The 225,974-nt window shown below is 64.3% G+C and carries 216 protein-coding genes, 2 tRNA genes, 2 rRNA genes and 5 pseudogenes (2 of these 225 cut by a window edge); 90 read left to right on the plus strand and 135 right to left on the minus strand.

Translation table 11 applies throughout. The features are described from left to right. The 4 genes from GKE62_RS04240 to GKE62_RS04255 form a co-directional block, all read right to left on the minus strand. Positions 1-400 (minus strand): 23S ribosomal RNA (locus GKE62_RS04240); it reaches 2,395 nt to the left of the window's first position. A gap of 300 nt (positions 401-700) precedes the next feature. Then, positions 701-776, minus strand: a tRNA-Ala gene (locus tag GKE62_RS04245). A 45-nt stretch (positions 777-821) separates the two neighbouring features. Continuing rightward, positions 822-898 (minus strand) — tRNA-Ile (locus GKE62_RS04250). Positions 899-1,106: 208 nt separating this feature from the next. After that, positions 1,107-2,593, minus strand: a 16S ribosomal RNA gene (locus GKE62_RS04255). Together the 16S and 23S rRNA genes with 2 tRNA genes alongside form the textbook arrangement of a ribosomal RNA operon. Before the next feature lie 606 nt (positions 2,594-3,199). On the opposite strand from GKE62_RS04255, the gene GKE62_RS04260 reads away from it, so the two are divergent. The 5 genes from GKE62_RS04260 to GKE62_RS04280 all read left to right on the plus strand — a co-directional run bounded on the left by GKE62_RS04260 (position 3,200) and on the right by GKE62_RS04280 (position 9,493). Beyond that, positions 3,200-4,192 carry a glycosyltransferase gene (locus GKE62_RS04260; RefSeq protein ID WP_195908582.1) on the plus strand — a complete coding sequence of 331 codons (993 nt, stop codon included), beginning with the start codon at positions 3,200-3,202 and terminating at the stop codon, positions 4,190-4,192. A 7-nt stretch (positions 4,193-4,199) separates the two neighbouring features. Then, entirely contained in the window at positions 4,200-5,717 is a 1,518-nt protein-coding gene (locus tag GKE62_RS04265; protein WP_230206905.1) for an oligosaccharide flippase family protein, read from the plus strand. 12 nt (positions 5,718-5,729) lie between these two features. Beyond that, positions 5,730-6,560 carry a beta-1,6-N-acetylglucosaminyltransferase gene (locus tag GKE62_RS04270; protein ID WP_154691145.1) on the plus strand — a complete coding sequence of 277 codons (831 nt, stop codon included), beginning with the start codon at positions 5,730-5,732 and terminating at the stop codon, positions 6,558-6,560. Between the two features lie 99 nt (positions 6,561-6,659). Then, positions 6,660-7,592: a retroviral-like aspartic protease family protein gene (locus tag GKE62_RS04275; protein WP_154691146.1), complete on the plus strand. Its 933-nt coding sequence runs from the start codon at positions 6,660-6,662 to the stop codon at positions 7,590-7,592. Positions 7,593-7,675: 83 nt separating this feature from the next. Beyond that, positions 7,676-9,493: an ABC transporter ATP-binding protein/permease gene (locus GKE62_RS04280; protein WP_154691147.1), complete on the plus strand. Its 1,818-nt coding sequence runs from the start codon at positions 7,676-7,678 to the stop codon at positions 9,491-9,493. Positions 9,494-9,512: 19 nt separating this feature from the next. On the opposite strand, the gene GKE62_RS04285 is transcribed toward GKE62_RS04280, so the two are convergent. Both GKE62_RS04285 and GKE62_RS04290 read right to left on the minus strand, forming a co-directional pair. Then, the gene (locus tag GKE62_RS04285) at positions 9,513-9,854 is read right to left on the minus strand and encodes a GFA family protein (RefSeq protein ID WP_230206906.1); all 342 of its coding nucleotides are present in this window, start codon (positions 9,852-9,854) and stop codon (positions 9,513-9,515) included. Positions 9,855-9,992: 138 nt separating this feature from the next. Then, positions 9,993-10,637: a L,D-transpeptidase family protein gene (locus GKE62_RS04290; protein ID WP_154691149.1), complete on the minus strand. Its 645-nt coding sequence runs from the start codon at positions 10,635-10,637 to the stop codon at positions 9,993-9,995. Between the two features lie 173 nt (positions 10,638-10,810). On the opposite strand from GKE62_RS04290, the gene ribB reads away from it, so the two are divergent. From ribB to GKE62_RS04305, 3 genes are read left to right on the plus strand one after another with little or no spacing between them, the layout of a single operon-like run. Further along, a complete protein-coding gene (ribB, locus tag GKE62_RS04295) occupies positions 10,811-12,112 on the plus strand; it encodes a 3,4-dihydroxy-2-butanone-4-phosphate synthase (RefSeq protein WP_154691150.1) in 1,302 nt (433 codons plus the stop codon). Next, positions 12,112-12,531, plus strand: coding sequence for a 6,7-dimethyl-8-ribityllumazine synthase (ribH, locus tag GKE62_RS04300; RefSeq protein ID WP_154691151.1), 420 nt, complete (start codon positions 12,112-12,114; stop codon positions 12,529-12,531). Before ribB ends, ribH begins: the two co-directional genes overlap by 1 nt. Then, on the plus strand, positions 12,528-13,451 hold the full coding sequence (locus tag GKE62_RS04305) for an aldo/keto reductase (protein ID WP_154691152.1): 924 nt from the start codon (positions 12,528-12,530) through the stop codon (positions 13,449-13,451). The genes ribH and GKE62_RS04305 overlap by 4 nt, the downstream gene beginning before the upstream one ends. 6 nt (positions 13,452-13,457) lie before the next feature. Here the strand turns inward: GKE62_RS04305 and GKE62_RS04310 are convergent, their stop codons facing one another. Further along, positions 13,458-14,549, minus strand: coding sequence for a hypothetical protein (locus GKE62_RS04310; protein ID WP_154691153.1), 1,092 nt, complete (start codon positions 14,547-14,549; stop codon positions 13,458-13,460). 78 nt (positions 14,550-14,627) lie between these two features. After that, entirely contained in the window at positions 14,628-15,635 is a 1,008-nt protein-coding gene (locus GKE62_RS04315) for a phosphotransferase family protein (RefSeq protein WP_230206907.1), read from the minus strand. Between the two features lie 147 nt (positions 15,636-15,782). On the opposite strand from GKE62_RS04315, the gene GKE62_RS04320 reads away from it, so the two are divergent. Further along, positions 15,783-16,094, plus strand: coding sequence for a hypothetical protein (locus tag GKE62_RS04320; RefSeq protein ID WP_154691155.1), 312 nt, complete (start codon positions 15,783-15,785; stop codon positions 16,092-16,094). A 173-nt stretch (positions 16,095-16,267) separates the two neighbouring features. On the opposite strand, the gene GKE62_RS04325 is transcribed toward GKE62_RS04320, so the two are convergent. The 3 genes from GKE62_RS04325 to eno all read right to left on the minus strand — a co-directional run bounded on the left by GKE62_RS04325 (position 16,268) and on the right by eno (position 20,172). Then, a complete protein-coding gene (locus GKE62_RS04325; protein ID WP_154691156.1) occupies positions 16,268-18,352 on the minus strand; it encodes a M13 family metallopeptidase in 2,085 nt (694 codons plus the stop codon). 131 nt (positions 18,353-18,483) lie between these two features. Further along, positions 18,484-18,861 carry a hypothetical protein gene (locus GKE62_RS04330; RefSeq protein WP_154691157.1) on the minus strand — a complete coding sequence of 126 codons (378 nt, stop codon included), beginning with the start codon at positions 18,859-18,861 and terminating at the stop codon, positions 18,484-18,486. Between the two features lie 27 nt (positions 18,862-18,888). After that, positions 18,889-20,172 (minus strand): phosphopyruvate hydratase, encoded by a 1,284-nt coding sequence (gene eno / locus GKE62_RS04335; RefSeq protein ID WP_154691158.1) that lies wholly within the window; start codon positions 20,170-20,172, stop codon positions 18,889-18,891. A gap of 187 nt (positions 20,173-20,359) precedes the next feature. On the opposite strand from eno, the gene GKE62_RS04340 reads away from it, so the two are divergent. The 5 genes from GKE62_RS04340 to GKE62_RS04360 all read left to right on the plus strand — a co-directional run bounded on the left by GKE62_RS04340 (position 20,360) and on the right by GKE62_RS04360 (position 22,689). Beyond that, the gene (locus GKE62_RS04340; protein WP_154691159.1) at positions 20,360-21,016 is read left to right on the plus strand and encodes a hypothetical protein; all 657 of its coding nucleotides are present in this window, start codon (positions 20,360-20,362) and stop codon (positions 21,014-21,016) included. Between the two features lie 75 nt (positions 21,017-21,091). Next, entirely contained in the window at positions 21,092-21,499 is a 408-nt protein-coding gene (locus GKE62_RS04345) for a phage holin family protein (RefSeq protein ID WP_154691160.1), read from the plus strand. Continuing rightward, on the plus strand, positions 21,496-21,810 hold the full coding sequence (locus GKE62_RS04350) for a hypothetical protein (RefSeq protein ID WP_154691161.1): 315 nt from the start codon (positions 21,496-21,498) through the stop codon (positions 21,808-21,810). Before GKE62_RS04345 ends, GKE62_RS04350 begins: the two co-directional genes overlap by 4 nt. Before the next feature lie 29 nt (positions 21,811-21,839). Continuing rightward, on the plus strand, positions 21,840-22,418 hold the full coding sequence (locus GKE62_RS04355) for a hypothetical protein (protein ID WP_154691162.1): 579 nt from the start codon (positions 21,840-21,842) through the stop codon (positions 22,416-22,418). Positions 22,419-22,473: 55 nt separating this feature from the next. Then, positions 22,474-22,689: a DUF4170 domain-containing protein gene (locus GKE62_RS04360; protein WP_154691163.1), complete on the plus strand. Its 216-nt coding sequence runs from the start codon at positions 22,474-22,476 to the stop codon at positions 22,687-22,689. Positions 22,690-22,720: 31 nt separating this feature from the next. Here the strand turns inward: GKE62_RS04360 and greA are convergent, their stop codons facing one another. The 3 genes from greA to carA form a co-directional block, all read right to left on the minus strand. Next, entirely contained in the window at positions 22,721-23,197 is a 477-nt protein-coding gene (gene greA / locus GKE62_RS04365) for a transcription elongation factor GreA (RefSeq protein WP_154691164.1), read from the minus strand. A gap of 124 nt (positions 23,198-23,321) precedes the next feature. Then, complete coding sequence (gene carB, locus GKE62_RS04370; RefSeq protein ID WP_154691165.1) at positions 23,322-26,645, minus strand: carbamoyl-phosphate synthase large subunit; 3,324 nt, start codon at positions 26,643-26,645, stop codon at positions 23,322-23,324. Positions 26,646-26,931: 286 nt separating this feature from the next. After that, a complete protein-coding gene (carA, locus tag GKE62_RS04375; RefSeq protein WP_154691166.1) occupies positions 26,932-28,116 on the minus strand; it encodes a glutamine-hydrolyzing carbamoyl-phosphate synthase small subunit in 1,185 nt (394 codons plus the stop codon). Between the two features lie 156 nt (positions 28,117-28,272). Between carA and GKE62_RS04380 the strand changes: the two genes are divergently transcribed. Then, positions 28,273-28,725, plus strand: coding sequence for a GatB/YqeY domain-containing protein (locus tag GKE62_RS04380; RefSeq protein WP_154691167.1), 453 nt, complete (start codon positions 28,273-28,275; stop codon positions 28,723-28,725). 9 nt (positions 28,726-28,734) lie between these two features. Here GKE62_RS04380 and GKE62_RS04385 read toward each other — a convergent pair whose 3' ends face one another. Continuing rightward, positions 28,735-29,202 carry a nuclear transport factor 2 family protein gene (locus tag GKE62_RS04385; protein WP_195908583.1) on the minus strand — a complete coding sequence of 156 codons (468 nt, stop codon included), beginning with the start codon at positions 29,200-29,202 and terminating at the stop codon, positions 28,735-28,737. Positions 29,203-29,310: 108 nt separating this feature from the next. On the opposite strand from GKE62_RS04385, the gene dnaG reads away from it, so the two are divergent. Further along, entirely contained in the window at positions 29,311-31,215 is a 1,905-nt protein-coding gene (gene dnaG, locus GKE62_RS04390) for a DNA primase (RefSeq protein WP_154691169.1), read from the plus strand. Beyond that, positions 31,202-33,217, plus strand: a complete 2,016-nt coding sequence (gene rpoD, locus GKE62_RS04395; RefSeq protein WP_154691170.1) for an RNA polymerase sigma factor RpoD — start codon at positions 31,202-31,204, stop codon at positions 33,215-33,217. The genes dnaG and rpoD overlap by 14 nt, the downstream gene beginning before the upstream one ends. A gap of 39 nt (positions 33,218-33,256) precedes the next feature. Here rpoD and GKE62_RS04400 read toward each other — a convergent pair whose 3' ends face one another. Continuing rightward, positions 33,257-34,249, minus strand: coding sequence for a sulfotransferase domain-containing protein (locus tag GKE62_RS04400; RefSeq protein ID WP_154691171.1), 993 nt, complete (start codon positions 34,247-34,249; stop codon positions 33,257-33,259). A 251-nt stretch (positions 34,250-34,500) separates the two neighbouring features. Between GKE62_RS04400 and GKE62_RS04405 the strand changes: the two genes are divergently transcribed. Further along, positions 34,501-34,641: a hypothetical protein gene (locus tag GKE62_RS04405; protein ID WP_154691172.1), complete on the plus strand. Its 141-nt coding sequence runs from the start codon at positions 34,501-34,503 to the stop codon at positions 34,639-34,641. 25 nt (positions 34,642-34,666) lie between these two features. On the opposite strand, the gene GKE62_RS04410 is transcribed toward GKE62_RS04405, so the two are convergent. Then, positions 34,667-35,260 (minus strand): hypothetical protein, encoded by a 594-nt coding sequence (locus tag GKE62_RS04410; RefSeq protein WP_230206908.1) that lies wholly within the window; start codon positions 35,258-35,260, stop codon positions 34,667-34,669. Positions 35,261-35,349: 89 nt separating this feature from the next. Here GKE62_RS04410 and rpiB point away from each other — a divergent pair, with 89 nt between their 5' ends. The 5 genes and pseudogenes from rpiB to GKE62_RS04435 all read left to right on the plus strand — a co-directional run bounded on the left by rpiB (position 35,350) and on the right by GKE62_RS04435 (position 38,534). Further along, complete coding sequence (gene rpiB, locus GKE62_RS04415; protein WP_154691174.1) at positions 35,350-35,829, plus strand: ribose 5-phosphate isomerase B; 480 nt, start codon at positions 35,350-35,352, stop codon at positions 35,827-35,829. 2 nt (positions 35,830-35,831) lie between these two features. After that, positions 35,832-37,140 (plus strand): annotated as a pseudogene (gene glyA / locus GKE62_RS04420) (serine hydroxymethyltransferase). 2 nt (positions 37,141-37,142) lie between these two features. Beyond that, positions 37,143-37,364: a hypothetical protein gene (locus GKE62_RS04425; protein ID WP_154691175.1), complete on the plus strand. Its 222-nt coding sequence runs from the start codon at positions 37,143-37,145 to the stop codon at positions 37,362-37,364. Then, on the plus strand, positions 37,361-37,822 hold the full coding sequence (gene nrdR / locus GKE62_RS04430; protein WP_154691176.1) for a transcriptional regulator NrdR: 462 nt from the start codon (positions 37,361-37,363) through the stop codon (positions 37,820-37,822). The genes GKE62_RS04425 and nrdR overlap by 4 nt, the downstream gene beginning before the upstream one ends. After that, on the plus strand, positions 37,806-38,534 hold the full coding sequence (locus GKE62_RS04435) for an RNA methyltransferase (RefSeq protein ID WP_154691177.1): 729 nt from the start codon (positions 37,806-37,808) through the stop codon (positions 38,532-38,534). Before nrdR ends, GKE62_RS04435 begins: the two co-directional genes overlap by 17 nt. On the opposite strand, the gene GKE62_RS04440 is transcribed toward GKE62_RS04435, so the two are convergent. Continuing rightward, complete coding sequence (locus GKE62_RS04440) at positions 38,531-38,830, minus strand: chorismate mutase (RefSeq protein WP_154691178.1); 300 nt, start codon at positions 38,828-38,830, stop codon at positions 38,531-38,533. The genes GKE62_RS04435 and GKE62_RS04440 overlap by 4 nt on opposite strands. A gap of 10 nt (positions 38,831-38,840) precedes the next feature. Between GKE62_RS04440 and GKE62_RS04445 the strand changes: the two genes are divergently transcribed. The 4 genes from GKE62_RS04445 (at position 38,841) to GKE62_RS18395 (ending at position 40,841) form a co-directional block, all read left to right on the plus strand. Then, positions 38,841-39,233: a hypothetical protein gene (locus GKE62_RS04445; protein ID WP_154691179.1), complete on the plus strand. Its 393-nt coding sequence runs from the start codon at positions 38,841-38,843 to the stop codon at positions 39,231-39,233. Between the two features lie 138 nt (positions 39,234-39,371). After that, positions 39,372-39,635, plus strand: a complete 264-nt coding sequence (locus GKE62_RS04450; RefSeq protein ID WP_154691180.1) for a hypothetical protein — start codon at positions 39,372-39,374, stop codon at positions 39,633-39,635. Between the two features lie 248 nt (positions 39,636-39,883). Then, complete coding sequence (gene rpsD / locus GKE62_RS04455; RefSeq protein WP_154691181.1) at positions 39,884-40,498, plus strand: 30S ribosomal protein S4; 615 nt, start codon at positions 39,884-39,886, stop codon at positions 40,496-40,498. Between the two features lie 85 nt (positions 40,499-40,583). Then, complete coding sequence (locus GKE62_RS18395) at positions 40,584-40,841, plus strand: hypothetical protein (protein ID WP_195908727.1); 258 nt, start codon at positions 40,584-40,586, stop codon at positions 40,839-40,841. A 4-nt stretch (positions 40,842-40,845) separates the two neighbouring features. On the opposite strand, the gene GKE62_RS04460 is transcribed toward GKE62_RS18395, so the two are convergent. Next, positions 40,846-42,306 (minus strand): M28 family peptidase, encoded by a 1,461-nt coding sequence (locus tag GKE62_RS04460; RefSeq protein WP_230206909.1) that lies wholly within the window; start codon positions 42,304-42,306, stop codon positions 40,846-40,848. A gap of 166 nt (positions 42,307-42,472) precedes the next feature. Beyond that, positions 42,473-43,258: a 3-hydroxybutyrate dehydrogenase gene (locus GKE62_RS04465; RefSeq protein WP_154691183.1), complete on the minus strand. Its 786-nt coding sequence runs from the start codon at positions 43,256-43,258 to the stop codon at positions 42,473-42,475. A gap of 90 nt (positions 43,259-43,348) precedes the next feature. On the opposite strand from GKE62_RS04465, the gene GKE62_RS04470 reads away from it, so the two are divergent. From GKE62_RS04470 to lexA, 8 genes are all read left to right on the plus strand, one after another. Continuing rightward, the gene (locus GKE62_RS04470; protein ID WP_154691184.1) at positions 43,349-44,203 is read left to right on the plus strand and encodes a neutral zinc metallopeptidase; all 855 of its coding nucleotides are present in this window, start codon (positions 43,349-43,351) and stop codon (positions 44,201-44,203) included. A 90-nt stretch (positions 44,204-44,293) separates the two neighbouring features. Further along, positions 44,294-44,950, plus strand: coding sequence for a hypothetical protein (locus GKE62_RS04475; RefSeq protein ID WP_230206910.1), 657 nt, complete (start codon positions 44,294-44,296; stop codon positions 44,948-44,950). A gap of 46 nt (positions 44,951-44,996) precedes the next feature. After that, the gene (locus tag GKE62_RS04480) at positions 44,997-46,145 is read left to right on the plus strand and encodes an alpha-hydroxy acid oxidase (protein WP_154691185.1); all 1,149 of its coding nucleotides are present in this window, start codon (positions 44,997-44,999) and stop codon (positions 46,143-46,145) included. A gap of 10 nt (positions 46,146-46,155) precedes the next feature. Beyond that, positions 46,156-46,872: an NYN domain-containing protein gene (locus tag GKE62_RS04485; protein ID WP_154691186.1), complete on the plus strand. Its 717-nt coding sequence runs from the start codon at positions 46,156-46,158 to the stop codon at positions 46,870-46,872. 4 nt (positions 46,873-46,876) lie between these two features. Then, positions 46,877-47,662 carry an indole-3-glycerol phosphate synthase TrpC gene (gene trpC / locus GKE62_RS04490; RefSeq protein WP_154691187.1) on the plus strand — a complete coding sequence of 262 codons (786 nt, stop codon included), beginning with the start codon at positions 46,877-46,879 and terminating at the stop codon, positions 47,660-47,662. 157 nt (positions 47,663-47,819) lie between these two features. Continuing rightward, complete coding sequence (gene moaC, locus GKE62_RS04495; protein WP_154691188.1) at positions 47,820-48,293, plus strand: cyclic pyranopterin monophosphate synthase MoaC; 474 nt, start codon at positions 47,820-47,822, stop codon at positions 48,291-48,293. Then, complete coding sequence (locus GKE62_RS04500; protein ID WP_154691189.1) at positions 48,290-49,501, plus strand: molybdopterin molybdotransferase MoeA; 1,212 nt, start codon at positions 48,290-48,292, stop codon at positions 49,499-49,501. Before moaC ends, GKE62_RS04500 begins: the two co-directional genes overlap by 4 nt. Before the next feature lie 78 nt (positions 49,502-49,579). Further along, positions 49,580-50,269: a transcriptional repressor LexA gene (gene lexA, locus GKE62_RS04505; protein ID WP_154691190.1), complete on the plus strand. Its 690-nt coding sequence runs from the start codon at positions 49,580-49,582 to the stop codon at positions 50,267-50,269. Here lexA and GKE62_RS04510 read toward each other — a convergent pair. The 3 genes from GKE62_RS04510 to GKE62_RS04520 are packed head-to-tail and all read right to left on the minus strand — an operon-like array spanning position 50,263 to position 52,418. Continuing rightward, entirely contained in the window at positions 50,263-51,606 is a 1,344-nt protein-coding gene (locus tag GKE62_RS04510; RefSeq protein ID WP_154691191.1) for a ComEC/Rec2 family competence protein, read from the minus strand. The genes lexA and GKE62_RS04510 overlap by 7 nt on opposite strands. Continuing rightward, positions 51,588-51,863 (minus strand): hypothetical protein, encoded by a 276-nt coding sequence (locus GKE62_RS18785; RefSeq protein WP_154691192.1) that lies wholly within the window; start codon positions 51,861-51,863, stop codon positions 51,588-51,590. The genes GKE62_RS04510 and GKE62_RS18785 overlap by 19 nt, the downstream gene beginning before the upstream one ends. A 36-nt stretch (positions 51,864-51,899) precedes the next feature. After that, positions 51,900-52,418: a hypothetical protein gene (locus GKE62_RS04520; RefSeq protein ID WP_230206911.1), complete on the minus strand. Its 519-nt coding sequence runs from the start codon at positions 52,416-52,418 to the stop codon at positions 51,900-51,902. Positions 52,419-52,449: 31 nt separating this feature from the next. Between GKE62_RS04520 and gltX the strand changes: the two genes are divergently transcribed. The 3 genes from gltX to GKE62_RS04535 are packed head-to-tail and all read left to right on the plus strand — an operon-like array spanning position 52,450 to position 55,424. Further along, positions 52,450-53,925, plus strand: coding sequence for a glutamate--tRNA ligase (gene gltX, locus GKE62_RS04525; RefSeq protein ID WP_154691194.1), 1,476 nt, complete (start codon positions 52,450-52,452; stop codon positions 53,923-53,925). A gap of 13 nt (positions 53,926-53,938) precedes the next feature. After that, a complete protein-coding gene (locus GKE62_RS04530; RefSeq protein WP_154691195.1) occupies positions 53,939-55,225 on the plus strand; it encodes a citrate synthase in 1,287 nt (428 codons plus the stop codon). Between the two features lie 7 nt (positions 55,226-55,232). After that, positions 55,233-55,424 carry a hypothetical protein gene (locus GKE62_RS04535; protein ID WP_154691196.1) on the plus strand — a complete coding sequence of 64 codons (192 nt, stop codon included), beginning with the start codon at positions 55,233-55,235 and terminating at the stop codon, positions 55,422-55,424. A gap of 11 nt (positions 55,425-55,435) precedes the next feature. Here GKE62_RS04535 and GKE62_RS04540 read toward each other — a convergent pair whose 3' ends face one another. The 4 genes from GKE62_RS04540 to GKE62_RS04555 form a co-directional block, all read right to left on the minus strand. Continuing rightward, complete coding sequence (locus tag GKE62_RS04540; protein WP_154691197.1) at positions 55,436-56,821, minus strand: sensor histidine kinase KdpD; 1,386 nt, start codon at positions 56,819-56,821, stop codon at positions 55,436-55,438. A gap of 5 nt (positions 56,822-56,826) precedes the next feature. After that, on the minus strand, positions 56,827-57,786 hold the full coding sequence (locus GKE62_RS04545) for a hypothetical protein (RefSeq protein WP_154691198.1): 960 nt from the start codon (positions 57,784-57,786) through the stop codon (positions 56,827-56,829). A gap of 25 nt (positions 57,787-57,811) precedes the next feature. After that, on the minus strand, positions 57,812-59,065 hold the full coding sequence (locus tag GKE62_RS04550) for a hypothetical protein (RefSeq protein WP_195908588.1): 1,254 nt from the start codon (positions 59,063-59,065) through the stop codon (positions 57,812-57,814). 83 nt (positions 59,066-59,148) lie between these two features. After that, positions 59,149-59,454 (minus strand): Hpt domain-containing protein, encoded by a 306-nt coding sequence (locus GKE62_RS04555; RefSeq protein ID WP_154691200.1) that lies wholly within the window; start codon positions 59,452-59,454, stop codon positions 59,149-59,151. Positions 59,455-59,523: 69 nt separating this feature from the next. On the opposite strand from GKE62_RS04555, the gene GKE62_RS04560 reads away from it, so the two are divergent. Beyond that, positions 59,524-62,142 carry an ATPase gene (locus tag GKE62_RS04560; protein WP_154691201.1) on the plus strand — a complete coding sequence of 873 codons (2,619 nt, stop codon included), beginning with the start codon at positions 59,524-59,526 and terminating at the stop codon, positions 62,140-62,142. A gap of 22 nt (positions 62,143-62,164) precedes the next feature. Here the strand turns inward: GKE62_RS04560 and GKE62_RS04565 are convergent, their stop codons facing one another. The 21 genes and pseudogenes from GKE62_RS04565 to GKE62_RS04665 form a co-directional block, all read right to left on the minus strand. Then, the gene (locus tag GKE62_RS04565; RefSeq protein ID WP_154691202.1) at positions 62,165-62,446 is read right to left on the minus strand and encodes a DUF1467 family protein; all 282 of its coding nucleotides are present in this window, start codon (positions 62,444-62,446) and stop codon (positions 62,165-62,167) included. Position 62,447: 1 nt separating this feature from the next. After that, positions 62,448-64,101, minus strand: a pseudogene (locus GKE62_RS04570) (ribonuclease J). A 36-nt stretch (positions 64,102-64,137) separates the two neighbouring features. Beyond that, positions 64,138-64,917, minus strand: a complete 780-nt coding sequence (locus GKE62_RS04575; RefSeq protein ID WP_154691203.1) for a type III pantothenate kinase — start codon at positions 64,915-64,917, stop codon at positions 64,138-64,140. Next, positions 64,901-65,620, minus strand: coding sequence for a biotin--[acetyl-CoA-carboxylase] ligase (locus GKE62_RS04580; protein ID WP_154691204.1), 720 nt, complete (start codon positions 65,618-65,620; stop codon positions 64,901-64,903). Before GKE62_RS04580 ends, GKE62_RS04575 begins: the two co-directional genes overlap by 17 nt. Then, positions 65,617-67,080 carry an NADH-quinone oxidoreductase subunit NuoN gene (gene nuoN / locus GKE62_RS04585; protein WP_154693556.1) on the minus strand — a complete coding sequence of 488 codons (1,464 nt, stop codon included), beginning with the start codon at positions 67,078-67,080 and terminating at the stop codon, positions 65,617-65,619. Before nuoN ends, GKE62_RS04580 begins: the two co-directional genes overlap by 4 nt. Next, the gene (locus GKE62_RS04590; protein WP_154691205.1) at positions 67,080-68,606 is read right to left on the minus strand and encodes an NADH-quinone oxidoreductase subunit M; all 1,527 of its coding nucleotides are present in this window, start codon (positions 68,604-68,606) and stop codon (positions 67,080-67,082) included. The genes nuoN and GKE62_RS04590 overlap by 1 nt, the downstream gene beginning before the upstream one ends. Next, positions 68,603-70,636: an NADH-quinone oxidoreductase subunit L gene (gene nuoL / locus GKE62_RS04595; RefSeq protein ID WP_154691206.1), complete on the minus strand. Its 2,034-nt coding sequence runs from the start codon at positions 70,634-70,636 to the stop codon at positions 68,603-68,605. Before nuoL ends, GKE62_RS04590 begins: the two co-directional genes overlap by 4 nt. A gap of 3 nt (positions 70,637-70,639) precedes the next feature. Then, positions 70,640-70,945 (minus strand): NADH-quinone oxidoreductase subunit NuoK, encoded by a 306-nt coding sequence (gene nuoK / locus GKE62_RS04600; protein ID WP_154691207.1) that lies wholly within the window; start codon positions 70,943-70,945, stop codon positions 70,640-70,642. A gap of 112 nt (positions 70,946-71,057) precedes the next feature. Beyond that, the gene (locus GKE62_RS04605; RefSeq protein ID WP_154691208.1) at positions 71,058-71,675 is read right to left on the minus strand and encodes an NADH-quinone oxidoreductase subunit J; all 618 of its coding nucleotides are present in this window, start codon (positions 71,673-71,675) and stop codon (positions 71,058-71,060) included. 155 nt (positions 71,676-71,830) lie between these two features. Then, positions 71,831-72,316: an NADH-quinone oxidoreductase subunit NuoI gene (nuoI, locus tag GKE62_RS04610; RefSeq protein WP_154691209.1), complete on the minus strand. Its 486-nt coding sequence runs from the start codon at positions 72,314-72,316 to the stop codon at positions 71,831-71,833. Further along, positions 72,313-73,356 carry an NADH-quinone oxidoreductase subunit NuoH gene (gene nuoH, locus GKE62_RS04615; RefSeq protein ID WP_154691210.1) on the minus strand — a complete coding sequence of 348 codons (1,044 nt, stop codon included), beginning with the start codon at positions 73,354-73,356 and terminating at the stop codon, positions 72,313-72,315. Before nuoH ends, nuoI begins: the two co-directional genes overlap by 4 nt. Then, positions 73,353-75,377 carry an NADH-quinone oxidoreductase subunit NuoG gene (gene nuoG / locus GKE62_RS04620; RefSeq protein ID WP_154691211.1) on the minus strand — a complete coding sequence of 675 codons (2,025 nt, stop codon included), beginning with the start codon at positions 75,375-75,377 and terminating at the stop codon, positions 73,353-73,355. The genes nuoH and nuoG overlap by 4 nt, the downstream gene beginning before the upstream one ends. A 9-nt stretch (positions 75,378-75,386) precedes the next feature. Next, positions 75,387-76,079 carry a hypothetical protein gene (locus tag GKE62_RS04625; RefSeq protein WP_230206912.1) on the minus strand — a complete coding sequence of 231 codons (693 nt, stop codon included), beginning with the start codon at positions 76,077-76,079 and terminating at the stop codon, positions 75,387-75,389. Further along, a complete protein-coding gene (gene nuoF, locus GKE62_RS04630) occupies positions 76,076-77,362 on the minus strand; it encodes an NADH-quinone oxidoreductase subunit NuoF (protein WP_154691213.1) in 1,287 nt (428 codons plus the stop codon). The genes GKE62_RS04625 and nuoF overlap by 4 nt, the downstream gene beginning before the upstream one ends. Continuing rightward, positions 77,363-78,031 carry an NAD(P)H-dependent oxidoreductase subunit E gene (locus GKE62_RS04635; protein ID WP_154691214.1) on the minus strand — a complete coding sequence of 223 codons (669 nt, stop codon included), beginning with the start codon at positions 78,029-78,031 and terminating at the stop codon, positions 77,363-77,365. A 351-nt stretch (positions 78,032-78,382) separates the two neighbouring features. Continuing rightward, entirely contained in the window at positions 78,383-79,597 is a 1,215-nt protein-coding gene (locus tag GKE62_RS04640; RefSeq protein WP_154691215.1) for an NADH-quinone oxidoreductase subunit D, read from the minus strand. Then, a complete protein-coding gene (locus GKE62_RS04645) occupies positions 79,594-80,541 on the minus strand; it encodes an NADH-quinone oxidoreductase subunit C (RefSeq protein WP_154691216.1) in 948 nt (315 codons plus the stop codon). The genes GKE62_RS04640 and GKE62_RS04645 overlap by 4 nt, the downstream gene beginning before the upstream one ends. A gap of 110 nt (positions 80,542-80,651) precedes the next feature. Further along, a complete protein-coding gene (locus GKE62_RS04650) occupies positions 80,652-81,158 on the minus strand; it encodes an NADH-quinone oxidoreductase subunit B family protein (RefSeq protein WP_154693557.1) in 507 nt (168 codons plus the stop codon). 38 nt (positions 81,159-81,196) lie between these two features. Then, entirely contained in the window at positions 81,197-81,571 is a 375-nt protein-coding gene (locus tag GKE62_RS04655) for an NADH-quinone oxidoreductase subunit A (protein ID WP_154691217.1), read from the minus strand. 76 nt (positions 81,572-81,647) lie between these two features. Continuing rightward, the gene (locus tag GKE62_RS04660) at positions 81,648-83,072 is read right to left on the minus strand and encodes a coniferyl aldehyde dehydrogenase (RefSeq protein WP_230206913.1); all 1,425 of its coding nucleotides are present in this window, start codon (positions 83,070-83,072) and stop codon (positions 81,648-81,650) included. A gap of 21 nt (positions 83,073-83,093) precedes the next feature. After that, complete coding sequence (locus GKE62_RS04665; RefSeq protein WP_154691218.1) at positions 83,094-83,819, minus strand: A24 family peptidase; 726 nt, start codon at positions 83,817-83,819, stop codon at positions 83,094-83,096. Positions 83,820-83,967: 148 nt separating this feature from the next. Here GKE62_RS04665 and GKE62_RS04670 point away from each other — a divergent pair, with 148 nt between their 5' ends. After that, positions 83,968-85,164 (plus strand): acetyl-CoA C-acyltransferase, encoded by a 1,197-nt coding sequence (locus tag GKE62_RS04670; RefSeq protein ID WP_154691219.1) that lies wholly within the window; start codon positions 83,968-83,970, stop codon positions 85,162-85,164. A gap of 523 nt (positions 85,165-85,687) precedes the next feature. Here the strand turns inward: GKE62_RS04670 and GKE62_RS04675 are convergent. Beyond that, positions 85,688-86,158 carry an SH3 domain-containing protein gene (locus tag GKE62_RS04675; protein ID WP_154691220.1) on the minus strand — a complete coding sequence of 157 codons (471 nt, stop codon included), beginning with the start codon at positions 86,156-86,158 and terminating at the stop codon, positions 85,688-85,690. Between the two features lie 86 nt (positions 86,159-86,244). Between GKE62_RS04675 and GKE62_RS04680 the strand changes: the two genes are divergently transcribed. Together GKE62_RS04680 and GKE62_RS04685 are read left to right on the plus strand one after the other, a co-directional pair. After that, complete coding sequence (locus GKE62_RS04680) at positions 86,245-87,276, plus strand: D-glycerate dehydrogenase (protein WP_154691221.1); 1,032 nt, start codon at positions 86,245-86,247, stop codon at positions 87,274-87,276. Between the two features lie 119 nt (positions 87,277-87,395). Then, positions 87,396-88,694: an ammonium transporter gene (locus GKE62_RS04685; protein WP_154691222.1), complete on the plus strand. Its 1,299-nt coding sequence runs from the start codon at positions 87,396-87,398 to the stop codon at positions 88,692-88,694. Between the two features lie 12 nt (positions 88,695-88,706). On the opposite strand, the gene GKE62_RS04690 is transcribed toward GKE62_RS04685, so the two are convergent. The 6 genes from GKE62_RS04690 to GKE62_RS04715 all read right to left on the minus strand — a co-directional run bounded on the left by GKE62_RS04690 (position 88,707) and on the right by GKE62_RS04715 (position 96,230). Continuing rightward, entirely contained in the window at positions 88,707-90,134 is a 1,428-nt protein-coding gene (locus tag GKE62_RS04690; protein WP_154691223.1) for a nitronate monooxygenase family protein, read from the minus strand. Positions 90,135-90,157: 23 nt separating this feature from the next. Next, entirely contained in the window at positions 90,158-90,880 is a 723-nt protein-coding gene (locus GKE62_RS04695; RefSeq protein WP_154691224.1) for a class I SAM-dependent methyltransferase, read from the minus strand. Next, complete coding sequence (prfB, locus tag GKE62_RS04700; RefSeq protein WP_154691225.1) at positions 90,877-92,004, minus strand: peptide chain release factor 2; 1,128 nt, start codon at positions 92,002-92,004, stop codon at positions 90,877-90,879. The genes GKE62_RS04695 and prfB overlap by 4 nt, the downstream gene beginning before the upstream one ends. Positions 92,005-92,188: 184 nt before the next feature. Next, on the minus strand, positions 92,189-92,740 hold the full coding sequence (locus GKE62_RS04705) for a peroxiredoxin (RefSeq protein WP_154693559.1): 552 nt from the start codon (positions 92,738-92,740) through the stop codon (positions 92,189-92,191). Between the two features lie 58 nt (positions 92,741-92,798). Beyond that, complete coding sequence (locus tag GKE62_RS04710) at positions 92,799-95,318, minus strand: penicillin-binding protein 1A (RefSeq protein WP_154691226.1); 2,520 nt, start codon at positions 95,316-95,318, stop codon at positions 92,799-92,801. A gap of 51 nt (positions 95,319-95,369) precedes the next feature. Next, a complete protein-coding gene (locus GKE62_RS04715; RefSeq protein WP_154691227.1) occupies positions 95,370-96,230 on the minus strand; it encodes an N-acetylmuramoyl-L-alanine amidase in 861 nt (286 codons plus the stop codon). 537 nt (positions 96,231-96,767) lie between these two features. Here GKE62_RS04715 and GKE62_RS04720 point away from each other — a divergent pair. After that, complete coding sequence (locus GKE62_RS04720; protein ID WP_154691228.1) at positions 96,768-99,530, plus strand: Rne/Rng family ribonuclease; 2,763 nt, start codon at positions 96,768-96,770, stop codon at positions 99,528-99,530. 152 nt (positions 99,531-99,682) lie between these two features. Continuing rightward, positions 99,683-100,639, plus strand: a complete 957-nt coding sequence (locus tag GKE62_RS04725) for an MBL fold metallo-hydrolase (protein WP_230207052.1) — start codon at positions 99,683-99,685, stop codon at positions 100,637-100,639. Positions 100,640-100,660: 21 nt separating this feature from the next. On the opposite strand, the gene GKE62_RS04730 is transcribed toward GKE62_RS04725, so the two are convergent. From GKE62_RS04730 to GKE62_RS04745, 4 genes are all read right to left on the minus strand, one after another. After that, positions 100,661-102,163 carry an acetyl-CoA acetyltransferase gene (locus tag GKE62_RS04730; protein ID WP_154691230.1) on the minus strand — a complete coding sequence of 501 codons (1,503 nt, stop codon included), beginning with the start codon at positions 102,161-102,163 and terminating at the stop codon, positions 100,661-100,663. After that, complete coding sequence (locus GKE62_RS04735) at positions 102,160-102,693, minus strand: cytochrome b (protein WP_154691231.1); 534 nt, start codon at positions 102,691-102,693, stop codon at positions 102,160-102,162. Before GKE62_RS04735 ends, GKE62_RS04730 begins: the two co-directional genes overlap by 4 nt. A 142-nt stretch (positions 102,694-102,835) precedes the next feature. Next, complete coding sequence (gene purU, locus GKE62_RS04740) at positions 102,836-103,690, minus strand: formyltetrahydrofolate deformylase (RefSeq protein WP_154691232.1); 855 nt, start codon at positions 103,688-103,690, stop codon at positions 102,836-102,838. A 65-nt stretch (positions 103,691-103,755) separates the two neighbouring features. Further along, a complete protein-coding gene (locus GKE62_RS04745; RefSeq protein ID WP_154691233.1) occupies positions 103,756-104,154 on the minus strand; it encodes a VOC family protein in 399 nt (132 codons plus the stop codon). A 126-nt stretch (positions 104,155-104,280) separates the two neighbouring features. Between GKE62_RS04745 and GKE62_RS04750 the strand changes: the two genes are divergently transcribed. Then, positions 104,281-105,405: an NAD(P)/FAD-dependent oxidoreductase gene (locus tag GKE62_RS04750; protein WP_154693560.1), complete on the plus strand. Its 1,125-nt coding sequence runs from the start codon at positions 104,281-104,283 to the stop codon at positions 105,403-105,405. Between the two features lie 29 nt (positions 105,406-105,434). On the opposite strand, the gene GKE62_RS04755 is transcribed toward GKE62_RS04750, so the two are convergent. After that, on the minus strand, positions 105,435-105,746 hold the full coding sequence (locus tag GKE62_RS04755) for a cytochrome c (RefSeq protein WP_154691234.1): 312 nt from the start codon (positions 105,744-105,746) through the stop codon (positions 105,435-105,437). Continuing rightward, positions 105,743-106,852, minus strand: coding sequence for a molybdopterin-dependent oxidoreductase (locus GKE62_RS04760; protein WP_230206914.1), 1,110 nt, complete (start codon positions 106,850-106,852; stop codon positions 105,743-105,745). The genes GKE62_RS04755 and GKE62_RS04760 overlap by 4 nt, the downstream gene beginning before the upstream one ends. Positions 106,853-107,262: 410 nt before the next feature. On the opposite strand from GKE62_RS04760, the gene GKE62_RS04765 reads away from it, so the two are divergent. Further along, the gene (locus GKE62_RS04765; RefSeq protein WP_154691236.1) at positions 107,263-107,832 is read left to right on the plus strand and encodes a hypothetical protein; all 570 of its coding nucleotides are present in this window, start codon (positions 107,263-107,265) and stop codon (positions 107,830-107,832) included. A gap of 80 nt (positions 107,833-107,912) precedes the next feature. Here GKE62_RS04765 and GKE62_RS04770 read toward each other — a convergent pair whose 3' ends face one another. The 12 genes from GKE62_RS04770 to GKE62_RS04825 all read right to left on the minus strand — a co-directional run bounded on the left by GKE62_RS04770 (position 107,913) and on the right by GKE62_RS04825 (position 124,658). Further along, on the minus strand, positions 107,913-111,458 hold the full coding sequence (locus tag GKE62_RS04770; protein WP_195908590.1) for a PAS domain S-box protein: 3,546 nt from the start codon (positions 111,456-111,458) through the stop codon (positions 107,913-107,915). Further along, on the minus strand, positions 111,455-112,768 hold the full coding sequence (locus tag GKE62_RS04775) for a glycosyltransferase family 2 protein (protein WP_230206915.1): 1,314 nt from the start codon (positions 112,766-112,768) through the stop codon (positions 111,455-111,457). Before GKE62_RS04775 ends, GKE62_RS04770 begins: the two co-directional genes overlap by 4 nt. A gap of 203 nt (positions 112,769-112,971) precedes the next feature. Then, on the minus strand, positions 112,972-113,937 hold the full coding sequence (locus GKE62_RS04780) for a HEAT repeat domain-containing protein (RefSeq protein ID WP_195908591.1): 966 nt from the start codon (positions 113,935-113,937) through the stop codon (positions 112,972-112,974). Positions 113,938-114,069: 132 nt separating this feature from the next. Beyond that, entirely contained in the window at positions 114,070-115,092 is a 1,023-nt protein-coding gene (locus GKE62_RS04785) for a tetratricopeptide repeat protein (RefSeq protein ID WP_154691240.1), read from the minus strand. After that, the gene (locus GKE62_RS04790; protein ID WP_154691241.1) at positions 115,058-115,459 is read right to left on the minus strand and encodes a response regulator transcription factor; all 402 of its coding nucleotides are present in this window, start codon (positions 115,457-115,459) and stop codon (positions 115,058-115,060) included. Before GKE62_RS04790 ends, GKE62_RS04785 begins: the two co-directional genes overlap by 35 nt. A gap of 437 nt (positions 115,460-115,896) precedes the next feature. Continuing rightward, positions 115,897-116,601, minus strand: a complete 705-nt coding sequence (locus tag GKE62_RS04795) for a FadR/GntR family transcriptional regulator (protein WP_154691242.1) — start codon at positions 116,599-116,601, stop codon at positions 115,897-115,899. Then, positions 116,598-117,323, minus strand: coding sequence for a helix-turn-helix transcriptional regulator (locus tag GKE62_RS04800; RefSeq protein ID WP_154691243.1), 726 nt, complete (start codon positions 117,321-117,323; stop codon positions 116,598-116,600). Before GKE62_RS04800 ends, GKE62_RS04795 begins: the two co-directional genes overlap by 4 nt. Before the next feature lie 190 nt (positions 117,324-117,513). Next, entirely contained in the window at positions 117,514-118,635 is a 1,122-nt protein-coding gene (locus GKE62_RS04805; protein ID WP_154691244.1) for an MFS transporter, read from the minus strand. 35 nt (positions 118,636-118,670) lie between these two features. After that, the gene (locus tag GKE62_RS04810; protein ID WP_154691245.1) at positions 118,671-120,104 is read right to left on the minus strand and encodes an FAD-binding oxidoreductase; all 1,434 of its coding nucleotides are present in this window, start codon (positions 120,102-120,104) and stop codon (positions 118,671-118,673) included. A gap of 5 nt (positions 120,105-120,109) precedes the next feature. Continuing rightward, positions 120,110-122,299 (minus strand): TonB-dependent receptor, encoded by a 2,190-nt coding sequence (locus GKE62_RS04815; protein WP_154691246.1) that lies wholly within the window; start codon positions 122,297-122,299, stop codon positions 120,110-120,112. Between the two features lie 123 nt (positions 122,300-122,422). Then, entirely contained in the window at positions 122,423-123,196 is a 774-nt protein-coding gene (locus tag GKE62_RS04820; RefSeq protein ID WP_154691247.1) for an SDR family NAD(P)-dependent oxidoreductase, read from the minus strand. Between the two features lie 4 nt (positions 123,197-123,200). After that, positions 123,201-124,658, minus strand: a complete 1,458-nt coding sequence (locus tag GKE62_RS04825) for a carboxylesterase/lipase family protein (RefSeq protein WP_230206916.1) — start codon at positions 124,656-124,658, stop codon at positions 123,201-123,203. 302 nt (positions 124,659-124,960) lie between these two features. Between GKE62_RS04825 and GKE62_RS04830 the strand changes: the two genes are divergently transcribed. Beyond that, the gene (locus GKE62_RS04830; protein WP_154691249.1) at positions 124,961-126,160 is read left to right on the plus strand and encodes an IS256 family transposase; all 1,200 of its coding nucleotides are present in this window, start codon (positions 124,961-124,963) and stop codon (positions 126,158-126,160) included. A 288-nt stretch (positions 126,161-126,448) separates the two neighbouring features. Here the strand turns inward: GKE62_RS04830 and GKE62_RS04835 are convergent, their stop codons facing one another. Genes GKE62_RS04835 through GKE62_RS04850 form a run of 4 tightly spaced genes read right to left on the minus strand, consistent with a single transcriptional unit; the run spans position 126,449 to position 128,706 of the window. Continuing rightward, positions 126,449-126,946 carry a DUF4440 domain-containing protein gene (locus tag GKE62_RS04835; RefSeq protein WP_154691250.1) on the minus strand — a complete coding sequence of 166 codons (498 nt, stop codon included), beginning with the start codon at positions 126,944-126,946 and terminating at the stop codon, positions 126,449-126,451. After that, positions 126,943-127,353 (minus strand): DUF4440 domain-containing protein, encoded by a 411-nt coding sequence (locus GKE62_RS04840; protein ID WP_154691251.1) that lies wholly within the window; start codon positions 127,351-127,353, stop codon positions 126,943-126,945. Before GKE62_RS04840 ends, GKE62_RS04835 begins: the two co-directional genes overlap by 4 nt. After that, positions 127,337-128,134, minus strand: a complete 798-nt coding sequence (locus GKE62_RS04845; protein ID WP_154691252.1) for an alpha/beta fold hydrolase — start codon at positions 128,132-128,134, stop codon at positions 127,337-127,339. The genes GKE62_RS04840 and GKE62_RS04845 overlap by 17 nt, the downstream gene beginning before the upstream one ends. Further along, positions 128,131-128,706, minus strand: a complete 576-nt coding sequence (locus tag GKE62_RS04850; RefSeq protein WP_154691253.1) for a hypothetical protein — start codon at positions 128,704-128,706, stop codon at positions 128,131-128,133. Before GKE62_RS04850 ends, GKE62_RS04845 begins: the two co-directional genes overlap by 4 nt. A gap of 167 nt (positions 128,707-128,873) precedes the next feature. On the opposite strand from GKE62_RS04850, the gene GKE62_RS04855 reads away from it, so the two are divergent. Continuing rightward, positions 128,874-129,098 carry a hypothetical protein gene (locus GKE62_RS04855; RefSeq protein ID WP_154691254.1) on the plus strand — a complete coding sequence of 75 codons (225 nt, stop codon included), beginning with the start codon at positions 128,874-128,876 and terminating at the stop codon, positions 129,096-129,098. A 53-nt stretch (positions 129,099-129,151) separates the two neighbouring features. On the opposite strand, the gene GKE62_RS04860 is transcribed toward GKE62_RS04855, so the two are convergent. From GKE62_RS04860 to GKE62_RS04880, 5 genes are all read right to left on the minus strand, one after another. Next, positions 129,152-129,514 carry a hypothetical protein gene (locus GKE62_RS04860; protein ID WP_195908593.1) on the minus strand — a complete coding sequence of 121 codons (363 nt, stop codon included), beginning with the start codon at positions 129,512-129,514 and terminating at the stop codon, positions 129,152-129,154. A 73-nt stretch (positions 129,515-129,587) separates the two neighbouring features. Beyond that, entirely contained in the window at positions 129,588-130,760 is a 1,173-nt protein-coding gene (locus tag GKE62_RS04865) for a class I SAM-dependent methyltransferase (protein WP_230206917.1), read from the minus strand. A 22-nt stretch (positions 130,761-130,782) separates the two neighbouring features. Continuing rightward, a complete protein-coding gene (locus GKE62_RS04870; protein WP_154691255.1) occupies positions 130,783-131,364 on the minus strand; it encodes a carboxymuconolactone decarboxylase family protein in 582 nt (193 codons plus the stop codon). Positions 131,365-131,369: 5 nt separating this feature from the next. Further along, positions 131,370-131,810: a cupin domain-containing protein gene (locus GKE62_RS04875; RefSeq protein ID WP_154691256.1), complete on the minus strand. Its 441-nt coding sequence runs from the start codon at positions 131,808-131,810 to the stop codon at positions 131,370-131,372. Between the two features lie 12 nt (positions 131,811-131,822). Beyond that, positions 131,823-134,282, minus strand: a complete 2,460-nt coding sequence (locus tag GKE62_RS04880; protein ID WP_154691257.1) for a TonB-dependent receptor — start codon at positions 134,280-134,282, stop codon at positions 131,823-131,825. A gap of 167 nt (positions 134,283-134,449) precedes the next feature. Here GKE62_RS04880 and GKE62_RS04885 point away from each other — a divergent pair, with 167 nt between their 5' ends. After that, complete coding sequence (locus GKE62_RS04885) at positions 134,450-134,971, plus strand: winged helix DNA-binding protein (RefSeq protein WP_195908594.1); 522 nt, start codon at positions 134,450-134,452, stop codon at positions 134,969-134,971. A 3-nt stretch (positions 134,972-134,974) separates the two neighbouring features. Here the strand turns inward: GKE62_RS04885 and GKE62_RS04890 are convergent, their stop codons facing one another. Both GKE62_RS04890 and GKE62_RS04895 read right to left on the minus strand, forming a co-directional pair. Continuing rightward, the gene (locus GKE62_RS04890; protein ID WP_154691259.1) at positions 134,975-135,763 is read right to left on the minus strand and encodes an alpha/beta fold hydrolase; all 789 of its coding nucleotides are present in this window, start codon (positions 135,761-135,763) and stop codon (positions 134,975-134,977) included. A 75-nt stretch (positions 135,764-135,838) separates the two neighbouring features. Further along, positions 135,839-136,906, minus strand: a complete 1,068-nt coding sequence (locus GKE62_RS04895; RefSeq protein WP_154691260.1) for an LLM class flavin-dependent oxidoreductase — start codon at positions 136,904-136,906, stop codon at positions 135,839-135,841. Positions 136,907-137,058: 152 nt separating this feature from the next. On the opposite strand from GKE62_RS04895, the gene GKE62_RS04900 reads away from it, so the two are divergent. Next, entirely contained in the window at positions 137,059-137,580 is a 522-nt protein-coding gene (locus GKE62_RS04900; RefSeq protein WP_154691261.1) for a winged helix DNA-binding protein, read from the plus strand. 6 nt (positions 137,581-137,586) lie between these two features. Here the strand turns inward: GKE62_RS04900 and GKE62_RS04905 are convergent, their stop codons facing one another. The 3 genes from GKE62_RS04905 to GKE62_RS04915 are packed head-to-tail and all read right to left on the minus strand — an operon-like array spanning position 137,587 to position 139,999. After that, the gene (locus GKE62_RS04905) at positions 137,587-137,946 is read right to left on the minus strand and encodes a hypothetical protein (RefSeq protein WP_154691262.1); all 360 of its coding nucleotides are present in this window, start codon (positions 137,944-137,946) and stop codon (positions 137,587-137,589) included. Positions 137,947-137,948: 2 nt separating this feature from the next. Next, positions 137,949-138,383 carry a cupin domain-containing protein gene (locus GKE62_RS04910; protein ID WP_154691263.1) on the minus strand — a complete coding sequence of 145 codons (435 nt, stop codon included), beginning with the start codon at positions 138,381-138,383 and terminating at the stop codon, positions 137,949-137,951. Further along, a complete protein-coding gene (locus tag GKE62_RS04915; RefSeq protein ID WP_195908595.1) occupies positions 138,380-139,999 on the minus strand; it encodes an FAD-binding oxidoreductase in 1,620 nt (539 codons plus the stop codon). The genes GKE62_RS04910 and GKE62_RS04915 overlap by 4 nt, the downstream gene beginning before the upstream one ends. A 117-nt stretch (positions 140,000-140,116) precedes the next feature. Between GKE62_RS04915 and GKE62_RS04920 the strand changes: the two genes are divergently transcribed. After that, entirely contained in the window at positions 140,117-140,788 is a 672-nt protein-coding gene (locus tag GKE62_RS04920) for a GntR family transcriptional regulator (protein ID WP_195908596.1), read from the plus strand. Between the two features lie 183 nt (positions 140,789-140,971). Here GKE62_RS04920 and GKE62_RS04925 read toward each other — a convergent pair whose 3' ends face one another. The 10 genes from GKE62_RS04925 to GKE62_RS04970 form a co-directional block, all read right to left on the minus strand. Continuing rightward, a complete protein-coding gene (locus GKE62_RS04925) occupies positions 140,972-141,715 on the minus strand; it encodes a glucose 1-dehydrogenase (protein ID WP_154691266.1) in 744 nt (247 codons plus the stop codon). 402 nt (positions 141,716-142,117) lie between these two features. After that, on the minus strand, positions 142,118-142,435 hold the full coding sequence (locus GKE62_RS18400) for a hypothetical protein (RefSeq protein ID WP_195908597.1): 318 nt from the start codon (positions 142,433-142,435) through the stop codon (positions 142,118-142,120). A 367-nt stretch (positions 142,436-142,802) separates the two neighbouring features. Further along, positions 142,803-144,053 carry an MFS transporter gene (locus tag GKE62_RS04935; protein WP_195908598.1) on the minus strand — a complete coding sequence of 417 codons (1,251 nt, stop codon included), beginning with the start codon at positions 144,051-144,053 and terminating at the stop codon, positions 142,803-142,805. Continuing rightward, positions 144,046-144,894, minus strand: a complete 849-nt coding sequence (locus tag GKE62_RS04940) for a DUF4437 domain-containing protein (RefSeq protein WP_154691269.1) — start codon at positions 144,892-144,894, stop codon at positions 144,046-144,048. Before GKE62_RS04940 ends, GKE62_RS04935 begins: the two co-directional genes overlap by 8 nt. Before the next feature lie 29 nt (positions 144,895-144,923). Then, a complete protein-coding gene (locus GKE62_RS04945) occupies positions 144,924-147,107 on the minus strand; it encodes a TonB-dependent receptor (RefSeq protein ID WP_195908599.1) in 2,184 nt (727 codons plus the stop codon). 182 nt (positions 147,108-147,289) lie between these two features. Then, positions 147,290-147,688: a nuclear transport factor 2 family protein gene (locus GKE62_RS04950; RefSeq protein WP_154691271.1), complete on the minus strand. Its 399-nt coding sequence runs from the start codon at positions 147,686-147,688 to the stop codon at positions 147,290-147,292. Beyond that, positions 147,688-148,122, minus strand: coding sequence for a nuclear transport factor 2 family protein (locus GKE62_RS04955; protein WP_154691272.1), 435 nt, complete (start codon positions 148,120-148,122; stop codon positions 147,688-147,690). The genes GKE62_RS04950 and GKE62_RS04955 overlap by 1 nt, the downstream gene beginning before the upstream one ends. Continuing rightward, positions 148,119-148,871, minus strand: coding sequence for an aspartate/glutamate racemase family protein (locus GKE62_RS04960; protein ID WP_230206918.1), 753 nt, complete (start codon positions 148,869-148,871; stop codon positions 148,119-148,121). The genes GKE62_RS04955 and GKE62_RS04960 overlap by 4 nt, the downstream gene beginning before the upstream one ends. A gap of 79 nt (positions 148,872-148,950) precedes the next feature. Continuing rightward, positions 148,951-150,972, minus strand: a complete 2,022-nt coding sequence (locus GKE62_RS04965) for a TonB-dependent receptor (RefSeq protein WP_154691273.1) — start codon at positions 150,970-150,972, stop codon at positions 148,951-148,953. A 161-nt stretch (positions 150,973-151,133) separates the two neighbouring features. After that, positions 151,134-151,502: a flavin reductase family protein gene (locus GKE62_RS04970; RefSeq protein ID WP_230207053.1), complete on the minus strand. Its 369-nt coding sequence runs from the start codon at positions 151,500-151,502 to the stop codon at positions 151,134-151,136. On the opposite strand from GKE62_RS04970, the gene GKE62_RS18790 reads away from it, so the two are divergent. After that, the gene (locus GKE62_RS18790; RefSeq protein ID WP_230207110.1) at positions 151,429-151,626 is read left to right on the plus strand and encodes a hypothetical protein; all 198 of its coding nucleotides are present in this window, start codon (positions 151,429-151,431) and stop codon (positions 151,624-151,626) included. The two genes, GKE62_RS04970 and GKE62_RS18790, sit on opposite strands and share 74 nt — an antisense overlap. Before the next feature lie 496 nt (positions 151,627-152,122). After that, positions 152,123-152,404 (plus strand): hypothetical protein, encoded by a 282-nt coding sequence (locus GKE62_RS18795; protein ID WP_230206919.1) that lies wholly within the window; start codon positions 152,123-152,125, stop codon positions 152,402-152,404. Positions 152,405-152,508: 104 nt separating this feature from the next. Here the strand turns inward: GKE62_RS18795 and GKE62_RS04975 are convergent, their stop codons facing one another. The 14 genes from GKE62_RS04975 to GKE62_RS05040 all read right to left on the minus strand — a co-directional run bounded on the left by GKE62_RS04975 (position 152,509) and on the right by GKE62_RS05040 (position 167,942). Beyond that, positions 152,509-153,654, minus strand: a complete 1,146-nt coding sequence (locus tag GKE62_RS04975) for an alpha/beta fold hydrolase (protein ID WP_154691275.1) — start codon at positions 153,652-153,654, stop codon at positions 152,509-152,511. A 272-nt stretch (positions 153,655-153,926) separates the two neighbouring features. Beyond that, a complete protein-coding gene (locus GKE62_RS04980; protein ID WP_195908600.1) occupies positions 153,927-154,601 on the minus strand; it encodes a TetR/AcrR family transcriptional regulator in 675 nt (224 codons plus the stop codon). Positions 154,602-154,738: 137 nt separating this feature from the next. Then, a complete protein-coding gene (locus GKE62_RS04985) occupies positions 154,739-155,521 on the minus strand; it encodes an SDR family NAD(P)-dependent oxidoreductase (protein WP_154691277.1) in 783 nt (260 codons plus the stop codon). A gap of 65 nt (positions 155,522-155,586) precedes the next feature. After that, positions 155,587-156,282 (minus strand): class II aldolase/adducin family protein, encoded by a 696-nt coding sequence (locus GKE62_RS04990; RefSeq protein WP_154691278.1) that lies wholly within the window; start codon positions 156,280-156,282, stop codon positions 155,587-155,589. Then, positions 156,269-157,285: a PdxA family protein gene (locus GKE62_RS04995; protein ID WP_195908601.1), complete on the minus strand. Its 1,017-nt coding sequence runs from the start codon at positions 157,283-157,285 to the stop codon at positions 156,269-156,271. Before GKE62_RS04995 ends, GKE62_RS04990 begins: the two co-directional genes overlap by 14 nt. Further along, complete coding sequence (locus GKE62_RS05000; protein WP_230207054.1) at positions 157,282-157,830, minus strand: aromatic-ring-hydroxylating dioxygenase subunit beta; 549 nt, start codon at positions 157,828-157,830, stop codon at positions 157,282-157,284. The genes GKE62_RS04995 and GKE62_RS05000 overlap by 4 nt, the downstream gene beginning before the upstream one ends. A gap of 2 nt (positions 157,831-157,832) precedes the next feature. Next, positions 157,833-159,254, minus strand: a complete 1,422-nt coding sequence (locus tag GKE62_RS05005) for a Rieske 2Fe-2S domain-containing protein (protein WP_154691281.1) — start codon at positions 159,252-159,254, stop codon at positions 157,833-157,835. A gap of 61 nt (positions 159,255-159,315) precedes the next feature. After that, positions 159,316-160,572: an MFS transporter gene (locus GKE62_RS05010; protein ID WP_154691282.1), complete on the minus strand. Its 1,257-nt coding sequence runs from the start codon at positions 160,570-160,572 to the stop codon at positions 159,316-159,318. Positions 160,573-160,691: 119 nt separating this feature from the next. Further along, positions 160,692-162,149 carry an aldehyde dehydrogenase family protein gene (locus tag GKE62_RS05015; RefSeq protein ID WP_154691283.1) on the minus strand — a complete coding sequence of 486 codons (1,458 nt, stop codon included), beginning with the start codon at positions 162,147-162,149 and terminating at the stop codon, positions 160,692-160,694. A 48-nt stretch (positions 162,150-162,197) separates the two neighbouring features. Further along, positions 162,198-164,402: a TonB-dependent receptor gene (locus tag GKE62_RS05020; RefSeq protein WP_370516060.1), complete on the minus strand. Its 2,205-nt coding sequence runs from the start codon at positions 164,400-164,402 to the stop codon at positions 162,198-162,200. Between the two features lie 49 nt (positions 164,403-164,451). Then, a complete protein-coding gene (locus GKE62_RS05025) occupies positions 164,452-164,946 on the minus strand; it encodes an aromatic-ring-hydroxylating dioxygenase subunit beta (protein WP_230206921.1) in 495 nt (164 codons plus the stop codon). Then, on the minus strand, positions 164,943-166,133 hold the full coding sequence (locus tag GKE62_RS05030) for an aromatic ring-hydroxylating dioxygenase subunit alpha (RefSeq protein WP_154693565.1): 1,191 nt from the start codon (positions 166,131-166,133) through the stop codon (positions 164,943-164,945). The genes GKE62_RS05025 and GKE62_RS05030 overlap by 4 nt, the downstream gene beginning before the upstream one ends. A 94-nt stretch (positions 166,134-166,227) precedes the next feature. Then, positions 166,228-167,085, minus strand: a complete 858-nt coding sequence (locus GKE62_RS05035; RefSeq protein ID WP_230206922.1) for a VOC family protein — start codon at positions 167,083-167,085, stop codon at positions 166,228-166,230. Then, complete coding sequence (locus tag GKE62_RS05040; protein ID WP_154691284.1) at positions 167,082-167,942, minus strand: hypothetical protein; 861 nt, start codon at positions 167,940-167,942, stop codon at positions 167,082-167,084. The genes GKE62_RS05035 and GKE62_RS05040 overlap by 4 nt, the downstream gene beginning before the upstream one ends. Before the next feature lie 273 nt (positions 167,943-168,215). Here GKE62_RS05040 and GKE62_RS05045 point away from each other — a divergent pair, with 273 nt between their 5' ends. Further along, complete coding sequence (locus GKE62_RS05045; RefSeq protein WP_154693567.1) at positions 168,216-168,503, plus strand: DUF1330 domain-containing protein; 288 nt, start codon at positions 168,216-168,218, stop codon at positions 168,501-168,503. A 406-nt stretch (positions 168,504-168,909) separates the two neighbouring features. Here the strand turns inward: GKE62_RS05045 and GKE62_RS19630 are convergent, their stop codons facing one another. From GKE62_RS19630 to GKE62_RS05145, 20 genes are all read right to left on the minus strand, one after another. Further along, positions 168,910-169,161 (minus strand): FAD-dependent monooxygenase, encoded by a 252-nt coding sequence (locus tag GKE62_RS19630; protein ID WP_154693568.1) that lies wholly within the window; start codon positions 169,159-169,161, stop codon positions 168,910-168,912. Positions 169,162-169,652: 491 nt separating this feature from the next. Then, positions 169,653-170,474 carry an IclR family transcriptional regulator gene (locus tag GKE62_RS05055; RefSeq protein WP_154691285.1) on the minus strand — a complete coding sequence of 274 codons (822 nt, stop codon included), beginning with the start codon at positions 170,472-170,474 and terminating at the stop codon, positions 169,653-169,655. 443 nt (positions 170,475-170,917) lie between these two features. Beyond that, complete coding sequence (locus tag GKE62_RS05060) at positions 170,918-171,337, minus strand: hypothetical protein (protein ID WP_230206923.1); 420 nt, start codon at positions 171,335-171,337, stop codon at positions 170,918-170,920. A gap of 258 nt (positions 171,338-171,595) precedes the next feature. Continuing rightward, positions 171,596-173,086 carry an aldehyde dehydrogenase gene (locus tag GKE62_RS05065; protein ID WP_230206924.1) on the minus strand — a complete coding sequence of 497 codons (1,491 nt, stop codon included), beginning with the start codon at positions 173,084-173,086 and terminating at the stop codon, positions 171,596-171,598. Positions 173,087-173,120: 34 nt separating this feature from the next. Then, positions 173,121-173,399 carry a 2Fe-2S iron-sulfur cluster-binding protein gene (locus GKE62_RS05070; protein WP_154691288.1) on the minus strand — a complete coding sequence of 93 codons (279 nt, stop codon included), beginning with the start codon at positions 173,397-173,399 and terminating at the stop codon, positions 173,121-173,123. A 3-nt stretch (positions 173,400-173,402) separates the two neighbouring features. Then, positions 173,403-173,615 (minus strand): 2-hydroxymuconate tautomerase, encoded by a 213-nt coding sequence (locus GKE62_RS05075; protein WP_154691289.1) that lies wholly within the window; start codon positions 173,613-173,615, stop codon positions 173,403-173,405. After that, positions 173,616-174,386 (minus strand): 2-keto-4-pentenoate hydratase, encoded by a 771-nt coding sequence (locus tag GKE62_RS05080; protein WP_154691290.1) that lies wholly within the window; start codon positions 174,384-174,386, stop codon positions 173,616-173,618. It lies immediately after the preceding gene. Between the two features lie 10 nt (positions 174,387-174,396). Further along, complete coding sequence (dmpG, locus tag GKE62_RS05085; protein WP_154691291.1) at positions 174,397-175,428, minus strand: 4-hydroxy-2-oxovalerate aldolase; 1,032 nt, start codon at positions 175,426-175,428, stop codon at positions 174,397-174,399. Further along, positions 175,425-176,363 carry an acetaldehyde dehydrogenase (acetylating) gene (locus GKE62_RS05090; protein ID WP_154691292.1) on the minus strand — a complete coding sequence of 313 codons (939 nt, stop codon included), beginning with the start codon at positions 176,361-176,363 and terminating at the stop codon, positions 175,425-175,427. Before GKE62_RS05090 ends, dmpG begins: the two co-directional genes overlap by 4 nt. Positions 176,364-176,385: 22 nt before the next feature. Further along, positions 176,386-177,198 (minus strand): fumarylacetoacetate hydrolase family protein, encoded by an 813-nt coding sequence (locus GKE62_RS05095; protein WP_154691293.1) that lies wholly within the window; start codon positions 177,196-177,198, stop codon positions 176,386-176,388. Between the two features lie 4 nt (positions 177,199-177,202). After that, positions 177,203-178,687 carry a 2-hydroxymuconic semialdehyde dehydrogenase gene (locus GKE62_RS05100; RefSeq protein ID WP_154691294.1) on the minus strand — a complete coding sequence of 495 codons (1,485 nt, stop codon included), beginning with the start codon at positions 178,685-178,687 and terminating at the stop codon, positions 177,203-177,205. A gap of 40 nt (positions 178,688-178,727) precedes the next feature. Beyond that, positions 178,728-179,159 (minus strand): heme-binding protein, encoded by a 432-nt coding sequence (locus GKE62_RS05105; RefSeq protein WP_154691295.1) that lies wholly within the window; start codon positions 179,157-179,159, stop codon positions 178,728-178,730. A gap of 2 nt (positions 179,160-179,161) precedes the next feature. Next, entirely contained in the window at positions 179,162-180,085 is a 924-nt protein-coding gene (locus tag GKE62_RS05110) for a catechol 2,3-dioxygenase (RefSeq protein WP_154691296.1), read from the minus strand. An 18-nt stretch (positions 180,086-180,103) separates the two neighbouring features. Next, entirely contained in the window at positions 180,104-180,955 is an 852-nt protein-coding gene (locus GKE62_RS05115) for an alpha/beta fold hydrolase (RefSeq protein WP_154693569.1), read from the minus strand. A gap of 177 nt (positions 180,956-181,132) precedes the next feature. Next, positions 181,133-181,738 carry a glutathione transferase GstA gene (gene gstA / locus GKE62_RS05120; RefSeq protein ID WP_154691297.1) on the minus strand — a complete coding sequence of 202 codons (606 nt, stop codon included), beginning with the start codon at positions 181,736-181,738 and terminating at the stop codon, positions 181,133-181,135. Positions 181,739-181,779: 41 nt separating this feature from the next. After that, entirely contained in the window at positions 181,780-182,259 is a 480-nt protein-coding gene (locus tag GKE62_RS05125) for an aromatic-ring-hydroxylating dioxygenase subunit beta (RefSeq protein ID WP_154691298.1), read from the minus strand. Next, positions 182,256-183,536 (minus strand): aromatic ring-hydroxylating dioxygenase subunit alpha, encoded by a 1,281-nt coding sequence (locus tag GKE62_RS05130; protein WP_154691299.1) that lies wholly within the window; start codon positions 183,534-183,536, stop codon positions 182,256-182,258. Before GKE62_RS05130 ends, GKE62_RS05125 begins: the two co-directional genes overlap by 4 nt. Beyond that, entirely contained in the window at positions 183,533-184,489 is a 957-nt protein-coding gene (locus GKE62_RS05135; protein ID WP_230206925.1) for a PdxA family protein, read from the minus strand. Before GKE62_RS05135 ends, GKE62_RS05130 begins: the two co-directional genes overlap by 4 nt. A gap of 43 nt (positions 184,490-184,532) precedes the next feature. Then, positions 184,533-185,027 (minus strand): aromatic-ring-hydroxylating dioxygenase subunit beta, encoded by a 495-nt coding sequence (locus GKE62_RS05140; protein WP_154691301.1) that lies wholly within the window; start codon positions 185,025-185,027, stop codon positions 184,533-184,535. Continuing rightward, entirely contained in the window at positions 185,024-186,436 is a 1,413-nt protein-coding gene (locus GKE62_RS05145) for an SRPBCC family protein (protein ID WP_154691302.1), read from the minus strand. Before GKE62_RS05145 ends, GKE62_RS05140 begins: the two co-directional genes overlap by 4 nt. A 289-nt stretch (positions 186,437-186,725) precedes the next feature. Here GKE62_RS05145 and bphC point away from each other — a divergent pair, with 289 nt between their 5' ends. The 15 genes and pseudogenes from bphC to GKE62_RS05220 all read left to right on the plus strand — a co-directional run bounded on the left by bphC (position 186,726) and on the right by GKE62_RS05220 (position 200,742). Then, complete coding sequence (gene bphC, locus GKE62_RS05150) at positions 186,726-187,625, plus strand: biphenyl-2,3-diol 1,2-dioxygenase (RefSeq protein WP_154691303.1); 900 nt, start codon at positions 186,726-186,728, stop codon at positions 187,623-187,625. A gap of 48 nt (positions 187,626-187,673) precedes the next feature. Next, complete coding sequence (locus tag GKE62_RS05155; protein WP_154691304.1) at positions 187,674-188,000, plus strand: non-heme iron oxygenase ferredoxin subunit; 327 nt, start codon at positions 187,674-187,676, stop codon at positions 187,998-188,000. After that, positions 188,001-188,489 carry an aromatic-ring-hydroxylating dioxygenase subunit beta gene (locus GKE62_RS05160; RefSeq protein ID WP_154691305.1) on the plus strand — a complete coding sequence of 163 codons (489 nt, stop codon included), beginning with the start codon at positions 188,001-188,003 and terminating at the stop codon, positions 188,487-188,489. It abuts the gene before it with no gap. 21 nt (positions 188,490-188,510) lie between these two features. Further along, positions 188,511-189,772, plus strand: a pseudogene (locus GKE62_RS05165) (Rieske 2Fe-2S domain-containing protein). Beyond that, the gene (locus tag GKE62_RS05170; protein WP_154691306.1) at positions 189,769-190,356 is read left to right on the plus strand and encodes a 2-hydroxychromene-2-carboxylate isomerase; all 588 of its coding nucleotides are present in this window, start codon (positions 189,769-189,771) and stop codon (positions 190,354-190,356) included. The pseudogene GKE62_RS05165 and the gene GKE62_RS05170 overlap by 4 nt, the downstream one beginning before the upstream one ends. Positions 190,357-190,500: 144 nt before the next feature. Continuing rightward, complete coding sequence (locus GKE62_RS05175) at positions 190,501-191,058, plus strand: TonB-dependent receptor plug domain-containing protein (RefSeq protein WP_230206927.1); 558 nt, start codon at positions 190,501-190,503, stop codon at positions 191,056-191,058. 233 nt (positions 191,059-191,291) lie between these two features. After that, positions 191,292-192,767: an NAD-dependent succinate-semialdehyde dehydrogenase gene (locus GKE62_RS05180; RefSeq protein WP_154691307.1), complete on the plus strand. Its 1,476-nt coding sequence runs from the start codon at positions 191,292-191,294 to the stop codon at positions 192,765-192,767. Between the two features lie 160 nt (positions 192,768-192,927). After that, positions 192,928-193,545: a UbiX family flavin prenyltransferase gene (locus tag GKE62_RS05185; protein ID WP_154691308.1), complete on the plus strand. Its 618-nt coding sequence runs from the start codon at positions 192,928-192,930 to the stop codon at positions 193,543-193,545. 26 nt (positions 193,546-193,571) lie between these two features. Next, positions 193,572-194,114, plus strand: a complete 543-nt coding sequence (locus GKE62_RS05190; protein ID WP_230206928.1) for a hypothetical protein — start codon at positions 193,572-193,574, stop codon at positions 194,112-194,114. Next, a complete protein-coding gene (locus GKE62_RS05195; protein ID WP_154691310.1) occupies positions 194,111-195,670 on the plus strand; it encodes an FAD-binding oxidoreductase in 1,560 nt (519 codons plus the stop codon). Before GKE62_RS05190 ends, GKE62_RS05195 begins: the two co-directional genes overlap by 4 nt. Before the next feature lie 43 nt (positions 195,671-195,713). Then, entirely contained in the window at positions 195,714-197,159 is a 1,446-nt protein-coding gene (locus GKE62_RS05200) for an aldehyde dehydrogenase family protein (RefSeq protein WP_154691311.1), read from the plus strand. 24 nt (positions 197,160-197,183) lie between these two features. Continuing rightward, a complete protein-coding gene (locus GKE62_RS05205; protein ID WP_154691312.1) occupies positions 197,184-198,638 on the plus strand; it encodes a non-oxidative hydroxyarylic acid decarboxylases subunit C in 1,455 nt (484 codons plus the stop codon). Further along, on the plus strand, positions 198,635-198,859 hold the full coding sequence (locus GKE62_RS05210; protein ID WP_154691313.1) for a non-oxidative hydroxyarylic acid decarboxylases subunit D: 225 nt from the start codon (positions 198,635-198,637) through the stop codon (positions 198,857-198,859). Before GKE62_RS05205 ends, GKE62_RS05210 begins: the two co-directional genes overlap by 4 nt. A gap of 18 nt (positions 198,860-198,877) precedes the next feature. Further along, entirely contained in the window at positions 198,878-200,344 is a 1,467-nt protein-coding gene (locus GKE62_RS05215; protein WP_154691314.1) for an FAD-binding oxidoreductase, read from the plus strand. Positions 200,345-200,373: 29 nt separating this feature from the next. Then, complete coding sequence (locus GKE62_RS05220) at positions 200,374-200,742, plus strand: cytochrome c (protein ID WP_230206929.1); 369 nt, start codon at positions 200,374-200,376, stop codon at positions 200,740-200,742. On the opposite strand, the gene GKE62_RS05225 is transcribed toward GKE62_RS05220, so the two are convergent. Both GKE62_RS05225 and GKE62_RS05230 read right to left on the minus strand, forming a co-directional pair. After that, on the minus strand, positions 200,726-201,247 hold the full coding sequence (locus tag GKE62_RS05225; RefSeq protein ID WP_154691316.1) for a TIGR02444 family protein: 522 nt from the start codon (positions 201,245-201,247) through the stop codon (positions 200,726-200,728). The genes GKE62_RS05220 and GKE62_RS05225 overlap by 17 nt on opposite strands. Before the next feature lie 67 nt (positions 201,248-201,314). Next, positions 201,315-202,196: an alpha/beta fold hydrolase gene (locus tag GKE62_RS05230; protein ID WP_230206930.1), complete on the minus strand. Its 882-nt coding sequence runs from the start codon at positions 202,194-202,196 to the stop codon at positions 201,315-201,317. Between the two features lie 149 nt (positions 202,197-202,345). On the opposite strand from GKE62_RS05230, the gene hpaH reads away from it, so the two are divergent. The 4 genes from hpaH (at position 202,346) to GKE62_RS05250 (ending at position 206,601) form a co-directional block, all read left to right on the plus strand. After that, positions 202,346-203,200, plus strand: a complete 855-nt coding sequence (gene hpaH, locus GKE62_RS05235; protein ID WP_154691317.1) for a 2-oxo-hept-4-ene-1,7-dioate hydratase — start codon at positions 202,346-202,348, stop codon at positions 203,198-203,200. Between the two features lie 11 nt (positions 203,201-203,211). Continuing rightward, a complete protein-coding gene (locus GKE62_RS05240) occupies positions 203,212-204,000 on the plus strand; it encodes an HpcH/HpaI aldolase/citrate lyase family protein (RefSeq protein WP_154691318.1) in 789 nt (262 codons plus the stop codon). Between the two features lie 3 nt (positions 204,001-204,003). Then, the gene (locus GKE62_RS05245) at positions 204,004-205,167 is read left to right on the plus strand and encodes a CaiB/BaiF CoA-transferase family protein (RefSeq protein ID WP_154691319.1); all 1,164 of its coding nucleotides are present in this window, start codon (positions 204,004-204,006) and stop codon (positions 205,165-205,167) included. 207 nt (positions 205,168-205,374) lie between these two features. Continuing rightward, entirely contained in the window at positions 205,375-206,601 is a 1,227-nt protein-coding gene (locus tag GKE62_RS05250) for an NAD(P)/FAD-dependent oxidoreductase (RefSeq protein ID WP_154691320.1), read from the plus strand. 20 nt (positions 206,602-206,621) lie between these two features. On the opposite strand, the gene GKE62_RS05255 is transcribed toward GKE62_RS05250, so the two are convergent. Then, positions 206,622-207,407 (minus strand): 1,6-dihydroxycyclohexa-2,4-diene-1-carboxylate dehydrogenase, encoded by a 786-nt coding sequence (locus GKE62_RS05255; protein ID WP_154691321.1) that lies wholly within the window; start codon positions 207,405-207,407, stop codon positions 206,622-206,624. 183 nt (positions 207,408-207,590) lie between these two features. On the opposite strand from GKE62_RS05255, the gene GKE62_RS05260 reads away from it, so the two are divergent. From GKE62_RS05260 to GKE62_RS05315, 12 genes and pseudogenes are all read left to right on the plus strand, one after another. Next, positions 207,591-208,577: a dihydrodipicolinate synthase family protein gene (locus tag GKE62_RS05260; RefSeq protein ID WP_154691322.1), complete on the plus strand. Its 987-nt coding sequence runs from the start codon at positions 207,591-207,593 to the stop codon at positions 208,575-208,577. Positions 208,578-208,616: 39 nt separating this feature from the next. After that, entirely contained in the window at positions 208,617-209,792 is a 1,176-nt protein-coding gene (locus GKE62_RS05265; protein ID WP_154691323.1) for an aromatic ring-hydroxylating dioxygenase subunit alpha, read from the plus strand. Further along, complete coding sequence (locus GKE62_RS05270; RefSeq protein WP_154691324.1) at positions 209,789-210,286, plus strand: aromatic-ring-hydroxylating dioxygenase subunit beta; 498 nt, start codon at positions 209,789-209,791, stop codon at positions 210,284-210,286. Before GKE62_RS05265 ends, GKE62_RS05270 begins: the two co-directional genes overlap by 4 nt. Positions 210,287-210,341: 55 nt before the next feature. Beyond that, positions 210,342-211,352: an amidohydrolase family protein gene (locus GKE62_RS05275; protein ID WP_154691325.1), complete on the plus strand. Its 1,011-nt coding sequence runs from the start codon at positions 210,342-210,344 to the stop codon at positions 211,350-211,352. Positions 211,353-211,370: 18 nt separating this feature from the next. After that, positions 211,371-211,766: a RidA family protein gene (locus GKE62_RS05280; protein ID WP_154691326.1), complete on the plus strand. Its 396-nt coding sequence runs from the start codon at positions 211,371-211,373 to the stop codon at positions 211,764-211,766. Further along, positions 211,756-212,436, plus strand: coding sequence for an RraA family protein (locus GKE62_RS05285; protein ID WP_154691327.1), 681 nt, complete (start codon positions 211,756-211,758; stop codon positions 212,434-212,436). The genes GKE62_RS05280 and GKE62_RS05285 overlap by 11 nt, the downstream gene beginning before the upstream one ends. A gap of 13 nt (positions 212,437-212,449) precedes the next feature. After that, a complete protein-coding gene (locus tag GKE62_RS05290; RefSeq protein WP_154691328.1) occupies positions 212,450-213,109 on the plus strand; it encodes an RraA family protein in 660 nt (219 codons plus the stop codon). A gap of 1,172 nt (positions 213,110-214,281) precedes the next feature. Beyond that, positions 214,282-215,244: a DMT family transporter gene (locus GKE62_RS05295; protein ID WP_230206931.1), complete on the plus strand. Its 963-nt coding sequence runs from the start codon at positions 214,282-214,284 to the stop codon at positions 215,242-215,244. Further along, positions 215,241-217,138, plus strand: a pseudogene (locus GKE62_RS05300) (AMP-binding protein). Before GKE62_RS05295 ends, GKE62_RS05300 begins: the two are co-directional and overlap by 4 nt. A gap of 294 nt (positions 217,139-217,432) precedes the next feature. Then, positions 217,433-218,392 (plus strand): annotated as a pseudogene (locus GKE62_RS05305) (DDE-type integrase/transposase/recombinase). Between the two features lie 218 nt (positions 218,393-218,610). Beyond that, positions 218,611-219,570, plus strand: coding sequence for an alpha/beta fold hydrolase (locus tag GKE62_RS05310; protein ID WP_230206932.1), 960 nt, complete (start codon positions 218,611-218,613; stop codon positions 219,568-219,570). Between the two features lie 113 nt (positions 219,571-219,683). Further along, complete coding sequence (locus tag GKE62_RS05315; protein ID WP_154691330.1) at positions 219,684-220,469, plus strand: NUDIX domain-containing protein; 786 nt, start codon at positions 219,684-219,686, stop codon at positions 220,467-220,469. A 59-nt stretch (positions 220,470-220,528) separates the two neighbouring features. Here GKE62_RS05315 and GKE62_RS05320 read toward each other — a convergent pair whose 3' ends face one another. Next, positions 220,529-220,981, minus strand: coding sequence for a MarR family winged helix-turn-helix transcriptional regulator (locus GKE62_RS05320; protein ID WP_154691331.1), 453 nt, complete (start codon positions 220,979-220,981; stop codon positions 220,529-220,531). 149 nt (positions 220,982-221,130) lie between these two features. On the opposite strand from GKE62_RS05320, the gene GKE62_RS05325 reads away from it, so the two are divergent. The 5 genes in view from GKE62_RS05325 to GKE62_RS05345 are tightly spaced (at most 6 nt apart) and all read left to right on the plus strand, a layout consistent with a single transcriptional unit that may run on beyond the window. Continuing rightward, complete coding sequence (locus GKE62_RS05325; protein WP_230206933.1) at positions 221,131-221,937, plus strand: alpha/beta fold hydrolase; 807 nt, start codon at positions 221,131-221,133, stop codon at positions 221,935-221,937. Continuing rightward, positions 221,934-222,422, plus strand: a complete 489-nt coding sequence (locus GKE62_RS05330; protein WP_154691333.1) for a hotdog fold thioesterase — start codon at positions 221,934-221,936, stop codon at positions 222,420-222,422. The genes GKE62_RS05325 and GKE62_RS05330 overlap by 4 nt, the downstream gene beginning before the upstream one ends. Continuing rightward, positions 222,338-223,789, plus strand: a complete 1,452-nt coding sequence (locus tag GKE62_RS05335) for an efflux transporter outer membrane subunit (protein WP_154691334.1) — start codon at positions 222,338-222,340, stop codon at positions 223,787-223,789. The genes GKE62_RS05330 and GKE62_RS05335 overlap by 85 nt, the downstream gene beginning before the upstream one ends. Then, the gene (locus GKE62_RS05340) at positions 223,786-224,931 is read left to right on the plus strand and encodes an HlyD family efflux transporter periplasmic adaptor subunit (protein ID WP_154691335.1); all 1,146 of its coding nucleotides are present in this window, start codon (positions 223,786-223,788) and stop codon (positions 224,929-224,931) included. The genes GKE62_RS05335 and GKE62_RS05340 overlap by 4 nt, the downstream gene beginning before the upstream one ends. A gap of 6 nt (positions 224,932-224,937) precedes the next feature. Beyond that, positions 224,938-225,974: the 5' portion of a DHA2 family efflux MFS transporter permease subunit gene (locus GKE62_RS05345; RefSeq protein ID WP_154691336.1), read on the plus strand. It continues 493 nt past the right edge of the window; only the first 1,037 of its 1,530 coding nucleotides appear in the window; it begins with the start codon at positions 224,938-224,940; its stop codon lies off the right edge, out of view.

Below are 225,974 nucleotides of genomic sequence, written 5' to 3' on the forward strand. Positions count from 1 at the left end.
GAGTCCTTCATCATCACTTTCGCATACGGGGCTGTCACCCGCTATGGCCACTCTTTCCAAAGTGTTCTGCTAGTTGAAATGAAGGCACTGGCCTGGTCCGCGTTCGCTCGCCACTACTAACGGAATCTCGGTTGATGTCTTTTCCTCCAGGTACTGAGATGTTTCAGTTCCCCGGGTTCGCTTCACCAAAGCTATTTTATTCACTTCGGTGATACCTAATCCACCTCACTCGCCCCGCGATCGCTCGCGGATAGAATGAAATGGTGAAGGTGGGTTTCCCCATTCGGAAATCGCCGGATCAAAGTTTGCTCACAACTCCCCGACGCTTATCGCAGCGTGCCACGTCCTTCATCGCCTGTATGTGCCAAGGCATCCACCAGATGCTCTTACCTCACGCTTGAGAATCCACACCATCAACGACAGCCTTGCATAAACGCTGCGTTGTTACAGGTGCGGACGAATTAATCTCAGCCAGATTGTGCAACGCGCTCTTCGCCGATCCTTTGAGAAGATCGGCGACGCTACGTCGCGGCATCGATTAAAAACCCATTCACAATGTCAAAGATGCGGGCAAACCCCGCAGGCACCGGCGCTCGAACAAGTCGCACGCCGGAATTTCGTTCTTCATCTCTGGAGATGTGGTCCAACGACCAGTCGCGCCCTTCCCTTACAAGGGAGCGCAGCGTGGCCGTCTTGAAACTGGTGGAGCCTATCGGGATCGAACCGATGACCCCCTGCTTGCAAAGCAGGTGCTCTCCCAGCTGAGCTAAGGCCCCGTTTTGTATTGCCCATCGCGGGAACACCGCAGGGCGCGTAAACACTGGTGGGCCTGGGAGGATTCGAACCTCCGACCTCACCCTTATCAGGGGTGCGCTCTAACCAACTGAGCTACAGGCCCACACACATGCCAGGCCAGCCCAAAAGGGCCGCAGGCGGCGTGAGCCAGCTCAGGCTAGCAACACAGCACGAAGCCAAATCGGCTCGACGCTGTGTTGATCTCCAGGATGAAGGGACATGAGGACGACGGCAATGTTCTTTGGAACGGACGAAGCTCTTCCGACGCGACTGGCGAACCAGGGCATCGGCGCTTTCGGCCAAATCCTTAGAAAGGAGGTGATCCAGCCGCAGGTTCCCCTACGGCTACCTTGTTACGACTTCACCCCAGTCGCTGATCCCACCGTGGTCAGCTGCCTCCTTGCGGTTAGCGCACTGCCTTCGGGTGAAACCAACTCCCATGGTGTGACGGGCGGTGTGTACAAGGCCTGGGAACGTATTCACCGCGGCATGCTGATCCGCGATTACTAGCGATTCCGCCTTCATGCTCTCGAGTTGCAGAGAACAATCCGAACTGAGACGGCTTTTTGGGATTAGCTCCCTCTCGCGAGGTGGCTGCCCACTGTCACCGCCATTGTAGCACGTGTGTAGCCCAGCGTGTAAGGGCCATGAGGACTTGACGTCATCCCCACCTTCCTCCGGCTTATCACCGGCGGTTTCCTTAGAGTGCCCAACTGAATGATGGCAACTAAGGACGAGGGTTGCGCTCGTTGCGGGACTTAACCCAACATCTCACGACACGAGCTGACGACAGCCATGCAGCACCTGTGTGATAGCCAGCCTAACTGAAGGAATCCATCTCTGGAAACCAAACTATCCATGTCAAACGCTGGTAAGGTTCTGCGCGTTGCTTCGAATTAAACCACATGCTCCACCGCTTGTGCAGGCCCCCGTCAATTCCTTTGAGTTTTAATCTTGCGACCGTACTCCCCAGGCGGATAACTTAATGCGTTAGCTGCGCCACTCAGGCACCAAGTGCCCGAACAGCTAGTTATCATCGTTTACGGCGTGGACTACCAGGGTATCTAATCCTGTTTGCTCCCCACGCTTTCGTACCTCAGCGTCAATACTTGTCCAGTCAGTCGCCTTCGCCACTGGTGTTCTTCCGAATATCTACGAATTTCACCTCTACACTCGGAATTCCACTGACCTCTCCAAGATTCTAGCTACCTAGTTTCAAAGGCAGTTCCGGGGTTGAGCCCCGGGCTTTCACCTCTGACTTGAATAACCGCCTACGTACGCTTTACGCCCAGTAATTCCGAACAACGCTAGCTCCCTCCGTATTACCGCGGCTGCTGGCACGGAGTTAGCCGGAGCTTATTCTCCCGGTACTGTCATTATCATCCCGGGTAAAAGAGCTTTACAACCCTAAGGCCTTCATCACTCACGCGGCATTGCTGGATCAGGCTTTCGCCCATTGTCCAATATTCCCCACTGCTGCCTCCCGTAGGAGTCTGGGCCGTGTCTCAGTCCCAGTGTGGCTGATCATCCTCTCAGACCAGCTAAGGATCGTCGCCTTGGTGAGCTTTTACCTCACCAACTAGCTAATCCTACGCGGGCTCATCCCTCGGCGATAAATCTTTGGACTTTCGTCATCATCCGGTATTAGCAGTCATTTCTAACTGTTATTCCGAACCGAGGGGCAGATTCCCACGCGTTACGCACCCGTGCGCCACTAAGCCCGAAGGCTTCGTTCGACTTGCATGTGTTAGGCATGCCGCCAGCGTTCGTTCTGAGCCAGGATCAAACTCTCAAGTTTGTGTCACATACCGATCAGCACGGACCGAAGCCCGCAAACCGACCGACATGAATTTCAAGGAGCCGATACCTGCACTTGTCAAACGTATGGTTACGTTAGGACATGTCCGAACCGACACTGCGTGAGCAAAGCCGGAACGTTAAGGCATCGACTTGTTACCGGTACCCGGAGCTTGAAAATCCCCGGACCGGGCGCCGTCGCCCACATGTCCCTTCATCTAAACCGACAATGTCAAAGAGCCATCCAACAGAAGTGGCGGACAACCATTGCTCCCCGATGGTTACCGGGGGACAGGCGTCCGTCTAGTGTTGGCGACCGTTGGAGAAGCGGGCGAAACCGCCTGCTCCCCTTCGGTGGACCGGCGTATATGGAGGGTGTTGGATTCGGTCAACATCAAATTGCAATTTTATTTCAAAGCCCTCGCAATGCCCCGGATTTGCGCGGCTTTTTCCGGGTCCACGGGCATCCGGACGCCCATTGGCTCCAACGAATCGCCGGCCAAACCGCGACGCGGCGCGCCCGGGCGATAGCTAAGCCGATGTTTACCCTATCGCCCTATGCCGCGGGCAAGCCCCGACATGGGCAAGTTTCCCAGCGAAAGTGCCGATGAACTGCCCTTCGATCAGCGTCGCGATGAGCGTTTACAACGCCGAACGCTTTCTCGATGAAGCGATCGCCAGCGTGCGCGCGCAAAGCTTCGCGGATTTCGAGTTCCTGATCCTGGATGACGGCTCGTCCGATGCCAGCCGCGCGATCATCGCCCGCCACGCCGCCGAAGATCCGCGCATCCGTCCCATCATTCGCGAGAACCGCGGGCTGATCGCCAGCCTCAACCAGCTGCTCGACGAAGCCCGCGGCAGCCTGGTGGCGCGCATGGACGCCGACGACATCTGCCTGCCGCAGCGCTTCGAGCGCCAGCGCGCGTTCCTCGCGGCCCATCCCGACCATGCCGTGGTCGGCTCGTGGAGCGAGGACATCGACGAGCTCGGCCGGCCCTACCCGATCGACGGCCCCGATCACCCCACCACCCACGCCGGCTTCCTCGCCGCGATCGAGGCAGGCGCACCGCTGCTGTGCCACCCGGCGGTGATGTTTCGCCGCGACGCCGTGCGGGGCGTGGGCGGGTATCACGCCGCGTTCCGCCATTGCGAGGACCTCGACCTGTGGCTGCGCCTGGCCTCGGTGACGCGCCTCGCCAACATCCCGGAGCGCCTGATCCGCTATCGCCACTATCCCGGCCAGGTTTCGAGCCGCCACGCCACCGAGCAGCAGATCGGCGCGGCCATCGCCCACCTCGCCTACGAGATGCGCCAGGCGGGCCTGCCCGATCCGACCGCCGATCTCGATGCCCTCCCCCCGCTCGACGAGCTCGACGCGATGCTCGGTCGGGCCGGCCTTGCCAGCGCCGTCCGCGCGCGCGTGGCGCCCGCCCTGCTCTATTCGCATACCGGGTTGCGCGACCACGGCTTCGAACTGCTGTGCCAGCACTTGCGCGAAGGCGGGCGGCGCGATGGCATGTGGCGAACCGTCGCGCGGCTGGTCCGCTTCGGCGAACCCCGCCGCGCCGCCCGTCTCGCCGCCACGCTTGTCGCCGGGTGATCGCGCGGTGAGCGACGCTTCGTTCGGCGCCGATCCAACCGCGCGCGAGCCGCCGGCGATGACCGTGCGCGGCGCTGCAATGTGGGCGATGGCGGGGCAGTACCTGTCGTTCGCGATCCAGTTTGCCGCTTCGGTGATCATCTCGCGGTTCTTCCTCGGCCCGGCCGAGGTCGGACTGTTCTCGATCGCGCTTGCCGCTGCGATGCTGGTCGCCGTGCTTCAGGACTTTGGTCTTTCGCGGTATATCTCCGGGTTAGCGCGTCTGGATGCGGACGAGATCGCGCGGTGCAGCTCGGTCGGCATGATCTTCAGCTTCGCCGTGGCGGGCGTGATCGCGCTTGCGGCGTGGCCGTTGGCACATCTGTATGCACAGCCGGATCTCGCTCCGATCTTGTGGATCATCGCCTCGAGCTATCTCTTTCTTCCGCTCGCGGTGGTGCCGCTCGCCTTGATGGGGCGGGCGATGCAGTTCCGCGGTCATTTCACGGTGAACGTGGCCGGTGCGCTGGCGCAGGCCTTAGTCGGTCTGGGACTGGCGGCCGCCGGCTGGTCGAGCTTCGCGCTCGCCTGGGCGACCGTCGCCAGCGGAGTGGCCCGCGGCCTCGTCGCGCAGGCGCTGCGTCCGGCCCCGCCGTGGCCGTTCCGCCTCGACGGGCTGCGCGCGGTCCTCGGCTTCGGAAGCCGATCGAGCGCGCTGTACCTCACCGGGGCGCTGGGCACGCGCTCGCCCGATCTCATCATCGGCAAGCTGCTCGGTCTTGCCGCGACCGGGATCTATAGCCGTGCCGCGGCCCTGGCCGACCAGTTCCGCGTGCTGATCTCCGGAGCGATCGGCAGCGTGTTCTTCCCGGCCTTCGCCCGGATTCGCGACCGCGGGGAACCGCTCGGACCCGCGTACCTCCGCGTCTGCGCCGGGTACTCGGCGGTGATCTGGCCTGGCATGGCCGGGCTCGCGCTCGCCGCCGAGCCTCTGGTGCGACTTTTGTACGGACCCGCGTGGGCCGGCGTCGCACCACTGCTCACGCTGATCGCGATCGCCGAGATGCTCATCATCGCCCTGCCCCTGCACATCGATATGCCGATCCTGATGGGCCGGATGGACCGCTTGCTCGCGTTCAATATCGCCGACACTGTCCTGTCGATCGCGCTGTTGGCGGCGGGCAGCTATTGGGGCGTTCTGGGCGCCGCGGCGTCACGCGTCGTTTATGCGGCGGCGTGGATCGCACTCTACGGGCGCTTTCTTCACGAGGTCGTCCGGTTCGACGTCCGCGCGTTGCTTTCGACTTACCTGAAGAGCGCCTTGGGGACCCTGGCAGCCCTGGCTCCGATGGCGGCCACCTATCGCTACTGGCAATCCCCAGCGACGATCGACCTGGCCACGCTGCTGCTTTGCGCTCTGGCAGGCGTAGCGTGCTGGTCCGTGACGCTGGCGGTGACATCGCATCCGGCCTTCGCCGAGCTGCTCGAACTGGCCCGCCAGGTCGCCACGCCGCTGAAGCCCGGGCGCCGCCCGGCGGTGCGCTGAGGCGCACCGGCCATGCGCATCGCCACGCTGATCATGGCGCACGAAGCGCCCGAGCAGCTTCGCTCGCTAGCCGAGCGGATGCTGCGCGAGGATGCAGGCGACCGGGTCATCGTTCATCTCGATGCCAAAAGCGCTCTCTGGGCCGATGGATGGGGCGACGTTCTGCGCGAACTGACCAAGATCGAGGTGGTGCCCCGGCCGGTCGCCGTGCGCTGGGGCCACGTCAGCCAGGTGGCGGCGATCCGCGTCTTGCTTCGCGCGGCGTTGGCCGGACCGTGCGATTTGCTCCACCTCGTCAGCGGGTTAGATTGGCCGGTGGCGTCGCGTGACGAGATAGCCGCGCGCGCCGCCGATGCAGAGTGTTTCATCGAAGCCGTCCCCCATCTTCAAAGCGAACGGATGGACGCGTTCCGGCTCGACGCCCGCTGGCTGCGCCCCAATCCGGACAACTTCGGTGCCTGGCATGCCGCACAGGCGCTCCGGCGCCTCAGTTCGCTGGTGCCGCGGCGCCGGTCGCACCCGTGGGGGCCATGGCACAAGGGTTCGACCTGGTGGTCGCTGCCGCGCGACGTCGCCGAAGTCGTATTCTGCGAGCTCGACGCCGCGCTCCGGAATCACCGCCTTGTCGGCACCGTCTGCGCCGACGAGCACGTGATTCCAACGATCGTCGCGTCCCGGTTCGCGTCGCGCATCGCAAGCAACCGGCGGTTCATTCGGTGGCAACCGGGCGCGGCAAGCCCCGCGGTGCTGGGCGCGGACGATTGCGCCAAAGCGCGTGCCAGCGGCGCCTGGTTTGCACGCAAGCTCTCCCTCGCCGACGACCCGTTCTTTCTCGCATACTGAACATGGCCGCGAAGTCGGCGCACAGACGGTCGGGAACGGCGATCGGCATGGCGTGAGGCGCGCTGCGCTGATATGATCGCAGGTGGAGAGGATTGCCACATGCCAAGTCTTCTGATCGCCGCGGCCGCGCCGCTTTCGTTGCTGAGCGTTCTGCCAATCGCCGCCGGGCAGAATGCGACGAGTGAGGCAGTGTCGGTCGACGTCATCAAGGCGGTCCGCGATTCCAGCGACCGCATGACTGTGCCTGTGCGGATCGGCAATAACGGTCCCTACGATTTCCTGATCGACACCGGCGCCGAGCGGACCGTGTTGGCCCGCGGACTCGCCGACCGGCTCGGGCTAGTCCCTTCGGGCCGGGCGACGATGGTCGGGGTCGCTGGATCGCTCGCGGTCGACCTAGTCGACGTCGCTGAAGTCAAGCTCGGCAGCCGTAGCTTTTACGACCTGTCCGCCCCGCTACTCGAAGGCCAGCATATCGGCGCCGACGGTATCATCGGCCTCGACGGCTTGCAAAACCAGCGGGTGCTGATCGATTTCAAGCGCAATCTGATAGCGGTTGCCACTGCGCGAGAGCTGGGTGGCAACAATGGCTACGAGATCGTCGTCCGCGCCCGGCGCCGCGGCGATCAGTTGATCATGACCAACGCCCTGGTCGACGGGATCAAGACTGACGTGGTCATCGATACCGGCGCGCAGGGGACGATCGGGAACCGCGCGCTGCAACGCGCGATGGCACGGCGACGCGCGCCCGAGCGCACCACCCTGACCTCGGTCACTGGGCAGGAGATCGCCGCCGACCTGGTGTTTGCGCGGCGGGTGACGATCGGCAACCTCGACTTCTCCAACCTTGCGATGATGTTCGCCGACGCGCCGCCGTTCGAGCGGCTCAACCTCGGCGACAAACCCGCGCTGCTGCTCGGCATGGGCCAGCTGCGTGCGTTCCAGCGGGTGGCGATCGATTTCCAGGAGAAGAAGATCCTGTTCGACTTGCCCTCGTCCGACGCGAAGACCGGAACGCGCATTCGCGGCTGATCCCGCTCGCGCGGTAATCCGAATTTGCGATTGGCCGATTTAGCGATTGGCGCTCTTCCGCCCAGCACCTATCTCCTCGCGCGATGCCTCCCGATACCGCAACCAACCTCGACGCCGGCCACGAGGGCTGGCGCACCCTGCGGCGGTTCGTCCCGTATCTGTGGCCGCACGACAATCCCGCTCTGCGCTGGCGGATCGCCGGCGCCCTGTTGCTGGTGCTGGCGAGCAAGGCGATCGTCCTGACCCTGCCGTTCTTCTACAAGAACGCGATCGACGCCATGAGCGTGAGGGGCAGCGGCGCGCTGAACGTCGCGCTGGCGTTCGTGTTGGCCTATGCCGGAGGCCGGTTCAGCGGGGTGGTTTTCGACAACCTGCGTAACATCGTGTTCGAACGCGTCGGCCAGGACGCGACCCGCGCGCTGGCGGTCGATGTGTTCCACCGCCTCCACCGCCTGTCGCTGCGCTTCCATCTCGCCCGCCGCACCGGCGAGGTGACCAAGACCATCGACCGCGGGACCAAGAGCATCGACGTGATGCTCTATTTCCTGCTGTTCAACATCGCCCCCACGGTGATCGAGTTGGTCGCGGTCACGATCATCTTCTATACCCACTTCGGGCTGGGACTGGTCGTGGCGACGCTGCTCTCGGTCGTCGCCTACATCGTGACCACCCGGATCATCACCGAATGGCGGACCAAGCTGCGCGAGCAGATGAACCGGCTCGACGGGCAGGCTCTGGGGCGCTCGGTCGATTCGCTGCTCAACTACGAGACGGTCAAATACTTCGGGGCCGAAGCGCGCGAGGAGGAGCGCTACGGCCGCTCGATGCGCGAATGGGCCGACGCCGCGGTCAAGAGCGAGAACAGCCTGGGCCTGCTCAACATCGCCCAGGCGCTGATCCTCAACCTGCTTATGGCCGGGGCGATGGCGTATACCGTGTGGGGCTGGAGCCAAGGCCGGCTGACGGTGGGCGACCTGGTGTTCGTCAACACCTACCTCACCCAGCTATTCCGCCCGCTCGACATGCTGGGCATGGTCTATCGCACGATCCGCCAGGGGCTGATCGACATGGCCGAGATGTTCCGCCTGATGGACACCGAGGTCGAGATCCAGGACGCCCCCGGCGCGCCCGCGTTGGTTGTCCGCCGCCCGCTGGTGGCGTTCGAGGACGTGTGGTTCGGCTATGAAGAGGACCGCACGATCCTCCACGGGCTGTCGTTCGAGGTTCCCGCGGGCCACCGGGTGGCGATCGTCGGTCCTTCGGGCGCGGGCAAGAGCACGATCGCGCGGCTGCTGTTCAGGTTCTACGATCCGTGGCGCGGGCGCATCCTAATCGACGGCCAGGACATCGCCGGGGTGACCCAGCAGTCGCTGCGCGCGGCGATCGGCATCGTCCCGCAGGACAGCGTGCTGTTCAACGACACCATCGGCTACAACATCGCCTACGGCCGCGATGGTGCGGGGATGATGGAAGTAGAGGCGGCCGCGAAGGGCGCCGCGATTTCCGAGCTGATCAACCGTCTGCCGCAAGGCTTCGACACCGAAGTGGGCGAGCGCGGGCTCAAGCTATCGGGCGGCGAGAAACAGCGCGTGGCGATCGCCCGGACGCTGGTCAAAAACCCGCCGATCCTGCTGTTCGACGAAGCCACCAGCGCGCTCGACAGCCGCACCGAGCAGGAGATCCTCTCGACCCTGCGGGCAGTGGCCGAGCACCGCACCACGATTTCGATCGCCCACCGCCTTTCGACCATCGCCGATGCCGATACGATCCTCGTGCTCGACCAGGGACGGTTGGCGGAACGCGGAAGGCACTTCGACCTTCTCCGCCGCGACGGACTCTACGAGGAGATGTGGGCGCGCCAGGCGAACGAGAGCGACGAGGTGGAAGCGGCGGCGGAGTAGCGCCGCCGGGAGAACGACTTCAGCCCGGATACCGATCAAACTTGGGCAGTGCCTCCAGCCCGCTTTCCCACGCCAGGCTCTCGGCGACCTGGATATGCGCCTGCGGAGCGAATGCCTCCGGGTCGTCGAGCGTTGCTGACTGGATGTCGACGATGCCGGGGAGCATGACCTCGTTGAAATAGAACAGCCCTGTCCCGCAATCGCCGCAGAAATGGCGCCGGCCATGCTCGGACGATCGGTAGACCTTGGGACGGCCCTCGGTGACCGTGAGTTCCTCGGGCGAAAAGGCGATCCATGGCACCTGCAACGCCCCGGCGCAGCGACGGCAATCCTCGCAGTGGCAAACTGCGTGGTGTTTCATCTCACCATCAACGGAATAACGAACGGCTCCGCAATGGCAGCGTCCAGTCGGCATCTCAGCTCTCCCACCACGATTCGGTTTGAGAACATAACACGAACAATATCAGGTGCAAGTCGGCGCAGGCGACCCTGCCCGCATTCAGATGATCGCGTCGCCCAGGCCCATCGTCGCCCCGTCGGTGACGATCACCCGGTCGCCCAGGCGCGCGGCTGCGAACAGCTTGGCGGCGAAGCCTTCGGGCACCCCGACGCAGCCGTGTGTAACATAGCCGTTCTCGACCTTGGTCGCGTGGATCGAGACCCCGTCGTTGGTCAGCCGCAGCATATAGGGCATCGGCGCATCATAGAGTGTCGAGACGTGCGTCCTGTCCTTTTCGGTGATCGGAAACACGCCGAGCGGGGTCGGCTTGTCGCCATAGCCTGTGAGGATCGCGGTCGCCCCGATCTCGTAACCGTCGCGGAACACCGAAAGCACATTGGCCTTGAGATCGACGGTCACGATCGTGGTCCCGGCCGCGGGCGCGCCCCGCTCATCCCAGTGCCACTCGCCGTACTTGATGGCCCCCTGGATCGGCAGGATCCGCTTGACGGTGAACTGGGCGACGGGAGTGGGGGCGGGCTTAAGCGCGAGCGCCGTGCGCGCCACCGCAGGCGCTGCGGCATCGCCGCGCGAAGGCAGGCCCTCGAGCAGCACCAGCGTCGATACGAACGCCGCCGCGGCCAGCGAGATCCCGGTTCCAGTCCACAGGGTGCTGCGCGAAGGCGGGGGAGCAAATCGGGTCATGCGTTAACCTCGGGTTGACCATACCATGGCGCGCCGTCCACCGGATATCCAGCGATTCGCCGCGGCTGTGCCGGGACGGGATCGCCGGAACCGACAAGTTAACCTGCCAACTTTCCGTTTTGATGTGATTCTTTGGTGTTGGAAATCACATCGTGATGTGACATGGTCGGCATATGTCTACGCAACTCATCGATCGCGTCCGCCGCCTCGTCACCGACGGCGGAATGTCCCGTTCGGGCCTAGCCCGCGCCGCGGGGCTCCACGCCAACACCCTGCGCGACCTGACTGACGACGCCTGGAACCCCACCGCCGACACCCTCGGCAAGCTGGAACGGTTCCTGTTCTCGAACGACGACACCCCCTCGTTGGTCCCGATCGAGGAGATCATCGACGAGGCGCGCAATGGGCGAATGTTCATCCTGGTCGACGACGAAGACCGCGAGAACGAGGGCGATCTGATCATCCCCGCGCAGATGGCTACCCCCAACGCGATCAACTTCATGGCCACCCACGGCCGCGGGCTGATTTGCCTGGCGCTGGCCAAGGCGCGGGTCGATCAGCTTGGGCTCGAGCTGATGAGCCGCGCCAACGGCACCCGCCACGAGACCGCCTTCACCACCTCGATCGAGGCGCGCGAGGGGGTCACCACCGGCATCTCCGCCGCCGACCGGGCGCGCACCGTGTCGGTCGCGATTGACGCTACCAAGGGCGCCGGCGACATCGTGACCCCAGGCCACGTCTTCCCCCTGGTCGCGCGCGAAGGTGGGGTCCTGGTCCGCGCCGGGCATACCGAGGCGTCGGTCGACATCGCCCGGCTCGCCGGCCTCACCCCCGCGGGGGTGATCTGCGAGATCATGAAGGACGACGGAACGATGGCGCGGATGGACGACCTGCTGTCGTTCGCGAGGCTCCACGATCTCAAGATCGGGACGATCCGCGATCTGATCGCCTATCGCCGAAAGCACGACCACCTGATCGAGCGCCGCGCCGAAATGACCTTCACCAGCCGCTGGGGCGGGGAGTGGCGCGCGATCACCTTCTTCAACAAGGCCAGCAGCAGCGAAACCATCGCACTGGTCAAAGGCAGGATCGACCCGACCGTGCCGACGCTGGTGCGGATGCACACGATGTCGATCTTCGTCGATGTGTTCGGCGAGGATAACGAGCGTTCCGGGCTGCTCTCGCATTCGATGGAGGCGATCGCAGAAGCCGGTTCGGGCGTGCTCGTGCTGATCAACAAGCCTCACCAGGGCCCGGTCACCCGCTTCATCGAACTGCGTGCAGAGGGCAAGGGCGCAGGAGCACCCGAGGTTGAGGAACTGCGCGATTATGGCGGCGGCGCGCAGATCCTATCCGAGCTGGGCGTCCACGACATGATCCTGCTGACCAACACCCACCACACGCTGGTCGGCCTGGATGGGTATGGCCTGTCGATTGTCGGCGAACGTCCAATTCCCGGCACCGGAGGCGAATAATGGCCAAGTTCTTGATCGTGGAAGCGCGCTTCTACGACCACCTCAACGACATGCTGATCGCCGGCGCCAAGGCGGCGCTGAAGCAGGCCGGGCACGAGGCCGAGGTCGTCACCGTGCCCGGTGCGCTGGAAATTCCCGGCGCGATCGCGCTGGCGGACGAGGGCGGCGGTTACGATGGCTTTGTCGCCATCGGCGTCGTCATCCGCGGCGAAACCTATCACTTCGAGATCGTCGCCGGCGAAAGCGCGCGTGGGATCATGGCGTTGACCATGGACGGGGTTGCCGTCGGCAACGGCATCCTCACCGTCGAGAACGAGGATCAGGCGCTGGTCCGCGCCGACCCGGCGCAAAAGGACAAGGGCGGCGAGGCGGCCAAGGCGGCCATTGCGCTGCTCGCGCTAAAGCAGAAGTTCGCGTGACGGAGCATCCGGCGATCGGCGGCCTGCCGCTGGTCTTGGGCGGCAACGTGTTCGGATGGACCGCGAAAGGCGATGACGGCTTCGCCGTGCTCGACGCGTTTTACGAGGCGGGCGGGCGGATGATCGACACCGCCGACGTCTATTCGGCCTGGGTCCCCGGCAACAAGGGCGGCGAATCCGAAAAGCTGATCGGCCAGTGGCTCGAATCGCGCGGGGTTCGCTCCGAAATGCTGATCCACACCAAGACCGGGATGATGGGGAGCAAGGAACTCTACGAGGCGGCGCGCGTGCTGCGCTCGCTCGACGAATCGCTCGAACGCCTGCGCAGCGAAACAATCGATCTGTATTACGCCCATCAGGACTTTACCGACCTGCCGATCGACGACATCGTGGGCGCGTTCGACGGCGCGATCAAATCGGGCAAGGTCCGCGCGCTGGGCGCCTCCAAGTTTACGGCCGGGCGATTGTCCGCCGCGTTGGAGGCGGCTGAGCGAACGGGCGCGGAGCCGTTCAGCGTTTTACAGAACCAGTACAACCTCGTCGAACGAGGCGACTTCGAGCCGGACCTGCAAGCGCTCTGCGCCCGCCACGGCATCCCGTTGCTGCCGTTCTTCGGCCTCGCCGCGGGCTATCTCAGCGGCAAGTACCGCGATCCCGCCGATCTCAAGGGCGACCGCAGCTATCGGGTCAAGGACTTCATGGCCAAGGGTTCGCCCGTGCTCGCCGCGCTCGACCGGGTCGCGGCCGAGACAGGCGCCAGCCTGCCCGCGATCGCGCTGGCGTGGCTGCGCGCCCAGCCGCATATCCCGGCACCGATCGCCAGCGCGCGCTCGCCCCAACAGCTTGCGACGCTGATCGAAAGCGCAACGCTGGAATTGTCGCGCGAACACCTCGATCTGCTGACTGCCGCGGCGGGCTGACCCGCCTTACTTCGCCACGTCGCCGGGGGTCTTGAAGTCGAGCCGGGTGTTGATCCCCAAAACCAACTGCTCGAACACGCCGACGCCCTGCTCCTTCCCGCCGAGCACCGCGCGACAGGGGATCTGGACGTGGAAATTGTCGACCCGCGCGGGATCCTGCGCGGCGATGGCAAAATCCTCGCGCTCCACGTCGAGCGCGCCGTGGTGGAGGCCGTGGTTCCACTTGGGCGAGGTGTAGCCCAGCCCGCGCATATAGAAGCGGCCGAGCGGCTCGAGCGTAACCGAAAGCGGCCCGTCGGCGGTGTCGATGGTCAGTTCGCCGCGCGCGGGCCAGCGGGTGCCCTGAATCAGCGGCGCTTCCATTCGCGCCGCCGACGTCTCGAACCAGCCGTGCGGCCCGGCCCCGTCAGGTACGACGGCGGCGCGCAGGTTCCACGGCGGTCCGTCGCCATCGGCGTTGAGGTGGAAGAACACGCTGTGGCGGGCGAAGTTCATCGGGGTCCACTGCCAGAAGAACCCGGTCGGGCGCGCTCCGGTGTGCGGCTGCGCGTCGGCGACGCCGATCGGGCGGACGCCCCACGAGCGGTCGCGGGTGCCGGTGCAGGCGCGCTGGATCGCCTCGCGCCGCCCGTCGATCTCGATCCATCCTTCATAGCGCCCGTTCTGGGTCATCCGCGTGTAGTCCATGAACGCGCGCGGCCCGATCCGGCGGGTAAACCGCGGTTCTTCCAGCGGGAAGGCGCGGCCGGTGAAAACGATGTCGGCGGCGATCCCGTTGTGCTCGGCCACAATGATCCGCAGCTTGCGGAGCGGCTCGATCACCTCGATCCGGATCGGCCCGACGGTCAGGTCCATCCGCTCCATCCCAAGCTCGCGGCTGGCGTGCAGGCAGTGCTGCTGGCCGTCGCGGATCGCGCAGAAGTGCGCGTCGGCAACGTCGAGGTGCGGATAGATGCCGAACGCCAGCGCGAAGAAGCCCGAACCGTCGGGATTGTATCCATTGAAGAAATAGCGGTCATAGAAATTGCGGTCGGTGCCCGAAAAGGCGATCGGCTCGGCGGTCTGGTGCAGCGGATAATCGTCGCCCTTGCTCAGCATTTCCTGCCCCTAGAAGCTGCGCTCAGCCAGATTGGAACACCCTTTTCCGCTCGTGTCGAGCGAAGTCGAGGGGCCAACCTACAGCGCGCCCAGACTGTCGTGCTTCAATGCAAGCTGGCAAGCCCCGCGCGCCATGTCGAGGAACATCGCGTCGCCGCGCGGGGTGCGCTCGACGAAGGCGGCGCTGAACACCGCGGTCGATACCCCGTGGAGCGCGCCGCGGCGATAATCGTCCCATACCGCGTCGCGCGCCAGCCGGACCCCATTCGCGGCCATCGTCGAGAGATAGAGCGCGACCAACTCGTCCTCGTGGGCGGCCAGTGTCGTCCCCACCCCGGCGCCGATGAAATAGGCCAGGTCGGTCAGCCCGCTGCCCACGGTAAGGGTCTGCCAATCGAGCACGCCCAGCGGTTCGGCGCCGCCCTTGATCTCGAACAGCATGTTATCGAGGCGGTAATCGCCGTGGACCAGGCACGGCTGGGCGATGGTGCGGCCGAACCAGCGGTCGATCCGCGCGGCGAGGCCGTGGCAGATGTCCATCAGTTCGGGGGCGAGCTGGCCGGCGTAGCGTTCGGCGAAGACCTGCGTGGCAAGGGGATAGGCCTGGCTTAGCGCTTCGAGCGAACCGGGCCGTGCCGCCAGCCACGGCCGCCCCGTCATCCCGGTATCGCCCCAACTTGGCGCGTGCAGCCCGGCCAGCTGGCTTACCGCCTGCCGTGCATCGGCCAGCGAGCATCCCGCAAGCTGGTTCCCGCCACGGGCCGGTCCGAGATCTTCGAAAAGCAGAACGAAACTGCCGCCGTCGTCGCTGATTTGCGCCGCCAGCGCGCGCGGGGTGCGGATCCTCAAGCCATCCACCAATTCGCCGTAGAACGCGACCTCCTTGGCATAGAGTCCGTGAGTGACCGCGGTCTGGCGGCTGGTCGGGTCGGCGGCGGGGAACTTGCCGGCCAGCGTCGCCGGGCCCGCGCCGGGCTGGTCGTAAGTCAGGGCGAAACGCGCGCTGTCCCCGACCTGGCCGGTGCCGATCGGCTGCCAATCGACCGTGGCGACGGCGCCGCGCTCGAGCGCGCCGGCGCGGCGCAAGGCCTCGGTCAGCCAGCGGGCGTCGACTTGCGCGGGGCTCGCTGGAAACGCGGCGTTCGCGATGAATTCTCTCCCCCAAAAGTCTTTTGTGCCGGAACCTTATGGACAGCAGACGCTTGGAGCAACCGGCATGGGGGAGACCCGCAGATGAACGGACCGCTCGAATGGACCGGCGCGATCGGCGCGATCATCGCCGCTGCACTGATCGCCGGCGACTTCGGCCGTCGCATCACCGGGTGGGGCTTCGTCCTGTTCAGCGTGGTGTCCGTGGCGTGGATCGTCTCGGGCCTGACTGCCAAGGACGGCATGCCGATCGCGGTGCAGAACGGCATCCTCCTGCTGATCAACCTCTACGGCGTCTGGCAATTCCTGCTCAGCCCGAAGAAGAAGCGCGAGATCGAGCGGGCGGACGAACTGGCGGAAGAGGCGAAGGAGGAGGTCGAGGCGGGGAAGGCGTAGCCATCCTATTCCCTCTCCCTTTGCGGAAGAGGATACGAAGCCTCGAGGGCGGAGCGAAGTGAAGGGGGGTGAGGCGTGGCGCCCGGCCTCGCCCCCTCACCAAGTCCTGCTAGCCGCTGGCGCGGCAGGCGCCGCTATCCTCTCCCGCATGGGGAGAGGAGTTGGTATCGACGTCACCCCCAGATCTTCACCCGCTTGTCCGGCGCCAGGTACAGCTTGTCGCCCGGCTTGACGTCGAACGCGGTGTACCAGGCGTCGATGTTGCGCACCGTCTGCGCGCGGTACTGCCCCGGGGCGTGGCCGTCGGTCGCCACGCGCCCACGCAATGCTTCGTCGCGCATCTTGGTGGCCCAGCTCTGGGCAAAGGCGATGAAGAAGCGCTGGTCGCCGGTGAAGCCGTCGATCACCGGTGGCTCCTTGCCGCCCAGCGACTCGCGATAGGCATCGTAAGCGGCCTGCAGTCCGACCACGTCGGCGACGTTCTCACCCGATTCGGCTTCGCCGTTGAGATGCAGGTCGGGGAACGGGGCGTAAGCCGAATACTGATCGGCCAGCGCCTTCGTCTGCTTCTCGAAGTTCTTGAGATCCTCCGGGGTGAACCAGGTCCGCAGCTTGCCCGTCGAATCGACCAAGGCGCCGCTCGAATCGAAGCTGTGGCTGATCTCGTGCCCGATTACCGCGCCGATCGCGCCGTAGTTGTAGGCCGGATCCGCCTTGGGATCGAAGAAAGGCGGCTGGAGAATCGCGGCGGGGAAGTTGAGCGCGTTCTGCACCGGCAGGTTGACCGCGTTGACCAGTTGCGGGTTCATCCACCATTCGTTGCGGTCCATCGGCTTGCCGAGCTTGGCGAGCTGCACCGCCGTGTTCGCCTTCACCGCGGCGATGCGGTTGGCGTAGGCGTTCTTCGCATCGGCGTTGTAGCCTGAGAAATCGCGCCACTTGTCGGGATAGCCCACCCCGACGACAATCGTCTTGACCTTGGCCAAAGCCTCTTTCTTGGTTTCGGGCGCGAGCGTGGTGATCCCCTCCACCCGCTTGGCGAAGGCGTCCTTGATGTGGCCGACCATGCCCTCGACCGTCGCCTTGGCCGAGGCGGGGAAGTACTTGTCGACATAGGCCTTGCCCAGCGCATCGCCGAGATCGACGTTGAGCGCGGCCAGCGCCCGCTTGTCGCGCGGGCGCTGCTGCGGGGTGCCCGCCAGCGCGGTGCCGTAGAACGCGAAGTGGAGGTTATCGATCTTCGCCGGCAGCACCTCCCAGTTCGAATTGATCTGGTGGAACGCCAGCCAGTCCTTCCACGCGTCGAGCGGCTCGGAGGCGACCAGCGCCGAAAGTCCGGAGATCGCGCCGGGATTGTAGGCGGCGAAAGTCTGCTGCTGGGGAAGCCCGGCGGCGGCCCAATAGGCGTCCCAATCGATCCCGGGCGCCTTGGTGGCGAAATCGGCGCGTTGCCACAGCGTGCCGTTCTTGGCGAAATCGTTGACCGCGACCTGGTCGGCGTGGGCCCGCGCGATCTTGGTCTCGAGATCGAAGATCCGCTGCGCCCGCGCCGGTGCGTCGGTCATCCCCGCCGCGGTCAGCATGTCGACGAGGTAGGTTTTGTATTTGGCCCTGAGGTCGACCATCTTTGGATCGTTCGACAGGTAGTATTCGCGCTCGGGCATGCCCAGGCCGCCCTGGAGGATGTAGGGCACGACCTCGTTTGTGGTCAGCGCCTGGGTGACGAACAATCCCAACAGGTTCTCGGTGCGCAGGTCGGTCGAGTTGAAGATGTCGACATCCACCCGGGTCTGTTCGCCGAGCACTTTGGAGAGCTGCGCCTTGTCGGTGATCGAGGAAAAACGGGCGAGATCGCCCTGGACGGGCGCGAGGCCGGCCGCGTCGATTCCCGCCTGATCCATGTAGGCGGTATAGTAGTCCTTGATCTTGGCCTCGTTACTGCCCGCTGCGGGCGAGCTCTTGAGAATGCCCGAGAGCAGTTCGTTCTGCTGGCGCTCGGTCTCCTGGAACGCGACGAAGTGCGCGCCGGTGTCCGAACGGTCGGCGGGAATCTCGGTGGTCTTCTCCCAGTTGCCGTTGGCATAGGCGTTGAAGTCGTCGCCGGGCTTGATGGTCTTGTCCATCGAGGCCAGCTTGATCCCGGCCTCGGTGCCGGGCGCAACCGCGGCGGTGTCGGTCCCCGCCATCTTGCAGGCGACAGGTCCGGCGAGGGCGGTCGCGCCGAGCAGCACGGCGGCGAGCAAAGTCTTGCGGTTCATGGAGAATCCTCTCGTGCAGGCGCGCACCGGGCGCGCAACATCGCCCAGCCCTTTAGAGACCGGTTGCCGATGTAACAAATGCCGTTGGTCGATTGGGTTCCGCGGTTTGCAGTTTTCGTTGGATCGCCCAGCTACCGCAGCGCGCGCCCGACCGCTTGCAACGCTTCGTCGGGACGCGAAACCAGCGCGATCGCCGGGGTCGGGGTAGCGCTGCCGATCGCGTTCAGCACAGCCTCGAACAAGGCGAGATTGCGCGGTGGTATCCGCACCCCTCCCCCGATGATCACGCAATCCACGGGCTGCTCCGCCAGCTTTGCACGCAGGCCGTCCAATGCGAGCGGATCGGGCGGGATGTACAACTGGTCGGCATCGTGGCCCGCGTTGCGCAAATCGGCGAGCCCCGAGACGATTCCCGAACGGATAACCTCCACGGTGACGCCGGGTGGCAATGCCGGATCGGAGAAATCGACCAGGTCGGGATCGATGCCGACCATCAGAATACGCGCCATATCCGAGTTCCTTGCCCCGCTACGCGGTCATCCCAGCCGTGCGAACGCCCCCGCCCCGGCATAGACCGCCGCTTCGCCCAGTTCTTCCTCGATCCGGATCAACTGGTTGTACTTGGCCAGCCGGTCCGAGCGGGCCAACGAGCCGGTCTTGATCTGGCCGCAGTTGGTCGCGACCGCGAGGTCGGCGATGGTCGAATCCTCGGTCTCGCCCGAACGGTGGCTCATGACTGCGGTATAGCCGGCGCGCTGCGCAATGCTCACCGCCTCGAGCGTTTCGGACAGCGTGCCGATCTGGTTGACCTTCACCAGCAGCGAGTTGGCGAGGCCCTTGCCGATCCCCATCCGCAGCCGCTCAGGGTTGGTCACGAACAAGTCGTCGCCGACCAGTTGGACGGTCGCTCCCAGCTTGTCGGTGACCGCCTTCCAGCCCTCGAAATCGTCCTCGCTCATCCCGTCCTCGATCGAGACGATCGGGTAGTCGGCGGCGAGCGCGGCCAGATAGTCCGCCATCGCGACGGGTGACAGGCTCAGGCCCTCGCCCGAGATCTCGTACTTGCCGTCCCGGAAGAACTCGGTCGCCGCGCAGTCGAGCGCGAGCGCGACTTCGCTGCCCGGCTTGAACCCGGCCTGTTCGATCGAGGCCATGATGAAATCGAGCGCGGCGCGGGTGCTGGCCAGGTTGGGGGCAAAGCCGCCCTCGTCGCCCACCGCGGTCGCCAGGCCTTTGTCGTGGAGGCCCTTCTTGAGCGTGTGGAACACTTCCGCGCCCCAGCGCACGCCTTCGGCCAGCGTCGGCGCACCGAGCGGGACGATCATGAACTCCTGGAAATCGATCGGGTTGTCGGCGTGCTCGCCGCCGTTGATGATGTTCATCATCGGCACTGGCAGAACATGCGCGGAAACCCCGCCGACATAGCTGTAGAGCGGAAGCCCTCGGGCCGCCGCCGCCGCCTTGGCCGTGGCCAGGCTTACACCCAGGATCGCGTTTGCGCCCAGCCGCGCCTTGTTGGGGGTACCGTCGAGGTCGATCATCGCGCGGTCGAGGTCGCGCTGGTCCTCGGCATCGAGCCCGAGGATCGCCTCGGCGATCTCGCCGTTGACCGCGGCGATCGCCTTGGTCACCCCCTTGCCGAGATAGCGGGACTTGTCGCCGTCGCGCAGCTCGACCGCTTCGTGCGCGCCGGTCGAAGCGCCCGAAGGGACCGCGGCACGGCCCAAGCTGCCGTCGTCGAGCAGGATATCGACCTCCACCGTGGGGTTGCCCCGGCTGTCGAGGATCTGGCGGGCGTGGACGTCGATGATCGCGGTCATGAAGGCTCCGGACGTTTGGCGCCCGCCCCCTATCGGCTGGAACCTTGGCAGGCAAGGCGCGTTCAGGGTCGCAACGATGGGGCAACCGGGGCGGCCCTTGCTGCATCCCCGGTTTGCATTACATTCAGGCGTTCCCGCGCATTCCGCGCACGGCAGGGCCGCAACGCTGGGCAAGAAGGAAACATCCATGGCCGACACCACCGATACCCCCGCCAAGCCGGCCGCGACCCCGCGTCCGCGCAAGCCCGCCGCGGCCAAGGCCGCCAAGCCCACCAAGCCGGCAGCCAAGCCTGCCGCAAAGACGGCCCGCCCGCGCAAGCCGGCGGCAGCCGCCCGCGGTAACGGCGCATCGGCCAAGCCCGCGCCGCGCGCCGAGGCCCGTTCGCGCTTCAACGCGGCGATCGAGGAAGCCAAGGCCGGCGTCGCCGCGCTCAAAACCGAGGCGCTCAACAAGGGCAGCCAGTATCGCAAGAGCGCCACGGCCGGGACGGCCGACTGGGTCGACGAAGCCAAGAACGTCGGCGAGCAGGCCCGGCAGCGCGCAGCGCGGCTGGCGCAGGACGGTAAGACCCGCGCCAGCGACGGCCTCGCCACGCTCAGCAAGACCGTTTCCGACGCAGCAGCCACGATCGACGACAAGTTGGGCAAGCAGTACGGCGATTATGCCCGCAGCGCCGCGCGCACGATCCAGGAGGCCGGTGCGAAGCTCGACGCCAAGGACCTCAACGAACTGGGCGACGATGCCCGGCGGTTCGTCAAGGAGAGCCCGGGCGCCGCGGTCGGTATCGCCGCCGTCGCCGGCTTCTTCCTGGCGCGGATGTTTCGCGGCGGCTCGAAGGATTGATCCGCGCCGGATCGATTGGCGCTCGCTCCGCGGACTCGATTGACACGCCGCCGCGCGCGCGGCCAAGGACGCGGCATGGGTGATCCTGCCGACGACGAACCCGATCGCATTCCGCCGGAAGCGGGGGAGGATCTCGATGCGGGTCCGCTCGTCGATCGGATCAAGGATCTGGCCGTCGATACCCGCACCGCGATCGAGGCCGAGCTCGCCTGGCAAAGCGCGCGCGCGGGGTATGTCGGCGGACAGATCGGCGGCATTGCCGGCTGGGGCGGACTGGCGGTGCTGTGCGCATTCATCGCACTGCTGGCGCTGGCGTTCGGCGCGATACTTGCGCTAGCTCCGCTGATCGGCGCGGCTTGGGCCACGCTGGCCGTGGTGGCGATGTTGCTGCTGGTCGCGGCGATTTCGGGACTGGTGGCGCGCAGCCGGGTGCGGCGGCTCAAGGCGACGGCCTTCAAGGCCGCACCGGACCCGGCGCCATGAGCGATCTCACCCGCCTGACCGAGTATCGCGCGCTGCGGGACGCCGCGTGGGCGATGGTCCAGGCCGATATCGACACGCTCAAGACCGAGCTGTCGGCCCACGGCATCGGCGCACGGCTCAAGGACAAGGCCGCCGAAGAAGCCCAGGAGGCGTGGGACACCGCGCGCGATGTGGCAAGCGAGCACAAGGGCGTCGTCGCCGGGACGATCCTGGCGCTGGTCGCATGGTTGCTGCGCGGTCCCATCGGCAGCGCGCTTTCATCGCTGTTCGCCGACGAAGACGAAGGCGGCGCGGAACCAGCGGACGATTGAAACGTCGAACGGGCCAGAGGAGAGTTCTCGTGAGTAACGACACCCCCAAGGAAAGCCCCAAGGATTCGTCCAAGGATTCACCCAAGGATCCCAGGGCCGCACGCATCCGCAGCAAGATAGACGCTTCGCAAAAGCGCGTTCGCGGCGAAGGCGCCCCGCGCAAGGCCAAGGCTGCCCCGCGCAAGCGCGCTTCGGGCGAAACCGGCTTCATCGAAAAGGCCATGGCCGACCATCCGCTGGCGCTGCTCGCGGGCAGCGTGGTCCTGGGCGCGATCGCCGCCAGCCTGGTCCCCCGGTCGTGGGGCAGCAAGCTGGGCAGCCGCGCGCTAGGCCTCGCGGCGATCGCAGGCGAACTGGGCGCGACCTTTGGCAGCAAGGCGTGGAGCGCCACCGCCGAAGGCGCTCGCGTCGGGCAGGACAAATTGGAAGACCTTGGCGAGTCTTTGGCCGACCGGAGCAGCCAAGCCGGTCGCAAGGCGACCGATCTGGGCCTGCTCGCCGGCAAGCGGGCGCTCGAATTGGCGGGGCTGGCGGCGAAAAACGCCCGCGACGCGAGCGACAGCGCGCTCAAGGCAATCGGCGACCTCAAGACCCGCGCGCGCCACTGATTCCGGCTGGCGCACCCCCTTGCGGAATCGGCCCTTTTCCCTAAAGCGCCGCGCCATGAACAAAATGCACCTCGTCATGGGGGGCCGCGTGAAGGATCCGCGCGGCCTCGATTTCGTCGATCTGGAAAAGATGGACCTCGTCGGGATCTATCCCGATTTCGCCAGCGCCGAAGAGGTGTGGCGCAGCCACGCGCAGCGCACGGTCGATGATGCCGAGATGAAATACGTGGTGGTCCACCTGCACCGGTTGCTCGAGCCGGACATGAAGTGAGTTCCTTTCCCCCTTCGGGGCGAGGAAAAAATCAAACGAATTCGATCTTCTTCACCACGTAGAACCGGTCGCCCGAAGGCACCGTCACCTCGATCTCGTCGTCGACCTTGCGCCCGATGAGCGCGCGGCCGAGGGGCGAATTGTAGCTGATCCGGCCGACTTTGGCGTCAGCCTCCGTCTGGCCGACGATCTGGTAGCGGATCGGCTTGTCGTCGTCGTCCAGCAAGGTCACGGTCGCACCGAACACGATCCGGTCACCCGATAGCGAAGTCGGATCGATGATCTGGGCGCGGCTGATGCGGTCTTCTAGATCGCCGATCGAGGCTTCGACCTGGCCCTGACGCTCCTTGGCCGAATGGTACTCGGCGTTCTCGGAAAGATCGCCGTGGGCGCGCGCCTCCTCGATCGCCTCGACGATCTTCGGGCGTTCCTCGCGCAGCAGCTTGAGCTCCGCGGTGAGCCTTTCGAATCCTTCCGCCAGCATCGGCAGACGGTCAACACTCGCCATTCATAACGCCTTTCTGTTGCGCCCCGGCGCTTCGCCCGCTTCAGGGAAAACCCGACCTCTGCCGCCCGATGCTCCGGGCTGGCCTCCGTCCTGTCACTGATAGGGGAAGGGAAACGCGCCTGTTTCAGCCATAGTAGTCTTGAAGCGAGCGCACTTCAAGCTGGGCCGTCCGCAAAGCCTCGATCGCCTCGGCCGCGGCGACGCTGGCCGCCGCGGTGGTGAAGTAGGGCAGGCGCCCGGTCAGCGTCGATCCACGGATCGATTGCGAGTCCTTCAAGCTCTGCCAGCCTTCGGTGGTGTTGAACACCAGCGCGATCGCGCCGTCCTTGATCCGGTCGACGATGTGCGGGCGGCCCTCGGCGACCTTGTTGATCCGTTCGACCGCGACGCCGTGCTGGGTCAGGTAGCGCGCGGTGCCGCCGGTTGCGACGATGGTAAAGCCCAGCGCCTCCAGCTTGCGCACCGCGGGCAGAATCACCGGCTTGTCGCCGTCCTTGACCGAGACGAACACCGCGCCGCCGGTCGGCAGGCGGTTGCCTGCGCCGAGCTGCGCCTTGGCGAAAGCCATTGCGAAAGTGCGGTCGATCCCCATCACCTCGCCGGTCGACTTCATCTCCGGGCTGAGCACCGGATCGACCCCGGGGAACCGCGCGAACGGGAACACCGCTTCCTTGACCGCCATGTAGGGCACGTCGCGGACGATCGTCGGCAGGTCGCGCAGCTTCTCGCCGGCCATGATCCGCGCCGCGAACTTGGCGATCGGCTGGCCGATCGCCTTGGCCACGAACGGCACCGTCCGGCTGGCGCGCGGGTTGACCTCGATCAGGTAGACTTCGTCGCCCTTCACCGCGAACTGGATGTTCATCAGCCCGCGCACGTCGAGCGCCTTGGCCAGCAGGATCGCCTGGCGCTCCATCTCGGCGACAATCTCGGGCGGCAGGCTGTAGGGCGGCAGGGTGCAGGCGCTGTCGCCCGAGTGGATCCCGGCTTCCTCGATGTGCTGCATCACGCCCGCGACCACGACCTCGTCGCCATCGGCCAGGGCATCGACGTCGCATTCGATCGCATCGCGCAGGTACTTGTCGATCAGCACCGGCGAATCGCCCGAAACGTGAACCGCGGTGGCGATGTAGTCGTCGAGCTGGGCCTGGCTGTCGACGATCTCCATCGCCCGCCCGCCGAGCACGTAGCTCGGCCGGATCAGCACTGGATAGCCGATCCGCGCCGCCACCGCGACCGCCTCGTCCCGGCTGCGGGCGATGCCGTTCTCGGGCTGCTTGAGCTTGAGCCGGGTGACCAGCTTGGCGAAGCGTTCGCGGTCCTCCGCCAGGTCGATCATGTCGGGCGAGGTGCCGAGGATCGGAATCCCCGCATCCTCGAGCGCCTGCGCCAGCTTCAGCGGGGTCTGCCCGCCGAACTGGACGATCACCCCGACCAGCTCGCCCTTCGATTGCTCCAGCCGAAGGATTTCGAGCACGTCCTCGGCGGTCAGCGGCTCGAAATAGAGCCGGTCGGAGGTGTCGTAGTCGGTGCTGACCGTCTCCGGGTTGCAGTTGACCATGATCGTCTCGAACCCGGCTTCAGCGAGCGCGAAGCAGGCGTGGACGCAGCAATAGTCGAACTCGATCCCCTGGCCAATGCGGTTGGGTCCGCCGCCCAGGATCACGATCTTGCGGCGCTCGCTCGGTTGCGACTCGTTTTCCGGTTCGCCGAAGAGGGGCGCCTCGTAGGTCGAGTACATATAGGGCGTGACCGCCTGGAATTCCGCCGCGCAGCTGTCGATGCGCTTGAACACCGGGTGGACGCCCAGCTTGTGGCGCAGTTCGCACACCTCGGCCTCGCTTGTCGCCCCGGCCATCGCCTTCAGCGCATCGTGGAGCAGGCCCGAACGCTTGGCCTGGGTTTCGCCCAGCCCGCCGGCGACGCCGACCGCGCGCACCGCCAGCGTGGCGAGGCGCTTGTCGGAAAAGCCCATCGCCTTCAGCTTGCGCAGCGCCACCGGGCCGTTGGGCAGGCCGTCGCGCTGGATCGCGATTTCGGCGGCGACGATGGCCTCGATCTGGCGCAGGAACCACGGGTCGTACTTGGTGATCGCGTGGATGTCCTCCACGCTCAGCCCCTCGCGGAAGGCTTGCGCGGCGACGAGCAGGCGATCGGGCGTCGGGCGGGCGAGCGCGGCGACGATCTCCTCGCGGTCGGCGCCTTCCAGCTCGACCACGCGGTTGAAGCCATCCAATCCGGTCTCCAGCCCGCGCAACGCCTTCTGCACCGATTCCTGGAAATTGCGGCCGATCGCCATGACCTCGCCGACCGATTTCATCGCGGTGCCGAGCAGCGCCTCGGCGCCCTTGAACTTCTCGAACGCGAAGCGCGGGATCTTGGTCACGACATAGTCGATCGTCGGCTCGAAAGCCGCCGGGGTCGCGCCGGTGATGTCGTTGGTGATCTCGTCGAGGGTGTAGCCGACCGCCAGCTTGGCCGCGACCTTGGCGATGGGGAAGCCGGTGGCCTTAGACGCCAGCGCCGACGAGCGCGAGACGCGCGGATTCATCTCGATCACGATCAGCCGGCCGTCCACCGGGTTGACCGCGAATTGGACGTTGGACCCGCCGGTCTCGACCCCGATCTCGCGCAGCACCGCGATGCTGGCGTTGCGCATGATCTGGTATTCCTTGTCGGTCAGCGTCAGCGCGGGGGCGACGGTGATCGAATCTCCCGTATGCACCCCCATCGGATCGACGTTCTCGATCGAGCAGACGATGATTGCGTTGTCCTTGCGATCGCGCACCACCTCCATCTCGAACTCTTTCCAGCCGAGCAGCGATTCCTCGATCAGCACCTCGTCGGTCGGCGAGGCGTCGATCCCGGTGCGGACGATGTGGAGGAATTCCTCGCGATTATACGCGATTCCGCCGCCGGTCCCGCCCAGCGTGAAGCTGGGGCGGATGACGGCAGGCAGCCCGGTGCGTTCGAGCACGGCGAGCGCCTCGGCCTCCGAATGCGCGATCCCCGAGCGCGCGGATTCGAGTCCGATCCGGTCCATCGCCTGGCGGAACTTCTGCCGATCCTCGGCCTTGTCGATCGCCTCTGCGTCCGCACCGATCATGATGCAGCCGTACTTGGCCAGCGTGCCATCGTTGAACAGCGCGAGCGCGGTGTTGAGCGCGGTCTGCCCACCCATCGTCGGCAGCACCGCGTCGGGCCGCTCCTTCTCGATGATCCGCGCGACAACCTCGGGCGTGATCGGCTCGACATAAGTCGCGTCGGCGAACTCGGGATCGGTCATGATCGTCGCCGGGTTCGAATTGACCAGGACGATGCGATAGCCCTCTTCCTTGAGCGCCTTGATCGCCTGCGTGCCCGAATAATCGAACTCGCAAGCCTGACCGATGACGATCGGCCCGGCGCCAATGACGAGAATCGAGGAAATGTCGGTGCGTTTGGGCATTATTTGCTCTCTGTTGGGGCAAACGCTTCGTTTCCGACGAAGCCAATCTTCGTTTTACCCGTCGCCCTCAGGGCTTTGAGCACGCAGTCTGAGACGTCGTAATCCCCACCCTCGTCAGGTCTCATCAGCGCTTGACCTCGATCGACTGTCAGCCAATGCCTTGGCGCCTTGCATTTGCTCGTAATTGCGTCGGCCTCTGCCTGAGTGAAATCGCGTACTGCCGGTTTTGTCGCGCAGGATGTCATGACGAGCGCGGCAACTCCCACCGCCAAGAACCGAACCATACTCACCCCAACATCCCCACGAACTTCTCGAACAGATAAAAACTGTCCTGCGGCCCCGGGCTCGCTTCCGGGTGATACTGCACCCCGAACGCGCGTTTGCCCTTTACCGCGATTCCGCAGTTGCTGCCGTCGAACAGGCTGACGTGGGTTTCCTCGACGCCTGCGGGCAGGCTCGCGCTATCCACGGCAAACCCGTGGTTCATGCTGGTGATCTCGACCACACCGTCCGCCTTGCGCAGCACCGGGTGGTTGGCGCCGCGGTGGCCCTGGTTCATCTTGGTGGTGGTTGCCCCCGCCGCGATGCCGAGCAACTGGTGGCCGAGGCAGATTCCGAACAGCGGCACGTCGCGGCTCAGCAGGCCCTGGATCACCGGCACCGCGTATTCCCCGGTCGCCGCCGGATCGCCGGGGCCGTTGGAGAGGAACACGCCCGCCGGGTTCAGCGCAAGGACGTCGTCGAGCGAGGTTTCGGCTGGGACGACGGTGACCTGCGCCCCGGCCTTGACCAGGTTGCGGAATATGTTGTCCTTCGCGCCGTAATCGATCGCGACGACGTGGGGTTTGCCGCTGGCCGCTGCGCTGCCATACCCCTCGCCCAGCCGCCACACGCCGCCCTGCCAGACCTCGCTGCCGGCGCGCGTCACGTCCTTGGCCAGGTCCAGCCCTTCGAGCCCGCTCCAGGCCTTCGCTCGCGCCACCATCGCCGGAACGTCGAACTTTCCCTTGGGATCGTGCGCGATCACCGCGTTGGGGGCGCCGCTCAGCCGAATCCGCCGGGTCAGCGCGCGGGTGTCGACCCCCGCCAGCCCGATCTTGCCCTGCGCCGCCAGCCACGCCGGAAAATCGCCCTCGCTGCGGAAATTCGACGGCGGCGTCGGCCATTCGCGCACCACGCAGCCGACCGCGCCGGGCGTGTCGTGGCTTTCCACATCCTCGCCGTTCGCGCCGACGTTGCCGATGTGGGGGAAGGTGAAGCACACCACCTGCGCAGCGTAGGAGGGATCGGTCATCACCTCCTGGTAGCCGGTCATCGCGGTGTTGAAGCAGACCTCGCCCACCGCGCTGCCGGTCGCGCCGAAGCCGCGGCCCCACACCACCGAACCATCGGCGAGCACCAGCACGCCGGTCGCGCCTTCTGGCTGCTGGGCCAAGGAATCTGAGGCGCGCGTAGTGGCGGGCTCGGCCATGCTCGTGGGCGCTCCGTTACAGGGTGGTTTTCCGGCGATGTCGCTAAGGCACCGCCGCTAGACACCCCCCGACAGGGGGTCAAGTCTGGCGGGCGCGGAAATATCCGGCTAGACTGGCGCTTTCTCCGCCAGGCGGGCGTTATCCACGAGAAACCGATGATCCGCGATACGTTGAAGGCCGCGCAAATCGCGGCGATGAAGGCCGGCGACAAGCCGCGCCTGGCCGCCATCCGCCTGATCCTGGCCAAGCTGAAAGACCGCGACATCGCGCTGCGCACTGGCACCGCGCCCGCCGACGACGACGTCACCGTGGTCGACGTGCTCCAGAAGATGGCCAAGCAGCGCCGCGAATCGATCCTGCTCTACCGCCAGGGCGCGCGCGAGGAACTGGCCGCCACCGAGGAAGCCGAACTGGCGGTGATCGAGGAATTCCTGCCCTCGCAGATGGGCGAAGACGAGACCCGCGCTGCGATTCAGGCGATCAAGGGCGAACTGGGCGCCAGCAGCCTTAAGGACATGGGCAAGGTCATGGCCGAACTGAAGGCGCGGCACGGTTCGGAACTCGACATGAGCAAGGCCAGCGCGCTGGTCAAAGCCGCGCTGGCCTGAACTCCCGCGTCAGGCCGCCTTGGGTGGCGCCGAGCAATTCTCGTTGACGATCCACCACTTGCCGTCCTCACCGCGGTGATAGACGTCGGTGCAGCGGAAGGTGGAGTTGTTGGCGGGCGTGGTCGAGCTCGCCCCGTCGGACACCGAGCTGACGATGAACGTGTCGCCGTCGACAATCTGGATCTTCTTCGCGGAAACGGTGATCTTGTCGAGCTTGGCCGCGGCGAAGGCATCCTGGTTCTTGTCGAACGCCGCGCGATCGGTGGTCATGGCCGGCGAGGCGATGTCGAAGCTGACCACATCGGGGGCGTACATCGCCTTGATCTTGGCGGCGTCCATCGAACCCCACACCTTGACCGTATCGTCGAACGCCTTGCTGGCATCGGCTTCGGTCACCGCCGCAGCCGCCGGCGCGGCTACCTCGGCCTTCTGGCAACCACCAAGCATCGCACAGGTTGCCGCGGCCGCGGCCAGCATCCATCTCGTCATGGCAATTTCCCTCTTCCCGATCACGGCCCTTCCCCGGTTTACGCCCCAACCGCACTTCGCTCCAAGCGGAATTGCGCTTAAGAGAAGCGGCAACCGATGTCGCTTTCTCCCGCCTTCCTCGACGAACTGCGCGCCCGCATCTCGCTGTCGGGCGTGATCGGGCGGACCACGCGGCTGACCAAGGCCGGGCGCGAGTTCAAGGCGTGCTGTCCGTTCCATTCCGAGAAGTCACCGAGCTTCACGGTCAACGACGACAAGGGCTTCTACCACTGCTTCGGCTGCGGCGCGCATGGCGACGTGATCCGCTGGCTGACCGACCAGCGCGGCCTTGCGTTCATGGATGCCGTCAAGGAGCTGGCGGGTGAGGCCGGGATGGAACTGCCCGCGATGGACCCGCGCGCGGCGGAGAAGGCGAAAGAACGCCAGGGGCTCGACGACGTGATGGCGGCGGCGCAGGCGTGGTTCGTCGAGCGGCTGCGCAGCGACGAGGGCGCGGCGGCGCGCAAGTATCTGGCGGGGCGTGGGTTCGCGCCCGCGGTGGTCGAGCTGTTCGGCTTCGGCTTCGCGCCCGAGGGGCGGCAGGCGCTGAAAACGGGCCTAGGCGCGTTTCCCGAGGCGCTGCTGATCGAAGCCGGCCTGCGGATCGTGGTCGAGGACCCCAGTTCGACGACGAAGAGGGAGCCCTACGACCGCTTCCGCGCGCGGCTGATGCTGCCGATCCGCAATCCGCGCGGACAGATCGTCGGGTTCGGCGGGCGCATCCTTGACGCGGCGAAAACGGATGCGCCCAAGTACCTCAATTCGCCCGACACCCCGATCTTCGACAAGGGCCGCACGCTCTACAACCTCGACAAGGCCGCACCGCTCGCGCGCAAATCGGGGCGGCTGGTGGTGGTCGAAGGCTATATGGACGTGGTCGCGCTGGCCAACGCGGGAATCGAGGAGGCGGTCGCGCCGCTCGGCACCGCGCTGACCGAGGCCCAGCTCGAGCTCGCCTGGAGGGTGTGCGAAACCCCGCTGCTGTGCTTCGACGGCGACGCCGCGGGCCAGCGCGCGGCGATGCGGGCGATGGTCCGCGCACTGCCGCTGCTGCGCCCGGCGCACAGCCTGGCGATCTGCCGGATGCCGCAGGGGCTCGACCCGGACGATCTGTTGAAAGCGCAAGGACCGCAGGCGCTGCTCGCGCTGCTCGGCCAGGCGACCCCGCTGGTGGAGGCGCTGTGGCAGGCCGAACGCGACGCGCAACCCTGCCCCACGCCCGAGGCCAAGGCCGGGCTCAAGGCGCGGCTGCTCGCGCATGTCGACGCCATCGCCCATCCCGACATCCGCTCGCTCTATCGCCGCGAACTGCTCGACCGGTTCGGCGGCTGGGCCTTCCCGGCGCGTCCGGCGCGCGAGCCGCGCGGCGCGTTCCGTCGCGGCCCGGCCCTGCCCGACCGGCTCGATCCAGGGGTCGCGCATCGGCTCAACCGCGCGGCGGACGAATCGCCGGACAAGCTGCTCGGCGCGGTAATCGCCGGTTTCCTGCGCTTTCCCGCAAGCCTGGTGCGCCATTCCGACGCGCTCGCCCGCCTCGCCCCCGCCGATTCCCGGATCGCCGCACTGATCGATGTCCTGGTCGAGTGCGGCGATGGTTTCGGCGACGTCGGCCAGGTGCTTGATCGGCAAGGGATTGCCACCATATTGGTCGAGCGGAAGCTCCAGCCCCCCGCGATCCGAGACTATGCAGGCCTGCCATTCGCTTTTCTGGCCGAAGATGCCGACCCGGCGGCGGCCCGCGCGGACCTGGCCGAAGCGATGGCGTTGCTAGTCGAGCGGCCCGCGCTCGAAGCGGCGCTCGCCGCGGCGGAAAAACGGTTCGCCGAGGATCCCGAGGGCGCTTTCGCCGAGCAGCAGCGCTTGCTGCAGACGAGACTGGCGCTGGAGCGGCGCATGATGCAAAGGGCGACCGCGCGCGCGGGCGCCGAAACGGGAACGAACGGATCTGATGGCGACCATTGACAAGGACGCGGGCGGCGACGCGCCGCTGATCGACCTCAACGAAGCTTCGATCAAGAAGCTGATCGCGCGCGCCAAGCGCCGCGGGGTGATCACCGTCGACGAACTCAACGAGGCGCTGCCGCAGGACCAGATGTCCGCCGACCAGATCGAGGACATCATGTCCGCGATCAGCGAGATGGGCGTCAACATCGTCGAAAGCGACGAGGACGCGGTCGATCCCGAGGAGAAGGAGGTCGACGAGGTCGACGAGCCCGATCCCGTCGGCAGCGATTCGCCCGCGGTCGAGAAGAAGAAGGAAGTCATCGAGCGCACCGACGATCCGGTGCGGATGTACCTGCGCGAGATGGGCGCGGTCGAGTTGCTCAGCCGCGAGGGCGAGATCGCCATCGCCAAGCGGATCGAGGCCGGGCGCGACACGATGATCCTGGGATTGTGCGAGAGCCCGATCACCTTCCACGCGATCATCCAGTGGTCCGAGGCGCTCAACAACGCCGAGATGCAGCTGCGCGAGATCCTCGATCTCGACGCGATGCTGTCGAAGGAGCCCGCGCCCGAGAACCTCACCGAGGACGGCGAGGAGAGCGACGACGACGGCGAGATCACCGAGAAGACCGCCGGCCCTTCTTTCAAGGAAGAGGACGAGCCCGAGGAGGAATCGGTCGACGCCAACGACGACGACGAGGACGGGATCGAACGCCGCGCCCGCCGCCCGGTCGAGGAGGAAGAGGAGGACAACACCCTCAGCCTCGCCCAGATGGAGGCCCAGCTCAAGCCGCAGGCGCTCGAGAAGTTCGCCGAGATCACCGCGCTGTTCAAGAAGTTCGAGAAGCTCCAGCGCGAGCGGCTCGACCTGCTCGGCGCGGGCGATGCGCTCAGCTCGGGCAAGGAAAAGACCTATCAAGCGCTGCGCGAAGAGCTCACCGCGCAAGTCGAGAGCGTGCAGTTCCACGCCACCAAGATCGAATTCCTGGTCGACAACCTCTATGCCTTCAACCGCCGGCTGACCACGCTGGGCGGGCAGATGCTGCGCCTGGCCGAGCGCCACAAGGTCAACCGCAAGGACTTCCTCGACAGCTACGTCGGCCACGAGCTCGACGAGGGCTGGCTCCAGGCGCAGGGCGCCAAGGACAAGAAGTGGGCGGCGTTCGCGGCGAACGAGGCCGATCCGGTCGAGCGCATCCGCGCCGAAGTCGCCGACATCGCGGCCGCCACCGGCATGTCGCTGGGCGAGTTCCGGCGGATCGTCAACATGGTCCAGAAGGGCGAGCGCGAGGCGCGCATCGCCAAGAAGGAAATGGTCGAGGCCAACCTGCGGCTGGTGATCTCCATCGCCAAGAAATACACCAACCGCGGTCTGCAGTTCCTCGACCTGATCCAGGAAGGCAACATCGGGCTGATGAAGGCGGTCGACAAGTTCGAGTACCGCCGCGGCTACAAGTTCAGCACTTACGCCACCTGGTGGATCCGCCAGGCGATCACCCGCAGCATCGCCGACCAGGCGCGCACCATCCGCATCCCGGTCCACATGATCGAGACGATCAACAAGCTGGTCCGCACCAGCCGCCAGTTCCTCCACGAGCAGGGCCGCGAGCCCACGCCCGAGGAAATGGCCGAGCGCCTGTCGATGCCGCTCGAAAAGGTCCGCAAGGTGATGAAGATCGCCAAGGAGCCGATCAGCCTCGAAACCCCGATCGGCGACGAGGAAGACAGCCACCTGGGCGATTTCATCGAGGACAAGAACGCGATCATCCCGGTCGACGCCGCGATCCAGGCCAACCTCAAGGAAACCGTCACCCGCGTGCTCGCCAGCCTCACCCCGCGCGAGGAACGCGTGCTGCGGATGCGCTTCGGGATCGGCATGAACACCGATCACACCCTGGAAGAGGTCGGCCAGCAGTTCAGCGTCACCCGCGAACGCATCCGCCAGATCGAGGCCAAGGCGCTGCGCAAGCTCAAGCACCCCAGCCGCAGCCGCAAGATGCGCAGCTTCCTCGACCAGTAGGAGCGTCGGCCGGGGGACCGTCGCGGTTCGACGATCGGCTCAGTCGGGCAAGGCGCGCGGATCGCCCGCCACGAGCCGGCCGTGCTCGGCCCAGGCCGCCAGCGAGGGGCTGAACTCGGCCTTCGCCTTGGCCGCGTAGCGGGCGAGGTCCGCCGGGCGGCAGACCCCCTGCCAGCTGCCGTTGGTGCCCTGGTGGAGGAAGGTCCTGGCGCCACCCTTCCACGCTCCGTCGGCTTGCGGCATCAGTTGCTCGGCCGCGCCCTTCATCGCCGCGAAACCGGCCGCCTCGACCAGCTCGGGCCACAGCCCCCCGGCGATCTCGATGCCGAGGAACGCGGCGATCCGCCGCATCTCGCAGGCAAGGTCGGCCTTCATGTCGTTGTAGTGGACCAGCAGCACCTGCGGATCGCGCCGCGCCGCCCAGAAACTGTTCTCCATCACGAAATAGCCCGCGCCGGTATCGCCCAGGTCGTCTTCGGGCCCATCGACCCACCCGGCGAAATGCGCGGCGGGGTCCTGCGGCGAGAAGTCGAACGTGTCGCCGTCGCCGAACTTCGGGTCGGCATTGCTCAGCTCGACCAGGCGCCCGATCGTTTCGGCGGTGTAGTTGGCCTTGTGGTTGAAGAAGCTCATCGCCGCGTCGCGCCCGTCGCGGGCGACGTGGATGTACCTGATCCCCTCGAAATGCGGCAGCGCATCGAACGGCAGGTGCGACTTCAGGAACCGGCGGTGGGTCTGGCTTGCGGCCAGCGCGTGCATGGCGCCGGGCGGCGGCATCCGGAAATCGGGCCAGGGCGAGATGTCCTGCACCGGGAACGGCGCGGCGCTGCCGAACACCATCATCCCCACGATCCGCTGGGTCCAGGTGGTGCCGCACTTGGCGTAGGTCGAGATGACGATGTCGTCGGGCCGCACCGGAAAATCGTCCCAGCAGGCGCTGTCGAACACCCGGTTGCGCACGTGGCGTTCCGCCCGCCGGATCAGCCGCGGCGACGCGCTCTCCGCGCAAGCCATTTCGGTCTTTTGAAGCACGGGCCGTCCCTCTCCCAAAACGGAGCGACCCGATGCCGGCGAGGCTAACCGGCCGGCCGGGCAAGTCGATGGCGCGAGGCCAGCGGCCCCGCAATTGCGATGGGGCGCCGGAACCAGGCAACCTCCGATCGGGTTCTTGAAGTAGCCGCGCTCCGCCTGGCCTCCCACTGGCAGGGCGCGGCCACCACTATTGGAGGGAAAAATTCCTTGGGACAGAACCGGCCACCCAGCCCCAGCTAAGGACACGAGCAGTGCCCGATGAGCTTGAAGACGAGATCGACGTCGAGCAGACCCAGACCAAGCTGCGCGAAGGCCTCGAGACCGTCAAACAACTGGTCGAGGAGACCAAGTCGCTGCTCCTGTCGCAAAGCGAGCCGCCCGAGCAGGCCTGACGGTCAACGCCCGCCCAGGCCCCCCTCACATCACCCACAGCCGAGGCCGATGCTGTTCGCGGATCACCTCGTTGATCCCCCAGAGCATCGCATCGGCGCGATCGGGGCTGTTCCCCGGGCCTTCGTAGCCGCCGCCCGCGATCATTCCGAGCAGCTCTGCCTCCAGCGCGGCGAAGCGCCCGTGCAGGCGCACCTTGCCCGCCTCGAGAAGGTGCGCGACCGACTCGGCGCGCAGCGATTTGCCGACGCGGGCGTTCACCAGCAGGACCCGCAGCGCAGGGTCCGCGGTGTGGAGCACGGCCTTGACCATCTTGCCGCCCTGGTTGGCCTCGGCGACGATCTCGCCGGTGCCGTGCGCCGCCGCGGCCGCCGCCGCCGCCCCCGCCCAGCCCTCGGGCGAGCGCGCGGCGACGCTGTGGTCGGCCAGGACGTGGGCGATCCCGTCGGCATCGCGCACGCAGGCGACGATCCCGCAGGTGCCGTCGCCGCTGGGCGGATCGACCGCGATCCCCCGCTCATCCAGAGCGAAGTCGAGGGATCGCCCGCCAGGTTGCGGCGTTGCGCGCGATGTCTCGACTGCCCTCGACATGAGCGGGCCGGGCCAGGTTTCGCACGGCATGAGCGGATCTGGACAATCCCTGCCCAATCCGTGGGAAATCTCCTGCGCCGGGACTGGCATCCCGGGCGCTGGGGGACTATGGGCGCGGGATGAAGCTTGCCATTGCTTCCGACCATGCCGCCTTCGCGCTGAAGGCCGAGCTTGCCGCGTGGCTGCGCGACGAGGGGCATGAGGTGAGCGATCTGGGCACGCACGGCGAGGCCAGCGTCGATTACCCCGATTACGGCTATATCCTGGCCGATGCGGTCGCCCGCGGCGAGGCCGCGTTGGGCGTGGCGCTGTGCGGCAGCGGGATCGGGATTTCGATCGCCGCCAACCGCAACCCCGCGGTGCGCTGCGCGCTGGTGTCGGAGCCGCTTTCGGCCACCCTCGCCCGATCGCACAACGACGCCAACGTGATCGCGCTGGGCGCGCGGCTGACCGGGATCGAGATGGCCAAGGCCTGCATCGCGGCGTTCCTGACCACCGAATTCCTGGGCGGCCGCCACGGCGGGCGGGTCGACAAGCTTTCCCATCCGCCGCTGCCCGCCGCCCAGTCCGAACCGACTTCCGCCGGAGTGCCTGCATGACCATGACCGCCGAGATCGACGCGCCGATTCGCAGCGCCGGCTTCTTCACCGAGCACCTCGCCAGCGCCGATCCCGCGGTCGCCGCCGCGATCCGCGGCGAGCTGCACCGCCAGCAGACCAAGATCGAGCTGATCGCGTCCGAGAACATCACCAGCCTGGCGGTGCTCGAGGCGACGGGATCGGTGCTGACCAACAAGTATGCCGAAGGCTATCCGGGCAAGCGCTATTACGGCGGCTGCGAATACGCCGACGTGGTCGAGAACCTGGCGATCGAGCGGGCCAAGGAGCTGTTCGGCTGCGCCTTCGCCAACGTCCAGCCCAACAGCGGCAGCCAGATGAACCAGGCGGTGTTCCTCGCGCTGCTGAACCCCGGCGACGCCTTCATGGGGCTCGACCTCAACTCGGGCGGGCACCTGACCCACGGCTCGCCCGTCAACATGAGCGGCAAGTGGTTCAAGCCGATCCCCCTATGGCGTGCGCCGCGACGACGAGCTGCTCGACATGGAGCAGGTCGAGCGGCTGGCGCACGAGCACAAGCCCAAGCTGATCATCGCCGGGGGCACCGCCTATTCGCGGACCTGGGACTTCGCCGAATTCCGCCGGATCGCGGATGCGGTCGGTGCGGTGCTGATGGTCGACATGTCGCATTTCTCCGGGCTGGTCGCGGGCGGCGCGCACCCCTCGCCCTTCCCCCACGCGCATGTCGTGACCACCACCACCCACAAGTCGCTGCGCGGGCCCCGCTCGGGCGTGATCCTGACCGACGACGAAACCATCGCCAAGAAGATCAACAGCGCGGTGTTCCCGGGCATGCAGGGCGGGCCGCTTATGCACGTGATCGCGGGCAAGGCGGTCGCGTTCGGCGAGGCGCTGAAGCCCGAGTTCAAGGCCTATGCCCGCCAGGTCGTCGCCAACGCCCGCGCGCTGGCCGCGAGCGTCGAGCAGCACGGCCTGCGGGTGGTTTCGGGCGGGACCGACAACCACCTGATGCTGGTCGACCTCACCGCCAAGGGCGTGACCGGCAAGGCCGCCGAGAAGGGGCTCGACCGCGCGTTCCTCACCTGCAACAAGAACGGCATCCCGTTCGACAGCCGCTCGCCGTTCGTGACCTCGGGCGTGCGCCTGGGCACCCCGGCGGGGACCACCCGCGGCTTCCGCGAGGACGAGTTCGCTCGGATCGGCGCGCTGATCGCGGAAGTGGTGGACGGCCTCGCGCGCAACGGCGATGAAGGCGACGGCCAGGTGGAAGCCCGCGTCCGCGCCCGCGTCGAAGAGCTGTGCGCGGCCTTCCCGATCTATCCGGAGATGTGAAGATGAGCGATTTCGATCCCAAACCGAACGGCGACCTGCTCAGCGAGGCCGGCGCGGAGATCAAGGGCATGGCCAAGGAAGGCCTGCACCACCCCTCGACCAAGCCGGTGCTGATCGGCGCCGGGGTCGGCGCGGTGGCGGGGCTGGTGCTGCCGGTGCTCAGCGTGCCCGTTGGCCTGCTGGGCGGCGCGGCGTTCATGCTCTACAAGCGGCTGCGTCCTTGAGGTGCCCGTTCTGCGCGCACGATGACAGCCAGGTAAAAGACTCCCGCCCCACCGAAGACAACACCGCGATTCGGCGCCGTCGCCAGTGTGAGAGCTGCGGGGCGCGGTTCACCACTTTCGAGCGTATCCAGCTGCGCGAGATCGTCGTGGTCAAGAGGGGCGACGCGCGCGAGCCGTTCGACCGCGCCAAGCTCGAACAGTCGGTCGCGCTGGCATGCCGCAAGCGCGGCATCGCCCAGGAACGCCTCGACCAGCTCGTCTCGGGAATTCAAAGGCAGATCGAAACGCTGGGGGAGACCGAAACCTCCGCCAAGGCGATCGGCGAGATGGTTATGGAAGGGCTGCGCCTGCTGGATTCGGTGGCGTATATCCGGTTCGCGAGCGTCTATCGGGATTTTAGCGAAGCGCGGGATTTCGAAGAGTTTGCCGGGACGGTGCGGGATGTCGGTCAGGGCTAAGCCTCCCCTCATCGTCCTCGTCCGCCCGCAGCTGGGCGAGAACATCGGCAAGGCGGCGAGGGCGATGCTCAATTTCGGGCTCACTGAGCTGCGCTTGGTCGAACCACGGGACGGTTGGCCGAATCCATCCGCCGGACCGGCCGCGGCGGGCGCGGACGAGGTGCTGGCACGGGCCACCGTCCATCGCACGCTGGCCGACGCGGTCGCAGATTGTGCGCAAGTCTACGCCACCACCGTACGCAAGCGCGGGGTGACCAAGGCGGTGTTAACCCCCGAACAGGCCGCAGACGCGATTCACCGCGAGCCGGGACGTTCGGCGCTGGTGTTCGGACCCGAACGGTCGGGGCTCGAAACCGACGACGTCGCGCTGGCGCGGGCGATTGTGACCGTCCCGGTCAATCCGGAATTCGGCTCGCTCAACCTGGCCCAAGCGGTGATCCTGTGCGCCTACGAGTGGTCGAAGTTCAACGACCTGGCCCAGCCCACGATCGAAGATCTGCTGCCTCCCGCCCCACAGCGGGAACTGGAAGGTATGATCGCACAGCTCGATGAGATGCTGGACGCGCGCGGCTATTTCCATCCTGAGGGACGCTCGGCCGCGACCCGTCGCAACTTACGCGGACTGTTGACCAAACCCGCCTGGAATCATCTCGAGCTGCGGACTTTCCGCGGGGTCCTAACGCACCTCAACCGCCGCCCCCGCGCCGACTAACGCAAGTCGTCGAACTGTTCGAACTCGTAGGCAATCGAACTTTCGACCAAATTCTCCCACAACCGCGCAATCCGCTCGACCGGAGCACCGAGCCGATCCGCCTCGGCGCTCGCGGCGGCAATGACCGCTACCTTGCGGATGTCATCGCGGACCAGTGAGCGGTCGGGTTTGATCCGCGCCGCAGCCCGCATGTAAGCGAAGCGGCGGGCAAGCAGTCGCACCAACTCGCGGTCGAGCGCATCCACGCCGTGGCGAACGTCGCGCATCGTTTCGCAGGAATCCGGTTCGATCGGCATGGTCCGCGCCATGCCCGGCGCCGTCCGCAAAGTCGAGCCAGCTTCCATCGCCGCAGTGTCGTCCACAAAGTCTTGCATTGGAAAAACAATGGCGTTCTACTCGCACCTTGCAGGAGGGTTCGCAATGCAGTTGAATACGTTGGCATTTCCGATCGCATTGTCGATCTTGGCAACGTCGGGGGTTGTACGCGCCGAGACGCCGGTGCCCAAGCCGACTCCAAAGGGGGCCGATGCGGATGAACGAATCGTTTGCCGCCGCGAGCAAGCGACTTCGTGGCGCACGACCGCGCCGAAGATATGCATGCCGCTTCGGGCCTGGAAGGCGAGCGAACTCGACGCGCGAGACTTGGCGCGCAAGATTCGAGAGCGCAGCAACATCCCCAATCTCCCGCCCAGCAACTGATCTCCGCCTGGGGACCGCCGCAGTGCCGTTGGCAAAGTCGAGCGAACGGGCAGCTTTGAATTCGACAAACCGCAACGGTAGGAGCACCCTCGCGCACGGCGAGGCGGAGTCGCGGTCGGCCGTTTGACGAGGGGATTTATGGCTTCGCTGCATGTCTGGCTTCTAGCGGCACCCGGCATCGTGCTGGCTAGCGCCCTCGTCGCGCAATCGCCAGTTCCGACCGCCGCCCCCGCCCCTGCGGAAGAAAAGCTGGTTTGCAAGAAGATTAAAGCGGCAGCTTCGCGCCTGCCCGGCTCCAGAGTCTGCATGACCAAGAAACAATGGCATGAAAGCGAATTCCAGGCCCGAGACCTTGCCCGCAGAATGCAACAGGACAAGGAAACCACGCACGGGAGCAATTGAGCAGGACGGACCTCGGCAAGACCTGGCGCTGCGCGGCAACCGGCAGCAAGCCCGAGAAGGCCGGGTTGACCTTTTCCCACCGCCCGTCTACGCGCCCGCCTTCGCAATTGGCCCCGCACCCCGGTGAAGCGGTGGCCGCGTCTGTCTGTATGGCGTGACGGTGCGGTTCCGGGTGAAGCATGAGCCTTCTGTTCGTGCAACAGCCAGCGGGCGTTTGTCCGCGCGGCAGCAAATGGAGTGAGACGCGCATGTCGAAGCGCAATTCGTCGAAGTACAAACTCGATCGCCGCATGGGCGAAAACATCTGGGGTCGTCCCAAGAGTTCGGTAAACCGCCGCAGCTATGGTCCCGGCCAGCACGGCCAGCGCCGCAAGAGCAAGGTGTCGGATTTCGGCATCCAGTTGCGCGCCAAGCAGAAGCTCAAGGGCTATTACGGCGACGTCACCGAAAAGCAGTTCAAGCGCACCTATCAGGAGGCCGCGCGGATCAAGGGCGATACCGGGCAGAACCTGATCGGCCTGCTCGAGCGCCGGCTGGACATGATCGTCTATCGCGCCAAGTTCGCGCCGACGATCTTTTCCGCGCGCCAGATCGTCAGCCATGGCCACATCCTGGTCAACGGCGTGAAGTGCAACATCGCCAGCCGCAGGGTTTCGCCGGGCGACGTCATCAGCCTGGGCGCGAAGGCCAAGGAGATGGCGCTGATCGTCGAGGCGCAGACCCTGCCCGAGCGCGACATTCCCGAATACGTCGCCCCCGACGGTACCGACAAGGCGACTTTCGTGCGCGTACCCACGCTGGACGAGGTGCCCTACCCAGTGAAGATGGAACCGAACCTGGTGGTCGAGTTCTACTCGCGCTAATCCGCGGATTTCAACCAATCGGAAAGGCGGGGCGCGATCCCCGCCTTTTTCGTTTGGGCTCAGGCGCTTATATGGTTGCGCCGAAATGAAGAATATTTTCGCCCGAGTGACATGGCGCACCGGAACGGAGCGCGCGGTGCGGCATTATTCGCGAGCCATGAAAAAGCTTCAGACCATGAAACGCTTTCGCTTCGTGACCCCGCACCGCGTCGGCAAATGGTATTCCGACCTCAACCTCGCCCAGCGCCTCGCCGAGACGATCGGGGCGGGGTTCCTCGAACGCCGAACCGGCCAATTCGTGCTTTACCCCGGGGTGCGGCTGGAAACGGCCGAAGACGAATGACGGCTCAGCGCGGCTTGATGCGCGGATAGTTCTTCACACTGGCGAACCACCGCACCAGCGCAACCTGGACCGCAACGTCCTCTACTGCGCCGCCTAGCTCGAAGCCCGCGCCGATCTGGTCGCTGGGGCGGTGGTAGGTTGTGTCCATAAACCGCTCGACGCGCGCGGGGTCCGAATAGCTCGAGCTGACCATCACCGCGGGAATATCGTGCTGCAGCAGCGCCCAGCCATCCTGCCGGTGCAGGAAGCCGTCGGCGACCGGATTGGTCTCGATCTTCACCTTCAGCGAGCGGGCGACCTTGGCAATGTCGCCGTCCAGTTCGGTGCGGCCATGGCCGATCACGGTCAGCGGCTGTCCCGCAGGACCGATCGCGGGGCTATCTATGTTGAACGCGGCTACGATCGACGCCAAGGGCAGCGGTGGGTTTTCAGCGAAGGCGTGCGCGCCGAGCAAGCCGAGTTCCTCGGCGCTGGTGGCGAGGAAATAGACGTCGCGATCGAGCCGCCTGCCCTTGGCCAGGACCCGCGCCACTTCGGTCAGCACCGCCAGCCCACTGGCGTTGTCGATCGCGCCGTTGCAGATCAAATCTTCGGCGGGGGGCGCGGCGCAGGTCCCGAAATGATCCCAATGCGCGACCAGCAGTACCGCGCCGCGCTCCGGGTTTCGTCCCGGCAGCCGCCCGACCAGATTGTGCGTGCTGATGCGAGTCTCGCGGGTCGTGGCCTCGAGCGTGCCGGTCAGCGGCAGTGGTCGCGGCGGCACGCCGGGGGTGTCCGCCGCCTTGACCAATGCCGGCCAGTCCGGGCCGAACAGCCCGGTCGCATAGTCGGCGGTAACGAACGCCTCGAGATCCCCGCCAAGCTGGTCGTCGGCCAGGGCATAGCCCGCCCGCGTGCGCCGTTCGGCCACCGCCTCGAGCGTGCGCTCGCCGTCGAGCACGGTCAGCACAGCCCCCGCCCCGGCTTCGATCAGGCGATCCTGGCGGCTCGCGGCAGTATCGGCGTCCATACCGGCGGGCGGAGCATCGAGCAGCACGACGATCCTTCCGGCCAGTTCGCCGCGCGGCGGCATGGCTCCGTCACCGCGCCCGATGAACACCAGCGGAGCGTCTTCGAGCAGTTGGCGCGGACCCGACGTGAGCACGAGGATTCCGGTCGCCGGTAGTCCCAGCATCCGCCGGTTGCGCTGGAACGACGCCATCGAGCGCGAGGGCGCGCGTTCGACCAGCTCGACCGGTGCGAACCAGGCGTTGCCGGGATCGTTGGTGCCCGATACCAGCCCGATCGTGAACCACTCGCGCGCCAGATAGCGCAGGGTCTTGCTCTCGCCGTCGGTTCCCGGCTCACGTCCGCCGAAATCGTCGCTGGCGAGCGTTTCGATGTGTCTGCGCAGCGCGGCTTCCAGCCCACGGTCGGCGTCGGTCGTACCCGCCTGCGCCGGTCCGAGTGCTAGCGAAGCCAGCAAAAGCGCAAGGCACCGACGTGACAAGAAGCTCTCCCGCACTCGACTCGTCGCCGAAGCGCTACGCTTCATCGCACAACTCGATGTTTGCCGAAAGCGCAGCCCGCGTATTCGTTCCTGACAAAACGCTTTGCGGCGAAGCACTTCCGCCGGACGGCGAATTGGACCGCTACTCAGCGGTCCAGCCGCCATCCATGCTGATGTTGGAGCCGGTGATCTGCGCGGCATCGTCGCGGCACAGGAACAGCGCCATCGCCGCGACCTGTTCGGGCAAAACGAACTGGCGCGTGGGCTGGCGCACCAGCATCACGTCGTTGAGCACCTGTTCGCGGCTCAGCCCGCGCGCCGCCATCGTATCGGGGATCTGGTTTTCCACCAGCGGCGTCCAGACATAGCCGGGGCTGATGCAATTGGCGGTGATCCCGCTGGTCGCCATTTCCAGCGCCAGCGTCTTGGTCAGTCCGGCAAGACCGTGCTTGGCGGAGACATAGGCGGCCTTGAACGGCGAAGCGGTCAGCGAATGCGCGCTGGCGGTGGCAATGATCCGGCCCCAGCCCTTCGCCTTCATGTGCGGGATCGCCAGCCGCGCGGCGTCGAACGCGGCAGTCAGGTTGAGCGCGATGATCGCGTCCCACTTTTCCACCGGAAACTCCTCGACCGGCGCGACATGCTGCATCCCGGCGTTGCTGATCAGGATGTCGACCCCGCCGAATGCCTTCGCCGCCGCCGCCATCAACGCCTCGACCCCGTAGCGGCGGGTCAGGTCGGCATCGACGTGGATGGCCGGCGCTCCGCTCGTCGCGCTCAGCGCGGCGGTTTCGGCGGCGATCGCATCGGCGTCGCCGAAACCGTTGATCACCAGGGTCGCGCCCTCGGCAGCGAGCGCCTTGGCATAAGCCAGCCCGATCCCCGAGGTGGACCCCGTGACCAGCGCGCATTTGCCCTTGAGGAACATTGACCGGCCCCGCAGTGTTGTTACCCGAATGGTGGCCGCCTTTGCGGCTCGGCCAACGGTTGTCCAGTGCCAACAAGGGGGGAGCGTGCGATGCGGCTCGACGATTTCGATCCCAACAGCGTCAACATCGGCGACCAGCGCGGCAGCGGGTTCTCGCTCGGCGGTACTGGCGGCCGAGTAGGCTGCGGCAGCATCGTGATAGCGCTGATCGCGGCGCTCGTGTTCGGGGTCGATCCGGGGCAGATGCTCGGCGGGGCGCAGGATTCAGGTGCCGGGCAGGTGCAGACCCAGGGCGGAACCAACGCCACTGAAAGCTGCTCGGTCGATGCGGTCAGCCGCGAAAGCTGCAACGCCTTAAGCTCGCTCAACAAGACCTGGGCACCGCTGTTCGAAGCAGCCAAGATCCCGTTCACCCCGCCGCGGCTGGTGTTCTATTCGCAAATGGGCCGATCGGGCTGCGGCACCGCGCAAAGCGCGATGGGACCGTTCTACTGCCCGCAGGATCAGAGCATCTACCTCGACACCGACTTCTACAGGGAACTTGAGCAGCGGCTCGGCGCGGGTGGTGATTTCGCCCGCAATTACGTGATCGCGCACGAATACGGCCACCATATCCAGAAATTGCTGGGCGTGGCGGATCAGGTGCAAAGCGCACAGCAGTCGAACCCGAGCCAGGCCAATCCGCTACAGGTGGCCATGGAACTCCAGGCCGATTGCTACGCGGGGGTCTGGGCCGGACGCAACAAAGACCGGATCGACCAGGGCGATCTGGAAGAAGGCCTCAACGCCGCGCACTCGATCGGCGACGACGTGCTGACCAAGGGTCAGGTCGCCGAGGCCTCGTTCACCCACGGGTCGGCGGCGCAACGGATGGAGTGGCTGCGCAGGGGCATTTCCACCGCCGACGAAGACCAGTGCGACACATTCGCCGCATTCAAGCGCTAGGCCGGAACGACTCGCCGCAAACCGCGTAGTCCAGGCAGGACGAAACGGCGCCGTCGTGCGACGCTTCATTTCCTGACAAGGGGATAGCCCATGCGGGTCGCACTGCCGTTAGCCATCGTTGCTTTCTTTTCCGCCGCCATGCCTCTCAGCGCGCAAACCGTGGTCGATCCCGACAACGTCCGCGCGACCGACGTGATGCTTTCGCCGCTGTCCGACGTGAATATCCGCAAAAGGGCGATTCCGCCAGCGCTCGTCTCCGCGCTCGCCGATCCCTACAGCCTCACGGGCCTGAAGACCTGCGCGGGCTACACAACCGCGATCATGGACCTAGACGTTGCGCTGGGCGACGATTTCGACGTCGCGACTGGCCAGAAGACAGACATGGAGAACGTCGGCAACAGCGCGGGCACGATCGCCAAGTCGCTGATCGGCAGCTTCATCCCGTTCCGCGGCGTCATCAGGGAAGTCTCCGGCGCCAACGCCCAGCAGCGCGCCTGGGACCGCGCGCTCTATGCCGGATCGGTCCGCCGCGCCTTTCTCAAGGGGATGGGCCAGTCAAAGGGTTGCGCCTATCCCGCCGCCCCGGCCACCCCGCAGGTTGTCGCCATGCTGACTGCCAAGCGCCAGGCCGAGCGTGCCGCCAGGAACGCAAAGCCGGCCCCCGCCGAACGAACCGCGGGCGCTCCGGTCGAAGTCGCGATGCAAGCGCGGGCGGTCGTCCAGCCGGTGAGCGTCGCCCGCCGCTAGCAATCCGGAGCTTTCCCCGCGGCGCGCGTTCGCCTAGCAGGCGAGCATGCGCGTGGCCGACTGCCATAACATCGACGATTTCCGCGAGCTGGCGCGGCGCCGGCTGCCGTGGCCGGTGTTCGACTACATCGACGGCGCCGCCGACGACGAGTTGACCAAGGCGCGCAACACTGCCGCCTTCGCCGACGTCGATCTGGTCCCCGACGTTCTCGCCGGGGTCGCGGAATTCGATACCTCGTGCACGATCATGGGCCGGCGCAGCGCGCTGCCCCTGATGCTCTCGCCCACCGCTTTGCAGCGGGTGTTCCATTGGCAGGGCGAGCGCGCGGTGGCGCGTGCGGCCGAGAAGTTCGGGGTATGGTTCGGCATTTCCAGCCTCGCCACGGTGAGCATCGAAGAGATCGCCGCGCTGACCAGCGGACCCAAGCTGTTCCAGCTTTATGTCCACAAGGACCAGGGCCTCAACCGATCGATGATTGAGCGCTGCCAGGCCGCGAAGTTCGATTGCATCGCGCTGACCGTGGACACCATCGTTTCGGGCAAGCGCGAGCGCTGCGCGCGCAGCGGCTTCACTTCCCCGCCGCGGTTCACGGCGCGCAACCTGCTCGGCTATGCGATGAAGCCGCGCTGGGGGCTCGACTACCTTCTGCGCGAGAAGTTCGCGCTGCCCAACCTCGATACGCACGTGCTCGAAGGAACCGGCGAGGCGGTGTCGATCGCGGGCTATTTCAATACGATGCTGGACACTTCGATGGACTGGCGCACCGCGGCGAAGATCCGCGAGGAATGGGGCGGCACGTTCTGCCTCAAGGGCGTGATGAGCGCCGCCGACGCGCGCCGCGCGGTCGAGATCGGGGCCGACGCGATCATGATCTCCAACCACGGCGGGCGCCAGCTCGACGGCAGCCGTGCTCCGTTCGACCAGCTCGCCGAGATCGTCGACGCGGTCGGCGGCGAGATCGAGGTGATCTGCGACGGCGGGGTCCGCCGTGGCACGCACGTCCTCAAGGCGCTGGCGAACGGGGCGACCGCGGCCTCGGGCGGGCGGCTGTACCTCTACGCGCTCGCCGCGGCGGGGCAGGCGGGAGTCGAACGCGCGCTGACGATCCTCAAGGACGAAATCGAGCGCGGCATGCGGCTGATGGGCGTGACCAGCGTCGACCGACTGACCCGCGACCGGCTGCGGCGGCGCTAGGAGATTTGCGATGCCCGACGGCGATAGAGTGCAGAACGGCAACGTCGCGCTGCTGATCGATGCGGACAACGCTTCGGCCGGCGGGCTCGACCAGACTCTGACCATCCTCGCCGAACTCGGCGCGGTCAACGTCCGCCGCGCCTACGGCAACTGGAGCAAGCCAGGCCTCAAGAGCTGGGTCGCGCTGATTCAGAAATACGCGATCGAGCCGCAGCAGCAGTTCGATATCACCAAGGGCAAGAACGCCACCGACATGAAGATGACCATCGATGCGATGGACCTGCTCTACTCAGGTCGGGTCGACGGCTTCGGGATCATGTCGAGCGACAGCGACTTCATGCCGATCGCGATGCGCATCCGCCAAAACGGGCTGCCGGTTTACGGCTTCGGGACCAGCCGCACGCCCGAAGGTTTCCGCCAGGCCTGCACCCGGTTCATCGATCTGAACGCGGCCGAGCAGACCGCCAGCGAGCCCGATGACAAGACCGGTGTTGCACCACCGGTCGGCGACGACCTGGTCAAGCTGCTGGGCGATGCGTTGAAGGCGTCAAAGCGCGACGAGAGCGGTTTCGCCAGCATCTCCGAGGTGGGCCGCCGGGCCAGTGCTCGGTCATCATTCGACGCGCGCAGCTATGGCTTTCAACGCCTGTCCGATCTGGTCCAGTCGCTCGCCCAGTTCCAGACCGAGCGCCGCAACGGGGAACTGTTTATGAAGCGGCTTCGCTGAGCGCATGGACAAGCTCGCCGAAATCGTCGCGACCAAGCGCGCCGAAGTGGCCGCGCGAAGGCTGCGCGAACCTGTCTCCGCGCTGCGCGAACTGGCCGCGGCGCAGGTACGGCCGCGCGGGTTCGAGGCGGCGTTGCGACGCAGAAGCGCCGACGGCTTCGCGCTGATCGCGGAAATCAAGAAAGCTTCGCCCTCCAAGGGTCCCATTCGTGAGGATTTTCGTCCCGCCGATCATGCCCGAGACTACGCCCGGGGTGGGGCGGCGTGCCTGTCGGTGTTGACCGACGCACCTTACTTCCAGGGTCACGAGGACTACCTCATCGCCGCGCGGCACGCCGTCACGCTCCCGGTCTTGCGCAAGGACTTCATGGTCGATCCCTGGCAGGTGCTCGAATCGCGTGCGATCGGCGCCGACGCGATCCTGATCATCGTCGCCGCGCTCGAGGATGCAGCCATGGCCGAAATCGAGTGCGCGGCGATCGAGCACGGGATGGATGTGCTGGTCGAAGTCCACGACGCGGCCGAGATGGAACGGGCGAGCCGCCTGAAGTCGCGTTTGATCGGGGTGAACAACCGCAATCTCAAGACTTTCGTCACCGATCTTACAGCGACGGAAGAACTCGCTCCGCTGGCGCCGGAGGGCGCCTTCCTGGTCGGCGAGAGCGGGATCGCCTCGCACGCCGACTTGCTCCGCCTTGAGCGCAGCGGGGTGCGCGCTTTCCTCGTCGGCGAGAGCCTTATGCGCCAGCCGGACGTGGCGAAGGCGACGCGCGCGCTGCTCGGCAACTAGCGCTGTCCTACTGCGTCGGCCTTGTGCCATAGCGGTTCGCGATGATCGCCTTCCACCCCTCTTCCCGTCCGCCAGATCCCCGCTGTGCGGGAGCGACTTTTTCTTCCTTAGGACAGTGGTCCAAGTGGTCCACGCCCGGCAGCGAAAAGCGCGCGCGATGGCGCTGACCCACCTCGACGAATCGGGCAACGCGCGAATGGTCGACGTAGGCCCCAAGCCCGAAACCGCGCGTTCGGCGACAGCGCGCGGACAAATCGCGATGTCGGCGCAGGCGCTCGCCGCAATCCGCGACGGCGCCGCGCCCAAGGGCGACGTGCTCGCCGCGGCGCGGATCGCCGGGATCATGGCGGCCAAGAAGACCGCCGAACTGATCCCGCTGTGCCATCCGCTCGGGCTCGACGCGGTAACCGTCGACTTTGCCTTCGGGGAAGGCGGAGTGGAAGCGACGGCAACCGCTTCTCTCACAGGTCGAACGGGCATCGAAATGGAAGCGATGACAGCAGTTTCGGTCGCACTTCTGACAATCTATGACATGGCTAAGGCGCTCGACAAGGCGATGGTCATTGGCCCGATCCGCCTGATCGAAAAGCGCGGCGGCAAGTCGGGCGACTGGTTCGCCCCCGCGGCATGAAGCCGCCGCCGCTGTCGCTGGACGAAGCCCAGGCGCGCCTCCTGGCCCTGGCGCCCGCGCTCTCTGTCGAGCACCGCTCGATCGAGGACTGCGCTGGCTTCTATCTTGCCGAACCGCTGACCGCGTTGCGTACCCAGCCCGCGGCGGCGATGTCGGCGATGGACGGTTACGCGGTGCGCGCTGGGGAATCCGGGCCGTGGCGGGTGATCGGGGAAAGCGCCGCCGGACGTCCGCTCGATCGGCCTCTGAGACCGGGCGAGGTGGCGCGGATTTCGACCGGGGCGATCGTGCCCGAGGGCGCGGATCGCGTGCTGCTGCAGGAGGATTGCACGCGCGAGGGCGAGACTCTGCGCCATCTCCAGGCGGCCGCTGGGCCCGGCCGGCATGTCCGCCGCGCCGGGCTGGACTTTGGCGCAAACGACCTGCTCCTTCCTGCGGGAACACGGATCGGCGCGGCCCAACTGGCCCTCGCGATCGCCGCCGGGCACCAGCATCTCGCGGTTCGTCGCCCGGCGCGGCTGATCGTCATCGACTGCGGCGACGAACTCGTGCCGCCGGGCGTCCCCGGCCTGCCGCATCACCTGCCCGCCAGCAACGCGCCGATGCTCGCCGCGCTCGTGGCGGGGCTTCCGATCGAAATCCGCCGCTTGGGTCCGATTCCCGACAGGCTCGAGGCGCTTGCCGAAGCTTTCGAGACTGCGCGCCCGGCCGATATCGTGGTCACCAGCGGCGGCGCCTCGGTAGGCGACCATGACCTGATCCGCCCCGCGCTCGCCCATGCCGGCGCGCGCATCGATTTCTGGCGGGTGAAGATCAAGCCGGGCAAGCCGCTGCTCGTCGCCCGGCGCCCCAACGACGGAGGTAGCCAGATCGTCCTGGGGCTACCCGGGAACCCGGCCTCGGCTTTCGTCACGGGATTTCTGTTCATGCTGCCGCTGCTGCGCGCCGCGCTTGGCGCCGCCCAGCCGCTGCCGCGGTGCTTTCCGGCACGGCTTGCCGCGCCGCTGCCCCCAGGGGGCAAGCGTATGGAGTTCCTGCGCGCGCGTTGGGCCGACGGCGAAGTTACCGCCGGGACCGAGCAGGACAGCGGCGCCCTGCGCCCGCTGGCCCACGCCAACGCCTTGATTTGCCGGGCGATCGACGCGCCTGCGGCCACGGCTGGCGACATCGTGCCGATCTATTGGCTGGAAAACGGCGGTATTGCTTGACGAGGCGGCAGCGGTTGCTTAATTGTTCCTTGTTCGTTCGTGATTTGGCGGACGTAGTGCAATCGAGGAGCCCGGGCGATGCTGACGCGCAAGCAGCACGAACTGATCACCTTCATCCAGGCCCGGCTCGAGGCCAGCGGAATCTCGCCCTCGTTCGAGGAGATGAAGGAGGCGCTTGAGCTCAAGTCCAAGTCGGGCGTCCATCGCCTGATCTCGGCGCTTGAGGAGCGCGGCTTCATCCGCCGCCTGCCCAATCGCGCGCGCGCGCTTGAAGTGATCAAGACCCCAGAAGGTTCGGTGACCAAAGCAACCCCGCGCCCGGCGAATGCGAACGATGCGCTTGCCCCTCTACGCGCGCCTGTAACGCGAGGCGCTCCGGCCAACGACGTGATCGAGCTGCCGCTGCACGGGCGGATCGCCGCGGGCATGCCGATCGAGGCGTTCGAAGGCCAGTCCACCCTTCCCGTCCCCGCCGCGCTGCTGGGCGCAGGCGAACATTATGCGCTCGAAGTGTCGGGCGATTCGATGATCGAAGCAGGCATCCTCGACGGCGACTACGCCCTCGTGCGGCGCACCAACACCGCGCGCGATGGCGAGATCGTGGTTGCGCTGATCCGTGGCGAGGAAGCGACGCTGAAATACCTGCGGCGAGAAGCCGGCATGATCCGGCTCGATCCCGCGAACGGTGCCTACGATCCGCAGATCTACAAGCCGGGCGAGGTCGAAGTGCAGGGCAAGCTGGCGGGGTTGCTGCGGCGATATCACTGAGGCGGGGGCCGCCACCAGCCGTGCTCACCCTGGCTCTCCGCCACCGTGTGCACCCGGCCATCCGCCAGATCGATCGCCAGTCCGCCGGTTCGCGTCAGCAGCGCGCGATCGGCCTTCAGCTGGCGCGGGCGACAGCTCCTGGGCAGCCAGCGTTCGCTGACCACGATGTCGGCGCGCTCGCAGGCGGCGGCGAGTTCGCGTTCGTCGATCCGTTCGCGCGTGCGCCCGATCAGCAGCGTGGTGACGCGCCCGGCGCGGTCTAGAGCCACCGTGCAGAAGTCTGCACTGCATGTAGCGCCGGGCCAGCGTTCGAACGGGATCCGCGCGCCGTCGATCCCCGCGCTCTTGCGCAAATTGTCGGTGGCGAACTCGCTCTTGCTCTCACGCAGCACGAGCAGCGGACCGTCGGGGGAAGGAATCGCGACATGGCGGCCGTCGCCCGAGATCAACAGGTCGGGTGTGTGAAGACGAGCGAGCATTGCGCAGCCCAGCACCACCGGAACCAGCCCCAAAAGCCGCACCCGTCCGCTCCACAACGCGAGCCACAGGCCGCCTGCCACAAACAGCGCGAAGGTCGTGCGCGCCATCCCCGGCAGCAGCGCCACGGAGCCGGGCTGCGCCGCCGTCCAGTGCGCAAGGGCGAGCAGCAGTTCGAGGCTCTTGCCCGCCGCCCACCACGCGGGCGCGCCCAGCCCGGCCCCAGGGATGACAGCGTCGAGGACCAGCGCCGGCGCGATCAGCGGCATCGATACGAACGTGGTCAGCGGGATCGCGACGACGTTGGCCAGTGCGCCATAGACCCCGGCGCGGTGGAAGTGAAACAGACCGATCGGCATCAGCGCCAGCTCGATCACCCCTCCTGTGACCAGCAGCATCGCCAGCAGGCGCGCGAGCCGCACCGGCCGCGCCTCATCGCGCGGCGCCAGGAACGCCCGGACCGGCGCGGCCGAATGCAGCGCGACGATCGCGATGACCGAGGCGAAGCTCATCTGGAAGCCGGGCCCGACGACGGCTTCGGGCCAGAACAGGATGACCACGAACGCGGCGACCGCGATCATCCGCATGCTCAACGGGTCGCGCCCCAGCGCCAGTGCGATCAGCACCAGCACCGCGCCGATGCACGAGCGGATGGTCGGCACCTCCGCGCCCGTCAGCAAAGCATAGGCGACCCCGGCCAGCGCCCCGGTCGCGGCGGCGGCGAGCGGCAGGCGCACCCGCAACGCCAGCCACGGCCACAGCGCGAGCAGGCGGATCGCCAGGACATAAGCCGCACCGACCACCGCGCTGACATGCAATCCGCTGATCGGGAGGAGATGGGTCAGCCCTGCATCGCGCATCGCATCTTTGTCTGCGGCCAGGATCGCGCCACGCTCGCCGCTGGCAAAGGCCGCGGCGATCGCCCGGGCGTGCCGCCCAGCCGCTCGCGGACATGTCGCGAAAGGCTGCGTTGAACGCGGCCGAGCCAGCTCCCGCCCGGCATCGGCGTCAATACCTCGGGCTTGGCCAGCACGCTTCCGGTCGCCGACAGCCCCATGAACCACGCAGCGCGGGCGAAATCATAGGCGCCGGGCAGCATTGGCGAGGCCGGCGGCATCAGCCTCGCCAATGCTGCGGACGACCGCGCCTTCGCTCAGCGCGGGGGTGTCGTTCGCACCCGCACTGCCGCGCGCCCCGGCACCCCGCGCGCAACCAACGTCAGCCGCAAGCGGTCCTCGGCACCGCGCTCTTCGCGGGCTACGATCCTTCCGGTCAGGGTCACTATCGTGGGGCGATCCAGCGGTATTGCTCCGGCGAGCGTCGACTTGGTCCACACCGTGATCAGCCCCGCGGCGATCATCAGCGCCACCCCGATCAGCGCAGCCCGCAAGTATGGATGCCGTCCATCGCCGCGCAGTCCGGCCAGCGCGCCGAGCTCGATCGCCGCGCATCCGGCCAACACCGCCAGCCAGCGTGCCGTATCGGGAAGGACGAACCAGGCGGCGATACCGCCGGCGAAGGCCACGGCAAGCCAGGTCCCTCGCTCGAACGGGCGCGCAGCGAGGAACGCCTCGATAGCGTCCGGTACGCTGGACAAGCCAAGGCCGACGCGCCAAGGCCGCGACGCCCCTTCGGGGATCGGGTCGGCAGCGCTGGCGGCGGTCGAAGCCATTGCCGCGGCATCAAAACGGAAGCGCAGGGTCATGGCAAGCAGCGTATCGGGAGCGACTCCAGGCTCGGCTCCCGTCGTCACCAGGTTCGCGCCCTCGCCAACCGGCTTTCTCCACATCGGTGGCGCGCGCACGGCGTTGTTCAATTGGCTGTTCGCGCGCCACCATGGCGGCAAATATCTTCTGCGGATCGAAGACACCGACCGCGCCCGCTCGACCGAGCCCGCGATCGCCGCGATCCTCGATGGGCTCGCGTGGCTCGGTCTCGAAGGCGACGAGCCGCCGGTCTTGCAATTCGCGCGGAGCGAGCGTCACGCCGAGGTCGCGGCGCAACTGCTAGCATCGGGCCACGCCTATCGCTGCTACCTGACGGCCGAGGAACTCGCCGAGCGCCGCGCCCTCGCCCAGACCGAGCGTCGCCCGTTCCGCATCGCGAGCGAATGGCGTGACCGGGACGCCAGCGAGGCTCCCGCTGGCCTGCCGTTCGTGGTGCGGATCAAGGCGCCCCAAGTTGGCGAGACGGCGATCGACGATCGCGTCCAGGGTCGGGTCACCGTCGGCAACGCCGAGCTCGACGATTTCGTAATCCTCCGCTCGGACGGAACCCCGACCTATATGCTCGCGGTGGTGGTCGACGATCGCGATATGGGAGTAACCCACGTGATCCGCGGCGACGACCACCTCAACAACGCCTTCCGCCAGCTGGTCATTATCGACGCGATGGCCAAAGTCGAGGATGGTTGGGCGCGACCGGTTTATGCCCACGTCCCGCTGATCCACGGCGCCGACGGGGCCAAGCTGTCCAAGCGCCACGGCGCGCTGGGGGTCGACGCCTATCGCGACGAGTTGGGTTTGCTGCCCGAGACGGTACTCAACTATCTGCTGCGGCTCGGCTGGGGGCACGGCGACCGCGAGGTGATCACGCGCGACGAGGCGATCACGCTGTTCGACCTCGACGGGGTCGGCAAAAGCCCTTCGCGATTCGACACCAAGAAGCTGCTCCATCTCAACGGGCACTACATCCGCGAGGCCGATCCCGCGCGGCTGGCCGATTTGGTCGCGCCTCGGCTGGCGGGGATGGCGCTCGATTTCGATACTTCGCGCGACATCGGCAAGCTGATCGAGGCCATGCCCGAGCTTCAGCCGCGGGCGCAGGATCTGGACGAACTGGCGCGCGGCGCGGCGTTCCTGTTCGCGGTCCGGCCGCTCGAATTGGAGTCCAAGGCGGCGGCGCTTTTGACCGGTGATGCGCTGGCCTTGCTGGGCGATCTTCACACCCTGCTGAGCGCCACAAATGACTGGACAACAGCCACCCTCGAAGCCAATCTCAAGGCCGAGGCGGAACAGCGCGGCCTGGGTTTGGGTAAGCTTGCGCAGCCACTCCGTGCGGCGCTGACGGGGCAGACGACTTCGCCTGGAATTTTCGACGTGCTGGCCTTGCTCGGCCGTGACGAGTCGCTCGCGCGCATTCGCGATCGGCTGGCGGAGGGTGCGGCGGCGACCACCTAAGAGGAGCACAGCGGTGAGCGACAAACAGGCAATCCTGAACGCGGGCGGCAAGGACGTTTCGATGGAGGTGCGCAGCGGCACGCTCGGCCCGGACGTCATCGACATCCGCAAGATGTACGGCCAGACCGGCATGTTCACCTATGACCCCGGGTTCACCTCAACCGCCAGCTGCGACAGCGCGATCACCTATATCGACGGCGACGAGGGCGTGCTGCTCCACGGCGGCTATCCTATCGGGCAGCTAGCCGAACAATCGAGCTTCATGGAAGTCAGCTACCTGCTGCTCAACGGGGCGTTGCCATCGCAGGACGAGCTGACCAGCTTCACCCGCACGATCACCCGCCACACGATGCTCCACGAACAGTTGATGCAGTTCTACCGGGGTTTCCGCCGCGACGCGCACCCGATGGCGATCATGTGCGGAGTGGTCGGTGCGCTGAGCGCATTCTACCACGATTCGACCGACATCTCGGACCCGATGCACCGCAAGATCAGCAGCCACCGCCTGATCGCGAAGATGCCGACGATCGCCGCCGCGGCATACAAGTATTCGATCGGCCAGCCGTTCGTCTATCCCGACAACTCGTTGAGCTATACCGGCAACTTCCTGCGGATGACCTTCGGCGTCCCTGCCGAGAAGTACGAGGTCAACCCGGTGGTCGAAAAGGCGCTCGACCGGATCTTCATTCTCCACGCTGATCACGAGCAGAACGCCTCGACCTCGACCGTGCGCCTCGCCGGATCGTCGGGCGCCAACCCGTTCGCATGCATCGCCGCAGGAATCGCCTGCCTCTGGGGTCCGGCGCACGGCGGGGCCAACGAGGCCGCGCTCAACATGCTCCAGGAAATCGGCACGCCCGACAAAATCCCGCACTACATCGAGCGGGCCAAGGACAAGAACGATCCGTTCCGGCTGATGGGGTTCGGTCACCGCGTCTACAAGAACTACGATCCGCGCGCGACCGTGATGCAACAGACTGTGCGCGAAGTGTTCGAATCGCTCAAGGTTACCAACCCGGTGTTCGAGGTGGCGATCCAGCTCGAGGAAATGGCGCTCAACGATCCCTATTTCATCGAGAAGAAGCTGTTCCCCAACGTCGATTTCTATTCGGGCGTGATTCTTTCGGCGATCGGCTTCCCGACCACGATGTTCACCGCGCTGTTTGCGCTGGCGCGCACCGTCGGCTGGGTCGCGCAATGGAACGAGATGATCAGCGACCCCGGCCAGAAGATCGGTCGCCCGCGCCAGCTTTACACCGGCCCGGTCGAACGCGACTACGTCCCGATCGACAAGCGGTGAACGGGCAATGAAACTCGTTCTTCAAATCCTCGGTGGTTTTCTGGTCTTCAGCGGTTTGTTCTGGTCGCTGCAAGGCGCCGGGATCATCATGTGGCCGGCCGAAAGCTTCATGCTCGCCCAGGACCAGTGGATCCTCTACGGGCTCATCACCGCGGCGGTCGGTGCACTGCTCATTTGGCTGGCGCGACGGCGAGCCTGATCGCGACCCAGCTAACCTGAAGGCAGTTCCAACGTGAAGCGCGCGCCCTCGCCGGGAGCGCTCTCCACGCTCAAGTCGCCGCCCATTGCTCGGGCGAGGCGGCGTGAGATGTATAGGCCCAACCCGCTGCCGCCGTCGCCGCTGCGGCCGAGTCGCTCGAACTTATCGAACACCCTGGCCTGCTGCTGGGGCGACAGGCCCAGGCCTTCGTCAGCCACGGTCAGCGCGCTGCGGGTGCCCCGTGCCGCCAACGTCAGCCGCACGCGCGACCCTTCGGGCGCATAGCGCAAGGCGTTGCCGAGCAAGTTGAGCAGGACTTGCAAAACCCGGCGCCATTCGCCCGACGCGGGCAGGCTCTCGCCCTCGCCCGGCACCTCGACCGTAATTCCCCGCTCGCTCGCGCGCACGCCCAGAATGCCCGCGGCCCGGCGCGCCGCGTCGGCCAGGTCGATGGCATCGGCCATCGGCGCAAAACCTGGCGCCTCGATCGCGTCAAGATCGGCGAGATCCTCGACCAATCCGAGCAGATGACGCGCGGCCTCTGCGATATCGACGGCATAGTTGGCATATTCGTCCGCGAGCGGCCCGGCGAGCCGAGTGCGGATGGTTTCAGCGTTCGCGATGATCCGTGTGATCGGCTGGCGCAGAGCCGGGGCCAGATCGCGCCCGAGCACCCCGTCGAGCGCCTCGGGCACGGCATTTACCGGATCGTTCGGGACGTCACCGGCGGGCACCGCTTCGATCCCGGCCGGCACCAGATAGAGGTCGAACCCCGCCGCCGCGCCATCACCCGGAACGGGGACGAGCCGCACCCGCCACCGGGCGTCGGGATCTCCGCCAAGTTCCGTAGCGACGATCACTTCGGCACCATCTATGAGCCGCCAGTGGAGCGGCTGGCGATGGGTGATCCCGGAAACGGTAACAAAGTCGGTCCATGGTCGGCCGAACCCATCGCGCATCGCCGCCGCCAATGGTTCCAGCCGACTGCTCGAACGCCCGGCCGCGAGCACCGCCTGGCGCGGATCGAGTCGGGCGTGAAGGTCTGCGACTTGCGCCAAAATCACACCTTCGTCGACATCGCCCGCGATCGCTTCCGTGGGAGCCAGCGGGGTCACTCGCCAATTGCTCAGCGACAATGCCAGGCCCTCGGGATCGGGAACGATGTCGACCCACGCGCTGACCGCATTGTCGCCGTCCTGCGCCTGGAACACGCGACCCAGCTTCATCCGGTGATGCCAGGCCTTGCGAGTTAGTTCGAGCAGCGCCGGAATCGCGAGCTGCCCTGGTATCTCACCCCCACACGCGCGCTGGAGCGCGGCGAGCGCCTCGTCCGCCGTCGCGAGCCTGTCGCTCCCCTCGCAGCGCCCGCGCGCGACGACAACGGCGCCCGGCGCCATGGGTTTCAGCCGCCCGAACCGGCGAGCAGCGCCGCGGCCCGGTCCGCCCGCAACGTCTCGAAGCCTTCGGGCAAGGTGATCTCGGGATGGAGCGTGAAGAATTGCCGTTCGACCAGCGCGTGTTCGGCGCCGCCCGCCAGCAGTGCCAGTGCAAGCCGCGGCATTTGAACTTCAGAGGTGGCGAAGACCGCCGCATCGCGCTCGAGCCCCGCGGTCAACCCCAATGCGGTGACAAACAGCGCCACGCCGGCGTGTTCGACGTCCAGCGCGGCGACCGCCCCGCCATCCATCGCGCGTATCAGCCGACCAAGCAGTGCGAGTCGGCTTGCGGCCTCGTCGAAATTGCCGCAGATCGCGGTTTCGAGCACGCCCGCAATGCGATCGCGCGCCGGGTCGCTCCCCGCGTCAAGCTCGCGCATAATCGCCATCGCGGCGTGGAGCAGCTCGCCGGGCAGCTCGGCCAAGGGAAGCTCCCCGCGGCGCTGGGCCTGCACGAATCGTGCCTGCGCGGCGAGCAGCGCCTTCGCGGTCGCCGCGGTCTCGGGATCAGTCGAGGCGATCGATGCCTGAAGCAGCGGCGAAAGCACGGTGTCGAGCGAAAGCCGCGCCGCCAGCCGTTCGGTCAGCTCGGCCTCGAGCGCAAGCGCATGGGCGTGGGTCAGGATTGGCGGGTTGGCGATGAACGCCGCGGCGAGCCGCGAGGCAGTCTCGTCCACCCGGCCGCGCGCGTCCGCAGGCCCCAGCGCCTGTTCGAGCGCAAGCGCAAGCTGATGCGCCAGATCCTCGATCAGGGCGCGGGACTGGGCGACGATCCGATCGCTGAACAGCGCCCGATCCTCGCTTCCGAGAAGATGGCGCAGGATCGGGCCGACATTGGCCAGTGCCAGGTCCGCGGCCGCCAGTTCGTCGCCGAACAGGCCTTCGACACCGAATTGTTCGGTTGGCGAGAACGCGGGATTGTTCATCCGGTCAGGCCCTAGCGGTTCAGGGTTAAGGGCGTGTTAGCCTCTCGTCCGCGCTCTCGCCATCCCCCGGCGCCTCACCCGGCGTATTTCGGGCCTCGTGAGCCATGGCCAGCGCGAAGATGAGCAGCGCGAGGATGGCCGCCATCAGCGCTAGCCCGAACACCGAACTGAGGCTGGCGGCCGCCAGGGCCAGCCCCAGCACCAGCCGGTCCTCCAGCCATCCCGACCAATTCGCTTCGGCAAACAGCGCGGGCAGCAGGCGCAGCAGTCCGAGCAGGACCAACGCCACGAACCCGCCGACGAGGTACGCGTTGGCCACGGGATGCGCTTCGCCCAGGCGCCAGGCCGCGACTGTTGCGAAAGCAAGATCGAGCAGCGCGTCGAACCCAGTCTCGGGACGCAGCCATCGAGTTTCGACCAAGGCCCGGTCGCCATGGACCCGGGTAAGGATAGCGGCGGCCCGGCGAACCAGCCAGGCGATTCCCAGACCTGCGAATGCGAAACTCATGAAGCCGAACCAGGCGCTGCCCAAGGCCAGAAGGGCTAGCGCCGCGGCGCCAAGCGCGACCACCTGTGGCCGGGTTCCGGCATGGAGCAGCGCCGGCCCCATCGCTTCGACAAGCCGCGCGGCGAGCCAGCGCCCCGGCCCCTTGCCATCGCGCTGGGCCGTGTGCTGACGCAACCAGCTCGGTTCGAGCCGATGCGCCTCGCCATCGCTGCGAACCAGCGTCCAGCGACCACCATCGCTCAATGCCTGGGGCAGCACGACCTGACGAATTGACGACTGGACTGCGATCCGCAGCAGCGCCGAAACTGGATTCCACTCGCCGGGCAACTCGGCAAGGCCCGCGGCGAGCCGTCCGGGCAGGCGGATCAAGCCAGCGCCGGCGTGGTTGAGATCGATCCGTTCATAGCCCGCCGCCAACCCACTTTCGACCGGCTGGACGACCACGCCGCTCCGCCCACCAAGCAGTGTCGAAACCGCCTCTGGCGAGGCGATTAGCCCGTCGGCAAACACCAGCAGTTCGTCGTCGGGCTTGACCAGTTGCGCGACCGCGCGACCGTCGCCAGTAACTTGAAAACTCGCTCCGGCACGTTCGGCGGCATGCTGGAGCGAGATCACTTCACCGGGCAGGCCATCGGCGAGGCAAATCACCCGCTCGCAGCCAAGCGCGAGCGAAGCGGCAAGCTGATGATGCACGATGCTCCGCCCGCCCAACCGCAGCAGCCCGCGTGGTGTCGCCGCGTCATCGGCGCTCGGTTCCAGTGTTGACAGCAAGGCGACCCGCACCTGCGCGCTCCCGTTTTTTACGGAAGGCGGTCTAGCGACAATGGCGGAACTAGGCCAGCCGGGCTCGGAGATCAGATCGTGAGGGTCAGGAGCTTCAGGTGCGCGCCTATCCGGCGCAGTACCGTCGGTTCACTCGGCACGGTGTCGGTGGCTTCGTCGGCGAGCGCAAGCAAGGCTTCGTCGTGAAAGCTCGAGGCGAGACCCTTGAGCCGCATCGCTGCAATTCGCCAGTTTCCGTCGCAACGTGCCCGACGAAGCAAATCGAGCTGGCGCTCGGCACTTTCCAGGAATGCCCCACGCAACTCGCGGTATAGCGCCTCGTCGCCGCCGCAAGCAGCCGCAATGGTCGCGTCGAGTGCCCCGCCTTCGTAAGCCATAGCCAACCATTGGGCGCACGAGGGTTAAGGTGGGGTTTATATTGCAAGGGTTTATGATACCTTCCGCCCATGACGGGGAACCCACGCATCGTATCGCTCGAACCCGGGACGCCGGAAGCCAGCGACGTTTTGGTACTAGACCAGCCGGTCGATGGAGAAACGGCGTGGGACACCGCGCCCGAACCCGAACCGTGGAACGGCCCCCAGCTGTTGGCGCGTGGCAACTGGGCCGCGCCGGTTCTCGCCGCCGTCCTGACCGTCGCCTGGAGCGGCCTCTTCGTCGTCGCCAATTGGCGCGCGATGCAAGCCGGCGCACCCCTCGCCCAGTGGACCCAGTGGCTGGCGACATGGTCGCTCCCGGTCGCGCTGATCCTCAGCGCGCTGACGCTGTTCGTGCGTTCGAACCGGCGCGAGGCGGTGCGCTTCACCGATGTCGCGCGCGCGTTGCGCGAGGAGTCCGCGGCGCTGGAATCGCGCTTGGTCGCAGTCAACGGCGAACTGTCTCTGGCGCGTGAATTTGTCGCTGCGCAAAGCCGTGACCTTGAATCGTTGGGGCGGATCGCGGTCGAGCGCCTTTCGCAGAACGCCGACAGGCTGGCCGGCCTGATCCAGTCCAACGGCGCGCAGGTCGACGCGATTGGAACCGTTTCGGCGAATGCGGTAGAGAACATGGACAAGCTGCGCGGCCAGCTTCCGGTCATCGCCAACGCCGCCAAGGACGTCACCAACAACATCGGCAATGCCGGGCGCACCGCGCATCTGCAATTGCAGGACCTTGCCAACGGGTTCCACCGTCTGAACGAATTCGGCCAAGCGAGCGAGCGCCAGGCGGCAGCAGTGCGTGATCAGGTTGCTGCGGCGATCGACGGTTTCACCCGTCAGGCCGAGCATCTCGCGGATGTCGCCGAGCAGCGGTTCGCGGCCATGGAGGCGGGTAGTGCGAACTTCCGGGAGCGACTGGACGCCGATGAAACCGCGGCTTTGGCTGCGATGCGCGAGCGGGCGACGCGGTTGGGAGAGGAACTGGAAGCGGCACGGCTGACCGTGACGCAGCAGGAGGCCGAGGCGACCGAAGCGCTTCGTGCCCGCCTCGCCGCTCTGCAGGTCGAAGGTGGAACTCTTGCCACCACCTTGCGCGACGGCGAGCAGGCCGCAGTCGAGACCTGGCGCGGCCACGTCTCGGCGTTGTCCCTGCAGGCGCAAGGCGCGTGGGACGAGATCGCCCGGATCGACGGTGAGGCACTCGCCGCCGCTGAGGCGCGCCGCGCGGAACTGGGCGAGGCGATCACCGATCTGCACGGCTCGCTGGCCGCGCGCTCCGAGGAACTGGCCAGCGAGATTCTCTCACGTCGCGCCGAACTCGAGATCGCGGGCCGCAGCGCGATTGAAAGCCTGCGCAGCCGCTTCGCCGAGATCGACTCCGCGATCCGCGGGCAGCGCGAACGCCACCTCGAACAGTCAGCCGCCATCGCCGAACACGCGGCGACGATCGGCGAGCGCCTGGGTGCGTTCGGCGAGACGATGCACTCGCTGGGTGCACATGGCGACGAAGTGGCGGCCAAGCTCGAACGGGGCCTGGCGGTGCTGACAGAACGACTGACCGCGAGCCGGGAGGCGCTGGCCGGGACAGACGAGGCGATCGCCGGGCTGACCGACGGTAGCGTGCGTCTGCTCGAACTGATCCAGGCGAGTGCCGATCATACCCGCCAGCAACTGCCCGACGCACTCGCTGGGGCCGAGGATCGCCTCAAGGGGATGGAGGAATCGGTTTCCGCTATGCGCGACGCGCTGGGCGATGCGGGCAATCGAGGCCAGTCGCTTTCCGACTACGTGATCGCCACCCGCAGCGGGCTGACCGAGGCGACCGGGGAGCTGGTCGCTCTGCATGGCGGACTCGAGGAAAAGAGCCTCCAGCAACGCGCCCACCTCGCCGGGGTGCGCGACGACATCGCCAAGGCACGCAGCGAGAGCGACGCCTTGGCCGCGCACGTCCAGGCGACGCTGCAATCGGCGATCGATCGCCTCGCCAACGCCGCGCGCGATGCGACGACGGGGCTGGCCGGGCAGTCCGACACCGTAATCGGCGAGATCGCGGCCAGCCTGGGCGAGCGCAGCAAGGCTGCGCTCGAAGCGGCGATGGGCGGTCGCGCGGACGAACTGGTCGCTGAACTCGAGGCCGCAGTAGCGCGAGCGGCTTCGGCCAGCCGTGAGGCCGCGGTCAACTTGCGCGATCAACTCGGCCGGGTGGACGAACTCGCTGGCAATCTCGAGCGACGCGTGGGCCATGCGCGCGAGCGGGCCGAAGAGCAGGTCGACAGCGACTTCGCCCGCCGCGCCGCGCTGATCACCGAATCGCTCAATTCAGTGGCGATCGACATCGCGAAGTCGCTCTCGGCCGATGTCGCCGACACCGCCTGGGCCTCGTACCTGCGCGGCGACCGTGGCATTTTCACCCGCCGTGCGGTGACCCTGCTCGACGGGATCGAGGCGCGTTCGGTGATCCAGCACTACGAATCGGACCGCGATTTCCGCGAGAACGTGAACCACTACATCCACGATTTCGAGGCAATGCTGCGCGGCCTGCTCTCGACGCGCGACGGCAACGCCTTGGGGGTCACCCTGCTCTCGTCGGACATGGGCAAGCTCTACGTGGCGATGGCCCAGGCCATCGAGCGGCTGCGGGGGTAGGTCCGGGCGCCCACTAAATTTGTCATCCCTCAGGCGTCGGCGGCTTGCCGAACAGGTTGAGCATGTCCGGCTGGACCCAGCCCTCGACGTAGTTGGCATAGAACAGCGCAAAGGCGATCGTGGCAACGATCGTGGTCCAGATCGCCAGACGGCGTGGGTTGAAGTTGGCGGGTGCGCCGTCGGACTGGCCTGGGACCATCGCGTCGCCGGTTTCGTGATGGTTGCGGATGCCGAACGGCAACACCACGAACAGGCTCAGCGAGAGGAACAGGAAATAGATCGCGAGGGCGGACGTCCAGCGCATCTCAGCTTTCCCGCAGCATGACCTGGACGACCGGCTTCTTGCCCGACCAGCGCTGCGCGGCGCGGCGGGCGGCCAGCCTGACCGCCTCGCGTACCGCGTCGCGATCGCGCGCCTTGCCGCCCTTGAGCGCGTGGACCCCGCGTTCGACGTCGGCCTGCGCCTCGGCGACGAATGCATCCATGTCCTCGTCGAGCGGCAGGCCGACCGCGGCGACTTCGACCGCCGACATCACCCGGCCGTTGGCCGATACCGCTAGCGCCACCACAACCAACGCATGTGCCGCCAGCCGACGTCGCGCGGCCATCGCCTCGCCGTCGGCGGGTCCAATGATGTCGCCATCCAGCACCAACCGCCCGCTGCGGACTTGCGCGACCCGTCCCGGCTTACCCGGCGCCAGCCGCACCAGGTCGCCATTTCCCTGGAGAACGGCGTGTGGAATGCCCTCGGCCCGGCCCAGCCGCGCCTGTTCGCGCATGTGGCGCATCTCGCCGTGGACGGGGACGAGAATATCGGGCCGCAGCCAGCCGTAGAGCGCCTGGAGTTCGGGCCGCCCGGGATGCCCCGAGACATGGATGAAGCCCTGGCGGTCGGTCACCATTTCGATCCCGCGCGCGGAAAGCTGGTTCATGATCCGGCCGATGGCAACCTCGTTGCCCGGGATCTGACGGCTGGAGAACAACACCACGTCGCCTTCAGTCAGCGCGATTGGGTGCTGCTCGGCCGCAACTCGGGCGAGCGCGGCGCGTGGTTCACCCTGCCCGCCGGTGGCGAGAATCAACACCTCGCCGCGCGGCAAGTCCATCGCTTCAGCAAAATCGACCCGTTCGGGCAGGTCGAGCAGGTAGCCAGTCGCTTGCGCGGCGCGGATTATCCGGTCCAGCGAGCGCCCCGCCACGCACAGCCGCCGCCCGGTCGCCTCGGCAACCTCCCCCAAGGTCTGCAATCGGGCGACATTGGAGGCGAACGTCGTGACCAGCACCCGCTTGCCGTCGAGCCCGCCGACCACTTCCAGCAGCCCGGCGCGCACCGCGCTTTCCGAACCGCTCGGCTTGGGGTTGAACACGTTGGTCGAGATCGCAGACCAGCGCGAGTACACCCTCGTCGCCGATCGCGGTCAGTTCCTCGGCGGTGGCGGGCAGCCCGATCAGCGGATCTTCGTCGAGCTTCCAGTCGCCGGTGTGGAACACCCGGCCATACGGGGTATCAATGATCAGCGCGTTGCCCTCGGCGATCGAGTGCGCCAACGGAACGTATTCAATGTCGAATGGGCCGAGGCTGAGTGTGCCCTCGTTCTCGATCTCGATCAGTTCGACGGTATCGAGCAGCCCGGCTTCGGCAAGCTTGTCGCGCACGAGATAGGCGGTAAACGGGGTCGCATAGAGCGGCACGCCGAGGTCGGCGGCGAAATACGGCACCGCGCCGATATGATCCTCGTGGGCGTGGGTGAGGACAATGCCGAGCAGGTCCTTGGCCCGCTCCTCGACGAACTCGAGATCGGCGAACACCAGATCGATACCGGGGTAATAGGGATCGGCGAAGGTCATTCCCAGATCGACCATCAGCCACTTCCCGTCGCAGCCGTAGAGGTTGACGTTCATCCCGATCTCGCCCGATCCGCCGAGCGCGAGGAACAACAGTTCGTTACCAGGCGTCATGGAATCTCAGTTCTGAAAGAGCGGAAAACGAAAAATTCAACCGGCGCGGGCGCGCTCCGCGAGGATGGCGAGGCCGGTGAGGGTGAGGTCGGGATCGACCGCATCGAAAATCTGGGTCTGCTGATCGAACAAGACCGCTAGACCGCCGGTGGCGATCACCTTGGCGGGGCGGCCGATTTCCGCCTTCATCCGCGCGACCAGCCCCTCGATCAGCGCGACATAGCCCCAGAACACGCCGATCTGCATCTGGTCTTCGGTGTTGCGGCCAAGGACCGAGTTGGTGACCGGCTTCTCGATCGCGATCCGCGGCAGCTTGGCGGCCGCGGAGACGAGAGCCTCTAGGCTGAGGTTGATCCCCGGCGCAATGATCCCGCCCTTGTAGGTGCCGGCATAGTCGATCGCGTCGAAAGTGGTGGCGGTGCCGAAATCGACGATGATCAGATCGCCCGCATGCGCGTCATGCGCAGCGACGATGTTTACCGCGCGGTCGGCACCCAGCGAGCGCGGCTCGTCGACGTCGGCCTGGAAGCCCCAGCCCTGCGGCCCCTGTCCGGCGATGATAGGATCAATACCGAAGTACTTTTGCGCCAAGACATCGATGTTGTGCAGTGCTCGCGGGACGACGGTGGAGACGATGATCTGGTCGATCGCACCTCGATCGATGTTCTCGATTGCCATGAGCTGGATCAACCACACCGCATACTGGTCGGCTGTGCGCCGGGGATCAGTGGCGATCCGCCAGCGCGCGCGGATTTCCCGGCCCTCGCATACGGCGAAGACCACATTCGTATTCCCAACATCAACCGCGAGTAACATCACCGCCTACCAGTTCCACATCGCCGGCGTGGATAGGCCTGGTCGTGCCGTCCGCCAAGCGAAGAAGCGCCGCGCCGTCGATGCCCAGGCCGGCGAAAGTGCCGGCTATCGGTTGTCCCTCGCGGTCCCTGACCGACAACGAAGTGCCGATGGCATGCGCGCGAGCGAGCCAGGCGGCGCGCAAGGCGTCCCACTCGCCGCCGCGCCATCGGGCGAGGACGAGCGCGAAGCTATCGGCGAGGAGATCCGCGAAGTCGCAGGGGTCGATCCTCGCGCCGTGATCGGCCAGCGCGGTGGTTGCCCGGTCCGGGAGTTCGGGCGCTCGAACCAGGTTCACGCCGATACCGACCACGACCACGTCGCCGCCCCGTTCGAGCAGGATGCCCGCCAGCTTGGCCCCCGCCGCCAGCAAGTCGTTCGGCCACTTGAGCATGGTCTGAGGAGCGCCCCTGACTGCGGCAACGGCCTCGGCCAACGCCAGTCCGGTCACCAACGCCAGCGTCTGCGGCAGTGGATCGTTTGGACGCAGCGCGACGACGGTCGAGCCCATGAAGTTGCCCGCGCCGTCCTCCCACTCCCGCCCGGCCCGGCCCCGTCCCGCACGCTGGCGCCGTGCGACCAGCCAATCGCCCTCGCGCGCATCGCGGCCCAGCGCGAGCAGATCGGCGTTGGTGGAACCGGTTTCGGCGAGGATGCGGATCAAACGGCGAGAAACAAGGCCGCGGCGGCGCTATCCGCCAGCCCGCCCAGCCACCGCGTCAGCAAATAACCCAGCGGCGAGATCGCCAGAGTCGCTAACGCCAGGATCGCGGTATGGGCCCAGTCGCCCGTTCCCTTCACCTTGTCGGCGGGATCGTCGAAGTACATGATCTTGACGATCTTGATGTAGTAGAACGCGCCGATTACCGAGGCCGCGATGCCGATCGCGGCGAGCGCGATCAGATCGGCCTGAACCGCCGCGCGGAAAACGACGAACTTGGCCCAGAACCCGAACAGCGGCGGAATGCCCGCCAGGCTGAACATCACCGAGGCCATCGCCAGCGCGAGCCACGGACGCGTCTTGGACAGTCCGGCAAGGTCCGCGATCGCCTCGACGGGCGCGCCCTCGGCATCTCGCAGCAGCAGGATCACGACGAAGCCCGCCACAGTGGTCGCCACATAGATCGCGAGATAGACCAGCATCGCCGATGCGCCCGGCCGGGTCGCGGCTGCCAACCCGATCAGGATGAAGCCGACGTTGTTGATCGAGCTATAGGCCATCAGCCGCTTGATGTTGGCCTGGCCGATCGCGCCCAGCGCGCCGATCACGATCGAGAGTAGCGCGGCGAAGATCACGATCTGCTGCCACGCACCGGTCTGCCCGCCGAACGCGTCGATCGCGACGCGCATCGTCAGGGCCATCGCCGCCACCTTGGGCGCTGTGGCGAAGAACATCGTGACCGGGGTGGGGGCGCCCTCGTAGACGTCGGGGGTCCACATGTGGAACGGGGCGGCGGCGATCTTGAACGCCAGGCCCGAGAGCATGAAGATCACCCCGAACAGCGCGCCGGTGCCCAGCTCGCCCGAAAGCGCAGCGCGCACACCGGCGAAGCCGGTATTTCCGGTGAAGCCATAGACCAGGCTCATCCCGAACAGCAGGATGCCGCTGGCGAGCGCGCCGAGCACGAAATACTTGAGCCCGGCCTCGGCCGACCGCTCGTCGCTGCGCAGGAACGATGCGAGGACGTACGACGCGAGACTGTTGAGCTCGAGCCCGATGTACAGCGTCAGCAGGTCGCCCGCCGAGACCATCAGCCCCCCGCCGAGCGCCGCGAACAGGATCAGCAGCGGGAACTCCGCGCGCATCGCCTTGGCCCGCTCGAAGAATGACGGGGCAACGATCAGGGTGGCCGCCGCGCCGCCGTAGATCAGCAGCTTGGCGAACGAAGCGAAAGCATCGGCGCGGTACTGGCCGGAAAACGCCTCGGTTCCCGCGCCCATCGCGCCGCTGCACAGCGCCGGTGCGACGAGGAACCCGGCGCCGACCAATGCGGCAACCGAGAGGATCGAAATCAGCCGCGAGGCCTTGTCTCCGCCCCACGCGGCGACGAGCAGCAACGCCAAGCCAGCGAGGCTCAGCAGCTCTTCGGGCAGCGTCAGCCAGAGAGAATGGGAAAAGTCCATCACTGGGCCTTCCCATGCGGGGCCGGGACAGGCTTGGCAGGGCCAACCTTGATCTTTGCGTCACCCCCCGGGCGCGCCTGCGCCAGCCGCGCGTCCAATGCCTCAATATCCGCTCGCATCGGAGACAGAAAACTTTCGGGATAGACCCCCATCCACAGTACCGCGAGGCCGAGCGGCGCCATCATCAACCACTCGCGGATATCGAGATCGGGCATCGCCGCGGCATCGGCGTTCTTCTGTACCCCGAAGATCACCCGGCGATAGAGATAGAGCATGTAGGCCGCGCCGAGGATGATCCCGGTGGCGCAGGCCGCGGTGACCCAGCTCGATAGCTGGTAGATGCCAGCCAGGCTGAGGAATTCGCCGACGAAGCCGCTGGTCCCCGGCAGGCCGACGCTGGCCATCGTGAACAGCATGAAGAACAGGGCGTACTTGGGCATGTTGATCGCGAGACCGCCGTAGCGATCGATCTCGCGGGTATGGAGCCGGTCGTAGATCACCCCGACGCTGAGGAACAACGCGCCCGAAACCAGCCCGTGGCTGAGCATCACGATCATTGCGCCTTCGAGACCCTGGCGGTTGAACGCGAACAGCCCGACTGTGACGATCGCCATGTGCGCCACGGAACTATAGGCGATCAGCTTCTTCATATCATGCTGCACCAGCGCGACCAGGCTGGTGTAGACCACCGCGACCATGCTCAGTGCGAAGATCAGCCAAGCGAGCTGCGCGCTCGCTTCGGGGAACATCGGCAACGAAAAGCGAATGAAGCCATAGCCGCCCATCTTGAGCAGCACCCCGGCCAGGATCACCGAGCCCGCGGTCGGCGCCTGGACATGCGCATCAGGCAGCCAGGTGTGGACCGGCCACATCGGCATCTTGACCGCAAAGCTGGCGAAGAACGCTAGCCACAACCAGGTTTGCGCGCCCGGCGGAAAATCGTATGCCATCAGTACAGGGATGCTCGTCGTCCCCGCCTCGTTGGCCATCCAGAACATCGCGATCAGCATCAGCACTGAGCCGAGCAGCGTGTAGAGGAAGAACTTGTAGCTCGCGTAGATCCGCTCGGCCCCGCCCCAGATGCCGATGATCAGGTACATCGGGATCAGCCCGGCCTCGAAAAAGATGTAGAACAGGAACAGGTCCTGCGCCGCAAACACGCCGATCATCAACGTTTCCATCAGCAGGAACGCGGCCATGTACTCGCCGACGCGGGACTCGATCGACTTCCAGCTGGCGCCGATGCAGATCGGCATCAGGAAGACGCTAAGCACGATCAGGAGCAGCGCGATCCCGTCGATCCCCAGCGCCCATTGCATTCCCGCGAACAGGTTCGCGCGCTCGATGAATTGCCACTGCGCGCCGCCGATGTCGTAGTTGGCCCACAGCAGGATACCGAGCGCGAGATCGATCAGCGTGGCGGCCAGCGCGATGACGCGCGCGGATTGGGCAGTGCTGACCAGACATCCGACAGCGCCTGCCAACGGGACCAGCAACATCAGACTTAGAATGGGAAATCCGCTCATCGCGCGATCACCCAGCTAACCGCGCCGACCAGGCCGATCAGCATGACCAGCGCATAGCTGGTCAAATAGCCCGACTGGAGCCTTACTGCGCCCCGGCTGCCCTGTTGGACCAGCCAGGCGAAGCCGTTGGGGCCAAAGCGGTCGATCGTGCCTTCGTCGCCGCCCTTCCAGAACAGGCGGCCCAGCCAGAACGCCGGCTTGACGAAGATGCGGTCGTAGAGCTCGTCGAAGTACCACTTGTTGAAAACGAAATCGTAGAGAACGCGGAACTGGCTGGCGAACATGGCGGGAAACGCCGGATTGCGGATGTAGGCGCCCCAGGCGATGGTGAACCCGGCGACCATAACCGCAAACGGCAGCCACTTGACCAGCCACGGCACTTGGTGCGCCGCGTGCATCAGATGCTCGTCGAAGGCGAGCGAGCCGGCCCAGAAGCGCAAGCCTTCCTCAGCGCCGACGAACGCTTCGTGGAACACGAACCCGGCAAAGATCGCGCCGAGTGACAGCACGCCAAGCGGGATCAGCATCGAAAGTGGGCTTTCGTGTGGATGGTAGCCCGCAGTGCCGACAGGGTTGGCGACGTGCACGCCGTGCGCGGCCTCTTCGGAGGGATCCTCGTGCTCGTGGTGCACCGCGTGCTGTATGTGCTCGCTGCCCGCCCAGCGCGGGCTCCCCCAGAAGGTCAGGAACAGAAGCCGCCACGAATAGAAGCTGGTCATAAGGGCGGCGAGAATGCCGACCACGAACGCGAACTGGCTCAGTTCGGTGCCTCGCGCATAGGCCGCCTCGAGGATCGAATCCTTGGAATAGAACCCGGCGAACCCGAACACATCGACGATGCCCACGCCGGTGATCGCCAGCGTTCCCGCCAGCATCGCCCAGAAAGTCAGCGGGATTTCCTTCCGCAGCCCGCCGTAGAACCGCATGTCCTGCTCGTGGTGCATCGCGTGGATGACCGATCCCGCGCCCAGGAACAGCAATGCCTTGAAGAACGCATGGGTGAACAGGTGGAACATCGCGGAGCCGTAGGCGCCGACGCCCGCGGCGAAGAACATGTAGCCGAGCTGCGAGCAGGTCGAATAGGCGATCACCCGCTTGATGTCCCACTGGGTGGTGCCGACCGTGGCGGCGAAGAAGCAGGTCGCCGCGCCGATGAAGGTTACGAACTGGAGCGCGGTCGCGCTTGTCTGGAACATCGGCGAAAGGCGGCAGACCATGAACACCCCGGCGGTGACCATCGTCGCGGCGTGGATCAGGGCAGACACAGGCGTCGGGCCTTCCATCGCGTCGGGCAGCCAGGTGTGAAGGCCGAGCTGCGCCGACTTGCCCATCGCGCCGATAAACAGCAGGATGCAAAGCACGGTCATCGTGTCGGCGCGGAACCAAGCGAAGTGGATGGTCGACCCCGCCATCGACGGCGCGGCATCGAGGATCGCGGGGATCGAGACCGTACCGAACACCAGGTAGGTGCCGAATATGCCCAGCATGAAGCCGAGATCGCCGACCCGGTTGACCACAAACGCCTTGATCGCGGCGGCGTTTGCGCTCGGCTTGCGGAACCAGAACCCGATCAACAGGTAGCTGGCGAGCCCCACCCCTTCCCAGCCGAAGAACATTTGGACCAGGTTATCTGCGGTCACCAGCATCAGCATCGCGAAGGTGAACAGGCTCAGATAAGCGAAGAACCGCGGCTGGTCGGGATCCTCCTCCATGTAGCCCCACGAATAGAGGTGGACGAGCGCGGAGACGGTGGTGATCACCACCAGCATCACCGCAGTCAGCGCATCGACCCGCAGCGCCCAGTCGAACGCCAGATCGCCCGACTGCACCCAGTGCAGCACCGGAGTGACGCTGGCGGTGGCCGTTCCGGCGATGAAGCGCAGGAAGATCGGCCACGACAGCGCGGCGGATAGGAACAGCGCGCCGGTGGTCAGGCTCTTGGCCACGACATTGCCGAGCATCCGGTTGCCCAGCCCCGCGACGATCGCCGCCAGCAGCGGCGCGAAGACGATGATGAGGATCGGGTTCAAGATCTATCCCCGCATCCGGTTTACGTCATCGACCGCGATCGAGCCGCGGCCGCGGAAGTAGATCACCAGGATCGCGAGGCCGATCGCCGCCTCGCCAGCCGCCACGGTCAGCACGAACATCGCGAAAACCTGCCCGACAAGGTCGTGGAGGAACGCCGAAAACGCGACGAAATTGATGTTTACCGCTAGCAGGATCAGCTCGATCGCCATCAGGATCACGATCACGTTCTTACGGTTGAGGAAGATTCCCAGCACGCCGAGCACGAACAGGATCGAGCTGACCACGACATAATGTTCGATGCCGATCATGACGACCCCCACAGGTCGTCACCCCGGCGCAGGCCGGGGTCCATCCAACCGTTCGTGCAAGGCGACAAGGCCGGTTCGGCCCCGGCCTGCGCCGGGGCGACTGGAAGGGTTGTCACAGTTGCACTCCCTTGCCGACTTCGGGCCTGGTGTTGCGTGTCGCATCCTGCGGTCGCCGCTGGTTCTGGCGCGAGATGTCCTGGCTGCGCACATCGCCGCGTTGGCGGTGGGTGAGCACGATCGCACCGATCATCGCCACCAGCAGGATGATCCCCGCGGCCTCGAACAGGAACAGGTAGCGGGTATAGAGCAGCGCGCCGATCGCCGCGGTGTTGCTCGCGCCCAGCGCCGCCGCCGAAGCCCCGTCCGCCGCGCCCAGCGCCAAGGCGCCCGCCTTGTACGCGCCCAGCCCAAGCACCAGCTCGGCCAGCAGCACCAGCGCGATGGCGATCCCCAGCGGGAAGTTCTTGACGAACCCGGCGCGCAGCTCAGCGAAATCGATGTCGAGCATCATCACCACGAACAGGAACAGCACCGCGACCGCCCCGACATAGACGATCACCAGCAGCATCGCGATGAACTCGGCCCCGACCAGGACCATGAGGCCCGCGGCGTTGAAGAACGCGACGATCAGCCACAGCACCGAATGCACCGGGTTGCGCGACAGGATCACCAGCACCGCGCTGGCGATGACCAGGACGGAGAACAGATAGAAGGCGAGGGTTTGGATCACAACGGTCGACCCGCAACCAAACCCGACCCGTCACCCCCGCGAAGGCCGGGGGCCAACGCACCTATCGTGCAAGTCGGACAGGCCGGTTGAGCCCCGGCCTGCGCCGGGGCGACGGAAGATGGTTGTGTAGGAAGCCCCTGAATCACGCGCGGCCCCTAGCGATACGGTGCATCGGCGGCAAGGTTCGCGGCCAGCGCGCGCTCCCACTTGTCCCCGTTGGCGAGCAGCTTGGCCTTGTCGTAGAGCAGTTCCTCGCGGGTCTCGGTCGCGTATTCGAAGTTCGGGCCCTCGACGATCGCATCGACCGGGCAGGCCTCCTGGCAGAACCCGCAGTAGATGCACTTGGTCATGTCGATGTCGTAGCGGGTGGTGCGGCGGCTGCCGTCATCCCTCGGTTCAGCCTCGATCGTGATCGCCTGCGCCGGACACACCGCCTCGCACAGCTTGCACGCGATGCAGCGCTCCTCACCGTTGGCATAACGCCGCAACGCATGTTCGCCGCGGAACCGCGGAGAGAGCGGGTTTTTCTCGAACGGATAGTTGATCGTCGCCTTCGGCTTGAAGAAGTACTGGAGCGTCAGCCAGTGCGCCTTGAGGAATTCCCACAAGGTGAACGATTTGATGAGGTGGGAGATTTTCACGCGCCATACCTCGTCAGCATCAGATACCCACTCACGAGCACGACAAACCCCAGCGAAACCGGCAAAAACACTTTCCACCCCAGCCGCATCAGCTGGTCGTAGCGATAGCGCGGGACGGTCGCCTTGACCCAGCTGAAGACGAAGAAGAAGAACCCGATCTTGGCGAACAGCCACAGCCAGCCGGGGATCAGGTAGAGCACCGGAATGTCCAGCGGGGGCAGCCAGCCGCCGAAGAACAGCGTGGCGTTCAGCGCGCACATCAGCAGGACGTTGGCGTATTCGCCGAGCCAGTAGAGCGCGAAGGCCATGCTCGAGTATTCGGTCTGGTACCCGGCGACGAGCTCGCTCTCGGCCTCGGTCAGGTCGAACGGCGCGCGCTGGGTCTCGGCCATGCCGCTGATCAGGAACATCACCCACATCGGGAACAGCAGCGGATTGAACACGAACCCGTTGAGGATCCAGACGTGCGATTGCTGCGCCTTGACGATGTCGTTGAGATTGAACGTCCCCGCCCACAGCACCACGCAGATCAGGATGAACCCGATCGAAACCTCGTAGGAGATCATCTGCGCACTGGCGCGCATCGCACTGAAAAACGGATATTTCGAGTTGCTGGCCCACCCGGCCATCACCGTGCCGTAAACCCCAAGGCTGCTGATCGCGAGCACGTAGAGCAGCCCGACGTTGATGTTCGCCAGCACCGCGCCTGAATTAAACGGGATCACCGCCCAGGCGAGCAGCGCGACGGTGAACGTCACGATCGGCGCGATCAGGAAGATGCCTTTGTTGGCCGCGCTGGGGACGATGGTTTCCTGGAGGAACACCTTGAGCCCGTCGGCGAACGACTGGAGCAGGCCCCACGGCCCGACCACGTTGGGCCCCCGCCGCAGCGCCATCGCCGCCCAGATCTTGCGATCGGCATAGATCACCATCGCCACCGCGAGCATGACGGGCAGCGCGATGAGAAGGATGCCGGCGATGGTCGCGAGCAGCCAGGCGGTGTCGTGGGACAGGCCCCAGGATTGGAATGTGGCGGTCATTCCGCCGCCTCCGCCAGATCTTCGCCGTGGAGCAGTTCGGCCGAGCAGCGCTGCATCGTCGGGCTGGCGCGGCAGATCGCGTTGGTCAGGTAGAAGTCCTTGATCGGGTAGCCGATCTGCGCGGATTTCACTTTCGCCAGCCTCTTCGGCTTGGGCAGCGCGCCGTAATCGGCCAGCCCCTCGACACCGAGCGCCGGGACCTCGGCGATCATCGCGGCGCGGAGTTGCTCGAAGGTGTCGAAGCCGACCGTAACACCGAGCGCATCGGCCAGCGCGCGCAGGATCGTCCAATCCTCACGCGCATCGCCGGGGGCGAACACGGCCTTTTCGGCGAACTGCACGCGGCCCTCGGTGTTGACGTAGGTGCCCGCCTTCTCGGTCCACGCCGCTCCGGGCAGGATCACGTCGGCGGCATGGGCGCCCTTGTCGCCGTGATGGCCGATGTAGACCTTGAGGCTCGATCCGAAAGCCGACCAGTCGACCTCGTCCGCGCCTAGCGCGAGCACTACCTTGGGCGCTGCGGCGGCGATGTCCTTGATCCCGCCCTTCTGCGCATAGCCGAGCATCAGCCCGCCCATCCGGCTCGCGGCCATATGGAGCACATTGAAACCGTTCCACTTCGCCCCGTCCTCGAGATCGCGGACCACGTTCCATGTTCCTGCCAGCGCGAGCGACGGCGCTATTGCGCCCTTGGCCAGTCCGCCTCCGCCAAGGATGACTGCAGGTCGCCGCGCCGAAACCATCGCCTCGTTCACATGCTCGGGCAGATCGCCGAGTACGGCAACGTCATCGCCGAGGAACTCCGCGCCGAAAGTCGTTTCCCAATGCGGGCCGACCACGAAAATCTTGGCCCCGCGCTTCGCCGCCTTGCGCAGGCGGACGTTGACCAGCGGCGCTTCCCAGCGAACCATGCTGCCGACGATCAGGATCGCATCGGCGGTTTCGATCCCGGCAAAGGTGCTGTTGAAGTTCACCGCGGCGAGGTTGGAGCAGTCGTAATCGAGGCCAGTCTGCCGACCCTCAAGCAAACTTGAGCTAAGCCCGCCAAGCAGCTTCTTGGCCGCGAACATCGTTTCGCAGTCGACCAAGTCGCCCGCCACCGCAGCCAGGCTCGCTCCGGGCTTGGCCTTGGCGATCGCCCCGAACGCTTCGTCCCACGTCGCCGCAACCAGCTTGCCCTTCTGGCGCACCCACGGCTTGTCCAGTCGTCGCCGGGTCAGCCCATCGACGCAGTGGCGGCCCTTGTCGCTCAGCCACTCCTCGTTGACGTCGTCATTGATGCGGGGAAGCGCGCGCAGCACTTCGCGGCCGCGGCTGTCGACGCGGATGTTGCTGCCGACCGCGTCGGAGACGTCGATCGACAACGTCTTCTTCAATTCCCATGGCCGCGCCTCGAACGCATAGGGCTTGCTCGTCAGCGCGCCGACCGGGCACAGATCGACCACGTTGGCCGACAGTTCGTGTTGGATCGCCTTTTCGAGATAGCTGGTGATCTGCATCCCCTCGCCCCGATAGAGCGCGCCGATCTCGTCCACCCCGGCGATCTCCTCGCTGAAGCGCACGCAGCGGGTGCAGTGAATACAACGGGTCATCGCGGTCTTGACCAGCGGGCCCATGTACTTCTCGGTGACCGCGCGCTTGTTCTCGTCGTAACGCGAGGCGCCGCGGCCGTAGGCGATCGACTGGTCCTGCAGATCGCACTCGCCGCCCTGGTCGCAGATCGGGCAATCGAGCGGGTGGTTGATGAGCAGGAACTCCATCACCCCCTCGCGCGCCTTCTGCACCATCGGGGTGGCGGTGAAGATCTGCTGCCCCTCGGTGGCGGGCAAAGCGCAAGACGCCTGCGGCTTGGGCGGCCCAGGCTTCACCTCGACCAGGCACATCCGGCAGTTTCCCGCGATGGACAGCCGCTCGTGATAGCAGAACCGCGGAATTTCCTTCCCCGCCAGCTCGCACGCCTGAAGCACCGTGGCGCCCACGGGGACTTCGAGTTCGGTGCCGTCTACGGTGACTTTAGGCATCGTGCCTTCCTATGCGCCGACGCGGCCGAACGGCGGACGCATTTCGACACCGAGCCTATACGAGGCGATGCCGATGTAGGTGCGCAGGAACAGGGGGTTAATCGTCATCGACGAGCCGGCCAGGAGGCACGGCCCCAAGTCCGGCCTGAGCGCATCGATCGCCTTCCGTTCTTCCACGCTGAGCCCCTCCGACGCGACCAGCGCTATGCTCGCCACCGGGTTTCGGCGGACGACGCAACGCGCGAAAATCTCGGCTGGCGGCAACGGCGCGACATGCGCAGCCTCTTCTTCGGCGCTGAGCGGCCGCGCGGCCAGAATCGCCGGGAGATCAGGATAATACTTGGCTGTAAGGGCCTGGCCGAGCGCACCCGACATGACATCGGGCGAGAACCTCAGCCGCACTTCGTTGGTGAACCCATAGAGGCAACCGTCGTCGGAGCTCATCACAAGCTGTCTCAGCGCACTTATCTTCGACGTCGAATCGACAGCAGCGAGAACATAGGTATTGGCGTGCTCGAAACGGCGGTTGACCGCACACTTGGCGAAGTTTCGTAGCGCGAGGTCCGCATCCTTGGCCGCGTAGGCGCGTTTTTCGAGCGGCTTGGTCCGCCACTGAGTGTCATGATTCTGCTGCGCCACCGCAGCAGTGCCCAAGCCAAGGGTCAGCATCGGTAGCAATACGGCTTTGAAGCAATGTGTCATTCCGCCGCCTCCCGCACATTCTCCGCGATCCGCCGCTCGAGCTCCGGCCGGAAATGCTTGATCAGCCCCTGGATCGGCCATGCCGCCGCGTCGCCCAGCGCGCAGATGGTGTGGCCTTCGACTTGCTTGGTCACATCGTAGAGCATGTCGATCTCGGCCGCATCGGCGTCGCCGGTGCGCAGGCGCTCCATCACGCGCCACATCCAGCCGGTGCCTTCGCGGCAGGGGGTGCACTGGCCGCAGGACTCGTGCTTGTAGAAATAGCTGATCCGGCTGATCGCGCGGACGATGTCGGTCGACTTGTCCATGACGATGATCGCCGCGGTGCCGAGGCCGCTGCCGACCGCCTTGAGCCCGTCGAAGTCCATCGGACAGTCGATGATCTCTGCCGCGGGGACCAGCGGCACTGAAGATCCGCCGGGAATCACTGCCAGCAGATTGTCCCACCCGCCGCGGATGCCGCCGCAATGGGTCTCGATCAGCTCGCGGAAGCTCACGCTCATCGCGTCCTCAACCACGCAGGGCTTTTCGACGTGGCCGCTGATCTGGAAGAGCTTGGTGCCTTCGTTGCCCTTGCGCCCGATGGCGGCGAACCAGCCTGCGCCGCGGCGCAGGATCGTGGGGGCGACCGCGATGCTCTCGACGTTGTTGACCGTGGTCGGGCAGCCATAGAGCCCCGCTCCCGCCGGGAACGGCGGTTTGAGCCGCGGCTGGCCCTTCTTGCCCTCGAGGCTCTCGATCATCGCGGTTTCTTCGCCGCAGATGTAGGCGCCCGCGCCGCGGTGGACGAAGACGTCGAAATCATAGCCCGATCCGCAGGCATTCTTGCCGATCAGCCCGGCGTCATAAGCCTCGGCGACCGCGGCGAACATCGTCTCTGCCTCGCGGATGTATTCGCCGCGGATGTAGATGTAGGCGGCGCGCGCGCGCATCGCGAACCCGGCGACCAGCGCGCCCTCGATCAGCTTGTGCGGATCGTGGCGGAGGATTTCGCGGTCCTTGCATGATCCCGGCTCGGACTCGTCGGCGTTGATGACGAGGAAGCTGGGGCGGCCGTCCTTGGGTTCCTTGGGCATGAACGACCACTTCATGCCGGTGGGGAAGCCCGCCCCGCCGCGTCCGCGCAGGCCGGAATCCTTGATTTCCTGGATGATAGTATCCTGCCCGCGCGCGAGCAGGGCCTTGGTATCGTCCCAGTCACCGCGCTTTTGCGCAGCTTTCAGCCCCCACGGCTGGTAGCCGTAGAGGTTGGTGAAGATGCGGTCCTTGTCGGCGAGAGCCACTTACCACTCCCCCCGGTAATCGTGGTTCGCGCCGACCATTTCCTTCAGCGTCGTCGGCCCGCCGCTCGGCTCGACGGTGTGGCGGCCCGGTTCCTGCGTGCCGGGTTTGGGCTTGCCGCCTACTGCCAGCCCGTCGAGGATCTTGTCGAACGTCTCGACGGTCAGGTCCTCGTAGTTGTCGTCGTTGATCTGGACCATCGGCGCCGACGCGCAATTGCCCATGCATTCGACTTCGGTCAGCGACCACAGCCCGTCGGCCGAGACATGCCCCTTGCTCATCCCGCGCTTCTTGCACGCGGCGAGGATGTCGTCAGAACCCCGCAACATGCACGGCGTGGTGCCGCACACCTGGACGTGGAAGCGGCCGACGGGCGCGAGGTTGTACATCGTGTAGAAGCTGGCGACCTCAAGCACGCGGATCACCGGCATGGCGAGTTCGCGCGCGACGAATTCGATCACCGGAATCGGTAGCCAGCCTTGCGTATTGGTCTCCGCGCCGACCTGGCGCTGGGCGAGATCGAGCAGCGGCATGACCGCCGAACGCTGCCGCCCCGGCGGATAGCGCGCGATGATCTTCGGCACCTCGGCGGCATTGGCCTCGGTCCACGCGAAGCCGCCCCAGCGCGCGCGCAGTTCGGGGGTGTCGGGAGCGGGGGCGCGGTCAGCCACGAAAGTCTTCCAAGGTTAGCTTAGCAGTTGGGTTTCGCCTCCATTGGCGGCCGATAATTTTGTATCGGTAGAAATACAGCCCCAAAAACGTGAAAACCCACAGAAGGACAATCGATAAAAACCAAAACTGTGTTCGTTCAGATGGCGGGCTTGGCATCAAAATGCCCAGAATACAGAGTGGACCAAAGACGATAGCAGCCAGCTTCAACCAAGTGATACGCGGTCCATAAATAGCTGATCCCATCAGTGTGAGGCGCTTTATGTAAGAAGACACTCTCTGACCTTCACCCAAACGATTGAATGTCAGAATTACATCCTCGTCGATTAGCCGAGTAAACCATGTCAAGGCGCTCACCGGTCGCACTCCCCGAACACGATGTCGAGCGCGCCCAGTATGGCGGTCGCGTCGGGCAGCATGTGGCCGCGGCTCATGAAATCCATCGCCTGGAGATGGCTGAACGCGGTCGGGCGGATTTTGCAACGGTAGGGTTTGTTCGACCCGTCGCTGACCAGATAGACCCCGAACTCGCCCTTGGGGCTTTCGGTGGCGACATAGACTTCTCCCGCGGGGACGTGGAAGCCTTCGGTGTAGAGCTTGAAGTGGTGGATCAGCGCTTCCATCGACTGCTTCATCTCGGCGCGCTTGGGCGGCACGATCTTGCGGTCGTCGCTGGCGATCGGGCCTTCGGGCATCTCGCGCAGGCACTGCTTCATGATCTTGGCCGACTGGCGCACTTCCTCAACCCGGACCATGAACCGGTCGTAGCAATCGCCGCGCGTGCCTACCGGCACCTCGAAATCCATCCGGTCGTAAACGTCGTAGGGCTGGCTTTTGCGCAGGTCCCAGGCGATCCCGCTGCCGCGGATCATCGGGCCGGAAAAGCCCCAGCGGACCGCGTCGTCCTTGCTTACCGTAGCGATGTCGACGTTGCGCTGCTTGAAGATGCGGTTGTCGACGACCAGGCTCATCGCGTCTTCGAACAGGCGCGGGAGCCGCGTATCGAGCCAGTCGGCGATATCGGTCAGCAGCTTGAGCGGAACGTCCTGGTGGACCCCGCCGGGGCGGTACCACGCCATATGCATCCGCGCGCCGGCCGCGCGCTCGAAGAAGTTGAGGCAGTCCTCGCGGATTTCGAACAGCCACAAGTTGGGCGTCATCGCGCCGACGTCCATCACGTGGCTGCCCAGGTTGAGCATGTGGTTGCAGATGCGGGTCAGCTCGGCGAACAGCACCCGCAGGTATTGCGCGCGGATCGGCACCTCGAGATTGAGCAGCTTCTCGATCGCGAGCACGTAAGAGTGCTCCATCCCCAGCGGCGAGCAATAGTCGAGCCGGTCGAAGTAGGGCAGCGCCTGAAGATAGGTCTTATGCTCGATCAACTTCTCGGTGCCGCGGTGGAGCAGGCCGACATGGCAATCGATACGCTCGATGATCTCGCCGTCGAGCTCCATCACCATCCGCAGCACGCCGTGCGCGGCAGGGTGCTGGGGGCCGAAGTTGATCGTGTAGTTGGTGATGACCTCGTCGCCGGTGGTCGGCGCCTGGTCGGCTACGAGAGCGCTCATTCATCCGCTCCCTTGGGCTTGCGCGCGCGCGGGCGGGTCGCGGGCGCGGTGTCGTTGGTGCCGCTGGCGCGGGGTTTGCGCGCGGGGCGCTTTTCAGTCGGCTTGGGCGCGACCGGCTCGTTCGTTTTAGTCGTCACCGGGACGTTTGGTTCGGACTTGCGCGCGTTGGAGACGGCGCGGATGTCGGCGGCAGGCTTATTGGCGGTCTTCTTGGCCGCTTCCTTGTTCGCCGCCTTACCCGCGCCGGTATCGGCGGGCTTTTCGGTGACCTTGGGCCTGTCGGCCTGCGGCGGACCCTTGGTTTCAGGCTTGGCGGCAGGCGGAGCGTCCGCCTTTTCATCGCCTGGCAGGATGTAGTCGGCACCCTCCCACGGGCTCATGAAATCGAACGTGCGCAAGTCCTGCGCGAGCTCGACCGGCTCGTAGACCACGCGCTTGTCTTCCTCGGAATAACGCAGCTCGACATAGCCGGTGAGCGGGAAATCCTTGCGGAACGGGTGGCCCTGGAAGCCGTAGTCGGTGAGAATTCGGCGCAAGTCGGGATGGCCTGCGAACAGCACCCCGTACATGTCGAAAACCTCACGCTCGAGCCAGCCCGCGACCGGCCAAAGCGTTGTCACCGTCGGTACGGGGGTCGCCTCGTCGGTGGTGAGCTTGACCATGATCCGGTGGTTCCGGGTCAGCGACAGCAGCATGTAGACGACATCGAACCGTTCGGGCCGGTTGGGGTAATCGGCCCCCGCGATCTCCATCAACTGCTGGTAATCATGTTCATCGCGCAACAGGCGCAGCGCGTCCTCGATCGAATCGCGCCGGACGGTGAGCAGGATTTCACCATGCTCCTCGCGCCCCTCGACCAGCATGGCGCCGAGGGCAGCGGCGAGCGTGGCTTTCACGCCTCCGTTCGAGGCGATCTTGGGCGCGGAGTGGAGGACGGTGGCCATGCTCTACCCCCGCTCATCCCGAGCGCGGTCGAGGTATGTCGCGCGAGGGTCGAGCATCGCGCCCGATGCCTCGACTTCGCTCGACATGAGCGGGAATTGCATTAGCGAGATCACCGCTCGATCGTCCCGACGCGGCGGATTTTCCGCTGGAGCTGCATCACGCCGTAGAGCAGCGCCTCGGCGGTCGGCGGGCAGCCGGGGACGTAAATGTCCACCGGCACGATCCGGTCGCAGCCGCGCACCACGCTGTAGCTGTAGTGGTAATAGCCGCCGCCGTTGGCGCAGCTTCCCATGCTGATCACATACTTGGGGTCCGACATCTGGTCGTAGACCTTGCGCAGCGCCGGGGCCATCTTGTTGCACAGCGTGCCCGCCACGATCATCACGTCGGACTGGCGCGGGCTGGCGCGCGGGGCGACGCCGAAGCGCTCCATATCGTAGCGCGGCATATTGACGTGGATCATTTCGACCGCGCAGCAGGCGAGGCCGAAGGTCATCCACCACAGGCTGCCGGTGCGCGCCCACTGGAACAGCTCCTCGGTGGTGGTGACGAGGAAGCCTTTGTCGGCGACTTCGGCATTCACATCGACCACGAACGCCGGATTGGGCGCGCGCATCGGAGAGCCGTCGGCGTTCACCAACGCGGAGGCGGGTTCTACTCCCAATCGAGCGCTCCCTTCTTCCAGGCGTAGGCGAAGCCCACGATCAGTTCGAACAGGAACACCATCATCGTGATCCAGCCGGGCCAGCCGGTGACATCCAGGCTGACCGCCCACGGAAACAGGAACGCGGCCTCCAGATCGAAGATGATGAACAGGATCGCGACGAGGTAGAAGCGCACGTCGAACTGGCTGCGCGGGTCCTCGAACGCGGGGAACCCGCACTCGTATTCGGAGAGCTTGTCGGCGCTGGGGTTATGCGTCCCGGTCAGGCGCGAGACGCCCATCGGCAGGAACACGAACAGCGCAGAAATCCCCAGCGCGATGCCAAGGAAAATCAGGATCGGCAGGTACTGCGACAGGTCAAGCAAAGGTCTGACTCGGGCTTTTGTGCGACTGCGAAGCGCCCTAGTCCCGGCACCTCCGGGGTGCAAGGGGTGGACGAATCTACTTCAGCCCTTGTGTGATCGTCCGGCGGATCGCGGCGCCATAGGGCGGGCGGATTCCGGCGAGTTTGGTGATGTCGAGCTTGGGTTGGCGATAGACCGCGCGGGCGTGGCTGAAGGTCTTGAAGCCCTCCGGACCATGATAGCTGCCCATCCCTGAAGGTCCCACTCCCCCGAACGGGAGGTCGTCCATCGAGACATGGAACATCGCGTCGTTGACGGTCACCCCGCCCGATATCGTGCGCGACAAAACGCGGTCTTCCTCGGCCTTGTCTTCGCCGAAGTAGTACAATCCCAGCGGGTGATCGTGGGCGTTGACGTAGTCGATCGCCTCGTCGATTGCCTTGTAGGTCTTCACCGGCAGCACCGGGCCGAAGATTTCGTCCTGCATCACCTTCATCCCATCGTCGACATTGCGCAGGATGGTCAGGGGCAGCTTGTTGAGGTTGGCGGCGGCGAAGTCTTCCCCCGCCGGGTTGACCTCGATCGCCTCGGCACCCTTGGCCACCGCGTCGGCGACCAGCCCCTGCAAGCGGTCGCGATGGCGCGCGTTGATGACCGACGCATAGTCGTCGTTGGAAAGCATAGTCGGATACATCGCCGAAACCTGCGCCTTGAGGGCGGCGATCGTCTGCTTTTCGCGGTCATCGGGTACCAGCAGGTAATCGGGGGCCAGGCAGATCTGCCCCGCGTTCATCATCTTGGCCAGCCCGATCCGCCCGGCGGCGCGATCGGTATCGGCGCTGCGCCCAAGGATCGTCGGGGACTTACCGCCCAGCTCGAGCGTGACCGGCACCAGGTTTTCCGCCGCCGCGCGCAGCACATGGCGGCCGATCGAGGTCGCTCCGGTGAACAGCAGGTGATCGAATGCCAGCCCGCAGAATTCCTGCCCGATCTCCGGCCCGCCGAGAATCGTCGCGACCTCATCTTCGGCGAAATAGCGCGCGAACAGCTCGGCCATGGTCTCGGACGTGCGCTCGGTGAACTCGCTCGGCTTGATCATCGCGCGGTTGCCAGCGGCGAGCGCCTGGGCGAGCGGATTGACCGTCAACCCAACAGGAAAATTCCACGGGCTGACGATGCCGATCACGCCCTTGGGCTCATAGCGCAGCTCCGACCGCGCGCCGAGCAGGCCGAGCGGGAAGTTGGCGTGGCGCTTTTCCGAGCGCGCCCAGCGGTCGAGGTGCTTGAGCGAATAGTTGACCATGCCGACACCCGCGACGATGTCGCTCATCATGCTCATCTCGCGACTGCGGTTGCCGAAGTCGGCGCTCATCGCCGCGCATAGGGCATCGCCGTTCTCGATCAGCACGGCCTTGAGCCGCTTGAGCCGGTCGCGGCGGACCGACAGCGCTTCCGGGCGAGCGGCAACGAAGGCTGCGCGCTGGCGTGATAGAACATCATGCATGATCGACAATTGCGGCATCCGGCTTCCCTGTCCCAACCTTTAGTTTTGCGCGAGATAGACCGCGAACCCCGCCAGCGCCAGCAGTGTTCCCAGCGGCAGCGCGGTATCGGCGGCGGGCGCGCGGCGGGTAAGCATCAGCCCGGCGACGGCGATCAGCCCCAGCAGGCTGGCCGCGAGCAGCGTCTCGACCACGCCCAGCGGGCCCAGCCAGAGGCCGATTCCGCCTAGCAGCTTGGGATCGCCCGCCCCCAGCCCCTCGCGCCCGCGCCAGCCGCGATAAAGCGTCGCCGCCAGCCACAGGATGCCGAAGCCCAGCACCGCGCCCAAGAGCGGCCCGGCGAGCAGGACGGGATGGCGGACCGCGGCGAGGCCCGAAAAGACCAGTCCTGTCGCCGCAAGCAGCAGGACCAGCCGGTCGGGCAGCCACAAATGACGCAAGTCGAGCAGGCCGAGCAGCAGCAGCTGCCAGCCCAGGATCAGGCCAAGGCCCAGCGTGGCGCCATCGCGGGCGAACAGCGCGGCGACGATGCCCACCATCGCCCCCCCGGGTTCGGCGGCAAACTGCCATGGGTCGATCGCGCCGCCACAGGCGCTGCAGCGGCCCCGCAGCATCACGAACGACACGATCGGGATCAAATCGGACGGCCCCAGAACCCGCCCGCAGCAATCGCAGCGCGAGCGTCCCGCCACGACGGATTCGCCCTTGGGCAGGCGGATCAGCGCGGCGCCCAAGAAACTTCCGACGATCGCGCCGAGCAGCGCCATGACAATCGCAGTCTCGCCACGCGAGAAAACCGCAATGGTATCCGTCCAAAGGTCGGCCAGCGCGCGCTCCCGTTGCCAATTGTGCGCTGCAACGATAAGCGCAGCGGCGATCCTCGAATCTCGTTACCGCGTCAGAAAGGCCTTCGCCATGCCCCAGTTTTCCGCCGCCGATCCGATCGTGATCCTCTCCACTGCGCGCACTCCGATGGGAGGGATGCAAGGATCGCTGGCCGATGTCTCGGCGACCGACCTGGGTGCCACTGCGGTTCGCGCTGCGGTTGAGCGCGCGGGCGTGGACGGCGCGGCGATCGACCGCATCTATATGGGCTGCGTTCTCCCCGCCGGCCTCGGCCAGGCTCCCGCGCGCCAGGCCGCGATCAAGGCCGGGCTGCCCAAGTCGGTCGAGGCGACCACGGTCAACAAGGTCTGCGGCAGCGGCATGCAGACCGTGATCATGGGGGCGGAGGCGCTCGCCAGCGGAACAGTCGACCTCATCGTCGCGGGCGGGATGGAAAGCATGACCAATGCGCCCTACTTGCTCAAGAAGCACCGCGGCGGCGCACGGATCGGCCACGACACCGCCTATGACCACATGTTCCTCGACGGGCTGGAAGACGCCTACGAAGCCGGCCGGGCGATGGGCACGTTCGCGCAGGACACCGCAAACGAATATCAGCTGACCCGCGAAATGCAGGACGACTACTCGGTCGAATCGCTGCGCCGCGCCAATGCCGCGATCGCGTCTGGCGCGTTCGCCGACGAGATCGTCGCGGTCACGGTCAAGTCGCGCAAGGGCGAGGTCAGCGTCGATACCGACGAGCAACCCGGCAAGGGCAATCCCGAGAAGCTGCGCCAGCTCAAGGCCGCCTTCGCCAAGGACGGCACCATTACCGCCGCCTCGTCGAGCTCGATCTCAGACGGCGCCGCCGCCGTGGTGCTGACCCGCCAGAGCGAGGCCGACAAGATCGGCGCCAAGCCAGTCGCCAGGATCGTCGCGGTCGCGGCGCACGCCCAGGAGCCCAAGGACTTTACCATCGCTCCGGTCGGCGCGATCACCAAGTTGCTCGAGAAGGCCGGTTGGAGCGTCGGCGACGTCGATCTGTTCGAAGTGAACGAGGCGTTCGCCTGCGTCGCGATGTTCGCGATGCACGATCTCGGCATCCCGCACGGCAAGATCAACGTCAACGGCGGCGCGACCGCACTGGGTCACCCCATCGGTGCGAGCGGTACGCGGATCATCGTCACTCTGATCAACGCGCTGAAAAATCAGGGTAAAACCAAGGGTGTCGCCAGCCTGTGCATCGGGGGCGGCGAGGCTACCGCGATCGCGGTGGAGTTGGTTTGAGCTTATCCACCGGCGGAGTCGCTTCTGTACGGGCCGGGTGATACCGTCGTCCCCTTCGCAACCGAAGGGGAGACCTGTCATGAAGAGACTTGCATTGATCGCCGGCTTGGCCCTGCTCGCCTCGTGCGGCTCGAAAGCGCCCGCGCCCGAAGCGACGGCCAGCGCCGACGATTCGATCCCGATGGACGTGAACGCCGGCCCCTCCACGGCTCCCGTGGCCGCAGCGACGCCCGGGAGCTACGACGTGACGGGTCCCGACGGGACCAAGAGCGTGGATACCCTGATGGGCGACGGCACCTACGTAAGCCGCGACTTGAACGACAAGGTCACCGACAAGGGCACCTGGACGAGCAAGGACGGCAAGACCTGCTTCACGTCAGCGGGCAAGGCCGAGATCTGCTACGCCGAAACCCCCGCGCCGCGGATGGCAGTTTCTCAGCAACCGGCCCCGACGGTAAAGTTGCGCAGGTCAAGCCGCACGCCAAGACGTAGTTCGCGGATCTGGGGCGAGGGCGTGATGGCTTCAGGGCTCGCCCTCGCCCCAGATCGCGCTTGCCCTGATCCAGGCGGCACGACCGGTGACGTCGAACTTGCACCAACCGTTTTCACAGGCGCCGACCCTGCCGACGACCCCCGGTTCCGCTCTCCACATGACCCGGCCCGCGCCGGGCTTTTCCCGCATTTCTGCAATCGCACCCTGGACGATTGCGGTCTGCTTTCGGCTGAGGAAGCGTGACAGCACCCAGCCGCGAGCGCCGTCGGGATCTTCGACCAGACGCCAACCCTCGTGCAGGCGGACGACCTTGAGCGGCAGCAGCTTGCGCTTGTAGACCCACACGATGCGATAGTCGCGAGCGGGGCCGACACGCATGTTGACGACGTCTGCGGTGAGCGAGGCCCAATACGGCAGGCCATCGTCGTCCATGGCGCGGGCAGGAACGGCGAGCGGCATGGTAGACAGCAGGACGGCGAGCAAAAGCAGGGTGCGGCGCATCGCCGGGTTCCTAACCTGCATCGTGCTTGCTGCAAAGCCGTAGCCGCTTGACCGCCCCGGCTCCGCGGGCCTAGCGATGGCCAGCGATGAGCCACCCCGCAACCGCCCCCGCCGATCGCTCGCAGACCCGCCGCGTCGAGGGCAAGCCGCGAGTGGTGGTGACCCAACGCCTGCTACCCGCGACCGAGGCGCGGCTGGCGGAATTGTTCGACTCCCGCTTGAGCAGCCACGATACCGCGATGACGCGCGAAGACCTCGCGACGGCGATGCAGGACGCCGACGTCCTCGTCCCCACCGTGACCGACCGCATCGACGCCGCGCTGATCGAACGCGCCGGGCCTCGGCTGGGCCTGATCGCCAGCTTCGGCGCGGGGACGGATCACATCGACCTCCACGCCGCGCGCGCCCGCAAGATCATGGTCACCAACACGCCCGGCGTGTTCACCAATGACACCGCCGACATGACGATGGCGCTGATCCTGTCGGTGCCCCGCCGGTTCGTCGAGGGCGGTCGGATCCTGCGCGCTGGCGAGTGGACAGGCTGGGCGCCTTCTACGCTGCTCGGCCACCGAATTGGCGGCAAGACGCTGGGCATCGTCGGGATGGGCCGGATCGGCCAGGCGGTCGCCCACCGCGCCCGCGCCTTCGGGATGAGCGTGATCTATCACAACCGCCACCGTCTGCCCGAAGCGGCCGAACAGATGCTCGGCGCGCGCTACGAGGCCGATCTCGACATGCTGGTGGGTGAAGCCGATGTCATCACCCTGCACTGCCCGTCAAGCGCCGAGACCCACCACCTGATCGACGCTCGGCGCCTCGCGCTGATGAAGCCCGACGTCTATTTGGTGAACACCGCGCGCGGCGACTTGATCGACGAGGACGCATTGATCGACGCGCTCGAGAACGAGCGCATCGGCGGCGCGGGCCTTGATGTCTACGCGCACGAACCCGCAGTCGATCCGCGCCTGATTGCGCTGAGCAATGTCAGCCTGTTGCCGCACCTGGGCAGCGCTACCTTCGAGGGGCGCGAGGCTGCGGGCGAGAAGATCATCGCCAACATCCGCTTCTGGGCCGACGGCCACCGCCCGCCCGACCAGGTGCTCGAGGGGTGGAGCTGACCCAGGCTCGGCGCAACAATCCATTGGCGCTGAGCTTGTCGAGGTACCGTTCCTTCTCTTAGAGGACCTCGCAAGCAATAGCGGCTCTTCAGCGAGCTAAGGGCGAACGGGGATTGGGGATGCGCGCATATTTGACGGCGGTCGGCCTGTTGGCCTTGGCCAGCCCGGCGTTTGCACAAACCCCTGGCACGCTCGACATCGCCGATAGCGGCGACACCGCCTGGGTGCTGGTGTCCGCCGCCTTCGTGCTGCTGATGGCGGCGCCGGGGCTGACGCTGTTCTACGGCGGGCTGGTCCGCGCCAAAAGCTTCCTCAGCGTGCTCGTCCAGTGTGGCGCGATCGTCGCGGTGTGTTCACTATTGTGGGTGGTCTGCGGCTACACGCTCGCGTTCGGTCCAGTCGGAAACGGCTGGTTGGGCGGCGGCGATGCGTTCATGCTGCGCGATCTGGGCAACGTCCGCGATGGCCTGACCATTCCCGAGAGCGCCTTCGCCTTGTTCCAGTTGACGTTCGCCGCGATCACCCCCGCGCTGATGGCAGGGGCCTGGGTCGATCGGGCGCGGTTCGGCTGGGTGGTGGGGTTCTGCGCGCTGTGGGGGCTGGTGGTCTATGCTCCCGTGGCGCACTGGATCTGGGGCGGCGGCTGGCTGGCGACGCGCTTCGGTACGCTCGATTTCGCAGGCGGGATCGTCGTTCACACCACGGCCGGGGTCTCTGCGCTGGTCGCCGTGCTGCTGCTTGGCAAGCGCCAGGGCTTTCCCAGGACGCTGATGCTGCCGCACAGCCCGGCGCTGACGATGGCCGGGGCGGCGCTGCTGTGGATGGGCTGGTTCGGCTTCAACGGCGGCTCGGCGCTCGCCGCCAACGACGATGCCGCCGCCGCGATCATCAACACCCACATCGCCGCGAGCATGGCCGCGCTGGCCTGGCTGGCGATCGAGAAATGGAAGGTCGGCAAGCCCACCAGCGTCGGCTTCGCCACCGGCGCGATCGCGGGACTGGCGACGGTGACCCCCGCTGCCGGGTTCATCTCGCCTGCCGCGGCGATGCTGTTCGGGGTGGTCGCGGCGGCGATCTGCTATGCCGCGATCCAGTTGGTCAAGCAGCGGCTCAAGATCGACGACAGCCTCGACGTGTTCGCTGTCCACGGCATGGGCGGGATCACCGGTTCGCTGTTGCTCGGGCTGTTCCTCAACCCCGCGCTTGGGGGCACCGGCTATGCCGAGGGCAGGGGCATGGCGAGCCAGCTCGGCGCGCAATTCGCCGGGGTCGGCGTGGTCGCGCTGTGGAGCGCGGTGGGAACCGCAATCGTCGCGCTGGCGGTGTCGATGCTGATCCCGATGCGCGTTGGCGAAGACGAGGAACGCGACGGCCTCGACCTGGCCAGCCACGGCGAACGGGCGTGGGAGTTCGACTGAACGAAGCCGCGCTCAATCCCCCGTCAGAATCCGATCGACCAGTTGCTTCACGGTCGGCGTGAAGTTGTTCGAATAGAACGGGTCTTGCCTGAAGCGGTAGGCGGCGTGGCCGGCGAACATCAGGTTGTCTTCGATTGGCTGGCCATGGGCGATGTCCTGCAAGGTCTTCTGGATGCAGAAGCTGCGCGGGTCGGCCAGGCGCCCGGTGGTGTAATCGTCGTGGTCCTTCCATGACGAGAACCCGCAGTGCGAGAGACAGCCCATGCACGCGGTCTGGTCGGCGCGGATCATCTCGCGTTCGGGCAGGGTTACGAACACCACGGTATCGTCCGGCGTCTTGAGCGCATGCTCGAAGCCCTGCGCGACCCAAGCCCGGGCACGGTCGCGATCCTTGGGCGTGACCCAGAAGTTCTTGCCCTTGACCCCGACGTCGAGCTGCACGGTATGCTCGCCAGCGGAGACCCGTGAGTAGGGAATCTGACGCTCGCTGCGCGCCTCCAGGCTGCGCAGGAACGGGGTCCGCACGGCTGAGGAATAGAACCCGGTCGGCGAAAACTTGTGGAGCAGCACGTCGCCCGGCTCGAGTTCGCGCAGCGCGTCCTTCCAGCCTTGCGGGATCGGGCTTTCCTCGGTCAGCAAGGGCCGCGTGCCGAACTGGAAGGCGATCTGGCCCAGTTCGGGATTGTCGATCCAGTCGTCCCACTCGCGCAAAAACCACACGCCCCCGGCCATCACGATCGGCACGCTCTCGGCAACGCCCTCGGCGCGCATCGTGTCGCGCAGCGCCTTGACCCGGGGATAGGGATCCTCGGGCTTAAGCGGATCCTCGGCGTTGGACAGGCCGTTGTGCCCGCCCGCCAGCCACGGATCTTCATAGACCACCGCGCCGAGCAGCTCGGGCACCTTGTGATAGGCGCGCTTCCACAGCGCGCGAAAGGCGCGGGCCGAACTGATGATAGGCAGGTAGTGGACGTTATGACGCTGGGCGATCTCGGACAGCTTATAGGGCATCCCCGCACCGCAGGTGACCCCGGTGATCAGCCCGGGGGTCTGTTCGAGCACCGCTTCGAGGATCGGTTGCGCGCCGCCCATCTCCCACAGCACGTTGATGTTTATCGCGCCCTGCCCGTTCGACATTTCGTGCGCGCGGCGGACCTGCTCGACCGCACCGTCGATGGCGTAGCGGATCAACTGTTCGTGGCGCTCGAGCCGGGTGAGCTGCTCGTAGACCTGGGGTACGATCTTGCCCTCGGCATCGTAGCTGTCGGCGTTGACCGCGCTGACCGTGCCGATCCCGCCCGCGGCCGCCCAGGCGCCCGAGCTCTTGTGGTTGGTCGCCGAGACGCCCTTGCCGCCCTCGATCAGCGGCCACACCTCGCGGCCACCGTAGACGATAGGCTTCAGGCCCTTGAAAGCAGCCTGACCATTCAAACCCGACATCGCGTCCCTTGCTTCACCCGGCCTCAACCGATGGTGACCTCGCCCTTGGTCATCTTGCACGGCAGGATCGCGTCCGGGGCCGGGCGCGCGCCTGCATCTTTCTCGAACTGCGCATAATAGCCCAAAATCTCGGGCTTGCGGACAAATTCGACCAGCCGATAGCCGACCGCCTCAAATTCGCACTGGAGCAGCAACGGCGGGATGCCATGCTGGTCTGTCGGTCGGTCGCGATCGACCACGATGATCTGGCCGCCTTTCCTGAGAGCGGGCTGAAGCCGCCACAGGAACGCGTATGGCTCGGCCACCTCATGATACATGTGCACCATGAACACCCGGTCGAAGCTGTTTGCGGGCAGCCGGGGATCATCGGGCGCGCCCGGCTTGATCGCGACGTTATCGAGCTTTTCGCGCTCGACTCGCTGGCCGAGCCGTTCGAGCGCGGCGCGATCGATGTCCTGCGCAAGAACCTTGCCCTCGGCGCCGACCCGCGCGGCGAGGCGGATGGTGTAATAGCCATCCCCCGCGCCGATGTCCGCCACGGTCGTTCCCGGGTGAATTTTCGCCAGATCCATCACCGTGTTGGCCTCGTTGCGGTCGTCGCGCGCCTCTTCGGTGGAGACCGAGTTACCGCCGAGCTTGGAGACCGGACGGTGCGCGGCGGGGAATTGCAAGGCGGTGACGGCGCGCTTTTCGGAGCCGTGGCATCCAACCAGCACGAGCGCGGCGGCGAGCGCGAGGTATTTCATTCGACGTCCTCCACCGCGACCTTTTCGCCCGTCACCCGCTGGCTGAGCGCGGCGGCCATGAACGGGTCGAGCGCGCCATCGAGAACGTCGTCGGGTGAAGGCGAGGTCACCCCGGTGCGCAAGTCTTTCACCATCTGGTACGGCTGCAAGACGTAGCTGCGGATCTGGTGGCCCCAGCCGATCTCGCTCTTGGCGGCGAATTCGGAGCTCGCGGCTTCCTCGCGGCGGCGCATTTCGGCTTCGTAGAGCCGCGCCTTCAGCATCCCCAGCGCGATCTCGCGGTTCTTGTGCTGGCTGCGGTCGATCTGGCTGGCGACGATGATGCCGCTGGGCACGTGGGTCATCCGCACCGCCGAATCGGTGGTATTGACATGCTGCCCGCCCGCGCCGCTTGCCCGGTAAGTGTCGATCTTGAGATCGGCGGGGTTGACTTCGATACTGAAGGTGTCGTCGATCAGCGGATAGACCCAGACCGAGCTGAACGAGGTGTGGCGCCGCGCCGAGCTATCGTAGGGGCTGATCCGCACAAGGCGGTGCACGCCGCTTTCGGTCTTGGCATAGCCATAGGCGTTCTCGCCCTTGACCAGGATCGTCGCCGACTTGATCCCTGCCTGCTCGCCCGACTGGTGCTCGATCAGCTCGACCTTGTAGCCGCGCTTCTCCGCCCAGCGACTGTACATCCGCAGCAGCATTTCGGCCCAGTCCTGGCTTTCGGTGCCACCCGCGCCGGCGTGGATCTCGATATAGCTGTCGAGCCCGTCGGCTTCTCCGGCAAGCAGCGCCTGGACCTTGTCGGCATCGGCGCGGTCGGCGAGCGCGGCCAGCGTCGCCAGGCCCTCGTCGATCGTGGCCTGGTCGCCCTCGGCCTCGCCCAGTTCGACGAATTCGATCGCGTCGGCCATCTCCTGACCGATGCCCTTGACGGTGCCGATCGCCGCCTCGAGCCGACGCCGTTCGCGCATCACGGCTTCGGCGTCCTTGGGGTTGTTCCACAGCCCCGGGTCCTCGACCCTCGCGTTCAGCTCGTCGAGCCGGCGCAAGGCGCGGTCCCAGTCGAGGAACTTGCGCACCAACGCCAGCGCCGCCTCGATGCGGTCGATATGGGCCTGGCCTTCGGCACGCATTCTTCAATCACTTCCACGGATGACGGGCCGCCCCGCTTAGCGGGGCGATGGCGATTGTAAAGATTGGCGGAGCGATCCTCCCTTGCAAGAGAGGTGCCGCGCAGAGCGCTGCGGAAGGCGCCCTTCTGCGCATTCCCGCCTGAGGCGGGCCAACTCCCCCAGAAGGGGGAGGATCAGGCCGAGGTCAGGCCTTCTTCTTCGCCTTCATCGCCTGCACCGCGCTCAACGTCATGCGGACGTGGTCCTTGTAGTCCATGTCCGAATGGACCAGCTTGACCCGCCCGTCCTGGCCGATCACGTAACTGGTGCGCTTGGTGTAGCCGGTTGACTTGCCGTCGCGGACCAAATCGACGTCATAGGCTTTGACCACCTCCGGAGTGGCCGAAACCACCGCGAACTTGTCGCGGCAGGCTTCGGTCGAGAACCGCTGGAGCGTGGGAAAATCGTCGTTCGACAGCCCGATCACGGTGGCTCCGGCAGCGCGGAAATCGGCGGTCGCCTCGGCGAAGGCGTGCGCCTCCAGGGTGCAGCCCTGGGTGAACGCCTTGGGATAGAAATACAGCACCACCGGGCCGCGCTTGAGCGCCTGCGCCAGATTGACCGTGAACAGCTTGCCGCCCAGCGCTCCCCTTGCGGTGAAGTTGGGCGCCTTGGCCCCGGTGGGCAATTCGGCGCTGGCGGCGGTGGGCAGGGCCAGGGCGAACCCGGCGGCGATAAGGGGAAGGATGGTGCGCATGAGTCGCATTGTCGCGCCTAATCGCGCGCGAGACAATGCCCTGCGTCTTCGGAGGCGCCTAATAGATCCCGCCCTGCTCCTCCACGAAGTCGCGAGGCGCAGCCGTGCTGTCTTGCGCCCGCGCGCCGGCCCCCAGCCGCGCCGCGCGCGCCTGTTCGAGCGCGGCGAGAACGCGCGCCTTGGCGTCCATCTCGCCCTGGTTGATCGACCGGCGCGGCTCGGTGTCGGGTTTGAATGCTTCCCAGATGATGGGCGACTTGGCGTCGGTACCGGGATTGCCCGCGAACACCCGCTTGCCGGAGACCCGATCGACCCTGACCATCCGCACGCCCGCCGGAGCGCGGAACGGCACGTCGCCCCAGCGCTCCCGGGTCTTCTGGACGAATTCCTTGAAGATCGGCGCGGCGATCCGTCCCCCCTGCGCATACCCGCCCAGGCTGCGCGGCTGATCGTAGCCGAGGTAGACCCCGCCGACGATGTCGGGAGTGCCGCCGACGAACCAGACGTTGGTCGGACCCGAGGTCGTTCCGGTCTTGCCGAACAGCGGCAGGTTGAGGTCCTTGAGCACGGTGGCGGTGCCGCGCTGGACCACGCCCTCGAGCATGTGGACGGTCTGGTACGCGGTGCGCGGATCCATTCGCTGGGCGCCGGTGGGGTTGAAGCGGGGCATCTGCTTGCCATCCCATTCAGCCATGTTGCAGGCCGAGCACTTGAGGTTCTTGGCCCGCCAGATGACCTTGCCGTTGCGATCCTGGACGTAGTCGATCAGCGTCGGCTGGTTGAGCCGGCCGAAGTTGACAAGACCGGCGTAGGCGTTGACCATCTTCTGCACGGTGGTGTCGCCCGCCCCCAGCGCCATCGACAGGTAAGGGTCGTAGTTGCCGATCCCCATCCGCTTGATGGTATTGACGACGTGTTCCATCCCGGTGTCGTTGGCGATGCGCACGGTCATCAGGTTGCGCGACTGCTCCAGTCCCCAGCGCAAGGTGTGGGTCCCGCCCCCGCCGCGGCTGTCGAAATTGCGGAAGCATTTGTCGCCCAGCGCGGCGCCCTGATAGACGCAAAAGGTGCCGTCGAGGACCATCGAGGCCGGGGTCATCCCGTAATCGAGCGCGGTGGCATAGACGAACGGTTTGATCGTGGAGCCCGGCTGGCGTTCGGCCTGGGTCGCGCGGTTGAACGAGCCGAGGCGCGAATCGAACCCGCCCTGCATGGCGTAGACGCGCCCGCGGTGGGGGTCTTCGACGACCATTCCGCCGGAGACTTCGGGAACCACGCGCACGGCATACCCGCTGCCGCTGGGACTGGCGGCGATGACGTCGCCCGCGCGCAACGCGTCGGGGACGCCCACCAGCGGATAGGTCTTGCCGTCGGCAAAGCCGATTGTTGCGCTCGCGCCGCTGCGCTGGGTGACGACGCCGATGCGCCAGTCCTTGTAGGCGATCCCCAGGTTGGAGACGATCAACTGGGTTTGCCAGCTTCCCTCGCCCAGGTCGATATGGGCGAGCGGCCGGGAAAACGGACGCGATCCGCCAAAGCGCATGATCCCGTCGCGCAGCGCATCGCGCGCCGACATCTGGAGTTCAGGATCGAGCGAGGTTCGCAACCACAGCCCCCCGGCGTAGACGCTGTTCGGCCCGTCCTCGGCCTTCTCGCCATACTTGGCGAGAAGCTGGCGGCGCACTTCCTCGAGGAAATAGCCCGCGTCCACGCCCTTGCCCTCGGCGCGGCGCGCGATCAGGCCGAGCGGCATCGCCTTGGCCTGCGCCACCTCGGCCTCGCTGGCGAAGCCGTTCTTGGCCATCTGGTCGAGCACGAAATTGCGTCGCTCGATCGCCAGTTGCGCATTCTTCGCGCGGCCATAGCGTTCGGGCGCCTTGGGCAGGATCGCCAGGAACGCCGCCTCATGCAGCGCCAGGTCCTTGACGTCCTTGTCGAAATAGGCGCGGCTCGCGGCCTGCACGCCGAAGCTTTGCCGCCCGAGCGGAATTTCGTTGAGATAGAGCTCGAGGATCTGCTCCTTGGTTAGGACATTCTCGATCCGGCGGGCGAGGACCAGTTCCTTGAGCTTCCGGGTGATCGAGTATTCGTCGCCGAGCAGGATATTCTTGGCGACCTGCTGGGTGATCGTCGAGCCACCCTTGGCCCGCTGACCCGAGCCGAACTTGGTCGCGTAATCGAATACCGCGCCGACGAAGCCGGGATAATCGATCCCGCCGTGGGTCCAGAAGGTCTTGTCCTCGGCGGCGAGGAAGGCGTTGTAGACCCGCGGCGGAAAGTCGACGAAGCGCAGCTGGACCCGGCGTTCGCGGGCATAGCTGTCGGCGATCTCGCCATCCACCCCGCGTACGATCGTCGGCAGCGGCGGCTGGTAGGTCAGCAGTTTGTCCGCCGAGGGCAGGTCGCGCGCGACCCAGATCGAGAACAGCAGGTACAGCACCAGCAAGACGCCGCCCGCGATCGCCCCGCGCCTGAACCACTTGCTGGTGCGGTAGTTGCGCTGGAACCACTCCCACGCGCCCCCGGCTTCGCGGCGGATGCGGTAGCGGAAGGGTTCGGCAGCGGTGGTTTCGACCATATCGGGAGGGCGTATAGGCAGCCGCGGCGACGCCCGCAACGGCGGCGGCGCTCAGCCCGTCGCGCGGACGCGGGCGAAGTAGGCCTCGATCGCACGGGCAAAGGCGTTGGCAAAGCCTTGGCGCGACTTGGCATCGAGCAGGCGGGCGGCGTCGTCGGCATTGCTGATATAGCCTGATTCGAACAGCACCGAGGGCACGTCCGGCGATTTGAGCACGACGAACGCGGCACTCTTGAGCGGTTCGGGTCGGAACCGGATCGCGCCGTTGTTCTCGCGCAGCACCAGCCGTGCGAACCCGGCAGAGCGATCGAGCGTCTGGCGCCGCGAAAGGTCGAGCAGGATCGCCGCGACGTCGCCCGATTGCTCCTTCAGCGCCACGCCGTTGATCGTGTCGGCCCGGTTCTCGCGCGCCGCGATCCTGGCGGCTTCGCTGTCGGAGGCGCTTTCGGACAGCGTGTAGAGCGTCGCCCCGCGCGCGCCTTCGTCGGCGGCGGCGTCGGCGTGGATCGACACGAACAGGTCGGCGTTCAGGCGCCGGGCGATGCCATAGCGTTCGTCCAGCGTCAGGAAGCGGTCGCTGTCGCGGGTCAGCGCCACGCGCACGCGGGCGCGCTCGACCAGCGCGTCGCGCAAGCTCCGCGCCAGCGCCAGGGTGAGCTGCGCCTCCTTCAAGGTGCCTGCCCCACTCGCGCCGGGATCGTGGCCGCCGTGGCCGGGATCGATCACCACCAACGGTCGGCTGGCGTCGTCGGGGCCGGCGATCCGCGGCAGATCGATTTCCGGCTCGGCGGGCGGCAGGACGATCCGCACGACATACGACGGCACGCGCGCGCGGACGCCCAGATGCACATCGAACGGCAGGGGCCAGGCCTGAAGCAGCAACCCGGCGACGAGGGTGAACAGCGCGATCATGCCAGGACCAGCCTATGCCTTGCCTGCCGCGGCCCGGTCCAGCACGAAGTAAACCCGGGCGCGGGCGCGCGCGTTCCGGTTTTGGTTGCCCGTCGCGGAACGCTTTGCTAGCGGTGCCGACGCGGGCCGGCCGGCCCAGCGATCCTCCACGGCGAGCCACCGCAAGGGTGACCGAAAAGCCGCCACGGAGCTATCGCCTCCGGCCGGAGGGCACCGCGCCCGGAGACATATTTTCCGGGACTTTCAGGTTGATGCAGTTCATGAATAGCCGTCCTTCGTTAGCGCAATCGCCGGTTTTCGAACCCGCGGCCGCGCTTGCGTCGCCCGGCGCGCGCACCCTTTCGCCGCGCACTTCGCCGACTGCAGACACACGCGAACCGTCGCCGAGCGGTGGGGCTGCCACGCCCTGCATCGGCATCACCCCAAATCGCACGTCGACCTCCGCCCGGGTTCTCCCCGGCGGGATGCGTGCTGCATTGCAATCGCGCGCCGCCGGCCGGTGGCTCCACCGCCCCCCGCGCGCCAGGAGAATTCACAATGACCACGCGCATGCTCATCGACGCGCGCCACCCGGAAGAAACCCGGGTCGCGGTGCTCAAGGGTAACCGGATCGAAGAGTTCGATTTCGAATCCGCCGACCACAAGCAGATCAAGGGCAACATCTACCTTGCCAAGGTAACCCGGGTCGAACCGTCGCTCCAGGCCGCGTTCGTAGATTTCGGCGGCAACCGCCACGGGTTCCTCGCTTTCAGCGAAATTCACCCCGACTACTACCAGATCCCCAAGCAGGACCGTGAGGCGCTGCTCGCCGAGGAAGCCGCCCACGCCGAAGAGGAAGCCGCGCTGCGCGCCGCCGACGAGGCCGACGACGACGACTATGAAGGCGGCGAAAACGAGGACGGCGAAAGCGCCGACGGATTCGTCGACGAGCTGGCGGGCGACGATGGCGTCGAGGAAGTCGACACCTCGGACAAGGACGATGTCGCCACGATCGAGGGCGGCGAGGTCTCCGATGACGAGACCGGGCAGGCCAACGACGAACAAGGCGCCGAAGGCGAGCGGGGCGAAGAAGCCGGGGAAGACGATCGCGGCGATCGCGCCGAGGACGATCGTGGCGGTCGCCAGCGCCGGGGCCGCCGCCAGGGCGGTCGCGCCCAGGCCAAGGCCGCGGACGACTTGCGCGACAAGCGCATGGCGTTGCGCCGCCGCTACAAGATCCAGGACGTCATCCAGCGCCGCCAGGTGCTGCTCGTCCAGGTCGTCAAGGAAGAGCGCGGCAACAAGGGCGCGGCGCTGACCACCTATCTGAGCCTGGCCGGCCGGTACTGTGTGCTCATGCCGAACTCGAGCCACGGCGGCGGGATCAGCCGCAAGATCTCCAGCGCGGCCGACCGCAAGCGTCTGAAGTCGATCATCTCGGAGATGAACCTGCCCAAATCGATGGGCTGCATCGTTCGTACCGCCGGGCTGAGCCGGACCAAGCCCGAGATCAAGCGCGACTTCGATTATCTCGCCCGGCTGTGGGACGAGATCCGCGAGAACACGCTCAAGTCGTCGGCTCCGGCGCTGATCCATTCGGACAGCGACCTGATCAAGCGCGCGATCCGCGACATCTACAACAAGGAGATCGAGGAAGTCGTCGTCGAGGGCGAAGGCGGCTACCGCTCGGCCAAGGAGTTCATGAAGCTCCTGATGCCCAGCCACGCCAAGCGGGTGAAGCAATATGCCGACCCGGTCCCGCTGTTCCAGCGTTATGGCGCCGAGGACCAGTTGACGGCGATGTACGATCCGGTGGTCCAGCTCAAATCGGGCGGCTACCTCGTGATCAACCCGACCGAGGCGCTGGTTTCGATCGACATCAACTCGGGCCGTTCGACCAAGGAGCACGGGATCGAGGCGACCGCGCTCAAGACCAACATGGAAGCCGCCGCCGAGATCGCCCGCCAATTGCGCCTGCGCGACATGGCCGGGCTGGTGGTGATCGACTTCATCGACATGGAATACGGCGCCAACGTCCGCAAGGTCGAGAAGTGCATGAAGGATGCGCTGCGCAACGATCGCGCGCGCATCCAGATCGGGCGCATCTCGGGCTTCGGGCTGATGGAGATGAGCCGCCAGCGTCTGCGTACCGGGGTGCTCGAGGCGACCACCCGTTCGTGCCCGCACTGTGACGGTTCGGGGCTGGTCCGCACCGCGTCGAGCGCAGGCCTTTCGGCGCTGCGGATGATCGAGGACGAGGCGGCCAAGGGCAAGGGCTCGGTGATCTCGCTGTTCGCGAGCCAGGAAGCCGCGATCTATCTGCTCAACGCCAAGCGGCACGATCTCGGCGCGATCGAGGATCTCTATGGGGTCCGCGTCGAAGTGCTGCCCGAGGGCGAGGACGAAGGCGCCAAGATGCGCGTCGCCTCGTCAGGCCCACGTCCGACCCACGTTCCGACGTTCGCCCCAATCGCCGAGCCCGAACCCGACGACCTCGACGACGAGGAGATCGAGACCGCCGAGGACGAGGAAGAGGATGACCGCGACGAGCGTGGCGAGGACGGCGAGCGGAGCGAACGCGGCGACCGCGATCGCAACAAGCGCCGCCGCCGCCGTGGCGGGCGAAACCGCGAGCGTGGCGACGAGCCGCGCGAGGAGCGTGCGCGCTCGCCCGAAGCAGCCGACGACAGCGCTGACGGCGAGAGCTCCGAAGCCGCCGCTCCCGCCGAGGGCGAGGACGATGGCAGCGAAGGCCCGCGCAAGCGTCGCCGCCGCAGCCGCCGCCGTCGTGGTGGCCGTGGTCGTGGCGAAGGCTTCGAGGGCGGTGAAGAAGGCGAAGCCAGGGTCGATGGCGAGGCCGTCGAAGGCCAAGCCGTCGCCGAAGTGGCCGAGCAACTTGGCGAAGACATCGCCGTCGTCGCCGATCCTGAAGCGGAACCGGCCAAGCCCAAGCGCCGCAGCCGCGTCCGCAAGGCGGACGCGGAAACGCTAGAGGCTCCGGTCGAGACGGCCGAAGCTCCGGTCGAAGCGGTTCAGGACGAAGCCCCGGCCAAGCCTGTCCGCCGCTCGCGGCGCAAGGCCGAGCCGGTCGCCGAACTGGCGGCCGAGCCTCCGGTGGAAGTCGAAGCCGAAGCAGTCGAGGCGGCACCGGTCAAGAAGCCACGCGCGCGCAAGGCCGCGGCCAAGGCCGACACGGCGCCGGAGACCGCGACTCAGGAAGAAGCCGGACCCGCGGCACCCGCTGCAGCCAACGAGGATGCGCCGGGCGACGAACCGGCCGCGAAACCGCGCAGCGGCTGGTGGCAGCGTACTTTCGGGTGATGAGCGCAGACATTAGCCAGCGTAGTCCCCACCCCACTCGTGTCGGGCAGCCCGCTTAGGGGGCGCCTGTCGAAACACGCCGCGCAATGGCTCGACATTGCGCGCGTGTCTCGACTTCGCTCGACATGAGCGGACATGGGAAATTGACCGAAATGACCCAGGCTCCGCCTCATCACCGCCCCGGCGGCGGCTTTCGCAATCCGCCCGGCAGCCCGGTGCAGTCCGCGACGCCGCGCGATTTCCTGCGGTTCATGCTGGCCATGCGCCGGGCCAAGGTTCCGCCGCTGCCGCCGGGCCTTGCCGCACCCACACCGCCCGATCTGGCTGTGCTGGCGGAAAACGAGATCGCCTGGCTCGGCCACGCCTGTTTCGCGTTCCGCATGGCGGGCAAGCTGGTCCTCACCGACCCCTATCTGAGCCGCACCGCGGGCCCCGTCGGTCTCGGGCCGAAGCGGTTCCTTGACGCCGCCGTGAAGGCCGAGGCGCTGCCCAGGCTCGATCTGATCGCGATCAGCCACAACCATTACGACCACCTCGATACCCGCGCGCTGAGCGCCTATTGTTACCGCGCGGAAACACCGGTGGTCTGTCCGCTGGGGCTGGCCGCCCTCCTGAGGCGACAGGGCTTCCGCGACGTGGTCGAGCTCGACTGGTGGCAGGACTGGCGGCTTGGCGAACTGGCTATCACTTGCCTGCCAGCGGTCCATTTTTCCGGCCGGGGCCTGGGCGACCGCAACCGGACGCTGTGGGCCAGCTTCGCTTTTGCCTCCCAGACGCGAAACGTTTGGTTCGGCGGTGATACCGCGCCGGGGGCTGTATTTCGCGAGATCGGGGAGCGCGCCGGGCCATTCGATCTCGCGCTGGTCGGGATCGGCGCCTACGAGCCGCGCAGCATCATGCAGGCCAGCCACGCCACGCCCGAGGAAGCCATCGGCATCGCCCGCGACATCGGAGCAAAAACGGCGGTCGGGATGCACTGGGGCAGCATCATGCTCACCCCCGAGGACCCGTTTGAAGCCCTTTTACGCTTCAAACGCGCCGCACTCGAGCAGCAATTCGGCGAAACTGCTGCCTGGGTGATGCAACTGGGAGAGGTACGCGCGTTCTAAAACGATGTGTCGGACGCGAGCCTAGCCGTGCACCCAGAACCGCCCGGACTCGCCGCGCGGTTCGATCCGGCCTGAAACGCCCACTGGCTCCGACCTGCCATCGGTCAGAAAAGCGACCATCCCGGCGTCGGCCACGTCCACATGCGCCAACGTCCGCGCGCCCGCCGGGGTCCGCGCCACCACCACCCCGCCACGAGGCTGCCCGTCGCGCGCGTAAAACACGGTGTAGCTTTCGACCGTCGCCGGACCGGCATATGCCTCGTCCAACACCGGCACCGCGCCGCGCAACGCGTCGGCTTCGGCCTGATAATCGTAATCCTGCGGGAACTTAGCCGCCGCGAGCGGCTCGCGCGACAGCACGATGCAATGGTTGTCGGTGGCGAACCCGCCGTTGGCGAAGAGGAAGCCGTTGCCCCCTGCCCCGCGCAGCTTGCCGACCATCGCCACCACCGCATGGCTCATATAGTTGCCGATCGGTCCACCGCCGAAGGTCAGCCCGCCGAACACGGTCGCGGGCCGGTCGAGCGGCCAGTCGAGTAGTCGCCGCGCCATCTTAGGAACGCACGGGAAGCAGGAATAAAGTTCGGCGAAGGCGAAGTCCGCGCCGGTCGTCGCGTTGAGTTCAAGCGTGCGGCGGATCGAAGTTTCCATGCTCACCGAACCCGTGAATCCGTCGCGGGCGAGAATGCTCGCCGGTTCCTTCGCCGCCGCGCCCATGCCGACGAAGACCAGCCGTTCCTCGGCGATCGCGCGCCGCCGTGCTTCGGCCAGGCTGGCGACGACGAACCCCGCGCCCTGATTGACCGAGGAGTTGGCGACGGTCAGCTTAGTGTAGGGAAACGCGATCGGGCGGTTGCCGGCGTCGGCGGTGAGGATCGCCTCGGCATCGACCGGTTTCCTGATCCACGCGCCCTCCTCGCCCGCCGCGACCTCGCTCATCCGCGACCAAATCGCGCCGCTCTCGGCTTGGCCCTCGGCCAGCGACTGCCCCCACGCGGCGCGGGTGGCGTTTTCGTAGAGCGGGTAGACGTCGACCGGCGCGACGAGTCCGTGGGCCTGGGCGTAGTCGGGTTCGCGGTGGAGCTTGGCCGGGCGGCGCAGGGCATAGCTCGCGTCGGTTCCGGGTGCGGCTTGCGCCGCGCGCTGGGCGGCGGTGCGCAAGGCTTCGGCCCCGGCCACGGCGCACAAGCGCGCCTCGCCCGCGCCGATCCGGTTGGCGGCATCGTTGAGCATCCGGATCGGGGTGTCGCCGTGCGGCTTGTCCGACTGCTCGAGCGTCGCAGGCGCGGCACCGAGCGCTGCGGCGAGCCGCCCGCACAGCGGGTTCATCTCGCGAAAGCTGATCTGATCGACCACCGCCAGGCTGTCGAGATCGGACAGCAGCGCCGTTCCGGCGTCGGCTTCGCACGCGCGCAGCGCCGCGACCATCAGGCCGAGCGGATCGAGCCCCTGAGCGGGATCGGCCGGACGGTCGTTGACCTGACCGACCGCGATGATGACCGGAGTACGCTCGGGATCGCTCACCACATCCGCCGCAGGACGCCGTCCTTCAAGATCAAGTGATGGCGCAGCGCGGCGCCGACGTGGAGGACCACCAGCGCGGCCATCGCATAGCCGAGGATTTCGTGCGTCTCATGCGACAGGCCCGCCAGCGGGCTGCCTTTGGCGACTGGGAGCGTGACCGGGATGCCAAAGAACGCGGCACCGTACTTGCTAGCCGAGCTGAAGATCCATCCGCTCAGAGGCATGATCAGGATCAACGCATAGAAGGCAACGTGGACGGTCTTGGCGAGCATCAGGTCGAACGGCTTGAGCGCGGGGCGATAGGCGGGGGTTTTCCAGGTGAACCGCCACAGGATCCTGCCGATGCTGAGAACCAGGATCAGCAGCCCCATCGACTTGTGCAGGGGAATCACGTTCCAGTCCTTGGGCAGGAAATCGTGAAGCAGGCCGCCGGCGAGGTTGCCGATCACGAGGACCGCGATCGCCGCGTGAAACCCTCGCGCGACCGAGCTGTAGCGGTGGGCCGGGTCGATCCCATAGGCGGTGGCCATGCGGCTTGTCTCCTGTTGCGCGGCGCGAGGCTTAACCGCACGCACCACCGCGGTCGAGAGCGGAAATGCGCCACCTGTCTGTGTCACTTACGACAATGCGGATGGCCCAAGAGGATGAGTTCAGTGGACGAGGTGTCCCCACTCAGGTCCGGAACACGACCGTCCGCTCGCGATTCAGCAACACGCGGTCCTGCAAGTGCAGCCGTACCGCCTCCGCCAGCACACGGCGTTCGATGTCGCGCCCCTTGCGGACCATGTCTTCCGGTGAGTCCGCATGGCTAACGTTTTCCACGTCCTGGTGGATGATCGGACCCTCATCCAGATCGGCCGTCACGTAGTGCGCGGTCGCGCCGATCATCTTGACCCCGCGGGCGTGCGCCTGGTGATAGGGCTTGGCGCCCTTGAAACCAGGGAGGAACGAATGGTGGATGTTGATGCACCGCCCGCTCAGGAACCGCGCCAGGTCGTCCGAGAGGATCTGCATATAGCGGGCCAACACGATGAGTTCGGCCCCGCTTTCTTCGACCAGCGCCTTGATCCGGGCTTCCTGGTTTGGCTTGGTGTCCTTGGTGACCGGAAAGTGGTGGTAGGGCATGTCGCCGAGCGGCGAGATATTGAGAGCCTCGCGCGGGTGGTTCCCGACGATCCCGACGATCTCCATCTGCAGTTCGCCGATCCGCTGGCGATAAAGCAGGTCGTCCAGGCAGTGATCGAACTTGCTGACCAGCAGCAGCACCTTGCGCGGGGTGGCCTTGGCCCGGAGCTGCCATTCCATCGCGTATTCGCGGGCCAGCGCGGTCAGCCCCCGGCGTAGCTCGGCGAGGTCCGCTCCGTCAGGATCGAATTCGACCCGCATGAAGAACGCGCCGCTGCCAACGTCGTTGAACTGCTGTGCCTCGAGTACATTACCGCCGTGCTCGAACAGATACCCGGTCACCCGTGCGGTGATCCCTGGCTTGTCGTCGCACGAAAGGGTCAGGATCTGGACGTCGGCCATCGGAAACTCTCCCCCGCGCGCGCCTAGCTGCCCGGCTTGGGATTTGCACCCCCCGAGCGCAGCGGCTAGTCGCCGAAGAAGTTCAGTTCCAGGAGCACGCCGTTAGGGTCCATCGTGAAAATCTGGCGCAGCCCGATCGACTCGATGAAGTTGACCTGCCGTTCCAGCCCGCGTGCTTCGAGCCGAGCGTCCATCTCGTCGAACCCCGAGCAGTTCAGCGCGACATGGTGGATCGATCCGGTCGGTCCCGGCGCCACCTCGCGAGCAAAAGCGCGCGGGCAATCGACGCTGTTGATATGCAGGATCGCGCGACCGGCATCATCGAACATCCACTGCGCTTCCTTCGGCGTCAGCGGCGGCGGGCCGTCGCGACGTTCGAGCCCGAACAGCTCGGCATAGAACCGCGCGGTGCCATCAAGGTCGTTGGCGATGATGTTGACGTGATCAAGCGCGTTGACCTTCATATTGCCTTCCCCGCAGCCTATCGCGCAGCTCTTTTAGCGCGCCCCGCTTGATCGGGAAGCCTTGGCGGAGTGAGCGCAGTGAGAAGCTACGACGTCATAATCCTGGGCGCGGGCGCGGCTGGCCTGATGTGCGCGGCAGAGACGGGCCGTCGCGGCCGCCGGGTGCTTGTGCTCGAGCAAGGCGAAAAGCCGGGCAAGAAGATTCTTATCTCTGGCGGCGGGCGCTGCAACTTCACGAATCTGCACACCGCCGCTGATCGCTTTCTTTCCGCCAATCCTCATTTCGCGAAGTCGGCGCTGAGCCGTTACACACCCCACGATTTCCTCGCGCTGGTTGAACGCCACGGCATCGCCTGGCATGAAAAGACACTCGGCCAATTGTTCTGCGATGGGTCCGCGCGGCAGATCGTCGAGCTGCTGCTGGCGGAATGCGCCCAGGGCGGTGTAAGCCTCGAGTGTGGCCAGACTATCGGGCAAGTGACACGCGACGGCGACGGGTTTATCGTCGCGACCGGTAGAAGCATAACGCGCGCCCGCTCCCTGGTGGTCGCCACCGGCGGTCCGTCGATCCCGAAGTTGGGCGCGAGCGGCATAGCCTACGACCTGGCGCGTCAGTTCGGGCTGAAGGTGGTCGAACCCCGCCCCGCACTCGTGCCCCTCACATTGGCCGGCGAGGATGCCCTATTCCGCGATCTCGCAGGCGTGGCAACCCAGGTCGTCGCTCGATGCGGCACCGGCAGGTTCCGAGAGGCGGCGCTGTTCACCCACCGGGGCATGTCCGGCCCGGCCATTCTCCAGGTTTCGTCCTACTGGCGCCGCGGAGACACGGTCGAAGTCGATTTCCTGCCCGACGCCATTGGGGATTGGCTCATCCAGGCGAAGCAGGATCACCCCCGCGCGACTTTGGCAAACACCTTGAGGGCGGCGCTTCCCGCGCGACTGGCCGACGCCCTTGCCGAACGGCTGGCGCTGCCTGGACCGCTAGCCGCCGCCCGCGACACGGCATTGCAGCAGGCACAACGGCAATTGGCGCGCTGGCCGTTCCTGCCCAATGGCAGCGAAGGGTTCGCCAAGGCGGAGGTCACCGTGGGTGGAGTCAGCACCGCCGAACTGTCGTCCAAGACGATGGAGGCGGGGCGATTGCCGGGACTTTACGTGATCGGCGAGGCGGTAGATGTCACCGGGTGGCTGGGCGGCTACAACTTCCAGTGGGCCTGGGCGAGCGGGTGGGCCGCCGCGCAGGCGTTGTGATACCTGCAACTGGCGCTGTATCGAGCGTCTCAGCCGAACTTGCGGCCGAGGACTTTGGCGATGGCGTCGGCATCCTCGGTTGAAACCGGCGCTTTGTACACGTTGACCATCTTGGCCACCGCCGCACGCCAGAATTCCTCGCCCTTGCCGCGCGGCTGGGTGACGATGTAGTCGAGCGAATGACAAGCCGAACAATTATTGACCACGACTTCGGCATCCGCCGTCGCCAGCTCAAGAGGCGTTTTTTCTAGCGGAAGATCGAGCTTCACCGGCTTGGCTGACACGCAGACGGCAAGCCCGCAAAGACTGGCAGCGACGCCGAACGCCAGCCAGCGAATCATGCCACGTCCAAGGTCACGGTCTCGACCACATTGCGCATATACCCCGAAGGTTGCCACAATGGTTCGAGCGGCTGAGTGGTGCCGTCCGGGGCGAACGCACGGACCTTGATCGCGTGACGCCCGCGCGCGAGCATGACCGGCAACTTCCACTCCCTGAATGAGAAACGCCCAAGGGACTCGCCGAGCCTGGCTTCGCTCCAGGTCGCGCCCTCATCGACCGAAACCTTCACCCGCGCGATGCCAGCCCCGCCATCGAAAGCTATCCCACGCAGGACGACCGGCCCGGCGCGACCCAGCTTTTGCCCCGGACCGTGGCTGGTCAGGAACGAGCGTATATTGAGCTGTCCGATCGGTCTGGTCTTGTCCGGCTTGGCCCCCGGCGCGACGCAATTGCAAGCGTTGTCCGGGATCCGGTAAGCCGACTTCATCCAATAGCCGCCGAACTCAGCGTCGACGACGTTGATTTCGTCGAGGTGCTTGACCCAATAAGTGCCATAGTATCCCGGGACGACGAGCCGCAGCGGGTATCCGTTGAGGAAGGGCAAATCGGCACCGTTCATGGCGTAGGCGACGAGCACCTCGCCATCGCGGGCGTGATCGAGGTCGAGCGCCTTGACGAAGTCCGGGATCGTATCGGTCGGCGGATTGTCGAGTCCGTTGAACGTAACCTGCCGCCCGCCCGCCCGCACGCCTGCCCGATCGAGCAGCGCCTTCAGCGAAACTCCGGTCCAGCGCGCGTTGCCCATCGCCCCGTTGCCCAGTTGCCCTCCCCCCACTCGCGGCTCGACGAACCCGCGACTGTTGCCGGAGCACTGGTTGACGGCCACTACTTCCGCGACCGGAAAATCGCGCCGTAGCTCGGCCAGCGACAACTTCAGTGGCGCGTCGACGTGTCCGCCGATCGTCAAGCGAAACGAAGCAGGATCGACGACATCCGGCAGGCCCGACAAGTGATAGCGCACGAAGAAGGCGTCGTTCGGAGTCAGCAAGCCATCGGCGAACACCGCGAACGGCGTTTCGAGCTGTGGCGGCCGCGCGGTCAACCCGATCATCGCGCGCTTTTGCGGGAGCCGCACCAGTGGTCGCTGCCCGTTAGCGAACGGCATCAGGACCGACTTTTCCCTTCCGGCCGCGAGCGTTGGGGCAAGCGACGCAGCGACGCCCGCCAAGAATGCCCTGCGAGGGACTGCGATCATCGTCGACGAGCCTTCACCAGCGTGAGCAAGTTCGCACCTGCATGATGAATAGCCGCGCTGGCAGCCAGCGCAAGCAAACTCGCGCCTCATCGGGAGCATGAGGGGGGACGAGCGGCCACAGGACGGATCGTGCTTTTTACATACGATTAGCCAGCGGGCACGAGCTCAAGCTGCGCACGGTGGCCAAGCAAAGAAAGCCTTGCCCGAGAGACGCTGTTCGAGCATTTTCGGATTCACGGGCCGCAATGGTGGGTGGACGAGCAGGTGGCGTCAGGCTCGTCGGAAACTAGACCAAAACAAAAGAAGATGGGTCGAGTGAAATGAAGGAACATGAAGGTGCTCAGAGCGCCACTCCCGAGGAGCTGTATCGGCAGGCTGAAGAGCTCATGCAACAAGCGAGGGAGTTGGTTCGCGCCGCGCGGTCAGCTGGACTGAAGTCAGCGCCAGTCAAGGATTGCGACGATGTCGTTGAGTTCGACGCTTTGCCTGGACGCTCGCCGCGCGGGCGTGCCGAAGCGCTGTACGTGGGACGCCGCATTCGCGACGACATGTTTGCCCCGGGGCTGTTCGGCGAGTTCGCTTGGGACATTCTCCTAGAACTCTTTCTTGCCCGCCGTGACAACGAGGAATTGTCCGTCGACGCGGTCTGCAAGTTCGCACCTGGCTTTCGCGACACCATACGCCGCTACGTCTCCTTGCTGGTCGAGCAGGGATTGATCGAGACGCGGCGAGACGCCAGCGGTGGCAGACCCGACAGGATCAAGCTCAGCCAGCGAGGTCGGACGCTGATGTCGACGTTCTTCACTTCGACCGACGGCCAGATGCCGGCTGCTCCAGTCAGCAGCTGGGGTCTGCGGGTGGTTCAGTCCGAACGGTCCGATAACTCGTAGTGCCGATGGCGCAGGGTCTGCTGGCGCTCGGCCCAATCCTAGCAATGTTCCACATCACAGAGATCGATGAGGTGTGCGCATCATCGATGGGCGCAAAGCGCTTCGGAACTGTGCCGAGCGCCACCCTCTAGCGCATCGCGGAGAAGCTCGATCGCTGGCCGAGCGGAAGGGTCTGTCGGCGCCCCAAGAGCTTCGCCGGCTTGGGCGGCAAGGGCGCCCAGCGCAGGCTCGCCGAAGAGGGCTGCCGTCCCGGCCAACTGATGCAACGCGACCGCAAGCCGATCGGCATAGTCAGGCGCGACTGAGCCGGCATCGATCAATTCGAGGAGGCTCTGCTTGCTGCTTATAAACTGAGCTTGGAGCTCGGGCGGAAGCTCCAGCTCGGCCAAAGCTGCGCGAGGCGTTGAAGGCACAGCTACCCAGCGTGATATCGCGCCGGCAAGGGCTTCGATTTCGATCGGCTTCACCAGGTGTGCCTGCATTCCGGCAGCGAGGCAGGTCGCAATGTCGTCCGGCGCTGCATTTGCGGTTACCGCGACTATCGGCAGCTCATTCGCGTCTGCGCCATGTGCTCGGATCAGGCGCGCCGCGGCGGGACCGTCGATATGGGGCATCTGCATGTCCATGAGCACGAGAGCGTATGGCCGGCCTTCCGCCCTTGCGGCATCAACCTTCGCCACCGCTTCGGCGCCATCGGCGGCAAAATCTGCCTCCTGCCCCAGCCTGCGCAGCATCGCGAGAACAAGCTGGCGGTTGATCTCGTGGTCTTCGGCGACAAGAATGCGAACGCTCTGAATCGGCTTCGTCACATCGTCGACGTTCGATCTGGTCTCGTCGCACAGCAGGGACTGGGGCGGTCGCGACGCGGGGCTCGGCGCCTTTGCCATCGGCAGGGTCAGGGTGAACACGGATCCCAGTCCCGCCACACTTCGCGCGGTAAGGTCGCCGCCCATCAGCACTGCGAGGTCGCGACTGATGGCCAGCCCAAGGCCGGTCCCACCGAAGCGTCGCGAGGTCGAGTCCTCGGCTTGACGGAACGGCTCGAAGAGTGCCGGCAGGCGATCGGGGAGAATTCCTATGCCGCTGTCCTCGACCGCGATCGTCAAAGTGGCGGAATCCTTGGCGGATGCCCTGACCGAAATTCCGCCCCGTTCGGTGAACTTTACCGCATTGCCGATCAGATTGAGAACGACTTGCCTCAGGCGGAGACTATCGCCGAGCATCAATTCCGGAACCGTCGGATCGACGTCGAGCGTGAGATCGAGCCTTTTGGCACTGGCGCCGGGCGCCATCAGCGCGATGCAGCGTTTGAGCACGTGGTGCACATCGACCGGCTCGCGCATTACGGTCATCTGTCCCGCCTCGATTTTCGAGACATCGAGAATGTCGTTGAGCAGTCGCATCATCGCCTGCCCTGAATCGACGATTAGCTGTGCTTGATGCGCTTGCTCGGGCGACAGATCGCTGCTTGCGAGCAGTTCGGCGAAGCCTAGGACGCCATTCATCGGCGTGCGGATCTCATGGCTCATGTTGGCGAGGAAGCGCGATTTCGCGGTAGTGGCCTGCTCAGCACGCAAGCGTGCGGCCTCGAGCTCCTGCTCGAGTTCCTTGCTTTGGGTGACGTCACGGATCGACGCGATTACCTCGCATGGCCTGCCGCTCTTTGGGTCGCGCACCAGACCGCAGTTGGCTTCGAGCCAGCGCCAGCCGGCATCGCCCGACACCGGCAAGGAACGATAGGTCACGACCGTGCGATCGAGGCGGCCTTCGGCCAGCTCGCGATACGCTGCGAAGACCCGCGGCGCATCGTCGGGGTGGAATCGCGCCAACATGCTTTTGCCTTCGAGATAGGCCGGCGGTGAACCCAGCAACTCGAGGGCCGAAGGCGACGCGTATGTACAGACACCATCGAGATCGAGCCGAAAGACTGCGTCGGTGGCGTTGTCGGCGAGCAGGCGGAGTTGCTCCTCGCGTTCGGCCAACTGGCTCTGGGCCGTCTTATAGTCGGTGATATCGATCAGCACGCCGATGGTGCCAGTGATCATCTCATTGCCGCCAAACTCAGGAGCGGCCAGCGCCTCGGTCCAAACGGTTCGGCCATTGGCATGTACGAAGCGGACCTCGCCCCTGAACGACGTGCCGTGCTCCACGGCTTCCTTCCAACCCTCCGCCAGCCTGATCGCGTCGTTCGGATGGATCGTATGGGTCCATCCGGATGCGGCGGCGCGGGCTGCGTCAATCCCGGTGAGCTCGGCCCAGGCGCGGTTGACGTAAGTGATCGCACCGCTGGCATCGGTGCGAAAGATTCCCGCAGGCGAGAGATCGGCGAGACGCGCGAACAGCGCACGACCCTCACGGACCTCTGCAAGTGCACGCTCGCGCTCGGTGACGTCGCGAATTACGCCTGTCGACCCCGCAAGTCGCTTTGCACCATCGTAAAGGCCGCTAAGGCTGACTTCGAGCCAGCGCTGCTGGTGATCGCCCTCCGGCAAGCTTAGCTGCAACAGCGCATGACGCGCTTCGCCGTCGACGAGGCGGGCATAGGCGGCGCGGGCCACGCGCTGTTCGTCGGGTGGAAGCATCGAAACGATTGACAGACCCAGGCTTTCGCTCGCTGAGCGTCCGGTCAGATCTTGCCACGCGCCGTTGATGAAGGTGAGGCAGCCCTGGTCGTCGGTGCGGAAGATCGCCTCATGCAGGCTTTCAACGACTGACCGCGCCAGCTCGCGCTGCTCGGCGAGTTCGCGCGCAATGCGGTTGCGTCCCTCAAGCAGCGCTGCGACCGGAAGGCCCGTGGCAAAGCTCGCCGCAAGAAAGGCCTGGAGCACGAGCAATTTGGTCGGCAGCGAGGCGGTCACCAGCTGGACCGGCCCGGTTCCAAGCGCGGTCGCCGTGCCGGCGATGACCGCGATCATCGTCACCGCCAGCGCGGTGCCCAAAGTGCCGAGACGGAATGCGGCGATCACAACCATCGGCGAGACGAGGAACAGCAGGGGGAAGCTGCTTTGCGCGAACACCCCGAGCGTCACCAAACTTCCCGCAAGTCCGATCACGACCCACTCGGCGAGGCGCCTGCTGCTTGGCCATTCACGCTCGCGCCATGCCCGCAGCACAATCAGCAGCGCGGGGGTGACCAGCAGCAGTCCTAGCCCTCGCGCTAGTGTCCACGTGAGCCAGACGCGCAGTGTAGGCGGTTCGGGCCACGAGACGATCACTGAAGCGACAAGGCCTGACACAACCGGAGCGATCAGTCCTGCCACGCTCAACGCAGCCAAATGCGAGAAATCGGCCGCATCGGGCACCGTTCCGAGCAGCCGGCGCACAATGACGAAAGCCATGAGTACCTCGAGGCTGTTCGCCAGCGCGTAAGTCAACGCTAGCGCGGGAACATCGCCTGCGAACAGGTTGCCCACGAGATTGCCGGCTAGGCCCGCTATCAGCATGCTCACATTGCGCGACGCATTGCGATCGAGAAGAATCGCCAATTGCACCGCATTGGGCAGCCACAGGGCGACAACTCGCCCGAAGTCGCGGGTGATGCTGATACCGCCCCAAGCAAGAAGCGCTACGGCCAGCGCCACCACGGTCAGCAGAGCGAGCGAGGAATTTCGCTTCGGCTCGGTCACGCCCGGCGCTCCTCGGATTCCACAACCTCGTCTTCCGTCGCCGCGCGTCGCTCGGGGGGCGGCGGATAGCCGGTCTTGGCATCGGGCTCGGCGCGGGTGAACCCCGTGCGGGGCACCGCTGCCCACGAGCTGTCGCCTCTCGCGAAGCGGACAATGCCCACCAAGCGGTAGACAAGATTGATCTGGCGATAGCCGAAGTTTTCCAGCACGGCTGCAAGCGCAAGGCGCGCGAGGTCGGCGGCCGAGGGGGTCCGCCGTAGCTGCTTTTCCTCGAGCGCCAGGGTACCGATACTGATAGCGGTGCCGTAGACGAAGGTTAGGCCCAGGAAAGCGAGCGCAAGCTCGGGAGCGAGGATGCCCAGCGCATATCCCAGCGGCACGAGGAGGTAGCCGATCAGCTCGAGCGGTGGACCGATAACATCCTCAAGCACCATCAGTGGCATCGCCACCAGTCCTGCCCGTCCGTAACGTGGGTTGAAAATCATGCGGCGATGCTTGACCAGCGTTTCCAGCGCCCCTTGTTCCCAACGCGCGCGCTGATTGCGCAAGCCGGGCAGCGTTTCGGGCGCTTCGGTCCAGCAGACCACTTCGGGCACGAAACCGATGCGATAGGGCCGCCGCTGCTCGCGCATGTGCCGGTGGATGCGAGTAACCAGTTCGAGATCCTCGCCCACGGTATCGTGGCGATAGCCGCCAACCTCGACGACCACGGCACGGCTGAAAATTCCGAACGCGCCCGAGATCAGCATCAGCATCGACAAATGAGAGTTGGCGACGCGCGCGGTTAAAAACGCCCGCATGTATTCGATCGACTGGAAGCGTGGCAGCCAGCGTGGCGAGAGCGCTACAGTATCGATGTGACCACCGCGCACGCTGCTGCCGTTGACGATGCGGATTGCGCCGCCGACGGCTACCAGTCCCCCATCGTCGGTCATAAACGGCTCGGCGGCACGCAGTAGCCCATCGGACTCGATGATCGAATCCGCGTCGATCACACACACCAGCGGCATACGGCCGAAGCCAATGCCGGCATTGGCGGCATCTGCCTTACGGCCATTTTCCTTATCGACGACCAGTAGCTTGGGATGATGCGGCGAGGCATAGGCCCCCAGAACGCGCGTGCGTTGTAGGGTGACGACCTGGCTACGCTCGACCGGCTTGAGCTGAAATGCGTCGATCAGCGTGGCCAGGGTCGCATCGGTAGAGCCGTCATTGACCACAATGACTTCATGGTCCGGATACTCGAGTGCGAGGAGGGCGCGAACGCTATCGACAATCGAGAGGGCTTCATTGAAAGCCGGCGCGATCACGGAAACCGGAGGGGCGAGATCCTCGTAACGTGACCACAAGTCGATCGACTGCGGTGCCGGCTTGATCCGCCGGGCGAAGACCCAAGCCGCAACGAATAGCTGGATGGTCGAAACCGCATTGCGCGCGAGCACGACCACCAAGCTGAGCGTGGCGAGCGCCAGCAGCGCGTGCGCGGCGGCGAACTGAAGGCTATCAAAGCTGATCATGCCGGTCGCACCGCCGGGCCAGCACCGAGCAGGTCGAGCGCGCCGCGAGCCCGCATACGCACCCACCAGCTTGGATCGTCATTAAGACGCTCGAGCGCAGGTCGGGCATCGCCCAAGCGGAGCGCACCGCAGGTCTGCGCAGCTTGAATGCGAACCCGCTCATCGGGATCGTCGAGCAGCGCAGTTACCCATTTCGCCGCTCCCGGATGGCCTATCTTTCGCGCCGCACGGAGCGCCGCGGCGCGAACTTCAGCGTCGGTATCGACACCGTACTGCGCCAAGGTCTCAAGCTTCGCGTAATTTTCGATCCACCCCAACGCATCGACCAGCGGTGCGCGTAGCGGACGCCACTGCGGATCATCGGCCAAAGCGACGATAGCATCGGTGTCGCGGGCGGCGATCGACCGGAAGAGGGCCTGATGCAACCGGGTCAATGGGCGGCGGTCAAGCTCAAGCATGCGGACAAGGTCGGCCAGCGGTGGCAGTTGCCCCATCCGGGCTAGCGCGCCCGCAGCCTCAAGCCGCACAGCGCCACTGTGATCTCCAGCGAGAGCGGAGGTGAGTCCTTGGATGCACGCCGGACTCGCGAACTGCTCGAGCAGGCGCATCGCGTCGATGCGCCGCGCAGCTTGCCGGCTGTGCAGGCGCGACAGCGCGTCGGCGAAGAGTCCCTTGCGCTCAACAACGGCCAGCAACCGCGCGCGGTCGCCACCGCGCAGCAGCTGAAGCAGATGAGATACCGCGCCGAGGCGGACCGAGGGCTTCGCCTCGTCGAAGGCAGGCATGATACAGGGCTCTGTCCCTGCAATCGCGTCGAGCAACTCACGCGACAACAGCAGTTTGTCGCTTTGCTCGCGGGCCGCACTGCGCTCGTTGCGGCGACGGCGCAGGAACAACGACAACATGAACAGCGACATCGTGAGCGCGAACGCGACCGAGCCGGCCGCGACCAGAACGGCCAATTGATGAACGTTTGCGATCATCCTCCAAACCGCCGGCTTAGTCCGATCGCGATCCCGGTGCGTCGATAGCTTTGGGACCGCTCCTCGTAGTCGGCAGTGACGCGAACCCTTGTTTGACCGCCCAGGGACAGCTCAAGACCACCAAATCCCCCCCTTCACTCGGCGGGTGATGCCGGCTTCGGTGTCAGGATAGGTGGCGGCTCCCGCGATCGCGCGCACCCCAGCACCGAGTGTCGCCTCGCCGCGCAGGGACCAGCCACTGCGATGATCGTTCAGTTCGTCCCACAGTTGGATCGCCTTTAGATGTATCGTGTAGCGGCCGGAAAACTCGGCACGAACACCGGGCTCGGCCACGGTCACCTCGGCCCTGCCGTAGTCGGCGTGACGAGCATCGAGCGTGAGCCACAGCCCCTGCGCCACCATCCCCTCGCCCCCGCCGCTCACGGTCCAGCGCGCACTGAAATCGGCGTTGGGCGTTGTTGCGACCCCGAACCACACGGTCGCGCCCGGTGACAGCCGGTGGTCGACCCGGACGCCGAGACGGACATCGTCCACCCGCTCTCGTTGGGCGAGTTCGGCTTCTCCCGCGACTACCGTAGTTGGGCCGAGCGGGAGGTCGCCGGCTAGCGTGAATTCGCGCCACCATTGCTTGCGGCCGTCGGCAAGTTTGACGCGCGCTGCACCGGCGGCGAGTCCGATACCGGTCGCGCGCCGCTCCCCGGATGCGTCCGCGATAGCCTGGCGAAGCGCGGCCAATTCCGGATTGTCCGGCTCGGCCGCAGCGATCGCCCGGCTCAGTTCGCGACTTTCGCCCGTTCGACCTGACCACAGGTAGGTGCGGGCCAGCGCCAGCGCGACGTCTTGATCGTTGGGGGCAAGCTCGCGCGCACGCTTCAACACCCCGATCGCGTCCGTGTACCGCTTTGCAAAGGCGTAGCTGGTACCGAGCAACCGCAGGACAGTGGTGTCCTGCGGTCGCTCGGCAGCAAGCGCTTCGAGCAACTCTATTGCACGGACGTGGTCCTTAGCATCCCGCGCGACCGCGACTTCGGCAAGCCGATCGGCCAGGCTTTGCGCAGCGGCTGGGCTAGCCAGTAGCAGCGCTGCGGCAGCCGCTGCACTAGACGCCCGTAGCACGATCGCGACCGCCGACATGACGCGCCAGCAAGGCTTCGACGCGCAACGCAAGCTCCTCCGGCAGAAATGGTTTGGTGAGATAGTCGGCAGCTCCCGAACGCAAGGCGTTGACGACGTCCTCCTGGCCTTTGCGGGCGGTCAGCATCAGCACGGGCACGCTTGCCAGCGCGGCATCGTCCTTCATCGCCCGCAGCACTTCGGGGCCCGATAAAACGGGCATCATGCTATCGAGGATGACAAGGTCGGGCCGCTCTGCGCGCACCGCGGCGACCGCAGCGAGGCCATCGTGAGCGAAGCGGATTTGGTGACCGAGGGCACCTAGCTTGAACCTCACCACCTCACACAGCAGCAAGTCGTCGTCGGCAACAAGGATGTGCGCGGTCATCGTGACCTCCTTGGCCCGCCTTGCTGGATTATCCTTTATTTAGTCTTAAGGTCTGCCTCCGGTACGATCGCGTCGGGACCCCTCGGGCGAGTAACGCGGGCGAGCATACTGTGTAAGCTCGAGACCGACCGATCGACGTCCGGAACGCTGTGGTCCAGTTCGAGCACAACCAACTCTGATGCTGTGCGCATTCGTGCCGCGATGCATCCTTGCTCGCAGTGGTTGCCCGATCACGGACAACGCCGTCGTTAGCTTATGCAGGGCTGCTCGTGGGATCAGCAACCGGCCAACCAAAAGACTTCTCGCTCCTGCGTTTCCCCCGCTTCTTATAGGTCGAGATAGACCCTACGAGTCAGAAGAGGCAAAAACAGATCGGCTGCCTAACGGCAGAGTGCCGCTTGATGACAGTCCGCCATCGTGCGGCGCTCGCAGATAATTCACGTGGCGAAAATGTCGTCGATCGAGCGATCGAAGTGGCGGTCCATGGCGGTGCGCGCGCGCGACCCATCTTGATCGGCGATCGCGAGGGCGACCTCGCGATGGAGCGCCAGCGTTTCGGCGCGGGCCTCATCGGTCTGCCGCGCCGACCACGCCTTGGGGATCGCAACTGCCATCATCTGTTCGAAGGAGCGTACGATCTGGAAAAACAACGGATTGCCGCTGACGAGCGCAATGGTTTGGTGGAAGGCGGTATCGGCAGCCGTGGTCGTGTGTTCATCGCGGCTGATGGCGAGCTCGTTCGCGGCGCGCAGGATGGCGTCCGCCTGAAGGTCGCTCCGGCGCTGGGCGGCGAGTTCAGCGGTCCGCATTTCGAGCGTACGGCGCACGTCCCACACGTCGGCCAGGCTCACCTGCGCGGTGCTGACCGCATGGCCGATCGAGGCGGCCATTACCGATCCGTCGATCGCTCCGACACGGGCGCGGCGACCATTGCCGACGTCGATCATCCTGAGCGCGGCCAGCGCGCCGAACGCTTCGCGCATCACCGGGCGACTGACGCCCAGTTCCTCGGCGAAACGGCCCTCCGCAGGCAACGGATCGCCGACCTTCAAGCCGTTGACCGCAATGTGCGTGCGCACCGCCTCCGTCGCGCGATCGACCAGCGAGCCCCGGGGGGCGGCCTCGGCGATCAGCCCTCTCATGCTGCCAGACCGGTGCGGCGCAGCGCACTGGGCGCCAACCCGAAGCGACGGGTGAAAGCCCGCGTGAAGCTGGCGTTGTTGAGGTAGCCGCAGCGATAGCCGATGCTGGCGACCTGCAAGTCCGAAGTCAGCAACATCGTCCGCGCTTCACCCAGGCGACGCTCGCTGAGAGCCTCGCCGATCGTCGCGCCATAGGCCTGACGGAAACCACGCACGAGCTTGTCGCGGTTGATCCCGCATTGGCGGGAAAGATCCGCGATGGTCAACTTGGACTGCCAGCCATCGTCCACGATCCTTCGCGCCGCAACCACGCGGGCGAGATCGAACTCGTCAAGCATTCCGTCCCCGCGCATCGGGACGAGTTCACCCGCAGCCTTTGCAAAATGGAGCTTGCAGAGCAATTCGATGCTGCGCGCCAGGCGAAGCGTCGCGCGCGCCTCGCCGCTCGCCTCGCAGGACAGGATCGCCGCGGCCTGTTCGCGCAAAGCGCTGGTCATGTGCCAAGTGCCAGCGTCGAAGGCGCAATCAGGATAGAGCCTCGCGCAAGCCGCCCGGGCCACGACGAAGACGAGCGCAGCGGTCTGCAGCCGGTCGAGCGACAGGTTCGGCCGGAAGGTAAGCATCGGCATGTCGTCGCTGTCGAAGCCTGAAAAGGCGAAGACCACCGGATCCGCCGGCAGCGACGCTGGACCGACCGTGCCGCGGCCGATCAGCGCCGTCATTTCGTGCGAGACGACTATCTCTTGTTTTATTCCCGACGTGTCCATTGGCCGCTCAGTAGACCTATCTTACAGCTCTGGCAAGAGCTATCTGATAGGTTTGGGCGCATTGCGGCGGGCGATCAGGAACCCGATGCAACCCAGGGCGCTGACGATCAGCCCCATGGTGGCGAGCGCGGGCGCAAGACCCCGCTCACCTCCGAACAGACCGCTCAAGGCTACGACCAGGGTCGGCGCGATGCCGAAAGCGATCAGTCCGGCGAGCGCGACGAAAACACCGATGGCGACCCCGCGCAGTTCGTTGGGTAGCAGCACGGCCATCGCCGTCGCGGTCACCAGGCCGCACACCGTTCCGCCGAGCAGCAGCGCGAAAAGAGCCGCTCCGAAACCGAATGCTCCGGCGGACAACGGGAACGCTGCGGCCGGCAGGGCGAGCAAAGCGGCGATTACAGCGCCGTCGAGCACCCCCCTGCCGCGTCCGGCGCTGGCCCAAGTCTGCGGCGAACCCGCCGATCAGCGCACCGAGGATTCCGGCACCGAAGATTACCAGGCCCATCCATCCGGCGAAGTCGCCCGGGCCAAGTCCGTAGCTGCGCTGGAGCACGGGGGCCGCCCAGATCGCCGCCGAGGCGTCGGCCATGAATACGCCGAGCTGGCCGAGAAACAGCGGAGCGAGAAAGCGGCGGTAGCTCCACAGCTCGGCGAAGGTGTCGCGCAACGGAGCGCTCGGGCCGATCGCGATCTCTTGCCGGGGCGGCTCGCGCAGGAACAGGAGCGTGGCGGTACCGGCAAGGCTTAGCAGTCCAAGCAGCAGATGGACGCTTCGCCAGGCGCTGAGATCGAACAGGCCGCCTGCGGTGGTGAATTGTGAAAGCAAGGCGCCACCCAGAGCAAACGCCAGCCCAGTCCCGGCGTACTTGCCGATGGTCAGCAACAGCAGCGAGCGCCCGCGCCGCTCGGGCAGGCACAAGTCGGCGGCGAGCGAGATCGCGATTGTCGTGGCGATGTTCGAACCGACCCCGGCGAGCATTCGCGCCGCGAAAAGCAGGGGCAAATTTTCCGCGATCGCAGTCAGCAGCGTGCCGACGCTCCACCCGAACGAGGTCCACACCATGAGCACGACGCGATTGCCTCGGTCGACGAGGATGCCGACCGGCAGCGACAGCACCGCGACCGGGATCGACACCGCTAGGCCGTTGAGCAGGCTCAGGGCGAAGTCGCTGAGGCCCAGTTCGGCCTTCGCCGCTTCCTGGACCGCGCTGAATACGCCAAGCATCAGTTGCCCAAGCGCCAGTGCGATCGCAAGGACGATCATTGTGAACGCTGCGGAGCGTTTGGGCGCCTGCACCGTCAGCGGGACCGCCAAGGCCTGGGCGCAGCCCACAGCGTGAAGATCTTGCCAGGATTGAGCAGGTTCTGCGGATCGAACGCGCGCTTGACGAGGCGCATTTGCTCAACTGCATCGCCCAGTTCCGCAATCAGCCAGTCCTGCTTGCCAAGCCCGATCCCGTGTTCGCCGGTGCAGGTGCCGTCCATTTCCAGCGCCCGCTCGACCAACCGGGCGTTTATCGCCTCGACCTCGGCCAGTTCGTCGGGCGCATTCGGATCGAGCGAGAAGACCACATGGAAGTTGCCGTCGCCGACGTGACCTAGGATCGTCGCGGGCACGCTGGCCCCGATCAGATCCTCATGCGTCCGCTCGATACATTCGGCCAGGCGGCTCATGGGCACGCAAACGTCGGTCGCCCAGCCGACCGCGCCTTGGCGCAAGTTCACCGCTGCATAGTAGGCCTCATGCCGCGCACGCCACAGCTTGCTACGCTCTTCGGGCAGGTTCGACCACGCGAACTCACCACCGCCGTTGGCCTCGGCCAGCGCCTTGACCGTCTCGACTTGCTCGGCGACGCCCGAGGGGCTGCCGTGGAATTCGAAGAACAGTGTCGGCAATTCGGCGTAGTCGAGCTTCGACCAGCGATTCACCGCGCGAATCTGCATGGCGTCGAGAATCTCGACTCGCGCCAGCGGCACGCTGCACTGGATCGACTGAACCACCGTGTCGACCGCGCCCTTGAGGCTTGCGAAACCGCATACCGCGGAACTGATCGCTTCGGGGATGGGATGTAGCCGAAGGGTGATTTCCGTGATGATTCCAAGCGTGCCTTCGGAGCCGACGTACAGCCGCGTCAGATCGTAACCGGCGGCCGATTTGCGCGCACGGCGCGCGGTGCGGATCACTTCGCCTTGCGGCGTCACCACCTCAAGGCTGAGCACCGCTTCGCGCATGGTACCATAGCGGACCGCATTGGTCCCGCTGGCCCGGGTCGAAGCCATGCCGCCGATCGTCGCATTGGCGCCGGGGTCGATCGGAAAGAACAGCCCCTGGTCGCGCAAATGCTGGTTGAGCTCTTCGCGGCGGACGCCCGGCTGGACCATGCAATCGAAGTCTTCGGCGTTGACCGCGACGATCTTGTTCAGCCGTGTGAGGTCGAGGCTGACTCCGCCCTGGACCGGTGCGGCATTGCCTTCGATCGAAGTGCCCGCGCCGAACGCGACGATCGGCACACGGGCCGCGGCGCAGAGCTTGACCAGGTCGACCACATCGTCGCGGCTCTCGGCAAAGACCACCGCGTCGGGCAGCATCGTCGCAAAATGCGATTCGCTCGAACCGTGCTGGGCGAGGATTGCTTCGCTGGTCTGGAAGGCTTCGCCGAAGCGCCCCCCCAGCGCTTCGGCGAAGCCCGACGGCAGCGGCTTGCGCACGGGACCCGAACCCTGCGCGCTCATCGCCGTCAGAACCGCAGTGAGGCGCGCACGCCATAGCGGCGGCGGTCGCCGACGATGCCGAGATCGCTGGCGGGAAGCCCGGCAAGCTGGAGCGTCGTCTTTTCGATGTAGCTTTCGAAATATTTGGTGTTGAAGATGTTGTTGGCGAATACCCCGACCTCTACCGGGCCGGTCTTCCAGGTGATCGACGCATTTGTCAGCCAATAGCTGTCGAGGAAGGTCGGCGTGGTCTGGTTGAGCGTCCCGGCAAGCCGCTTGCCCTTGCCGGTCACCCCTGCGGTCAGGGTAACGGCGCTGTCGCTGCCCAGTGCGATGTCATAGTCGCTGTAAAGATTGGCGCTCCAGTCTGGCTGGAAAGTCAGCCGATCCGATGACAGGACGCGCTTGGTAATCGCGGTATAGGAATCGGTGTTGGTCAGCCGCGCATGCAGCAGCGTCAACCCGCCCGACAGCGTCCATTGTGGCAACGGCCGGAACCGGCCTTCGAGTTCGAGGCCGTAGCTCTCGACATCGCCGCTGTTGAGATCGACCGTGACCAGCCCGCCACCGGCCGCCGGGGCGATCGAGTTGAGGCCGATGTAGTCCTTGTAATCGTTGTAGAAGACCGCGGCCGACAGGTTTACCCGGCGGTCGGCCGAAGCGTACTTGGTGCCGGCCTCGTAAGTCCAGGCGCTATCGCCCTTGTAGGTGCGAAACGGCGCGGTCGGGGCGTTGAAGCCGCCGCCGCGATAGCCGCGCGCGACCGAGGCGTAACTGGTGAGTTCGCTGCTCCACTTGCGGGTGACGGTCAGGCGAGGTTCGACCTCGTTGGACTTGATTCGCGCTTGCGGGATGGCGCCACCGGTGGTGCCGAGCGGGCCGAGCGCGGTGACGACCGAGCCGTTGGCGGTGCGCTTCTCGTGATCGTAGCGCAGCCCCGCGGCGACTTCCCACGCCTCGCTCGGCTGCCAGAACACCGTGCCGAACGCGGCATAGGTGTCTGCCTTGGTCCGGTTGGTGGTGGTCCGTACCACGTTGAACGGCAACCCAGTGATTGCCGGGAGCAGCGAGGTGTTATCGAGCAGCGCGGTGGTTTCGCGGCTATAGAACAGCCCGAACAGCGTCGAGATGCGGTCCGACCACTCGCTGTCGAGCCGCAGCTCGGTGGTCTTGGTCCGCAGCTTGTCGCTGCTCACCGCGCGCGCGAAGTTGGTCGGTCCGAAATCGACGTCGGAATCCGGACTACGGCCGTTGCGCAAGTCGTATGCCCCAATGAGGGTGAGCTTGGAGTTGAGCCCGTCGAGCGGCACTTCTGCCTTCGCGTTGACGCCGCGATAGCGGAGTTTGGATTCGTTCAGCGCGTTGAACTGCAATTTGCGCGAATAGTTCTTGGGTCCGGTGACGCGGGCGTACGGAATGTTCACCCCATCGACCCAGTCGTAATATCCCTTGACCGTCAGGGTCAGTCCATCGCTCGGTCCAAACCGAACGGTGGCATTGACCGAGTCCGTGTTGAGCTTGTTGGCATCGACCGGGTTGGCCGGGTTGATCACGATGTTCTTGAGGAACCCGTCCTGCTGGCGATGCGAGGCGGCGACGCGGACCTGGAGCACGTCCTTGACGATCGGCCCGGAAACGGCGCCGGAAACCAGCCAGGCGTTGTCCGGCCCGGCGTAGCTCGCATTGCCGCGCACCTCGAGATCGTTCGAAGGCGCGCGGGTGATCACGTTGATCGCGCCGCCCAGCGTGTTCTTGCCATAGAAGGTGCCCTGCGGACCGCGCAGCACCTCGATGCGCGCCACATCGGTCAGCGGGTTGTTGAGATAGGCGGTGTTGGGCTGGTAGATGCCGTCGATGAACAGCCCGACCCCGGGCTGGACGGTGCCGACCAGAGTCACGCCCACGCCGCGAATCGCTACGAAGGCCCGGCCGGTGCCGTCACTGTTGATATTGAGGCCGGGGCTGAGCAGCGCCGCCTCGCGCACCGAATTGATCCCGCGCGCCTGCAGCGTGTCTCCGCTGATGGCGGTGATCGCGACTGGAACATTGAGCAGCGTCTCTTCGCGCTTACGTGCGGTGACGACAATCTCGTTGTTGCCGACCGAGGTGTCCGCAGAAGTCTCTTGGGGCTGCGGTGTAGCGTCCTGCGCAAAAGCCGGAAGTGGAGCGCTCAGCGCGGTGGCGGCAACAGCGGTCAGAAAGCGGTGCGAGCGCATTGGACATCGTCTCCCTCGAATCGGACGTCACGGCGTCCCTGTGGGAGGCTATCTGACAGGTATATAACCTATAAGATAGGTTGGCCGACTATGCCGATCGTCAGACCGACTATGCAGATCGACTTACCAGCAGGTGTAGCCGCCATCGACGATCACGATGCTGCCGGTCATCAGGCTGGCCATGTCCGAAGCGAGGAACAGCACCACGGATGCGACTTCTTCGGGCTCGCCGAGACGGGCCTGCGGGGTGCCGTCGATCCACCGCCGGTACATTTCGCCGGACTGGTCGGCGAAGGCATTTAGAGGGGTGGCGATATAGGTCGGCGCGACGGCATTGACCCGCACCCCGCGCCCCGCCCATTCCGCGGCAAGGCTTTTCGTGAGTTGGTGTACGGCGGCCTTGGAGGCGTTGTAATAACTCTGCGGCTGCGGCCGGTTGACGATCAACCCGCTCATCGAGCCGACGTTGACGATGCTTCCACAGCCCGCGGCGAGCATGTGCCGGCCGAACGCGCGGGCACACCAGAAGCTGCCGTTGAGATTGACGTCGAGGACGTTGAGCCAATGCTCGTCGGCGACATCCTCGGCCGGCGTCTCGCTGCGCGCGATACCCGCGTTGTTGACGAGGATGTCGATCCGGCCGGTTCGCGCCAGCATTTCGCCGGCGGCATTCTCGACCGCGCGTGAGTCGGTCACGTCGAGCGCGACCGTTTCGACCGCGTAGCTCTTGCAAGCTAGCGCGTCAGCGCCCGCGGCAAGCACAGCCGTGTCGCGATCCGCGATCGTCACCGCGGCCCCGGCCTCGGCCAGCGCCTCGGCACAGGAAAGCTCGATACCCTGCCCGCCGCCGGTTACGAAGGCCGCGCGGCCCTCGAGCCGAAGCTTGTCGAGATACATCGCCCTATTCCGGCAGGAAGCGCGCGGCGGGCATATCCGGCTCGCGGATCGTTTCGCCCCGGGCGAGCTGATAGACCAGTCGGTCACCGTCGTATCCCGGCCATGGCACAGTCCCGTCACGCGCAAACTGTGCCCAGATGCCATGGACGCTGTCGGCGAGCGCAGCCGGAGGCGCTTCCCCGGCCAGTCCCTGCGGTCCGCTCGCAATGTCCAGCGTCTTGAAGACGAACGGCAGCTCCATGCCGTGACACGCGCCCAGTTCGCCGCCAAACGCCGGCGAGCGCCAGTCGAATTCATACATCCAGGTCTTACCCTTGTGCGCGCTCGCGAACTGCCGCGCAGGCCAACGGAACACCAGGTCGCTCATCGCCCGGGTCATCGCGTGGCCAGGCTTTACGCCCTTGCTGCCAAGGCCATAGGCCTTGAGTGCCGCCCTGGCGTTCGGCTGCGAGCGAGATAGCAGCCACCATGCGAGCACGCCGGGGATCTTGTCGCGTACTTTGGTCGGCACGAAATACAGGTTCATCTCTTCGGCATTCGTGCCGATCAGAACCTCGATCTCGCTTCCCGCCCCAGCCCGCAACGCGTCTAGCGGCTTTTGAGGCAATACGTCGTCACCCCACACCGGAATGAACCGGCTGATGCCATAAACCGGCTCGAATCCGTGCGCGTCGCGCAGGTCTATGGCGGTCGGCTTGGCCAAATGCTCGATGGCATCCATCGCCGCGTCGTTTCCAACCGTGCGAAAACCGTCAACGTCAGGCGTAACGCCCAAACGCTTGGCGAGCTTGCGCACAAGTCGCTGGGCGACGTCAATGTCCCGTACCATCGAGCCGTGCCCGCTTTGGACGATCGCGCGGTGGAACAGGCCGTGAGCCAAAGGCGATGTCACCAGGTCGGCAATGGCCATGGCCCCGGCGCTCTCGCCGAACACCGTGACGTTCGTGGGATCGCCTCCAAAGGCCGCGACATTCTCCTGCACCCACCGCAGGGCGAACAGGATGTCGCGGAGCCCAAGGTTCGTAGGTGCACCGGGGACGGGCAAAAATCCGTCGATCCCCAGGCGATAGTTGATTGCGATGCAAACGATGCCCGACTGTGCGAACGCGGTTCCATCCTGGACCGGCGCGTCCTTGCTGCCGACTATGAAGCCGCCACCGTGGATGAAAACCAAGACTGGCGCACCGGCGCTGTCGGCAGGCGCCCAAATGTTCAGACGCAGATAATCGCCGTCACCCCCATCGCTCCCCGTGCCGACCAGTGGAATCACATCGAGCCCCGGGAACGGCTTGATGCGATGCGGTGCGGAAGGTCCGGGATCGGTGGCCTCGAAGATTCCTGCACCGAACCGCGCCTGCTCAGGGAGGGCAAAGCGGTTTGGAGGCCCCGCATAGGGTATGCCGAGGTAGCGCCGGACTCCGTCGACCTCGACACCGCACACCGTCGCACCAGCGACTTGCACACAAGCAGAATTGCGGGACAAGTGCATATTCACGGCCTGTTTATAGCAGCAGCAGTGGTGCTGTAACGACGCTGTCCTATGCACAGTCGCATTGCCTGTTTGCCGTTTGACTGGAGCTTTGAGGCGCCAGGCGCCAACATGGAAAGGTCGTGCCCCCGGGCGTGGTGTAGGTTTCGAGGGTAGCGAAGCTGACCGGACGCGCGCTCCCCAACTAGCGCTGTAGCGGCCGGTCAGTTTCGCGGGTGGTCATCGGCGAACTTCGGATAAGCTTGGGTTGCGAAACTCAACTTACGGAGACACCGATGACCAACGACAAGATGGACCTGCACGCGCTGGTTGGGAAGACTGCCGACGGCGATTTCCTGCGCGACATGATTGGTTTTGCCGCGCAGCGGTTGATGGAGCTGGAGGTCGGCGGCCTGACGGGTGCGGCCTACGGCGAGAAGGATGCCGAGCGGCTCGCGCAGCGCAACGGCTATCGGGACCGGGACTGGGAGACCCGCGCCGGCACCGTCGAGCTGCGGATCCCAAAGCTCAGGAAGGGCAGTTACTTCCCGGGCTTTCTCGAGCCCCGCCGCATGGCGGAGAAAGCTCTGACGGCTGTGATCCAGGAGGCCTACATCCAGGGCATCTCGACGCGCTCGGTCGACGATCTTGTCAGGGCGATGGGGATGAGCGGCATCTCGAAGAGCCAGGTCAGCCGGCTGTGCGAAGAGATCGACGGCCGCGTGAAGGCGTTCCTCGAGCGTCCGATCGAAGGCGACTGGCCCTATGTCTGGATGGATGCCACCTACATCAAGGTCCGGCGAGCCGGCCGGATCGTCTCGGTCGCCGTCATCGTCGCGGTCGGTGTCAACAATGACGGCCGGCGCGAAGTCCTCGGCATGGCGATCGGGCATTCCGAAGCCGAGGTGTTCTGGACGGACTTCCTGCGCAGCCTTGCCCGCCGCGGCCTGCGCGGCGTGAAGCTGGTGATCTCCGACTCCCATGAAGGCATCAAGGCATCGGTCGCCAAGGTCTTCAGCGCAACCTGGCAGCGCTGCCGCGTCCACTTCATGCGCAACGCCCTGGCCCATGCCGGCAAGAGTGGGCGCCGGGTCGTCTCGGCGTTCATCGCCACCGCCTTCGCCCAGGAAACACCCGAGACCGCCAAGGCCCAGTGGCGCAGCGTGGCTGATCAGCTCAGGCCGACCGTGCCCAAGCTGGCGGCGCTGATGGACAGCGCCGAGGACGATGTGCTGGCCTACATGACCTTCCCCGCGCAGCATCGCACCAAGCTGCACTCCAACAATCCCATCGAGCGCCTCAATGGCGAGATCAAGCGGCGCACCGACGTCGTCGGCATCTTCCCCAACGAGGAGGCCATAACCCGTCTCGTCGGCGCGATCCTGCTCGAACAGAATGACGAGTGGGCCGTTCAGCGCTGCCGCTACATGACGCTGGAAAGCGTCTCGGGATTAAGCGATAACACCATCATCAGGTTGCCAGCCATGGCGGCATGATCAATCCGGCTTGGCCGGAGATCGCTGCGACTACGCCAGCGAACCTACACCACATGGTGGGACACGATCCTTGGAAATCGACGCTAGTGGGGTTGCTGCCGAGAAAGCGTGCTTCGAGCGCAGGCCCTCCGCCGCTGTGTAGATCTGCGCCTTCGCATCGGCACGCAGCTCGGCCTGCCCAGTCGAAATCCGCCGCTTGGCAAGCCAGCGAGCGATGGAGCAGTTCCCGCCCTATCTCGCTGCGCTTGAGCCCGCCTCGCGAAAGGTCGGATACGTCATGTTGAAGCCTCAGGACGGCGAGGCGTCAGTGATTTGTCCGCTCAGGGCTCCGAAGTGCAGCCCCAGTGCCCGCCAGGTGCCGCCATCTTCTACGCACACAGCCGTCACGACCCCGGAGCGCAAACGAAAGCCCGCGTCGTTGGGACGCCCCCGCAGGTTGAACAGAAACGAGACGACTGCCGTATCGCGATGCAGATTAGAGCGCGGTTCGAGCAAGGCGAGCTCACAACTGGACCATGATGACGAAAGAAACGCGAGATGATCGGCGTAGGTCGGCTTGTCCATGATGAACGGGACGTCGTCGCTAATCACCAGGGCGTCGTCGGCAAGCAACGCGAGTCGTTTCGCCGGATCCAGACGGCCGGCAAGGGCGGCAGTGACGGCCGCCTGCGCGGAGTCCGCGCCCGGCCCCCCAGCTAACGCTGCGCACGGCATGATCAAGCCGGACAACGCCAATGCCGCTCCGCCCAAAAGCGCCTGACGCCGCTCCCATTGCACAACCATCATCCCGGTGACGCCTTTGTGACATGGCCCACCAAGGGACTTTGCTGCCAGCTTGCCAATCGCCAGCCCTCGGCCAGCTTGGACCAACCTTGGGTGAACAGAAGGGGGCGGAGACGATAGCCGGAACCGCGAGGCTTGCCGCGGAACATCGCCGAGCCCGCTACGAAGCCCGCGCCTCCCCTCGCCACGAACCGGACCGCCATTGGTTTCCAGGCGAAGTTTTCCCACACCTCGGGACTATGAAAGCCGATGTGGTCCTGAAAGCCCTGCCGATCGACGCGGATGGGAAGGTCTTCGTCCAGGATCACCGCGTCGGGCAGAATCATCCCCCAGAACCCTGGCAAATCGCCGGTTGCCAGCGCCCCTTCCAGCCTGCGGAATGCCGCCTCGAGCTCAGTTGCCAGGATCAAGCCCTCCGATGAAAGCGGACAGCGCCGCCGCGACGCCGTCGGGATCGCGATCCGGTTGGAAGTCGGCCCCGCCCACCACTGTGCTTCGCGCATCGGGGCGCATCTGCCCGGCACGCTCGAACAGCGGCCACAGAACGTCGTCCTTGGAACAGACGATATGCAGCGGCGCCTCGACCGCGCGATAGAGCGCAGTGGTGTCTTGCGCCCAAACCGCCTCGAACGCCTGGGGCATCGTGCGGTGCGCCACGAGGTGATCGACCATTTCGCGCAGATGCAGGTCGAGGCCCGACCCCGCGCCGATCATCCGCAGATAGTCCCACGCGGTTTGCAGGAAGGCGCCGGTTTCCTCGGCGGCGAAAGGCCGTACGAAGATCTTGCGATATTCGGCCCTTTCCGCGTCGTTGACCAGCACCGGTCCGATCAGTGTCAGCGACCGCAGCCGCTGGGGCGCCGCCACGGCCATTTCCAGCGCGACACACCCGCCTGTGTGATGGCCGCAAGCGTGAAAGCGTTCGACGCCCAGGTCGTCCAGGGCCTCCAGCAGGCGAACCCCGGCGAATGCCAGGTCAGGCAGGATCGTTGGCTGATAGGATTGGCCGAAGCCAGGCGTATCGAAGGCAAGGCAGCGATACCAGCCGGCCAGCCGCGTCATCACCGCCTCGAACATGGCGCCCGAAGACGCGGTCTGATGGAAGAAGGCGATTACCGGCGCATCCACTGGCCCGGCCTCACGCAGGTGAATCTGGCCGTCGCGGCAATCGGCGAAGCGACGCCGGATCATTGCACTTTACGCTGCCATGACGAGCGGAAAGCGGACGCTTTGCCGCGACCGCCGGGCAGGTAAGGAACCTCGCCGGGAAGGTCATCGTCGCCCCATAGGCGTCCGGACGGAGTCTGCCGCCAGGCCTGGTAGAGCGGATCGGCGTCCTGCACTGGCGCCAAAGGATGATGGGACCAGGGGACGTGATCGATCTCGCGCGTCCAGTCCTGGGCCTCGAGATAGCATTCGCATAGCGACTGCCCGCCGGGATAGTCGCGGGGAGGCCAAGGGTAGCCCATCGGCGCGTCGGTATGGACCAGGATGATCGCGCCAGAGCGTGAGGCGAACGGCGCGTGATACCATTCCTGCGGGTGGCCGACGACGCTGCCGCGGCCCATCTGGCCTTCATTGACCAGCAGGACGTCGCCAGCCAGCACTATGATCTCCTCCCAGCACTCGTGGTGGACGTGCTCCGCCGCCGCGATCATCTGCGGGGCGATGTATTGAAAGCGGAGATAACCGCCCGGCCCGCCGTCGAAACCTGCATCGGGGCTATCCGGGCAAGGATCGGGCAAACGCAACGACTTGTGCATGACCCCGTGGCCGCCCGGAACCGAATTCTTCCATCCAAGGCTGTGCGTGCCGACCACCCGCCGGCGGGTGTAAGGATACGGGAAACAGGGCGGACTGGGATTCCAGAACGCCAGGGCTTGGGCGCCGCCTTGCGAGGAAAGCTCCCCCCGCCGCTGCCCTGGGGCAAATGAACATACCCTCCCCCGCCCACACTTTCGCCATTGAGGGCCAGATCGCCCGACAGCAGGAACAGCTCGAGGCTCGCCGCGTCAGCGGCGCAATTCTTGCGCCATCCCGACGCGATCTCGACCACATGAGTTTCGGCCTGGCTGCCTCGATCGCGGCTCATCAACGCTCCGCTCAATCCTTCGAGCGCGCCCGGCCGATCACCCGGCTGCCGCTCGAGCGCTAGAAGACTGTAAAAGGTGGGCTCGTCGCGGCGCCAGTGCTCGGCGAACTGCCCCATCACGGCGCGGTCGATTCGACCAGGATTACGGCGTCATCGTAGGGCGCTTGTTCGCCGGCGCGCAGGGCCAGTTCCTCGCGCTCCTGGTGGATAATGCGAAGCACGTTGTCGAGGAACTGGTCGCGCCATGAATCGCGCTCTTCGCGGGTCGCCGCGTCGGGCTGATAGGCGTCGATGGCGGCGCGGGTCACCGGAACGCCTTGCTCGAGCAGACGCTCGATCGTGTCGACGCGGTCGTGCAGCACCGCGGTTTCTCCGGCGAGCGCGAGGGTGATGGCCAGCACCTTGTCGATCGCCGGATCGTCGAAATACTGTGGCCGCTGACCCTTGGCCTTCAGTTGCAGCCTGCCTGCGTCGCTCATCCGTGATCGTCCTCTGGTATCCGCCCGAACGGGGGATGGGGATGGCGCTGGCGCCCCTGCCCCGGCACGACGTTTACTTGCGCACGCCCCACACCCACCAAGCGCCGCCGCCGCCAAAGTCGCCGCCCTGGAACACCTTGGTGCGTTTGGCCTCTGCCGCCTCGAAGGCGCTGGGCTGATAGGCTTCGAACGCGTGCGACGGGTCGAAGCCGGTCTCGGCCGCGATCTCCGCCGCCACAAGCTCGTGGCTTGCGCCCCAATAGGGCTCGTTGTTGTTGCGCGTGTCCCAATCGAGCATGAATGCGTCGTACGCCGGAAGATCGCGGTAAGGCGGCGTCTCGGCATGGACCACCATGCCGCCGGGGCTGAGCAGGCGATGGCATTCGCGCATGATCCGCCGGATTGCGGTGTGGCTGGTCTCATGAACCAGGATATGACTGACGATCAGGTCGAAATGGCCGTCGGGAAAGTCCGTGTGTTCGGCATTCTGCTGGCTGAAATGAACGGTCTTTCCCAGCGATTCGGCGCGGGCGTGGGCATAGCGCAGCACCGGGGCGCCGACGTCGATCGCGTAAACCTCGGCATCGGGCCAGGCGTCGCAATAAGGGAGCGTCGAATGGCCGACGGTGCAGCCCATATCGAGGATGCGGCGCGGGGCGAAATCGGGATAATTCTGTTTGAGATAGGCGATCGTGGTATCGCCGATGTCAGAGTTCTCCGGCCCCATCCGGCCCATCGCGTAGATGTAAACCGCGCGGTCGTAGATCGCGCCGTTGGCGACGTCCTCGGCCACAAAGTCGGTGTGATAGCCGCCTGGCATGCAATGGATGTCAACCGACCGGTGATACCGCGGTATCTCAAGCTCCGGATCGAGGTGCAGACTGCCTTTCGTGGTAGCGGTCTTGCTCTGCTCGATAAGCTCGGCATGCTGGCGCTCGACCGGAAGCTGGACCGACTTCCACATCATTTCCTGGCTGTTGCGCTGTAGTGCGCTCCAGAAGCGGAAGTAAGGATCGCCGCCCATCGCCTTGCGCATGTCGGCAAGGGTTGCGGGCTCGTGCCCCGCCTCCTTTTCGAAACGTGGCTTGGCCCGCGCCTCGAAAGCATCCTTGTTGCCGACCGAGACCTTGCTGGCGAGGTGGAACTTCAGGCTCTTGACGAATTCCTGACGGGCGAACTCGTCCGCTGTAGTGTGCGGCAGCACGGCGTGGGGAAGCTGGCTCTTGAGATCGACATGCATGTTCATGGTAGCGACTCCTTGAAATAAATCAGGCGGCAAGGGGCGGACGGACGGGGCAGGTCTCTTCGCGGTTGACCATGTCGAAGGTGAAAATCCATTTCGCGACGCCGGTCAGCACCGCGGCGATGAAACCCAGTTCGACAATCTGGCCATCATCGTAATGCTCGCGCAACTCGCGGTAGAGCGCTGGCGTCAACTGCCCGTCCATGTTCTGCAGCATCATCTCTTCGGCCATGAGCAGCAAGGCGCGGTCCCTGGCGTCCCACACCGTCGCCTGCGGATCGAAGATCGCATCGACCTGGCTCTGGGTGACGCCGGCGTTCAGCGCCTCCACGGTGTTGAAGCGGTTGCAGAACTGGCAGCCGTGCTGCTTCGACAGCTTCAGGCGCAGCAGTTCCTTGCTTCGCACATCGACGCGCATTCCGGGATGCTTGTTGTAGAACAGGCCATCGTAAAACTCGCCGAAATACCAGCGCAGAATGTCAGGCTGATGCGCCATCACACCGATGATGGTCGCATCGCCGGTGCGCTCGATCCCGGTCGCGTGGAGGGGTTTCAGATCTTCGGGTAGTGCGTCGGGTGAGATTGGGGCGATCGCTGGATCGGGCATGCGCGTTATCCTTGGCCGGTCAGACTGGCGTGGGTCGGGAACGGGTAGTCGGGGCTTGGCGGGCAGAAGCACAGATGCCGGAAAGGCTGTTCGCCTATGACCTTCACATGCTTCCGGGCACCGACCGGATAGGTGTAGACCGTGCCCGGCGTGATCCGTGCCCTGACGACCTCGGAATAGAGCGGGGGCAGGAACACCTCGACCTCCATTTCACCCGAGATGCAATATTGGAACTCGTCGTGGGTAAAGGTCCAGTCGAACTCGTCGCCCGGCATGAAATCCTCGACGATGACCTGGCAGTTGGGCTGATTGATCGCCGAGTAACCCCGAATTCTCACGCCGGTGTTGAACGGCAGCTCGAGCAGCGGCGCGCCTTCAAGCGCGGCATTATCGACGGTATGGACCGCGAAGGTAGAGCGGGCGCTGGGAGCAAGGCCAATGGGCATGGTCGTCCTAACTCAGAAGTTGAAGCGCCCTTCGAGGCCATAACTGCGGGTCGGTGCGCGGTAGACCGCGTGCGCGACCGGCAGGATCACCACGGCGTCGCTGTTGTAGCGTTCGTTGAACAGGTTCTTGGACCACAACGCGAGATCCCAGCGATCGTTGCCGACGCCCAGCCGCGCATTAACGATGTCGATCGGCGAACGGTCGGTATTGGCGAGATTGCGCTGATCGTACCAGATACGGCCAGTGCGGGTGTAGTCCACGCGGGCCAGCAGATTGAGCGTGTTCGACACCGGCTGTGTCAGCTGGAAACCCGCGCTTATATTGTAGTTCGGCACGAACGGAATCTTGTTGCCAATGATCGCCGTGCGATCGGCCGGGTCCTGGCTGTCGATGTCTTTGATCTTGCCGTCGATGACCCCGGCGCCGCCGAATACCGAAAGGACGTCGGTAAGCCGAGCGTTGATGTCGATCTCGGCGCCGTTGATGCGGGTCTTCTTGATCTGCGAGATCGCCTGAATACCGCCGGTCGGGAAGAATTCGAATTGCTGCGCATTGCTGACGGTGGTGTGAAACACCGCCCCGTTGATGCTGATCCGCCGGTTGAGCAGCAGTGCCTTGAAGCCGAGTTCATACGAATCGGCGACTTCCTTGTCGTAGCTGTCCTGGACCAGGATATTCGGTAGGCCCTGGATAAGCACGGCGCGAGTGCCGATGGGGTTGAAACCGCCCGATTTGAAGCTGCGGCCGTATCCGGCGTAGATAGACCCGGACTTTCCGGGGAACTTGTAGGTCAGCGTGACCTTGGGCTGAAGTTGCCTGAAGGTGCGTTTCTCACGGCATGCCGCAGCGGTGCGGCCAGTGTATGCAACGCACAAGTTGTACGTCGCGGCGGGCGCGCCGGGCGCAACGCCAAAGAATGGATTGGCGATGTTGGGCGTCTCGGTGCGGATCGTCCGGCGCTCGATATCATAGCGCGCCGCGGCCTGAAACTCGATCGCATCGGTGATGTCGAACTGGATGTTGCCGAACGGTGCGATGTTGCGCGCGGTGTAGTGATTGTCGTCGTAATTGACGGTGCCGTTGTTGCTGTCCGGCCCGTCGATCCCGCGGGTCGGCAGGATCGATCCGCCACCGATCAAGAGCCGCGTGACCGGCGCGACCGGTGCCCCGACCGTCGTTCCTTGAATGACAAACGGGGGCAGCAGCCGGCCCATGGCGTCTCGCTGGAGGCGCCCGTTGAGTCCCTGCTCGGTGGTGAAGTCGCGTTTGGAATCGAGGTAGTAGGCGCCAAGCTGCCAGCGCAGTCGCTGCTCGCTGGGCGAGGTCAGCCGCACCTCCTGGATGAAGGCCTTGTTGGCGATGCGGAACTTCTGGGTGTTGTCGCCGAAGGCGGCGAGAATATCCAGGTTCAGGCCGGGCGACAACGCGTCCGACACGAATTCATTGCCGGCGAAGGTCCAGGCTCCGTACGGATAGTTCTTCGCTTGGTAGCGATCGACGATCGTGTTGTACGACGTAACCGAGGTAAGCTTGGCCCACTCAAAATCGTGATCGATCTTGAGCGCCACGCTCCACTTGTCCTGGACGTTGCGGCCGGGAACATCGGCCGTGTACGGCAGGCTGGTGTCGTCCGTGTCGATCTTCGTCACCGGCACCCCGCCCTGCGTCGACCCCACGACCTGGGCGTTGAATGCGATCGCGCCGCCGGTGACGTGGCTTGCGGTGCCGCGCAGGTCGAAGCGCGTCATCTCGCTGGCGTCCCAGATCAACCGGGCCCGGCCTTCCTTGCTGGTCATCCGCATGACCTTTTCGCCGGTGTTGATGTTGGTGAAAGGCCCATCGGTGTCGCTGAGCGCCGCCGACAGCCGGAAGCGCAGCTTGCCCGGAACGATCGGGCCGCCGACGCTGACCGAACCCTTTGCGCTCTGCCAATTGCCGTAGCTGGCGCGCACTTGCCCCTCAAGTTCGTCGGTCGGCTCCTTCGTGGTGATGACGATCGCCCCGGCCGAGGCGTTGCGGCCATACAGCGCACCTTGCGGGCCTTTGAGCACCTCGATCTGCTGGATGTCGAACAATTCGCCGTTGAATTCGTTCTGGGTGGCCAACTGGACCCCGTCGATGACGATCGCGACCGCGCCCTCGGACTGACGCACCGAAGTTTGCCCGCGGATGTTCACGAAGAATTCGCCAGCGTGGTTCGACTTTTCGAACGCGACGTTCGGGGTGAGCGCGAGGAAGTCTTCGGGCCGCGTAATCCCCGCGCGTTCGATCGTCTTCTCGCTGAAGACCTGGACCGCAACGGGGACTTCGACGAACGACTGATCGCGCTTGAGGCCAGTAACGACGATCGTGGCTTCGTCATCGTCGGGGGTGTTTGCGTCCGCCGGCGGTGGAGAACTCTGCGCCAAGGCCGGTGCGGCCAAAGGCAGCGTGGAAATCGAGGCGAGTAGGGCGATTGCGCTTTTCGTCATGATGTCCCCTCACGAGACCCGGTGGTCCTCCCCACCTGTCGGCGGCTTTGTATACAAAATGTGTCGCTTGTTTGCGCCCCGCGAGTCAACTAGAAAGAATTTCGGGGTTTCAAGGCGCATTTGTAAGCGTTTATGCAGCTAATTTGCATGTTTTGATGGATACGAGCATGGACGATCAACCCGATGTATACATGACGGCCGACGCCCAGGCGGCAGCGCTCACCCGCACCGAATTGTCGTTCATCCGCACGATCGAGGCATTCGGCCGCTGGGCCGAGTACCTCCACCTAAGCGTTTCGAGCGCGCGTTTGGGGGTTCAGGAAATCTGCCTGCTACACTCGATCCGGATGCGTGGCGGCGCGCAGAACCTCTCGGAACTGTTGATGTTTCTCAACCGCACCGATGTGTCGACGATTCAGTACTCGCTCCGCAAGATCGAGCAGCACGGGTTGATTGAGCGCGTCACCGGACGTAGTCGGCGCGAAGCCGGATACCGTCTGACCGACGAAGGAATCCGCGCCACCGACGCCTATGCCGCGCTGCGCGACGAGATCCTGCTCGGCCTGATCGACGAGGTGAACGGCTTTACCGCGTCGCTGGGCAGCGCGGCCGCTGCGCTGGAACGCCTGACCGGACTCTACGATCAGGCCACCCAGACCGTGCTCAACCGCAAGATCATGGTTCGCTGACGATCATTCGCGGCAGAACTGGCGCAATGCGTCTGCGATCGTCGATGCGTCGAGGTCGGGCTCGAAGTTGTGGCCGGTGAGTTGCAGCACCCGGGCGCTAGGTTGCAGCTCCGCAGCGCGATCGAGAAACGGGTAGAGCACGTCCTCGGGCGCCGCACCAATCATCAACGGCATCTCGAGGCATTCGTAGATGCCTTTGAAATCCTGTGTCCATACCGCGCCGTATGACTGCACTCGACCCCACCAGGCCCGCAGTTGATCAGCCATCTCGCGATGGATCAGCATCGGATCGGCGTGGGCGCCGAGGTTCCGCAAATACTCCCAGTTCTCCAGGAGGTATGCGCCGCTCACCCCCGGAGTGAACGGGATGCCAAAATGCTTGGAAAATTCGTCACGCTCCTCCGCCGTCAACGGCACCGGACCGAGTAGCGTCATGGTGGCCGCGAGCGCCGCCTCGCTGCCGGCCATGTCGACCGCGATGCAGGCGCCGGTGTGGTGACCCACGAGGTGCGCGCGCTCAATGCCGAGGTCCGCCAGCGCTTCGCGGAGCCAGCGAGCGTAATCGCTCATCTGCGGCCGGCTGTCCGGATCGGGATCGAACGAGCCGCCGAAACCCGGCGTGTCGAGCGCAATCAAGTCCCTCCCCCAGTCACCCAGCGCGGCCATGACTTTCAGCCACATCTGGCTCGAACTCGCGGTCTGGTGGAAAAACACCAGTGGGGTGCCACTTCCCTTGCTGCGGCGATAATGAATCTGGCCACCGCTCGATTCTGCATAACCCTTGCGAATCATCGACCACCTCCTTTGACTGCAAGAATTGTATGCAGAATAGGTCCTGAGCGATAGACCGCTTGCGTTCCGACGGTTTCAACCGCCCGCTTGGCGCATCAAGGGCCGCACCTTTTCTCCGAAATCGCGCACTCCGGGTACGAAATCCGGCCAGCTGAACAGCATTCCGTCGATACCTGTTTCCTCGGCAATGGCATCCAGCCGGCTGGCGACCGTCTGGGGGCTGCCGGCCACCACCGGAAAGCTCATGAAGGCGATGTTGCCATCCTCCACCGGCAGACCCAGCGCCTCTTTCATCCGATCCGATGTCCCGCCGACATTGGTGTCCATCGCCGCACTGGCGAGAATGTTGGCGATCGCGCCCTGGTCCGCCCCGGCGACGATGCGCTGGGCGATCGCCTGGGCTTCGCCGTCGCTCGGAGCGATGATCAGGCCGAGCAACGCGTAAGTCCCCACCTGCCGTCCGCGCTCCGCAGCCTTGCCCTTGACCGTTTCGACGATTGTCCGCAGCCGGTCGGGATGGGCCATCACGAAGTTGTGATCGCCCATCGCCGCGGTGAACTCGACCCCTTTGGGGCTCTGTCCGGCGCAGACGATGGGCAGATCTCGGCCCGGGAACGGTTGCATCGCGCAGTCCTCAAGATTGTAGAACTCCGAATGGTGCGTAACCCGGCCATCGCGCCACAGCGCCTTGACGATCTTCAGGTAGTCGGCGGCGAGCTCATAGCGCCGCTCGTAATGGGCATCGCTCGGCCATAGGCCCATCTGCACGTATTCAGGCTTGTTCCATCCGGTGACGATGTTGAGGCCACAACGACCGCCGCTGATATCGTCGATGGTCGCGACCATCCGTGCGCAGATGGCGGGGTGATGAGCCAACAGCGTCACGCTGGGGAACAGTCCGATGGTGTTAGTCGCCGCTGCGAGGCCGGCCATCAGCGTGAATGACTCCAGGCAGGCGTCCCAATATCCGCTCTCGCCTCCGAAACCGCGGTACTTCATCATCGACAGTACGAAATCGAGTCCCTGACGCTCGGCTTCCAGCGTGATCTCAAGGTTGTGCTGGTAGCTCGGCAGGTAACGGGGGCTTGTTGTCGATGGAATGTAGCCGTTGCTTCCATTGGGCAAGAATACTCCGAATTTCATCGGGCCGCTCCTGTTGCTTTTTCGACGGGAAACGCGGAATTGTTGCTCGCGGGATTTTTCAGTCAATCGAAAAGGTGTGAACTATCTTGGCAGCATTCGCGGCGCGCGGTCGCCGAAAGATTGCAGCTGATTTATTGGGAGAGACTACGAAGATGAAACCCAGCGCCGACCGTTACATGTCCGCATCCGAACTCGCCGCGGTGCTGGTCCGGCTCGAAGTGGCGATGGTTCGCACCATCGAAGGCTTTGCCCGATGGTCGGCCACGCTCCATCGCTGCGTCAGTGGCACCTCGATTGGGGCGCAGGAAGTTTGGCTGCTCCACGGCATCCGGATGCGCGGTGGACCTCAGAACTTGTCTGAACTGCTCCAGTTCCTCAATCGCAACGACGTCTCGACTATCCAGTACTCGCTGCGCAAGATCGAATCGTTCGGCCTGATCGAGCGGGTCACCGGCGGTTCGCGGCGCGAAGCGGGCTATCGACTGACCGAGAGCGGCGAGGCGGCGACCGGCAACTACGCGGCAGTGCGCGAGGCGGTGCTGGTCGGATTGCTGGAAAACCTGAAGGTAAGCGTCGAGACGATGCAGCGCACAGCAGAGTCGCTGGAGCAATTGACCGGCATCTATGACCAGACCACCCAGCAAGTGCTAAATCGGAGGAACATGGGCATTTAGGCCCCCTTAGCGTACCGGCCAGGCGACCGCTTCGCATTCAAGGACGTGGTAGTTGACACTCTGATCGGGAGAGTCGGGATCGGGGTCGGCGCCCCAGAGGCGCACCCAATCGCGGGCGAAGCGGGCTATCTCCGGGTCGCCGAACACGGCGCCCGCCCCGCCTGACCCTTCGATCTCGAGGAGATCAAAGTGGGTGAAGCGTTCGCTACCCAGCACCGCCCCAGTCACCCGGTAGTTGACATAGCGGTGCACCGCGGGCCGGCCGTTGAAGAATGGATTATCGACCTCGCGCAGCCAAGAATGGTAGGCGTCGAGATCGACGTCGGAACGCGGGGTGTAGGTCAAGAGCAAGACCTGGCGCGCCATGATCAGGGGGCTTTGCCGAGCTGGCTGCGAGCGACCGGAATGGGGTAACCTGGGTTAGGGAAGCAGAAGCACAAGTGCCGGAAGGGCTCGTCGGAGAGCACCCGCCAAACCACACGGCAGCCGCGCGGCATATAATAGCTGTCGCCGGCCCTGGCGACGATCGTCCCGGTCTCGATCATGAGCGGCGGAAGGTGATACTCGATCTCGCACTCGCCGGAGATGACGTAATGCGCTTCTTCATGGGCAAGCGTCCAGGGTATCTCCGGTCCCTTGTAGAAGTCCTCGAGATTAAGCTGGAGCGCGGGTTCGTTGATCCCGGTGTTCACCGCACGGAAGCGCGAACCGGGCACGAAGGGGAATTCCAGATCGGGCTCATCGGCAAGGTCTGCAACATCGTGGCGATAGTGACCGAACTTGCCCCAGACAATTGCGTTCATGGCGTCTCTCCGTTTAGCCCAAGTGCTCCCGGATTCATTAGGCCACGCGGATCCACGATGCCCTTTACTCCTTCGATGAGCCGGGCCAGGCCGTCGTTGTTCATCAGCTCGCGGTAGGGATAGTATTTGCCGATCTGAAGGTGGAGCGCGCCGAGTTCGTCGAACAGATCGCGCAACTCGTCGCGCAACTTGAGCGCGACCGCGCGACGTTCCTCGTTCGCGGGGATGTCTTTCCACTTCTCGGCAAATTCCGGCTCGATCAGCGACAGACGAAAATCCCCGAGGCGATCGGCCCAATAGAAACTAGGCTCAATCACAAACTCCGGGCCTGAGAAGCAGGTCAGATACGAGGTTTTTATGCCCCACTCCTCCATCAGCGGCTTGCGTGCGGCAAGGAACTCTTCGGTAGTGCGCGCCGCGGCGATTGCCCGCGACAGCGGAAAGTATCCGTGGACAGGGATCCAGATCTCACCTTCGGAGCCGAGCAAGATCGTCCGCACGCCGCCGAACGGTGCGTTGCGGAATACAGTGGGGATTGAGTTGGCCATTTCCGACCCACCCTCCTCCACGCAGATTTCCGCCGCGATGTCGGTGTGCTCAGCCGCTACCGTCTCGGTGTGCGCATCGAGCGTCATGTGCAGCGAATAAGGAACGTCCTTAAGGATGCGCTTGCCTCCGAGCGCCACCTGCGCCGCGCGTTTTAGGCCCTTCAGCCCGCCCTTGCGCGCGATCTTGCCGACGATCGACAGGCCCTCCTCGAACGTGATGCCCTGCTTCTCGAAACCCGCATTGTAATAGGGATCGAACCCGTAGCACTCCGAAGCGATGTCCAGCCGGGCGATGCGCACCTGGGCCGCGAGCATGGCATCAAGCGTGTCGAACTTGAACGAGAGATAACCCGTGTGCGGCGGCGTTGTTACCAGGCGCAACGCCGCCACGGCCTTGACCGCAAAGGCGCCGGTGTCGGCGGTGAAAAGCCCAGTCATGTCAGGTCCAAAATGGCGCCAGAACGGGGTCGAGTGCTTGTGGGCCCATGACCCGGTGGTAACCACCGTGCCGTCGGCGAGCACCGCCTTGAGCCCGATCACGCTTTCCGCGGCCGTGCCGCCAACGCCCGAGCCGTGGAACAGGCTGTTCTGGGAAAGCGCGCCGCCGACGGTGGCATACGCGCCCGAGAGGGGACCCCAGTAAGGCGTGCGCACGCCGTGCGGTGCGAGCGCCTCGTACAACTCCTTCCAGGTGCATCCGGCCTCGACGATCACATACATATCGTCGGCGTTGATCTCGATGATCCGATTCATTCGGCGCATGTCGATGACGACGCTGGCTTCGCGGTCGGGCGTGTACCCCCCGGTGTAGCTCATCCCGCCGCCGCGCTGGACGACGGCGTAGCCCGCGCCGGTCGAAGCGGCGACGGCCTGCGATAGCTCGTCGAGGCTGCCAGGGCGGATCACGAGCGAGGCGACCTCGCGGGCCCGCCACGATAGATCGGTGGAATAGAATTCGCGGGAAGCCGGGTCGTCGAGGACGTTTTCGCTGCCGAGGACCTGGCGAAGGTGGCTGGCCACACGATTGCCGCCGTCAATGGGCGGGACGACAGGGGCGCTGGTCGCCATCGCTATCTCCAAAAAACGAGTCGGCATCTTTGTATGCAATATTGGCAGACACAACAAGCGACTTGGAGCTAAGACTTAGCGACCGTAAGGGAGTGCTCGATGGTAAGGCGATCCCCTTTGCCCGGTGAAGAATCCGAGGACATCTCAGCCTCGCTGGTCGGCCGTCTCGTCGATGCGGTGGTCGATGGCGTGATGGCTGGCCGCTACGCCCCCGGCCAGCGCCTGATCGCGGCAGACCTCGCCGACGAATACGGGGTCAGTCGCGCGCCGATCCGCGAGGCGCTGCACATGCTCGCCGGCGAAGGGGTAGTCGAGCTGATCGCCAATCGCGGCGCCCGCATCCGTTCACTCAGCGTCAAGGAACGGATCGACTTCCTGGAATTCACCGAAGCCATCTGCGCGCTCGGCGTTAGGCTGGCCACGGGACGGAGCAACGATGCGGACGTCCGCGCCGCAATCACTGCCCGGTTTGCCGCAATCGAGGAAAGCTGGACTCGCCGCCATGCCCGCGACTTTGTCGATGCGCTGTATCGCTACCACATCGAGCTAAACCGCATTTCGGGCAACGGCTTCGTGCACTTCTTTTACCAGCGGCCCTACATCCGCTTCTACACCACCATGCTTTCTGATCTTGCTCCGGCTTCGCACTGGGAGCAGTACATCAGCAACTACCGGCTGATCCACGAGACGATCCTTTCGGGCGACGGCCACTCTGCCGTCGTGATCTTTACCAGTCATATCCGCTGGGTGGTCCGCAACATGCGCCGGGACTTTGAAGGCGGCCACTGACCATTCACAATGCGAGTCCCAAGAAGTGGACCGTGTTTGGAATGGCTGAAGTCCGGCAGGCGATCGTCCATTGCTGTCGCTGGGCGACGCAAACCCTTGGCTCAAGGCCACCAGATCCTGCTTCGCTCGCCGCCGCCACAAGTCATCCGCGCTGGGACGGCGGACAATTCGAACCGAGACAAATCAGATCGTACTCCCGCCGTCGATGCGGAACTCGGCCCCGGTAGCGAATTCGGCTTCGTCGGTTGCGAGATAAACCGCCAAGGCAGCAATCTCCTCCGGCTTGCCCAGCCGCCCGAGCGGATGGGATGCGACGAACGAGGCATACAGTGCGTCCGGATCCTCGGATTGCGCGAGCACTTTGTCGATGATCGGTGTGTGAATCGCACCGGGGTGGATCGAGTTACACCGTATGCCGTAGCCTTGAGAGGCGCAGTGCAGCGCCACCGACTTGGTCATGTGCGTAACCGCTGCCTTGGCCGCATTGTACGCGACCAGATTGGCCTGCGCGCGGACGCCGGTCATCGAAGACATGTTGATTATCGCACCGCCACGAGCCTTCATCTTGGCAACGCCGAACTTGCAGCCAAGGAACACTCCAACGACGTCGACTTCGAACTCGTGCCTGAACTGATCGAGGGTGACCTCCTCGATTGACCCGAGTGTAGTAATACCTGCGTTGTTGACGAGCACGTTGATCGTGTCGCAGCTGTCGAGCGCGGCCTGCCAAGCCGCCTCGCTCGATACGTCGAGCCGCACGAACGTGGCCCGCGGGCCGAGATCGACCGCAAGCGACTTACCCGCCGCCTCGTCGACGTCCGCGATCACCACCTCGGCGCCCTCGGCTACGAAACGCCGCGCGATTGCTTCGCCCAGCCCGGACGCTCCTCCGGTTACAAACGTCCGCTTGCCTTCGAGCCGTCCCATCCGCCGTCCTCCATCACATTCCCGAACAGCTTAGGAAGTCGCCAGCCCACGTCGACTGACAAACCTGCGGGGGTCTTTCGTGCTACCAGCGAGCTTTCAAGGATCGAGGGCAGCGCCCGGCCCGTTCCATTGGACCCTCGCGGCCGCGATAGAATGCCGACTTTGCCTATCGGTCGTTACAATTTCGCAGTTCGCGCCGGTTGCGGAATTGCCCAATCTTCCAGCGCAGTCGCTGCAGATCTGCCGGATTGCTCGCTGGTTCATGGCAAGTAGAGATTGCTATCCCTGCGTACGAGCGGTCCGTTGACATGCCGTCTTCCGGGCTCCCTAGAGCGATTGAATTGGCGGAGTGAGGGACGTTCGTTGAAATCGCGGACGCCATGCTGCTGTTTCAATGCGTCCTCATGTTGCCCATGCCCGAACGAATGCATCGGCATGCTGGCCAAGGAACCCATCCAGCGATAGCGGTCGGATAATCTCGCCGCCGAGCAATCGCTGATGCAGAACGGCGACCATCACCGGGGCGGCCCGATTTATTGCAGCCGCACGAGTCCCGCCTTCTCGCATCTCGCCCGCCGCGACGTGATGCGCAAGGCGTGCCTCGACGGCGGCCAACATCGGTTCGAGCAAATTGTCGATGAAAGCTGGTCCCGTGGTGGGATGGCCCAGGCCCTCCGCCAGGCCACAACCTATCATGCGGTCGAGGTCAGCGTGGATCATACCTCCCGCAAGGTGGCGGACGGCGTCCTCGACGGATTTCGCAAAAGGTCCGCTTGGACGAGCCATGACGGCCAGCGGCTCCGACCCTTTGCGCGCGTTCGTCCTCCATGACCGCACGGATAACGTCGTCGCGGCGGCCGAAGTGATGCTACAGCGTCGACAGGCTGACGCCCGCGGAAGCCGCGAGGTCGCGCCACCACGGTGGGCCAGCGGATCGATCGTGCAATCGCGCACGTATGCGCGGGAGCAGCTCCGCGCGACGCGCCGGTGTTGAGCGATTGCGGGTTCCCGGGCTTCTAGGCATGGATCATATGAACCAAATTATCTTTCCCTCTGGTGGATCGTACCGCCAATCGAAGCGAGATGATCATGCATTCTCCTTCGGCATCAATCGGCGAGCGGCCGCCAGCAACGGCACCGCCAGAAGCAGCGCCGTGGCGCCAACCACGGCCATCGCCTGGCCGAGCCGCCCCTCGTCCGCGAGCAAGCGATCGGAGACCAGCGCCACCGCAGTCCCGCCGAAGCCGATGCCAGTCAGATTTACCACGAGCAGGTAGATTGCCGAGACACGCGCACGCAATGGCGGCGGAGTTGCCAGCTGCAACGAAACCACCGCGGGGCCGAAGCAGAATGCCGACAGGAACACCAGCGGCGCGAAAGCGGCGAGGCTCAACGCCGCCGAACCGGTGGTGGTGAGGATCAGTGGCACTGGCACCAGCAGGACCGCTCCACCCAGAGCCGCGGTTAGCGCGCCACGCGCGTCGCCGCGGGCGCGCAGGCGGTCGCTCGCCGCTCCACCAGCGAGCATTCCCGCGATGCCCGCAACCAGCACAATGCCTCCGATTGCGAGCCCGCTATCGGTCTTGGCCCACCTGAAAGCGCGCAGGAGAAATTCGGCGAGCCAGGCCAGATAGCCGTTGAACGCGAGGGTCAGCATCGAAAAGCCGGCGAAATGCAACGCCAGGAAGCGCCAGTCACGCTTGAGATGTGGCGCGAGCGGGGCAGGCGCCTGCGGCACGGCGGCGGGGCCACGGCGCGCCTCGGGAAGACGCCAGGCCACCAGCGCAGCCAAAAGCAACCCTGGCGCCCCGACAATCGCGAACATCGTCCGCCAATCGCCGCCGAGCGCATCCACCAACGCTCCGCCGGCCAGGAAGCTAAGCCCGATGCCAAGGTAGACCCCGCTGCCGTAGATCGCCAGCGCCCGGCCAACGCGTTCGGCGGGGTAAAGCTCGGCGATGAGCGAATAGGCTGACGGCGACAACGCGGCCTCGCCGATACCGACACCCACTCGCGCGACGAAAAACCACCCAAAACTCGGCACCAGGCCGCACAGGATCGTCATCACGCTCCACAGAGCGATTCCAACCGTGATCAGGCGCCTTCGATCGCCTCGATCGGCGACCCACGCCAAGGGGATGCCGAGGATCGAATAGAACAGCGCGAAGGCCAGGCCGCCGAGAAGACTGAATTGGGTGTCCGTAAGAACGAGGTCGGCCTTGATGGGGCCGACAAGCAACCCGACAATGGTGCGGTCGACATAGGACAGGACATACGCAGCGGTGAGCAGCGCCACCGCTCCCGCCGCGCCGGCCCGTGCCCCGACGCCGTCAGGCAAGCAGCGGTTCCTCATAGGCGCGGGCGTGCCTTGCAAGTTCCGGCGGCAAGACCGGCGCATATGGCGGATCCCAACGGAACAGCTTCTTCTCGGTGGCGAAGATGTTGTCCAGCGGACCGTTTACCGTGCGCACGAACAGCAGATAGCCTGTATCGGTCCCAGAAGGGCCATGCCATTCCTGCTCACGCCACCACGCATAGCCCCCCGGGCCCATGCGCCCGCAATCGCCCCACACATAGTTGCCGGCAAGGCAATAGAGCTCCTCGACCATCGAGTGGGTCCATTGCGGCTTCGCCATGTCCGGGGGCACCCGGTGAGGCGGCGACATGTAAAGGAACGAGGTTTCCTGCGTATAGGGATCGGTACGAAGCGGTTTGATGGCCACGCCCTTCGACAGTTGCGGATCGACCAGTCCAGGATCCCATTCCATGCTCAGCGGATCCACGTGCGCAACCAGCAGCGCCGCGTCGTGCGGAGTCGCGGGCCGGCCGGCGATCACTTGCGGCGCGTCGTAGAACATCGTCAGCACGGTCGCGCCGTCGGGGGCGGAGGCGGTCTCACGAACGTAGCCTGCGGGTAGAAAGCCGTACTGGTGGCGGGTGTAGCTGCGCCCGTTGATGACCAGCTCGCCGTCGAGCACGAGGAATTCCTCGTGGCAGGTCAGGTGTTCGGCTGCGTCGCGCCGCCACCCTTGTGGATAGCGCACGACCGTGGTGGCGTCGGTGCCGGCATCGTCGATCGACAGGACCTTCGACTGCACTTCAGGCCGCGCGCCGGAATAGAGGCCGTCTTGCCACGGCAAGCACGGTGCCTGGATGAACAAGGTGTGCGGTCGCGCCATGGGTTTGGCTTCCCTCGATAGCCGGTGTGTCAGAAATCGAACCTGACTTGCACGCCGATCTGTCGCCCCGGCGCCGGGTAGCCGAGAGCATTGCCGATCCGCGCGGTATCCTTGGCGAAATCGGTGGTGGAGGTGAAGCGCACCACGTTCGCCAGGTATTCCTCATCGGTCAGGTTCTTGCCGAACAACGCGACTTCCCAGCGCCCATCCAGGGAACCAAGCCCCAGCCTCGCATCGATCAGGGTCAGCGGCCCGTTCGAAGCGACGTTCTCGTTGAACTGACTGAAGAACGTCCTGCTCGTATGGCTGGCCTGCGCCGAGGCGTGGATCGCCAGCGTGTCGCTGATCGGTGCATCGTAATCGATGCCCCCGCCAAGCTTCCACTCGGGCGCATTGCGCAGGCGGTTGCCCGATACGTCGATGATGCGGGTGGTGCCGTTCGGATTGACCCCGAACGGTGTCAGGAAATCGCGATATTTGGCGTCGAGGTAGCCAACGCTGCCGGTCAGCGTCAGCCCCCGTGCGGCCCGGACAGCGGCCTCGAGCTCGCCGCCGTCGATCTTGGCCGAGGCGGCATTGGTGACGACGGTGAAGCCGTTGAGGAAAGTCGAAACCTGGAGGTCCGAGTAGTCGTAGTGAAACACGGACCCGTTAAGCCGCAGTCGGCGGTCGAGCAGTTCGGTTTTTGCCCCCGCCTCGTAGGCCCAGATAGTCTCGGGATCGAACGGAGCGTTGAGGTCGTAGGAGTTGAGTCCTCCCGATTTGAACCCGCGAGAGGCGGTGGCGTAGAACAAGAGGTCGCGGTTGGGTTTGAACTCGATCCCGAACCGGGGAGTCCAGGCGTCCCATTGGTCCTTCACATTGCGGCTACCGTTGAGGACCAGCGGGTTGGTTCCGAAGATCCCGTCGGCACCCGCAATCGACCCGCGCAAGGTGCGATCATCCTTCTTGTCCTTGCTGTAGCGAATGCCCGCGATGATCCCGACCTTGGGGGTGATGTAGAACGTCGCGTCGGCGAAGGCGGCATAGGACTTGGTCTTGGTCCGCGCCGGAAAGACGAAGGTGGTCGGCACGGCCACGCCGCCAATGCGCGGCAGCCCAAGCGTGCCCTTGTTGTCCTCGTCGAGGTAGAAGCCGCCAACGACCGCACGCAGCCGCTCGCTGTCCCAGTTGAATCGGGCCTCCTGCGTGAAGGAACGGTAGTTGCGCTTGAACTGGGTGCGAGTGATGTCGATCTCGGTCCCATCAGTGTTGAACAGGAAGCGCTGGTTGAACCGCCGCAGCGCCGTGATCGAGGTGAAGGTCAGTTCGGGAGTTAGGCTCACGCCGGCCTGGCCCACGAAGCCGGACGTCGTCCAATGGTCGAACGTATCGAGATCGTTGCGGGTCTGACCGAACTTCGTCGGAACCGCTCCTCGCGTCTGCGCGAGGCCGATGTTGTCTAGCGGGAACACCGAGGTGTTGCCGTTCTTGGAGCGCGTGTGGTCGACAACCAGCTTGAGGTCGATCGCGTCCGAGGCATTGACGGCAAACGTACCGCGCAGGGCGAAGATATCCTGGTCGTCGATGCGGTTGCTGCCGCGCGGGTCGAGGTCGTCGGTAAAGCCCTTGTCCTTGCTATAGCGCATCGCCAAGCGAACGCCGAACATGTCGTTGAGCGGTCCGCCCACCGCGGCCTCGACTTCGCGCCGCTTGAAGCTGGAGTAGGACGCCCGCACCCGCGCATCGAATTCGCTGCCCGGTCCGCGCGAGATCATGTTGATGACCCCGCCGGTAGCATTGCGGCCGTAGAGCGTCCCTTGCGGTCCGCGCAGCACCTCGACTCGATCGAGGTCGAAGAACTGAGTGGCGCCAAGCTCGAAGCGGCCGACGTAAGCCCCATCGATGTTGAGCGCGACGCTGGGGTCGGAGGCCGAGCCTTGGATGTCGGAACCGATCCCGCGCAGGTAGATGAAGCTCTGCCCGCCCGCCCGGCTGAAGGATAGCCCGGGCGTTTGCTGGGCGATCGATTCGATCGTGCCCTTCTCGAGCGCGGCGAGGTCTTCGCCGCTGACCGAGGTCACTGCCACCGGGACGTCCTGGAGATTCTCAACGCGTTTCTGCGCGGTGACCACGATCTCGCTGAGCGCGGCGTCGTCTTGGGTAGCCGGCTGCGCGAGGACGGGCGTGCTCGAAAGCAGACTGACGAAAAGCGTGAACCGGCTGCGAATCATGACAGGTCCCCCCTGTTTGTGCCGGAGCGGATACGGCATTTGGTATACCAAGTCAACGAGGCAGGCTTGAAAGCGGGCGGCCGCGGGGCGTTCATGCGTGAAGCCCGACTTGCCTAGACGCGTGCTCAGGGGGGACGATCCGGCGGGAGCCAGCCGGGTTGGGCAGGCTGTCCGGGCGCCGTTCAAACTAGCGGGTTTTGCCCGCTCATATAGACGTAGACTTCCTGGAACTTGCCGTCTCGCACGCGCCAGAAGTTGGTGTTGTTGAGCCGGGTGACGGAGCCGTCGTGGCCGGTCAGCACGGCTTCGAAGCTGGCCGCGATGCGCCCGTTCTTGTCATCGACGGTGCAGGTGAAGTCCTTGTGGACGATGGTCTGGTAGCCGGCGAAGAAGTCTTCGAACATGCGGCGGATCTCGGCCTTGCCGCTGTGGCGGGTAAACGCGGTCTGGACGCAGAACAGCGCCTCGTCGTGGAAGCAGGCGAGGGCGGCCTCCATGTCCTTGGCGTCGACGCTGGCGAAGTACTTGCGCGTCGCCAGGTCGATCAGCTCGGCGCGCGAGAGGCCCGGTTCGTACTGCATCAGGCGTCTCCCGGCTGGAGCAGGTTGTCGCCGCTCATGTAGACGTAGACGCGGTGGAACAGGCGGTCCTTCAGGTAGAACCGGTTGCAGTTCTCATAGCGCAGCTCGTCGCCGCCATGCGGGGTGATCAGCACGGTGAACTGCGAGCACACGGTGTTGCTGTCGGGGTCCGCGGTGTGGACGAAGTTGCCGTGCCAGATGTCGGAAAAGTCGGCGAACAGCTTCTCGAACATCCTGGCGATGCCTTCGTCGCGCCCGGTGTGGACGGTGCCCGAGGTGACCTCGGTCAGCACCGCGTCCTCGCTGAAGCAGTTCAGCACCTGGGCCAGGTTCTTGTTGTCGACCCCGTCGAAGTACCGCTTGGTGACGATGTCGATATAGAACGGATAGGCCAGCGCCTTCTGCCCGGTCCCACCTTCGCTCCACTGGCTCATGCCCAGCCCTTCCGGATGTCCGCGTCCTTGCCCACCTCGGGCGAGGGAAACGCCTTCTTCGAATGCGAAAGGCCAAGCCCGATCAGCAGCTCGAGCTGCTTGTAGGCGACCTGTCCGGGGTTCAGCACCGGGACCGGCAGGTTCGCGGCGAGGTATTGCGCCGACTGGTGCATCGTCGTCGAGCCCAGCACGATCACGTCGGCGCCGTCCTGGGCGATCGCCTTCTCGGCCTCGGCCTTGAGCTTGGCGAAGATCACCTCCTCCTTGCCCGCGAGCAGTTCGGTGACGTCGGGCCGGGTGTCGATCGAGCGCAGCGAGGCGCAGCGGCTCCACCAGCCGTACTCGGTCAGGGTCTTCTCGTAGAGCGGGAACCACTGCGGCCACATCGTCAGCACGGTGAACTTCTTGCCCAGCATCATCGCGGTGGCGAACGCGGCCTCGCCAGGCCCCACCACCGGGATGCTCAGGCGCGAGCGCAGCGCGCGCAACCCCGAATCGCTCACCGTGTCGATCAGGACCCCGGCATAGCCCTCGTCCTCGGCATCAATCCCGGCCTGGAACACGGTCCAGTCCATCAGCAGCATATCGTGATAGCTGTCGCCCAGCGCGGCGCCCCACCGAACCGCGGCAAACTCAGGCCGAAACCCGCCAGCGACGAAATCGTCCGGAAGCTGCAGCGCCCGATTGGCAACACCCGCCGAATCCATCGGAATCGGAACAACCACCTTGATGCGTTTGCAGTCGGCCACGTTCACCTCCACGAGGTCATTATGGTATACCAAAATCGATTCGTCAACGCCTTGGTCGAGACGGCCGGAAGGAGGCGAGTCATCCGCCCAGGCGGATACCAGCCCACAAAGTCCGCGGTACGCCGAGATCGATCGAGCCTGCCTGGTTACGCGTGACGATACGCTCACCGGTGAGGTTCTCGCCGCGCAGGACCAGCGAAAACCCCCGCGTCAGCGGGACCTGCGCGAAGGCGTCGAGCGTGGTGGTGGCGGGCAGCGCATCGATCTCCAGGTCGTCCTCGAACTGGCGGCCGGTGCGGCGCAGCGTGGTCGCAAGCCGCCAATTGGTGGCTGGTTGCCATGAGAGCGTGGCGCTGCCCGCGATCTTCGGGGTCTGCGCCGGACGCTTGCCGTCCAGCGCGGCGCTCGCGCCGTTGGCCTCTACTTCGGCATCGGTCAACGCCAGCGATCCGTCGAAGGCGAACGCACCCAGCCGCGCCTGCGCGCCGAGCTCGATCCCGCGCGCGTGAACTGCCGCGACATTGCGTCGCTCACGCACGTTGGTCGCGATGGTGACGTTGGCGATGGCGTTGCGGACCCGGTTGTCGAAGGCGGTGGCCGACAGGGTCAGCGCCGGCATCGGGGTGAAGTCGATCCCGCCCTCGAACCCGCGCAGCCGCTCGTTGCGCAAGGCCGCGTTGGCGCGGGTGGTAACCGGAAAGACCACGAACGGGCGGTACAGCTCGTTGAGCGTAGGCAGGCGCAGCCCGGTGTAGCCCGCGCCGCGCAGTTGCACCCCGCCGCCGAGCTTCGCGACCGCGCCGCCGCGCACCGAAACGTCCCATCCGGAACGGTTCGCAAAGGTGCTGGCGATCGTCGCGGCCCCCGCCGCATTACGCTCGCGGAAATAGCCGTCTCGGATCGTCCAGCGATCGGCGCGTACCCCGCCGGTCAGCACCAGGGACCCGCCAAAAAATTGGGGCGTCCAGTCGTCTTGCGCGAACAGGCCCAGGTCGCCGTTCTTCCCGCCCGCCCGGCGCCGCGCGGTGACGAGGCCGGTGACCGCGCTGTAGGCTTCTTCCTGCAGCCCACCGCTCGCCCGGCGATAGTCGATCCCGACCCGCGCGACGTGATCGTCGCCCAGCGGAGGGCGCACCTCGAGCTTGCCGCCCAGCCCGGTCGAAGGCGTGCGCCGCTGGTCGAGCGTCTTCCTGAAGCTGGTCGAGCTGATCACGATGTTCGAGAAATCGCGTGCCTGGACATAGCCCAGCGCATCGAACTGCCAGCGTCCGCGCCCGACCACGCGCAGGCTGGCGTCCTGGCCGCTGCTGGCGGTGTCGCCGTCCTTGAAGCGCAGCGTGCGCTGGTCGTCGAAACCAATGCCACGCGCCTGGAGCTCGATCGTATCGCTGAGCGGAGCGACAAGGCGCAGCCCCGCCGACCAGCTATCGAAGCGGGCGCGGGCGCTAGCGGCGACGCGCTGCGCTTTCGGCGTTGTCCAGAACCCGTCACCCTGGTCCCAGCGCGCGCTGACGACTGCAAAACCCCGTCCCAGGCGTGGCGCGAGCGTCGCCGAAACCTCGGTTTCGCCGCGGTCGTCGACCAATGCCTCCCCGCTCGCCAAGCCGAGTTCGCCCGCGCCAGCGCTGTCCAGCTCGATCGTCCCGGCGACCGCACCCGCGCCGAATGCGCCCGAACCGCCGCCGCGGGTCACCCGCACCGCTGCCAGTCTTTCCGGCGCCAGCGCGCTCAGCGGGATATAGCCGAAGAACGGATCGGCCATCGGCACCCCGTCGAGCAGGACCAGGCTGCGGCTGGTCGCGTTGCCGCCCAGCGCACGCAACGTCACGCCCTGCGCCGAGGGGTTGGACGAGCGGCTGTCGGAACGGCGGAATTGCTGAAACCCCGCGACCGAAGACAGCACGTCCTCGATCCGTCCCGAAGCCGCGCGGGTCAGCACCTCGCGGGTCAGCACCGTCACGTCGTAGGCCGGGGTGGCAGGCGTTTCCTCAAGCCCGCGCCCGGTCACCACGATCGGCGCCGAGGGATCGGCAGCCTCTTGCCCGTGCGCGGCGAACGGCATTGCCGCAAGCGGCAGGGCGAGAACAGTTGTAAGGCGCATGGGCTGTTGCGTCCGGCGATCCGAGGGGCACGGCGGCCGTGGGGGGATTCCACGACCACCGTCTTGAACGTCGTCCTAGCGGGAGGGGCCGTCTCCGTCAGCCCCTCCCGAAGGGGTCAGAAGAACGGGGGCCACGCTGCGGCTCAATCGAACAGGTGCGCCTATCGCTTGGCCGAAGGCGCGTCCTGGGCGACTACCGATCTACGGCCGGCTGCCCGGCGCAAGGCGGCAACGCGCGAAGTCAGCGCCGATCGCGGCTTTCGAGTAGCCCGGGAACTTTGACCGCCAGCGCTCGAGCGGACCCTGCTAGAACGGGTCTCGCTGGCCTGCCAGGCCGTGGCGGCAAATCCGTCCTCGCTTTTGCGGGCGAAACAATTCGACGCCGGCTGCTGGCCGATGTGAAGCACGTCGATCGCGAAGTGGCTGGCCTGGCGCAGCGCAAGGGAGAAACCGGCGGTGTTGCTGATCGAAACCAGCAGATGTGGCGAATCGGGCGATACCGAGGTGCAGCAGTTTTCGGTCAAGCCGATCGGCGTGCCGTCGGGCGCGACGGCGGTTACGATCGTGATCCCGGTGGCAAAGCAGCCTATCGGTCTGTCTGGATCGTCAGAGAACGGCTGGGTGGCGGAGCGGGAGTCCCCGAAGCACCCTTGACTTTGTTCGATAAGTCTCACCGGTCATACATTCGGTCATAATTTCGGTGCTCGTCAGAGGTTTAAAATTCAATGACTTAGCCTTCTCGAAAATGGCGTTTTGAAGGACGACAATAGCAAACCGAAATCGCTGGCGAACATTCTCTCTAGCCGCAATACTCCGCGTTTTACACTCGGATATTATGATGCGCATAGCTTTCACAAGCGGACTTGTGAAACGCGGAAGCAGCGATCGCCTTACACAAACCATTCTGCCATCGTCCTCGCAGGCCCGGACCTCGCGACTATTCCGCTAGCCGGGGTGCTCGATGGCCGGCGCACGCGACCTCTCGCGCAATAGCTCGGTGCCGCGCTGGCCTGCGAAGTCGGGGATGGCGGCGTAGCGCTGCAGCTCGGCCTCTTCTTGCGAAGCCGCGTGCGCCGGTCAGCCTGACGGCGCTTCGAAACCCGACCCGCCGCAGCGGCGTGTGATCTTCCAGCTAATCCCGGTGGCGCGTATGATTCCCGAAATCGGCCTGCCGAGCGCTTTTGGCGAGTTCCCGCAGCTACGGCCAAATCACGCACTCATGCGAGCGACCAAAAGCAGTTGCCGGCGTCAGTATCTGTTCGGCGTGCTGCTTTGCGACTGGGCAGGGCCGACCTTATCGAAGACCCGGTCGTTCCCCGGCGACGTCACTTACAAGCGGGCAGACCAGATGCCTGCAAGCGCTGTTCTATATGTCGGCTGCCGTAGCTACGAAACGTGCCGCCGATTTTTCAAAACGAAGGATGGTTTTTAGGTTCATCTCGCGGCTAACCCAAGAGCCGTCGTGACGGCGCACACCGCCCGGCAGCTAAGAGGCATGAAGGCGCTCCTCAGAGGCCCATTTTCCAGCGACTGGAGTTATGCCGCCCTTTGTCCAAGCCATCCCAACTTCTCGTCAATGATAGTGCATTTCGGGGAGTTCCATGAGCTTAGCGATGAGGTCGAGCTCGGGTCGGCTGTAAAAGGCCCGTTGCCGAAGGTCCATTCGGCGTCCGCCGGGCCTATCCGGCGGAGCAGTCCCGCCGTTGCTCGCCGGCAGCGCTCCGAGACGGGGTCCCACTTGCGAAAACCGCCAAGATGAACACCTCGTCTCGGGCGATCACGCAGGCGCGAAAAGGATGCAGGCCCTGGCACTGCTTTAGAACGATCGGCGACGGAGGGCACCAGTGACGAAATTGAATACCGTTTCATTGAAATCCCGGGGGTTCTCGATCGTGAGATAGTGACCGCAAAGGGCAGCAGGGCGACATGGATGCCCGGAAGCATCCGTCGCATGTTCGCAATCATCTGGCTGTTGTGCGAATCCTCGGATCCGAGCAGCAGCATCGCCGGCGTGCGGTGTTCTTGCAGCTTGTCGAGAATGCTGCACAGCGTTCGTTGACTGAAGCGCGGGAAATTTGCGAACGCCGTCGGCGAGGTCTCTCGGTGGAGCCGCTCGAATAGGGTCAAGATCTCGGGGCTGCCTAGCACGGTAGGGCCCCAGAATGTCCGCGACTCAAGGCGCTCCTGGTATACCGCCGCCATACCTTGCTCGCGGGCGAGTGCGATCATCCGCTCGAAGTTGGCGACCGCTTTCTCGCCCAGGCCCGCATAAGGTTCAGCGTCCCCTTCCGGACTGGCGATCAGATCGCACGCGGCGAAAAGGATTGCGTCGACGCGCCCGGGATGGCGCTTGAACAAGTGAGCTGCACTGCTGACGCCCCAATATGCCTGACCAACGAGACTGAATCGCTCTATTCGCAAATGATCGAGCAATAACGTAATGTCCTCGGAAATATTTTCGAATGTATAGAATTCTCGTGCACCGATTTGTTTGTCGTGGTGTGTTGTCTTGCCGTGACCACGAAGATCGCAGGCAACCACCCGAAAATCGTTCTGTAGAACAGCTATATTCTGCTCAAGCGCAGTGATGTTCGATACTACGTTGTGAAGGAGGACAATGACATCACCATCGCCACGATCGACATAATTGAGATCGATTCCGTTGACGCGAATCTGAGGCATGAACGTTTTCCTCTGCTAAGAGAATGCGCCCGTCGCCGAATGGCGCCGCACGCATCGGCATTGCCATTCCGTCCGCGCTCGGCACACACCAAATCCCGAGGTATCCAGCAGTAATCTGATGAGACAAAGCAGACAACGCCTTTTTACATGTAATATTATAACATAACTAAGGGTGTACTTTGATGAACTTTGCTGTATTCAATGGGTTGTGTTTGGCTGTAACGTCATAAGACAACGCAATTTAAGAACTCAATAGAATCAAATTGATACACCTAAACCTTATCTATGTTTGGTGGGTTTCTTGACCTTTTGGTCAGTCTTTTTATTTTCGCAGTGTATTCTTCCAGCAACTTTACCGTTAGCTCGGTGACCCGTCTGACCCGTTCGGGATCCCGGCCGATCTGGGCGCGCACCGCCAGTCCGCGCAGAACGCTCCATAGCACCCAAAGGATGTCTTCGGCTTCGTCGGCCGATAGTCCGGTGTTCGCGAAACGGCTTACCCAGGCCTGCTCGGCTCCGATCCGCTGGCGCTGCGACATGTGACGGACATCATCGGCCAGCGGATCAAGTTTGTTGCCCGCAATGACAAGGTCCAATGCGATCAAAAAATCCTCGCCGTAGAAGAAGGCTTCGGCATCTGCGCAAGCTGATTCGAGGATCCTGTCGTCCTCCATTACCCTGTTCGCCGCGTGCGCCGCCTTCTCGTGAGCCACCGAAAAAACCTGCTCCAAGCAGGCCGCGACAAGGGCGTCCTTGGTTGGAAAGTGATGAAGTTGTGCGCCGCGTGAAACGCCCGCCGCATCGGCCACTTCCGCCACTCGAAATGCTGCGTATCCCTTGTCGCGGAGCAGATCGATGGCCGCAGACAGGATGCGCGCCCGCATTCTCCTGGTGCGCTCGCCTTGCGGCGTGCGCAATGCCTCGCGGTTTGCGGAAGCGCCCGTCACTGTGCCTGCCAATTCTTTCGCTGGCCGGCCAAGTGCCGGACCCCAGTTGCATAGCTGCGCCCGGGAGGTTGTCAAAGCGTGGGAGGGAGCTCGATACATGACCATTTTCTGGCGATCCGGCGGCAGAACGATGGCGCTCAGCGAAACGTCGTTCCGCCATCAACTGCTATGGACTGGCCGGTGACGAACTCCGCTCCATCGGATGCGAGGTAAAGCGCGGCCGCGAGCAGGTCATCGGCGGTTTCGTGGCGCTTGATGCACTGCATCGCCAAGATCTGCGACTTTTGTTCGGGCGTAACGGTTTCCCGTTCGATCTCCGTGAACGTGGCACCTGGCAACAGCGCGTTTACTGTGATCCCGTCAGCGCCAAGCTCTCGCGCCATGGCCCTAGTCATCCCCACCACCGCGGCCTTGGAAGCCACATAGTGCAGGTAGTGCGGGCGACCGAGCGTCACCACGCCCGATGAGATGTTGATGATGCGTCCATGACGGCTCTTCCGCATGACGGGAGCGCACGCCTTGGCGACGAGCATAACGCCGTCGACATTAACCCGCATGACATCGCGCCATTCCTCGAACGGTATGTCTTCGAACGGGCGCATCTTCAAAGTGGAGAAGATAGCCGCATTGTTGATGGCGATATCTATGCGCCCGAACGCGGTCAGCGTCGCCGCAACCGCCGCGTCAACGTCGGCGGGTTCGGCCACGTCGGCGGGTGCGACGATGACGGTGCCCTTGCCACACTCCTGTTCGATCTCGGCGGCCACCGCCCGTGCCTTGGCTTCGTTCAACTCGACAATCGCGATTTTCGCCCCGGCGCGAGCAAAGCCCTTGGCGAAGACTCGCCCGATCCCCTGCCCAGCTCCTGTGATCAGGGCCACGCGGTTGGCGAAATCGGTGGCGTTGGCCTTGTCAGTCATACGATTCACTTTCTCCGTTTAGAGTTGCGAAGCCGCCGCCGGGCACCCGCGCGGCGCGAGCATCTTCAGAATAGCGGGCGGCGGTCCTGCGCCGCCGGAGCAGTTGTCAACCAGCGCCAGGTGCGATCGATCACTCCGCCCGCCAAAGTCTGACGCGCAGCTATTTCATCGTCGTCCAGCAACCCATCTGCAGGATCGAAGCCCATAGCGCGGACATCGCGTTCGATCCGCGCCGCGTCTTCCAGAAAGAACGCGAAACTCGCGGCCTCTTCGATGTCGCGACCGACCGTGATCGCCCCGTTCCCGCGCATGACGACGGCGGGGGCCGGTCCCAGCGCGTCTGCCAGGCGGGCGGCCAGGACATCATCGCGCAGGAGTCGGGGGTCATCCCAGAGCGGTGGCCTTGGCGCGAAATAGGCGCCTAGCCCATGCCGCGCGGCCGGAGTCACGCCGACCGTCGAGAGGGCCATGACCAAGGGCGGCATGACGCGGCAGATGCCGCCAACGTCAAGGCGCGCGGCATATATCGCTTGGTGCGCGCGCACTTCACCCAAGACGCCGGCGGGAAGTGCGCCGTCGACGGCCACGACGGTTCCCTCCTCGTGCTCGATCAAGCCCATCGGCATTGCGGCGCAAACAAGAAATCGCCGCTCGTCGATGCGGGCGCTGCAATGACCGAAGGCGTGGACGAGTCCGGCTGACGCCAGACCGCGCGCGGCGAGGCGCACCCGGTGATCGAGGTCGCGGTCAATCTTCTCCACCGAAGCCTCGACCCGCGCAAAGCGATTCCGCCATCTTCATCGCGGACGCCATGCTAGCGTGCTGCGCGATCCCCTTGCCGGCGATTTCCATCGCCGATCCGTGCGGCACCGTCAGACGGACGTGATCAAGGCCGATGTAGATTGTGCATGCGCCTTCGAACGCCGCCGTTTTCAACGCGATTTGCCCTTGATCGTGATACATCGAGACGACGACGTCGTAGCGCCCTTCCATTGCCAGACGAAAGATCGAATCGGGCGAAATGGGACCTTCGACCTGCCGTCCCACGGCCCGTTCGCGCTCGACCGCGGGCGCGATCGCGTCTCGATCCTCGCGTCCCATCGCGTGCGGATTGAGACCGGCGACACCGATCCGCGCCCCCCTCACGCCCCATCTCTTGAAAGTTTCATCGACCAGGGCGACAAGCGCCGACACCGCGCTGATCGTGACGGAGCTGGGAACCTCGGTGATGCTGATATGCTCGGTAATCGGCACCACGCGGAGCGAAGGGCTAACCCGCAGAAGATAAGTTCCAGCGGGCTGCAAGTCGTCGATCGACTCGATTTGCCCCGAAAGCTTGAGCGAATGCGAGTCCACCGGAGCCATGATCCAACCGTCGATCAAGCCTTCGCTTGCCCATCGTTCGGCAAGCCGGACCCACTCGACCACAGCCCGACCCGACGCAGCGCCCGGCTTGCCGATCGTCCACGCCGTCTTCGGGAGCGACCCGGGATCGAAGATCGCAATCTCCGAGAGGCTCGCACCGATTTCGCGCGGGCTGCCAACCTGCCGGATTCGGGGTTCCAGCCCACTCGCCGCGGCTGCAAGGCGGACTGCATCGACGCTGCCAATGAGGACGTGGCGCGACGAACACGGAGCGCCATCCAGCGTCAGCGCCTTCACGCAAACTTCCGGCCCGACCCCCGCCGGGTCGCCGATAACCGTGGCGATCAGCGGCTGGTCGACCGGCGCCCGTGCGGGTGCTCCCTGCGAAACGCGCGTCACAGGAGAAACGTCACGTTGCGCATCGGCGCATCGTTGCCAATCAGGTAGACTTTCTTGCCGGCGATCTTGAGCCCGCCGGCACTTCGGATTAGCCGGTGAGTGGCGCGCCCGAATAGGGTCTGTTGCTGCCCGCCGCGCACTTCCCCAAGGACGAAGTTCGATCGGACCAGAATGTCTGAAACGCCCGCTGCGACTGCGGAAAAATTCGAGACTATGCGGACCAGCTTGGATTTGGGACTTTGCGAATGCATGCGCTTGTCTTTCAGCCGGAATATGCGGTCCTCGAGACCTTCGTAGCGCTCAAAGATGATCGATACGCACCGCTCCGAGTCCAGATCTTCGCTGTTCGAGGGCACCCAGTACAGACCCAATGGATGCCACAGCGACAGCCAATCGTCGTAGGCGTGCTGATCCATGAGGTCGGCTTCCAAGCAGAGGAAGGCCTCGATCTCGCCGAACAGATCGCTCGGCCGCCGGATCGCCTCGCACGAAGGGGGTTCGGCGAAGATCGACGCACCTGTCAATCCAACCGCACTTTCCGTCATCTTCAAAGCGCTCCAGTGAGGGAATCGTCCGTCATCATGGCCAACCATTGCCGCATTTGACCCCGCTGCGGGACTTCGTCGGTTATGTGGCCGACTACCGTACCGTCGTCCTCGACATGCTCGCGATTCATACCACGCGAGATGTTGATCCATGGATCCACGCTCGCCTGAAGGCCCAATTGGACGCGCTCGAAGATTTCGGCGTCGTCCGTGGAACCGGAGCCGGCGGGGCCGTAGAATGACTCGTGCTGGCGCAGCCGGAGCGCGTTAAGTTCGACGCTTGCGTTCGCGAACAGCACCGGGAACATCTGAACCTCGGTTTCGTCGACCGACAGCGGGTTCACGATGCGGATCTGATTGTTGATCAGCTGTAGGTTGGGGAAAATCCCGACATGGGGGTCGCCGGCCATTGCCAGCAAGAGGTCGGCCCAGCCGGCATCGTGTTCGGCGTAGAGGGCTTCGATGTACTCCGTTCCGCCGGGCGTGTTCTGCAACAACGAGCGGAATTTTCCGGCATGCATGAGGCGATGCTTGCGAAAATCGAGCATCGTGTGGCCATGGCCGAAGTCGCGCGTTTCAGAGACGGCGTCGAAACCGAAGGGGTTGGCGCTGTGCGTCGCGCCTAGGCTGTGCCCCGACTCAGCTTGACGCTCCCAGGTCGCCAGAACCGAGGCATGGACGAACAGTGGATGGTAACCATCCATGCCCACCTGTTTCCAGTTCCCTTTATAGATGGTGCGATTTGATCCTGCGCGCACGGTCAGATCTCCGCCCGGTGCGGCGTCCACCAGAATGTCAATCACCTTCGCCGCACCGCCGAGATAAGCGTCGAGCGGGATCGCCTGGCGGCTCAGCGCCGCAAACACGAACCCGCGATAGCTGTCGACCTCGGCGGCCGGCGTCAGCCCGTTCGCTCGCGGGTCGAAACTCTCGCCATAGCCCTCCGGGCCCGAGACGCTGGCTAGCTCTCCCGAGGTGGAATACGTCCAGCCATGATACCAACAGCGAAAATAGCGGTCCCGACCTTCATCGAGCTCGCAAACGATCGCGCCGCGATGCCGGCAGCGGTTGAGCAGGACCCTGACCTTGTCATCCTGCCCACGTACGAAAATAACGGGCTGGCGTCCGATCTGGCGCCGCTTGAATTCCCCCGTCCTGGCGATTTCGCTCTCGTGGCCGATGTAGACCCAGCCCGAGTGAAAGATGCGCTCAAGCTCCAGGTCGAATATCTCCGGGTCGGTGTAAAGCGCAGAGTGAACCCAGCCAGTCGGCGCAAGTGTTCGCAGCGAATCAACGTCGTAGCTCAGGCGCGACGCGTCGAGTCGGTCCGGAACGCGGTGTGGCTGCACCGGCGCGCCCGGGCCGATGCGGACCTCCGCATCGGGCACCGCCGAATCGAGCGTCAATTGCTTCGCGGCTGACATAAGGTTTCTCCCGGCTGTGGTGGGGCGATTATGATGCTCGCCCCCATCCGATCTTGCGTGTTCATCTTTTGAAGTCGAATTCGATCGACATTCGCGCGCGCCAGAACAGAAGGGCGGCGAGCGGCGCCATCAGGCTTGTAAGGATGAGCGAGGCGCGTAGGCTCGCACCCGGATCGTAGCCAAGCCGCCAGGACAGGAGGTCGCTGAGCGCGCCAACCAGCAGCGGGCCCAATCCGACGCCGACGATATTGAGGACGAGCAGGAAGAGTGCCGTGGCACCGCCACGGATTTGCGCCGGCATGACGCTTTGATGCGTGCTGTGGATCGGCCCCATCCACATCGCCCCCAGAATATTGGGGATCGCGAGCGCAACCAGCGCCAGCCTGCCGTCACTCATGCTAAAGATCACGGCATAGCACGGTAGCGCCGCGAGCGAGGCCAGCGCGGGAATCGTAACGTAAGCGCGAACATCGCGGCGGCCGTAGCGATCTGCCAAATGCCCGCCGAGCCAGACTCCGATCGCGCCCGCAAGGCCGATCGACAAGCCCAGCGCAAGCCCGAGAAACCCTGACACGCCGATGCCAGCCCGGGCCGCCAACTGGGTTATTTCCGGTCCGTGATTACGAACAAAGAACGAGGCGAGAAATGGTCCGAAGCCGTAGCCGACCGCAGCTTGGCATGCGGTTGCGACAGCCACGAGGCGATAGGTCCGAACGCTCCAGATCGTCCGCAGCACGGCGAGAAGGCCCGGCTCCGTCTCCGTCCGCTGTCCGAAACGGGTGCGTGGTTCGTGCAGGCCGATCCACAAGAGCGGCGCGATAAGTAGGCCAGGGAGCCCCGCAACGAGGAACGCGGTACGCCAGCCATAGGCATCGGCCACCAGACCACCCAGGGCCAGTCCGGCCAACGAACCGAGCGGCACGCCCAGATAGTAGATCGATAGGGCGGATGCTCGGCGCTCCGCAGGAAAGTAGTCGACAATCAGTGAATTCGCCGCCGGCGTAAGGCCGGCTTCGCCAACGCCGACGCCGACGCGGCCAAGCAGCAGTTGCGGGAAACTCATCGCAAAACTGCACGCGATGGTGAAGCCGCTCCACGCGAGCACGGCCACCGCCATTATCCGTGGACGATGGCCACGATCCGCCAAGCGCGCAAATGGTATGCCCGCAATCCCGTAAAGCAGCGCGAAGGCCATGCCCGACATCAGTCCGATTTGCCAGTCGGCGAGGTCCAATTCGTAACGAATAGGCTCTGCCAGGATGTTGATGACTTGCCGATCGACGAAGTTGAGCGCGAGCGCGAGCGTCAGGATCGTCATCGCCGCGCCGCGATTGATTCGCGGGGCAGCCTGCGCGCCTGCTCCCTCACTGCCGGTCGGACCGGCCCGGTGCCGACCATTGCGGACCGCGCGCGACACGGGGGAGGCGCTGCTCCGGTTCAACGGTCGCTGGTCCTGAGCGAAATGTAGATGTTCTTTTCCTGAGTGAAGGCGAGCAACTCGCCGAGGCACTCCTCGCGGCCGATACCGGATTGCTTCATTCCACCGAAGGGAGCGCCAAGTATGTGGCGAGACGTCTCGTTGATCCAGACGTAGCCTACTTCGACTGCCATAGCCGCGCGGTGCGCGCGCTCGAGATCGCGCGTCCAGATAGAGCAGGTAAGCCCGAACTCCAGCTCGTTCACCGCGCCGAGCATCGTCGCTTCGTCCGACCATTTCATGATGGCGAGAATTGGGCCGAAGACCTCCTCACGCGCCAAGCGCATGTCCGGGGTCACATCGGCGAAGACGGTCGGCTCGATGAAGAATCCGTTGGCCAGGCCCGGATCAGCCGGACGCCCTCCCCCGCAGACCAAGCGAGCACCTTCCGCCTTGGCGTCGTCGATAAAGCCGAGAATGCGCACGTGCTGCCGCTCGCTGATGATTGCGCCCATGGAGGTCGCGTCGTCTCGCGGATCACCCGGTCGGAAACGCCCCACGCGTTCGGCAATTTGCGTCAGCACGGCATCATAGATTTCCGCATGCACGAATGCCCGGCTCGTCGAGCCACACGATTGCCCGCACCAGGCGAAGTTCATGCCCTGGGCAAGAGCCGAAGCGACCTCACCTGGATCGGCGTCGCCATAAGCGATCAAAGCATTCTTGCCGCCCAGTTCGAGCAGGACCGGCTTCAGTGTGGCGCTCGCTTCGCGCATCAGGGCGCGGCCTGCGGCCACGCTGCCCACGAGGCTGACCATCGCGACCTTGGGGTGGGCGGCGAGCGCAGCGCCTGCCTCGATTCCCCCGGTCAGCACGCTGAGGGTGCCGGCCGGCAACAACCCCTCGACCAGCTCGGCAAACCGCAGAGCCGACAGCGGTGCCTGCTCCGAGGGTTTGACGATCACCGCATTACCCGCGGCGAGCGGCGCCGCGATCTTTCCGACGCAGAACAAAAAGGGATGATTGAACGCCAGGATTCGCGCGACCACCCCATACGGCTGTCTGATCGAAAAATTGACGGCGTTGGGGCCGACCGGGATCGATGCACCCTTCATCTCTGTGACCAGCCCGGCGAAATACTCCATCAACGCGGCGGCCACGTAGGCGTCGCCTCGAAGTTCGGCGACCGGATTGCCGCAGTCCTCGGCGTCGAGAGCGACGAGCTCTGCAGCGTTCTGCCGAACCACCGAGGCGATCTCACGAAGCAGTCGAGCGCGCTCGAGCGGAAGGACGTCGCGCCACGCGGCGAAGCCGGCCAAGGCCGCGGTGACGGCGCGATCGACATCTTCGCCGGTGGCATCGGCGACCTGCCCCAGGAGGTCTCCGTTGGCTGGGCTGTGCGAGGGGCGATAATCCCCTGATGACGGCGCGTGCCAGCCGCCCCCGTAGAACAACTTGTGCTCGCGAACTGCGTCCATTCCCGCTGCCCTCCTCCTTCACGCGGCGTATTGCTCGCTCACTAAACCTTAGAACGTAACCTCGACACCCGCCCCGATGCGACGCGGCAGTTCGTAGCGCAGATCAGTACCGAGCGCGCCGGGACGGACTTCCTGGATGATTTTCTCGTTGGTGAGATTTGTCGTCCACAGCGAAAAGCGAAACTTCTCGTCCGCCGTCTTCCAGGAGATTTCGGCGTTGATCGACGTATACGGGTCTTGCCTCGTAAGATTGAGGAAGTCGAAATAGACGGTCGAACTGTGGAACAGCGTCCCGTTGATGTTGATCGTTCCGGATTCCAATGGAATGTCGAGGCTAGGAGCAATGTTGAAGGTCCACCGCGGCGTTCGCGGCAAACGATTTCCGGAAACGTCAGCCTGCGACACCACGTTTCCACCGGTAGGCCGGGGAATGAAAACCTGGGCCGCGGGAAACTCGTCGTACTCCGCATGGGCATATGCGATCGCGCCACTGACCCGAAAGGTATCGGTCGGTGCCAGCGTGGTCTCGAGTTCTCCGCCATAGATCGTGGCATTGGCTGCGTTCTGCAGAATATAGCCCGGTCCGAGGGGGTCGCGGGCGGTGACTTGAAGGTCCTTGTAGTCGTAGCGATAGAGCGCGAGATTGGCGCGGAGCCATGGCGTGATGTCCGACTTGATCCCGCCCTCGAGGGCTTTGATCGATTCCGGATTCACCGCGACCGGGGCGCTGCCCGTCATGTTGAAAACCCCGCTTTTGAAGCCGGTGCTGTAGGTCGCGTAGATGTTTGTCTGGTGGCCGATCTCGTAGCGGACGGTGCCCTTGTAAGTCACCTTGTCGAACGACTTTCGCGCGGTCTGCGCAAAGAGCGGGACGCCGTTTACGACTTGGTCGAACGACCGCTTTTCGTACGTATAGCGAATGCCGCCCGTTACGAAGAGGCTAGGGACGACCTCGAGCGTACCTTCCGCGAACCCCGCATACGATGTGGTCTTGAGCAGCGGATCGAAGGTGCGCACCAACAGCGGCTGGCTCGGGGTGGTCCGGCTGCTTAGGATGAAGTTGGCGTCACCGGTGAGATGGAAGGCGTACGCGCCGGCGATCCACTGGAACGGGCCGGGCGCGGCCGAGAGAAGTCGGACTTCCTGGCTGTAATACTCCGACGTGATCTTCGGCGCCACGAACGTCGCAAGCAGGATGTTCGAAGAGTCCGAGTCCGTGGCTTGAAACAGCCGGTTGTGGGCGTAAGCGCCGGTCGTCTCAAGATTCAGCGCGCCGAGATCGAAGCGGGTCTGCAACGCCACGCTGTAGCGCCTGGTCCGCAGCCCTGGACGAAGATCGGTCGAGAATTGCCAGGGCTTCGACGGTAAAATGGCACCCGGAAACGCGCGACCCGCCGTGTTGTCGTCGTAGGGTTGGTACACATTCTCCGAGCCGCTGCGGTCGAAATACTCACCCACCACCACGATTTTGTCGCCACTTCCGCTGCGGCGCATGACTTTGCTGCGGACATCGACCACCCGATAGCCGCCGGCCTTTCCGCCGCGAACGACGTCGTCCACGAAGTTATCCGACTTGCGGTAGATTCCCGCGATGTCCGCGGCGAGTGTATCCGAAAGGCCGCCGGTCAGATAGCCGCGCAAATTGTAGTCCCCGGCGCCGGTTTCGACCGACGCAGCCCGGGCAGACACGAGGCCGCCGAAGTCGAATTTAGGGTCGGGCGTGATCACGTTGATCAGGCCGCCGGTGGCGTTGCGGCCGAAGATCGTCCCTTGCGGCCCCCGCAGGACCTCAACGCGGTCGATCTTGACGAGGTCTGTCCAGGTCGAGAACGGATCTCCTTGGTAGATACCATCGACATAAGTGGCGATGTTCGATTCGTCTCCCACCGAAATGCTGTTGGAACCGACCCCTCTGATGACCGGCAGAAACACGCCAGCCGCCCGACCGCCGAAAAAGCCAGGGACGACTTGCGTCAGATTGCGAAGATCGGCCGCCCCTGACCGGCCCAGCGCTTCAGCCGTGATGGCGGTCACCGCGACCGGCACTTCCTGCAAACGCTGCTCCCGGCGCGTCGCGGTAACGACGATCTCTCCCAGACCACCGTGCGGTTCCGATTGGTCTGCTCGCTCCCCTTGCGCCTCATCTGGCGCGGGAGAGGAGGGATCGGCGGGAGCCGACTGCGCAAGACTGGGCGACGCAAATGCTGTCGCCGAAGCCAGTATCATCGATCTCAAGAAACGAACGCCAGTCATATCGGATCTCCCATCCTTTGATCATGTTTTAGTTAATTTTGACCCGCCTCTACAATGGAAAGACTAAATATCTAGGAAGTACTGGATTATCGGTCACGGCCTTGCGCGAGCGAAAACAGCACACGCTTTCATCCATTCGAATGACATCTTCATAAGTGCCCACCGCGAGTTGCTGCGGCAGCCCGGTGTCGTCCGGGGTGAAGATGACCGAGAAATTGGACGACATTGCGATGTTGCCGTCCTCGAGCCGGTGCGCGCGAACGCGCTGCACAAAGTGCCGCGTGCGATAGTCCTGGAACGTCCCGGCCCAGACATCCGTAATGAATGTGCACCGGTCGATCAGGCGATCCCTGCAGTCATCCAGCATCATTGCGACTTGCAGCCCATTCTCCAGGTCGCTGCGCGCAATGCAGATGTAGCTTGCGGCCGCATCGTCATCGAATGTTCCCAGCCATGACTGCATATTCTTGCCGTCCAGAGCCGAGATGTAGCTTGCCTGAAGCTCGTCGAGCCGGGCGTGCCCCTCCAAGGTCAAGCTGGTCACGCCGTCGCCCTCCGGAACCCCATCGCCGTACGGTAATATTCCCAGTGCGGAAGGTTGCCGCTCTCGTCGTTCTGGCGGAATTCGAAGCTCAGCCGGGACGGATCGGACACTCCCTTCTGAAACACCGCGGTGCCAGGCGTGCGATTGCCGATCTGGACGCGATGGAACACCGAGGCGTCCTCCATGCTGATCAAACCGGATGGACCGATGGCGTTGGAACTTTGCCGGATGCGATGGCGCAGCATCTCCTCGTCATCGTCCTGATGCGCGAAGTAGGCGTAGTTCACCTCCACCTCGTCGATCGCGATCGGCGTAGCGAAGCGGATGCTGATGACGTTCAGGTAGTTGGATGCGACTAGCATGGGAAAGAGAGCGAGGACGCTCGACCGCTTCGGTCGTCCTTCGTCACGAAATTCGATGACCGAACTGTCGCGAATAAGACTGGTTGGCTTGGGAACCGTAAGCTCGGTGTCGATGCAGTAGTGCCCCCGACCGGTGGTCGCGTATTGACGGCCCGCGCCACCCTGCCAGTTCAGCATCGTGAACGCCTGATGCAGAAGGGGCGGATGATAACCGTCGTTGTCGCTATATGCCTTCCAGTTCGTCAAATACCGGACGCGGTGATAGCCGATAAGCTTGAGGCGCCCGTCCCCGCCCATGATGTCGAGCAGCGAGTTCTTGGCCTCCTGAAGGAAATCGTCGAGGCTTTCGGTAGCGGCAGACAAGGTCACGAAGAGCAACCCGCCGAGTGTTTCTTGCCGCGGCTTGGCGAGCGGATAATCCTTCCTCTCGAAGCCGGGCGTGAATTCGCGCTGGTTGGGACAGCCGACCAACTCTCCTTGGCTATTGAACAGCCACCGATGGTAGGGACACTCGAACTCATTCCGATTGCCCGAAGGCTTGACCTCGATCTGATTGCTGCGGTGCGAGCAGGCGTTGAAGAATGCCCGAACACGTCCGTCGTGGCCGCGGATAACGAGAAGCGGGACGTCGGCCAGGTTGCAGGTCTTGAAGTCGCCCGCGTTCGGCACTTCGCTTTCGTGTGCCACAGCATGCCATTCGGGGCCTCGGAAGATGCGATCGATCTCCGCCCGATAGAGATCCTGACGAACGAAAATCTCCTTGGGAATCTCATTGTAGTTCGCGGGCCAGACCACGTCCCGCTGATAGGCTTCGCGCACTTCCATCATTCGTCCTTCCCATTCCGTTCGCGTCTATGCACGTTGCCTACGTCTGCCGACGCGATTGGCCGGCGTTGCCGCCGGGAGTTCGGCTTTCACTTCAGTTCGACAGCTCCTTGAGGGTCGCCTTGGCGCCCCACATGCAGAGGCTGGAGGGCTCGAACCCGAATTGGCGCTCGCGGTACGTTGCCTCGTCGACTTCTTGGACCCCGACCGAGTATTCGAAGACCATGTCGTCGGGTCCTTCGAAGTAGACGAAGCGCGCGCCTGATGTCGGATGGCGTCCGGGCCCGAAGACGATCGGAACGTTGTGCTGGCGCAGCAGCGAGTAACTCCGCTGGACGTCGTCGATCGACTGGACCTGGTGGTTGATGTGCTGAACGCCCGAGCGATCGGCTGGCACGAGCGCGATACTGTGGTGGATCTGGCTCAGTCGGAGAAGCGGAAGCTCGCCCAGTCGATCGCTGACCCGTGCGCTGCAAACCTGGGTCCAGAAATGTTCGTCGCGTGTGGTGTCCTGGCTGAACAGGCCAACATGGCTGAAGCCGGTGATGCCCGCATCACGCGCCAGCCTTGCCTTGCTGCCGGCGACGTGAGGCGAAACGGCAAACTCGATGCGCCCACCGCCGGGGTCGCTGAATGCGATGAAATCACGAACATGCCGCTGATCGCACTCACCACGCGAGCCGTGGCGCACCGCGTAGTCCATCGCCTCAAGCGTTCCGGCTGCGATCTGGAGGTCTTCGTCGCTCGCAAGTTCGAACCCGACAGTGGTTTCCCAAGGGTCGCCAGCCTCGTAGCTCAAGGTGCTCACCCGGTGGTCGGAGCGAAACGAACGACTGTTGCCGCTGCGATCGATCTGCTCCAGACCAAGCACGCGCGTCGCGAACTGGCTCGCGCTATCGAGGTCAGGGGTCTTGAGCCGCGCGTAGGCCACATCGAGGAGCTTGATGGTCACGATGCCGCGCCCCCCAACTCGGCCAAGGCGGTAACCGAACCCCAGCTGCAGTAAGAATCCGGTGTGGCGGAAAACTGCCGCGGGCGACGCGTTTCAGAGTAGGGCTCGGATTTCGTCGAATAGGAGAAGTAAATACCGGGCGATGGTCCGCCGAAGGTCAGAAACACCTGACCGCTTGCGGGTTCTCGGCCGGGGCCACGGAAGATTCCTACCTGACGGTCGAGAAAAAAGTAGTTCGACTGCATGACCGCGTCGATGCTCTCGACTTCAAACCCGACTACGAGAAAGCTCTCCCGATCACTCGGCACAAACATGATCCGGTGATGGGCGTCGTCCCAGCCGAGATAGACGCCCGCGCCCACCCGATCGGTGATCCGCGCGCCCAGAACATTCGTCCACGCAGCCGCCTCGGCCGTGGGACTGCGGCTGCCAAGCACCACGTGCGATAGCCCGACGACCCCGGCGTCACGGGACGGGAAGTAGCGCCGGCCTTTGTCCTCGGCCCGGACAACCAACTCGATACGGTTGCCGCTGAGGTCGCGGCATGCCAGGCCGGCGTAATAACGCCTATCCCGGCAAACCTCTCGCGTGATTTTCTCCACGCTCCACCCGCAGCTGACAAGCGGCTCCGACACCCCCTCCAACTGCTCGACCGTGCGGAGCGATATTGCGACGGTGGGAGGCCCGATCGTACCCGACGCATCGAGTTCCACGCTGTAGGCGCGCGAGTCCGATCTGAATCGCGCCCTCTGCTCCAGGCACTCGGCAAGTTCGAGGCCTACGACGTCGAGCATGTCACCGCTCGCCTCGCCAAGCGATGCAATCGGGATCCGCACAAAACGCAATTGCTCCAGCATCCCGCCCCCGACGCATTTAACAGTCCGTCTATACTGTTTCTTTGTGATCTCGTCAAGGGCTGAGGGATGGTCCTGAAGGCCTGGAAAAAGCGCAGCACTGGTCCCGACAGCGATGTCTGGCACTTACATACATCGAGTGATGGCGAATCGGTCCATCGCTCGGGTTTGACCTGCCCCACGAAGGGCGTATTCTTCGGGAGCTGCCTCGCCTTGACGGTTCAAGGCGAACGGCGACCGCGAACACCGGTCGTGAGGCAGCAGGGGAGAATTGGCTTGGCCGCCTATTTCATCGCATTGATCACTTCTCACAACGAGGGGTGGGTTGCGGATTATCGAGCCAACGTTCCGCGCCTGGTCTCTCGTTTTGGAGGTGAGCTCATCTGCAGGTCAACGCAGTTCGAAAGCTTCGAGGGCGAAGACCAGGCCCCGGACTACACTGTGATCATCCGCTTCCCTTCGCTAGACAAGATCCGGGCGTTCATGGCCTGCTCCGAGTATGCCCCTTTGAAAGACGCGCGGATTGCCGGAGCACAGTCCCGAATTTTTGCCGTGGGTGACTAGTCCCGTCCGCTGGCTGCAACTGACTTGAATGCCGTGGCACAGGTCGGCGACTGGACGAAGATCCGACCTCTGACATTGCCTACCAAATCCCGAACGACGAGTGATCCAATCATTCTTTGGCCGGGTTGTGCTCATATCGAGCTCAGGCACCATGCCTGCCGCCTGAGAGTTCGCAGCGAAGTGGCGGGCACCGTGCGACGTAAAGTCGTACTTCGTCGAGGCGATCGCCACCAACCGAGCATCGAGGTCATCTCGAGCGCCTCGCGCATGCGAAAAGTACCGCTACCTTGCTGCGACCAAAATCAGTCCTTAGGTTCGCCGATGCCAAGGCCATCGCTTGATTGGAGACATGCTCGGTCACCGGCTGGCGTTCCGCCCCCAAGGGATCGAGAAGGCGCGGTCCTCCCTAACCCGGCAAGACGCCTGGCAACTCCGATGCGAGGCTGGCGGTGTTGACTAGGCCCGCGTTCATCCCGCAGCCCGCGAAGGGAACACAGATGTGCGCGGTGGCGCCACAGATCAGCAGCCGCCAGACGCGAAAGCGATCCGCAACGAGATGCCGACCGGCCGCGCCCGCGAGAAGCCCGACTGGTGAGAGCTCGACGGCTCGCCCGGAAGCCAGATTCGCGCCAATGATCGCGACCGACGCATTTGCTATCTACCGACTTTCACCCGGCAGCTCTATCGCCGCGAACCGACTATAGGTTGCACATTGTATAGCGCGCCGCGCGTCATTCCTCGCTAGAGCGAAAGACGGACCGGCTGTGAAACCGATCGGTCGGGCCACGCCGACGGTTTGCGCAAGGCTCCGCGTGCGCCGTGCCGAGTTTGATGGGCGAGTGCCCACGGCACCGGCGCGGTTCAGACAAAGCGCGCGAATCTGCGCTGATCGCCCGCCCGCAAGACAGGCGAGATTGACGCCACGCCCGCGGCTCTCTGGACCTGCCCGCTGGGAGGACAGTGACAAGTAAGCGCGGCAGGCAGATTGTAACGGCCCCCTGATGGCTCCTCAACGGACTATCCCGGATCCGGGACACCGGGAGCAACCCCTAGGGTCTTCTGTCAGTCCATAGGGGTCGCAACCGAGACGGTGCGGGAGACAGCCGGGCGCCAGGGCGGCGGGTGCCGTTGGCGAGACTGAAACCGGAGCTAGGCTCCTTCGGACCAACCGATCGCAATGCTGGCCTGCCGACCTTGTTCCTTAATTCGATTTATCGTCTTCTCGCTGAAAAATTTATTGTCCTGCGTCCGAGCCAGCGCGCTCATCGTCGCGACCATGCGGTTCTGCGAGTCGATCACCGGTACGGAAATGGCGGACAGGCCCTGGACAACCGTGCCAAACGTAGACGCAAATCCGTCTCTTCTGACCTTTTCCGTCTTCGTCTTCAGTTCCTCGTCGTCGACGTAGACCCCGTTCGCACGCTCCCACGCAAGGTGCTCCTTCGTATGCGCGTCAGGGCAATACGTCAGATAAAGTAGGCCTGTGGAAGATGTTTGCAGCGGCAGAATCGACCCCACGTGAAACGAAGCGAAGAGTGGAATGCCCCCATCCAGCCAGCGGATGATGGTCGGTCCGTACGTACCCCAGACGCTCATCAGACCCGTGGTCTTCAGTTCTTTCAAAAGAGCATCGAGCTGCTCGCCGGTGACGCGTATAGGGTCCAACTTTGCCATGGCAGCCAACCCGATGCGGACCGCCAGGCTACCAAGGGAATATTTTCCGCTGGCCGGATTCTGCTCGACCAGACCACCGTTCACGAATGCCAGCAGATAACGATGCGCTTGGCTTCGCGATAGGTTGGAACGCTCGGCGACATCGCGCAAGTGCGCCTCCCCGCCATCGCGATCCATTAGAGCAATCAGCACCCGCGTACCGATCTCCACGGACTGAATAGATTTACGCTGTGCAGGCCCCCCGTCGGCCGACGCAAGTTTACTTTGAGCGTTCTTGTCAATATTTTCCCGAAACATCTCCGCTTCTTTCTACTTGCTGTGACGTCCGCTTTGATGGCACCCGTTCTTCGCCGCGAACCCGAGCGTTCTCCAGCTCTAGACCCTAGAGATTCGACGTGCAAGGTCGCGAAGCCGACCCGTTTTAGAGATCGGTCGCTCAACCGCGGCGAGGGCGTCGCAGGCGATCGTAGAGGCGCGAAAGCCTAGATTCCGGGACTCGAGACCAGCCTCGAGCGTGCGCACTCATAGGGCAGGATCGACCCTTCGTTGTACTTTCGCGCCGACTACCATTGCCTGAGCAGCCCCGGTACGTGCAAGCCCCCGGGGGCTTGCACGGACGCGTAATCGTATTTTCTCGGGGCATCCGAGCCTGTTCAGACGGACGGTGATCGCGGGGTGGCACCCAGAAGCTGGGCTCACGCCTTACGGATTGGTGCGCAGGGGATCGCCCCAAGCCTGTATCAGTTGTCGACCAAGATCATCTTGCGCACCAGGTTTTGGACGTCGACCTGCGTGGAATTGTCGATAAGGGCCGCCACTCGGTTCAAGCTCGCAACCACCGACGTATGCTGCCCGTGGGCGTAAAAGGCGTCGATCGGATAAACGACCGTCTTGTCGACTGGCGCGCGCTGGTAGCTCAGCTGACCGATGCCGTAGATGCTCAATCCTGCCGCTTCAGCGTGGGCCATCATCCGTTCGGCCCGGTCCCTATTCAAGTCGCCGCCGAACTCGACCAGTTCGGGGGGCGCGATCGATTTCCCAAGATGGGTGGGCCTCCATCGCGCCGCGCCAATAACTCCGGGGACGGCCAGCAAGTCCTTGAAGTCGAATCTTTCAGCCATCGGTTGCCGTCCTTGGTTTGGCGAGGTTGCCGAACTCAACTTTTGTCATTCGAAGCGGCCTGGCGGGAATCTGCGGAAGACGCGCTGTAGCCCGGAGACACGAGAGTTGCATGGCCGGCGAACGCACCGGCTGGGAAGGCGAATCGTCATGGACGAGCCCGCCAGCAGCGACGCTACGGTGACGCATCGGGCAGCCGTCACCGATTCCGACGGCGCGCCCGATAAGCAAGGCTGCTCTTTCCGCGAGAATTGCGGAAGACCAGCGTCTGCTCCGGCCGATGATCCGCTCCATCGGCCCTACTGGTCGAACATCCCGGTGCGGCCATCCTGCAGGTTGACCACCACCGACTTGGTCTGGGTGTAGTGGCTCAGCACTTCATGGCTGAATTCACGCCCAAACCCGCTTTGTTTGTAACCGCCCAGCGGCATGTTGGCCTTGAGGTTGTAGTAGCGGTTGATCCACACCGTGCCTGTTTCGAGCTTGCGGGCGATGCGGTGCGCGCGCGCGATGTCACGGGTCCACACGCCACCGGCAAGTCCGAAGGTCGAGTCGTTGGCCTGCTTCATCATCGCCTCCTCGTCGCTCCAGCTGATAACGCTGGTGACGGGGCCGAAAATCTCCTCACGGGCGATACGCATCGAATTCTTCACGTTGGTGAAGACGGTCGGCTGAACGAAATGCCCATCGGCCAGATTGGGGTCGGCGCTGCGGCTACCACCGGTCAGCACGGTAGCCCCTTCTTCAGCAGCAAGCTGGAGATAGCCCTGAACCTTGTCCATCTGCATCTGCGAGGCCTGGGCACCAAGCTGAGTCGCAAAATCCAGCGGATCGCCCTGGCGGATGCCTTCGAGCGCTACCTTGAACTTGGCAAGAAATTCCTCCTGGATCGTTTCATGCAGGAACAGGCGCGAGCCGGCGAGGCATACTTCACCCTTGTTGAGCACCGTCGACATGGTGGCTGCTTCAACCGCCGAATCGATATCGGCATCAGCACACACGATGTGCGCGGACTTGCCGCCGAGTTCCAGCGTCTGCGGAATGATGTTCGACGAGGCATACTGGATGATCCGGCGTGCCGTCGCAACCGAACCGGTGAAGGCGACTTTTCGGACATCCTCGTGTGTCACCAGGGCCTCGCCGACATCCGCACCATAGCCGGTCACGACGTTGATGACGCCCGGCGGCAGCAGGTCGGCCATTTCGACGAAGAACTCGATCACGGACAGGCAGACGGTTTCGGCCGGCTTGAGCACCACGGTGTTGCCCGAAGCCAGCGCTGGCGCGATCTTGCAGGCCATCATCAGGATCGGAACATTCCACGGAATGATCTGGGCACAAACCCCCAGAGGCTCGCGATGGACAATGCCGATCGCATCTGGATAGTCCAGCGTCTGGCCGTGGAGACCATAGGCCGCTCCGGCAAAGAGTTCGAACTGGCCAATCGCTTGGGGCATGTCGAAAAACATCGATTCGCGGATCGGCTTGCCATTGTTCAGCGTTTCGAGCGTGGCATAGTGCTTGTGGCGCGCCTTAAGGCGCCGGGCAATATCGATCAGGATTTCCTGACGCTCGGCGGGCGAACTTTCCGACCAGGCCGGGAAGGCGGCCTTGGCCGCGGCGACCGCGCGTTTGATGTCCTTGGCATTGCCGGCCTGAATCTTGGTAAGAACCGCACCGGTTGCCGGATTGATCAGGTCGATCGTCTTCCCGCTATCGCCGGAAACCCATTCTCCGCCAATGAAATGGCCGTACTCAGACTTGATCCCGTAGTCGCTTTCGAAATTCACCAATTGCGTAGCCATTCCTATTCGCCCTTTGATTCTATGTAACTTCGATCAAAAGATCATCCGCCGGGTACAGGCGGCACGCCAGCGCAAAGCCCGCTGCCCGATCGGCGTCCGAAACCTTTTCCGCGCTCATCTTGCCGGTCCTGTAATCGCCATCGACGACCCTGATCCGGCAAATCCCGCAGCCGCCACCCCTGCAACCGACCCCGATATCATCAGCCCCGCAGCGTTCCATCGCTAGCAGAACCCGTTCGTCTTCGCCGCAATCAAACTCCGCGCCATCGACAATCCGGATCCGGTGCAGCGCAGCCATCGTTCAACCCTTGGTGCCGACTTCGGCGGCCGCCTTCGCCGCAAACGATCGCCCGCCCACCGCGAAATGGCCTGCAGGCATTTCGCGCAAGATGATCCGTACCGATTCGCGCGGCGCACCTATCGAGTTGAACGCCGCGTCGGTCAGCGCCTCGATCAGCCGCTCCTTGTCATCGGCCGACCGGCCCTCAAGCATATTGACCTCAATGATCGGCATCTACGCCTCCACCTGGAACATGACGGCACCAAGCCCTTGGATAGTCGTGCGAACGGTCTGCCCGCGCGCAAGGTTCGGCGCTGCGGTGATCCCGCCTGCCATGACGATATCACCTGCGTTGATCTGCTCTCCCGCTTCGGCGACCAGCCGCACCGCGGCGACCAGCGAACGGAGCGGATGGCCGAGGATCGCCGCGGTCGAACCGACCTCGGTCACCTGGCCGTTGATTTCCAGGATCACCCCGAGATTGGAGAAATCCTTGGAGGGATCGTTCCACGATCCGATCACGAGACCGGATGACGAGGTGTTGTCGGCGATCACATCGGACAGCGCGAACTTGAAGTTCTCGTACCGACTGTCGATGATCTCCATGGCCGGGGCGATCGCCTCGACCGCCGCCAGTGCCTCGGCTGCCGTGACCTTCCCGCAGAGCGATGCCTTCATCAGGAACGCGACTTCCGGCTCGACCCGGGGATGGACGAAGCGCGCGCGCGATATTGCCGAGCCTTCCTCGATCAGCATCGCATCGGTCAGGCGGCCCCAGGCTACCTCGTCGACTCCGACTTGCAGCATCTTGGCCCGGCTGGTCAGTCCCATCTTGACGCCAATCCGGCGTTCGCCGCGCGCGAGGCGGCGATCGACCGACAGCTTCTGAACCCGGTAGGCATCGGCCACGCTCAAATCGGGATCGCCGTGGGTCAGCTGGGGGATCGCGCGGGCGTTGAGCGCTGCACCGTCCAGGGTTTCCGCGTATTGCTCAAGCTTGTCCATGGCCCTTGTCCTAAGCTGCGCGCTTGGAAACGAGGTCAAGTGCGACATCAACGATCATGTCTTCCTGACCGCCAACCATCCGCCGCTTGCCCAGTTCGATCAGGATTTCGCGGGTATCGAGGCCGTATTGCTCCGCCGCTCTTTCGGCGTGGCGCAGGAAGCTGGAATACACTCCGGCATAGCCAAGGCTCAGCGTCTCGCGATCGACCCGCACCGGGCGGTCCTGCAGCGGACGGACAATGTCCTCCGCAGAGTCCATCAACGCCATCACATCGCAGCCGTGGTTCCAACCCTTGCGATCAGCTGCCGCGATGAATACCTCGAGCGGGGCGTTGCCGGCCCCTGCCCCCATACCGGCGAGACTGGCATCGATCCGCACCGCCCCTTCCTGGGCGGCGACGATCGAATTGGCGACCCCGAGCGAGAGGTTGTGGTGGGCATGAATGCCTCGCTGGGTTGCCGGCTTGAGCACCCGGTCATAGGCGCGCAGGCGATCGCGCACCCCGTCCATGTCGAGCGCGCCGCCACTGTCGGTCACATAGACGCAGAGCGCGCCATAGCTTTCCATCAGCAACGCCTGCTGCGCGAGGGCCTCGGCGTCGATCATATGGCTCATCATCAGGAAGCCCGAGACGTCCATGCCGAGATCGCGGGCGATGCCAATGTGCTGCTTGGCGACATCGGCCTCGGTGCAATGGGTGGCGACTCGCACCGAACGCACCCCCAGCGAATAGGCCCGCCGCAGTTCTTCGACAGTACCGATCCCGGGCACCAGCAGCGTGGTCAGCACCGCGTTTTTGATGACATCGGCGGCGGCCTCGATCCATTCCCAGTCGGTATGGGCGCCGAACCCGTAGTTGAACGAGGTGCCATTGAGGCCGTCGCCATGCGAAACCTCGATCGCATCGACGCCAGCGTCGTCAAGCGCCTTCGCGATCGTGCGGACGCTGTCGGTGCCGTACATGTGCAGGATGGCATGCATCCCGTCACGCAGGGTGACGTCTTGGATATACAGCTTGCCGCTTTCGGGATTGAAAGTCATGCTGCCGCCTTCTCGATATGCTGTTGGGCGAGACGTTCGCCAGCCGCCTTGGCGGCGGCGGTCATGATGTCCAGGTTTCCGGAATACCTGGGCAGATAGTCTCCCGCGCCCTCGACCTCGAGGAACACGCTGGTCTTGAGCCCCTCGAACTCGCCGTAGCCCGGAATTTTCAAGGGCCGGTTCGAGCCGAAGCGCTCGAACTGCACCTCCTGCTTGAGGCGATAGCCAGGCACGTAGGACTGGACGGTCTGCACCATCTCCTGGATCGACGCACGGATCTTGTCCTCGTCGACCTGGTCGGTCAGCGTGAAGATTGTGTCGCGCATGATCATCGGCGGTTCGGCCGGATTGAGGATGATGATCGCGCGTCCGCGGCCCGCGCCGCCGACAATCTCGATCGCCTTGGCGGTGGTCCGGGTGAACTCGTCGATGTTGGCGCGGGTGCCGGGTCCGGCCGAGCGCGAGGACACCGACGCGACGATTTCGGCATAGTGGACCGAAGTCACGCGCGAGACCGCAGCGACGATTGGGATCGTCGCCTGTCCGCCGCAGGTGACCATGTTGACATTGCGAATGCCGCTTTCGAGCGCGCCGCCCACCGGCGGCACGAAGAACGGACCGATCGCCGCCGGGGTCAGATCGACCACAAGCTTGCCGTCTTGCTGCAGTGCGGCGTCGTGTCCCTTGTGGGCATAGGCCGAGGTCGCGTCGAAGACGATGCCGATTTCGGGATAGACCGGCAGCTTGCGCAGCCCTTCCATCCCTTCGTGGGTCGTCGTCACCCCTCGCTCGCGAGCAATCGCCAGCCCTTCCGAAGCCGGGTCGATTCCGACGACCGCGGCCAGTTCGAGCACTTCCGAACCCTTGAGCAGCTTGATCATCAGGTCGGTGCCGATGTTGCCGGAGCCGATGATTGCGCACTTCATCTTGGACATTATTTGTCTTTCCGTCCCGTCGTCAGCCGGCTTCGGCAGCGAAGGCTGCCCGCACCATTCCGACACCATTGATCCTCGCTTCGACGACATCGCCGCGGCTCACCCCGGCCATTGGCCCGAGAGCACCCGAGAGGATCACGTCGCCTTCGAGCAGCGGCCGACCGACCTGGGCCATGACCCGCGCCAGCCAAAGCGAGGCGGTGATCGGGCTGCCGAGACAGGCAATTCCAGCGCCGACCGAAATCGGCTCGCCCTTAGATTCCATCACCATCCCGCATTCTCGTAGGTCGAGACCGTCGAGTTTGCGTGGGACCGCGCCGAGCACGAAGAGCCCACTCGAAGCATTGTCGGCAACCGTGTCCCAGATGCGGATGTCCCAGTTGGCCACCCGGCTGTCCACGACCTCGATCGCCGGCACAACATATTCTACCGCGCGGATCATCTCTGCTGTGGTGAGATCGGGATGCGGCAGGTCGCGGCCGATGACGATCGCGATCTCCGCCTCGACCTTGGGCTGGATCACTTGGTCAAGCGAAATGGGAATGCCCTCGGGCACGTCCATGTCCGCAAACAGCATGCCGTAATCGGGCTGGTCGACGCCGAGCTGGCGCTGGACCGCAATCGAGGTCAGCCCGATCTTGCGCCCGACCAGGCGGCGTCCGCTGTCGAGGTAGTGCCGGGTATTGACCTCCTGCACGGCATAGGCGGCGTCCAAGCCGCCTGCGGAAATCAGGTCGCGCACGGGTGCCACCGGCTTGCCGCTCTCCGCCGCGCCGCGCAGCAGTTCCGCGGCCTGTACGATGACCTTCGGGTCGATATTTTTTGATGTTGTCATGGTCTCAGAGCTTCACGCAGATGTTTTGGATTTCGGTGTAGAACTCGAGACTGTGCACGCCGCCTTCCCGGCCGATCCCGGATTGGCCCGAGCCGCCAAAGGCGGTGCGCAAATCTCGAAGGAACCAGCAGTTGACCCAGCAGACCCCGACCCGCATCTCCGCCGCCACCCGGTGCGCGCGTGAAAGGTTTTCGGTCCAGACCGTCGCGCACAGACCATATTCGGTATCGTTGGCCAGCGCGACGGCCTCGTCCTCGGCGTCAAAGGGGATCACGCCGCAGCAGGGGCCGAAGATTTCCTCGCGCATGACCGTGCTGTCGTGCGCAAGCCCCGTCCAGAGGGTTGGCTCGACATAGAACCCGCCGCCTTGCGCGCCATCGATCTCGGGAACGCCGCCCCCAGTGACGACTGTCGCTCCTTCGGCCACCGCCTTGGCGTAATAGCCAAGGACTTTTTCCTGGTGCTCCGCGCTGATCAGCGGACCAAGATAGGCTGGATCACCGGCTGCGCCAGGCTTGAACGCCTGCGCCGCCATCGTCATCCGCCGAATGAATTCGTCGAACAGCGGGCGCTCGACATAAACCCGCTCGGTGCCGAGGCAGACCTGCCCGGTGTTTAGGAACACCGAACGCGAGAGACCTTCGACCACCTTATCCAGATCGGCATCGGCGAAGACGATCGCTGGATTCTTGCCGCCAAGTTCGAACGACACGTCGCGAACCCCAATTGCGGCCTTTTGCATGATCGCCTGGCCAGTACCGGTCTCGCCGGTGAAGGTGATCGCATCGACGTCCTTGTTGGAGGTCAGGAATTCACCTGCCGAGCCTGCGCCGAAGCCGTGAACCACGTTGTAAACGCCTTCAGGCATGCCCACGGCGTTCATTACCTCGCCCAGCAGTGCCGCGGTCCGCGGCGTCTCTTCCGACGGCTTGACCACCACGGTGTTGCCGCAGGCCAGCGCCGGGCCGACCTTCCAGGTCATCAGCAGCAGCGGGAAATTCCACGGGCAGATCACGGCGATTACGCCCTTGGGCTTGCGCGCCACGTAGTTGAGCGCCCGGCCACCGTCAGGTGTGTCCGTGGCGAACGATTCGGTCGGCATGGTCGCGATCACGTCGGCGAACATTCGGAAATTGGCGGCACCGCGCGGAATGTCGATGTGCGAGGCAACATGACGAGGCTTGCCGGTATCGGCCACTTCGGCTTCGAGGAAATCTTCGGAGCGGCGCTCGATCTCGGCGGCGACCGCCGTGATCAGCTTGATCCGCTCGGCCGTGGTCATCCTGCCCCAGGGACCATTCAGCGCTGTCTTGGCGGCTGCCACGGCGGCATCGACATCGGCCTTGCTGGCTTCATGAACCAGCCCGATGTGCTGCCCGGTGGCGGGGTTGACGTTCGCGAATGTCTTGCCGTCACTGCCCCTGCGATAGACACCGCCGATGAAGTTCAGAATAGTATCGGTTACGGGTCTGGACATGTCGCTGGTCATCTGGCCTTTGAGTGGTTATTCCAAGCGGCGCACCGGGCGCTCAATGCTGCCTGGCGCCGATCGCGGCGAGACCGGCTTTGGCACAGGCAATGTCCTGTTCTTCCGATCCCCCCGAAACGCCGATCGCACCGACAAACTCGCCGGCGATCTCGATCGGCAAGCCCCCGCCAAACATTGCAATCCCTGGCCTTGCCGCGAGTCCGCTGCTCAGAGCCGGGTTGCCTGAAACCAAACGGTAAAGGTCCGGTGTCGGCAGGCGGAAGCTGGCGGCCGTGGAGGCCTTGTCCTGGGCGATCTGCGAAGAGGGAAATGGTGCGCCGACAGCCCGCAGCAGCGCCGTCAATTCACCGCTGGCACCGATGACGGTGGCGACCACCGGACAACCCAGGCCGGCCCCTTCGGCAACGGCGGCCGAAACCGCCCGTACCGCGAGGTCGTGTCCGAGCGTCCGGATCGTCGCCACACCGTCCATGGTCAGGTGTTCACCGTCATGAAGCGGTCGTTGAGCGCCTTCTCGTAGTAGAAGATCGCCTTGCCGGCATTCTCGGCCTGCCACATCCGGCGCGGATTGTCGGGATAGTAGAAATACCCTCCGCTGAAGGTCTCGTTTCGATTACCCGACGGATCGAAAAAGTAGATCGTCTGCCCGCGGGTAATCCCGTGGCGTGTCGGTCCGATGTCGAGCGAGATATCGTAGCGGCTGATGATGTCCGCCGCATGTCCGACATCGTGCCAGGATTCGAGGAAGAACGAGGTGTGATGGATCCGTCCATTTTCCGGATAACCCAGGAACGCTACGTCATGCGCCTTGTTGCTGCACGACAGAAAAATGCCCAAGCGCGTTCCCGACCCCTCTTCAACCAGTTCCTCGGTGACCGAAAAGTCCAGCGCCTCAACAAAGATCTTGGCGCTTGCGGAAATGTCCACCCCGTTCAGGGCGCAGTGATCGAAGCGGGTTGCGCGCATGCCTCGCGGCTCGGCGATCCAGATATCAGGATTGCGGACTGCCGGCCCGGTTTCCGACAGCGACATCTCCGCATAGAGATCGAACACGTGACCGGTCGGGGAGTTGAAGCGGATCTTGCGTCCGACCCCGGGATCCTCGCCGGCCGGGATGATATCGACGTGGACGCCCATGTCGAGCAGGCGTTCGGCAAAGTGATCGAGATCGGAATCCTTGGCGACCTTGAACGCCATCCGGTCGAACCCGGGCGAATCCGCTTCGCGCAGAATGATGCTATGACGGTCGAATTCGTCGAACGCCTGGAAGAAGGCACGCCCGTCTTCGACGCTGACAAGGTTGAGACCGATGCGGTCACGGTAGTGCTGGATCGCCTCGTCGAGGTCCAGAACCCGCAGCTGCACATAGCCAGGGCGAAGTACTCCGGTAAGCGCCATTTCAGTTCTCCTTGTCCGTCAGCCTTTGAGGCCGCTCTTGAAAAACTCGGTCACCATGCGGTTGAAGCTCGCCATCCGCTCGATCTGTACCCAATGCCCGCACTCAGCGAAGACGTGCAGATCGGCCCGTGGCAACAGGCCCGCGAGGCGCACCGTTGATTCCAGCGGAATGACCTGGTCGACGAGGCCATGCAGAATCAGCACTTCGTGACGAAGCGCGGCGATATCTTCCTCGCGGCTCGCCAGCATTGCAATATTGTGCTGCCGATCGGCACCGCCGAAGGTGGCGTGATAGGGCTCGTGCGCTCCCGGGCGAACGCTCGCTTCGTAGCGCGACTGAATCAGGTCCTCGGTCAGTCTGCCGTGATCCCAAGCGAGATACTTGAGCGATGCGCGCATGTCGTCGAGCGAAGGCGTGTACCCCCAAACCTGTTCGAGCGCCGGGGTTATCGGGAAATCCAGCCCTGCGGGTCCCATCAGGACGGCCCGCTCGACCCGATCGGGATGGGCTATCATGAAGGCTAGCGTGATTGCGCCGCCAAAAGAGTTTCCGACCATCGACACCTTGTCGATGCCGAGGACATCGAGCAGCGACGCCACCTGATCGACCCAGATCCGCTTGTCTTCGATACGCCCCTTGGAGTCGGAATAGCCGAACCCGAACATATCGGGAGCGATGACGCGAAACGACTTGGCCAGATCGGGCAAGTTCAACCGCCAGTTGGCCCAGGCTGTCACGCCCGGTCCTGACCCGTGCACCAGCAAGATTGGCGCGCCTTCGCCGACGTCGTGATAATTGGTCGCACTGCCACCAACGATCAGCGACTTGCCGATCTCGGGACGTGCCACGTCGTTTGTAGCGGTAACCATAGCTCTCCCAAACATATCTGCTTGCGCCTCCGCCAACGCCCGGTGGGGCAAATGATGGAAACGGATCACGTCACACCGCTGCGACTCCAACGCAGTATTGCACCACAAAGAATGCGTTTGCAAATGGAGAATGATTTCAATCTCACTAAACCCAAATTCAACACCAGCGCGGCTCGCTCAAACCAGGCCTTCCGCCTTGAGCGCCGCCCCAACGGCGGGCCGTTGCGCGATTTTTCCGGCGTAGGCGCCCAGAGCGGGATAGGCGGCCATGTCGATGCCAACATGGCCCGGCCAGCCGAGCATCACGAACAGGTAGATGTCGGCCACGCTGTAGGCTTCGCCTGCGTAGTGATCCTTGCTGGCAAGTTCCTGTTCAAGCGCGGCGAGATGATTCTTGACAGCCACAGTTGCTGCGGCCCTGTTTTCGTCCGACGTTCCGGGCGTGAACAGCGGGACAAACGCCTTGTGAAACTCGGAGCCAAGAAAGCTCAGGCGGCTGAGCAGCTGGTAACGCCCGAAACTGCCCTCGCGCGGGACAAGACCGACTTGGGAGTCTTGATCAGCGATATAGAGCAGGATGGCAGGATTCTCCGTGAGGATATCGCCATTTTCCAGCAAGAGGGCCGGAACCTTGCCTGTCGAATTGACCGCGAGAAAATCGTCGCCGGTCTCGGCCTTGCGGGTCCCTAGATCGACCTTGACCGTTTCGAAATCCGCACCGATTTCGCGAAGTGCGATGTGCGGTGCGAGCGAGCAGGCCCCTGGGCTGATGAAGAGTTTCATTGATTTTCGCCTGATTGAATTTTGTTGCTTCTGACCGGTGGTCAGATCGGCGTTGCCAGCAAGGTGGCGATGCGGTGAGTGTCGTAGACGCACGTCCGGCTCACCAACTTTGCCGCGCCTTCCTTCACGATCAGCATGTCAATGTATTTGCCCGCGTTGTAGATGCGCGTTTCACCATCATTGCGGGTTTGCAATACCGCATAGCTGGCCTGCGCCGTCACCGTCTCTCCTTTAATCCCGGCGATCACCGCTCGCGAGATTAGGTGGCGGCTGAAATGTTCGGGGAAGACATTGGCGCGGCGCAAGGCCACAACCCGATCGACAAGCATGCCCTTGCTGTCGCAATACATGACTGCCGCAGGCAGACCGTTGTCCACATTCTCCCTTGCAATTACCTGATAGAGGCAGTCATCGACAAAGAACGCGGGCCATTCCTCAAGCCTGCCGTCGTCAAGGCACAGCCCATAGGCGGCATTGAGCGAATCGACTTGGCCTTGCAGCACGGGATCGACTGAGATCACGCCACCATCTGCTTGTCGAAAGTGGCCAACGCGTTGCCCATTAGGTCCAAATATCCTTTCCAGAACCCGCGCACGGCATTTTCATCCATGCCCATCGGGGCATAATACCCGCGGACATCGTCGCCGCCCATTTTGATGAAATTGTACTTGCCTTCAGCCCCAACAGTGCCCTGCTGGCACAGTTCCACCGCCTCGCCGTCCTCCATCGAAATCAGGCCGGAAGGGCCGACCAGGTTTAAGTTGCGTAAGCGGTGACGGGTGGTTTCCTCGTCATCGTCGGCATAGCCGAAATAGGTCCAGACCAGCTCGGTCTGATCGACCCCGTGGGTCACGATTTGGCGGGTCGCCAACGTATTCTGGATCTGCTGGAGCACCACCGAAGGGAACAGCGACTGGATGTGCAGACCGATATCGTCGTCAATCTCGGGGCGGAACTGCAACAGGCTTTCATCCTGGAGCTGCGCCGTGCCTTGCATCTCGCGATTGGCTTCGTCGCCGAAGGAGCCGTAATCGACGTCGCCCTTAGGCTTGGCCACGGTGAAGACGCTGTGGAACCCCTGCTCGGCAAGCTCCCCCGCGCTGTCCTGGCTCTGCCGATAGATACCGAAGGTCGGATAGAACAGGTGCAGCAGTGCCCCGTGATAACTGTCGCGGCTGTTTTCCGAATAGAGCTTCCAGTTCCCGGCCATGTGCTGGCGGGCGTAGCCGAGCACCTTGATCGGGCGTTGGAGAACCCGATCGACGTACTTGCGCATCACCGGGCCGAGAAACTCTTCGAGCGGCTCGACCTCGGATGAAAACGTGCCGAACACCATGCCCTTGTAGGATTCGACCCGGAGTTTTTCGAGCGAGTGGTTGGCCGGATCGAAGTCCTTTCCGTAGCCGCCGACACCTTTGAGACCGCGCCGGAACGGGACGCCGACCAGCGTCCCTTCGGCGTCGTAAGCCCACTGGTGGTAGACGCATACAAAGGCACCGTCGGCCTGGTTGCCGCGTAGCGAGCGGCACACGGTTGCACCCTTGTGCGCGCAGCGGTTGACCCAGGCATTTACCTTCCAATCGAGCCCGCGCACAAGGACCACGGGGGTTTCCCCGACGTGGGTTGCCCTGAAGTCGCCCGGATCGGGGATTTCGGCTTCGAGACCCAGATAGCACCAGGTGCGTCCCTGAAAAACCTTGCGCTGTTCCGCCGCAAAGATTTTCGGACTGTGATAAACGCCGTAATCGACTCCGGTCGGCAGGGATGGGCGGGCACCCATCCTGTTTTCGACGCTCATTCCGTTCCCCCGGTGAAGCCCCGCCCCGCGGCAAGCCGGCCGCAGGTCAGCATAGCGCTCAGCATCATGGCGGCATCCGCCTTGCCGGTGCCGACAATATCGTAGGCAGTACCGTGGGCGACCGACATGTGGAGATAGGGTGGACCCATCATGATCACGCAGTTGCCCGAAAAACCCCAGGTCTTGACGGCGATGTGGCCCTGATCGTGGCACATGGCGAGGACCATGTCGTACCGACCCTCGATACATTGGCGAAACACCGAATCCGGAGCGATCGGCCCCTCCACCGCAATCCCTTTCGCCCGGGCCCGTTCGACCCCTGGCGCGATCTCCAGCCGCTCCTCGTCGCCCATGGCGTGCGGATTGAGCCCGGCCACGGCGATGCGGGGACAGGCAATGCCCCACGAGCGCATGGCATCGTTGACCTGGCCGATGGCCCCCTCCACCAGGTCGGTTGTGATGACATCAATCACCTGCCGCAGTGGCATGTGATCGGTCAGGTGCGCGACGCGCAGCGGCCCGGTAAGCAATACCAAATAGCTTTCGCCCGGGGTCGGGCTGATTACCTTGTGCAGCTTGCCTGCCATCTTGAGCGACCCGGTGCTGATTGGTCCCATTATGGTCGCCGCGAAGGAACCGTCCCGCGCCAGGGCATCGAGCTCGTCAAGCCATTGCGCGGTGGCGTGTCCGGCGATTTCCGTGTCTTCCCGGAGCGGCAGGACGCCGGGCGGCAAAGCGCCGGTATCGACTACGTCGATCACACCGGGATCGTCGCTCGGCTTCTCGAACCTGCGCATCGGTCTGACCCGGACATTGGCTCCGATCATGTCGATAGCGCGCTCGACCGCGGCGGTCGATCCCAACAAGACCGGAATGGACACTTCGTGGACCGAACCGCTCGCCAGGGCCTTGACGGCGACCTCTGGACCGATCCCGGCGGGATCGCCGATCATCGTGCCAACGACAGGCCTGCCTGGGCGCGATGCCATTGCGACGTCAGATGCTGTAGACATCGAGCATGGTCTGGGCGAGGTCGTTGATGACGATGGTTTCCTTGCGCTGGATCAGGAACGAATCGCGGGCCGGGATCAGTTCGTACTGCGCCGAGCCGTGGTAGGTCGTTACCGCTCCTTCAAGCACGGAGGTCACGCTCCACGAGCTACGAGCCTGAACCAGATCGCCTTTGTCCGCCACCGATAGCAGGGTGAACATGTGCGACGTGCGGGCACCCGGCGTGCTGGCCGAAGAACGACCGGTACGTATCCGGAACACGCGGTCTTCCAATCCGCCCCGGTTGGGGTAGTAGATCAGCGAAATTTCCCGATTGGGATCCGCGGTCAGGCGTTCGTGATCATCCCATGCTGGTACCCAGTAGACCGCGTCCTCGGTATAAAGGCCGAGCCAGCCGTCCCAATCCTTTTTGTCGAGCATGAATGCTTCATGGCCAAGAAATCGGGTGACTGCCAGCCATTGGGTATCGGCGTTGGTCATTGCGCAGACTCCGCTTCTCCGAGCGCGATCAGGTCGGCACATTCCTGGTCGATTGCCGCATTCATCCGCTTGATCCATTCATCGTGGATCGCGACATACAGGCCCTCGTCGGCCACCGCAGGGCTACTCCGAAGAGCCTCCACTTCCAGCCTTTCGCCAAATTTGCCCCGCCCCTCCTCCCAACGGGTCGAACCGCGCGACATATCGTTGAACAGCCCCGCGCCAGCAGCAAAGCCAACCTGGCAATTGTTGAATTCGGTCAGATCGTCGGGCGTCGCCATGCCGCTGGCGTTGAAAAAATCCTCATATTGACGGATTCGCAAGGCCCGCGCCTCATCGCTCTCTCCGACCGGCGCGATGCAATAAGTGGTCACTTCGGTTTCATCGACCGCGATCGGCTGGATTATCCTGACCTGGGTGCTGGTCTGATCCATCAGAAAGACGTTGGGAAATAGCTGCAGGTTGCGGATGCGCTTGTTCATCCACAACGCCCGCTCTTCCCCATGGTTGGCGACCAGCCAGTCAAGAACGCTGAAATTCGGGCGATCCCGGTAGTTAGCATAGTCCGCCCACAGCACGGAGTGACCATTCTGGAAGGAGAATGAACCACCATCCTGTTGATTGAAATTCGAAAAATCGATTGCTTTCGTTTCGTTACTGGATTCTCCCTCGACGCGACGCTGTACCGCCATGAAGTAATTCGCGTGCACGGTGCTCACGTGATACCCGTCGAGTCCGTTTTCGACCTGCATCTTCCAGTTTCCCCGGTAGCGGTACCGCGTGGCGCCAGGCAGAACCTCGAGCGCTCCTTGCTGCGACTGGTCGACCAGCAGGTCGATGAAAGCCTTCGATCCTGCCAGATAATCCTCGAGCGGCAGAACGTCGTCCGCCAGACTGCCGAAGATGAAGCCGCGATAGCTCTCGAGGTGTGCAATCTGCGGCAAGCCGAAATCGGCGCGGTTGAACCCGGCGCTGTACCCTCCCGTCCTTTCTTCGGTGACGTCGAGCAAATCCCCAGCCGACGAATAGGTCCAGCCGTGAAATGGGCACATGAAGTTCTTTTTGTTGCCGGCCTTTTCGCGGCAAACGCGCGCGCCTCGGTGAGCGCAAGCGTTGATCATGCCGCGCAGCGCACCTGACCGGTCGCGGGTGATCAGGACCGGGACCCTGCCAATCCTGGTCGTGATGAAATCATGCGGCTTCGCCACCTGGCTTTCGTGGGCGAGAAACACCCAGTTTCGCTCGAAAAAGTGCTTGAGCTCGATCTCGTAGATCTCGGCGTCGGTGAACGCAGCGCGGTCGATCTGGTAGATCCCCCGGGATTGATCCTTAACCAACCACGATTGCAATCGGTCGCGCAAGGCTTGCAGGTCGGCAATCCTTCCGACGCGCTTTTCCGTTGCTTGCATACTTCCTCTCTCCCGCGGCTCAATCCCTGTCCGGCCCATCGTGTCTGCGTTGAGGGGCCGATGACACAACCCGTGAACCACGCTGTCGATACTCCGACGGAGCGAATCGACCGGCCAGGCCTGTCGCACCGTCCGTACACGATTGATTAATTTCGTGCAACGTATTGCACATTGGTGTATTCAGCGATAGCCAAGCCAGCAATTCACACGGGGCGATACCGGTATCGGCTCCACAAAAATCGACGCAACTAGGCGCGGAAAACCGTGCAATCTGAGGGAGATTGAGACGATGTCAGTTGTCACCGAACTTGGGTATCTTGGCCTGTCCGTATCGAATCTCGACAGTTGGCGTGCCTACGCCACCGAAATCGCGGGCATGGAGATCGTCGACGAGGGTGAAGGTGATCGCCTCTATCTGCGCATGGACCAGTGGCATCATCGCATTGCCTTGATTGCCGATGGCCAGGACGATCTCGCTTACCTGGGGTGGCGTGTCGCCGGTCCCGTCGAATTCACGGCATTGATCGAGAAACTGATTGCTGCAAGAATTGCGGTGACTGTGTCCAGCGATGCCGAAGCTGGCGAACGGCGCGTGCTGGGCTTGGCCAAACTGGTCGATCCGGGCGGCAATCCGACCGAAATCTTCTATGGCCCGCAGGTCGATGCATACAAGCCGTTCCACCCAGGCCGGGCAATGTTCGGTAAATTCGTGACAGGCTCCGAAGGCGTTGGCCACTGCATTCTACGCCAGGACGATGTCGAGGCTGCCGCGAGTTTCTATGGCCTGCTCGGCCTGCGCGGATCGGTGGAATACCACCTGCAACTACCCAACGGCATGGTTGCCTCGCCCTACTTCATGCATTGCAACGAGCGGCAGCACTCGGTCGCTTTCGGTCTGGGCCCAATGGAGAAGCGCATCAACCACCTGATGTTCGAGTATGCCGAGCTCGACGATCTCGGCCTTGCCCATGACATCGTGCGTGCGCGTCAGATTGACGTGGCGCTGCAACTTGGCAAGCACGCCAACGACCAGGCTCTGACCTTCTATTGCGCGAATCCGTCCGGCTGGCTCTGGGAGTTCGGCTGGGGTGCCCGTAAGGCTTCCGCCCAGCAGGAATACTACACGCGGGACATTTTTGGCCACGGCAACGAAGCGCCGGGCTACGGGATGGACATCTCGCTGCTCTAAACGGCTGTGGGAGAGATTTAATCCCCTTTTCGAGGATTTAGTAGCACGATGGCGAACAAACTACGCCTTTGCCAAGTGGCGGACGTCAAGGATGGCGAACCAGTCGCCATTTTTCTTGAAGGGATACCGGCGCTGGCCGTCTACAACGTGCACGGCCAGGTCTTCGTCACGGACAACGTTTGCACCCACGGCAACGCGATGCTGACCGACGGTTATCAGGATGGCGGCATTATTGAATGCCCCTTCCATGGCGGATCCTTCGATATCGCCACCGGGGCGGCCAAAGCATTTCCCTGCAAAGTCGCGCTGAGAACCTACCCGATGACCATAGAAGACGGGTGGGTAGCGATAGATAAGCCGGAAGGCGGTGTGTAAGTGGAATTTGCCGCCTCCCATCGACTGCAATTGCAGCAGCTGGCCACCGAACTCAATTCGCTTCACGCCGAGCTGATCGACGACGATCGGCTGGAAGAATGGCCGGAACTATTTGCGACCGACTGCAACTACACCGTGATTGCCCGCGAGAATTTTGAGCGCAACCTGAGCATTGCGGCCGTATTCTGCGACAGCCGCGGCATGCTGGTCGATCGGATTGTTTCGCTACGCAAGGCGAACATCTATCCCGTACACAGTTACCGTCACATTCTCGGGCCGTCGCGCCTGATTTCAACGATCGGACTGCAGGTAAAGGTCCAGACCAACTATGCTGTACTGATGACCCGCACCGATGGACGTACCATCATCTACAATTGTGGCAAGTATATCGATGAAGTAGATTGTAGCGGCGATCGTCCTTTTTTTCGTTCGAAGCTTGCTGTATTTGACACAAATCTCATCGATACGATGATGGTTCGCCCAATTTAGTCTGATTTCGGGATAATGTTCATGAACAATACGACACCGAATGCGATAACGACATTGCAACCGGTGGCCGGTGGGGGCTGCCGTGTCCCCTACCGGGTTTTCACCGACCCGGACTATTACCAGCGCGAGCAGGAGAACATTTTCAAGGGCGAGACCTGGTCGTTCGTTGCGCTGGAAGCAGAAGTGTCCGAACCCGGCGACTTCAAGTCGACGTTTATCGGCGAGACCCCGGTTATCGTCACCCGGGCCAGCGCCGGCATGGTCCATGTCGTGGTCAACCGCTGCGCGCACCGCGGTGCCCTGGTCTGCCGTGAGGTCCGCGGCAATCGCCCCAACCTCGAATGCGTTTACCACCAGTGGGCCTACGACCTCGAAGGCAACCTAATCGGCGTCCCGTTCCGCCGAGGGCTCAAGGGCCAGGGCGGCATGCCGGGCGATTTCGATATGCAGCAACACGGCCTCAAGAAGTTGCGGGCGGATTCCGTAGGCGGGCTGGTCTTCGCCAGTTTCTCGGAGACGGTCGAACCGCTGCGCGATTTCCTCGGGCCAATCGTCGTCGAACAGATCGAGCGCATCATGTGCAAGCCGATCAAAGTACTTGGCGATCAGCGACAGATCGTTCACGGCAATTGGAAGCTCTACGCGGAAAACACCCGCGATCCCTACCACGCCAGCCTGCTGCACCTGTTCCACAACACCTTTGGGCTCTATCGCTCAACCCAGACGGGCAAGAGCGTGATGGACGCAAACAAGCGCCATTCGCTGCTCTATTCGATTGCCGCCAGCAACGACGATGCCGCCGATCAGCAGGCCTACGGTAACTCCCGTACGTTCGACACCAAATTCAAACTGCAGGACAAATCGCTGCTCGTGGGTCGGCAGGAATTCGACGATGGAGTCACCCTTGTCATCCTTGCGGTGTTTCCTAACTTGGTGCTCCAGCAGATCCAGAACACTTTGGCTGTGCGCCAGATAGTGACAAAGGGCACCGATGCGTTCGAATTGGTGTGGACCCATTTCGGCTATGCCGACGACGATGCTGAAATGCAGGCGATCCGGCTTAAGCAGGCCAACTTGATCGGTCCTGCCGGACTAATCTCGATGGAGGACGGTGAAGCGGTCGAAATCGTCCAAAACGCGATTGTAGGCGAAAACCAGGCAACCTCCTACATCGCCATGGGTGGGGGCGCGCCGAAGATGCGGACCATCTGGTTACCGAAGGAGCAATCGTCGGCTTCTGGCAAAATTACGAAAAGCTGGTGGGTTACGGAACCGCGCGATGACCCGCACCATCGACTTCTATTTCGATTTCATCAGCCCCTTCAGCTACCTTGCGCAGTTGAAGCTGCCAGCCCTTGCCCGCCGGACCGAGTGTGAACTCGACTTTTGGCCGATCGACATTCCGGAAGCTAAGATCGCGGCCGGAAACTATGGCCCGTCCAATCGCGAGGTCCCCCCCAAGATCAAGGTCATGATGGCCGATCTGGAACGCTGGGCGGCGAAGTACGAGGTTCGCTTGCGGTTTCCGGCCAGCTTTGCCTGCGCCGACTGGAACTGCGCGACCCTTTATGCCCGCGAACAGGGCAACGCCGAGCTGTTCGTCGCTGCAGCGTTTCACCGCATCTGGGGCTTGGGCATCGATCCGCGCGATCGTGACGAACTGCGCGCGTGTGCCGTCGAGACCGGCTTGGATCCCGACGCAGCCATTGCTTTTGTCGAATCATCGCTCGGGCAGAATGAATACCGGAAGGTGCGCAGCATGGCATATCAGCGCGGCGTCTTTGGGGCTCCTATGATGTTTGTCGATGATCAAATTTTCTGGGGCAATGATCGCCTGGATTTCCTTGAGAATTATTTGATAAAATGATGAATATTAGCGACGATGATGGTATATAATAATGTAAGTACGTAAACCAAGGACTTTTTAGTGGGACATTCACTAAAAATAAATACAACGACATTTAGCGGTCGCCGCCTAGAGCCTGCCAGCAGCTGCATTGCACTTTGCTACATGGCAATGACGCCGGTCGCTGCCTTGGCGCATAAGGCCGCGGACGCTGGCGTCGCCGCTCAGGAGTGCGAGGACTGTGGCAGCCTGGGTACGATCGTCGTCACCGCGCGCAAACGCGAGGAGAACGCTGAGGAAACCCGCGTCGCGATCACCGCGACAAGCGGAGCCATGATCGAGGACCGGCAGATTGCCAACGTCGCTCAGGTTACCTCCCATGCGCCCAACGTAAATATTCAGCTGGTTGGCAACATCTCGGGGTCGCGCGCGTCGCTTACCGCGTTCATTTGCGGCGTCGACCAGACCGATTGCTACATCACCGTCGATCCCGATGTCGGCATTTACGTCGATGGAGTTTACGTCGGCCGTTCGGTCGACAGCCTGCTCGACATGTCGGACATCGGCAGCGTACAGATCCTGCGCGGTCCGCAGGGAACCTTATTTGGCAAGAACACTTCTGGCGGCGTGATCTTGGTCAACACCGACCAGCCGAGCCACAAGTTCGAGCTCAAACTCGAGGCCACCACTGGGCCCTTCAATCGTATTGATGCCCAAGCGTGATTACCATTCTGATCAGCGACTCGCTGGCGCTGCGCGCTGTTGCATCGTACGAAATTCGTGACGGCTACGAGCGCTACCTGTTCGACGGCGGACGAAAGGGCAATAAGGACAGCTTCGCGAGGCGCGTAGCGTTCAAGGCGGAGCCAAGAAGGGGTGGAGCCACTGGTGCGGTTCTAACCCCGTTTTCCTGTAAGCCGACGGGCGCCGTGTCGCTCGTTTAAAGGGGCCGATCCATGCCAATCTCCACCCCCTTCCTATCGCAGAGCGCGTTCCTCGAGGGACTGCCGATCATCGGCGGCGTGTGCGCCGCAACAACTGAGCAGGTCATTCCGGTCCTCAATCCAGCGACCGGCGAGACGATCACCGTGATCCCCCGCTTGGGTGCGAGCGAGGCGATGCGCGCGATCAAGTACAATGTCGAAGCCTTGCAATCATGGCGATGCCTCGCCGCCGCCGAACGCGCGGGTATGCTGCAAGCTTGGCGTGGATTGATTATCCAAAGTCGCGACGATCTAGCTCGCCTGATGACCGCCGAGCAAGGCAAGCCGCTGTCCGAAGCGCGCGGCGAGATCGACTATGCCGCCGGTTTCGTTGAATGGTTTGCGGAAGAAGCGAGACGCACCTACGGCGAGATTATCCCCAGCGCGCGCGATCGCCGCATCCTGGTGATCAAGCAGCCGGTTGGTGTGGTCGGCGCGATTACGCCGTGGAACTTTCCCGCCGCGATGATCACTCGCAAGGTTGCACCAGCGCTTGCCTCCGGTTGCACGGTCACGCTTAAGGCCTCCGAACTCACCCCGCTGACCGCCTTCGCTCTGGCCCGGCTCGCGCTGGAAGCCGGCATTCCACCGGGCGTGTTCAACGTGATCGCCGGCGACGCACCAGAAATCGGCAGTGTCCTGACGAGCCATCCCGATGTAGCTAAATTCACCTTCACCGGCTCGACCGCGGTCGGCAAGGTGTTGACCGCGCAGTGCGCCACGACGCTTAAACGGGTGTCAATGGAGCTTGGCGGGAACGCACCGCTGATCGTCTTCGACGACGCCGACCTCGACGTTGCGGTGGCTGGTGCGATCACTTCGAAGTTTCGCAACACTGGCCAGACCTGCATCTGCGCAAACCGGATCCTGGTGCAGGACGGAATCCATGACCGGTTCGCCGAGGCTCTGGCGGCCAGGGTCGCAGAGTTCCGGGTCGGCAACGGCTTGGAAGGGGACACCGACCAGGGGCCCCTGATCACACCCGCCGCGTACCGGAAGGTGCGGGACCATGTCGATGATGCGGTACGACACGGGGCCCGCGTCGTTACGGGCGGCCAGCACCACGATGCGGGCGAGCTGTTTCACCAGCCGACCGTGCTGGTGGGCGCGACTGAGGCCATGCGGCTGGCCGGTGAGGAGACCTTCGGGCCGGTCGCTCCGCTATTCCGCTTCAAATCCGAAGCCGAGGCACTCGCTCTTGCGAATCGCACCCGTTCGGGCCTGGCCGCCTATGCCTTTACGCGCGACATGGACCGGTTCTGGCGCATGGCCGAGGCCCTTGAGTTCGGCATGGTCGCCATCAACACCGGGGTCGTGTCGACCGAAACAGCGCCGTTCGGCGGGATCAGGGAATCGGGTCTAGGGCGGGAAGGATCGCGTCACGGGATCGCGGAATACCTCGAACTCAAAACGATCAGTCTCGGCCTGTCCGGGCAAGTGCAAGCCTGACCGTCTCGGGAGCTTCCGGGACGTCTGCGAAGGTACTTTTTTCCTTGCTCAATGTGTAATGTATTGCATAATGGCGCAGGGAGAATGAATCTGGAATGGCCGCCAAGCTAAACATCGCGAATGATGCTCGCGCCCTGGCGCCTGTCGCGGGCGCTGCGTGGTGAAGCGCATTGTCGTCGCGCTTACCGGAGCGACCGGTTCGGTCTACGGGCTTCGGCTGCTAGAGATGTTGAGGGACCAAGGTGGCTGGGAAACCCACCTGGTCCTGTCACAAGCGGCATTGCTGAACATTCGCGAGGAAATTCCCGATGGTCGCAGGCTGATCGAGGCCGCCGCAGATGTCGTGCACAGTGTTCGCAACGTCGGCGCTAGCATCGCCAGCGGCTCGTTCCTGTGTGACGGGATGGTAATCGCCCCGTGCTCGATGCGGACCTTGGCTGCAGTCGCCAACGGCCTGTCCGACAATCTGATTACTCGTGCGGCCGACGTCATGCTGAAGGAGCGTCGCAGGCTGGTCTTGATGACCCGCGAAACGCCGCTCAACTTGGCGCACCTGCGCAACATGGTTGCGTGCACGGAAATGGGCGCGGTGGTGTTTCCTCCCGTACCCGCGTTCTACGCCCGCCCGGACGGCATCGATGCGATAGTCAATCACAGCAGCATGCGGGTGCTCGACCTGTTCGGCGTACATCGCAATGTGGCCGAGCGCTGGCAGGGACTGACCAAAGAGGGCGCCGATGCCACACCGGTTCCCGCAACGATTGAAAGGCAGGCATGATGACTTGGAATGTTGGGCGCCGTGAAGTGCTGGGAGCCGGAGCCCTGGGAGCGGTCGCGGCGGGACTTAACGGCCTGTCCGGCCCGGCATCGGCGCGGAACCGGCTCGTAACCCTCGTCGAGGAGAGTGCCATTCCGGAAAGCCGGCAGTTCGTTTCTGCCTTTGCCGCTTCAGGCACGACGGCACGGATCATCCGGATCGACCGGTCGCTCGGCGGCCTTCTGCACGAACTCGAGGATACCGCCGGGCTGATCGTCGGCCTGACCTCCGATCCGGTCGCGATGATCGCAAGCCAGTTGCTGGTCGAGCGTGGGGCCAATCCTCGCCTAACCTGGAAGCATGACTACGCCTTGGGCCAATGGCACCATCAAACCGAGGGCGCTCCGCGCCTGCTCAAAAACGCCACGCTCGCGTGGCCTGTGGCAGTGGCGCACGAGGTGCGCGATGCCATCGGCGGCAAATCCGAACGCCGCCCTAACACCTGCGATTCAGGCACCTGCGCCCTGGCCCCTAGCAGCCCCGGCATGTTGGTGTCGTGGGCCTATGAGATCGGAGGAGTCCAGCCGTGAGCCGCATTGTTCCCCACGGGGTGGAAGCCGCTGCGTTCGCAAGGGCGCTCGACGAGCTGTCCGCGATCGTCGGCAAGGACTGGGTGTTCGTCGATAACCTGCCGCTGTCGGCCTATCGCGATGCCTATTCGCCGCTCGCCGATGGAGTAATGCTGCCTTCCGCCGCGGTTGCACCTAATGGCGTCGAAGAGATCAAGAAGATTCTCAAGATCGTCAACGCCTACAGAATCCCGATCTGGACGATCGGGACCGGTCGCAATTTTGCTTACGGTGGTCCGGCCCCGCGCCAGACAGGTTACGTGATGCTCGACCTGCGGCGCATGAACATGGTGATCGAGGTCAACGAGAAATATGGCTACGCCCTGGTCGAGCCGGGCGTGTCCTACATGCAGCTCTACCGACACCTGCGCCAGATCGGCAGCAAGCTGTGGATCGACCCGGCCGCCCCCGCCTGGGGCGGGGTCATGGGCAACGCGCTTGAACATGGGGCTGGCTACACGCCCTATGGCGACCATTTCATCATGCAGTGCGGGATGGAGGTCGTGCTGGCCGACGGTGAGGTGGTCCGCACCGGCCAAGGCGCGCTGGCCGGCTCGAAGCACTGGCAGGTAACCAAGCACGCCGCCGGCCCCCAGTTCGACGGAATGTTCACCCAGTCCAACTTCGGCGTGGTGACCAAGATGGGCATCTGGCTGATGCCCGAACCGCCCGGCTACAAGCCCTTCATGATCACTTACCAGCGCGAGGAGGATCTTGAGGCGATCTTCGAGATCACCCGCCCGCTCAAGGTCAACCAGATCATTCCCAACGCCGCCGTCGCGGTCGATCTTTTGTGGGAAGCCTCGGCCAAGACCACGCGCCGCCATTATTTCGACGGCAAAGGCCCCCTGCCCCCGTCGATCCGCGCCAAGATCGCCTCGGACCTGCACCTGGGGATGTGGAACTACTATGGCGCGCTCTACGGTCCTCCCCCGGTGATCGAGAACAACTGGAAGATCGTCGAGGAGGCCCTGATGAGCATCCCCGGCGCCAAGGTCTACTTCGATCGCGAAAACGATCCCGCTTGGGACTACCGCGTGCGGCTAATGCGCGGCGAACCGAACATGACCGAATTCAGCATCATGAACTGGATCGGCGGCGGCGGGCACATCAATTTCTCGCCGATCTCCGCGCCAAGCGGCTCCGAAGCGCTCGCCCAGTACAACCTGATCAAGCAGCGCTGCCACGATCACGGCTTCGACTACATCGGCGAATTCCTGGTCGGCTGGCGCGACATGCATCACATCCTAATGATCATGTACGACCGTGCCGACGAGGCCATGCGCAAGAGTGCTTACAACCTGTTCGGCCTGCTGGTCGATGAAGCCGCGGCGGCGGGTTTCGGCGAGTACCGTACCCACCTCGCCTTCATGGACCAGATCGCCAAGACCTACAAACACAACGACGGCGCACTGTGGGATCTGCATCACCGCCTGAAGGACGTCCTGGATCCCAACGGGATTTTCTCGCCGGGCAAGCAGGGCATCTGGCCCAAATCCATGCGCACGCCCGCCTGATCGACGCGGGATGACGTTCGCCACACGCAAGGATTGAAGGACGATGAAAAACCTGGATCACTGGATTGGCGGATGCGTGGTTGCGCCCGGCAGCGGCACCTATTTCGACGATCTCAACCCGATCGACGACAGTTGCTACGCAAGGGTGGCGGTCGGCAACGCAGACGATGTCGATCGCGCCGTCGAAACGGCCCATCAGGCGTTCCTCAAACACCGCGACATGACCGCTGCGGTGCGCGAGGGATGGATGGCCAAGGCTGCGGAGATCATGGAGCGCGACGCCGCGCTGTTTCAGGACGTACTGGTGGATGAAATCGGCTCGCCGATTGCCAAGGCCGGATTTGAGACCCGCTTCGCGGTCAATTTCCTGCGGGCCGCGACCGGGGTTCCCCGTCGCATCCGGGGTGAAACGATCCCCTCGGACACGCCGGGACGGTTCAGCATGAGTCTGCGCCATCCGGTCGGCGTGGTGGCGGGGATCACCCCGTTCAACGTGCCGTTGATCAAGGGCATCAAGCAATCGGCCATGGCCTTGGCGACAGGCAATGCCTTCGTGCTCCTCCCCTCCGAAGCGGCGCCCCGCATTGCCGACTTGCTTGCCGCATTGTGGAGCGAGGCCGGGGTTCCTGACGGCCTGTTCAACGTGGTCTACGGCAACGGCGCGGAAATCGGCGATGTCCTCACCGGACACCCCAAGATTGCCTCGATCACCTTCACCGGTTCGTCGCGGGTGGGCAAGCATATCGCTGGGATAGCCGCGAAATCCCTCAAGAAATACACCCTCGAACTCGGCGGCAAGAGTCCGCTGATTGTCTGCGCCGATGCCGATATCGAAAAAGCGGTCGGTGCCGCGCTGTTCAGCATCTTCATGTACCAGGGCCAGGTCTGCATGGGTGCCTCGCGCATCTATGTCGAACGCCCGATCTTCGAGGCTTTTTCCCACGCCTTCGCAGCCGCGACGGCGAAGGCCAAGGTCGGCGAACTGCGAGAGCCCGGCACCATGCTAGGGCCGATCATTTCCGAACGCCAGCGCGAGCGGGTGCGCCGCCATATTGACGATGCCCGCACCAAGGGTGCCGAGGTGCTGGCCGGTGCCCAATGGAGCGGCAACAGCTGCGCGGCCACGGTGCTGAGCGGCGTCACCGCGGACATGACCGTGTTTGCCGAAGAAACATTCGGCCCGGTCACGTCGCTCTATCCCTTCGATACACTTGAGGATGCGATCGAGCTGGCGAACGACACCGAATACGGCCTGAGCGCCTCCATCTTCACGCGCGACCTCGATAAGGCGTTGCACTTTGCCCGCCGCGCCGAAGCCGGGATGGTCCATATCAATGCCCCGACTCTGCACGACGAACCGCACGTTCCCTTCGGCGGGACGAAGGCTTCGGGCTTCGGGCGCGAAGGCACCGAAACCGATCTGGAAATCATGACCGAGTGGAAGTGGGTGACGATCCAGTCCGCGACGGCTGCTCCCGGGGGTCATTGAACAGCCGTGCAGAAGGAAGCAGACATGACTGACATCGCCAAACGGGCCCGCGAGATTACTTCGCTGCGCGATTTCCTCGCGCTGCTCGAAGAGGCCGGCCAAGCGATCACGTGGAGCGAGCGGGTGATGCCTGAACCTGACGTGCGCAATGTCGCGGTTGCCGCATCGCGCGATGCGAACGGCGCGCCTGCGATCGTTTTTGACAACATCGCCGGTTACCCGGGCAAGCGGACGGCGGTGGGCGTCCACGGTTCGTGGGACAATATCGCGCTGCTGCTCGGCCGCCCGAAGGGCACGTCGATCCGCGAGCTGTTCTTCGAAATCGTCGGCCGCTGGGGCGATGCCGAGGCGCAGATCAGCTACGTCCCGGAAGCACAAGCCCCAATCCACGAATGCCGGGTCGAATCCGGGATCAATCTCTATGACATTCTTCCCGTCTATCGCATCAACGAGTACGATGGCGGCTTCTATCTGGGCAAGGCCTCTGTCGCCTCGCGCGATCCGGAAGATCCGGCCGATTTCGGCAAGCAGAATGTCGGCATCTATCGCCTGCAGCTGCAGGGGCCGGACAGCTTCACGCTGATGACCATTCCCTCGCATGACATGGGCAGGCAGATTATGGCGGCCGAGCGCACCGGGTTGCCGCTGAAGATCGCGGTCATGTTGGGCAACCATCCTGGCCTGGCCGTGTTCGCCGCAACTCCGATCGGCTATGAGGAATCCGAATATTCCTATGCCTCGGCGATGATGGGCGCGCCGATTCGCCTGACCAAGTCGGGCAACGGCATCGATATTCTCGCCGACAGCGAAATCGTCATCGAGGCCGAAATGCAACTGGGCGAACGGGTGCTGGAAGGACCATTCGGCGAATTCCCCGGTTCCTACAGCGGGGTGCGGAAGGCACCGATCTTCAAGGTCACGGCGGTGTCACATCGCCGGGACCCGATCTTCGAGAATATCTACATCGGTCGCGGTTGGACCGAGCACGACACCTTGATCGGACTGCACACCTCGGCACCGATCTATGCTCAGCTGCGCCAGAACTTCCCCGAGGTCACTGCGGTCAACGCCCTCTACCAGCACGGGCTAACCGGGATCATTTCGGTCAAGAACCGAATGGCCGGATTTGCGAAGACCGTAGCTCTGCGCGCGCTGAGCACGCCGCACGGGATCATGTACCTCAAGAACCTGATCATGGTCGATGCCGATGTCGATCCCTTCGATCTCAACCAGGTGATGTGGGCGCTTTCAACCCGGACCCGCGCCGACGACATCATCGTCCTTCCCAACATGCCCGCCGTTCCGATCGACCCCTCGGCGGTCGTCCCGGGCAAGGGTCATCGCCTGATCATCGATGCGACCAGCTATCTACGCCCCGATCCGATCGGCGAAGCGCATCTCGTCAACCCGCCGACCGGCCCCGACATCGACGCGCTGAGCAAGAAAATCCGGGTCATGCAGGGAGGAGCTTCGGCATGAGCGAAACGACCTGTCCGCGCTGTTCAAGCGCCGGTGCCGTTGCGGACTATCGGGGCGTGGAAGCCGGCGCGCTTATCTGGACGATCCATCGCTGCGTGGTCTGCTGCTTTTCGTGGCGTGACAGCGAACCGCCCAGCGCCATCGGCGCAGGGGTCCGTTCGGGGGACTTCGCCGTCGATGCCGCAAATCTCGATCGCTATCCCAAGATCCTCCAACAATAGGCACGCGGGGAACCAATCATGACCGATCAAGCTCGTCAGACGGCCGCGCTGTCCGCAATCGAGGCCTCTTTGGGCGCTGCGGCGGTTGACCGGAGCCCGCAGACACTCGCTCGCTATGCCACGGTCGGGGCGTCCCCGATCGGCATCGTGCTGCCTGCCGATGAAGCCCAACTCGCCAAGGCGCTGGAACTGGTCAGCGGCGCAGGCGGCGTGCTGCAGCCCGTGTGCAACGGCGCTTATGGGCTGGAAAAGGCCGGACTGGACAAGGTGATCGTGCTCGATCTCCAACGGATGAACCAAATCCTCGAGGTAAATGGCGAGCTGGCCTATTGCCTGGTCGAACCGGGAGTGACCTTCCGGCAGCTGGATGCCCACATCAGGGGAAAGGGCATCAAGCTGTGGGTAGATCATTCCGGCAATCCCGATGCGAGCGTCGCCGCAAGTTTTGTCGGCCGCCACCCAGGCTACACGCCCTATTCCGACCATTTCCTGATGCAGTGCGGGCTCGAGGTCATGCTCGCCGATGGCAAGCTGGTCCGCACGGGGATGGGCGCGATGCCCAAGAGCACCTGCTGGCAGCTGTTCAAGTTTGGCTACGGTCCCTGGGTCGATGGGTTGTTCACCCAGTCGGACTTCGCTGTTCCAACCAAGGTTGGCATGTGGATGATGCCCGAGCCGCCAGCCCACCAGACGTTTATGGTTTCCGTGCCCGACGAGGACGGGCTCGCCGCGCTGTTCGACGTGCTCGGTCCGCTCAAGCTCAACATGGTCGTGGCCAACGGCGTGGCCGTGAGCAACGCCCTGCACGAAGCCGCGCTGCTTGGCAGGAAACGGAGCGACTTCGAGGGTCAGGGGCCGATGGCGGCCAACGCGGTCAAGGCGGCGGGCGAGGCGCTCGGACTGGGGTACTGGAACCTCTATGGCGCGCTCTACGGGCTACCCGGGAATGTCCCGATCCTTTGGAACATGGTCAAGGGCGCGTTTTCGTCGATCCCCGGTGCCAGGGTGATCACCGATGGCAAGGGCATCGATCCCAGGCTGTGGGCCTGGCGGATGGGCACGATGACCGGCACGGTGGCATCCGCTCCGGCCAATGTCGCCTCCTGGAACGGCGATCAGTTGCTTACCGCCAATCCGGTCAGCCCGGTCGATGGCGAGGAAGCCATGCGCCTCTACGAGCTGTCGCGCGATGTCTGCGCCAAAAGTGGCTTCGATCTGGTGAGCGAAGCGGTCGCAATTTGGCGTTCGGCCAATCACCGGCAGGTTCTGCCGTTCGCGAGTTCCGAGGGCGATAGCGCCGCGCGGGCGCGTGGATGCGCGGAAGCCTTGATCGCCGCGCAGGCCGAAGCCGGTTTTGGCCAGATCATCGCCGAGCCCGGCCTGCGCGCCGCGGTGGACAAGACTTTCGGGTCTGAAGGCCTTTCCGCTTTGCACGCCCGGGTCAAGATAGCGCTCGACCCGACCTCCCTGTTCACATCGGCCTAAAGCCGCGTGCGCCTGTTTTAGTTGGAGGCATGATGAAGAAGCTGGCAGTCTTATCGCTCGTTGCTGTCCTTGGTGCCTGCACCAGGGCGCCGAGTCCGGAACAACCCGACGGCGCGGAAAACTACGCGCTGAAATGCGCCGGGTGTCATGATCCGGGACCAGGTCATCCTGGAACCATGCTGCTCGAGCAACTGGGCAGACCGGTGCCCGCCCTGATCGGCCGCAAGGATCTTGAACTCGGCTATCTGCGGTCGGTGGTCCGGCAAGGGCTTGTCGAGATGCCGCCGTTCCGGCCGACCGAGTTGAGCGACGATCAAATCGAAGGAATCTACAAGTTCGTCAAGACAGCAGCGCCGCCGAGGCAGACCCCAGCCTTGGCGCCTATGCAAACGCCTTGACTGTCAGCTGCGCCAGGATCGCTCCGGTCGCATCGGGAGCGGCGATTGCTTGCCGATAGCTTTCCAGACTTGCACGGGCAGCCATATCCGCCGGATTAGCACATCCCATGCCAACCCACCGCAGGCATTCGAGCAAGACCAATTGAACGCAGCGTTCCCCGCGCAGTTCGATCGCCTTCAAGCTGGCGTAGATCTCGCGGCATTCGGCTTGTGCTTGCGAATCGGGCGCAACGTCGATCCTGGTCCTCGCCCACCGCCGCGCCTGCCGGATGGGCCAGACCAGATTTTCGTTCAGTTCCGCCACGCCCGCGCGTAGCGTTTGGATTTCCGTCAGACTCACAGTTCGGCCTTCGTCTCGCGCCAGCCACAGGCACAGCAGCACGATGTTGACATCAAAACCGTACTCATCTTGCAATCCCAGGCACAGGTCGGCAACCTGCGGCCGGGCGTAGACCTCCAGTGAGAATTGCCAGAACGGACCGGATGCCGATGCGGAGCTGTTCATTGTCGCCACCTCCCAAGACAAGGACGGGCAGCAAAGCCTCCGCTTCGCCGCCCGTCCGGCAGGTCCACTACGGCTTGCAAAATGCGCTCAGAAGGTCCGCGCCCCGAAGTGGATTTCCAGCATCGGGCGCATTACATCCCAACGCTCGAGCTGCGACCAGTGGCCCGAACGGTCGAGCACGTAGAGCTCGGCGTGCTGCAGGTGCTCGATCAGGTAGAGGCTGGTATCGAGAGGGAACGATGCGGTCCTGCCGACCATGAAAGATCAGTACTTTGTGCGGCAGCTTCGAAAGGATCGAAGGCGGCATGTTGAGTGTCTCGATCCCCTGTTTCATCGAATCGATCATTGCGACCGCGGTCTTCATGATCTCGGGATCGGTCGCGATCTTGTAGCGGTTGTTGACGATTTCTTCCATGCCCTCGAACTTGTCAGCGTCGTGGGCGAAGCTGTGCATCAACTGGCGATAGCGGGCCGGACGCGGATCGGAATAGAACGAGAGCAGCCGCGCCAGTTCCGGCGTGCGCGGGCCGGGCGCGCCGATCGAGCCCATCAGCACGACCCGGTCGATCCGGTCCGGTTCCTCGCTCATCATCTGCAACGTCAGCGCGCCGCCCATCGAATTGCCGACGACGTGCGCCTTCTCGATTCCCAGGGTGTCTAGCAACCCGAAGCACTGTTCTACCCTGGTGCCGATCCAGGCCATGACATTGTCCGGCCAAGGGTCGGGAATCACCGATTGGCCGAAGCCGATCAGGTCGGGCGCGATCACGAAGAAGTTTTCAGCCAGATCGGGCATCAGGTGCAGCCAGTTTGATCCGGCATGCGCTCCGGGGCCTGCACCGTGCAACAGCAGCACCGCGGGCTTGCTGGGGTCGCCCGCCAGCAGGGTATGCGAGGTCAAGCCCCGGCCCGTGATCTTTTCTTCTCTTACGGTGGTGTCTTTCTGCATCCTGATTCTCCGCCAGATTTTGTCGCTCTTTCGCTCAGCGCCGCCCTTGTGTTTCAGGTCGGAGACCTGTGCGGGGAGCATCGAAGCTCTAGACGGTCATTGTTTATTGTGCAATGCATTTGCTTGATCTGCTGGATTTGGGAGGGATCATGAGTTTCGATCATCGGGACGAGAGCGGTGGCTCCGACCAAACCGCGTTGACTCTTGATGCCAGGCTGATCGCTTCATTGGCATCGGAATTGAACAACGCCGAACAGTCCCGCGAGCAGATCCGGCAATTCTCCGTGCGATATCCGGGTATGACGATCGCTGACGGCTATCATATCAGCAAGCAATGGGTTGACCTCAAGCTTGCCGCAGGTCGGTCGGTATACGGGCACAAGATCGGCCTGACCTCGCGCGCGATGCAGCAGGCCGCAGGGATCACCGAGCCGGACTATGGCACCCTCCTCGACGACATGGTTTTCGCACAGGGTGGTGACGTGCCGTTCAGCAGGTTCATTACCCCGAAAGTAGAAGTCGAGTTGGCCTTCGTCCTGGGCAAACAGATCGAAGGGCCCGGGGTAACGATCTTCGATGTCCTGAAGGCGACCGAATACGTCATCCCGGCGGTCGAGATCATCGACAGCCGGACGTACCCGGTCGATCCCGAAACCGGTGCGCGACGCAGGGTCCAGGATACGATCAGCGACAACGCCGCCAATGCCGGGATCATCGTTGGCGGCTTGCCGATGCGGCCCGACAATATCGACATGCGCTGGATCGGTGCAATGCTGAGCCGCAATGCAGTGATCGAGGAAACCGGCGTCGCCGCAGGCGTGCTCAACAACCCCGCCAATGGGGTGGCCTGGCTTGCCAACCGGCTGGCGCCATGGGGGCAATCGCTGAAAGCCGGCGAGACTGTGCTGGGCGGCTCATTTACCCGCCCGGTAGAGGTGAAGTCAGGCGACGTGTTCAATGCCGATTTCGGACCGCTTGGCGCAATCGGCTTCCGCTTCGTATAGAGGGCTCGGTGATGCAGACTCCCGAAAACCGGTTCAAGGCCGGGTTGCCCGAAGGACCGGTCCAGCTGGGGTTCTGGCTTGCTCTGGCCAGTCCGAACATTGCGGAAATTTGTGCGGGTTTGGGCTATGACTGGGTGCTTATCGACGCCGAGCATGGTGCCCAGACCTTGCCTGGAATTGCCGAGCAGTTGCGTGCGGTGGATGCCACTCCGCCATGTTCGGCAATTGTGCGAGTGCCCGGCCACGATCCGGTTATCCTTCACCAGATCCTCGATCTCGGCGCACAGACGATCATGGTGCCGATGGTAGAGACCGCTGACCAAGCCGCGGCAATTGTCAAAGCTTCGCGATATCCGCCGCACGGCGATCGCGGCATCGGCGGTGCCCGTGCTGCTCGCTGGGGTCGCTATCCCGCCTATGTGGCCGAAGCCAACGCACAGCTGTGCATCATCCTTCAGATCGAGACGGCGCTGGCGCTCGACAACCTCGAAGCGATCGCTGCGGTCGATGGGATCGACGCGCTGTTCGTCGGCCCGGCCGACCTGGCCGCATCGCTGGGTTTGCTGGGTGCCGACAATTTCCCGGCGCTGGCTAAGGTGACCGAGGCGGCCCTCATCCGGTGCCGTGCGGCGAGCATTCCTTGCGGCATCCTCTCGCGAGATGAGCGTCTGGTGCAGCAATATCTGGATGGCGGCGCACGCTTCCTGGCGGTCGGGATCGATGCCTTCACGCTGGCCAAGGCCGCGGGGGACATGGCGAGAGACTGGAAAGGTCGCTTCACCCCACGGTCAGCGGACTAATTCATGGCAAAGTTTGAATGGAAACCAGCTCCGGCCGCCGTTGCGGTAGCCAAGCCTCTCCACGGAATTCGGGTACTCGAACTGGCCCGGATCCTGGCTGGCCCATGGTGCGGCCAATTGCTTGCCGATCTGGGCGCCGAAGTAATCAAGATCGAGCGACCCGGCAGCGGCGACGATACCCGCCACTGGGGCCCCCCGTTCATCATGTCTGAGCGAGGCGAGAATCTGGGGGCGGCCTACTACCATTCGGCAAACCGCGGCAAACGATCCGTTGCGGTCGACATTTCCACTCCCGACGGCAAGGAAATAGTGCGCCAGCTGTCCTGCGGTGCCGATATCATGATAGAGAATTACAAGGTCGGCGGGCTTGCCAAGTACGGGCTCGACCATGCCGCGCTTGCCCAGCTCAATCCGCGCCTGATCACCTGCTCGATCACCGGCTTTGGCCAGAACGGTCCCTATGCGCACCGCGCGGGCTATGACTACATCGCGCAGGCAATGGGCGGCCTGATGTCGATGACGGGTGAGCCGCAACGCGAACCGCAGAAAGCCGGAATTGCCGCTGCCGATCTTTTCACCGGTGTCTACAGCGCGGTGGCGGTGCTCGCGGCGCTCTACCGGCGAGACGAAACCGGTACCGGAGCCCACATCGACATGGCCTTGCTCGATACCCAGGTGAGCGTCATGGCCAATCAGGCCATGAACTGGATGACTTCGGGCATCGTTCCGCGCCGTGTCGGCAACGGCCATGCCAATCTGGTTCCCTATCAGGCATTTCCGACCCGCGACGGCGACCTTATCATCGCGGTAGGAAACGACAGCCAGTTCGCAAACCTGTGCCGGGTGCTGGACACGAGACTTGATCGCGACCCGCGCTTCGCCACCAATCCCGGCCGGGTCCGCAACCGGGAAGAGCTGATCACTGCCCTCGAGCACTTGACCGCCACCTGGCTGCGGAACGAACTTGCCGACCGGCTCGAGGCGATCGGCGTCGCCGCTGGCCCGATCAACGAACTGGACCAGGTCTTTGCCAACCCGCAGGTCCTTGCTCGCGGTATGGCGATCGAGCGCGATGGCCGCCACGGCGTCGCCAGTCCGATCGTTATCGATGGAGTCAGGATGGTCTCTGACTTACCCTCGCCCGGCACCCCCGAGACGATGGACTAGATTCAAGCCAAGTCGGGACGTCGCCGACCAGGAGCAATGTCTCAAAGGCGTTTCGGAGTCGCGGCGACCCCTCACGTTACGCCTGGAAAAGACTTGCCGCCCAAAGTAGGCTGGACATGCTGCAATGAATTGTATAATATACAACAGATTTTGATGTCCGGCGTTGGTACAGTGGATGACCAGCGCGGTTAGAGCCGGAGAGATCAGGTGCGTTCGGTTGCAATTGTGGGCGGGAATCTAGCGGGTGGGCGTGCCGTCGAAACGCTGCGGCAGGCTGGGTTCGATGGCCGGATCACGCTGATCGGCCAGGAACCGTGGCGGCCTTACGAACGCCCGCCCCTGTCGAAGGAAGTCTTGTGGAATCCGGCCAATGCCCCGGACAATTTCTTCCTGCAGACCGAAGACTGGTATAATGAGAACCGCATCGACCTGCGGCTGGATACGCGCGCCGAGGCGATCGATCTCGCTGCAGGCGGGGTGCGTCTGAGCGGCGGCGAACTGGTCGTCGCCGACCAGGTTCTGCTGGCAACCGGCGGGCACGCGCGCAAGCTCAATCTGGCCGGAGCAGATTGCGCCAACGTCCACTACCTGCGGACCCGCGACGACGCCGAGCGGATGGCGGTAGACCTGCAGGCAGGGGCGCGGATCGTCATCGTCGGGATGGGTGTGATCGGGGCCGAAGTCGCCGCCAGCGCGATCAAACTGGGCTGCGACGTAACGGCGGTCGAGCCGCTCGCGGTGCCTATGGAACGCGCCCTCGGGCAGCGATTCGGCCATTGGCTTGGGGAAGAGCATCGCAAGCGCGGGGTGAAGACCCACTTCAACCGCGGCGTGACCGGCTTCAAGTTCGTCGACGGGCGGGTCTCTGCCGTCGAAATTGACGATGGCACCCTGATCGAGTGCGATGCCGTCATCGTCGGTGTGGGGATTGTGCCGGCGACTTCGCTCGCGCTCGATGCCGGGCTTGCGGTAAACAACGGGATCATCGTCGATCGCCAATGCCGGACCAGCAATCCAGCCGTGTTCGCCGCCGGCGACGTTGCCGAACAGGACGGATTCTTTGGCGGACGGTTCCGCCAGGAAACCTACCAGAACGCAGCCGACCAGGCCCAGGCTGCCGCACTGGCAATCCTCGGGCAGGAAGTCGATTACTGCAAGCCGATGTGGTACTGGAGCGACCAGTTCGACCTCAACATCCAATTCAGCGGACAGATCCCGGTGCAGGCTGAGGTCGTGCTTCGCGGCGACATGGGAAGCAACGCTTTCGTCGCGTTCTTCTTGTCTGGCGGGACGATAGAGGGCTTGCTGGCCGTTAACCGCGCGTCCGACATGGGAATCGGCAAACGCTTGGTGGAGCGCCGGGCCAAGGCCGGCGCGGCGCAGCTTGGTGATCCTGATGTGCCTTTGCGCGAATTACTCAAGCGGGCTAATTGAGCCGGCCGGCTCGGCCGGTCCTAACCGATTCCCCCGCCCGCGACGAACAGGGTCTGCCCGGTGACGTAGGATGCTTCGTCGGAGGCGAAGAAGCAAATAGCCGCGGCCAGCTCCTCGGGCTCGCCGAAGCGGGCCATCGGAGTATCGCGCAGGGTCTGGTCCATAACCCGTGCAAACCCGGACCTGTCCGCCTCGGTCGCAGGGGAAGGATTGCGTGGCGTGACCCGCGTTACGTTGACGCCCCCTGGCGCGACGCAGTTGACACGGACACCGCTCGATTCCAGTTCCAGCGACAGGGCGGCTGTCAGCGCGGCGACCGCGCCTTTCGCGGCGGCATACGGTGCTCGGTTGACGCCGCGCGTCGCAACCGAGCCGATATTGACGACCGATCCGGAACCGGCTGCGAGCATGTGCGGCAAGACCGCGTGGCAGCACCACAGGGTCGGCCACAGAGAACGGTTGATTTCGGCCACGATTTCCTCCGGGGCATAGTGCCAATAGGGCTTGGCCCAGATCGTTCCCCCGACATTGTGCACCGCGACATCGATTTGGCCAAAGCGGTCAGCGACGGTCCGGTACAACCCGGCCGCGCCTTCGCACTGTTCGAGATCGGCGATGGCGGCGTGGGCATCGCCGCCAGCGCTTCGGATTCGGTCAACCGCAGCGGCAGTAGCCTCCGCCGCTCGGTCGGCCACCACCACGGTTGCGCCTTCCTGCGCCATGCGCTGGGCGGTGGCAAAACCGATCCCCTGCGCCCCGCCCGTGACGACCGCCACCTTGTGGTCAAAGCGTTTGAACAAGCTCATCCTTAGGCTTTCCCGCTCCACCGTCGCCTGACAGGCGGGGATTTGCACCGCCGCCACCGTTCATAATTTGCTGCCAGTCTATATTGCCCCTTGCAGTTACACAAGGATAAGCGTTACACCATGGAGAACGCCAGGGCGCCGATGCGGCGAAAACTGGGCGTGATATTTGGGAGAACAGAGCAGATGGCGCGCACACTCTTGAGCCCCGGTGACGTCAAGGGTGGTTGGGCCATTATTCCGACCCCGGCGAAGGACGACGCTTCGGATTGGCGCGCGACCAAAACCGTCGATATCGACGAAACCGCGCGGGTGGTGAATGGCCTGATCGACGCGGGAATCGACGGTATCCTCAGCATGGGCACGCTGGGTGAAGCGGCGACGATGACCCATGACGAGAAATTAGATTTCATGAAGGCGTTGGTAGATGCCGCCGCCGGACGGGTACCGATCTTTGTCGGCACAACCTGTATAAACACCCGCGACACGGTGGCGCTGACCCGGCAGGCACTCAATATCGGCGCGGACGGCACGATGCTCGGTTTGCCGATGTGGTGCGCGCCCAGCAGGGATGTCGCGGTCCAGTTCTACAAGGACGTGGCCGAGGCGGTGCCCGAGATGAACATCGCGATCTATGCCAATCCCGAGGCTTTCAAGTTTGACTTTCCGCAACCGTTCTGGGCCCAGGTTGCCGAAATTCCCCAGGTCGTCACCGCCAAATACATCGGCGTCGGCAATCTGCTGGGCGACCTTGCGGCGATCCGCGGCCGGATCAAACTGCTGCCGATCGATTTCGATTACTACGCTGCCGCGCGCATGGACGATTCGATCGACGCTTTCTGGTCGAGCGGGGCGGTCTGCCATCCTCTCGTGACCACCACGCTGCGGGATGTGGTCGCCGCAGCGCGGACCAGCGGCGACTGGGGGGCGGCGCGAGCCTTTCAGGCGCGGCTGGGTCCGACCGCGGCAACCCTTTTCCCGAACGGCAGTTTCAAGGAATTCTCGACCTTCAACATCCCGCTCGAAAAAGCGCGGATGAACGCCGGTGGCTGGATGAAGGCCGGACCGGTGCGTCCACCCTATCATCTTTGCCCCGAGCCCTATCTCGAAGGCGCACGCAAGTCGGGCCAAATGTGGGCCGACCTGGGCCGGGCACTCGAAGCACAAGACTGACGACTGCTGCAAAGCAGATCCGCCATCAGGAGAGAAGAAATGGACCAGGTAGGCCTGTCGTGGCCCAAGAATTACAACGAGATTCCAAAAGAGGCCTTTGTTCGCAAGGACATTTACGGCGAAGAGATCAAGCGCATCTTCCATGGGCCGGAATGGCATCCGGTAGCGCATGAGAGCGAGCTGCCGAACCCCGGGGATTTCAAAACCTACCGCTTGGCGGGAGTTCCGCTGCTGATCGCCCGCGACACGGCAGGCGAAGTGCGCGTATTCTACAACGCCTGCTCGCATCGGGGCAATCAGCTCGAAACCGCGGTCATGGGCAACAAGACCGAGTTCGAATGCCCTTATCACCGCTGGCTGTTTGACGCGAAAGGCGATCTTGTCGGCTGCCCCAACCAGAGGGATTTTCTTCCTGGGTTCGACAAGTCCGACTATCCGCTGAGCCAGCCTCGGTTCGACAGCTTTTATGGGCTCGTCTTCGTGACGCTATCGGCTGAGACTGAACCGCTCCTGGAATACCTCGGCGGTTCCCAGAACACTTTGCGCGAGCTGCTCGGCGGCGACGGGCGGCTCAAGCTGCTCGGATACCAGAAGGTTCGCTACGATTCGAACTGGAAGTCCTATACCGACAACGACGGCTATCACGCCCCGCTGCTCCACCAGGCCTTCAACATGCTCAACTGGCAAGGCGGCAAGGGCCGTCAGTTCACCGCCACCGAGCACGGTCATATCTGTTTCGAATCCGCGCTTTCGGTCGCGAGCGGGCCGGCAGTTCTCAAGGACATGTCGCTGATCGAGTTCAAGGGTCAGGATCCAGCAGTTGGCTCACGGATCGTCAGCCTCTTCCCGACGTTTGTTTCAACCAAACACCTCGACGTGATCAACCTGCGCTTCGCGACGCCGATCGACGCCGAAACGGTCGAGGTTCACTACGCCTATTTTGCCCATCAGGACGATGACGAGGAAATGGTGCGCCACCGGTTGCGGCAAAGCTCCAACTTGCTCGGTCCGTGCGGCCTGATCAGCATGGAAGACGCCTCAATCTTCCATCGCATCCATATTGGCAACCACACGCCGGGTTCGGCGATCTTTCAAAAAGGGGTGCGCGATCCGTCCAAGCTGGAATCGGAATTCCTCCAGAACGATGAGAGCGGCAACCTGCCGCGCTGGGAGCACTATCGTTCGGTTATGGGCTTCGAGAGGGCGCTCGCATGACGCAAAGCGATACTTCGCTCGAGGCGGCGCTTCACGCGTTGCTGCTGGCCGACGCCGGCGCGCTCGACGGCAAGGATCTGGCAAGCTGGCTCGGCAACTATGCCGAGGAGGAGGACGCCTCCTACATCTGCCGTTCGGCCGAGAATACCGAGAACGGCCTGGCGCTGGGCTTCATGTACGACGATTGCCGGGCGCGGCTCGAAGATCGTGTCACCTTTATAAACGACATCTGGGCGGGCACCTTCCAAGACTACCGCACGCGTCATTTTGTCCAGTGGGTGCGATACGAGCGCGTGAACGGGAATACGCTGACGATGCGATCAAACTTCTCGGTGTTCATGACGCCCGAGGACTCCGGTGTCACGCAGATCCTCGCTGCCGGGCAATACATCGACACCGTGCGGGTCGGCACAAACGGCGGTTTGAAGCTGCTGTCGCGTTGCGCCGAACTCGATACGTCTGTGCTCCCCCGGTACCTGGTCTATCCGATCTGAGGACGCCGCGTCCCTTTCGTCGCTTGAATTCACCCACGCGAGGGTTACGTCAACCATGATCATCGATGCCCATGCACACCTGGTCGCACCGGCCGCACTATACGCGCATCGAAGCAACCTGATCGTTTCCAGCGGGCAGTACGGCAACAGCTATCGGGCGCAGGTGGCCGATCGCCTGCTGGAAGAAAGCGCCGACCAGAACGTCAAGATCATGGACGGGGTGGGAACAGACGTACAATTGCTGTCACCGCGGCCATTTCTGACCCTCAACGGCACCGCCCGCTGGAACGACATCGTCGATTGGGCTACTGACAACAATGACATGATAGCACGAACCCAGCGGCTCCATCCCACCCGTTTCCGCGGAGTGGGGGCTTTGCCGCAGCAGGTCGGCCGGTCGATCGTTTCGTTGTTCGGCGAAATTGATCGGCTGGTGAACGAGTTGGGCTTCGTCGGCATCCTGCTTAATCCCGACCCTAGCGAGGGCATGAACGGATCGCCGCCGCTGGGTGATCCCTACTGGTATCCACTGTACGAAAAACTTTGTGAACTCGATTTGCCCGCCCATATCCACTCGGGACAATGCTGCAACGGGCGCGAAACCTACGACGAGCACTTCATCGCAGAGGAAGGGCTTGCCATCACCTCGATCTATCGGGCCGATGTTTTCGAGCGGTTCCCCGAACTCAAGCTGATGATTAGCCACGGTGGCGGTCCGATCCCCTATCAGGTCGGGCGCTGGCGTTCGCATCGCGAAATGGCGCGGGCGCAGGGGCGGATCGCTTCAGACGCACCGTCGTTTGACGAAATCCTGCGCAAGTTCTGGTTCGATACCGTTTTACACAATCCAGATTCACTCGAACTGCTGTTCAAGACGGTTGGGTACGACAGGTGCTGCTTCGGGACCGAAAGGCCCGGCTCGGGCGACGGGATCGATCCCGTCTCCGGTCGTCATTACGACGATCTCAAGCCTGTGATCGAAGCGCTTCCGTCGCTGGACGAGGCGGCGCGGACGGGCATTTTTGAGCACAATGCCCGGCGGCTCTTCACGCGCCTCGACTGTTGAAGCCAAGGAGCAACGATCGTGGCGCGTCGCAGTATCGAAGTCGAAGGACTCCACCATTCCGGCAATCCGATTCCGGCCGCCAGCCGGGTGGGAAGCCTAGTCACAACCGGGGGTGTCTATGGAATGGATCCCGTGACCGGTGTCGTCGCGCCGGACGCGAGAGAGCAGGTGCGCCTGATCTTTCTGCAACTTGGTCGGGTACTGGCCGAGGCGGGTGCCGGTTTTGACGACGTGGCTAAGCTGACGTTCTATGTAAGAACCAGTGAATTACGCCCGTTCATCAACGAATTCTGGCTTCAGTATTTTCCCGATGCAGCATCGCGACCAGCCCGGCACACCTTGGTCTATGACCATCTCCCCGGAGCGATACTGGTGCAGTGCGAGGCCATAGCGATGGTTTCCGATGAAGCCTGAACCCGCCCGTCAATCTTGCGACAAGGCAGACGCGCGGCGCCTTGCCGAGTTCGACACTTGTACCCTTTCAGACGCACTCGACAAGATGGGGCTGACCGGCGCGGTCTCGGGGCTTGCCCCTCTTACCACCACCGGTCTTCGCATCGCCGGGAGGGTAGTGACGGTGAAACTGGGGCCGGTGATCACTGGCCTGCCAAAAAGGCACCTTGGTGCAGCCGCGATAGTCCAAGCTCAGCCAGGCGAGATTGTCGTCATCGAACATCGCGGGCGAACTGACGTGTCTGGCTGGGGTGGACTGTTGAGCCGGGGGGCGATCCGCAAGGGGATCGCAGGTGTGATCATCGACGGCGCATGCCGCGATATTGACGAGAGCCGGGAGCTTGGACTGCCGATCTTCGCTCGTGCCGCCGTCCCGCTAACGGCTCGCGGGAGGATTGCCGAGCACGATTGCGGTTGTCCGGTCGTGGTGGGCAATGTCGTCGTCAATCCGGGTGACTGGGTTGTGGCAGACGGCAGCGGCGTGGTCTTCGTCGGGCAAACCCGCATCGTCGAAGTCCTGGCAGAGGCAAAGCGTATTCATGTCCGCGAAGCCGCGATGATCGCCGCGATTGAGGCTGACACACCGATCGATCAGGTTCTTGGCGCGAGCTACGAAGGCATGCTGACATAGGCGGAGAGGATAGATGGGTGGCGATTCACTAGCGATGCGGCTGAATGCGGTCGGCGTGACCGCGCTCTCGGACGCACTGGACCGTTTGGCCATTGCCGGTCAGGCCATCGGACTAGTTCCCGTCGCACGAGAGATGAAGTTCGCTGGCCCGGCCTTTACGGTCCGTATGCTGCCCGTCGGCCTGACCGGAGGGAGCGTTGGTGACTACATAGACGACGTTCCAGCCGGGGCCGTTGTGGCGATCGACAACGACGGCATCATGGACCAGACCGTCTGGGGCGACATCCTTACCTACGTGGCACATGCCAAGGGCATCGCCGCGACTGTCATAGATGGCGTCTGCCGGGACAGCGACCGCTGCGTCTCGCTCAACTATCCGGTGTTCGCGCGCGGGGTCACCATGCAGACCGGAAAGGACCGGGCGACGGCCGATACCTGCAACGCTGCGGTCCAGTTGGCCAGGGTGCGGGTCGAACCCGGCGACTGGCTCGTCGGCGATGCGGACGGCGTGGTGTCGATTCCGGCCAGTCGCGTCGCGGAGGTGCTGGCCATCGCCGAGAAGATCGAGGTGGCCGAGAACGCGATCATGGCGGCGGTAGCCGGCGGCAAGCGGCTGGATGAGGCTCGTCGCGACCTCGGATATCATGCTCTTCAGACCCGCATTACCGAATAGCCTGCGGGATGAAGCAGAAGCTTCGTATCGGGCCGGGGGGCTTCAGTGGCTTTCTCAATCCTGGCTCGAATAGGACAATGATGGCACATTATCCAATATCCCACTCAGCTGCGTCTCCAGTCGGTGCGCTTGGATTTGATATTTACGCCGGGTTCTGACCAGAAACCTGCGCGTCGGGGCAACTAGGACGGCAATCACGCTTCGCTCCGGAAAACCATAGACTGAGAGAGGTGCTGGATGGACGCGAGCGTCATTCCGCAGAGTAAGAAAAGATAGCTGCGCCAGAGGTCGCGCTGGCCCTGCCGACTTTCCTGTTGTTCATCGCATCGACGGGCGGCATCGGCAGCCTCTGATACCTCGCGCCAACGGACCAGATTTCGCTAACAAGCACGTGAACAAGTCGATCGGAGTGATCGGCTGTTCTTCCTGCTCCCCTGCGCGCCAATAGTGCTGCTGCGCTGCGTACACGACAAGCATCACAGGATTGCCAACGGGCCGATGGATCCTGATCGTTTCGAGCATGAATCGCCTTGGTGGCAGGAAACGTTCCGCTGGACGTTCTTCGACGGGCCTACATCCACAACATGGCCAGACTGTGCGCAAGCCGTATGGAACCGCTAATCGCGTACCATACGTTCCTTATCGCCTTGGCGGCGAGCTGCGACTTGTCGAGCTAGTCCGGCTAGCAGCGCGATTCGAGCGAAATATCTGCAGTCTGCCGTCCTGCTCGAACACCTAGCCGTGATAGTTGCGCAGAGTTTTGGCAGTGCCGCTGTCGGCATGACAAAGTTGGTTACCCCGATGTTGGCACGAATTGATAACGCCACGGTACAATCCAACAAGCTAATGCGAAAGGCTGACCTTGTCTTGGGCCATGAAGGAAGTGATAAAATCTCCGGGTTCTGGAAGGAGAGGCTCGTGGCCGAGGAACCACCACGAACGCGATAAGATTCTCTTGATCTCAAGATTATAGACGTTTTCGTCCCAGAAAACCTGGGGCGATTCATTCGCGTTGACCTTGTCACGAGGGTGTTGTTGCCCGTCGCGGCTCTCTCCAACGTTTGCCCACGGTTGTTGCGACGACCGAAGCTATAGACTAGCGGCAATGCGATGCACAATATGCAAATATCGTACGGCTTGCAAACGGGTTAGGACCACAGGAGATTTTCGCTTTGAGTCCACCCGTCCGCAATTTCTCCGACTGGCGCAGTGCTGCGTCGACGATGTGGAATTCCCCGACCTTGCTACTCTGTCTGGCCTCATTCTTCTGGGCGCTGAATCCGATCGTTGGCCGGGCGGTGCGAGACCTGATCTCCCCCTTGTCGCTCGCCTTCTGGCGCTGGGTTATCGCGTTGATGTTCGTTCTTCCCCTGGCTTGGCGCCACATCGGGGCCGATCGGCAGATCCTGCGCGTATCGTGGCGGCTGCTTGGGCTGCTGGGCTTTTTTGGTGTCGGTCTGTTCGCCTATGTCGTCTACTGGAGTCTGCAACTCACAACAGCCACCAACAGCCTCCTGCTGCAATCGACCATGCCGATCATGACCCTCGCAATGCCGACCATCCTGTTCGGGGAGCGGCTGCGCCCGCTCCTAGCCGTCAGCGCGGGGCTGTCCTTCACGGGTATCGCATGGATCGTGACCAAGGGGCATCCGCTCGATCTGCGCTGGAGCGCGGTCAACAACGGCGACCTGCTCGCCCTTGCGGGCGTATTTCTCTATTCGGCTTACGCCACCTTCCTTCGCAAGGTGCCGACAATGCACCACCTTACCTTGCTTGCCACGCTGTTCGCGGTCGGCATCGGAACCTTGGTAATTCCGTATTTTGGTGGATTGGTGCGCAGCGGCCCGTCGATCCCGACGCTGGCCGTGGTGTTTGCGGTCCTGTATGTCGGAATCTTTCCGTCGCTGATCGCCTATGGCTTCTTCAACCGGTCGGTGGCGTTGATTGGTTCGGCGCGTGCGGGGGTCTACATGAATCTGCCGACCGTGTTCGGGGTTGTCCTGGCGATCCCGCTGCTTGGCGAGAGAGTGGCGTCCTATCATTTCGCCGGAGCCGCAATGGTGATCGCTGCGATCCTCATTTCCCGGAGACAGACGCATCGTCTCCAAGGTCAAGACAGGAGCGCCAAAGGATGACTGCCGCCACTGCCAAAAGTACCTATGAAAATGCCTTTCGCCGCGCTGCAGACGACTCCGTCAACTTCTGGGCCGAGGCTGCCAAAGCCATCGACTGGTTCGTCGAGCCCCGGCAGGTCTACAACGAAAACGATGGATGGTTCGCGGACGGTGTTCTCAACACCTGCCACAATTGCCTTGACCGGCACGTCGCGGCGGGTCGCGGCGACGCCGTCGCTCTTACCTATGACAGTCCGGTCGCCAAAACGCTGCGCAGTTTCACGTACAGCGAACTACAGGATGAGGTCGGGCGGGTCGCGGCGATGGTGGCAAGCGTAGGAGTCGGCAAAGGCGATCGTGTCATAATTTATATGCCGATGATTCCTGAGACCGTCTTCGCAATGCTGGCTTGCGCCCGGCTGGGCGCCATTCATTCGGTCGTGTTCGGTGGTTTTGCTGCACCCGAACTGGCCAAGCGGATCGACGATGCTGAGCCAACACTGATCCTTACGGCTTCGTGCGGTATCGAGGGCGGTCGCACTATCGCCTACAAGCCACTGGTCGATGAAGCGGTTGCCCTGTCAGCCCACTACGTCAGGCATGTCGTACTGCTGCAGCGCGAGCGGTTGCCTGCCTGTATGAAGCGCGATCGGGACATCGACTGGCACGAATTGCGGCAGCGTACTGCCAATGACCCGGTTCCGGACTGCGCACCTCTTGCCGCAGCGGACTCACTCTACATCTTGTACACATCGGGTACGACCGGGATGCCCAAAGGTGTGGTGCGCGACAACGGCGGGCATGCCGTCGCGCTCGCATGGTCGATGGCCAACATTTACGGCATCGGCAGCGGGGATACGTTCTGGGCGGCGTCCGATGTCGGTTGGGTTGTCGGCCACAGCTACATCGTCTACGGCCCGCTGCTGGTCGGATCGACCACCGTACTGTTCGAAGGCAAACCGGTTGGCACCCCCGATCCGGGCACTTTTTGGCGGATCATCGCTCGTAACAGGGTCAAGATCTTCTTCACTGCACCAACCGCAATTCGGGCGATCCGCAAGGAAGACCCCGAGGCCCGGCTGCTCAAGCATATCGGCACCGGAGAATGCCGCGCGATCTTCTTGGCCGGCGAGCGTGCCGATCCCGACACCATCGCTTGGCTTGAGCGCGAAAGCGGACTGCCGGTCATTGATCACTGGTGGCAGACCGAGCTCGGCTGGCCAGCTATCGCCTCGTGCTTCGCGATGGGCGACCTGCGTCGGAAGGCGGGCAGTGCCGGGCTGGCGGTGCCTGGCTATGGCTTTGCGGTCCTCGGCGACGACGGCCGTCCGCTCGCCGACGGCGAGAGCGGCAGCGTGGTGATCCGCACCCCCTGCCACCTGGCGCTTTCCGCACCCTTTGGAACAACCAGGCAGCTTTCGACCGGAACTTCGCGGCGTTCCCGGGCTACTACGAAACCGGCGATGCGGGCTATCGCGACGACGCCGGATTTATTCACATCATGGGCCGGACCGACGATATCATCAATGTCGCGGGACACCGCCTCTCGACTGGGCAGATGGAAGAGATCGTTGCCCGCCAGAAAGGCGTCGCCGAATGCGCGGTGATCGGCGCGCAAGATCCGGTCAAAGGCATGGTTCCGATCGCGTTTATAGTTGCGCAAGGGCGATGTGCCGATGACGCGGCCTTGATCCAGCAGGCAATCAAGGCCGTTCGCGACGAGTTGGGCCCAGTTGCAGCCTTAAAGACGGCCCATGTGGTGGATCAACTGCCGAAGACACGATCGGGGAAAATCCTGCGCAATCTCATGCGCAAGATCGTCGATCGAGTGCCCTTCGACATTCCCGCGACGATTGAAAACCCGTCGGTAGCCGACGATATTGCGTCGGTTCTGGCGAGCAGTCCAACGGTCTAACAGTCTGCTGAAAAACGTCCGGCGCCAGCCATGCCCCCCTTTGTCCCGGTGGTTTTGGGGGCGGGCCGATTGCCTGACTGGTACAATATTCAGCCGTTGGTCGTTGGCACCTCCTTTTTGGTCCGGTAGCGTGGTCAGGCGGCTATCAGTTTGGGTATTCGAACCAGATTGTAGGCGATGATATTTAGAGAAATGTTCCCCGTCAGCACCAATGGCACAGATTTGAGGTTGTGATGTAAGGAGGATTTGGCTCTCGTCGGAGTGACGAAGGAACGAAGATGAGCCAAATCCTCAATCGCCAAAAAGCCTGCGGAGCAGGTTGTGAAGGACATCCGCCGGCGACGCGGCGCCACTTCTCGGCCGAAGACAAAATCAGAATCGTGCTCGAAGGGCTGCGCGGCGAAGACAGCATCGCCGAGCTGTGTCGCAAGGAGGGCATCGCACAGAGCCTGTACTACACCTGGTCGAAGGAGTTCATGGAAGCGGGCAAGCGCCGTCTCGCCGGCGACACTGCCCGTGCCGCCACCACCGACGAATTCAGGGACCTACACCGCGAGGCCGGTGCCCTGAAGGAGTCCGTCGCCGATCTGACGCTCGAGAACCGTCTGGTCAAAAAAAGCATTCTCGCGGATGGGGGCGACGACGAATGAGATATCCCGCGGCCGAGAAGCTCGAGATCATCAGGATCGTCGGCAGACCGACTTCACTTACTTCAAGATCATCGGGTGGGGCTGGATGTACCTATCGACCGTGCTCGACGACTTCTCGCGCTACATCATCGCCTGGAAGTTGTGCTCCACAATGCGGACCGAGGACGTCACCGACACGCTCGACCTGGCGCTGACGGCCTCGGGCTGCGATCACGCCACGATGCAGCACAAACCCCGGCCGCTCAGCGACAACGGCCCCAGCTACATCGCGGGCGAGCTGGCCGAGTACATCGCGGCCCAACGCATGAGCCATGTCCGCGGCGCGCCGATCCACCCCCAGACCCAGGGCAAGATCGAGCGCTGGCACCAGACCCTGAAGAACCGCATCCTGCTGGAAAACTACTTCCTGCCCGGGGATCTCGAAGCCCAGATCGAGGCGTTCGTTGATCACTACAACCACCGCCGCTACCACGGGAGCCTGGACAACGTGACACCCGCCGACGCCTACTTCGGAAGGGCCCAGACCATCATCAAACAGCGCGAAAGGATCAAGCGACAGACCATCGAACATCGGCGCTTGCAGCACCGCAAGCTCGCCGCATAACATCAATCCCCAGACGAGGCCGATCCTCCGCTAATCTGAGCCGCGAGCTGCGCCAAATGTTCCGACAACGGACACTGGTAAATGGGCGATAATATTTCGGGCAAGCCACGCCAGTTGCTCAATTATCCAAGCGTCGTTAGCTTCGCCATAATCTGCGACGAAGTGGCAGCTGACGGGTATCGTGGGTTCACGCTAGCATGAACGAGGAACCACGACCGATGAACTTGGCCACATCCGACATCGTGCCGGAATGGGCGCCCGACCCGTCGATCCTGCCAGGCTGGTTTGTCGACGCCATGGCTCTTCCGCGCGAGGAAGGTTTCGTAACCGTCGATGGCGTGCGTATGCACTACTTCCGTTGGGGCAACCCGGCCGCGCCGCCGGTGCTGATGACCCATGGCTTCCTTTCGCACGCCCGCTGCTTCGCCTTTATCGCCCCGTTTCTCGCCCGCGATTACCACGTTGTCGCTTATGACCTTTCCGGCATGGGCGACAGTGACGTGCGGCCCCACTGCGACATGCCGGCGCGCGGGCGCGAGATGATCGGGGTTGCCGAAGCCTTGGGCCTTCTCGGCCACGCCCGCAAACCCATCGTGGTGGCCCATAGTTTCGGCTCGGCAGTGGCGCTGGAGGCTCTCGAGCTCGCCCCGGCCACTTTTGGCGCGGCGGTGATCTGCGACATGATGGTTCTGCGCCCGTCGGAACTGGAAAAGTACAGAAGCGATGGCCGTACCAGCCCTGGCTCAGGCGATCCCAACCGGCCTCATCGCCGATATCCCGATTACCTGAACGCCCGCGCACGATATGTGCTGTCCCCGCCTCAGCCGGTGGCGGAACCGTTTCTGATGGATTACATGGCCTATTATGCGCTGCGCCGCGAAGGGAGCAACTGGACCTGGAAGTTCTCACCGGCAGTGTTCGAGCGCGACAATTCACAACGCTTGTGGCTTGAGATTGGCCCGCGCCTGGTCGCCGCACCCGGTCGGAAGGCGATTATCCATGGCGAAAAGAGCCAGCTTTTTACGCGGGATTCATGCCAGTACGTGCGTGAACTGGGCGGGGTGGACATCCCCATCATCGCGGTTCCCGAAGCCCGACATCATTTGATGCTCGATCAGCCCTTGGCCTTCACCGCTGCCTTGCGCGCGGTAATCGACGAGTGGTCCAAAAGTGACTGATCGAAGCTACGGCGATGGCAAGAATACCTTCGAGAAGGATGGGCCGGTCCGGGATCAACTGAATTGCGATCGCGGGCAAGAGTATTGATGAAGCTAGAGCCAGGGAGACGGACATGACCGACGCACCTCAGATCCCCGAACCGAAACCCGCAGCGACGGTGCTTCTGGTCCGCGATCAGCCCGAATTCCAGGTGCTGATGGTCAAGCGCCACCACCAGATCGATTTTGCGTCGGGCGCCCTGGTTTTCCCTGGGGGAAAGACGCATGGCGGCGACACCGACGAGCGCTGGGCCGAGCATGCAATTGGATGGGATGAACTGGATCTGGTTCAGCGAACCTTGCGGATCGGAGCGATCCGCGAGGCGTTCGAGGAAACCGGAATTCTGCTGGCACAGACCGCCCAAGGCACGCCTTTTGAGGACCCGTGTGACGCATCGGTGCGAAGCGCGGTCGATGCTGGTCATGTCGCTTTTATCGATGTCGTTCGCGAGTTGGGTGTCCACCTCAGGCTGGACGAACTGGCTATCTTCGCCCGGTGGATTACCCCGACCATGATGCCCAAGCGGTTCGACACCTGGTTCTACGCGATGAGCGCTCCCGCGGGACAAGTGGCGGCGTATGATGGGCGCGAGACTGTCGATGCGGAATGGATCTCGCCGTCCGAGGCGATCCGATTGGCAGCGGTGGGCGAGAGGACCATCATTTTTCCAACCTTGATGAACCTGAAGCTGCTCGCCGAGGCAGAAAGCGCGCAGGATTGCCTTTCGCGTGCGCGGAAACGCAGGCTGGTCACGGTGCTACCCGAGGTCTCGATCGAAAACGGAGAGCGTGTTCTCGTAATACCGCCCGACGCCGGGTATGGCCCCGTTTCGCAGCCGCTGAGGACGCTCGGTGCCTGATTCAAAGAGAACTCTGCGCTGTTGACCTTCGAGCTCCGTCAAGGCCGGGCTTCCCGGCTTCAATCTTCAAGGTTCGAGGACATGATCGCGAGCATGTCCTTGACGATGTCCGCTTGTTCTTCGGAAATCCCGGTCAGGACCCGTTCGTAGATCCTGTCGGCTGCCGTGCGCAACGAAGGGAGAATTTCAATCGCCTTGGGAAGGAGGTGCAGCGCCCAGATCCTGCGGTTGCCTTCAGCGGAACGGCGTTCGACGAAGGCGGCTTTTTCCAGCTGGTCGATCACGTGCCCGACACTGGCTCGTTCCATTTCGAGGTTCTTGGCCAGTTCGGTCTGGGTGAGGCCGGGGGTCCGGTAAATATATCCAAGCGCGCGCCACTGGGTGCGGGACAGGCCGAATTCGACTGTACTCGCGTCGAAGAGCTTGCGCAGCTTGCGCGGCACTTCCTCGAGCAAAAAGACGAGCTCGTCAGCCTCGGTGAGATAACCCTTGCCGGGTGCCGTCCTTCCCATGGAAACGACAGCTAGCCCATCTGACGGATTGTGAAAAGCCTTTACTGTAAGGTATATTACAGTAAGGGGTGAGTATGTCTCCTGATCTGACACTTTTTGGCCACTGTGGGCACAGAATCGCAGCCAGCGCCGAAGGTCCCGAGGGGGGAATGCCGGTCTTGCTGGCGCACGGTGGTGGCCAGACGCGATGGGCATGGAAGAGGATTGCGAATCTCCTGGCGGAACACGGGTTTCGGGCGATTGCGCCCGACCTGCGCGGCCATGGCGATAGTGCATGGGCCACAGACGGGGCATATGCGATTGCCGACTTTGCTGGCGATTTGGCTGCCATTGCCAGTGCAATGGATCGCAAGCCTGCACTGGTTGGTGCTTCGCTGGGAGGCCTTGCGGGGATCTTGGCCGAAGGCGAACACGGCCCGAACCTATTTGCATCGCTAACTTTGGTCGATGTTACCCCGCAATTGGATGCTGGCGGTGTCGCGCGCGTGATAGGCTTTATGGCAGCCCATGCAGGAGAGGGGTTCGCCTCACCTGACGAAGCGGCACGCGTGATTTCCGAATATCTTCCCAATCGTCCAAGCCGTAGCGCTTCGCCCGGCCTGGCGCGTTACCTGCGGCAAAAGGCGGATGGTCGCTATTACTGGCACTGGGATCCTGCGTTTGTAACTGGAGTCATGCGCCTGGACGAAGATCAAAGCGAGGATCGTGGCTATGGCAGGGTAGAAGTCAGCGAAGCTGCGCGAAGGCTGACCCTTCCTGTTCATCTTGTCCGCGGTGGATCGAGCGATCTCGTCTCGCCGGAGGCCGTGGCCCATTTCCGCGAACTGGTCCCCCACGCCGAATGCAGCGATATTGCGGGTGCGACACACATGGTTGTCGGTGACCAGAACGACCTCTTTGGCGAAACGGTCGTGGATTTCCTGACCCGCACCCATGCTCGAAAGGGGGGAGAATGACCGACAAGCCGTCGTTTCTACAACTGGAAGCCTTGCGCGAATTGCTGCTGGTCGCCCCGTTCCATCGCTGGCTCGGGCTGGATATTGTCGCTGTGACCGCTGACGGGTTGATCCTCGAAATGCCGTGGCGGGATGAAATCGTCTCCAACCCGATGATCGGATCGGCGCACGGCGGTATCCTCTCCGCCCTGATCGATCTTACCGGACTCTATGCAATCAATGCACTAGGCGGCTCGGCACGCGCCACCGCCGACATGCGCGTCGATTTTCACCGCCCGGCGACCGCGGGTCCGCTCCGTGCGATTGGCCGGGTGGTCAAGCTCGGCAAGCAGTTGAGCGTCGCCGAGACCCGGATCGAGGACCCGGATGGGCGGTTGCTCGCCAGCGGCAGGGGGGGCCTATGTCGCCTAGCCGCCGATTGCTGCTGGCGGCCCCGGCGATCCTGGCGCTCGCCGCCTGCGTTCCGGTGCCAAAAACCGGCATAAGGCCGGTGATGCAGACCGCCGACAACATCGGATCGGCGCAGACCCTTGCCGCGCGGGGTGACAGTGTCTGGCCGCCAGACCAGTGGTGGCGGCTTGCCGGCGATCCGCAACTCACGGCGCTGATCGAGGAAGGGCTGGCGAACTCCCCGCAGGTCGCCCTGGCCATGGCCCGGATTAGACGCGCCGAGGCCGAAGCACAGCGCGTCGGTGCAGGCCGGCTACCCGCCATCGGTGTGGACGGCGAGGCCGGTGTCCGGCGGCAGAGCGGTAACACGGGTATTCCCGCCGATTTCCTCCCCGATAGCTGGAAGGATTACGGTCAAGTCTCGCTGACTTTCGGCTTCGATCCCGATTTATGGGGGCGCAATCGCGCCGCCCATGCCGCTGCGACTTCGGAAGCACGCGCGGCCGTGGTCGATGCGGCCCAGGCGCGGCTTGTCCTTTCGGTTGCGATCACCGCCGCCTACGCCGAGCTTGGGCGTTACTACAGCGAGCGAGACCTGGCCGAGGCGCTTCTGGCCAATCGCCACGCCACCCGCGAACTAGTTGCACAGCGCGAGCACAACGGGCTCGATAACCGCGTCAGCCTGCGCCGGGCCGATGCCGAGGTCGCGCGCGCCGAAGGCAATCTGGCCGCTGCAGATGAGAGCATCGGGCTGCGGCGCAACCAGCTGGCCGCGCTAGTTGGCGCGGGACCGGATCGCGGCCTGGCGATTATGCGTCCACTTCCGATTCCTTCGACTCCTGCGGGTCTTCCCGAAGGCGTAACCACCGAACTGCTTGGCAGGCGTCCCGACATTGTTGCAGCCCGCGAACGGGTCGAAGCGGCAGCGAGCCGGGTCAAGGTAGCGCGCGCCGGGTTCTTCCCGTCGATAAACCTGCGCGCATTGATCGGTCTGCAGGCGATCGGCCTTGGCAATCTGATCGATACCTCATCACAATTCGGGTCCGTTGGACCGGCGATCAGCCTGCCGATCTTCCAGGGCGGTGCTTTGAAAGCGCAATATGGCAGCGCCCAGGCCGTATATGACGAGGCTGTCGCCCTCTATAACCAGACGGTGATCAGCGCCTTCCAGCAAGTCGCTGATGCGGTCACCCAGAGCGACGCCGCCGACAGACGGCTTGCCGCAGCCCGCTCTGCGCTTTCAGCAAACGATGATGCACAGGCGCTGTTGCGCACGCGCTACCAGGCGGGGCTGGCGAGCTATCTTGACGTGCTTAACAGCGAAGCCGGCTTGCATGAGCTGCAACTCGCGGTGGTGGACCTTGAAATCTACGAGCGCGGAGCGACCCTGGCGATGATCCGGGCGCTTGGCGGTGGCTTCGGAACAGAGGCCAAGACATCCAAGGAACCGGCAGGATCATGAACGAAGCTACGAGCGAAACCCCTCCCGTCGATCCGGCCCTTTCCGGAGCGAGAAAGGCCGCACGCAAGCTGTGGCTACGGCGGCTTGCCGTGGTGCTGGCGCTGATCGCGCTGGGCTGGGGCATCTGGTATGTGCTGGTCGCGCGCAACTACGTCAGCACCGACAACGCCTATGTGAATGCGCAAATGGCGCAGGTGACACCGCTGATTGCCGCTCCCGCAGTCGAGGTTCTGGTCAAGGAAACCCAGCCGGTGAAAGCCGGGGACGTGCTCGTCAGGCTCGACAAGGCTGACGCTCGAATTGTTCTGGCACAGGCAGACGCGGATTTGGCGGCAGCTCGCCGCCGCTTTCGCCAGACTCTTGCCAACAACACAGCGCTGGCTGCGCAAGTCGATACATCGAGTGCGGGCTTGGTGCAGGTGCAAGCGCAATACCGAATGGCATTGGCCGACCATGAAAAGGCAAAGATCGATATGCGCCGCAGAGAAACCGTTGCAGCTAGCGGAGCCGTCTCGGGCGAGGAAGTGACCCAGGCTCGCAAGGCTTACGCAACCACGCTCGCTGCGCTTGACGCCGCACGCGGCGTGATTGCCCAAGCCGGATCGTCGAGGCGTGCGACCCAGGGCCAGTTTGCCGCCAACGATGCGCTGGTGCGCGGCCTGAGCGAAGATACCGATCCTGCCGTCCTGGCCGCAATGGCCAAGCGCGATGCTGCGCAGCTCGATCTCGACCGCACCGAAATTCGCGCGCCGATCGACGGCGTCGTCAGTCGCTTGCAGGTCCAGGTCGGGCTGCGCCTCAACCCGGGCCAGACGATCATGACAATTGTCCCGCTGGCCAATGTCTATGTCGATGCCAATTTCAAGGAAGGGCAGTTACGCCGGGTGCGCTTGGGCATGCCCGTGACGTTGACTGCTGCCATCTATGGATCGAGCGTGACCTACCACGGCAGGGTTACCGGCTTTTCCGGCGGCACCGGCTCGTCGATGGCGGTGATCCCGGCGCAGAATGCGACCGGCAACTGGATCAAGGTGGTCCAGCGGCTGCCCGTCAGGATCGAGCTGAGACCTGACGAGTTAAAGCAACATCCTCTGCGGGTCGGCTTGTCGATGGACGCCGAAATCGACGTGTCGGGAGACTGAGCGCAGATGAACGGTGCTGTACAGGCTTCGGCGGGTTTTCCGCCTTCGCTTAGGCTCATCGCCGGGCTGACACTGGCCTTTGCGAACTTCATGGTGATCCTCGACCTGACGATTGCCAACGTGTCTATTCCGAGCATCGCGGGCGGTCTCGGCGTCACTTTGGAGCAGGGCGCCTGGGTCATTACCTCTTACGCGGTTGCGGAAGCGATCTGCGTACCCTTGACCGGATGGATCGCGGGACGGTTCGGGTCGGTCCGGACCTTTCTGTTCAGCATGGCTGGGTTCGGATTGTTCTCGATGCTCTGCGGGCTGTCGGTTTCAATCGAAATGCTTGTCATTTGCCGCATAGGCCAAGGCATCTTCGGTGCCTTTCTGATGCCGATGTCGCAAACCTTGTTGTTGCGGGTCTTTCCACCTGAACAGCAGAACATTGCGATGGGAATGTGGGCGATGACCCTGCTCCTGGGCCCTGCGCTTGGACCGATCATCGGAGGCTGGCTGACCGACAACTGGTCCTGGCACTGGATATTCCTCATCAACGTGCCCATCGCTGTCCTCGCGGCTTTCGCTGGCGCTGTTCTGCTTCGCCGGGTCGAAACCGACCGTCAGGTGCTTCCGATCGATATTATCGGGCTTGTCCTGCTGGTGGTCTGGGTCGGCTGTTTGCAGATTATCCTCGACATTGGCCGCAACCATGACTGGTTCAGCGATCCACTGATCGTCGCCCTGGCGATCACTTCGGCTATCGCGTTTCTCATCTTTGTCGTCTGGGAACTCACCGAGGATCATCCCGTGGTCGACCTTCGCATCTTGCGAAACCGGGGGCTGAGCGTCAGCCTTGTTGTCCTCTCGATCAGCTTCGGCGCCTATTTCGCCGGTTTTGTGATCATTCCGCAATGGCAACAGGCTTGGCTTGGCTACACCGCGACACAGGCGGGCTTTTCTTCGTCGTTCACGGCTATTGGAGGGCTATTGACCGCACCGCTCGTCGTGATGCTGATGCCGCGGTACGACCCCCGCACTCTGGTTTCAGCTGGAATCGT

This window comes from Novosphingobium sp. Gsoil 351, from assembly GCF_009707465.1.
In the GTDB taxonomy this organism is placed as follows: domain Bacteria; phylum Pseudomonadota; class Alphaproteobacteria; order Sphingomonadales; family Sphingomonadaceae; genus Novosphingobium.

Bases quoted from the DNA above. Each gene is read 5' to 3' on its own strand.
- GKE62_RS04260 (WP_195908582.1), top strand. From the start codon at position 3,200: ATGAACTGCCCTTCGATCAGCGTCGCGATGAGCGTTTACAACGCCGAA.
- GKE62_RS04270 (WP_154691145.1), top strand. From the start codon at position 5,730: ATGCGCATCGCCACGCTGATCATGGCGCACGAAGCGCCCGAGCAGCTT.
- GKE62_RS04275 (WP_154691146.1), top strand. From the start codon at position 6,660: ATGCCAAGTCTTCTGATCGCCGCGGCCGCGCCGCTTTCGTTGCTGAGC.
- GKE62_RS04280 (WP_154691147.1), top strand. From the start codon at position 7,676: ATGCCTCCCGATACCGCAACCAACCTCGACGCCGGCCACGAGGGCTGG.
- GKE62_RS04285 (WP_230206906.1), bottom strand. From the start codon at position 9,854: ATGAAACACCACGCAGTTTGCCACTGCGAGGATTGCCGTCGCTGCGCC.
- GKE62_RS04290 (WP_154691149.1), bottom strand. From the start codon at position 10,637: ATGACCCGATTTGCTCCCCCGCCTTCGCGCAGCACCCTGTGGACTGGA.
- ribB (WP_154691150.1), top strand. From the start codon at position 10,811: ATGTCTACGCAACTCATCGATCGCGTCCGCCGCCTCGTCACCGACGGC.
- ribH (WP_154691151.1), top strand. From the start codon at position 12,112: ATGGCCAAGTTCTTGATCGTGGAAGCGCGCTTCTACGACCACCTCAAC.
- GKE62_RS04310 (WP_154691153.1), bottom strand. From the start codon at position 14,549: ATGCTGAGCAAGGGCGACGATTATCCGCTGCACCAGACCGCCGAGCCG.
- GKE62_RS04320 (WP_154691155.1), top strand. From the start codon at position 15,783: ATGAACGGACCGCTCGAATGGACCGGCGCGATCGGCGCGATCATCGCC.
- GKE62_RS04325 (WP_154691156.1), bottom strand. From the start codon at position 18,352: ATGAACCGCAAGACTTTGCTCGCCGCCGTGCTGCTCGGCGCGACCGCC.
- GKE62_RS04330 (WP_154691157.1), bottom strand. From the start codon at position 18,861: ATGGCGCGTATTCTGATGGTCGGCATCGATCCCGACCTGGTCGATTTC.
- eno (WP_154691158.1), bottom strand. From the start codon at position 20,172: ATGACCGCGATCATCGACGTCCACGCCCGCCAGATCCTCGACAGCCGG.
- GKE62_RS04340 (WP_154691159.1), top strand. From the start codon at position 20,360: ATGGCCGACACCACCGATACCCCCGCCAAGCCGGCCGCGACCCCGCGT.
- GKE62_RS04345 (WP_154691160.1), top strand. From the start codon at position 21,092: ATGGGTGATCCTGCCGACGACGAACCCGATCGCATTCCGCCGGAAGCG.
- GKE62_RS04350 (WP_154691161.1), top strand. From the start codon at position 21,496: ATGAGCGATCTCACCCGCCTGACCGAGTATCGCGCGCTGCGGGACGCC.
- GKE62_RS04360 (WP_154691163.1), top strand. From the start codon at position 22,474: ATGAACAAAATGCACCTCGTCATGGGGGGCCGCGTGAAGGATCCGCGC.
- greA (WP_154691164.1), bottom strand. From the start codon at position 23,197: ATGGCGAGTGTTGACCGTCTGCCGATGCTGGCGGAAGGATTCGAAAGG.
- carB (WP_154691165.1), bottom strand. From the start codon at position 26,645: ATGCCCAAACGCACCGACATTTCCTCGATTCTCGTCATTGGCGCCGGG.
- carA (WP_154691166.1), bottom strand. From the start codon at position 28,116: ATGGCCGAGCCCGCCACTACGCGCGCCTCAGATTCCTTGGCCCAGCAG.
- GKE62_RS04380 (WP_154691167.1), top strand. From the start codon at position 28,273: ATGATCCGCGATACGTTGAAGGCCGCGCAAATCGCGGCGATGAAGGCC.
- GKE62_RS04385 (WP_195908583.1), bottom strand. From the start codon at position 29,202: ATGCTGGCCGCGGCCGCGGCAACCTGTGCGATGCTTGGTGGTTGCCAG.
- dnaG (WP_154691169.1), top strand. From the start codon at position 29,311: ATGTCGCTTTCTCCCGCCTTCCTCGACGAACTGCGCGCCCGCATCTCG.
- rpoD (WP_154691170.1), top strand. From the start codon at position 31,202: ATGGCGACCATTGACAAGGACGCGGGCGGCGACGCGCCGCTGATCGAC.
- GKE62_RS04410 (WP_230206908.1), bottom strand. From the start codon at position 35,260: ATGCCGTGCGAAACCTGGCCCGGCCCGCTCATGTCGAGGGCAGTCGAG.
- rpiB (WP_154691174.1), top strand. From the start codon at position 35,350: ATGAAGCTTGCCATTGCTTCCGACCATGCCGCCTTCGCGCTGAAGGCC.
- GKE62_RS04425 (WP_154691175.1), top strand. From the start codon at position 37,143: ATGAGCGATTTCGATCCCAAACCGAACGGCGACCTGCTCAGCGAGGCC.
- GKE62_RS04435 (WP_154691177.1), top strand. From the start codon at position 37,806: ATGTCGGTCAGGGCTAAGCCTCCCCTCATCGTCCTCGTCCGCCCGCAG.
- GKE62_RS04440 (WP_154691178.1), bottom strand. From the start codon at position 38,830: ATGCCGATCGAACCGGATTCCTGCGAAACGATGCGCGACGTTCGCCAC.
- GKE62_RS04445 (WP_154691179.1), top strand. From the start codon at position 38,841: ATGCCCGGCGCCGTCCGCAAAGTCGAGCCAGCTTCCATCGCCGCAGTG.
- GKE62_RS04450 (WP_154691180.1), top strand. From the start codon at position 39,372: ATGGCTTCGCTGCATGTCTGGCTTCTAGCGGCACCCGGCATCGTGCTG.
- rpsD (WP_154691181.1), top strand. From the start codon at position 39,884: ATGTCGAAGCGCAATTCGTCGAAGTACAAACTCGATCGCCGCATGGGC.
- GKE62_RS18395 (WP_195908727.1), top strand. From the start codon at position 40,584: ATGAAGAATATTTTCGCCCGAGTGACATGGCGCACCGGAACGGAGCGC.
- GKE62_RS04465 (WP_154691183.1), bottom strand. From the start codon at position 43,258: ATGTTCCTCAAGGGCAAATGCGCGCTGGTCACGGGGTCCACCTCGGGG.
- GKE62_RS04470 (WP_154691184.1), top strand. From the start codon at position 43,349: ATGCGGCTCGACGATTTCGATCCCAACAGCGTCAACATCGGCGACCAG.
- GKE62_RS04475 (WP_230206910.1), top strand. From the start codon at position 44,294: ATGCGGGTCGCACTGCCGTTAGCCATCGTTGCTTTCTTTTCCGCCGCC.
- GKE62_RS04480 (WP_154691185.1), top strand. From the start codon at position 44,997: ATGCGCGTGGCCGACTGCCATAACATCGACGATTTCCGCGAGCTGGCG.
- GKE62_RS04485 (WP_154691186.1), top strand. From the start codon at position 46,156: ATGCCCGACGGCGATAGAGTGCAGAACGGCAACGTCGCGCTGCTGATC.
- trpC (WP_154691187.1), top strand. From the start codon at position 46,877: ATGGACAAGCTCGCCGAAATCGTCGCGACCAAGCGCGCCGAAGTGGCC.
- moaC (WP_154691188.1), top strand. From the start codon at position 47,820: ATGGCGCTGACCCACCTCGACGAATCGGGCAACGCGCGAATGGTCGAC.
- GKE62_RS04500 (WP_154691189.1), top strand. From the start codon at position 48,290: ATGAAGCCGCCGCCGCTGTCGCTGGACGAAGCCCAGGCGCGCCTCCTG.
- lexA (WP_154691190.1), top strand. From the start codon at position 49,580: ATGCTGACGCGCAAGCAGCACGAACTGATCACCTTCATCCAGGCCCGG.
- GKE62_RS04510 (WP_154691191.1), bottom strand. From the start codon at position 51,606: ATGCGCGATGCAGGGCTGACCCATCTCCTCCCGATCAGCGGATTGCAT.
- GKE62_RS18785 (WP_154691192.1), bottom strand. From the start codon at position 51,863: ATGCCGCCGGCCTCGCCAATGCTGCCCGGCGCCTATGATTTCGCCCGC.
- GKE62_RS04520 (WP_230206911.1), bottom strand. From the start codon at position 52,418: ATGGCTTCGACCGCCGCCAGCGCTGCCGACCCGATCCCCGAAGGGGCG.
- gltX (WP_154691194.1), top strand. From the start codon at position 52,450: ATGGCAAGCAGCGTATCGGGAGCGACTCCAGGCTCGGCTCCCGTCGTC.
- GKE62_RS04535 (WP_154691196.1), top strand. From the start codon at position 55,233: ATGAAACTCGTTCTTCAAATCCTCGGTGGTTTTCTGGTCTTCAGCGGT.
- GKE62_RS04540 (WP_154691197.1), bottom strand. From the start codon at position 56,821: ATGGCGCCGGGCGCCGTTGTCGTCGCGCGCGGGCGCTGCGAGGGGAGC.
- GKE62_RS04545 (WP_154691198.1), bottom strand. From the start codon at position 57,786: ATGAACAATCCCGCGTTCTCGCCAACCGAACAATTCGGTGTCGAAGGC.
- GKE62_RS04555 (WP_154691200.1), bottom strand. From the start codon at position 59,454: ATGGCTTACGAAGGCGGGGCACTCGACGCGACCATTGCGGCTGCTTGC.
- GKE62_RS04560 (WP_154691201.1), top strand. From the start codon at position 59,524: ATGACGGGGAACCCACGCATCGTATCGCTCGAACCCGGGACGCCGGAA.
- GKE62_RS04565 (WP_154691202.1), bottom strand. From the start codon at position 62,446: ATGCGCTGGACGTCCGCCCTCGCGATCTATTTCCTGTTCCTCTCGCTG.
- GKE62_RS04575 (WP_154691203.1), bottom strand. From the start codon at position 64,917: ATGTTACTCGCGGTTGATGTTGGGAATACGAATGTGGTCTTCGCCGTA.
- nuoN (WP_154693556.1), bottom strand. From the start codon at position 67,080: ATGGACTTTTCCCATTCTCTCTGGCTGACGCTGCCCGAAGAGCTGCTG.
- GKE62_RS04590 (WP_154691205.1), bottom strand. From the start codon at position 68,606: ATGAGCGGATTTCCCATTCTAAGTCTGATGTTGCTGGTCCCGTTGGCA.
- nuoK (WP_154691207.1), bottom strand. From the start codon at position 70,945: ATGATCGGCATCGAACATTATGTCGTGGTCAGCTCGATCCTGTTCGTG.
- nuoH (WP_154691210.1), bottom strand. From the start codon at position 73,356: ATGACCGCCACATTCCAATCCTGGGGCCTGTCCCACGACACCGCCTGG.
- nuoG (WP_154691211.1), bottom strand. From the start codon at position 75,377: ATGCCTAAAGTCACCGTAGACGGCACCGAACTCGAAGTCCCCGTGGGC.
- GKE62_RS04625 (WP_230206912.1), bottom strand. From the start codon at position 76,079: ATGACACATTGCTTCAAAGCCGTATTGCTACCGATGCTGACCCTTGGC.
- GKE62_RS04640 (WP_154691215.1), bottom strand. From the start codon at position 79,597: ATGAGCGCTCTCGTAGCCGACCAGGCGCCGACCACCGGCGACGAGGTC.
- GKE62_RS04645 (WP_154691216.1), bottom strand. From the start codon at position 80,541: ATGGCCACCGTCCTCCACTCCGCGCCCAAGATCGCCTCGAACGGAGGC.
- GKE62_RS04650 (WP_154693557.1), bottom strand. From the start codon at position 81,158: ATGCGCGCGCCCAATCCGGCGTTCGTGGTCGATGTGAATGCCGAAGTC.
- GKE62_RS04660 (WP_230206913.1), bottom strand. From the start codon at position 83,072: ATGCCGCAATTGTCGATCATGCATGATGTTCTATCACGCCAGCGCGCA.
- GKE62_RS04665 (WP_154691218.1), bottom strand. From the start codon at position 83,819: ATGGCGCTGCTCGGCGCGATCGTCGGAAGTTTCTTGGGCGCCGCGCTG.
- GKE62_RS04670 (WP_154691219.1), top strand. From the start codon at position 83,968: ATGCCCCAGTTTTCCGCCGCCGATCCGATCGTGATCCTCTCCACTGCG.
- GKE62_RS04675 (WP_154691220.1), bottom strand. From the start codon at position 86,158: ATGCGCCGCACCCTGCTTTTGCTCGCCGTCCTGCTGTCTACCATGCCG.
- GKE62_RS04680 (WP_154691221.1), top strand. From the start codon at position 86,245: ATGAGCCACCCCGCAACCGCCCCCGCCGATCGCTCGCAGACCCGCCGC.
- GKE62_RS04685 (WP_154691222.1), top strand. From the start codon at position 87,396: ATGCGCGCATATTTGACGGCGGTCGGCCTGTTGGCCTTGGCCAGCCCG.
- GKE62_RS04690 (WP_154691223.1), bottom strand. From the start codon at position 90,134: ATGTCGGGTTTGAATGGTCAGGCTGCTTTCAAGGGCCTGAAGCCTATC.
- GKE62_RS04695 (WP_154691224.1), bottom strand. From the start codon at position 90,880: ATGAAATACCTCGCGCTCGCCGCCGCGCTCGTGCTGGTTGGATGCCAC.
- prfB (WP_154691225.1), bottom strand. From the start codon at position 92,004: ATGCGTGCCGAAGGCCAGGCCCATATCGACCGCATCGAGGCGGCGCTG.
- GKE62_RS04705 (WP_154693559.1), bottom strand. From the start codon at position 92,740: ATGCGCACCATCCTTCCCCTTATCGCCGCCGGGTTCGCCCTGGCCCTG.
- GKE62_RS04710 (WP_154691226.1), bottom strand. From the start codon at position 95,318: ATGGTCGAAACCACCGCTGCCGAACCCTTCCGCTACCGCATCCGCCGC.
- GKE62_RS04715 (WP_154691227.1), bottom strand. From the start codon at position 96,230: ATGATCGCGCTGTTCACCCTCGTCGCCGGGTTGCTGCTTCAGGCCTGG.
- GKE62_RS04720 (WP_154691228.1), top strand. From the start codon at position 96,768: ATGACCACGCGCATGCTCATCGACGCGCGCCACCCGGAAGAAACCCGG.
- GKE62_RS04725 (WP_230207052.1), top strand. From the start codon at position 99,683: ATGACCCAGGCTCCGCCTCATCACCGCCCCGGCGGCGGCTTTCGCAAT.
- GKE62_RS04735 (WP_154691231.1), bottom strand. From the start codon at position 102,693: ATGGCCACCGCCTATGGGATCGACCCGGCCCACCGCTACAGCTCGGTC.
- purU (WP_154691232.1), bottom strand. From the start codon at position 103,690: ATGGCCGACGTCCAGATCCTGACCCTTTCGTGCGACGACAAGCCAGGG.
- GKE62_RS04745 (WP_154691233.1), bottom strand. From the start codon at position 104,154: ATGAAGGTCAACGCGCTTGATCACGTCAACATCATCGCCAACGACCTT.
- GKE62_RS04750 (WP_154693560.1), top strand. From the start codon at position 104,281: ATGTGCGCGGCAGAGACGGGCCGTCGCGGCCGCCGGGTGCTTGTGCTC.
- GKE62_RS04755 (WP_154691234.1), bottom strand. From the start codon at position 105,746: ATGATTCGCTGGCTGGCGTTCGGCGTCGCTGCCAGTCTTTGCGGGCTT.
- GKE62_RS04760 (WP_230206914.1), bottom strand. From the start codon at position 106,852: ATGCCGTTCGCTAACGGGCAGCGACCACTGGTGCGGCTCCCGCAAAAG.
- GKE62_RS04765 (WP_154691236.1), top strand. From the start codon at position 107,263: ATGAAGGAACATGAAGGTGCTCAGAGCGCCACTCCCGAGGAGCTGTAT.
- GKE62_RS04785 (WP_154691240.1), bottom strand. From the start codon at position 115,092: ATGTCGGCGGTCGCGATCGTGCTACGGGCGTCTAGTGCAGCGGCTGCC.
- GKE62_RS04790 (WP_154691241.1), bottom strand. From the start codon at position 115,459: ATGACCGCGCACATCCTTGTTGCCGACGACGACTTGCTGCTGTGTGAG.
- GKE62_RS04795 (WP_154691242.1), bottom strand. From the start codon at position 116,601: ATGAGAGGGCTGATCGCCGAGGCCGCCCCCCGGGGCTCGCTGGTCGAT.
- GKE62_RS04800 (WP_154691243.1), bottom strand. From the start codon at position 117,323: ATGACGGCGCTGATCGGCCGCGGCACGGTCGGTCCAGCGTCGCTGCCG.
- GKE62_RS04805 (WP_154691244.1), bottom strand. From the start codon at position 118,635: ATGATCGTCCTTGCGATCGCACTGGCGCTTGGGCAACTGATGCTTGGC.
- GKE62_RS04810 (WP_154691245.1), bottom strand. From the start codon at position 120,104: ATGAGCGCGCAGGGTTCGGGTCCCGTGCGCAAGCCGCTGCCGTCGGGC.
- GKE62_RS04815 (WP_154691246.1), bottom strand. From the start codon at position 122,299: ATGCGCTCGCACCGCTTTCTGACCGCTGTTGCCGCCACCGCGCTGAGC.
- GKE62_RS04820 (WP_154691247.1), bottom strand. From the start codon at position 123,196: ATGTATCTCGACAAGCTTCGGCTCGAGGGCCGCGCGGCCTTCGTAACC.
- GKE62_RS04830 (WP_154691249.1), top strand. From the start codon at position 124,961: ATGACCAACGACAAGATGGACCTGCACGCGCTGGTTGGGAAGACTGCC.
- GKE62_RS04835 (WP_154691250.1), bottom strand. From the start codon at position 126,946: ATGATGGTTGTGCAATGGGAGCGGCGTCAGGCGCTTTTGGGCGGAGCG.
- GKE62_RS04845 (WP_154691252.1), bottom strand. From the start codon at position 128,134: ATGATCCGGCGTCGCTTCGCCGATTGCCGCGACGGCCAGATTCACCTG.
- GKE62_RS04850 (WP_154691253.1), bottom strand. From the start codon at position 128,706: ATGCACAAGTCGTTGCGTTTGCCCGATCCTTGCCCGGATAGCCCCGAT.
- GKE62_RS04855 (WP_154691254.1), top strand. From the start codon at position 128,874: ATGAACATACCCTCCCCCGCCCACACTTTCGCCATTGAGGGCCAGATC.
- GKE62_RS04860 (WP_195908593.1), bottom strand. From the start codon at position 129,514: ATGAGCGACGCAGGCAGGCTGCAACTGAAGGCCAAGGGTCAGCGGCCA.
- GKE62_RS04865 (WP_230206917.1), bottom strand. From the start codon at position 130,760: ATGAACATGCATGTCGATCTCAAGAGCCAGCTTCCCCACGCCGTGCTG.
- GKE62_RS04870 (WP_154691255.1), bottom strand. From the start codon at position 131,364: ATGCCCGATCCAGCGATCGCCCCAATCTCACCCGACGCACTACCCGAA.
- GKE62_RS04875 (WP_154691256.1), bottom strand. From the start codon at position 131,810: ATGCCCATTGGCCTTGCTCCCAGCGCCCGCTCTACCTTCGCGGTCCAT.
- GKE62_RS04880 (WP_154691257.1), bottom strand. From the start codon at position 134,282: ATGACGAAAAGCGCAATCGCCCTACTCGCCTCGATTTCCACGCTGCCT.
- GKE62_RS04885 (WP_195908594.1), top strand. From the start codon at position 134,450: ATGGACGATCAACCCGATGTATACATGACGGCCGACGCCCAGGCGGCA.
- GKE62_RS04890 (WP_154691259.1), bottom strand. From the start codon at position 135,763: ATGATTCGCAAGGGTTATGCAGAATCGAGCGGTGGCCAGATTCATTAT.
- GKE62_RS04895 (WP_154691260.1), bottom strand. From the start codon at position 136,906: ATGAAATTCGGAGTATTCTTGCCCAATGGAAGCAACGGCTACATTCCA.
- GKE62_RS04900 (WP_154691261.1), top strand. From the start codon at position 137,059: ATGAAACCCAGCGCCGACCGTTACATGTCCGCATCCGAACTCGCCGCG.
- GKE62_RS04905 (WP_154691262.1), bottom strand. From the start codon at position 137,946: ATGGCGCGCCAGGTCTTGCTCTTGACCTACACCCCGCGTTCCGACGTC.
- GKE62_RS04910 (WP_154691263.1), bottom strand. From the start codon at position 138,383: ATGAACGCAATTGTCTGGGGCAAGTTCGGTCACTATCGCCACGATGTT.
- GKE62_RS04915 (WP_195908595.1), bottom strand. From the start codon at position 139,999: ATGGCGACCAGCGCCCCTGTCGTCCCGCCCATTGACGGCGGCAATCGT.
- GKE62_RS04925 (WP_154691266.1), bottom strand. From the start codon at position 141,715: ATGGGACGGCTCGAAGGCAAGCGGACGTTTGTAACCGGAGGAGCGTCC.
- GKE62_RS18400 (WP_195908597.1), bottom strand. From the start codon at position 142,435: ATGATCCACGCTGACCTCGACCGCATGATAGGTTGTGGCCTGGCGGAG.
- GKE62_RS04940 (WP_154691269.1), bottom strand. From the start codon at position 144,894: ATGGCGCGACCGCACACCTTGTTCATCCAGGCACCGTGCTTGCCGTGG.
- GKE62_RS04945 (WP_195908599.1), bottom strand. From the start codon at position 147,107: ATGATTCGCAGCCGGTTCACGCTTTTCGTCAGTCTGCTTTCGAGCACG.
- GKE62_RS04950 (WP_154691271.1), bottom strand. From the start codon at position 147,688: ATGCAGTACGAACCGGGCCTCTCGCGCGCCGAGCTGATCGACCTGGCG.
- GKE62_RS04955 (WP_154691272.1), bottom strand. From the start codon at position 148,122: ATGAGCCAGTGGAGCGAAGGTGGGACCGGGCAGAAGGCGCTGGCCTAT.
- GKE62_RS04965 (WP_154691273.1), bottom strand. From the start codon at position 150,972: ATGCGCCTTACAACTGTTCTCGCCCTGCCGCTTGCGGCAATGCCGTTC.
- GKE62_RS18795 (WP_230206919.1), top strand. From the start codon at position 152,123: ATGATTCCCGAAATCGGCCTGCCGAGCGCTTTTGGCGAGTTCCCGCAG.
- GKE62_RS04975 (WP_154691275.1), bottom strand. From the start codon at position 153,654: ATGCCTCAGATTCGCGTCAACGGAATCGATCTCAATTATGTCGATCGT.
- GKE62_RS04985 (WP_154691277.1), bottom strand. From the start codon at position 155,521: ATGACTGACAAGGCCAACGCCACCGATTTCGCCAACCGCGTGGCCCTG.
- GKE62_RS05000 (WP_230207054.1), bottom strand. From the start codon at position 157,830: ATGACGGAAAGTGCGGTTGGATTGACAGGTGCGTCGATCTTCGCCGAA.
- GKE62_RS05005 (WP_154691281.1), bottom strand. From the start codon at position 159,254: ATGTCAGCCGCGAAGCAATTGACGCTCGATTCGGCGGTGCCCGATGCG.
- GKE62_RS05010 (WP_154691282.1), bottom strand. From the start codon at position 160,572: ATGACGATCCTGACGCTCGCGCTCGCGCTCAACTTCGTCGATCGGCAA.
- GKE62_RS05015 (WP_154691283.1), bottom strand. From the start codon at position 162,149: ATGGACGCAGTTCGCGAGCACAAGTTGTTCTACGGGGGCGGCTGGCAC.
- GKE62_RS05020 (WP_370516060.1), bottom strand. From the start codon at position 164,402: ATGACTGGCGTTCGTTTCTTGAGATCGATGATACTGGCTTCGGCGACA.
- GKE62_RS05030 (WP_154693565.1), bottom strand. From the start codon at position 166,133: ATGGAAGTGCGCGAAGCCTATCAGCGGGACGTGGTCTGGCCCGCGAAC.
- GKE62_RS05040 (WP_154691284.1), bottom strand. From the start codon at position 167,942: ATGCTGGAGCAATTGCGTTTTGTGCGGATCCCGATTGCATCGCTTGGC.
- GKE62_RS05055 (WP_154691285.1), bottom strand. From the start codon at position 170,474: ATGTTTCGGGAAAATATTGACAAGAACGCTCAAAGTAAACTTGCGTCG.
- GKE62_RS05070 (WP_154691288.1), bottom strand. From the start codon at position 173,399: ATGGCTGCGCTGCACCGGATCCGGATTGTCGATGGCGCGGAGTTTGAT.
- GKE62_RS05075 (WP_154691289.1), bottom strand. From the start codon at position 173,615: ATGCCGATCATTGAGGTCAATATGCTTGAGGGCCGGTCGGCCGATGAC.
- GKE62_RS05080 (WP_154691290.1), bottom strand. From the start codon at position 174,386: ATGGACAAGCTTGAGCAATACGCGGAAACCCTGGACGGTGCAGCGCTC.
- dmpG (WP_154691291.1), bottom strand. From the start codon at position 175,428: ATGACTTTCAATCCCGAAAGCGGCAAGCTGTATATCCAAGACGTCACC.
- GKE62_RS05090 (WP_154691292.1), bottom strand. From the start codon at position 176,363: ATGTCCAAGATGAAGTGCGCAATCATCGGCTCCGGCAACATCGGCACC.
- GKE62_RS05095 (WP_154691293.1), bottom strand. From the start codon at position 177,198: ATGACAACATCAAAAAATATCGACCCGAAGGTCATCGTACAGGCCGCG.
- GKE62_RS05100 (WP_154691294.1), bottom strand. From the start codon at position 178,687: ATGACCAGCGACATGTCCAGACCCGTAACCGATACTATTCTGAACTTC.
- GKE62_RS05105 (WP_154691295.1), bottom strand. From the start codon at position 179,159: ATGGACGGTGTGGCGACGATCCGGACGCTCGGACACGACCTCGCGGTA.
- GKE62_RS05110 (WP_154691296.1), bottom strand. From the start codon at position 180,085: ATGGCGCTTACCGGAGTACTTCGCCCTGGCTATGTGCAGCTGCGGGTT.
- GKE62_RS05115 (WP_154693569.1), bottom strand. From the start codon at position 180,955: ATGGTTACCGCTACAAACGACGTGGCACGTCCCGAGATCGGCAAGTCG.
- gstA (WP_154691297.1), bottom strand. From the start codon at position 181,738: ATGAAACTCTTCATCAGCCCAGGGGCCTGCTCGCTCGCACCGCACATC.
- GKE62_RS05130 (WP_154691299.1), bottom strand. From the start codon at position 183,536: ATGAGCGTCGAAAACAGGATGGGTGCCCGCCCATCCCTGCCGACCGGA.
- GKE62_RS05135 (WP_230206925.1), bottom strand. From the start codon at position 184,489: ATGATCGGCGATCCCGCCGGGATCGGTCCAGAGGTCGCCGTCAAGGCC.
- GKE62_RS05140 (WP_154691301.1), bottom strand. From the start codon at position 185,027: ATGACCAACGCCGATACCCAATGGCTGGCAGTCACCCGATTTCTTGGC.
- GKE62_RS05145 (WP_154691302.1), bottom strand. From the start codon at position 186,436: ATGCAAGCAACGGAAAAGCGCGTCGGAAGGATTGCCGACCTGCAAGCC.
- bphC (WP_154691303.1), top strand. From the start codon at position 186,726: ATGTCAGTTGTCACCGAACTTGGGTATCTTGGCCTGTCCGTATCGAAT.
- GKE62_RS05155 (WP_154691304.1), top strand. From the start codon at position 187,674: ATGGCGAACAAACTACGCCTTTGCCAAGTGGCGGACGTCAAGGATGGC.
- GKE62_RS05170 (WP_154691306.1), top strand. From the start codon at position 189,769: ATGACCCGCACCATCGACTTCTATTTCGATTTCATCAGCCCCTTCAGC.
- GKE62_RS05175 (WP_230206927.1), top strand. From the start codon at position 190,501: ATGGCAATGACGCCGGTCGCTGCCTTGGCGCATAAGGCCGCGGACGCT.
- GKE62_RS05180 (WP_154691307.1), top strand. From the start codon at position 191,292: ATGCCAATCTCCACCCCCTTCCTATCGCAGAGCGCGTTCCTCGAGGGA.
- GKE62_RS05200 (WP_154691311.1), top strand. From the start codon at position 195,714: ATGAAAAACCTGGATCACTGGATTGGCGGATGCGTGGTTGCGCCCGGC.
- GKE62_RS05205 (WP_154691312.1), top strand. From the start codon at position 197,184: ATGACTGACATCGCCAAACGGGCCCGCGAGATTACTTCGCTGCGCGAT.
- GKE62_RS05210 (WP_154691313.1), top strand. From the start codon at position 198,635: ATGAGCGAAACGACCTGTCCGCGCTGTTCAAGCGCCGGTGCCGTTGCG.
- GKE62_RS05215 (WP_154691314.1), top strand. From the start codon at position 198,878: ATGACCGATCAAGCTCGTCAGACGGCCGCGCTGTCCGCAATCGAGGCC.
- GKE62_RS05220 (WP_230206929.1), top strand. From the start codon at position 200,374: ATGATGAAGAAGCTGGCAGTCTTATCGCTCGTTGCTGTCCTTGGTGCC.
- GKE62_RS05225 (WP_154691316.1), bottom strand. From the start codon at position 201,247: ATGAACAGCTCCGCATCGGCATCCGGTCCGTTCTGGCAATTCTCACTG.
- GKE62_RS05230 (WP_230206930.1), bottom strand. From the start codon at position 202,196: ATGCAGAAAGACACCACCGTAAGAGAAGAAAAGATCACGGGCCGGGGC.
- hpaH (WP_154691317.1), top strand. From the start codon at position 202,346: ATGAGTTTCGATCATCGGGACGAGAGCGGTGGCTCCGACCAAACCGCG.
- GKE62_RS05240 (WP_154691318.1), top strand. From the start codon at position 203,212: ATGCAGACTCCCGAAAACCGGTTCAAGGCCGGGTTGCCCGAAGGACCG.
- GKE62_RS05245 (WP_154691319.1), top strand. From the start codon at position 204,004: ATGGCAAAGTTTGAATGGAAACCAGCTCCGGCCGCCGTTGCGGTAGCC.
- GKE62_RS05255 (WP_154691321.1), bottom strand. From the start codon at position 207,407: ATGAGCTTGTTCAAACGCTTTGACCACAAGGTGGCGGTCGTCACGGGC.
- GKE62_RS05260 (WP_154691322.1), top strand. From the start codon at position 207,591: ATGGCGCGCACACTCTTGAGCCCCGGTGACGTCAAGGGTGGTTGGGCC.
- GKE62_RS05265 (WP_154691323.1), top strand. From the start codon at position 208,617: ATGGACCAGGTAGGCCTGTCGTGGCCCAAGAATTACAACGAGATTCCA.
- GKE62_RS05270 (WP_154691324.1), top strand. From the start codon at position 209,789: ATGACGCAAAGCGATACTTCGCTCGAGGCGGCGCTTCACGCGTTGCTG.
- GKE62_RS05275 (WP_154691325.1), top strand. From the start codon at position 210,342: ATGATCATCGATGCCCATGCACACCTGGTCGCACCGGCCGCACTATAC.
- GKE62_RS05285 (WP_154691327.1), top strand. From the start codon at position 211,756: ATGAAGCCTGAACCCGCCCGTCAATCTTGCGACAAGGCAGACGCGCGG.
- GKE62_RS05290 (WP_154691328.1), top strand. From the start codon at position 212,450: ATGGGTGGCGATTCACTAGCGATGCGGCTGAATGCGGTCGGCGTGACC.
- GKE62_RS05310 (WP_230206932.1), top strand. From the start codon at position 218,611: ATGAACTTGGCCACATCCGACATCGTGCCGGAATGGGCGCCCGACCCG.
- GKE62_RS05315 (WP_154691330.1), top strand. From the start codon at position 219,684: ATGACCGACGCACCTCAGATCCCCGAACCGAAACCCGCAGCGACGGTG.
- GKE62_RS05320 (WP_154691331.1), bottom strand. From the start codon at position 220,981: ATGGGAAGGACGGCACCCGGCAAGGGTTATCTCACCGAGGCTGACGAG.
- GKE62_RS05325 (WP_230206933.1), top strand. From the start codon at position 221,131: ATGCCGGTCTTGCTGGCGCACGGTGGTGGCCAGACGCGATGGGCATGG.
- GKE62_RS05330 (WP_154691333.1), top strand. From the start codon at position 221,934: ATGACCGACAAGCCGTCGTTTCTACAACTGGAAGCCTTGCGCGAATTG.
- GKE62_RS05335 (WP_154691334.1), top strand. From the start codon at position 222,338: ATGTCGCCTAGCCGCCGATTGCTGCTGGCGGCCCCGGCGATCCTGGCG.
- GKE62_RS05340 (WP_154691335.1), top strand. From the start codon at position 223,786: ATGAACGAAGCTACGAGCGAAACCCCTCCCGTCGATCCGGCCCTTTCC.